The following is a 163,131-nucleotide window of genomic DNA, read 5'->3' as shown; positions in this document are numbered from 1 at the left end:
GTCACTCGCGCCCCGGGGGCCGCTTCTCGTCCTCCCGGGTGAAGACCTGGATCAGCCAGGACGAGAACGAACCCGTCACCGCCCCCAGCAGCGCCAGCCCGCACACCATCAGCAGCACGGCGACCGACCGACCGCCCGGCGTGATCGGCGTCGCGTCCCCGTAGCCGACCGTCGTCAGCGTCGCGCACGCCCACCAGACCGAGTCCCCGAAGGTGCGGATCGTGGCGCCGGGGGCCAGGTGCTCCAGGCGGTACACCGCGAGCGCCGCGGAGAAGCCGAGCAGCCCGGCGCTCAGGCCGGCGTAGACCATCACCCGCGCGTACAGGGTCAGGCGCGGCCGGTCGTGACGGCGCTGCACCGCGTTGTACACCTTCACCATCCGCAGCGGGCGCAGCAGCGGCAGCACCAGGACGACGGTGTCGAGCCAGTGGACGCGGACGAACCGCGCGCCCAGCCCGCTGAGCCGCAGCCGCACCGCGTAGTCGGCGATGAACAGCAGCCAGGTCGACCAGACCAGGAGCAGCGAGATGTCGTGCCAGGGCTGCGCGTGGCGCGGGGCCAGCACCCGGACCGCGTATCCGGTCAGGAAGAACAGCGAGGCGACGAAGAGCGGAACCTCCGTGCGCTGCTCCCAGCGGGTCAGCCGGGACGGAGCCTGGGGGGCGGGTCGGTCGCTCATCGCCTCAGCATCGCGGTGCCTGCCGTGCCGCGGCCCCGGCGACACGCTCGGCCGGGGTGACGCAATATGCTGATCGGCATGACGAGTGATCCGGAGCAGCAGATCGGCGTGGGAACGCCCGACGCTTTCCAGCGTCTGTGGACGCCCCATCGGATGGCGTACATCCAGGGTCAGGACAAGCCCAGCGGCCCCGGCGCCGAGGACGGCTGTCCCTTCTGCTCGATTCCGGCGAAATCGGATGAGGACGGGCTCGTCGTGGCACGCGGTGAGCACGTCTACGCGGTGCTGAACCTCTACCCGTACAACGGCGGGCACCTCATGGTCGTGCCCTACCGGCACGTCGCCGACTACACCGATCTGGACGGCCCGGAGACGGCGGAGCTGGCGGACTTCACCAAGCGGGCGATGGGCGCGCTGCGCGCCGCGTCCGGGGCGCACGGGTTCAACATCGGCATGAACCAGGGCTCGGTCGCCGGGGCGGGGATCGCCGCCCATCTGCATCAGCACCTGGTGCCGCGCTGGGGCGGCGACACCAACTTCATGCCCGTCATCGGGCACACCAAGGTGCTGCCGCAACTGCTCGGCGACACCCGGGCCATGCTGGCGGACGCCTGGCCGGCCGGCTGACCGGATCCCGCCCGCGCCACCGACGAGGGCCGGGCCCGCCGATCGTTCCGGCGGGCCCGGCCCTCGCGCGCCCGGGGGCGCCGCATGATCGACGAGAGGTCCCGGAGGGTTTCCGGCGCCCCCTGCGCGTCGGGGGCGTCCGAGACCCCTACGCGTCGTAGACGTCGGCCTTGCGCGGGGACGGGTCCTGGACCGCGCCGCTCAGCATGATGGACCGGCTGTCGAAGCGGTCGGTGTCCACGCCGTTCTCGGCGAGGACCCGCATCGCCGCGGAGTGGACCACCCGCAGCACCGGCGTCGCGGCGCGCATCGCGTCGTCCGCCATGAAGCGGTGGCCCCACGGCTTGGCCGCCCAGGCGTGCCGCAGTCCGAAGGGCTCCGGCAGCACCATCTTGCCGCCCAGGTAGTCCAGCAGCGGCGGATACCAGGTGAAGGGCGCCCGCAGCGCGAGCCGGACGACCTCCTTGGCGTCCACCAGCGGCAACTGGACGTCCCGCGTCTCCCAGAACCGGACGGTCTTGTTGACCGTCTTCGTCTTCGCGGCCGGCTTGGAGAGGAACAGGCCGTGCACCGGACCGAGCGCGTGGCCGGTGACCTCGATGCGCAGGGTCTCGTGCAGGACGGTGACCGTGACCATCATGGTGATCACGAGCTGGCCGTCCCACAGCGTGAACTGGACTCCCAGATAGTGCCGGTCGCCGCTGCCGAACTGCTGGTGGTTGCAGATCCGCTGTATCTCGTGCGGCTTGACCTGGAAGGTGGCGACGTCCTCGCCCGCGGGCCGCGAGACGGAGTCGGCGTTCTCGCCGATCGGCGACACCACCCAGTGCTTGACGGACGGCTTCGGGAAGCCGCCCGTGTTCAGCGGACCGCGCTCCAGCATCTTCAGCTGGTCGTGGATGACCCGGATCAGGTCCCAGCTGCGGAACTGGTGGATCTCCTTCGTCGGGTCCTTGGGGACCAGCTCCTCCGCCAACTGCCAGCTGCCCCATCGGGTGCCCATGCCGAGCACGCCCTTGGGCCCGGCGTAGAAGACGGAGTTGGACTGCTGCTCGGCCGAGAGCTTCTCCAGGCCCTGCCGCATCGCCTCGCGTGCGGTCTCGTTGGGGTTCTTCGGCACCGCCTCGGGGATCTTGGCGATCACGCCGGCCCCGGACAGCAGCCCCTGCCAGCGGCCCCGCAGGTCCTTGGCCGACGTCTCCGCGATCCGCTTGGCGATCAGCCAGCCGATCGGCGGGGCGATGATCGCCCCGCGTACGTACAGCGCCCAGAAGCCGTCCAGCGGGAGCTTCACCACCAGGATCGCCGCGCCGATACCGAAGACGACGAGCACCAGTGTGCCGACCGCCCGGAACGCCGTGTCCTTGGACTTGTTCAGCGCGTCCCGGACGCGGAAGGCGATCACCCAGGCCAGGAGGCCGGGCAGGAAGAGGAAGCCGAACAGCGCCGTCACCAGCGTCAGCCGGGTGTCGCGGGCCTTGCGCAGGTTGTTCGCGGACAGGCAGTGCTCCACGACCGACTGCGGGTCCATGCCGAAGGACTGGATCAGCGCCTTGCGGGAGCCGCCCAGCATGCGCTGCTGCACGGCCCGGGCGAACGCCTCGCCGAGGTTCGGCTTGAAGTAGTCGGACGAGAAGAGCTTGGAGGAGCCCGGCTTCACCGCGGATTCGTGCCACTCGCTGTTGGCGTCGAGGATCGTCTCCACCGGGCTGTCCCGATACGCCGCCGAGGCCAGGGCGTTGGTCGCCACGGTCTGGCTCCCGGAGCCCTGCACCGGGATCTGCGCCCCGGGTGAGAAGTCGAATCCGTCGCTGGCCACTGTCGCCCCCACTCGCCGCACCGTCTGCTCCTGCGGGTGTGCCCAACTACCGTACGCGGCATACCTCCTGAGCTGCGACCACAGCGTATCGTCCGGATCGCGGCACCGCCTGTCATCGTACGGACGCGGGCCGTGTTTGCGACACTCCGCTCGTCACCCCGCCGGTCACTCCGCTAGTCACCGCGCCGGACGCCTCGCTCGTCACTCCGCCGGTCGGCCACCGGTCGTGACCTCGCGGACCCGGTCCGCGAGGTGCCGCGGCATCGCCTCGTGCCGGGCGTAGGCGCGCTCGAAGCGGCCCGCGCCGTGCGCGAGGGAGCGCAGGTCGACCGCGTACCGGTCGATCTCCGCCTCCGGCGCCTCGGCCCGTACGAGGGTGCGTCCGTCCGGCCCCTGCTCGGTGCCCACGACCCGGCCCCGCCGCCCCGACAGGTCGCTCATCACCGGGCCCACGTCGTCGTCCGGCACCAGGACGGACACCGCGCAGACGGGTTCCAGCAGCCGGATCGCCGCCGTGCCCGCCGCGTCCCGCAGCGCGAGGGCTCCGGCGGCCTGGAAGGCGGCGTCGGAGGAGTCCACCGCGTGCGCCTTGCCGTCCAGCAGCGTGACGCGCACGTCGACCAGCGGATACCCGGCGGCTACGCCCCGCGCCGCCTGGGCCCGCACCCCCTTCTCCACGGAGGCCACGAAGGGGCGCGGCACCGATCCGCCGACCACGCGGTCGGCGAACTCGACGCCCGAGCCCGGCGGCAGCGGCTCCACCTCGATCTCGCAGATCGCGAACTGGCCGTGTCCGCCCGACTGCTTGACGTGCCGCCCGTGTCCGGTCGCCCGCTCGCCGAAGGTCTCGCGCAGCGCGAACCGGTGCGGCTCGGCGTCGATCCGGACCCCGTAACCCTCCCGCAGCCGTTCGCGCGCCACCTCCTGGTGCGCCTCGCCGAGGCACCACAGCACGACCTGGCCGGTGTCCGGATTCTGTTCCAGGCGCAGTGTCGGGTCCTCGGCGACCAGCCGTGCCAGGGCCTGCGAGAGCTTGTCCTCGTCCGCCGCGCCGTGCGCGCGCAGGGCCAGCGGGAACAGCGGCTCGGGGGCCCGCCAGGGCTCGATGAGGAGCGGATCGCCGCCGCACGAGAGGGTGTCGCCGGTCTCCGCCTCGCCCAGGCGCGCCACGGAGACGAGACCGCCCGCACCGCACCGCTCCACCGGGTGCTGCCGACGCCCGGACGGCGTCGAGAGCGCGCCGATCCGGACCCGCGCCTCGTGCGGCGGAACGGGCTCCCGGCCCGCTCCGTCGAGGCCGCGCCCGCACACGTGCACGGTGTCGTCGGGCCGCAGCGTGCCGGAGAAGACCCGAACCAGCGAGAGACGGCCCACGTACGGATCGGACGCCGTACGGACCACCTCGGCCAGCAGCGGCCCGCCCGGGTCGCACGCGGGCGCGGGCCGGGGCGCGCCGGACGCGGTGGTGACGCGGGGCGGGACGCGCTCCGAAGCGGCGGGGAAGCCGCGCGTGACCAGGTCCAGCAGCTCCGCCGTGCCGACGCCCGGCCGGTCCCCTCCCAGCGAGGGCGCGGCGGGGAGGACGGGATGGAAGGCGCCCCGGGCCACGGCCCGCTCCAGATCGCCGGTCAGCGTCCCGGCGTCGACGTCGCCGCCGCCGAGGTAGCGGTCCAGCAGCGACTCGTCCTCGCTCTCGGCGATGATCCCCTCGATCAGCCGGGCGCGCGGCTCGCGCAGCGCCTCCTCGCGGTCCGGCGCGCCGGACTCCTCGGCCCGCCCGCCCGGGGCGCGGTCCGAGTCCGGCCGGGAGAGCAGACCGGTCACACCGGTCAGCGGCGCGTGCCCGTCGGCGCCCCGGGGGCCGAGGACGGGCAGGTACAGCGGTAGGACGGCGTCGGGATCGTCACCGCCGAAGAGCTCGGCGCAGAGCCGCGTCATCTCCTCGAACGGGGTGCGGGCGGTGTCCAGATGGGTGACGACGATGGCGCGCGGCACACCGGCCCGGGCGCACTCCTCCCACACGTCCCGGGTGGCCCCGGCGACCGCTTCGGCCTCCTGGGCGGCGGAGACGACGAACAGCGCCGCGTCGGCGGCCCGCAGACCGGCCCGCAGCTCGCCGACGAAGTCCGCGTAGCCGGGGGTGTCCAGCAGGTTGACCCGGCAGCCGTTCCACTCGACCGGGACCAGCGAGAGCTGGACGGAGCGCCTACGGTGCCGCTCGCCCCCGTCCCGGTCGGAGGCGGTCGCGCCGCCCTCGGCCCGGCCGACCGCGCCCGCCGTCCGGGCCAGCGTCTCGACCAGGGCGGTCTTGCCCGACCCGCTGTGGCCGACCAGCACGACGTTGCGCACGGAGGACGGATCCGCCTCCCCGGCCCCTCGTCCGGCCGCCGCGGGATGTGCGTGTGCCGTGTCGCCCATGGTGTGCCTCCCGGTCGGTGACGCGGTGCGGGGGATGGCCGCCCGGCGCGGAGCGGCGCCGCAGGTCCGGGGAGCCGCCGCGGCTGCGGTGGCGCCCGCGTCACCGCGGCTCTCCGACGCCCGCGTCACCGCGGCTCCGGCGGCGCGCGGTCCTTCGAGCGTGGCATCACCGCCCGGCCGCGTCCACACGGCGGGGTACGGCGCGCGGGGCGTGCGACACCCGGCCGTGCGGGTGCCCGTCCGGTGGAGCGCACCCGTCGTGACTACGATGGGCCAGCCGGTGGCCGAAGGGGCCGCTCGGCCAACCGAACCCTCGGGAAGGCCATGCTGAACAAGTACGCGCGTGCATTTTTCACGCGTGTCCTCACACCGTTCGCCGCTCTGCTGCTCCGCCTCGGGGTCAGCCCCGACGCGGTCACCCTCGTCGGCACGGCCGGAGTGATGGCAGGTGCGCTGGTCTTTTTCCCCATGGGGGAGTTCTTCTGGGGCACGATCGTCATCACGGCGTTCGTCTTCTCCGACCTGGTCGACGGCAACATGGCGCGCCAGGCGGGCATCTCCAGCCGGTGGGGCGCGTTCCTCGACTCGACGCTGGACCGGGTCGCCGACGGGGCGATCTTCGCCGGATTCGCCCTCTGGTACGCGGGCCGCGGTGACGACAACGTGCTGTGCGCCGTGGCGATCTTCTGCCTGGCCAGCGGCCAGGTGGTCTCGTACACGAAGGCGCGTGGCGAGTCGATCGGCCTGCCCGTCGCCGTGAACGGGCTGGTGGAGCGCGCCGAGCGGCTGGTGATCTCGCTGGTCGCCGCCGGCCTCGCCGGACTGCACGGCTTCGGCGTCCCGGGCATCGACGTCCTGCTGCCGATCGCCCTGTGGATCGTGGCCGCGGGCAGCCTGGTGACCCTCGTCCAGCGGGTGGTCACCGTGCGCCGCGAGTCCGCCGAGGCGGACGCCGCCGCGGCGTCCGGTCCCGCCGGGCAGGGGAGCGGGGCGGACCGGTGAGCGGCACGGCCGCCGGTCTCAAGGACCGGCTGAGCGACGGGCTGTACGGGCTCGGCTGGGGTGCGGTGAAGCGGCTGCCCGAGCCCGCCGCGGCGGCCCTCTTCCGCACCCTCGCCGACCAGGTGTGGAAGCGCCGCGGCAAGAGCGTGCTGCGCCTGGAGTCCAACCTGGCGCGGGTGGTGCCGGACGCCGGCCCGGACCGGCTGGCCGAGCTCTCCCGCGCCGGGATGCGTTCGTACATGCGGTACTGGATGGAGTCCTTCCGGCTGCCGGCCTGGAGTCGGCAGCGGATCAAGGACAGCGTCCACGTCGCCGACGTCCACCTCCTGACGGAGGGCCTGGACGCCGGGAAGGGAGTGGTCCTGGCGCTGCCGCACCTGGCCAACTGGGACCTCGCCGGGGCCTGGGTCACCACCGAGCTGAAGGTCCCGTTCACCACGGTCGCCGAGCGGCTGAAGCCCGAGACGCTCTACGACCGGTTCGTCGCCTACCGCGAGGGCCTGGGCATGGAGGTCCTGCCGCACAGCGGCGGCGCGGCGTTCGGGACGCTGGCCCGGCGGCTGCGCGCGGGCGGCCTGGTCTGCCTGGTGGCGGACCGCGACCTGTCCGCGTCCGGGGTCGAGGTGTCCTTCTTCGGCTCCGCCGCCCGGATGCCGGCGGGACCGGCCCTGCTGGCCCAGCAGACCGGAGCCCTGCTGCTGCCCGCGACCCTGGCGTACGACGGCACCCCGGTCATGAAGGCCCGCGTCCACCCCGCGATCGACGTGCCGGCGACCGGCACCCGCGCCGAGCGGACCGCCGTCATGACCCAGGCGCTGGCCGACGCCTTCGCCGCCGGCATCGCCGAACACCCCGAGGACTGGCACATGCTGCAACGCCTCTGGCTGGACGATCTGGACCCCCGGGGAGAACCGTCGTGAAGATCGGCATCGTCTGCCCGTACTCCTGGGACGTCCCGGGCGGCGTGCAGTTCCACATCAGGGACCTGGCCGAGCACCTCATCCGGCTGGGCCACCAGGTCTCCGTGCTCGCCCCCGCCGACGAAGAGACACCGCTGCCGCCGTACGTCGTCTCGGCCGGCCGGGCCGTGCCCGTGCCGTACAACGGCTCGGTCGCCCGGCTCAACTTCGGCATCCTCTCGGCCGCCCGGGTGCGCCGCTGGCTGCACGACGGCACCTTCGACGTGATCCACATCCACGAGCCGACCTCCCCCTCACTGGGGCTGCTGGCCTGCTGGGCGGCGCAGGGGCCGATCGTGGCCACCTTCCACACCTCCAACCCGCGCTCCCGGGCGATGATCGCCGCGTACCCGATCCTCCAGCCCGCCCTGGAGAAGATCAGCGCCCGGATCGCGGTGAGCGAATACGCCCGGCGCACGCTGGTCGAACACCTCGGCGGCGACGCCGTCGTCATCCCGAACGGCGTCGACGTCGGCTTCTTCGCCCGCGCCGAGCCCAAGGCCGAGTGGCAGGGGCAGACGCTCGGCTTCATCGGCCGCATCGACGAACCCCGCAAGGGGCTCCCTGTCCTGATGAAGGCGCTGCCCGCCATCCTCGCCGCCCGCCCGGAGACCCGGCTGCTGGTCGCGGGGCGCGGCGACGAGGAGGAGGCGGTCGCCCCCCTGCCGAAGGAGCTGCGCGAGCGCGTCGAGTTCCTGGGCATGGTCAGCGACGAGGACAAGGCCCGGCTGCTGCGCAGCGTCGACGTGTACGTGGCCCCCAACACCGGCGGCGAGAGCTTCGGCATCATCCTGGTCGAGGCGCTGTCGGCCGGTGCGCCGGTGCTGGCGAGCGACCTGGACGCGTTCGCCCAGGTCCTGGACCAGGGCGCGGCGGGCGACCTGTTCGCCAACGAGGACGCCGACGCGCTGGCGGAGGCCGCCGTGCGGCTGCTGGGCGACCCGGAGCGGCGGGCCGGACTGCGCGAGCGCGGCGAGGCCCATGTGCGGCGCTTCGACTGGTCGACGGTGGGGGCGGACGTCCTCGCGGTCTACGAGACGGTGACGGACGGGGCCGCGTCGGTGGCGGCGGACGAGCGCTCGGGGCTGCGGGCCCGGTTCGGACTGGCGCGGGACTGAGCGGCCGGGGCGGCGGGCCCGCGGCCCCGGGGCGGTGAGGTCCGGGGCGGTGAGGTCCGTGCCCTGGCGCGGCCCGGACGACGGTAGCGTGTGCGCCCGTGATCGAAACCCTCATCTGGATCGCCGTCGCCCTCTTCGCGATCGGCCTGTACCTCAGCTGGACCGCCGGCCGGCTCGACCGCCTGCACTCCCGCATCGACGCCGCCCGGGCCGCGCTCGACGCCCAGCTGCTGCGCCGGGCCTCGGTCACCCAGGAACTCGCCACCTCCGGTGTCCTGGACCCGGCAGCCTCGATCGTCCTCTACGAGGCCGCGCACGCCGCCCGGCAGGCCGAGGAGGACCACCGCGAGGTCGCCGAGAGCGAGCTGAGCACCGCCCTGCGCGCCGTCTTCGGCGAGACCGCGCAGGTCGACGCGGTCAAGGAGATCCCCGGCGGGGTCGACGCCACCACCGAACTGGCCGCCGCCGTACGCCGCGTACCGATGGCCCGGCGGTTCCACAACGACGCCGTACGCGCCGCACGGGCCCTGCGCCGGCACCGTACCGTCCGGCTGTTCCGGCTGGCCGGGCACGCCCCGTTCCCGCTCGCCTTCGAGATGGACGACGCGCCGCCGGTCGCCCTGGCCGACCGCCCCGGCACCTGATCCGCCGACCGCCCCGGCACCTGATCCGCCGACCGTGCGGCACCTGATCCGGAGCGGACGACCGCCCGCGCCGCCGCAAAACGATCCACGGCCTGCCCATTGGCCCTTGCTGTGGACTGCTCCGGCGGCGTTTGCTCGGGGACGCAGAAGCCAGCGTCTTTCACCGAGTGAGGTCCCGTGTCCACGCTTCCCAGCACCCCGCAGTCCGCCGAGTCCCCCGCCACCGGCACCGCCCGCGTCAAGCGCGGCATGGCCGAGCAGCTCAAGGGCGGCGTGATCATGGACGTCGTCGACGCCGAGCAGGCGAAGATCGCCGAGGACGCGGGCGCGGTGGCCGTCATGGCCCTGGAGCGCGTCCCGGCCGACATCCGCAAGGACGGCGGCGTGGCCCGGATGTCGGACCCCGACATGATCGAGGAGATCATCGGGGCCGTCTCCATCCCCGTCATGGCCAAGTCCCGCATCGGCCACTTCGTCGAGGCCCAGGTCCTCCAGTCCCTCGGCGTCGACTACATCGACGAGTCCGAGGTCCTCACCCCGGCCGACGAGGTCAACCACAGCGACAAGTTCGCCTTCACCACCCCCTTCGTCTGCGGCGCCACCAACCTCGGCGAGGCCCTGCGCCGCATCGCCGAGGGCGCGGCCATGATCCGCTCCAAGGGCGAGGCCGGCACCGGCAACGTCGTCGAGGCCGTCCGCCACCTGCGCCAGATCAAGAACGAGATCGCCCGCCTGCGCGGCTTCGACAACAACGAGCTGTACGCCGCCGCCAAGGACCTCCGCGCCCCGTACGAGCTGGTCCGGGAGGTCGCCGAGCTGGGCAAGCTGCCCGTGGTGCTGTTCTCCGCCGGCGGCGTCGCCACCCCCGCCGACGCCGCGCTGATGCGCCAGCTCGGCGCGGAAGGCGTCTTCGTCGGCTCCGGCATCTTCAAGTCCGGCGACCCGGCCAGGCGCGCCGCCGCCATCGTGAAGGCCACCACCTTCTACGACGACCCGAAGGTCGTCGCGGACGCCTCCCGCAACCTGGGCGAGGCCATGGTCGGCATCAACTGCGACACGCTGCCCGAGACCGAGCGCTACGCCAACCGCGGCTGGTAGCCGGCGATGAGCGACACCCCCGTCATCGGCGTGCTGGCCCTCCAGGGCGACGTACGGGAGCACCTGATCGCCCTGGCCTCGGCGGACGCCCTGGCCAGGCCGGTCCGGCGTCCCGACGAGCTGGCCGGGGTGGACGGCCTGGTCATCCCCGGCGGCGAGTCCACCACCATGTCCAGGCTGGCCGTCCTCTTCGGCATGCTGGAGCCGCTGCGCGAGCGGGTGCGGGCCGGGATGCCCGTCTACGGCACCTGCGCCGGGATGATCCTGCTGGCCGAGAAGATCCTCGACCCGCGCGCCGGACAGGAGACCGTCGGCGGCATCGACATGATCGTGCGGCGCAACGCGTTCGGCCGCCAGAACGAGTCCTTCGAGGCCGCGGTCGAGGTCGACGGCGTCGGAGGCGGCCCGGTGGAGGGCGTGTTCATCCGGGCGCCCTGGGTCGAGTCGGTCGGCGCGCGCGCCGAGGTGATCGCCGAGCACGGCGGCCACATCGTGGCCGTGCGGCAGCGGAACGCCCTCGCCACCTCGTTCCACCCCGAACTGACCGGCGATCACCGCGTGCACGCCCTCTTCGTGGACATGGTGCGCGCGGTGAAGTGAGCGACCCCGGTAGGATCTCTCGGGTTCGACTCGATTTTGGTGACGCGAAGGAGAAGGCAGATGTCCGGCCACTCTAAATGGGCTACGACGAAGCACAAGAAGGCCGTGATTGACGCCAAGCGCGGCAAGCTCTTCGCGAAGCTGATCAAGAACATCGAGGTCGCGGCGCGCTCCGGCGGCGTGGACCTCGATGGCAACCCGACGCTCGTCGACGCCATCCAGAAGGCGAAGAAGAGCTCCGTCCCGAACAAGAACATCGACTCCGCCGTGAAGCGCGGCGGCGGTCTCGAAGCGGGCGGCGCCGACTACGAGACGATCATGTACGAGGGCTACGGCCCCAACGGCGTCGCGGTGCTCATCGAGTGCCTCACCGACAACCGCAACCGCGCCGCCTCCGATGTCCGGGTCGCGATGACGCGCAACGGCGGCTCCATGGCCGACCCGGGATCCGTCTCGTACCTGTTCAACCGCAAGGGCGTCGTGATCGTCCCCAGGGGCGAGCTGGGCGAGGACGACGTCCTCGGCGCGGTGCTCGACGCGGGCGCCGAGGAGGTCAACGACCTCGGCGAGACCTTCGAGGTGGTCAGCGAGGCCACCGACATGGTCGCGGTCCGCACGGCGCTCCAGGAGGCGGGCATCGACTACGACTCCGCCGAGGCGAACTTCCTGCCCACCATGCAGGTCGAGCTCGACGAGGAGGGCGCCCGCAAGATCTTCAAGCTCATCGACGCCCTGGAGGACAGCGACGACGTGCAGAACGTCTTCGCCAACTTCGACGTGTCCGACGAGGTCATGGAGAAGGTCGACGCCTGACGGCGCGGCCGGTGCGGCTCCCGCGACGGGCCGACGGGGACACACCCCGTCGGCCCGTCGTCCTGTCGGTGCGAGGCGATGTCGGTGCGAGCCGATAGCCTGCGGGAACAGATGAACGAACGGGCGCGTCGCGCGGTGAGGACAGGGGGGCTCCATGCGGGTTCTGGGCATCGACCCGGGGCTGACCCGGTGCGGCGTCGGCGTCGTCGAGGGAGTCGCCGGCCGGCCGCTCACCATGATCGGCGTCGGAGTCGTGCGCACGCCCTCCGACGCGGAGCTGGGCGACCGCCTGGTCGAGATCGAGCGGGGCGTCGAGCGCTGGCTCGACGAGCACTCCCCGGGGTACGTCGCGGTCGAGCGCGTCTTCGCCCAGCACAACGTCCGCACCGTGATGGGGACGGCCCAGGCCAGCGCCGTGGCCATGCTCTGTGCCGCCCGGCGCGGCATCCCGGTCGCCCTGCACACGCCCAGCGAGGTCAAGGCGGCCGTCACCGGATCCGGCCGCGCCGACAAGGCGCAGGTCGGCACGATGGTGACGCGGCTGCTCAGGCTGGACGCGCCGCCCAGGCCGGCGGACGCCGCCGACGCCCTGGCGCTCGCCATCTGCCACATCTGGCGCGCGCCCGCGCAGAACCGCCTCCAGCAGGCCGTCGCGGCCCACCGCGCGCCGGGCACGTCCCGTACGCCGGGCACGTCCCGTACACCCGGCACGTCCCGTACGCCCAGCCCGCCTCGTACGCCTCGCACGCTGAAAGGCCGCACCGCATGATCGCCTTCGTCTCCGGCCCGGTGGCCGCCCTCACCCCGACCACGGCCGTCATCGAGGTCGGCGGCGTCGGCATGGCCCTCCAGTGCACCCCGCACACCCTCGCCGGCCTGCGCGTCGGCCAGGAGGCCCGGCTCGCCGCCTCCCTCGTCGTCCGGGAGGACTCGCTCACCCTGTACGGCTTCGCCGACGACGACGAGCGCCAGGTCTTCGAACTGCTCCAGACCGCCAGCGGTGTCGGCCCCCGTCTCGCCCAGGCGATGCTCGCCACCCACAGCCCCGACGCGCTGCGCCTGGCCGTCTCCACCGGCGACGAGAAGGCCCTGACCGCCGTATCGGGCATCGGCAAGAAGGGCGCCCAGAAGCTGCTGCTGGAGCTCAAGGACCGCCTCGGCGAACCGGTCGGCGCCCACATCGGCCACCAGGGCGTCGGCACGCCCGTCACCCCGGGCTGGCGCGACCAGCTCCAGGCCGCGCTGATCGGCCTCGGTTACGCGAGCCGTGAGGCCGACGAGGCCGTCGGCGCCGTCGCCCCGCAGGCCGAGGCGGCGCTCGCCGAAGGCGCCACGCCTCCCGTGCCGCAGCTGCTGCGGGCCGCCCTGCAGACCCTCAACCGCGCACGCTGACCGGCGCCGAACCACCCCGAGAGGCCCCTCCATGAACTGGGACGAGACCGACGAGCCGACCGGGCCGGTCCTCGACGACCGGCTGGTCGACGCGGACGCGGACGGCGAGGACACCGCGGTCGAAGCGGCCCTGCGCCCCAAGGACCTGGAGGAGTTCGTCGGCCAGGAGAAGGTCCGCGAACAGCTCGACCTGGTCCTCAAGGCCGCCCGCGCCCGTGGCGCCACCGCCGACCACGTACTCCTCTCCGGCGCCCCCGGCCTGGGCAAGACCACCCTCTCGATGATCATCGCGGCCGAGATGAACGCGCCGATCAGGATCACCTCCGGCCCCGCCATCCAGCACGCCGGCGACCTCGCGGCGATCCTCTCCTCCCTCCAGGAGGGCGAGGTCCTCTTCCTCGACGAGATCCACCGGATGTCGCGGCCCGCCGAGGAGATGCTGTACATGGCGATGGAGGACTTCCGCGTCGACGTGATCGTCGGCAAGGGCCCCGGCGCCACCGCCATCCCGCTGGAACTCCCGCCCTTCACCCTGGTCGGCGCCACCACCCGGGCCGGACTGCTGCCGCCGCCGCTGCGCGACCGCTTCGGCTTCACCGGGCACATGGAGTTCTACGCCCCGGCCGAGCTGGAGCGCGTCGTCCACCGCTCCGCCCGCCTGCTGGACGTCGCCATCGACGTGCCGGGCGCCGCCGAGATCGCCGGACGCTCCCGCGGCACGCCGCGCATCGCCAACCGCCTGCTGCGCCGCGTCCGCGACTACGCCCAGGTCAAGGCCGACGGCTCGATCGACCGGGAGATCGCCGCCGCGGCGCTCAAGGTGTACGAGGTTGACGCCCGCGGACTCGATCGGCTGGACCGCGCGGTCCTCGGCGCCCTGCTGAAACTCTTCGGCGGCGGACCGGTCGGCCTGTCGACGCTCGCGGTCGCCGTGGGGGAGGAGCGGGAGACCGTGGAGGAGGTCGCCGAGCCCTTCCTCGTACGGGAAGGACTGCTGGCCAGGACGCCGCGCGGGCGGGTCGCCACCCCGGCGGCCTGGACGCATCTGGGACTGGTCCCGCCGCAGCTCGGCGCAAAGGGACAACAGGGTCTGTTCGGGGCGTGATACCTCACAGGTTGGCCCGCAGCGGAACCAGGGTGCGATGCTGGGCGTTGTTCCATTGATGCGGACTCGCTTAGACTCCGCCGATGCCGCCCTTACCGGTCGGTGTACCCACCCCCGTAAATTACAGGCCGCATTCCAGCGCGGTCGTGCGAAGGAATTCCCGTCCCGTGAATATCGTGACTCTCCTCCCCTTCATCGTGCTCATCGGGGCCATGTTCCTGATGACCCGCTCCGCCAAGAAGAAGCAGGCGGCAGCCGCGCAGATGCGCAACGAGATGCAGCCCGGCACCGGCGTGCGGACCATCGGCGGCATGTACGCCACCGTCAAGGAGGTCCACGACGACACGGTTCTCCTCGAGGTCGCTCCCGGCGTGCACGCCATCTACGCGAAGAACGCCATCGGCGCGGTCCTCGACGACGCCGAGTACAACCGCATCGTGCACGGCGACGACGAGGAGCTGGACGCGGACGGCACGGTCGTTCCCGACGACGCCTCCTCGCTGACCGGCGCGGACGACGCCGAGGTCGCCAAGATCGACCTGGCCAAGAGCGACGCGGCCGACGACGCCGAGCCCAAGAGCACCGCGGCCAAGGACGCCAAGGCCGACGGCGAGGGCGAGTCCAAGTAGTCCACGACCCCGAGGGGCGTCGCGAGCCGATCGGGCGCGGCGTCCCTGGGAGCGTGCGGTCTTCTGCGGGGGCAGGTCCCCACAACACTTCGTGGCCGCTCGGGCGCGTACCCGGCGCGGGGCGGTTGGACAGGGAGAAACGAGAAGGTGGCAGCACCCAAGAAGGGCCGAGGGCCGTCCGGCGGTCAGGGGAGGCCGGGGCGTTCCCTGGCCCTGATCCTCATCGCCATGGTCGCGCTCACCGGCGGGATGTTCCTGTCCGGGCACACCACGCCCAGGCTGGGCATCGACCTGGCCGGCGGTACGTCGATCACGCTGGAAGCACAGAACCAGCCCGGCAAGCCGAACGCGATCAACCCGACCAACATGAACACCGCGGTCGGGATCATCGAGCGCCGCGTCAACGGTCTGGGCGTCTCCGAGGCCGAGGTCCAGACCCAGGGCGAACGAAACATCATCGTCAACATCCCCAAGGGGACGAACTCCAAGCAGGCCCAGGAGCAGGTCGGCACCACCGCCCAGCTCTACTTCCGGCCCGTTCTGACGGTTCAGGCGAGCGGCCCCGCGCCCAAGCCCTCCGGCTCCACCAGCCCTTCGGCCAGCCCCACGCCGAGCGCCAAGGAGTCCGCCGGCGCCGGTGACAAGGCCGGCGAGGAGGCGACCGGATCGGACGTCACCCCGTCCCCGAGCGCCACCACCCAGGGCCGCGCGGTCACCGGGTCCCTGACGAAGGACGACCCCACCCCCGCCGCCTCGGAGTCCTCGGACCCGAAGGCGTCCGAGACCCCCGGCGCCTCGCCCTCCCCGGACCCGGCCACGGCCAAGCTCCAGGAGGAGTTCGCCAAGCTCGACTGCACCGACCCGAAGCAGCGCACGGAGGCCGGCCAGAACGCCAAGCCCACCGACTCCATCGTCGCGTGCGGCTCCAACGTTCCCGGCAGCTACGAGAAGTACATCCTCGGCCCCTCCGAGGTCTCCGGCAGCGACGTCGACGAGGCCAAGGCCGCCATCGACCCGCAGAGCGGCCAGTGGATCGTGTCGATGGAGTTCACCTCCGCCGGCGCCAAGAAGTTCCAGACGATCACCACCCGGCTCTCGCAGCAGCAGCCGCCGATGAACCAGTTCGGGATCGTCCTCGACGGCGAGGTCGTCTCGGCCCCCTCGGTCAACACGGTGCTCAGCAAGAACGCCCAGATCTCCGGCAGCTTCGACCAGCAGTCGGCCGAGGACCTCGGCAACATCCTGTCCTACGGCGCGCTCCCGCTGACCTTCAAGGAGGTCAGCGTCACCACGGTGACCGCCGCCCTCGGCAGCGAGCAGCTCCAGGCCGGTCTGATCGCCGGCGCCATCGGGCTGGCCCTCGTCGTGGTCTACCTGGTCGCCTACTACCGCGGGCTGGCGTTCATCGCCCTGCTCAGCCTCCTGGTGTCCGGCATCCTGACCTACACGATCATGGCCCTGCTGGGTCCCGCCATCGGCTTCGCGCTGAACCTCCCGGCGGTCTGCGGCGCGATCGTCGCCATCGGCATCACGGCGGACTCCTTCATCGTGTACTTCGAACGCGTGAGAGACGAGATCCGCGAGGGCCGCACGCTCCGCCCGGCCATCGAGCGCGCCTGGCCCCGCGCCCGCCGCACGATCCTGGTCTCCGACTTCGTGTCGTTCCTGTCCGCCGCGGTGCTCTTCCTCGTCACCGTCGGCAAGGTGCAGGGCTTCGCGTTCACGCTCGGCCTGACGACCCTGCTCGACGTCGTCGTGGTGTTCCTCTTCACCAAGCCCCTGATGACGCTGATGGGCCGCACCAAGTTCTTCTCCCAGGGCGGATCCTGGTCCGGGCTGGACCCGAAGCGCCTCGGCGCCAAACCCCCGCTGCGCCGCTCGCGCCGTGTCAACGCGTCCAACGACCCGAAGGAGGCGTGAGATGTCGCGACTCGGCAATCTCGGCGCCCGGCTCTACCGAGGCGAGGTCGGCTACGACTTCATCGGCAACCGCAGGATCTGGTACGGCGTCTCGATCCTGATCACCATCACGGCCATCATCGGCCTGGCGGTCGGCGGCCTGAACATGGGCATCGAGTTCAAGGGCGGCGCGGTCTTCACGACCAGCAGCAAGGCGGACATCTCCACCGCCCAGGCCACGGACGTGGCGACCGAGGCATCCGGTCACCTGGCCATCGTCCAGGAGCTCGGCAACGGCGGTCTGCGCATCCAGATCACCGAGGTCGACACGGCCAAGGCGAACGAGATCAAGGAGACGCTCTCCGACGAGCTCGGCATCCCCGCCGAGAAGATCAACGCCGACCTGGTCGGTCCGAGCTGGGGCGAGCAGATCGCCAACAAGGCGTGGACCGGTCTCGGGATCTTCATGATCCTGGTGGTGGTCTATCTGGCCATCGCCTTCGAGTGGCGGATGGCCGTCGCCGCCCTCGTCGCGCTGATCCACGACATCACCATCACGGTCGGCGTCTACGCCCTCGTCGGCCTGGAGGTCACGCCGGGCACGGTGATCGGTCTGCTGACCATCCTCGGTTACTCCCTGTACGACACGGTGGTCGTCTTCGACAGCCTCAAGGAGGGCCAGAAGGACATCACCAAGCAGACCCGCTACACCTACAGCGAGATCGCCAACCGGTCGATCAACAGCACGCTGGTCCGGTCCATCAACACCACCGTGGTGGCGCTGCTCCCGGTCGCCGGCCTGCTCTTCATCGGCGGCGGCGTCCTCGGCGCCGGCATGCTGAACGACATCTCGCTGTCGCTGTTCGTCGGTCTCGCCGCCGGCGCGTACTCCTCGATCTTCATCGCCACGCCGCTCGTCGCCGACCTGAAGGAACGCGACCCGCAGATGAAGGCCCTGAAGAAGCGGATCCTCGCCAAGCGGGCCGCCGCCGCGGCCAAGGGCGAGCCCGTCGAGGACGACGGTCCCGAGGACCGGCAGGACGGGGACTACGACGACGAGGACGATGCCGCCGGCGCGGTGGTGGGCCAGCGGCGCCCGCCGCGGGGCCACGGCCGTACCCCCGGGAAGCGCTGAGTGATGACCGGCACCACCGCATCCACCCAGCAGCTCCTGCTCAGCCGCATCCGCGACGTCGCGGACTATCCGAAGCCGGGCGTGGTGTTCAAGGACATCACCCCGCTGCTCGCGGACCCGGTGGCCTTCACGGCGCTCACCGACGCCCTCGCGGAGCTGTGCCTGCGGCACGGAGCCACGAAGGTCGTCGGCCTGGAGGCCCGCGGCTTCATCCTGGCCGCGCCGGTCGCGGTCCGGGCCGGGCTCGGCTTCGTACCGGTCCGCAAGGCCGGCAAGCTCCCCGGGGCCACGCTCAGCCAGTCCTACGAGCTGGAGTACGGCAGCGCGGAGATGGAGATCCACGCCGAGGACCTCGACGCCGAGGACCGGATCATGATCATCGACGACGTGCTCGCCACCGGCGGCACCGCCGAAGCCTCACTGGAGCTCATCCGCCGGGCCGGGGCCCAGGTCACAGGCGTCGCGGTGCTCATGGAGCTCGGTTTCCTCGCCGGCCGGGACCGGCTCGCGCCGGCCCTGTGCGGCGCCCCGCTGGAAGCGCTGATCACGATCTGATCCGCTGGGCGGCGTCCGGTGGCGGTCGCACACGACGAAGGAGGGGCACCCGGGAACATCCGGGTGCCCCTCCTCGTTGTGCAGGCTCCCACCGTCCCCGGGCGAGGTACCGCCGGGGGATCGATACCATGGGCTCTCCGGGTACCCCGGATCCGCACGAGGAGCGCTCTTGCCAGACGAGGCCCAGTCAGCCGCCGCCCCGCAGCCCGACAAGCCCGCGGCGGCCCCAGCCACGCCCCGGAACGCCGCGCCCTCGAACGCGCCGAAGCCCGCTCCGCCGGAGGCGGCGGGTTCCGGCCGGCCCCCCGCCGCCCCGCCCGCGAAGCCCGCGGCCCCCGAGACACCGGCGGCGCCCGCGAGTCCCGCGCCCCAGCCTTCCGCCAAGCCCGCCGCCACCGGGCCCAAGCCGCCCGCCCCCGTGCCACCGGCCCCGGCCAGGCCCGCCGCCACGGCCGGCTCCGCGTCCCGCTCCGGCGGCTCCTCCAACCGCGTACGGGCCCGCCTCGCCCGACTGGGCGTACAGCGCTCCAGCCCGTACAACCCGGTCCTCGAACCGCTGCTGCGCACCGTCCGGGGCAACGACCCCAAGATCGAGACGGCCACCCTCCGCCAGATCGAGCGCGCCTACCAGGTCGCCGAGCGCTGGCACCGGGGCCAGAAGCGCAAGAGCGGCGACCCGTACATCACGCACCCGCTGGCCGTCACCACGATCCTGGCCGAGCTGGGCATGGATCCGGCCACGCTGATGGCCGGGCTGCTGCACGACACCGTCGAGGACACCGAGTACGGCCTGGACACCCTGCGCCGCGACTTCGGCGACCAGGTCGCCCTGCTCGTCGACGGCGTCACCAAGCTGGACAAGGTCAAGTTCGGCGAGGCCGCGCAGGCCGAGACCGTCCGCAAGATGGTCGTCGCCATGGCCAAGGACCCCCGCGTCCTGGTCATCAAGCTCGCCGACCGCCTGCACAACATGCGCACCATGCGCTACCTCAAGCGGGAGAAGCAGGAGAAGAAGGCCCGCGAGACGCTGGAGATCTACGCCCCGCTGGCCCACCGGCTGGGCATGAACACCATCAAGTGGGAGCTGGAGGACCTCGCCTTCGCGATCCTCTACCCGAAGATGTACGACGAGATCGTCCGCCTCGTCGCCGAGCGCGCCCCCAAGCGCGACGAATACCTCGCCATAGTGACCGACGAGGTCCAGGCAGACCTGCGCGCCGCCCGCATCAAGGCCACCGTCACCGGCCGCCCCAAGCACTACTACAGCGTGTACCAGAAGATGATCGTGCGGGGCCGCGACTTCGCCGAGATCTACGACCTGGTGGGCATCCGCGTCCTCGTCGACACGGTCCGCGACTGCTACGCCGCGCTCGGCACCGTCCACGCCCGGTGGAACCCGGTGCCGGGGCGGTTCAAGGACTACATCGCGATGCCCAAGTTCAACATGTACCAGTCGCTGCACACCACGGTGATCGGTCCCAGCGGCAAGCCCGTCGAGCTCCAGATCCGGACCTTCGACATGCACCGCCGCGCCGAGTACGGCATCGCCGCCCACTGGAAGTACAAGCAGGAGGCCGTGGCGGGCGCCTCCAAGGTGCGCACCGACGTCCCCAAGCACACCGGACGCGGCCAGGACACCGTCAACGACATGGCGTGGCTGCGCCAGCTCCTGGACTGGCAGAAGGAGACCGAGGACCCCAGCGAGTTCCTGGAGTCCCTGCGCTTCGACCTCTCGCGCAACGAGGTCTTCGTCTTCACGCCGAAGGGCGACGTGATAGCGCTGCCCGCCGGGGCCACCCCGGTCGACTTCGCCTACGCCGTCCACACCGAGGTCGGCCACCGCACCATAGGGGCCCGGGTCAACGGGCGGCTCGTCCCGCTCGAATCCACCCTCGACAACGGCGACCTGGTGGAGGTCTTCACCTCCAAGGCGGCCGGCGCCGGACCCTCGCGGGACTGGCTCGGCTTCGTCAAGTCGCCGCGCGCCCGCAACAAGATCCGCGCCTGGTTCTCCAAGGAGCGCCGCGACGAGGCCATCGAGCAGGGCAAGGACGCCATCGCGCGCGCCATGCGCAAGCAGAACCTGCCCATCCAGCGCATCCTGACCGGCGACTCGCTGGTCACGCTCGCCCACGAGATGCGCTACCCCGACATCTCCTCGCTCTACGCGGCGATCGGCGAGGGCCATGTCGCCGCGGCGGGCGTCGTCCAGAAGCTGGTGCAGGCGCTCGGCGGCCACGACGAGGCCAACGAGGACCTGGCCGAGTCCACTCCGCCCTCCCACGGCCGCAACAAGCGCCGTGCCAACGCGGACCCCGGCGTCGTCGTCAAGGGCGTCGAGGACGTCTGGGTCAAGCTGGCCCGCTGCTGCACGCCCGTCCCCGGCGATCCGATCATCGGCTTCGTCACCCGGGGCAGCGGCGTCTCCGTCCACCGCGCCGACTGCGTCAACGTCGACTCGCTGTCCCAGCAGCCCGAGCGCATCCTCGAAGTCGAGTGGGCGCCCACGCAGTCCTCCGTCTTCCTGGTCGCGATCCAGGTCGAGGCGCTGGACCGCTCCCGGCTGCTGTCGGACGTCACCCGGGTGCTGTCGGACCAGCACGTCAACATCCTCTCGGCGGCCGTGCAGACCTCCCGCGACCGGGTGGCCACCTCGCGCTTCACCTTCGAGATGGGCGACCCCAAGCACCTGGGACACGTCCTGAAAGCCGTACGCGGCGTGGAGGGCGTCTACGACGTCTACCGCGTCACCTCGGCCCGCCGGCCCTAGAAGACTGATCCACCAAAACCGGAAGGAGGGCCCGGTACGCGATCGCGTACCGGGCCCTCCTCGACGTACCGGGCGAAGCCGTCAGCCGCCGAACTCCTCCAGGCCCTTGAGCGCCTGGTCCAGCAGCGCCTGGCGGCCCTCCAGCTCCTTGGACAGCTTGTCGGCGCGGGCGTTGTCGCCCCGGGCGCGGGCCGTGTCGACCTGCGTACGCAGCTTGTCCACGGCGGCCTGCAACTGACCGGTCAGACCCGCGGCGCGGGCCCGCGCCTCCGGGTTCGTCCGACGCCACTCGGACTCCTCGGCCTCCTGGAGCGTCCGCTCCACCGCCTGCATCCGGCCCTCGACCTTCGGGCGGGCGTCACGCGGCACGTGGCCGATGGCCTCCCAGCGCTCGTTGATCCCCCGGAACGCGGCACGGGCCGCCTTCAGGTCCTTCACCGGAACCAGCTTCTCCGCCTCGGCGGCGAGCTCCTCCTTGAGCTTGAGGTTCTCGCCCTGCTCGGCGTCGCGCTCCGCGAAGACCTCGCCGCGGGCGGCGAAGAAGACGTCCTGGGCGCCGCGGAAGCGGTTCCACAGATCGTCCTCGGCCTCGCGCTGGGCGCGGCCCGCCGCCTTCCACTCGGTCATCAGGTCCCGGTAGCGCGCGGCCGTGGTCACCCAGTCCGTGGAGCCGGACAGCGCCTCGGCCTCGGTGACCAGCTTCTCCTTCGCCTTGCGGGCGTCCTCGCGCTGGGCGTCCAGCGCGGCGAAGTGCGCCTTGCGCCGCTTGGAGAACGCCGAGCGGGCGTGCGAGAAGCGATGCCACAGCTCGTCGTCCGACTTGCGGTCCAGCCGGGGCAGGCCCTTCCAGGTGTCCACCAGCGCGCGCAGCCGCTCACCGGCCGAGCGCCACTGCTCGCTCTGCGCCAGCTCCTCGGCCTCGGCGACCAGGGCCTCCTTGGCCTGCTTGGCCTCGTCGGTCTGCTTGGCCTTGAGGACCTTGCGCTCCTCGCGCCGCGCCTCGACCGTCGCGACGAGCGCGTCCAGCCGCTCGCGCAGCGCGTCGAGGTCGCCCACCGCGTGGTGCTCGTCGACCTGCTGACGCAGGTGGTCGATCGCGGCCGTGGCGTCCTTGGCCGACAGGTCGGTGGTCTTCACCCGCCGTTCGAGGAGGCCGATCTCGACCACGATGCCGTCGTACTTGCGCTCGAAATAGGCCAGAGCCTCCTCGGGGGAACCGGCCTGCCACGATCCGACGACCTGCTCGCCGTCGGCTGTACGCACGTACACGGTGCCCGTCTCGTCGACACGGCCCCACGGGTCGCTGCTCACAGCGCCTCCTCCACCTGATGCCTGCGAGGGGGTTCGCCCCCGGGCATCGTCCACAGTTTCCTGGAGCGGGCCTCGCCCGCCCTCCACAACGCCAATCTAGGCGACCGGCCACCCGGCTGTCCGCACTCAGCGCGGCCGAAATTATTCGCCCGCGGCCGGGGCGGCCGGGCGGAGTCCGCTCCGGCCCGCGCCCGGCCGGTTCACTTCTCGGTCACGGTCGCCTTCTCGACCACCACGCTCTTCTTCGGGGCGCCGTCGCCCGCACCGCCCGCGACCCCGGCCTCGCCGACCTTCTGGACGGCCTTCAGCGAGGCGTCGTCCATCGTGCCGAAGGGGGTGTAGGTGGGCGGGAGCTTCGTGTCCTTGTAGACCAGGAAGAACTGGCTGCCGCCGGAGTTCGGCTGGCCGGTGTTGGCCATCGCCACCGTGCCCGCCGGGAAGGTCACCGTGCCGTCGCCGCCCGCCTTGCCGAGCGCGTCCAGGTTCTCGTCCGGGATGGTGTAGCCCGGGCCGCCGGTGCCGTCGCCCTTCGGGTCGCCGCACTGCAGGACGAAGATGCCCTGCGTGGTGAGCCGGTGGCACTTCGTGTCGTCGAAGTAGCCCTTGTCGGCCAGCGCCTTGAAGGAGTTCGCGGTGCGCGGGGTCTTCGCCGCGTCGATCGAGAACGCCATGTCGCCCTGGCTCGTGCTGAGCGACATCGTGTACGCGGCCTTCTTGTCGATCTTCATCGCCGGCTCGGGGGCCTTGCTCTCGCTCTTCGAGGGCTCCGGCGCGGGGCTCCGGCTCGCCGCCGCGTCGTCGCCCTTCTTCCCGTCGTCGCCGCCCGCCGCCATGTACGCGCTCACGCCCACCACCGCGGCCACGGCCACCGCCGAGGCGGCGATCACGGTGATGCGCCTGGTCCTGCGGCGGGTCTCCTCCCGGCGCTTCTGCTGCCGCTCGAACTTCTCCCGGGCGAGCTGCCGCCGCCGCTGTTCGCTGCTGGACACCGGTGGGTCTCCTTGTACGTCGTGATGATCCGGCCAGGGTTGCCCCGTACCGTATATGGGTTACCTGTGTCGTGAGGAGCGCCGGTAGGCTCTGAACTGCTGCATCCTTCGCTGCCGCCGCTCCCGCCGGACGAACATTAAGGACGATCGTGCTCATTGCCGGGTTCCCCGCCGGGGCCTGGGGGACCAACTGCTACCTGGTCGCCCCCGCCGCCGGTGAGGAGTGCGTGATCATCGACCCGGGCCACCAGGCCGCCCAGGGCGTCGAGGAAGCGCTCAAGAAGCATCGGCTCAAGCCCGTCGCCGTCGTCCTCACCCACGGCCACATCGACCACGTCGCCTCGGTCGTCCCGGTCTGCGGCGCCCACGACGTCCCCGCCTGGATCCACCCCGAGGACCGCTACATGATGAGCGACCCCGAGAAGGCGCTGGGCCGCTCCATCGGCATGCCGCTGATGGGGGAGCTGACCGTGGGGGAGCCGGACGACGTCAAGGAGCTGACCGACGGATCCCGCCTTGCGCTGGCCGGTCTGGAGTTCGGCGTCTCGCACGCGCCGGGCCATACCAAGGGGTCGGTGACGTTCGGGATGCCCGAGGCCGCGGACGTCCCGCCGGTCCTGTTCTCGGGCGACCTGCTCTTCGCCGGCTCCGTCGGACGCACCGACCTGCCCGGCGGCGACCACGCCGAGCTCATCGAGTCGCTGGCCCGCGTGTGCCTGCCCCTCGACGACTCGACCGTGGTGCTGTCCGGCCACGGCCCCCAGACGACCATCGGCCGCGAGCGCGCCTCCAACCCGTTCCTGAACGGTCTGGACGCGCCGCCGCGCCGAGGAATGTGACGAGAGACCTTTCTGTGAGCACCTTTCAGGCCCCCAAGGGCACGTACGACCTGATCCCGCCGGACTCCGCGAAGTTCCTCGCGGTGCGCGAGGCCATCTCCGCGCCGCTGCGCGACTCGGGCTACGGCTACATCGAGACGCCCGGCTTCGAGGACGTCGAGCTCTTCGCCCGCGGCGTCGGCGAGTCCACCGACATCGTCACCAAGGAGATGTACACCCTCACCACCAAGGGCGGAGCGGAGCTGGCCCTGCGCCCCGAGGGCACCGCGTCCGTGCTGCGCGCCGCGCTGGAGGCCAACCTCCACAAGGCCGGCAACCTCCCGGTCAAGCTCTGGTACTCCGGCTCGTACTACCGCTACGAGCGCCCGCAGAAGGGCCGCTACCGCCACTTCTCGCAGGTCGGCGCCGAGGCCATCGGCACCGAGGACCCGGTCCTGGACGCCGAGCTGATCATCCTGGCCGACCAGGCGTACCGCTCGCTGGGCCTGCGCCGGTTCCGGATCCTGCTCAACTCGCTCGGCGACAAGGAGTGCCGCCCGGTCTACCGCGAGGCGCTCCAGGGCTTCCTGCGCGACCTCGACCTCGACGAGGAGACCCGCCGCCGCATCGAGATCAACCCGCTGCGCGTCCTGGACGACAAGCGGCCCGAGGTGCGCAAGCAGCTCACCGACGCCCCGAAGCTCCGCGACCACCTGTGCGACGCCTGCAAGGCGTACCACGAGGAGGTCCGCGCGCTGCTGACGGCGGCCGGCGTCGCGTTCGAGGACGACGAGACGCTGGTGCGCGGACTCGACTACTACACGCGCACCACGTTCGAGTTCGTCCACGACGGCCTCGGCGCGCAGTCGGCGGTGGGCGGCGGCGGGCGCTACGACGGCCTCTCGGAGATGATCGGCGGCCCCGCGCTCCCGTCCGTCGGCTGGGCGCTCGGCGTCGACCGCACGGTACTGGCCCTGGAGGCGGAGGGCGTCGGGCTCGACATCCCCGCCACCACCAGCGTGTACGCGGTGCCGCTGGGCGAGGAGGCCCGCCGGGTGCTGTTCGGCGTCGTCACCGAGCTGCGCCGCGCGGGGGTGGCCGCCGACTTCGCGTTCGGCGGCCGGGGCCTGAAGGGCGCGATGAAGAGCGCCAACCGCTCCGGCGCCCGGTTCACGCTGGTGGCCGGCGAGCGGGACCTGACCGAGGGCGTCGTCCAGCTCAAGGACATGGAGTCCGGCGAGCAGGCGGCGGTGCCGCTGGCGGAGGTCGTGACGGAGCTGACCGGACGCCTCGGCTGAGCGACCGGAGGCCGGACACCGGAATCCGGACAGAGCCGCGGGCGGGAGGACCGGATCCTCCCGCCCGCGGCCGTTCCCGTCCGCCGTTCCCGCATTCGTGGGAGCAGCCGCCGGGTCGCCGTCGCCCTCGTCGTCGCCCGGTGGCCGTCGACCGGTCAACTTGCCGGGATCCGATTCATCCGGTCCGACGACGTCCACCCGGGAACTTCCGCGGCCCGTTCCCTCGCCGGGGCCGCCCGACTCCCGCTCGACCCCTTCTTTCCAGCCGTCCGCGCCTGCCGTGCACACGTCTTTACGCGCATCGAACGGATGGCCTCCACGGGGGTGCGGCACAATGACCTTGCCCGGCTGGCCACTCAGTGATGGAACGGCGATATGACGACTGCAGCGGTAGACCACCACACCCCGTCCGATCAGGACCGGGACGGCGGAAAGCGGACCATCGGGGCGGGCCGCGGTCTTGCTCTGCTTCTGATCATCACCGGAGCGGCCGGACTCCTGGCCGCCTGGGTCATCACGATCGACAAGTTCAAGCTGCTGGAGGACCCCTCCTTCACGCCCGGGTGCAGCCTCAACCCGGTCGTCGCGTGCGGCAACATCATGAAGAGCGAGCAGGCTTCGGCCTTCGGGTTCCCCAACCCGATGCTCGGACTGGTCACGTACGCGATGGTCATCGCCATCGGCGTGGGCCTGCTGGCCGGCGCCCGCTACCGCAGCTGGTTCTGGCTCGGCCTCAACGCCGGGACGCTGTTCGGCGTCGGCTTCTGCACCTGGCTCCAGTACCAGTCGCTGTACAACATCAACTCGCTCTGCCTGTGGTGCTGCCTGGCCTGGGTCGCCACCATCGTCATGTTCTGCTACGTGACCACGCACAACGTCAAGCACCGCGTCCTGCCCGCTCCGTCCTGGCTGCGCAACGGCCTGATGGAGTTCCCCTGGGTCCTGCCGGTCCTGTGGATCGGGATCATCGGCATGCTGATCCTGACCCGCTGGTGGGACTTCTGGACCAGCTGACGCCGACGCGACCGAGCACGACGCCGCCGGGCTGTTCACCTACGGAAATCCGTGGGTGAACAGCCCGGCGGCGTTGTCAGTGGGGTGGCATAGGCTTCTTGTCGTGGAGCCCGACCTCTTTACCGCAGCCGCCGAAGACCGCCAGGAGAAGGACCCGTCCAGCAGCCCCCTCGCTGTACGGATGCGTCCGCGCGTCCTCGACGAGGTCGTCGGCCAGCAGCATCTGCTGAAGCCGGGCTCGCCGCTGCGCCGGCTCGTCGGCGAAGGGGGCGGGGGGCCCGCCGGTCCGTCCTCGGTGATCCTGTGGGGCCCGCCCGGCACCGGCAAGACGACCCTGGCGTACGTGGTCAGCAAGGCCACCAACAAGCGCTTCGTCGAGCTGTCCGCGATCACCGCCGGCGTCAAGGAGGTGCGGGCCGTCATCGACGGGGCCCGGCGCGCGACCGGCGGCTTCGGCAAGGAGACCGTCCTCTTCCTGGACGAGATCCACCGCTTCTCCAAGGCCCAGCAGGACTCGCTGCTGCCCGCCGTGGAGAACCGCTGGGTGACCCTGATCGCCGCGACCACCGAGAACCCCTACTTCTCGATCATCTCTCCGCTGCTCTCGCGCTCGCTCCTGCTGACCCTGGAGCCGCTGACCGACGACGACCTGCGCTCCCTGCTGCGCCGGGCGCTCACCGACGAGCGGGGGCTCGGCGGTGCGGTGACCCTGCCGCAGGACGCGGAGGCGCATCTGCTGCGCATCGCGGGCGGCGACGCCCGGCGGGCGCTGACGGCTCTGGAGGCGGCGGCGGGCGCGGCGCTCGCCACGCACGCCGACGAGGTCACGCTGGAGACGGTCGAGGCGACCGTCGACCGCGCCGCCGTGAAGTACGACCGCGACGGCGACCAGCACTACGACGTGGCCAGCGCGCTCATCAAGTCCATCCGCGGCTCTGACGTGGACGCCGCGCTGCACTATCTGGCGCGGATGATCGAGGCGGGGGAGGACCCGCGGTTCATCGCCCGCCGGCTGATGATCTCGGCGAGCGAGGACATCGGCCTCGCCGACCCGACCGCGCTGCCCACGGCGGTGGCCGCCGCGCAGGCCGTCGCGATGATCGGCTTCCCGGAGGCGGCGCTGACCCTCAGCCACGCCACCATCGCCCTGGCCCTCGCGCCGAAGTCCAACGCGGCCACGCTGGCGATCTCCGCCGCGCAGGAGGACGTCCGCAAGGGGCTGGCCGGTCCGGTCCCGGCCCATCTGCGCGACGGCCACTACAAGGGCGCCGCCAAGCTGGGCCACGCCCAGGGCTACGTCTACCCGCACGACGTCCCGGGCGGTATCGCCGCCCAGCAGTACGCCCCGGACGCGGTCCGGGGCCGGAGGTACTACACGCCCACCCGCTACGGCGCCGAGGCGCGGTACGCGGACGTGGTCGAGCGGGTCCGCGAGCGCCTCGGGGGCGCCGGCGACGGGGCGGACGCGTCCTGAGCGGCCGGATCCGGCGTATCCGGCTCAGTGCGCGGCGGCCTCGAAGAGGGTGTGCATCGCCCGCCGCAGCTCGGTGACGTCGCGCACCGGCTCCGGGAACTCGAAGCGGGCGTCGAAGCACGAGTCGCGGTCCTCGACGAAGCGGACCCGCAGCCCGAAGCGGTCCAGGGCGACGGGCACGGCGGAGGGCCGGTGGGCCGGGCAGACGTCGGTGGCGCGGTCGCCGAGCAGGGTGCTGAGCGTGCCCACCTGCTCCGCGTGGGCGGCGTGCAGATGCTGGAGCAGCTCCGCCTCGTGGGTGACGAGCGGATCGGGCGCGGCGTCCCGGAAGTCGTCCGGTTCGACGTCCTGCTCGCCCCAGAGGTCGTCGACGTACGCCTCGCCGAACTCCAGGCGCAGCATCATGCGGCCGGGCTCGGCCAGTCCGGGGACGGCGGTCAGCCAGCCCGAGACCCGGGCGCGGGCCCGGATCCGGTGCGGTACGGAGACGGGAGCGACGTCCGTGATCTCCAGCACGGCGGTCAGCTCGTCGCCCTGGGCGTGGGTCGCGGCGCGCACGGCCGGGGAGTCCGCGGGGAACTCCAGGAAGACGTCGCCCTCCGGCCCCACGCTGCGGCTGTCCGGAATCAGGGGCTCGGCACGGGCCAGGTCCAGGCCCGGTACGACGAGCATCGCGGAGCAGGTACTCTGTACGAGAGTTCGTGTGCGCTCGGCTGCTGACGGCATCCGAGTGTTTTCAAGCCCGCTGGGACGCGGCTGACCACGATCAGATCGGCCTTCCGTCGTAGCAGCACCTTCTGGTGTGCTGCCGCTGTCTGTGCTGTCCGTGACGTGAGTGGTGTTCCCAGGGCGAGACATGCGATCTCCTTGAGTAAGGTAAGCCTAACCTAACCTACAACGGAGGTCTGGAGAACGTGCCTAACCAGTCGCGTCCCAAGGTCAAGAAGTCGCGTGCCCTCGGCATCGCCCTGACGCCCAAGGCTGTCAAGTACTTCGAAGCGCGTCCGTACCCGCCGGGCGAGCACGGCCGTGGCCGCAAGCAGAACTCGGACTACAAGGTCCGTCTGCTGGAGAAGCAGCGCCTGCGCGCGCAGTACGACATCAGCGAGCGCCAGATGGCGCGCGCCTACGACCGCGCCAAGAAGGCCGAAGGCAAGACGGGCGAGGCGCTGGTCGTCGAGCTCGAGCGCCGCCTCGACGCCCTGGTCCTGCGTTCGGGCATCGCCCGCACCATCTACCAGGCCCGTCAGATGGTCGTCCACGGCCACATCGAGGTCAACGGCGGCAAGGTCGACAAGCCGTCCTTCCGCGTGCGCCCCGACGACATCGTCCAGGTCCGCGAGCGCAGCCGCGCCAAGGTCCCCTTCCAGGTGGCCCGCGAGGGTGGTTACGACACCGACGGTGAGACCCCGCGCTACCTCCAGGTGAACCTGAAGGCCCTGGCCTTCCGCCTGGACCGGGACCCGAACCGCAAGGAGATCCCGGTGATCTGCGACGAGCAGCTCGTCGTCGAGTACTACGCCCGCTGATCCAGGCGCAGCCGCTCTCACCAGCGCTCCGGCCCGCCCCTCCCTGTCATCCGGGAGGCGGCGGGCCTTCGCGTGGCCCCGGGCGGCAGGACGGCCGGCTTCCCCGGCGGGTCCAGGCGTCGCCGCGCGCCGCCGCCGGCCAGCGCCCGGTCGACCGCGGTGTCCGGATCCAGCCGGTTGCCGGCCCGCAGCCCCGCCTCGTACGCCGTGTCGCCCAGTTCCGCGCGCAGCCGCCCCTCGCACTCCGCCCGCGGCCGTCCGAAGTACGCCGAGCCGAACAGCGGCAGCCCCACCGACGGCCAGACCCGCTCCGCCGCACCCTGGAGCACCGCGGCCTCCCGGGCGTCGCCCTCCACCGCCGTCACCAGCGCCAGCAGCTCCAGCGAGAGCACGGTGACGGTCAGGTCGTTGAAGGTCCGGCCGATGGTCAGGCACTCGCCGAGCATCGTGCGGGCCTCAGCGGGTCTCTCCCGCCGCAGCGCCGCGTAGGCCAGGACGTAGAGCGCGTACGCCAGCGTCCACCGCTCGCCGTGGTCCTCGCAGACCTCCCGGACCTCGCCGCAGACGGCCGCCGCCTCCTCCAGATCGCCGAGGAAGGCCACCGTCATGGCCAGCTCGACCCGCGCCATCAGCACGTTGCTGTTCAGCTCGCCGATCTCCCGGTAGCGGCCGAGCGCGTCGCTCAGCAACCCCTCGGCCCGCGGCAGGTCGTCCGTGACCATCGCCAGGCAGCCGGTGCGGTGCACCGCGTACGCCATCGCCGTCGCGTCCCCGCACCGCTCCGCCTCCTCGCGGCACTCCTGGAGCGCGCGGAGCGCGCCGACCGCGTCCCCCTGGAGCACGGCCACGTAACCCAGCACCCAGAGCACCTTGAGCCGCGCCGCGTCGGACGGAGCCGGTTCCTCCAGTACGTGGTCCAGCCAGTGGCGGCCCTCCGACAGCCGTCCGCAGCCGGCCCAGTAGAACCACAGCGTGCCCGCCAGGTACTGCGCGAGACGCACCTCGTCCGGGCTCTCCATCGAACACTCCATCGCCCGGCGGAGGTTCGGCAGCTCGCTGTCGACGCGCGCGGCCACCTCCGCCTGGCGCGGGCTGAACCAGTCCAGCTCGCACCAGGTCGCCAGGCCCAGGAACCAGTCCCGGTGACGCCGCCGCAGCCGCTGGGCGTCGCCGGTGGCCGCCAGCCACTCGGCCCCGTACTCGCGGACCGTGTCCAGCAGCCGGTAGCGCGTGCCCGCGGCCCCGTCCTCGCGCACCACCACCGACTGGGCGAGCAACTCCTCCAGCGCGTCCAGCACCGAGTCCGCCGGCAGGTCCGGCCCGCCGCAGACGTACTCGGCGGCCTCCAGGTCGAACTGCCCGGCGAACACGGAGAGGCGGGCCCACAGCAGCCGCTGCTCCGGCGTGCACAGCTCGTGGCTCCAGCCGATCGCGGTGCGCAGCGTCTGATGGCGGGGCGGCGCGCCGCGGCTGCCGCCGGTCAGCAGCCGGAAGCGGTCGTCCAGCCGCAGCAGCACCTGGTCCACGGAGAGGGCGCGCAGCCGCCCCGCGGCCAGTTCCAGGGCCAGCGGGATGCCGTCGAGGCGGCGGCACAGTTCCAGGGTGGCGGCGCCGTCGGCGGCCGTCGGCCGGCGGCGGGGGGCCAGGGCGCGGGCCCGCTCGGTGAACAGCTCCACCGCGTCCCCGTCGGACATCGGCGCGAGCGGGTACGTCAGTTCGCCGTCCACCTGGAGAGGGCGGCGGCCGGCGGCGAGCACCTGGAGCCCCGGGGCCCGGCGCAGCAGCTCCCGCACCAGCGTCGCGCAGGCGTCGACGAGGTGCTCGAAACCGTCGAGCACCAGCAGCGCGCTGCGCTCGGCGAAGTGGCCGGCCAGGACGGAGCGCGGCGGCCGGCCGGAGTGGTCGGTCAGTCCCAGGGCGTCGACCAGGGCGTGCTCCAGCAGGTCCGGGTCGCGGACGGCGGAGAGCTCGGCGAGCCAGACCCCGTGGCAGTACCGTTTCTCCAGGAGTCCGGCGAGCTGGGTGGCGCACCGGGTCTTTCCGACGCCCGCCACTCCGGCGACCGTGACGAGTCTGGACCGCTCCAGCAGCCGCGCCAGCTCGGCCAGTTCGTCCTCGCGCCCCACGAACCGGTTCAGCTCCGCGGGGAGGTTGCCGCGGGTCGCGGCCGGGCGGGGGTCGGGATCGCCGGGGTCGGGGCAGCGGTGCTGAAGGCGTCGCATGAAACACGCAGAGTACTGGCTTGGCAGCTCTCCGTACAATCTCCTCGGGCCAACTGCCCTCCGGACCCCGGTGAATGCGGTAGGGGAGGAGATGCCCGGCGCGATAGGCTCGGGGGACGACGACCGTACGCGCGCAGCGGCCGGCCGTGACCGAACGGAGACGAGCCCCGCAGGGGGCCGAGCGACGAGCAGAGAGCGGTGCACAGTGTCCGGTGGAGAGGTGGCCGGGATCCTGGTGGCCGTCTTCTGGGCGATCCTGGTCTCGTTCCTCGCCGTGGTGCTGGTGAGGCTGGCCCAGACGCTCAGGGCGACCACCAAGCTCGTGGCGGACGTGACCGAGCAGGCCGTCCCGCTGCTGGCCGACGCCTCGGCGACGGTGCGATCCGCGCAGACCCAGCTCGACAAGGTCGACGCCATCGCCACCGACGTGCAGGAGGTCACCTCCAACGCCTCCGCGCTCTCGACCACCGTCGCCTCCACCTTCGGCGGACCGCTCGTCAAGGTCGCCGCGTTCGGCTACGGCGTACGGCAGGCGCTCGGCCGCCGCACCGCGCCCGAGCCGGAGCCGGCCCGCGACCGTTCCGCCGACCGGCGTACGGTGATCGTCGGCCGGACCGTACCGTCCGCGCGCGGACGCAAGCGCGACCGCCGAAGCTCCCGCGGACAGAAGGACTGATCCAGCGATGTTCCGCCGCACCTTCTGGTTCACCGCCGGCGCAGCCGCCGGCGTCTGGGCCACCACCAAGGTCAACCGCAAGATCAAGCAGCTGACCCCCGAGAGCCTGGCGGCGCAGGCCGCCGACAAGGCGATCGAGACGGGGCACAAGCTCAAGGACTTCGCCCTGGACGTCCGCGAAGGCATGGTCCGTCGCGAAGCCGAACTGGGCGGAGCCCTGGGCCTCGACGCACCCGTCGACCCCGAACTCCCCGTACAGCGCCACTTCGCCGTCGAGGCGGCCCGGCCCGCACCGCACGCGAAGAGGGCAGGGTCCGCGAAGAACCGGCCCGCCCGCCGCACGCTCCCCTCCAACTCGAACAACCGGAATGAGGACCACTGATGGAGTCGGCTGAAATCCGCCGCCGCTGGCTGAGCTTCTTCGAGGAGCGCGGTCACACCGTCGTCCCTTCGGCGTCGCTCATCGCGGACGACCCGACTCTGCTGCTGGTCCCCGCCGGCATGGTCCCCTTCAAGCCGTACTTCCTCGGTGAGGTCAAGCCGCCCGCCCCGCGCGTCACCAGCGTGCAGAAGTGCGTGCGCACGCCGGACATCGAAGAGGTCGGCAAGACCACGCGGCACGGCACCTTCTTCCAGATGTGCGGCAACTTCTCCTTCGGGGACTACTTCAAGGAAGGGGCCATCCAGTACGCCTGGGAGGCCCTGACCAACTCCGTCGAGGACGGCGGCTTCGGGCTCGACCCCGAGCGCCTGTGGATCACGGTCTACCTGGACGACGACGAGGCCGAGCAGATCTGGCGCGACAAGATCGGCGTCCCCGCCGAGCGCATCCAGCGCCTGGGCAAGAAGGACAACTTCTGGTCCATGGGCGTACCCGGCCCCTGCGGCCCCTGTTCCGAGATCAACTACGACCGCGGCCCGGAGTTCGGCGTCGAGGGCGGCCCCGCCGTCAACGACGAGCGGTACGTGGAGATCTGGAACCTCGTCTTCATGCAGTACGAGCGGGGCGCCGGCGACGGCAAGGAGGACTTCCCGATCCTCGGCGACCTCCCGTCGCAGAACATCGACACGGGTCTCGGCCTCGAACGCCTCGCCATGATCCTGCAGGGCGTGCAGAACATGTACGAGACCGACACCCTGCGCGTGGTCATGGACCGGGCCACCGAGCTGACCGGCATCCGCTACGGCGCCGACCGGGGCACCGACGTCTCGCTCCGCGTCGTCGCCGACCACATCCGCACGTCGGTGATGCTCATCGGCGACGGCGTCACTCCGGGCAACGAGGGCCGCGGCTACGTGCTGCGCCGCATCATGCGCCGCGCCATCCGCAACATGCGGCTGATGGGAGCCACCGGGTCGGTCGTCCGGGACCTGGTCGACGTCGTGATCAACACGATGGGGCAGCAGTACCCCGAGCTGATCACCGACCGCAAGCGCATCGAGACGGTCGCGCTCGCCGAGGAGGCCGCCTTCCTCAAGGCCCTCAAGGGCGGCACCAACATCCTGGAGACCGCCGTCACCGAGACGAAGGCCGCCGGCGGCCACGTCCTCGCCGGCGACAAGGCGTTCCTGCTCCACGACACCTGGGGCTTCCCGATCGACCTGACCCTGGAGATGGCCGCCGAACAGGGCCTGTCCGTGGACGAGGACGGCTTCCGCCGCCTCATGCAGGAGCAGCGCGACAAGGCCAAGGCCGACGCCCGCGCCAAGAAGACCGGTCACGCCGACCTGTCCGCCTACCGCGAGGTCGCCGACACCGCCGGCGCCACCGAGTTCACCGGCTACACCAGCACCTCGGGCGAGTCCACCATCGTCGGCCTGCTGGTCGACGGCGTTCCCTCGCCCGCCGCCACCGAGGGCGACGAGGTCGAGGTCGTCCTGGACCGCACCCCCTTCTACGCCGAGGGCGGCGGCCAGCTCGCCGACACCGGCCGCATCCGCGTCGACACCGGCGCCGTCATCGAGGTCCGCGACGTCCAGAAGCCGGTCCCCGGCGTCCACGTCCACAAGGGCGTCGTCCAGGTCGGCGAGGTGACGGTCGGGTCCTCGGTCCTGGCCTCGATCGACGGCACCCGCCGGCGCGCCATCGCCCGCGCCCACAGCGCCACCCACCTCACCCACCAGGCGCTGCGCGACGCCCTGGGCCCGACCGCCGCCCAGGCCGGTTCGGAGAACTCCCCGGGCCGCTTCCGCTTCGACTTCGGTTCGCCGGCCGCCGTGCCCGGCACGGTCCTCACCGACGTCGAGCAGAAGATCAACGAGGTCCTGGCGCGCGAACTGGACGTCCAGGCCGAGGTCATGTCCATCGACGAGGCCAAGAAGCAGGGCGCCATCGCCGAGTTCGGCGAGAAGTACGGCGAGCGGGTCCGGGTCGTCACCATCGGCGACTTCTCCAAGGAGCTGTGCGGCGGCACGCACGTCCACAACACCGCCCAGCTGGGACTGGTGAAGTTGCTCGGCGAGTCCTCGATCGGCTCCGGAGTGCGCCGCATCGAGGCCCTGGTCGGCGTCGACGCGTACAACTTCCTGGCCAAGGAGCACACGGTCGTCGCCCAGCTCCAGGAGCTGGTCAAGGGCCGTCCCGAGGAGCTGCCCGAGAAGATCGCGGGCATGCTCGGCAAGCTCAAGGACGCCGAGAAGGAGATCGAGAAGTTCCGCGCGGAGAAGGTCCTGCAAGCCGCCGCCGGACTCGTCGAGTCCGCCAAGGACGTCCGGGGCGTCGCCCTGGTCACCGGCCAGGTCCCGGACGGCACCTCCGCCGACGACCTGCGCAAGCTGGTCCTGGACGTGCGCGGGCGGATCCAGGGCGGCCGGCCGGCCGTCGTGGCGCTGTTCACCACGGCAAACGGCCGCCCGCTGACGGTCATCGCCACCAACGAGGCCGCCCGTGAGCGCGGTCTCAAGGCCGGCGACCTGGTCCGCACGGCCGCCAAGACGCTCGGCGGCGGCGGCGGCGGCAAGCCCGACGTCGCCCAGGGCGGCGGCACCGACCCGGACGCCGTCGGCGCCGCCGTCGCCGCCGTCGAACGCCTCGTCACCGAGACGGCGTGACGGGCGGGATGACGCGCATGCGCCGCGGACGACGGATCGCCGTCGACGTCGGGGACGCCCGGATCGGGGTCGCCTCGTGCGACCCCGACGGGATCCTGGCCACGCCGGTGGAGACCGTGCCGGGACGTGACGTCCCGGCCGCCCACCGGCGGCTGGCGGGCATCGTCGAGGAGTACGAGCCGATCGAGGTCATCGTCGGCCTGCCGCGTTCGCTCGGCGGGGGCGAAGGGCCCGCTGCCGCCAAGGTCCGCGAGTTCGTCCAGGTCCTCGCCCGCTCGGTGGCGCCCGTTCCGGTGCGTCTGGTGGACGAGAGGATGACTACAGTGACGGCGAGCCAGGGGCTGCGGGCCTCGGGCGTGAAGTCGAGGAAGGGCCGTTCCGTCATCGACCAGGCCGCCGCCGTGGTGATCCTCCAGAACGCCCTGGAGTCCGAACGGGCGTCAGGCAATCCTCCCGGTGAGGGCGTCGAGGTGGTTGCCTGATCGCGATACGGTAACGTTCCGCGCGATGCGACGGTGTTCGAACAAGCACCGCACAGCAAAGAGGCGGAACGTCGTCTCGCGGCTCTAGGGGATCGATGACTGAGTACGGCCGGGGTCCCGGCTCTGAACCGTGGCATCCCGAGGACCCCCTGTACGGGGACCAGGGATGGGACGGCCGCCAGGCTGTCCACGGTCAAGGTCAGTACGGCGACCAGCAGCAGTCCTACCCGCAAGACGCGTACGGCCGGCAGAGCGTTCCCTCGTACGACCAGCAGAATCAGATCCCGTACGACCCGCAGGACCAGACCGGGTACGGCCGGCAGCCGCACGAGCCGCAGCACCCCGGTCAGCAGCCGTACGACCAGCAGCACCAGCAGCCGCACCACCCCGGTCAGCAGCACCAGCAGCAGTACGGCGGCGGCGCGCAGGATCCGTACGCCCAGCAGCCCGCCGCCCAGCCGCCGTACGACGGCGGCTGGGACACGGGTCAGCAGGCCGCCATGCCCTACGGCGCCCAGGCCCAGGAGCCGTACGCTCCCCAGCCCGCCGGATACGGCGAGTCCCACGACTACTACGGCACCCCCGACGCCTATCCGCCGCCGCAGCCGCCGGGCCGCCGCGAGAGCGCGGCGGAGCAGCAGGACCGGGCGGCGGACTGGGATCCGGAGGCCCCGCAGGAGGAGGCGCACCCCTTCTTCACGGGCGCGGACGAGCCGGCCGGCCGCGAGCCGGGCGAGGACGACGGCCTCGACGAGGACCCGCGCCCCGCGGGCCGGGGCGGCGGCGACCGTCGCGGCAAGAGCAAGAAGAAGGGCCGCAGCGGTTTCGCCTGCCTGGTGGTCTCCGTCGTGCTCGTCGGCGGGGTCGGAGGGGTGGCCTATGTGGGCTACACCTTCTGGGAGAACAAGTTCGGCGCTCCCGCCGACTACACGGGCATGGGCAGCGGCCGGCAGGTCGAGGTCGAGATCCCCGAAGGGGCGCTCGGCTACGACATCGCGAACACACTGCGGAAGAAGGGCGTCGTCAAGTCCGCCGGCGCCTTCGTCTCGGCGCAGAACGCGAATCCCAAGGGCAAGTTCATCCAGGCGGGCGTCTACCTCCTCAACAAGGAGATGTCGGCGGCCAACGCGGTCGAGCTGATGCTCGACCCGAAGAGCCAGAACCCCCTGTCGATCCCCGAGGGCACGCGCAACGTCACCGTCTACGCGAAGATCGACGAGCGGCTGGGCCTCAAGAAGGGCACCACCGCCGAGATCGCCAGGACCAAGGCGGAGTCCCTGGGACTGCCCGACTGGGCCGAGAACGACCCGGACATCAAGGACCCGCTGGAGGGCTTCCTCTACCCGGCGACCTACCCGGTGGCCAAGGGCTCCAAGCCGGAGGACGCGCTGAAGCGCATGGTCAAGCGCGCCAACCGGGAGTACGGCAGGCTCGACCTGGAGGCCAACGCGAGGAAGCTCGGCCTGGAGAACCCCTGGCAGCTCATCACCGTGGCGAGCCTCGTGCAGGTCGAGGGCAAGTACAAGCACGACTTCGACAAGGTCTCCAGAGTCGTCTACAACCGTCTCAGACCAGGCAATATGGAGACGGTCGGGCGGCTGGAATTCGACTCGACGGTCAACTACATCAAGGGCCAGAGCCGACTGGACATCGGAGCGGTCGACGAGCTGCGCAAGATCGACGATCCGTACAACACGTACAAGATCGCCGGTCTGCCCTCCGGTCCGATCAGCAACCCGGGTGCCGACGCCCTGCATTCGGCGATGAACCCGACGCCGGGCCCCTGGTACTACTTCGTCTCGATCAACGAGGACAAGACGGTGTTCTCGGTCACGAACGAGGAGCACGAGCGCAACCGGCGGCAGTACGAAGAGGAGAATTCCGGCCAGTGAGCACCTCCCGCCGGGCGGCCGTCCTCGGCTCGCCCATCGCCCACTCGCTCTCCCCGGCCCTGCACCGAGCGGCCTACGCGGAACTCGGCCTCGCCGACTGGTCCTACGACCGGTTCGAGGTCGACGAGGCCGCCCTGCCGGGGTTCGTCGAGGGGCTGGACGGCTCCTGGGCCGGGCTCTCGCTGACCATGCCGCTCAAGCGGGCGATCATTCCGCTGCTCGACGCCGTCAGCGCGACGGCCGCTTCCGTGGAGGCGGTCAACACGGTCGTCCTCACCGACGACGGACGGCGGATCGGTGACAACACGGACATCCCGGGCATGATCGCCGCCCTACGGGAACGCGGCGTGGAGAAGGTCGAGTCCGCCGCCGTCCTCGGCGCCGGGGCCACCGCCTCCTCCGCGCTCGCCGCCCTCGCGGTGATCTGCGCCGGACCCGTCACCGCGTACGTCCGCAGCCCGGAGCGCGCCGAGGAGATGCGCGGCTGGGGCGCGCGGCTCGGCGTCGACGTCCGGATCGCGGACTGGGCGGAGGGCGCGCGGGCGTTCGCCGCGCCGCTCGTCGTCGCCACCACGCCGGCGGGCACGACCGACGCGCTGGTCCCCGACGTGCCGCCGGCCCCCGGCATCCTCTTCGACGTGCTGTACGAGCCCTGGCCGACGGCCCTGGCCGCGGCGTGGTCCGCGCGCGGCGGAGCGGTGGTCGGAGGGCTCGACCTCCTCGTGCACCAGGCGTCGCTCCAGGTCGAGCGGATGACCGGGCTCCGTCCGGCCCCGCTCGCCGCCATGCGGAAGGCCGGCGAGGCGGCGCTCGCAGCGCGCTGAGCCTCGCGGAGAGCGCCCTCGCGCCCCGTGCGCCGTCCGTCTGACGGACCGGCGGCGGAAGCCCCCTCCCAGTCGTGGGAGGATCGGGGGCGGCGGGCCAGGGCCGCGCACCCGGTCGCGCCGTTGGATTTCAGGCGCGAGCATGAGGAGCACCGTTGAGCAGGTTGCGCTGGCTGACCGCGGGGGAGTCGCACGGCCCCGCACTGGTGGCGACGCTGGAGGGCCTTCCCGCCGGCGTGCCGATCACCACGGAGATGGTGGCGGACGCGCTCGCCCGGCGACGGCTCGGTTACGGCCGCGGCGCGCGGATGAAGTTCGAACAGGACGAGGTGACGTTCCTCGGCGGCGTCCGCCACGGACTCACCATGGGCTCCCCGGTCGCCGTCATGGTCGGCAACACCGAGTGGCCCAAGTGGGAGCAGGTCATGTCGGCCGACCCGGTCGACCCGGACGAGCTGGCCCGGCTGGCCCGCAACGCCCCGCTGACCCGCCCCCGCCCCGGCCACGCCGACCTCGCCGGGATGCAGAAGTACGGCTTCGACGAGGCCCGCCCGGTCCTGGAGCGCGCCAGCGCCCGGGAGACGGCCGCGCGCGTCGCCCTCGGCGCCGTCGCCCGCTCCTACCTCAAGGAGACCGCGGGCATCGAGATCGTCAGCCACGTCGTCGAGCTGGCCGCCGCCAAGGCCCCGTACGGCGTCTACCCGACCCCCGCCGACGTCGAGCGCCTGGACGCCGACCCGGTGCGCTGCCTGGACGCCGACGCGTCCGAGGCGATGGTCGCCGAGATCGACCAGGCCCACAAGGACGGCGACACCCTCGGCGGCGTCGTCGAGGTGCTGGCGTACGGCGTGCCGGTCGGCCTCGGCTCGCACGTGCACTGGGACCGCCGCCTGGACGCCCGGCTGGCCGCCGCGCTCATGGGCATCCAGGCGATCAAGGGCGTCGAGGTCGGCGACGGCTTCGAGCTGGCCCGGGTGCCCGGCTCCCGGGCGCACGACGAGATCGTCGCCACCGACGACGGCATCAAGCGCACCTCCGGCCGTTCCGGCGGCACCGAGGGCGGCCTCACCACCGGCGAGCTGCTGCGGGTCCGCGCCGCGATGAAGCCCATCGCGACCGTGCCGCGCGCCCTGGCCACGGTGGACGTGGTCACCGGCGAGGCGGCCAAGGCCCACCACCAGCGCTCCGACGTCTGCGCGGTCCCGGCGGCGGGCATCGTCGCCGAGGCGATGGTCGCCCTGGTCCTGGCCGACGCGGTCGCGGAGAAGTTCGGCGGCGACAGCGTCGCCGAGACCCACCGCAACGTGCGGTCCTACCTCGACCACCTGCGGATCCGATGAACGGCCCGCTGGTCGTCCTCGTCGGGCCGATGGGCGTCGGCAAGTCCACCGTCGGCGAACTCCTCGCCGAGCGCCTCGGCGCCACCTACCGCGACACCGACGCGGACGTGGTGGCCGAGGCGGGCAAGCCGATCGCGGACATCTTCTACGACGAGGGCGAGGAGCACTTCCGCGCGCTGGAGAAGGCCGCCGTGCGGGCGGCGCTCGACGGCCACCGCGGGGTGCTCTCGCTCGGCGGCGGCGCGGTCCTGGACGAGGACACCCGGCGGCTGCTGGCGGGCCGTCCGGTCGTCTACCTCTCCATGGACGTGGACGAGGCCGTCCGCCGCGTCGGGCTGAACACCGCCCGCCCGCTGCTCGCCGTGAACCCGCGCCGGCAGTGGCGCGAGCTGATGGAGGCCCGCCGCCACCTCTACGAAGAGGTCGCCCGGACCGTCGTCGCCACCGACGAGCGCATTCCCGAAGAGGTCGCCCAGGCGATCATCGACGCACTGCAACTGCCGGAGCGGGCGGCCGAGGCCGCCGCCGCACCCGGCGTGGAGAAGACAGGCATGACGCAGCAGGGCCCCGGCCCCACCCGTATCCAGGTCGCCGGCTCGGCGGGCTCCGACCCGTACGAGGTCCTGGTCGGCCACCAGCTCCTCGGCGAGCTGCCGCAGCTGATCGGGGACCGCGCCCGTCGGGTCGCCGTCCTGCACCCCGAGGCGCTGGCCGAGACCGGTGAGGCCGTCCGCCAGGACCTCGCCGACCAGGGGTACGAGGCCATCGCGATCCAGCTCCCGAACGCGGAGGAGGCCAAGACCGTCGAGGTCGCCGCCTACTGCTGGAAGGCGCTGGGCCAGACCGGCTTCACCCGCACCGACGTCATCGTCGGCGTCGGCGGCGGCGCCACCACGGACGTCGCCGGGTTCGTCGCGGCCAGCTGGCTGCGCGGGGTCCGCTGGATCGCCGTCCCGACGACCGTCCTCGGCATGGTCGACGCGGCCGTCGGCGGCAAGACCGGCATCAACACCGCCGAGGGCAAGAACCTCGTCGGCGCGTTCCACCCGCCCGCCGGAGTCCTCTGCGACCTCGCGGCCCTCCAGTCGCTGCCGGTCAACGACTACGTCTCCGGCATGGCCGAGGTCATCAAGGCCGGTTTCATCGCCGACCCGGTCATCCTCGACCTCGTCGAGGCCGACCCCGAAGGCGCCCGCTCGCCCGCCGGACCGCACACCGCCGAACTGATCGAGCGCTCCATCCGGGTCAAGGCCGAGGTCGTCTCCAGCGACCTCAAGGAGGCCGGACTGCGCGAGATCCTCAACTACGGCCACACCCTGGGCCACGCCATCGAGAAGAACGAGCGCTACAAGTGGCGCCACGGGGCCGCCGTCTCCATCGGCATGGTCTTCGCCGCCGAGCTGGGCCGCCTCGCCGGCCGCCTCGACGACGCCACCGCCGACCGGCACCGCTCCGTCCTGGCGTCCGTCGGCCTGCCGCTCGCCTACCGCGCCGACCAGTGGCCCAAGCTGCTGGAGAACATGAAGGTCGACAAGAAGTCGCGCGGCGACCTGCTGCGCTTCATCGTGCTGGACGGCATCGGCCGGCCGACCGTCCTGGAGGGCCCGGACCCCGCCGTCCTGCTCGCCGCCTACGGGGAGGTCTCCGCGTGACCCGCAGGGTCCTCGTCCTCAACGGCCCCAACCTCGGCCGGCTCGGCTCCCGCGAACCCGACGTCTACGGGGCCACGTCCTACGCCGGGCTCGTGGAGGCCTGCCGGACCCTCGGCAAGGAGCTCGGCTTCGACGTCGAGGTCCGGGAGACCAACGACGAGGGCGAGCTGATCCGCTGGCTCCACGAGGCGGCGGACGGCGCGGTCCCGGTCGTCCTCAACCCCGGCGCCTTCACGCACTACTCGTACGGCATGCGGGACGCCGCCGCCCAGCGCACCGCCCCGCTGATCGAGGTGCACATCTCGAACCCGTACGCGCGCGAGCGGTTCCGGCACACCTCCGTGGTCGCCGCGGTGGCCACCGGCACCGTCGCCGGATTCGGCATCGGTTCCTACCGGCTCGCCCTGCGCGCGCTGGCCGACGAACTGACGGACTGACACCCGCCGCCCGCCCCGCGGCGGGTGCGGCGCCGCCGCACCTCCCGGGCCGTTCACCCCGTGGCGGCCCGGGGCGGTACGGTGGCCGTCCCATCAGCGTCAGTACGAGACGGAGTGGCACCGGATGCAGCACGCAGCGGGGGCGCCGCTGCCGCCGCCCCACGGACCCGGCTTCGGGCCCGTCGGCCGGCCGCACCAGGCCCAGCACCCCGGCCACCCCGGGCCGCCGGGACCGCCCCCGATACCTCCGCCGCCCCCGGCCCCGCACCCCGGCCACGCCCCGCACCAGGGGTGGAGCGCCGCCGCACCGCAGCAGCCTCCGGCCCCAGCCGGCCGCGAGGGCACCGGGCACGTGCCCCTGCCGCCCGGCGGGCCCGTGCCGCTGCCCGCTCCGCCCGCCGAGGCCGGCACCGGCGGCGCGACGCTCGCCGTGCTGCTGATCGGCCCCGCCGGCGCGGGCAAGACCACCGTGGCCAAGCTGTGGGCGGCCCGCCGCCGGGTGCCCACCGCCCACGTCTCCCTCGACGACGTCCGCGAATGGGTCCGGGCCGGCTTCGCCGATCCGCAGGCCGGCTGGAACGACCACTCCGAGGCCCAGTACCGCCTGGCCCGCCGCACCTGCGGCTTCGCCGCCCGCAACTTCCTCGCCAACGGCATCTCCTGCATCCTCGACGACGCCGTCTTCCCCGACCGCCCGGTCGTCGGCCTCGGCGGCTGGAAGCGCCACGTCGGGCCGGGGCTGCTGCCCGTCGTCCTGCTGCCCGGCCTGGAGGTCGTCCTGGAGCGCAACGCCGCCCGCAGCGGCAACCGCAGGCTCTCCGACGAGGAGGTCGCCCGCATCCACGGCCGGATGGCCGGCTGGTACGGCTCGGGGCTGCCGATCATCGACAACTCCACCTACGACGTCGAGACCACGGCCCGCGTGCTGGACGACGTGCTCGCCCGCTCCATCGCCAGTCCGCCCGCCTGGTAGGGCCCTCACGCCCGCCCCCCGGTCGGCTGCGCAGGCCGGGCGGTCGGCGGCGGTCGATCGTACGCTCGAACCATGTCAGAGGTGTACGCCGTCCGACGCGGGTCGCTCCGCGACCGGTGCGCCGCCGCGGGGTCCGCGGCGGCCCTGGTCTCCCGCCCCGCCAACGTCCGCTATCTCGCGGGCGGGGCGCCTCCCGGCTCCGTGCTGCTGCTCGGCCCCGGCGAGGACGTCCTGCTCTGCCCCCGCGTCCCGACCGGCGAGGCCGCCCACGGACGGCCCGACGACGCGCTCCGGATCGTCCTGCTGCCCGCCGTCGACGGGGATCCGGTGGTGGCCGCCGCCGATCTGGCCCGCGCGGCGGGGGCCGACTCGCTCGCGGTGGAGGAGCACGACCTGACCGTGGCCCGGCACCGGGCCATGAGGCAGGCCGCTCCGGGGCTGCGGATGGGCGACATCGGCTTCACGGTGGAGCAGCAGCGGATCGTCAAGGACGAGGAGGAGATCGCCTGCCTGCGGATCGCCGCCGAGATCACCGACCAGGCGCTCGCCGAACTCCTCGAATCGATCCTGGTCGGCCGTACCGAGCGCCACCTGGCACTGGAACTGGAGCGCCGCCTGGTCGACCACGGAGCCGACGGCCCCGCCTTCGCCACCTCCGTCGCCACCGGCCCCAACTCCGGCCAGGGCGGCCACCTGCCCTCCGACCGCAGGGTGGAGGAGGGCGATTTCCTCTCCGTCCGCCTCGGTGCGAGCTACCACGGCTACCGCTGCGAGATCGGCCGGACCTTCGTCATCGGCACCGCTCCCGCCGACTGGCAGATCGAGCTCTACGACCTCGTTTTCGCCGCTCAGCGAGCCGGCCGGGAGGCGCTGGCACCGGGCGCCGCCTACCGGGAGGTGGACCGCGCGGCCCGGCATCCGCTGGAGTCCGCGGGGTACGGGGAAGGTCTCCCGTCGCGCACCGGGCACGGTGTGGGGCTGGAAATCGAGGAGGACCCGCAATTGGCGCCGACGGCCATGGGTAAACTGGACGCTTGTGTGCCGGTCACCGTCGAACCGGGGGTCCACCTCCCGGGCCGGGGCGGTGTCCGGATCGATGACACGCTCGTCGTGCGCCCCGAGGCGGACGGCGGACCCGAGCTACTCACCATGACGACCAAGGAGCTGCTCGCGCTCTAGCGCGCGTCCTCGGTCGTTCCACCAGCTTCAGTCCAGGAGATTCCGCAACCGTGGCTTCCACGAACGACCTCAAGAACGGCCTGGTGCTCAAGCTCGACGGAGGCCAGCTCTGGTCCGTCGTCGAGTTCCAGCACGTCAAGCCCGGCAAGGGCCCCGCCTTCGTGCGCACCAAGCTCAAGAACGTGCTCTCCGGCAAGGTCGTCGACAAGACGTTCAACGCCGGTGTGAAGGTCGATACGGCCACCATTGACCGCCGGGACATGCAGTTCTCGTACATGGACGGCGAGTACTTCGTCTTCATGGACATGGACACCTACGACCAGCTCATGGTCGACCGCAAGGCCGTCGGCGACGCCGCCAACTTCCTGATCGAGGGCTTCACCGCCTCCGTCGCCCAGCACGAGGGCGAGGTGCTCTACGTCGAGCTGCCCGCCGCCGTCGAGCTGACGATCCAGCACACCGACCCGGGCGTCCAGGGCGACCGCTCCACCGGCGGCACCAAGCCCGCCACCCTGGAGACCGGTTACGAGATCGGCGTGCCGCTCTTCATCAGCACGGGCGAGAAGATCAAGGTCGACACCCGCTCGGGCGACTACCTCGGCCGGGTGAACAGCTAACCGTGGCTGCCCGGAACAAGGCCCGCAAGCGCGCCTTCCAGATTCTCTTCGAGGCCGACCAGCGCGGTGAGTCCGTGCAGAGCGTCCTCGCGGACTGGGTTCGGCACTCGCGGACCGACGACCGTCAGCCGCCGGTCGGCGAATTCACGATGGAGCTCGTCGAGGGGTACGCGCGCTACGCGGACCGGATCGACGACCTCATCGTCACCTACGCCGTGGACTGGGAGATCGACCGCATGCCGGTCGTCGACCGGAGCATCATCCGGCTCGGCGCGTACGAGCTGATCTGGATGGACGAGACCCCGGACGCCGTGGTGATCGACGAGGCGGTCCAGCTGGCCAAGGAGTTCTCCACGGACGACTCCCCGTCCTTCGTGAACGGCATGCTGGCCCGGTTCAAGGACCTCAAGCCGAACCTCCGCCGGGAGCAGGAGCAGTAGACCCGCCGGTGTGGCCCGCGCACGCCACGAAGGGCCCACGGTCGCCGACCGTGGGCCCTTCGGCGTCATGCACCCATTCGGGTGACGCCGGGCGGCGGCGGCCGGCCGGCGAACGACGACGCCGGGCCGGCGGGACCCGATGGGATCCCGCCGGCCCGGCGGCACGTTTCTGCTCGCGGGGCGGAGCCCCGCCGGCTCGGCTCCCGCCTCGCTCGGCCCGACTCGCTCAGCTCTCGTCGTGCGCGACCGCGCGACGCGCGTCGGCGTCCAGCACGCCCCAGCTGATCAGCTGCTCCGTGAGCACGGACGGCGACTGGTCGTAGATCACGGCCAGGGTGCGCAGGTCGTCCTGGCGGATCGAGAGCACCTTGCCGTTGTAGTCACCGCGCTGGCTCTGGATCGTCGCCGCGTAGCGCTGGAGCGGACCGGCCTTCTCCGGCGGGACGTGGGCCAGGCGCTCCAGGTCCAGGACGAGCTTCGGCGGCGGCTCGGCGGCTCCGCCCGGCGTCGTGCCCGGCAGCAGCTCCTGCACCGGAACCCCGTAGAAATCCGCCAGCTCGGCCAGGCGCTGCACGGTCACGGCGCGGTCGCCGCGCTCGTACGAACCGACCACGACGGCCTTCCAGCGACCCTGCGACTTCTCCTCCACGCCGTGGAGGGAGAGGCCCTGCTGGGTGCGGATGGCACGGAGTTTGGCCCCGAGCTGTTTTGCGTATTCGCTGGACATAAGGCTCCCCGGACGCTGGAACAGTGTGCGGCTCCGCCGCGTGGCTGGTAACTCACTGTGAGGTTACGCAGCGTTACTTGGCTGCGTCAAGCCGAAGGGTCCGCACCGGCACCTCCCGGGGGTGGGGCCAGGGCCTCGCGCAAGCCCTGGTAACGTGGATGACGCAATTTCGACGTCCTTTAACGTCCGTCCAGTGAGGCGGAGAAGGAGGTCCGTTTCTTATGGACGCACAGCACGACCACACCGGCAACGCGGCGCGCCCCGTTCTCGAGGCCCCCGACATCGCCCGTGTGCTGACCCGTATCGCCCACGAGATCGTCGAACGCGCCAAGGGCGCCGACGACGTGGTGCTGCTCGGCATCCCGACGCGAGGCGTCTTCCTCGCCCGTCGGCTCGCCGGCAAACTCCAGGAGATCACCGGCCGGAAGACGCCGGTCGGATCGCTGGACATCACCATGTACCGCGACGACCTGCGGCTGCGCCCGGCGCGCACGCTGGCGCGCACCGACATCCCCGGCGAGGGGATCGAGGGCAGCCTGGTCGTCCTGGTCGACGACGTGCTCTTCTCCGGCCGCACGATCCGCGCCGCACTCGACGCCCTCGGCGACATCGGCCGCCCGCGCGCGGTGCAGCTCGCGGTCCTCGTCGACCGCGGCCACCGGGAGCTCCCGATCCGCGCCGACTACGTCGGCAAGAACCTCCCCACCTCGCTGCGGGAGACGGTCAAGGTCCAGCTCGCGGAGGAGGACGGCCGCGACGCCGTGCTGCTCGGCGTCCAGCAGGCCGCCCCGCCCGGCGCACGGTAGCCCGAGCCCTTCCGTACAACTCCCCGCGCACCGCGGGCGGTACGGCCGCTCCCGCGCGCCCGCATGCCGGAAACACCCTCCAGCCACCCGGAGAACCCCCAGATGAAGCGTCACCTCATCTCGGCCGCCGACCTCACCCGCGACGACGCCGTCCTGATCCTCGACACCGCCGAGGAGATGGCCCGGGTCGCGGACCGGCCGATCAAGAAGCTCCCGACCCTGCGCGGCCGGACCGTCGTCAACCTCTTCTTCGAGGACTCGACCCGGACCCGCATCTCCTTCGAGGCCGCCGCCAAGCGGCTCTCCGCCGACGTCATCAACTTCTCCGCCAAGGGCTCCTCCGTCTCCAAGGGCGAGTCCCTGAAGGACACCGCGCTGACGCTGGAGGCGATGGGCGCCGACGCCGTCGTCATCCGGCACGGCGCCTCCGGAGCGCCCTACCGCCTCGCCACCTCCGGCTGGATCGACGGGGCCGTGGTCAACGCCGGCGACGGCACCCACGAGCACCCCACACAGGCCCTCCTGGACGCTTTCACCATGCGGCGCCGGCTGGTCGGCGCGGAGGCCGGCCTCGGCCGGGACCTGGAAGGCCGCCGCATCACCATCGTCGGCGACATCCTGCACAGCCGGGTCGCCCGCTCCAACGTCCACCTGCTGACCACGCTGGGCGCGCACGTCACCCTGGTCGCGCCGCCGACCCTGGTGCCCGTGGGCGTCGAGCGGTGGCCCTGCGACGTCAGCTACCGCCTGGACGACGTCCTGGCCGCCTCCGACGCGGTCATGATGCTGCGGGTGCAGCGCGAGCGGATGAACGCCGCGTACTTCCCCACCGAGCGCGAGTACTCGCGCCGCTACGGCCTGAACGGCGAGCGGATGGCGAAGATGCCCGAGCACGCCGTCGTGATGCACCCCGGCCCGATGGTCCGCGGCATGGAGATCACCGCCGAGGTCGCCGACTCCGACCGCTGCACGGTCGTCGAGCAGGTCGCCAACGGCGTCTCCATCCGCATGGCCGTCCTCTACCTCCTGCTCGGCGGCTCCGACACCGCCCTGTCCGCCGCCCCCGCCCGTACCGAGGAGACCAAGTAACCATGAGCAAGATCCTGATCCACGGTGCGAGGATCCTCGGCGGCGAGCCGGGTGACGTACTGATCGACGGCGAGACCGTCGCCGAGGTCGCCGCCTCCCTCGACGCCCCGGACGCCACCGTGATCGAGGCGGCCGGCCAGGTGCTGCTGCCCGGCCTCGTCGACCTCCACACCCATCTGCGCGAGCCCGGCCGCGAGGACTCCGAGACCGTCCTCACCGGCACCCGCGCCGCCGCGGCGGGCGGCTTCACCGCCGTCCACGCCATGGCCAACACCTTCCCCGTCGCCGACACCGCCGGCGTCGTCGAGCAGGTCTGGCGGCTGGGCAGGGAGTCCGGCTACTGCGACGTGCAGCCCGTCGGCGCGGTCACCGTCGGCCTGGAGGGCCGCCAGCTCGCCGAACTCGGCGCGATGCACGACTCGGCCGCCGCAGTGAAGATCTTCTCCGACGACGGCAAGTGCGTGGACGACGCGGTGATCATGCGCCGCGCCCTGGAGTACGTGAAGGCGTTCGACGGCGTCGTCGCGCAGCACGCCCAGGAGCCCCGCCTCACCGAGGGCGCCCAGATGAACGAGGGCGTCGTCTCCGCCGAACTCGGACTCGGCGGCTGGCCCGCCGTCGCCGAGGAGTCGATCATCGCCCGCGACGTGCTGCTCGCCGCCCACGTCGGCTCCCGCCTCCACGTCTGCCACCTCTCCACCGCCGGATCCGTGGAGATCGTGCGCTGGGCCAAGTCCAAGGGGTGGAACGTCACCGCCGAGGTCACCCCGCACCACCTGCTCCTCACCGACGAACTGGTCCGCTCCTACAACCCGGTCTACAAGGTGAACCCGCCGCTGCGCACCGAGGCCGACGTCCTGGCGCTGCGCGAAGCGCTCGCCGACGGCACGATCGACTGCGTCGCCACCGACCACGCCCCGCACCCGCACGAGGACAAGGACTGCGAGTGGGCCGCCGCCGCCATGGGCATGGTGGGCCTGGAGACCGCCCTCTCGGTGGTCCAGCAGACGATGGTGGACACCGGTCTGATCGACTGGGCGGGCGTCGCCGACCGCATGTCCTTCCGCCCCGCGGCCATCGGCCGTCTCGAAGGACACGGCCGTCCCGTCTCGCCGGGTGAGCCCGCCAACCTCACTCTGGTCGATCCGGCATACCGTGGAGCCGTGGACCCCGCGGGCTTCGCGTCCCGCAGCCGCAACACCCCCTACGAGGGCCGTGAGCTGCCGGGCCGCGTCACCCATACCTTCCTGCGGGGCCGTGCCACGGTCGTCGACGGGAAGCTCGCGTGAGAACACTGACCCCCCTGCACCAACTGGCCGCCGAGCAGAAGTCGGCGGAAGTGACGGACTGGGCCGCCCGCATCAGCTGGGTGGTCGGGCTCCTGCTCTTCATCGCCCTCGTCTACTGGCTGATGCGCCAGGGCTGGAAATGGCGCGGCAGCCTCCAGTCCGACCTGCCGGAGCTCACCGCCGCCCCCGACGGCCTCGCCGGCGAGACGGCGCTGCTCACGCTGACCGGGCGCTACCACGCCTCGACCACCGCCGGGCAGTGGCTCGACCGGATCGTCGCGCACGGCCTCGGCGCCCGCAGCCGCGCCGAGCTGACGCTCACCGCCCGCGGCCTGGACGTCCGCCGCCCTGGCGCGACCGACTTCTTCATCCCCGCCGAGGACCTGCGCGAGGCGCGCCTCGACAAGGCGCTCGCGGGCAAGGTCCTCCCCGAGGGCGGCCTGCTGATCATCACGTGGGCGCACGGCGGCACGCTGATCGACTCCGGCTTCCGCTCGGACCGCGCGGCGGAGCACCCGGCCTGGGTCGAGGCCGTCGACCACCTCACCAGCACTACGGAAGGCACCGCACGATGACGATCTCCACCCGGGGGGCCCAGGCCCCCGCCGTACTCGTCCTGGAGGACGGCCGCGCCTTCCGCGGCCGGGCCTACGGGGCCGTGGGGGAGACCTTCGGCGAGGCGGTGTTCTCCACCGGCATGACCGGCTACCAGGAAACGCTCACCGACCCCTCGTACCACCGCCAGGTCGTCGTGATGACCGCCCCGCACGTCGGCAACACCGGCGTGAACGACGAGGACCCCGAGTCCAGCCGCATCTGGGTCTCCGGCTACGTCGTCCGCGACCCCGCCCGCAAGCCCTCCAACTGGCGCGCGCAGCGCTCGCTCGACGAGGAGCTGGAGCACCAGGGCGTCGTCGGCATCAGCGGCGTCGACACCCGCGCGCTCACCCGCCACCTGCGCGAGCGCGGCGCGATGCGCGTCGGGATCTTCTCCGGCGGCGCGATCGCCGACGAGGCCGCGCTGCTGGCCCGGGTGCGGGAGACGCCCCGGATGGCGGGCGCCGACCTCTCCGCCGAGGTGGCCACCGAGGAGGCGTACGTCGTCCCCGCGATCGGGACGAAGAAGTTCACCGTCGCCGCGATCGACCTCGGCATCAAGGGCATGACCCCGCACCGGATGGCCGAACGCGGCATCGAGGTCCACGTGCTGCCCGCCACCGCCACCCCGGAGGAGGTGTACGCCCTCGCCCCCGACGGCGTCTTCTTCTCCAACGGCCCCGGCGACCCGGCGACCGCCGAGCACGCCGTCGCCCTCATGCGGGGCGTCCTGGAGCGGTCCACACCGCTCTTCGGCATCTGCTTCGGCAACCAGATCCTCGGCCGGGCGCTCGGCTTCGGCACGTACAAGCTGAAGTACGGCCACCGCGGCATCAACCAGCCGGTGCAGGACCGCACCACCGGCAAGGTCGAGGTCACCGCGCACAACCACGGCTTCGCCGTCGACGCCCCGCTCGACCGGATCTCCGACACGCCCTTCGGGCGGGCCGAGGTCTCCCACGTCTGCCTGAACGACCAGGTCGTCGAGGGCCTGCGGCTGCTCGACCGGCCGGCCTTCAGCGTCCAGTACCACCCCGAGGCGGCAGCCGGCCCGCACGACGCCGCGTACCTCTTCGACCGCTTCACATCCCTGATGGAGGGCCAGCGTGCCTAAGCGCTCCGATATCCAGTCCGTCCTGGTCATCGGCTCCGGCCCGATCGTCATCGGCCAGGCAGCCGAGTTCGACTACTCCGGCACCCAGGCGTGCCGCGTCCTCAAGGCCGAGGGCCTGCGCGTCATCCTGGTGAACTCCAACCCGGCGACGATCATGACCGACCCGGAGATCGCCGACGCCACGTACGTCGAGCCGATCACGCCCGAGTTCGTCGAGAAGATCATCGCCAAGGAGCGCCCCGACGCGCTCCTGCCCACCCTCGGCGGCCAGACCGCGCTGAACACCGCGATCTCCATGCACGAGAACGGCGTCCTGGAGAAGTACGGCGTCGAGCTCATCGGCGCCAACGTCGAGGCGATCAACAAGGGCGAGGACCGCGACCTGTTCAAGGGCGTCGTGGAGGCCGTCAAGGCCAAGATCGGCTACGGCGAGTCCGCCCGCTCCGTCATCTGCCACTCCATGGACGACGTCCTCGCCGGCGTCGAGACCCTCGGCGGCTACCCCGTCGTCGTCCGGCCCTCCTTCACCATGGGCGGCGCGGGTTCCGGCTTCGCGCACGACGAGGAGGAGCTGCGCCGCATCGCCGGACAGGGCCTCACGCTCTCCCCGACCACCGAGGTGCTCCTGGAGGAGTCCATCCTCGGCTGGAAGGAGTACGAGCTGGAGCTGATGCGCGACCGGAACGACAACGTCGTGGTCGTCTGCTCCATCGAGAACTTCGACCCGATGGGCGTCCACACGGGCGACTCGATCACCGTCGCCCCCGCGATGACGCTCACCGACCGCGAGTACCAGCGGCTGCGCGACATCGGTATCGCGATCATCCGCGAGGTCGGCGTCGACACCGGCGGCTGCAACATCCAGTTCGCGATCGACCCGAGCGACGGCCGGGTCATCGTCATCGAGATGAACCCGCGCGTCTCCCGCTCCTCGGCGCTCGCCTCCAAGGCCACCGGCTTCCCGATCGCCAAGATCGCCGCCAAGCTGGCCGTGGGCTACACGCTGGACGAGATCCCCAACGACATCACCGAGAAGACCCCGGCCTCCTTCGAGCCGACCCTCGACTACGTCGTCGTCAAGGCCCCGCGCTTCGCCTTCGAGAAGTTCCCCTCCGCCGACTCCACCCTCACCACCACCATGAAGTCGGTGGGCGAGGCCATGGCGATCGGCCGGAACTTCACCGAGGCCCTCCAGAAGGCCCTGCGCTCCCTGGAGAAGAAGGGCTCGCAGTTCGCCTTCACCGGCGATCCGGGCGACAAGGCCCGGCTGCTGGCCGAGGCGGTCCGCCCCACCGACGGCCGGATCAACACCGTCATGCAGGCGATCCGGGCCGGAGCCACCCAGGAGGAGGTCTTCGACGCCACGAAGATCGACCCCTGGTTCGTCGACCAGCTCTTCCTGATCAAGGAGATCGCCGACGAGCTGGCCGCCGCCGAACGCCTGGACGCCGGCCTGATCGCCGAGGCCAAGCGGCACGGCTTCTCCGACGCCCAGATCGCCGACATCCGCGGCCTGCGCGAGGACGTCGTCCGCGAGGTGCGGCACGCGCTCGGCGTCCGCCCGGTCTACAAGACGGTGGACACCTGCGCCGCCGAGTTCGCCGCGAACACGCCGTACTTCTACTCCAGCTACGACGAGGAGAGCGAGGTCGCGCCCCGTACCAAGCCGGCCGTCATCATCCTCGGCTCCGGCCCCAACCGCATCGGCCAGGGCATCGAGTTCGACTACTCCTGCGTGCACGCCTCCTTCGCGCTGAGCGACGCCGGCTACGAGACCGTCATGGTCAACTGCAACCCGGAGACCGTCTCCACCGACTACGACACCTCCGACCGGCTCTACTTCGAGCCGCTCACCCTGGAGGACGTCCTGGAGATCGTGCACGCCGAATCGCTGGCGGGCCCGATCGCCGGCGTGATCGTGCAGCTCGGCGGCCAGACCCCGCTCGGCCTCTCCCAGGCGCTCAAGGACAACGGCGTGCCCGTCGTCGGCACCTCCCCGGAAGCGATCCACGCCGCCGAGGACCGGGGCGCGTTCGGCCGGGTGCTGGCCGAGGCCGGGCTGCCCGCGCCGAAGCACGGCACGGCCACCACGTTCGGCGAGGCCAAGGCCATCGCCGACGAGATCGGCTACCCGGTCCTGGTCCGCCCGAGCTACGTCCTCGGCGGACGCGGCATGGAGATCGTGTACGACGAGACGCGCCTGGCCTCGTACATCGCCGAGTCCACCGAGATCAGCCCCACCCGGCCGGTCCTGGTCGACCGCTTCCTCGACGACGCCATCGAGATCGACGTGGACGCCCTCTACGACGGGACCGAGCTGTACCTCGGCGGCGTCATGGAGCACATCGAGGAAGCCGGCATCCACTCCGGCGACTCGGCCTGCGCGCTGCCCCCGATCACCCTGGGCGGCTTCGACATCAAGCGGCTGCGCGTCTCCACCGAGGGCATCGCCAAGGGCGTCGGCGTCCGCGGACTGATCAACATCCAGTTCGCGCTCTCCGGCGACATCCTCTACGTCCTGGAGGCCAACCCGCGCGCCTCCCGCACGGTCCCCTTCACCTCGAAGGCGACCGCGGTGCCGCTCGCCAAGGCCGCCGCCCGCATCTCGCTGGGCGCGACCATCGCCGAGCTGCGCGAGGAGGGGCTGCTGCCGAGGACCGGCGACGGCGGCACGCTGCCGATGGACGCGCCGATCTCCGTCAAGGAGGCCGTCATGCCGTGGTCGCGCTTCCGCGACATCCACGGCCGCGGCGTCGACACGGTCCTCGGCCCGGAGATGCGCTCCACCGGCGAGGTCATGGGCATCGACTCCGTCTTCGGCACGGCGTACGCCAAGTCGCAGGCCGGGGCCTACGGACCGCTGCCCACCAAGGGCCGCGCCTTCATCTCCGTCGCCAACCGCGACAAGCGCTCGATGATCTTCCCGGCCCGCGAACTGGTCGCCCACGGCTTCGAGCTGATGGCCACCTCCGGCACCGCCGAGGTCCTCAAGCGCAACGGCATCAACGCCACCATCGTGCGCAAGCAGTCCGAGGGCGTCGGCCCGGACGGCGAGAGGACCATCGTCCAGCTCATCCACGACGGCGAGGTCGACCTCATCGTCAACACGCCGTACGGCACCGGCGGCCGGCTCGACGGCTACGAGATCCGCACCGCCGCGGTCGCCCGCTCGGTGCCCTGCCTGACCACCGTCCAGGCGCTCGCCGCGGCGGTGCAGGGCATCGACGCCCTCAACCACGGCGGCGTCGGCGTGCGCTCCCTCCAGGAACACGCCGAGCATCTGACAGCGGCCCGCGACTAGCAGCCCAGCAGGGGGACACCGGAAACGGTGTCCCCCTCTCCGTGAGGACACCATGTACAAGCTCTTCTTCCGGCTGGTCTTCCGGCGGATGGACCCCGAGCGGGCCCACCACGCCGCCTTCCGCTGGATCCGCCTCGCCGCCCGCGTCCCGGTGCTGCGCACCCTCGCCGCCGCCGCCCTGGCCCCCCGCCACAAGGAGCTGCGCACCGAGGCCCTCGGCCTGCGGATGCACGGCCCGTTCGGGCTGGCCGCGGGCTTCGACAAGAACGCCGTCGCCATCGACGGCATGGCGATGCTCGGCTTCGACCACGTCGAGATCGGCACCGTCACCGGCGAGCCCCAGCCCGGCAACCCGAAGCGACGCCTCTTCCGCCTGGTCGCGGACCGCGCGCTGATCAACCGCATGGGCTTCAACAACGAGGGCTCCGCCGCCGTCGCCGCCCGCCTGGCCGCCCGCAGGCCGGTCTTCCGCACCACCGTCGGCGTCAACATCGGCAAGACCAAGGCGGTGCCGGAGGCCGAGGCCGTCGCCGACTACGTGAAGTCCACCGAGCGGCTGGCCGCGCACGCCGACTACCTGGTCGTCAACGTCTCCTCGCCCAACACCCCCGGCCTGCGCGACCTCCAGGCCACCGAGTCGCTGCGCCCGCTGCTGACCGCCGTGCGCGAGGCGGCCGACCGCACGGTCACCGTCCGACGCGTGCCGCTGCTCGTCAAGATCGCCCCCGACCTCGCGGACGAGGACGTCGACGCCGTCGCCGACCTCGCTGTGGAGCTGGGTCTGGACGGCGTCATCGCCACCAACACCACCATCGCCCGCGAGGGGCTGGGCCTGAGGTCGGCTCCCGGCCTGGTCGCGGAGACCGGCGGACTCTCCGGCGCCCCGCTCAAGGAACGCTCCCTGGAGGTCCTGAGCCGCCTGTACGCCCGGGTGGGCGACAGGATCACCCTGGTGGGTGTCGGAGGCGTCGAGAACGCCGAGGACGCCTGGCAGCGCATCCTGGCCGGGGCCACCCTGGTCCAGGGCTACAGCGCCTTCGTCTACGAGGGGCCGTTCTACGCCCGCGCCGTCCACCGCGGCCTCGCCGCCCGGCTGGCCGCCTCCCCGTACGCCACCCTCGCCGAAGCCGTCGGCGCCGAGACCCGGAAGAAGGCCGACCGGTGACGCCCCAGCCCTTCGGCGCCCGCCTGCGCCACGCCATGGACACCCGCGGACCGCTCTGCGTCGGCATCGACCCGCACGCCTCGCTGCTCACCTCCTGGGGCCTGGCCGACGACGTCGCCGGTCTGGAGCGCTTCACCCGCACCGTCGTCGAGGCCCTCGCCGACCGGGTCGCCGTCCTCAAGCCGCAGTCCGCGTTCTTCGAGCGCTTCGGCTCACGCGGCACCGCGGTCCTGGAGAAGGCCGTCGAGGAGGCGCGGGCGGCCGGGGCCCTGGTCCTGATGGACGCCAAGCGCGGCGACATCGGCTCCACGATGGGCGCCTACGCCGCGACCTACCTCGACCCCGGCTCCCCGCTGTTCTCCGACGCGCTCACCGTCTCGCCGTACCTCGGCTTCGGTTCGCTGCGCCCGGCCCTGGACGCGGCGGCGGCCTCGGGGTCCGGCGTCTTCGTGCTGGCCCTCACCTCCAATCCGGAGGGCGCCGAGGTCCAGCGCGCCACGGCTGCCGGCGGCCGCTCGCTGGCGCAGCTGATGCTCGACCACATGGCCGCCGAGAACGCGGGCGCCGCGCCGCTCGGCTCGGTCGGCGCGGTGGTCGGCGCGACGCTCGGCGACGCGGGGGCGGACCTGGCGATCAACGGGCCGCTCCTCGCGCCCGGCATCGGGGCCCAGGGCGCGACCCCGGCGGATCTGCCGGCGGTCTTCGGCGGCCAGGTCGGCAACGTGGTGCCCAGCGTGAGCCGGGGCGTGCTGCGCCACGGCCCGGACGCGGCAGGGCTGCGCGAGGCCGCCGAACGGTTCGCGGACGAGATCCGCGAGGCCGTCTCCGGCAGTCGACCCTGACACGTTTACAGCGTGTTGACGAATTACTGACGCAAAACTCGGTTGTTATGTCAGAAATGTCCTGGTCGGCCAAGGCTGACCAGGACTTTTCGTCTGTTCTCGCTGACTACAGCGGCCTTGGCCGCTAGTCTCCGTCGAGAGCCAACGAGCACAGCGTGTTCGTTGCTCAGCAGGTGAGGGGCGTCCAGCTTCCCCACCGGTCCGTATCCGACAGATCGACATCCGAGGTGACGTAGGCGTGGCTCTTCCGCCCCTTACCCCTGAACAGCGCGCAGCCGCGCTCGAAAAGGCCGCCGCGGCTCGCCGGGAGCGGGCCGAGGTCAAGAATCGACTCAAGCACTCCGGCGCCTCCCTCCACGAGGTCATCAAGCAGGGCCAGGAGAACGACGTCATCGGGAAGATGAAGGTCTCCGCCCTCCTGGAGTCCCTGCCGGGAGTCGGCAAGGTCCGTGCCAAGCAGATCATGGAGCGTCTCGGCATCTCCGAGAGCCGCCGGGTCCGGGGGCTCGGCTCCAACCAGATCGCATCCCTGGAGCGCGAGTTCGGCGGCGGCGCCGCCTGACGTTCTCAGGCACCCCTGAGAACCTGGATAATCGCTCCATGGCTGCAACATCCCGGGGGACGTCCCCCGTACCCCCGGACGTACGTCCGCGGCTGACCGTGCTCTCCGGCCCTTCGGGCGTCGGCAAGAGCACGGTCGTCGCTCATATGCGCACCGTTCACCCCGAGGTCTGGCTCTCCGTGTCGGCGACGACCCGCAAGCCGCGCCCCGGGGAGCGCAACGGCGTCCACTACTTCTTCGTGGACGACGAGGAGTTCGACAAGCTCGTCGCCAACGGCGAACTGCTGGAGTGGGCCGAGTTCGCGGGCAACCGCTACGGCACGCCGCGCCGCGCCGTACTGGACCGGCTGGAGGCCGGGGAGCCGGTCCTCCTGGAGATCGACCTCCAGGGCGCCCGGCTGGTGCGCCAGTCGATGGCCGACGCGCGCCTGGTCTTCCTGGCCCCGCCGAGCTGGGACGAGCTGGTGCGCCGGCTCACCGGCCGGGGCACCGAGGCGCCCGAGGTCATCGAGCGCCGGCTGGCCGCCGCCCGGATCGAACTGGCCGCCGAGTCCGAGTTCGATACGACGCTCGTCAACACCTCCGTCGAGGATGTGGCGCGTGAGCTGCTAGCCTTGATGCTGCAGGCTTCCGACCTCCCTGACAGCAGCGGCTGAGACAACCGCCGACACGGGGCCCGGTTCACCGCCGGACGGCCGGAGCCCGCACTGTCAAAGATTTCTTTGACCTTTACCCCCTTCGGAAGGCAGAGAGTGTCCTCTTCCATCACCACGCCCGAGGGCATCATCAACCCGCCGATTGATGAGCTCCTCGAGGCCACCGACTCGAAGTACAGCCTGGTGATCTACGCGGCCAAGCGCGCCCGCCAGATCAACGCGTACTACTCGCAGCTCGGCGAAGGCCTCCTCGAGTACGTCGGTCCGCTCGTCGACACCCACGTCCACGAGAAGCCGCTCTCGATCGCGCTCCGCGAGATCAACGCGGGCCTGCTGACCTCCGAGGCCATCGAGGGCCCCGCGCAGTAGGCGGCAGCACCACCTTCACCTCAGGCCCGGCGGCCCGCCCGCCGGGCCTGAGGTGTGTCCGGGCCCGGGTGAACGGCGGCAGCGCGGTGAGGCAGCATGGGACGGACACGTTGCCGATACGTTGCCGAGTGCGGGGAGACGCAGTGCACAAGCCGAAGGTGGTCCTGGGGGTGAGCGGGGGCATCGCCGCCTACAAGGCGTGCGAGCTGCTGCGCCGGCTGACCGAGTCCGGGCACGACGTACGGGTCGTTCCGACCGCCTCCTCGCTGCACTTCGTGGGCGCGGCCACCTGGTCGGCGCTCTCCGGCCACCCGGTCTCCGCCGAGGTCTGGGACGACGTGCACGAGGTCCCGCACGTACGGATCGGGCAGGGCGCCGACCTCGTGGTGGTCGCCCCGGCCACCGCGGACATGCTGGCCAAGGCCGCCCACGGACTCGCCGACGACCTGCTCACCAACACGCTCCTGACCGCACGCTGCCCGGTGGTCTTCGCCCCGGCCATGCACACCGAGATGTGGGAGCACCCGGCCACCCGGGAGAACGTCGCCACGCTGCGCCGCCGGGGCGCCGTCGTCGTCGAGCCCGCCGTCGGCCGCCTCACCGGGGTGGACACGGGCAAGGGCCGGCTGCCCGACCCGGGCGAGATCTTCGAGGTCTGCCGCCGGGTGCTGGCGCGCGGGGTGCGGGCCCCTGATCTGGCCGGCCGCCATGTGGTGATCAGCGCGGGCGGCACCCGCGAACCGCTGGACCCGGTCCGCTACCTGGGCAACCGCTCCTCCGGCAAGCAGGGCTACGCGCTGGCGCGCACGGCGGTGGCCCGTGGCGCCCGGGTCACCCTGATCGAGGCCAACACGGGTCTTCCCGACCCCGCCGGGGCCGACGTCCTGCGCGTCGGCACGGCGGTGCAGCTGCGGGAGGCCGTGCTCAAGGCCGCGCCCGAGGCGGACATCGTGGTCATGGCCGCCGCGGTGGCCGATTTCCGGCCGGCCGAGTACGCCCCGGGCAAGATCAAGAAGAAGGACGGCCAGGAGGCCCCGACCGTGGCCCTGGTCCGCAACCCCGACATCCTCGCCGAGATCTCCGCGGAGCGGGCCCGGCCGGACCAGATCGTCGTGGGCTTCGCCGCCGAGACGGACGACGTGCTGGCCAACGGCCGCGACAAGCTCCGCCGCAAGGGCTGCGATCTGCTCGTGGTCAACGAGGTGGGGGAGAGCAGGACCTTCGGCTCCGAGGAGAACGAAGCGGTCGTCCTCGCCGCGGACGGGACGGAGACGGCGGTGCCCCACGGCCCCAAGGAAGCGCTTGCCGACACGGTCTGGGATGTGGTTTCCGGACGATTCAGTGAGATGTCACAATCCACCCCCCGGGCGAGCGAAACTGGCTCATAACGGGTAAATTAACCGCCTTTACGGGTGGATTGTCCTACTGGCATCCCGCGTGATCACGGACACCGAGCTCCCGAAGGGCGAGACGGATGGCCCGGTCACCGGATGCGACCGATAAACTGGCCGACGGTACGCGCCGGGCGCAGCTCCCGGCCGCACCACCCATGATCAGCCAGCAGCCGCTGCAACCCCAGGGAGCGATGTGTCCCGCCGTCTCTTCACCTCGGAATCTGTTACCGAGGGTCACCCCGACAAGATCGCTGACCAGATCAGCGACACGATTCTCGACGCCCTCCTGCGGGAGGACCCCGCCTCGCGCGTGGCCGTCGAGACCTTGATCACCACTGGTCTGGTGCATGTCGCGGGCGAGGTCACGACCAAGGCCTACGCCGACATCCCCAACCTCGTGCGCAACAAGGTGCTGGAGATCGGCTACGACTCCTCCAAGAAGGGCTTCGACGGCGCTTCCTGCGGCGTCTCGGTGTCCATCGGCGCACAGTCGCCGGACATCGCCCAGGGCGTCGACACCGCGTACGAGAAGCGGGTCGAAGGGGACGAGGACGAGCTCGACAAGCAGGGCGCGGGTGACCAGGGCCTGATGTTCGGCTACGCCTGCGACGAGACGCCGGAGCTGATGCCGCTCCCGATCCACCTCGCACACCGCCTCTCGCGGCGCCTGTCCGAGGTGCGCAAGAACGGGACCATCCCCTACCTGCGCCCCGACGGCAAGACCCAGGTCACCATCGAGTACGACGGCGACAAGGCGATCCGGCTGGACACGGTCGTCGTCTCCTCGCAGCACGCCAGCGACATCGACCTGGACTCGCTGCTCGCCCCGGACATCCGCGAGTTCGTCGTCGAGCACGTGCTCGCGCAGCTCGTCGAGGACGGCATCAAGCTGGACACCGAGGGCTACCGGCTCCTCGTCAACCCGACCGGCCGCTTCGAGATCGGCGGCCCGATGGGCGACGCCGGCCTGACCGGCCGCAAGATCATCATCGACACCTACGGCGGCATGGCCCGCCACGGCGGCGGCGCCTTCTCCGGCAAGGACCCGTCCAAGGTCGACCGCTCCGCCGCGTACGCGATGCGCTGGGTCGCCAAGAACGTGGTGGCCGCCGGCCTCGCCGCCCGCTGCGAGGTCCAGGTCGCGTACGCCATCGGCAAGGCCGAGCCGGTGGGCCTGTTCGTCGAGACCTTCGGCACCGCGGCGGTCGACACCGAGAAGATCGAGCACGCCATCGGCGAGGTCTTCGATCTCCGCCCGGCCGCGATCATCCGCGACCTCGACCTGCTCCGCCCGATCTACGCGCAGACCGCGGCCTACGGCCACTTCGGCCGCGAACTTCCCGACTTCACCTGGGAGCGCACCGACCGCGTGGACGCCCTGCGGACGGCCGCGGGCCTGTAGGACCGCCGCGGTCCTCGACGAGGACCGACGCCCGCCACGACTGCCGGGGCCCGGACACCGATCGCGGTGGCCGGGCCCCGGCGGCGTGGTCGCGGCCGTGGGGCCCGGGGCCGCTGTCGGTGGCTTCTGGTAGGAATTTGGCTGTGAGCAGCGAAGACGAGCAGGCCGACGAGCCCGGCGCCGACGAGCCCGGAGCCGGAGCGCCGGAGCAGCTCGCGCTGATCCGGGAGACGGTGCGCCGGGCCAAGGTGCCGCGCGCCAAGCCGCGGACCTGGCGCGGAGCGGCGCTGGCCAAGGAGCTGCCCGTCGCCCGCGTGCTGGTCAACAAGGGCGTCCTCCACCTCGACCAGTACTTCGACTACGCGGTCCCCGAGGAGCTGGACGCCGACGCGCGGCCCGGCGTGCGGGTGCGGGTGCGGTTCGGCGCCGGCGGGCGCAATGTGCAGGGCGGACGGCGCGAGGGCGGCGGCCTGATCGACGGCTTCCTCATCGAGCGCCGCGCCGAGTCCGACTACCAGGGCGCGCTCGCCGCCCTCGCCTACGTCGTCTCGCCCGAACCGGTCCTCGGACCGGAGCTGCTGGCCCTCTCCCGCGCCGTCGCCGACCGGTACGCCGGCAGCCTCGCCGACGTGCTCCAGCTCGCCGTCCCCCCGCGCAACGGACGGGCCGAGTCCAAGCCGTCCCCGGAGCCGCTGCCGCCGCCGCCCGCCCCGGACCCCGGCAGCTGGGAGCGGTACGCCCAGGGCCCCGCCTTCCTGCGGGCCCTGGCCGAGGGCGGCGCGCCGCGCGCGGTGTGGACCGCCCTGCCCGGACCGCACTGGCCCGGCGAGATCGCCCGCGCCGTCGCGGCGACGCTCTCCTCCGGTCGCGGCGCGCTCGTCGTCGTCCCGGACGGCCGGTCCGCCGCCCGCGTCGACACGGCCCTCACCGACGTGCTCGGGTCCGGCCGGCACGCCCTGCTCACCGCCGACTCCGGCCCGGAGAAGCGCTACCGCCAGTGGCTGGCGGTGCGCCGCGGCTCGGTCCGGGCCGTCGTCGGCACCCGCGCCGCCATGTTCGCCCCGGTCAGGGACCTGGGCCTGGTCGCCGTCTGGGACGACGGCGACTCCAGCCACAGCGACGACAACGCCCCCTTCCCGCACGTCCGCGAGGTGCTGGAGCTGCGTGCCGCCCAGGGCCGGTGCGCTTTCCTGCTCGGCTCCACGAGCTGCACCGTCGAGGCCGCCCAGCTCGTGGAGAGCGGCTGGGCGCTGCCGCTCGCCGCGGACCGGGAGCGGCTGCGCCGCGCGGCCCCGCTCGTCCGTACCGTCGGCGACGGCGAACTCGCCCGCGACGGGGCCGCCCGCTCGGCCCGGCTGCCCAGCCTCGCCTGGCAGACCGTGCGCGACGGCCTGCGCACCGGTCCGGTGCTCGTCCAGGTGCCCCGCCGGGGCTATGCCCCCCGGCTCGCCTGCGAGCTGTGCCGTACGCCCGCCCGCTGCCGCCACTGCGCCGGGCCGCTGGAGGCCCCCGACCAGCAGGACCTGAACTGCGCCTGGTGCGGCCGGGCCGAGCGCGCCTGGCACTGCGAGGCGTGCGGAGCCACCCGGCTGCGCGCCCGGATCGTCGGCGCGCGGCGCACCGCCGAGGAGCTGGGGCGGGCCTTCCCCGCCGTGCCCGTGCGCACGTCGGGCCGCGATCACGTCCTGGACGCCGTCCCCGACGCGCCCGCCCTGGTCGTCAGCACGCCCGGCGCGGAGCCCGTCGCCGAGGGCGGTTACGCCGCCGCGCTGCTGCTGGACGGCTGGGCCATGCTCAACAGGCCCGACCTGCGGGCGGGGGAGGAGGCGCTGCGCCGCTGGACGGCGGCCGGCGCCCTGGTGCGGGGCCAGGACGAGGGCGGCACGGTGGTGGTCGTGGCCGAGCCGACGCTGCGCCCGGTGCAGGCCCTGGTGCGCTGGGACCCGGCCGGATTCGCCCGGCGGGAGCTGGCGGAGCGGGCCGAGCTCGGCTTCCCGCCGGTCTCCCGGATGGCGTCGGTGAGCGGGCCCGCAGAGTCCCTGGCGTCCTTCCTGGCCACGGCCGGGCTGCCGCCGGAGGCCGAGATCCTGGGCCCGGTTCCGGTGCCCGCGGCGGAGCCGGGACGGCCGCGCCGGCCGTGGGACGCACCGCCGGGCGAGAGCTGGGAGCGGGCCCTGATCCGGGTGGTGCCGGGGCGGGGCGCCGCGCTCGCACGAGCGCTGAAGCAGGCTCGCGCGGCGCGGACGGCCAAGGGCGGCGGCGATCAGGTGCGGATCAGGATCGACCCGCCCGACATCGGCTGAGTCGGTCTGCGCCGTGCCGGAGACGGGGCGGCGCGGGAGACGGAACTGCCCCGCCGTGCGACCGGCACGGTGGGGCAGAGGGGGCGGCGTACGGGTCAGCCGTTGCGCGGGCCCGGGAACGCGCCGGGGCGCACGTCCTCGCGCAGCGGCGGCCGGCCCGTCGAGGACTGCGGCGGCATCGCGCGCGCCGCGGGCACCGCGGGGACGGCGGAATCGCCGGCCTGGGCGGCGGACCCGGGCAGTCCGCCGGGGACGGCGACCGGGCGGGGCGTCGCGGGCGTCTCGGCGCCCGCCTCGGCGGCGGGCTGGGGCGCGGCCCGGCGGGAGCCGTAACGGCGGTGCACCGCCTGCTTGGTGACGCCGAGGGCCGAGCCCACCGCGTCCCAGGAGAAGCCGAGCGAGCGGTCGAAGTCGACCGCCGCGGTGACCAGGGTCTCGACGCTGTCCCGCAGCTCCTGGGCGAGGCGGACGGTGGGGGCCGGGGCCCTGCCGTAGACGACGAAGCCCGCGGAGGGGCCGGAGCGGCGCGGACGGTAGACGTTGCCCAGCTGGGCGGTGAGTGTGCGCAGCGCGTCCACCTGCCGCCGGACCCGCTCGATGTCCCGCACCAGAAGATGCAGGCTGGCCCGCGCTTGGGCGTCGTGGGTTGCGTGGTCGGCCATGAAGAAGCCTCTCGAACCGGCGTTGAAAGGGATCGGGCCACGGTCGGGGCGGCCCGCTTCGGTCAATCTCCTTTGACCAACGCCCGAGCCCGGGAAGTGGTCACGCTGTCGGGGCGTATGTGCCTACGCACGGGGCGTGCGCGGCGCGCGTACGCCCCCCGGCCGCCGTCCGGATCGTGCCGCGCTCGTACGGGCAGGTGAGCCTCCCGTCCGGCCCGCCCGCGAACCGCCGAACCCCTTAGACTGGTGCGCTGCTCGTCACCGTCCGGCCCGAGAGGCAGTCAGCCACCCATGAAGCTCGTCTTCGCAGGCACCCCCGAGGTCGCCGTTCCCGCCCTGGACGCCCTGATCGACTCCGACCGCCATGAGGTGGCCGCGGTCGTGACCCGTCCCGACGCGCCCGCCGGGCGGGGCAGGCGGCTCGTCGCCAGCCCGGTGGCCGAGCGGGCGCGGGAGGCCGGCATCGAGGTGCTCAAGCCCGTGAAGCCGAAGGACGAGGAGTTCCTGGCCCGGCTGCGCGCGATCGCCCCGGACTGCTGCCCGGTCGTCGCCTACGGCGCGCTGCTGCCCAAGGCGGCGCTCGACGTGCCCGCCCGGGGCTGGGTCAACCTGCACTTCTCGCTGCTGCCGGCCTGGCGGGGCGCGGCCCCGGTCCAGCACGCGGTGATGGCGGGGGACGAGGTGACGGGCGCTTCGACCTTCCTGATCGAGGAGGGGCTGGACTCCGGCCCGGTCTACGGGGTCCTCACCGAGGAGGTGCGCCCCACCGACACCAGCGGCGATCTGCTCACCCGGCTGGCGTTCGCCGGGGCCGGGCTGCTGGCCGCGACCATGGACGGCATCGCGGACGGCACCCTGCACGCCGTGCCGCAGCCCCCCGAGGGCGTCACCCTGGCCCCGAAGATCACCGTGGAGGACGCCGAGGTCTCCTGGTCGGCGCCCGCCCTGCGGGTCGACCGCGTGGTGCGCGGCTGCACGCCCGCGCCCGGGGCCTGGACGCTGTTCCGGGGCGAGCGCCTGAAGCTGGTCCAGGTGGCCCCCGTCCTGGACCGCACCGACCTGGCCCCGGGCGAGCTGTCGGCCGCCAAGAACAACGTCTACGCGGGCACCGGCTCGCACGCCGTCGAGCTGCTCTGGGTCCAGCCGCAGGGCAAGAAGCCGATGCGGGCCGCCGACTGGGCGCGCGGGGTGCGGATCGTCCACGGCGAGCTGCTCGGGCAGTAGGCGTCCAGGGCCCGGCCGCCGTCCCGGCCCCGCCCCGGCCGCCGTCCCGGCGCCGCCGGGGGCGACGTAGGCTGGGCGGGTTCGCCCCCTCACCATCAGCGGAGCACCTTTCACGTGAACGACCAGCCGCGTCGCCGTCCCGCCAGGCCCCACCGCCGTCCGCAGAAGGACCCGGTCCGCTTCCTCGCCTTCGAGGCGCTGCGGGCGGTCGACGAACGCGACGCGTACGCCAACCTCGTTCTGCCGCCGCTGCTGAAGAAGGCGCGCGCCAAGGGCGACTTCGACACGCGGGACGCGGCGCTGGCCACCGAACTGGTCTACGGGACGCTGCGCCGCCAGGGCACGTACGACGCGATCGTCGCGGCCTGCGTGGACCGGCCGCTGCGCGAGGTCGACCCGCCGGTGCTCGACGTCCTGAACATGGGCGTCCACCAGCTGCTCGGCACCCGCATCCCCACCCACGCCGCCGTCTCCGCCAGCGTGGAGCTGGCCCGGGTGGTACTGGGGGAGGGGCGCGCGAAGTTCGTCAACGCGGTGCTGCGCAAGGTCACCGCCCACGACCTCGACGCCTGGGTGGAGAAGGTCGCGCCGCCCTACGACGAGGACGCCGAGGACCACCTGGCCGTCGTGCACTCCCACCCCCGCTGGATCGTCTCCGCGCTCTGGGACGCGCTGGGCGGCGGCCGGGCGGGCATCGAGGACCTGCTGGAGGCCGACAACGAGCGGCCCGAGGTGACCCTGGTGGCCCGGCCCGGCCGCTCCACCCCCGACGAACTGGCCAAGGCGCTGGGCGACGACAACTCCCTGCCCGGCCGCTGGTCGCCGTACGCCGTCCGGATGGCCGAGGGCGGCGAGCCCGGCGCGCTGGCGGCCGTCCAGGAAGGCCGGGCGGGCGTCCAGGACGAGGGCAGCCAGCTCGTGGCCGCCGCCCTGGCCGCCGCGCCCGTCGAGGGCGGCGACCGCCGCTGGCTGGACGGCTGCGCCGGTCCGGGCGGCAAGGCCGCGCTGCTGGCCGCGCTCGCCGCCGAGCGGGGCGCCACGCTGCTCGCCGCCGAGAAGCAGCCGCACCGCGCCCGGCTGGTGGAGCGGGCCCTCGCCGGCAACCCGGGCCCGTACCAGGTGGTCACCGCCGACGGAACCCGGCCGCCGTGGCTCCCGGGCGGCTTCGACCGCGTCCTGATGGACGTGCCGTGCTCCGGTCTGGGCGCGCTGCGGCGTCGCCCGGAGGCCCGGTGGCGGCGACGCGCCGAGGACCTGGAGGGCTTCGCGCCGCTCCAACGCGGGCTGCTGCGCGAGGCGTTGAAGGCCGTACGGGTCGGCGGCGTCGTCGGCTACGCGACCTGCTCGCCGCATCTGGCGGAGACCCGGGTGGTCGTGGAGGACGTGCTGAAGGGCCGGGGCGGGGAGCCGGTGGAGGCGGAGTGGATCGACGCCCGCCCGCTGATGCCGGGCGTGCCCGCGCTGGGCGAGGGACCCGACGTCCAGCTCTGGCCGCACCTCCACGGCACGGACGCGATGTATCTCGCCCTGCTCCGCCGGACCGGCTGATCGCCCTGCTCCGCCGGACCGGCTGGTTCTCGTCTCCCGGAACGGCAAAAGAAGCGTAAAGCTCAGGCAAAATGCCGGGAATGTGTGAACTGTGATGGCCGGGTGAGGCTTTGCCGACCGCGGAGGCGGGGAACCGGCCCGGAACGTGGCAGGCTTGGGTCATGGCCCAGATCAACCCCAGCATCCTGTCCGCCGATTTCGCGCGTCTCGCCGAGGAGGCGAAGGCCGTCGAGGGCGCCGACTGGCTCCACGTCGACGTGATGGACAACCACTTCGTGCCCAATCTGACCCTGGGCGTACCGATCGTGGAGGCGCTGAGCAAGGCGACCGGCACCCCGCTGGACTGCCACCTCATGATCGAGGACGCCGACCGCTGGGCCCCGCAGTACGTCGAGGCCGGAGCCGGTTCCGTCACCTTCCACGTGGAGGCGGCGGCGGCCCCGGTGCGCCTCGCGCGCGAGATCCGGGCCAAGGGCGCGCGGGCCTCGATGGCGCTCAAGCCGGCGACGCCGATCGAGCCGTACGAGGACCTGCTGCCCGAGCTGGACATGCTGCTGATCATGACCGTCGAGCCGGGCTTCGGCGGCCAGGCGTTCCTGGACATCATGCTGCCGAAGATCCGCCGCACCCGGGAGCTGATCGTCAAGCACGGGCTCGAACTGTGGCTCCAGGTCGACGGCGGCGTCTCGGCCTCGACGATCGAGCGGTGCGCGGAGGCCGGCGCCGACGTCTTCGTCGCCGGTTCGGCGGTGTACGGGGCGGCGGATCCGGCCGAGGCGGTGCGGAGCCTGCGGGCCCGTGCGGACGCGGCCACGGCCGCGGCGCCGTGGGCGTGCGGCCACTGAGCCCGAGGGCGGATGAACGCGGCCCGACGGGGCCGATCAAGGGTCGCCGGATCTGACAGGATGAACGGCGTATCGAGCGCGTGAACAGCAGTGAGGAGATCGCGGTGTCTGGCATCTCGGCGGGTCGGTCAGCCATGCGGATGGGCCCCGCGGAGCTGGTGCAGGCGGCGGCCATGGCCCGCCGGTTCTACCTGGAGGGCAAGTCCAAGATCCAGATCGCCGAGGAGTTCGGCGTCAGCCGCTTCAAGGTGGCCCGGGTCCTGGAGACCGCCCTCGAACGCGATCTCGTACGGATCGAGATCCGGGTCCCGGCCGAGCTGGACGCCGAGCGCTCCGACGCTCTGCGGGCCCGCTACGGGCTGCGCCACGCGGTCGTCGTCGAGTCCCCGGCCGAGGAGCAGGAGGACGCCCCCGACCCGGAGAACCTCGGCGAGGTCGCGGCCGACCTCCTCGGCGAACTGGTGGCCGAGGGCGATGTGCTCGGCCTGGCCTGGGGCCGCTCCACCATCCACATGGCGGCGGCCCTCGACCGGCTGCCGCCGTGCATCGTCGTCCAGCTGACCGGCGTGTACGACGCGGGCACCGCCGAGCGCGGCTCGGTCGAGGCGGTCCGCCGGGCCGCCCAGGTCTCCGGCGGCGAGGCGCACCCCATCTACGCCCCGATGCTGCTGCCGGACCCGGCGACGGCGGCGGCGCTGCGCCACCAGACCGGTATCGCCCGCGCCTTCGAGTACTTCGACAAGGTCACGGTCGCGGCGGTGTCGATCGGCTCCTGGGAGCCGGGCATCTCCACGGTCCACGACATGCTCTCCGACGCGGAGCGGGCCCACTACGCCTCGCTCGGCGTCGCCGCCGAGATGTCCGCGCACCTCTTCGACACCGACGGCCGCCGGGTCGGCCGCGACCTCGGCGAGCGCTGCATCACCGTCGAGGCGGACCGGCTGCGCCGGATCCCCGAGGTGGTCGCCATCGCGGGCGGCCAGCGCAAGGCCGCCGCGATCGGGGCCGTCCTGCGCTCCGGTCTGGTGACCAGCCTGGTGACGGACACCGCCGCGGCCGACTACCTGCTCACCGAGTCGCCGGCCGGAGTGCGGCCGGCGCTGGAGCGGGCCGACCCGGACGGCGAGTGACGCGGGCCCGGCGACGCCGGACGTGACGGAGGCCGGGCCGCCCGCGGGGCCGCCCGGCCTCCGTCCGTTCCGTCCGCGCTCAGCGGCAGTGGTGGGCCTGCGGCGGAGCCGGAGCCGGGACCGGCGGACGGGCCGGTTCCGACGGATCCGGGGCGATGCCCAGCACGGTCTCCTCCAGGTACTTTTTGGGCTCCTCGTACTGCGCGACGTCGGCCGGGTTGTAGCGCGGCGTCCGGCGCGACCAGTCCAGGTTGCCGCGCATCCAGCTGCGCATCCCGTCGAGATAGGGCACCAGCAGCCCGGCCAGCTGCGGATACATCTCCAGCAGCTCGTCCTCCGCGGTCAGGAACCGCTCGGTCTCGGCAGCCAGCCGCTCCGCCACGTGGTCCAGCGCCTGCTGTTCGCCGAGGCCGCGGTGGTGGCGCACCAGGTGGACGAGGTTGTGGATCTCGCCCAGCACCTGCTCCTTCTCGAAGGAGTAGACGTCGTTGGCCCAGCACACGACGTTGCAGGAGGCTTCCAGGGCGGTGATGAACCGCGGGTCGTTGTGCAGCGACTCCGGCGCCTCGATGCCGGCCACGATCTCTATCAGGTCCATGCAGACGTGGATGGCGCCGGTGTGCCGCCGCTTGGCGATGTACGTCTCCTCGGACGGCACCACGCCGTCCGCTCGGTTGCCCGCCTCCCACGTGGTGGCCGTGGTGAGGTAGGTGATCAGGTGCCAGGCGAACCGGGTCCGCCAGTGCGGGGCCGCGTTCGGCGTCGTGCGTTCCCACAGGTCGGCCAGGGCGATCACGGCCGCCGGAAGCCCCTCGCCCGGCAGCGGGGCCGGGGCGGAGCCGTCTATCACCGCGCGCATCCGGTCGACCACGTCCCGCACTCTTTCGGGGGAGCGGCCGAGGTGGCCGTCGTCGAGCTGGTCGTCGACGAGGAACAGCCAGACGAACCAGTCGGCCACCAGATCGAGGTGTTCACGGTCGGCCGTCGGGTAGACCATGCCGACGAACGCCCCGAAATCGGCTTGTTCGAAGCGGTTGCGCGCGGACTCGCGGTGCACCAGGCCGGTCTGTCTGGTCCAGGCGTCGATATGGGCCCGGGCGTGCCCGACGTGCGGATTCGTCCGCTGGGGGAACGGGCAGTAGATGTCCGGCAGTTCGCTGTCCACAGGCGGATCTGGATCCTCTCCGGTCAAACGGTGTGCCGAGGGCTCCCGGTGCGCCGGGGCGGCGCACCGGAGACCCCCGAGACCTGCGGGTTTGAAGCTACCTGACCCCTTGTCACGCGGTCCAGGGATGCCGATCGGGAATGCGGGAATCCCGTTCGGGTAGGGTCCGTGGGTAAGGCAGGTTCCACTTGCCCGGCACCCCCGGCAGCCTCCTCGGAGGAACACACGAACGCCGGGGTCTTTTGCTGTGTCTTCGGGGAAACGACCTGCACCGTTTCGTATGAAAAAATGAGTGTTATGCGTTTTCTTGAGCCGGGCACCGGCCGCTACACCGAGTCGCCCGCGGTCCCGTACGACCTCACCTACGACGACGTCTTCATGGTCCCGGGCCGCTCCGCGGTCGGCTCCCGGCAGGGCGTGGACCTCTCCGCGCCCGACGGGACCGGTACCACCATCCCGCTCGTGGTCGCCAACATGACCGCCATCGCGGGCCGCCGCATGGCCGAAACCGTCGCCCGCCGCGGCGGACTCGTCGTCATCCCGCAGGACATCCCGATCGAGGTCGTCACCGACGTCATCTCCTGGGTCAAGACGCGCCACCTCGTCCTCGACACCCCGATCGAGCTGGCCCCGGGCCAGACCGTCGCCGACGCCCTGTCGCTGCTGCCCAAGCGCGCGCACGGCGCGGGCGTGGTGGTGGACGCCGACCGCCGCCCCGTCGGCGTGGTCACCGAGCACGACCTGACCGGCGTCGACCGCTTCACCCAGCTCTCCGAGATCATGTCCAGGGACCTGGTGGTGCTCGACGCGGGCATCGACCCGCGCGACGCGTTCAACAAGCTCGACGGCGCCAACCGCAAGCTGGCCCCCGCGGTCGACGCGGACGGCCGACTCGTCGGCATCCTCACCCGCAAGGCCGCCCTGCGCGCCACCCTCTACACACCCGCCACCGACGCCGACGGCAGGCTGCGGATCGCGGCGGCGGTCGGCATCAACGGCGACGTGGCGGGCAAGGCCGCCCAGCTCCTGGCGGCGGGCGTCGACACGCTCGTCGTGGACACCGCCCACGGCCACCAGGAATCCATGATCAGCGCCGTCCGGGCCGTGCGGGCGCTCGACCCGCGGGTGCCCGTCGTCGCCGGAAACATCGTGGCGGCCGAGGGCGTGCGCGACCTGATCGAGGCCGGCGCGGACATCATCAAGGTCGGAGTCGGCCCCGGCGCCATGTGCACCACCCGGATGATGACCGGCGTGGGCCGCCCGCAGTTCTCCGCCGTCCTGGAGTGCGCCGCCGAGGCGAAGAAGCACGGCAAGCACGTCTGGGCCGACGGCGGGGTCCGCCACCCCCGCGACGTGGCCATGGCCCTGGCCGCCGGCGCGTCCAACGTCATGATCGGTTCCTGGTTCGCCGGTACGTACGAGTCGCCCGGCGACCTCCAGCAGTCCGCCGACGGCCGCTTCTACAAGGAGTCCTTCGGGATGGCCTCGGCGCGCGCCGTCAAGAACCGCACCTCGGAGGAGTCCGCGTACGACCGGGCCCGCAAGGCGCTCTTCGAGGAGGGCATCTCCACCTCCCGGATGTTCCTGGACCCGACCCGCCCCGGGGTCGAGGACCTGATCGACTCGATCATCGCGGGCGTCCGCTCGTCCTGCACCTACGCCGGCGCCGCCTCCCTGGAGGAGTTCGCCGAGAAGGCGGTCGTCGGCATCCAGAGCGCCGCGGGCTACGCCGAGGGCAAGCCGCTCCACGCCAGCTGGAGTTGATCCCGCACCTGCCCGACACGCCTGCCCCCGACGGTAGTTCGCACCGGCGGGGGCAGGCGCGTTCCCGGGCCTTCGAGGTGGCCGATGACGAGCTTCAACTCTTCTGAAGAGTAAGTAATATGAAGCCCAATCAGCTGCCTGCCCCTCTGCGGTAAGGGATCTCATGTCCTTCTTCACTGACCTGGCCCATCAGTACATCGACGGCGAGTGGCGACCGGGGAAGGGATCCTGGGACATCATCGACTTCAACCCGTTCGACGGGGAGAAGCTCGCCTCCATCCCCGTGGCCACCGCGGACGAGGTCGACCAGGCCTACCGCGCCGCCGAACGCGCCCAGCGGGCATGGGCCGGGACCAACCCGTACGCCCGGCGCGCCGTCCTGGAGCGGGCGCTGCACCTCGTCGAGGAGCGCGAGCCGGAGATCAGCGACGCGATCGTCGCGGAACTCGGCGGCACCCGGCTGAAGGCCGCCTTCGAACTCCACCTGGCCAAGGAGTTCCTCCGCGAGGCCATCCAGCTCGCCCTGCGCCCCGCCGGGCAGATCCTGCCCTCGCCGACCGAGGGCAAGGAGAACCGCGTCTACCGGCTGCCCGTCGGAGTCGTCGGCGTCATCAGCCCCTTCAACTTCCCCTTCCTGCTCTCGCTCAAGTCCGTCGCGCCCGCGCTCGCCCTCGGCAACGCCGTCGTCGTCAAACCGCACCAGAACGCGCCGATCTGCGGCGGCACCCTGCTGGCCAGGGTCTTCGAGGACGCGGGCCTGCCGCCCGGCCTGCTGAACGTGGTGATCACCGACATCGCCGAGATCGGCGACACGCTGCTGGAGCACCCGGTACCGCAGGTCATCTCCTTCACCGGCTCGGACAAGGTCGGCCGGCACGTGGCGACCGTCTGCGCGGCCAACCTCAAGCGCGCCGTCCTCGAACTCGGCGGCAACAGCGCGCTGATCGTCCTCGACGACGCCGACATCGACTACGCGGTCGACGCGGCCGTCTTCAGCCGGTACGTCCACCAGGGCCAGGTCTGCATGGCCGCCAACCGCATCCTCGTCGACCGTGCCGTCGAGTCGGAGTTCACGGAGAAGTTCGTCGCCAAGGTCGCCTCGCTCACCGTCGGCGACCCGGCCGACCCCGCCACGCAGATCGGCCCGCTGATCAACTCCTCGCAGGCCGAGGCGGTCTGCACCCTCGTCGAACAGACCGTCGAGGCCGGCGCCACCGCCCTGCTCCACGGCCGCGCCGACGGCAACCTGGTCAGCCCGTCCGTGCTCACCGGCCTCGCGCCCGACTCACCCGTCCTGCACCAGGAGATCTTCGGCCCCGTCGCCCTGCTCGTCCCCTTCGACGGCGAGGACGAGGCCGTCCGCATCGCCAACGACACCCCGTACGGGCTCAGCGGCGCGGTCCACACCGGGGACATCGAGCGCGGCGTGCGCGTCGGGAAGCGCATCCACACCGGCATGATCCACATCAACGACGGCACGATCCACGACGAGCCCATCGTCCCCTTCGGCGGCGAGAAGAGCTCGGGCCTCGGCCGGCTGAACGGCGAGTCGATGGTCGAGGCATTCACCACCCAGAAGTGGATCTCCGTCCAGCACGGCCGCTCGCAGTTCCCCTTCTGACCCGCCCGCCCCGCCGCCGACCGCCGCCCGAGCGGTCGGCTCGTGGTCTACTGCGTCTACGGGGGGCGGCGCCGTCCGCCCCCGGCAGCCGACCCGACGCAGAGAAGTGAACCGCCCGACGTGCGCCTGAACGACCTCGACGAACGCATCGTCCACGCCCTCGCCGAAGACGCCCGGCGCTCCTACGCCGACATCGGCGCCCTCATCGGACTCTCCGCCCCCGCCGTGAAGCGCCGGGTCGACCGGCTGCGCGCGGAGGGGGCGATCACGGGCTTCACCGTACGGGTCGACCCGGCGGCGCTCGGCTGGGAGACCGAGGGCTTCATCGAGATCTACTGCAGCCGCAACACCTCGCCGGACGCGATCAAGCAGGGCCTCGCCCGCTATCCGGAGATCGCCTCGGCCTCCACGGTGACGGGCGAGGCGGACGCCGTCGTGCAGGTCTTCGCCGCCGACATGCGCCACTTCGAGCAGGTCCTGGAACGCATCGCGGGCGAGCCGTACGTGGAGCGGACGAAGTCCGTGCTCGTCCTGTCCCCGCTGCTGCGCAGGTACGCGGCGGGCGCGCCCCGGGCCTGAGCCGCGCACCACCTGCCTGACCTGCGGCGATGGCCTGCGCAATGAATCGCCGCGCAGGCCGCCGGGCACGCAACGAATCGACGGTGGACGCGCAACGCTCGCGCCTTGTCCGGGCGGAACGCGGCCACGTACCGTCGATACGTCTCCCCCCGCCCGCACCGCCCCGAGGTCAGCCATGCCGCCGTTGCGCACCGCCCTGCTCCAGAGCTCCGGACGGCCCGGCGCCGTCGCCGAGAACCTGAAGGCGCTCGACGAGGCCGCCGCCCGCGCCGCCGCCGCGGGCGCCCGGTTGCTGGTCTCGCCCGAGCTGTTCCTGAGCGGGTACGCCATCGGCGACGCCGTCCCCGAACTGGCCGAGCCGGCCGACGGACCCGGTGCGCGGGCCGTCGCCGGGATCGCGGCGCACCACGGGCTCGCCGTCCTGTACGGCTACCCGGAGCGCGACGGCGAGCGGATCTTCAACGCCGCCCAGCTCATCGGCCCCGACGGCGCGCCGCTGGCCAACTACCGCAAGACACACCTCTTCGGCTGCTTCGAGCAGAAGTGGTTCACCCCGGGCTCCGAACCCGTCGTGCAGGCCCGGCTGGACGGGCTCACGCTCGGCCTCCTCATCTGCTACGACGTGGAGTTCCCGGAGAACGTCCGGGCGCACGCCCTGGCCGGCACCGACCTGCTGCTGGTGCCCACCGCGCAGATGCACCCCTTCCAGTTCGTCGCCGAATCCGTCGTGCCGGTACGGGCCTTCGAGAGCCAGATGTACGTGGCCTACGTCAACCGCACCGGCCAGGAAGGGGAGTTCGAGTTCGTCGGGCTGAGCTGCCTGGCCGGCCCGGACGGCGCCGTGCGCACCCGCGCCGGCCGCGGCGAGGAACTGCTCGTCGGGGACGTGGACCCCGCGCTCCTGGACGCCTCGCGCGCCGCCAACCCCTATCTGCGCGACCGCCGGCCGGGCCTCTACGGCTCCCCGGCCTGAGCCCGCCCCGCCGCCTCCACCCCGTACCGCCCGCAAGGAGTCCGCAGCCCATGACGTCCACGGTGCCCAACGCCGTCCAGCACACCGACGCGGCCCCGCCGATCACCATGTTCGGCCCGGACTTCCCGTACGCGTACGACGACTTCCTCGCCCACCCGGCCGGACTCGGCCAGATACCGGCCACCGAGCACGGCAGCGAGGTCGCGGTCATCGGCGGCGGGCTCTCCGGCCTCATCGCCGCGTACGAGCTGATGAAGATGGGACTCAAGCCCGTCGTCTACGAGGCCGACCGGATCGGCGGCCGGCTGCGCACGGTCGGTTTCGACGGCTGCGACCCCTCGCTGACCGCCGAGATGGGAGCGATGCGCTTCCCGCCGTCCTCCACGGCGCTCCAGCACTACATCGACCTCGTGGGCCTCGAAACCCGGCCCTTCCCCAACCCGCTCTCCCCGGCCACCCCCTCGACCGTCGTCGACCTGAAGGGCGAGTCGCACTACGCCCGGACCATCGACGACCTGCCGCAGGTCTACCGCGACGTGGCGGACGCCTGGGCCTCCTGCCTGGAGGAGGGCGCCGACTTCTCCGACATGAACCGGGCCCTGCGCGAGCGCGACGTACCGCGCATCCGGGAGATCTGGTCCTCCCTGGTCGAACGGCTCGACAACCAGACCTTCTACGGCTTCCTCTGCGCCTCCGACGCCTTCCGCTCCTTCCGGCACCGCGAGATCTTCGGCCAGGTCGGCTTCGGCACCGGCGGCTGGGACACCGACTTCCCCAACTCCATCCTGGAGATCCTGCGCGTCGTCTACACCGAGGCCGACGACCACCACCGGGGCATCGTCGGCGGCAGCCAGCAGCTCCCGCTGCGCCTGTGGGACCGCGAACCGCGCAAGATCGTCCACTGGCCGCTCGGCACCTCGCTGTCCTCCCTGCACGGCGGCGAGCCCCGCCCCGCCGTGACCCGGCTGACCCGTACCGCCGGCAACCGCATCACCGTCACCGACGCCACCGGCGACATCCGCACCTTCCGGGCCGCGGTCTTCACCGGCCAGTCCTGGCTGCTGCTCTCCAAGATCGACTGCGACGACGCGCTCTTCCCGATCGACCACTGGACGGCGATGGAGCGCACCCACTACATGGAGTCCTCCAAGCTCTTCGTCCCCGTCGACCGGCCCTTCTGGCTCGACAAGGACGCGGCCACCGGCCGCGACACCCTGTCGATGACGCTCACCGACCGGATGACCCGGGGGACGTACCTGCTGGACGACGGGCCGGACCGGCCCGCCGTCATCTGCCTCTCGTACACCTGGTGCGACGACAGCCTCAAGTGGCTGCCGCTCTCCCCGAAGGAGCGCATGGACGTCATGCTCAAGTCGCTGGGCGAGATCTATCCGAACGTCGACATCCGCAGCCACGTCATCGGCAACCCGGTGACGGTCTCCTGGGAGAACGAGCCCTGGTTCATGGGCGCGTTCAAGGCGAACCTGCCCGGCCACTACCGCTACCAGCGGCGGCTGTTCACCCACTTCATGCAGGACCGGCTGCCCGCCGACAAACGCGGTCTGTTCCTGGCGGGCGACGACATCTCCTGGACCGCCGGCTGGGCCGAGGGCGCCGTGCAGACGGCGCTCAACGCGGTCTGGGGCGTCATGCACCAGTTCGGCGGTGCCACCGACCCGACCAACCCCGGCCCCGGAGACGTCTTCGACGACATCGCGCCGGTCGAACTGCCCGAGGACTGACCCGAGGGCCGAACCGGGCCGCGGACTCCGCGAACCCGCGGCGAGCGGGACGCCGACGCGTACCTCAGGGCTTCTCCGGTGCGGAGCCCTCGTCGTACGCGGAGGTGCCCGAGTCCAACAGGGGCTCCTGGGTCTTGAGATGGGCCGGGGCGAACGCGCGCAGCACGTGGTAGCCCGTGATCACGACGATCGTGCCGAGCGCGATGCCGCTCAGCTCGAAGGTGTCGCTGAACTTCAGGCTGACGCCGCCGACGCCGATGATGATGCCCGCGGCGGCCGGGACGAGGTTCAGCGGATTGCGCAGGTCCACGCGGGCGTTCAGCCATATCTGCGCGCCCAGCAGACCGATCATCCCGTACAGGATCACGGTGATGCCGCCGAGCACGCCGCCCGGGATGGCCGCCACGACCGCGCCGAACTTCGGGCAGAGGCCGAACAGCAGGGCGAAGCAGGCCGCCGCCCAGTACGCGGCGGTCGAGTACACCCGGGTCGCGGCCATCACGCCGATGTTCTCGGAGTACGTCGTGTTGGGCGGGCCGCCCACCGCGGTGGAGAGCATCGACGCCGCGCCGTCCGCCGCGATGGCGGTGCCCAGCTTGTCGTCGAGGGAGTCGCCGGTCATCTCGCCGACCGCCTTCACATGCCCGGCGTTCTCCGCGACCAGCGCGATCACCACGGGCAGGGCGACCAGGATCGCCGACCACTCGAAGCTCGGCGCGTGGAACGAGGGCAGCCCGATCCAGTCGGCCGCGCCGACCCCCGACAGATCCAACCGCCAGTGGTCGACCGCCTCCGCGCCGCCGGCCGGGGAGTGGATCTTCCCGAACACCAGGTCCAGGACCCAGGACAGGGCGTAGCCGAAGACCAGGCCCAGGAAGATCGCGATCCGGGAGAAGAAGCCGCGCAGACAGACCACGGCCAGCCCGGTGAACAGCATCACGGCCAGTGCCGTCCACTGGTCCTGCGGCCAGTACGTCGACGCCGTCACCGGGGCCAGGTTGAAACCGATCAGCATGACCACCGCGCCGGTCACCACCGGCGGCATCGCCGCGTGGATGATCCGCGCGCCGAACCGCTGCACCGCGAGCCCGACCAGGAACAGCGCCACGCCGACCACCAGCACCGCGCCGGTGACGGTCGCGCTGGTGCCGCCGCCGCGCGGATGGTCGCCGCCACACCGACGAAGGAGAGCGAGCAGCCCAGATAGCTGGGCACCCGGCCCTTGGTCGCCAGCAGGAAGATGGCCGTCGCGACACCGGACATCATGATCGCGAGGTTCGGGTCGAGGCCCATCAGCACCGGGGCGACGAACGAGGCCCCGAACATCGCCACCACGTGCTGCGCGCCGAGGCCGAACGTCCGGGGCCAGGAGAGCCGCTCGTCCGGCCGCACCACCGCTCCCGGCGCCGGGGTCTTCCCGTCGCCGTGCAAGGTCCAGCGCACGCCGAGGCTCATGGTTGCTCCCTGAAGGTCCGAGCGGTGCGCCGGCCGGTCTGCGATCCGGTGTTCGGTGTTCACCTGCGGAAAAGATCAGCGCCATGGTAGTGCCGCCTCCCGCGGGGGCCGCGCGGAGGTCCCGCGCCACCGCCCGGCCGCCCGGATCAGCCCCGCGCGGGGCTCTTCGCCGCAGCGGCCCCGCCGGCCGACGCGGAGGCGGCCCGGCGATCGCCCGCCCGCAGCACACCCGCGCCCAGCACCAGGCCGAACGCCAGGACGGTCACCACGCCGAAGGAGACCACCAGCGAGGTCGCCTCCGCCAGTGAGCCGATCGCGGACGGGGCGATCAGGCCGGAGGTGTACGTGATGGTGGCGACGCCCGCGATGGCCTGGCTCGGGTTCGGCCCGCCGCGCCCGGCCGCGGCGAACGCCAGCGGGACCACGACCGCGACCCCGAGGCCCAGCAGCCCGAAGCCGCACATCGCGGCGGCCGGGGCCGGCGCGGTCACCACGAGCAGTCCGCCGGCGGTGGCCAGCACGCCGCCCGTCCGGACGGTGCGTACCGCGCCGAACCGGTCGACGATCCGGTCGCCGGCGATCCGGGCCACCGCCATCATGAGGGCGAAGGCCGTGGTGGACGCCGCCGCGAGTCCGTCGGAGCCGTCCAGGACGTCCCGCAGGTAGACCGCCGACCAGTCCAGGCTCGCCCCCTCGGCGAAGACCGCGCAGAATCCCACGGCCCCGATGACCAGGGCCGACCTCGGCGGCAGGGTGAAGCGCGGCGGCGGTTCCTCGTCCGGCCCGCGGCGCGGGTCGAGCACGTTCCGGCAGGCGGCCAGGCCCAGCACCGTGAGCATCAGCGCGGCCACGGAGTGGTGCAGCCGGGCGTCCGTGCCGAGGTGGGCGGCGACGGTGCCGGCCGCCGAACCGGTCAGAGCGCCCACGCTCCACATGCCGTGCAGACCCGACATGATCGACTTGTCGAGGCGGTTCTCCACCTCGACGCCGAGGGCGTTCATCGCCACGTCCGACATGCCGGCGGTCGCGCCGTAGACGAACAGCGCCGCGCACAGGGCCGGCAGGTTCGGCGCGAGCGCCGGCAGGACCAGGGCGAGCGTCCACAGCGCGAGCAGCCCGCGCAGGGCGGTCCGCGCCCCGAAGCGGTGGCTGATCCGGCCGGCCAGCGGCATCGCGACGGACGCCCCGATCGCCGGGAAGGCGAGCGCCAGGCCCAACTGGCCCGCGCTCACCCCGGCATGGTCCTGGATCCAGGGGACCCGGGTGGCGAAACTGCCCGTCACCGCCCCGTGCACCGTGAAGACCGAGGCGATGGCGAACCGGGCGCGCCTCACCTGTTCCGTACCGCCGACGGCGGCGTCCGCGTGCTGCGTCATGCGTCGTGCCCTCCCCTGGACCGTCCGGGCCGCCGGCACTCCCCGGACGGTCCGCTCCACGATGCGTCGCGTAAACTGTCAGGAACCCTGCCTGATAAATAGCTCGCAGGATCGGACCGGGCCGGAGGCGGGCGGACGATCTGGAAGGATCCCGCTATGCCCGCATCACCGAGCACGGCTCGGGCCATCAACGACCGGATCGCGCTGCGACTGCTCCTGCACGACGGCCCGTTGACCGCCACCCAGCTCAAGACCCGGACCGGACTGTCGCGTCCCACGATCGCCGACCTCGTCGAGCGGCTCCAGGGCGCCGGGCTGATCCGGGTCGTCGGGGAGTCCGGAGCCGCCCGCCGCGGCCCCAACGCCCGGCTGTACGGGATCGTCGCCGACCGCGCCCACCTCGCGGCGCTCGACGTGCGCACCGGAGGCGTCTCGGTGGTCGTCACCGACCTGCTGGGCGCCACGCTCGCCGAGGACACCCTGCCGATGGGCAGGGGCACCGGCACCGGGCCGGCCGTCGAACGCGCCGCCGCGCTCCTGGAGCGCACCGCGCGCACGGCGGGGCCCGTCCCGCTGCACAGCGTCGGCATCGGCGCGCCCGGCCTGATCGACCCGGTCACCGGCGAACTCCGCGACAGCTCGGCCCTGCCCGCCTGGCACCGGGGCCTGGTGCGGGTGCTCCAGCAGCGGCTGCCGGCGACCGTGCTGGTGGAGAACGAGACCAATCTGGCCGCCGTCGCCGAGCACCGGGCCGGGGCCGCCCGGGACCGCGAGACCTTCGTCCTGCTCTGGCTCGGCCACGGCATCGGCGCCGCCGTGATGCTGGACGGCAAGCTGCGCCGGGGAGCCTCCGGAGGCGCGGGGGAGATCGGCTTCCTGCCGGTGCCGGGCGTGCGCGGACTGCCCTCCGCCGTCAACTGCGAGGGCGGGTTCCAGTCGCTGGCCGGCTCCGCCGCCATCGGCGGCCTCGCCGTCCGCCACGGCCTCCCGCTGCCGCCGACGGGGGCCGAAGGCCGGGAGGAGGCGACCGCCGTCGCCGCCGTACGCGCCGCGCTGGCGGCGGGGGAGCGGGGCGAACCGTTCCTGGGCGAACTGGCCGACCGGCTCGCCGTCGGGGCCGCGGCCGTCGTCTCCGTCCTGGACCCCGGCTGCGTCCTGCTGGCCGGGGCCGTCGGCCACGCGGGCGGCGCGCCGCTGGCGGCCCGCGTCGAGGAGCGGCTGGCCGCGATGTCCCCGCTGCGCACCGAGGTGCGGGCCGGGGCGCTCGGCGACGGCGCGGTGCTGCGCGGGGCGCTGATCGCCGCCCGGGACGCCGCGCAGGAGGCGCTGTTCACCGCCGCCGGCTGAGCTCCGCCCGGCGGCCCGCGCGTGGTCCCTCGCTCAGACCGGACGCTGGAGGCGCCCGGCGAGGAACTGGTCGAACGTCGTGGTCCCCACCGCGTGTCGCGGGCTCAGCTGGCCGCCGCGCCGGAACCCGGCGTACGCCTGGCCCGCCAGCCGGACCGGCACGATCCGCCGCTTGCGCCCGGTGGCCCGCAGGTAGGCCCCGGCCAGCTCCGCCAGCTCCCGGACCTCGGGGCCGCCCATGTCCGGCACCCGGCCCGCCGGACCCTGGAGCGCCAGGTCCGCCAGCCGGTCCGCCACCTCGCCGCTGTCGACGGGCTGGAGCGACACTCCGGCGGGCACCGGCAGCACGGGCAGCTTCGCCGCGCCGGTGACCAGCCGCAGGACCAGGTCGTGGAACTGCGTGGTGCGCTGGATCGTCCAGCCCGTCCCGGAGTCCTCGACCATGCGCTCGACCCGGTGCTTGAGCTTGTAGTAGCCGAGCGGCACGCGGTCCACGCCCACGATCGAGATGTAGACCAGATGGGGGACGCCGGCCCGGCGGGCGGCCTCGATGAGGAACCCCGCCGCCCGGTCGTCCCCGCCCCGGACGGTGGACGCGCAGTGCACGATCACGTCCACGCCCTCGACCGCCGCGTCCAGCCCCTTGCCGTCCCGCAGATCGACGGCGTACGAAGGGGAGCGGCGGCTCAGCCCGCGGACGTCCGCTCCTCGGGAGCGCAGCCGGTCGGCGACCTGCGAGCCGAGTGTCCCGGTGGCGCCGGTGACCAGAATCGTCGTCATGGGCCCAGCCTGCCAGAGACGACGCGTGCGGCCGGGGAACACGGTCCGGCGCGCGGAAGCCCGGCGGTGGGCGGGGGCGATCCGCTCACCGCCGGGCGGTCGGGAGGAGGTCAGCAGGCGCCGAGGTCCTTCCAGGCGCTCCACTGCCCGGTCGATCCGGGGGTCTCGCCCTTCGTCCACCACTGGGCCTTCCACTGCCGGCCGCCGTGGCTGACGGTGGAGCCGCCGCCGTACTCGGTGGCGGCGTTCCAGGCGGCGGGGCAGGCGCCGCCCGGCCGCGTCGGCGTCGGGGTGGGCGTCGGCCCGGTCGGCGTCGGGGTGGGCGTCGGCGTCGGGCCCGTTCCGGTGCCGGGCTCGACGGTTTTCGTGCCGCGGGCCAGGTCGCCGGCGAGGGAGTAGGACCTGCCCCCGAAGGCCACGGTCCAGTTGGAGGGCGTGGAGGTGGGCAGGTAGTAGACGAAGTCCAGCTCCACCGAGGCGCCGGGGGCCAGGGTCTGCCAGGCCGGCAGCTTCAGCGAGACACGGTGGTAGTCGCCCCTCAGACCGCCGATGTTGCCGGCCGCCGTGTGGTCGCTGCGGATGACCGTCGTGCCGAAGCCGGACTGGTCCTTGGCGTTGGCCGGAGCGGAGGTGGCGTAGTCGAACTGGAACTCGGTGCCGCCGGGCAGGGTGGCCTGCGTCCGGTTGGTGATCCTCAGCTTGGGGCTGATCGGGTAGTTGGAGTCGCCGAGCGGGAACCGGTCGAAGGAGACGTCGATGTCCACCGCCTCGGTGGGCAGGGCGATCGTGGAGCGCTTCGCGCCGTACGGGGTCGACGCCTTGAAGACGTCGTACATCGCGGTGGTCAGCGTGGAGCCGGTCTCGTACTGGCCCTTCGCCGCGTTCCAGGCGTAGTCGCCCGCCAGCTCCCAGATCATCGTGCCGCCGATGCCCTTGTCCACGACGTAGGCGGCCTTGGCCTTCACCGACTGCTCGTCCTCGGTGGAGAGGAACACCTTCTTCTGCGCGTTCCACAGCCACGGGGCGACCAGCGTGGAGTCGTACCTGCGGACGTACGTACCGGTCAGCCGGGTGCTCGCGGGGAATCCGTAGTCGCTCACGTAGTCGCCGACGATGCCCTTCTCCAGGTTCTTCGCGTGCCACATCGGGTTGGAACCGGCGGGCGATTCCTTCCCGTCGGCGTCCTTGTCGTGCCAGAGGTTGTCGATCCCGACCGCGCCGTCGCCGCACGTGGTCAGACCCGCGCCGGCCGGGCAGTCGGTGGTGGCCGCCCTGCCCCACAGTCCGTCGGTTCCGCCCTGCACGTTCTTGAAGCCGCGGGTGTAGTACGGCAGGCCGATGTTGATCCGGCCCGCCGGCATCGAGCCGCGGAAGTAGTGGTAGGCCCAGTCGGTGTTGAGGTAGCCGGTGCCGCCGTACTGGGAGGTCGAGTAGACGCCCGCCTGAGCCAGTTCGGCGTCCTTGCCGTCGTCGAAGAGCGAGGCGTTGGGGCCGACGTACTCGTTCCAGGCGCCGTGCAGGTCGTAGGACATGATGTTGACGTAGTCCAGGTACTTCTGGACCTGGAAGGTCTCCATGCCGCGCAGCAGGTAGCCGGAGGAGGGGGCGGCCACGGTCAGCAGGTAGTGCCTGCCGTCGGCGGCGCCCGCGCGGTCCAGCTTCTCGCGGAGCGTCTTCATCAGGGCGGAGTAGCCCTTGACGAGGCCGGCGCGGCGGCCGTTGGAGAGCGTGTGGTCGAGCGGGTTGCCCGCGTCCTTCATCGTCGTCGGGTACTCGTAGTCGATGTCGACGCCGTTGAAGCCGTACTTCTTGACGAAGGCGACGGTGGAGTCGGCGAAGGTGTCGATGCCCGCCTGGTTGACCGAGCCGTCCGCGTTGGTGGCCATGGCGTAGAAGCCGCCGGAGTCGACCCGCTTGCCGTCCGGGCCGAAGTAGCCGCCGGTCTCGGCCCAGCCGCCCACCGAGACCAGGGTCTTCACGTTCGGGTGCTGCTTCTTGAACGTGCTGAGCAGGTTGAAGTGCCCCTTGTAGGGGAGCTGCGGGTCCATCTCGGCGCCCGCGACGCCCGGCCAGGTCATGCCGGTGGAGGCGTTGTCCGCGCCGTCGGGGCCGACGGAGATCCTGTTCGCGCCGTCGACGTGCGCGAAGGCGTAGTTCAGGTGCGTGACCTTGTCCCACGGGATGTCGGGGACCAGGTAGGCGTCCTTGCCGTCCTTGCCGGTACGCCAGTTCGTGAAGTACCCGATGACACGCCGCTGGTGGTCCGCGCCCATCTTCTCGCGCCCGTCGGTGTCGTAGACGGAGCAGTAGGGGACGTCGACGCCGGGCGTCCGGTAGAGCCCGTCGGGACGGCAGGACTCCTGGTCGGCGGCGGCCGACGGGGTGGCGGCGAGCGAGCTCATCAGCAGGCCGGCGACGGCGCCGACGGCGGCGAGCAGGGTGGCTCTCGCCCGAGTGGGGGACAGCATGGGGACGTTCCTCCTGGGGAGGTCGGCGGAACACAACGGCGAACGGAGGTGGGTCGCGTCGGGGTCCCGGTGTGCGCACACCGCCGGACCGGACCTCGGAGGTGACGCAGAGATTAAGAGGACTAGACCAGTGCGTCAATAGGTCTGGACCTTTAAGAGGCAACTTTCCCGCGCCGGGAACGGGCCGGGTATCGTGTGATCCAGCCCACAGCGGCTCACTCGCATGGCCGTCGAGCGGGCGTGGCAGACTTGTGGGGTACCAGTAGCAGCGCACTCCGGGGTCGGTGCAATTCCGAACCGGCGGTTATAGTCCGCGACCCGTCCGCAGCCAGCGGCCGGTTGACCAGGTGGGATTCCTGGACCGACGGTTAAAGTCCGGATGGGAGGCAGTGCGCGGCGGGTCGTCATCGGTACGCCGCCGTCGTTCTCGGCGGACGCAGGGCCGGAGCTCCGACGCTTCGGCGCGTCCGCGGTGATGCGTCCGACCGTCGGCGTTCGCGTGGGTGACCCGTTTCTTCTGTCGACATCGACAGGCCCCGGAGTCCGTGCCCGAAGAGGCAGGAGGACCCGGTGGCCACCGCAGCCGACATCACCGCCATGAGCCGAGCCGTCGCGCTCGCAGCCCGCGGTCTCGGCTCCACCAGCCCCAACCCGGTCGTCGGATGCGTCATCACCGACGCCGCCGGCGAACCGGTCGGCGAAGGCTTCCACCAGCGCGCCGGAGGACCGCACGCCGAGATCCACGCCCTGCGCGCGGCGGGCGGACGGGCCCGCGGCGGCACCGCCTACGTCACCCTCGAACCCTGCGCCCACACCGGCCGCACCGGCCCGTGCGCGCAGGCCCTCCTGGACGCGGGGATCAGCCGCGTCGTGTACGCGGTCGGCGACCCGGACCCCCGGGCCGCCGGCGGTGCGGACACGCTGCGCCGGGCCGGGGTCCAGGTCGAGCAGGGCCTCCTCGCCGAGGAGGCCGAGGCAGGCAACGCCGCCTGGCTGACCTCCGTGCGCCTGGGGCGTCCGTACGTCCTGTGGAAGTACGCCGCCACCCTCGACGGCCGGATCGCCGCCGCCGACGCCACCAGCCGCTGGATCACCTCGCCCGAGGCCCGCGCCGACGTCCACCGGCTGCGCGCCGAGGCCGACGCCGTCCTCGTCGGCTCCGGCACCGCCCGCGCCGACGACCCCCACCTGGGCGTACGCGGCATCGACGGCGCGACCCAGCCGCTGCGGGTCGTCCTCGACACGAACGCCGCGGCCGTCACCCCCGGCGCACGCGTCCTGGACGCCTCCGCGCCCACCCTGGTCGCGGTCGCCGAGGACGCCCCGGCCGGCCACCTCCCCGAGGCGGTCGTCCTGCGCCTGCCCCGCGCCGCCACCGGCCCCGGCCTGGACGTCGGAGCGCTCCTCGCCGCCCTGCACGCACGCGGCGTGCGCTCGGTGCTCCTGGAGGGCGGGCCCACCCTCGCCGGCGCGTTCGTCGCCGCCGGAGCGGTCGACAAGGTCGTCGGCTACCTCGCGCCCGTCCTGCTCGGCGCAGGCCCCGCGGCCCTCGCCGACGCCGGAATCCCCACCCTCTCCGAGGCGCTGCGCCTCGACCTGACCGAGGCCGTCCGCATCGGCCCCGACCTGCGCGTCACCGCCGTCCCCGCCCCTGCTCGGAAGGGAAACTGAGTGTTCACCGGAATCGTCGAAGAACTGGGTGAGGTCACCGCCGTCGAGCGCCTGGAGGACGCCTCCCGCTTCCGGCTGCGCGGCCCCGTCGTCACCGAGGGCGCCAAGCACGGCGACTCCATCGCGGTGAACGGCGTCTGCCTGACGGTCGTGGAGACCGGCGAGGGCCACTTCACCGCCGACGTCATGGCGGAGACCCTGAACCGCTCCAGCCTCGGCGCGCTGACCACCGGATCCCGCGTCAACCTGGAGCGCCCCATGGCGCTCGGCGGGCGGCTCGGCGGGCACATCGTCCAGGGCCACGTCGACGGCACCGGCACCATCGTCGAGCGGCGGCCCTCGGAGAACTGGGAGATCGTCAAGGTGTTCCTGCCGCTCGAGCTGACCCGGTACGTCGTCGAGAAGGGCTCCATCACCGTCGACGGCGTCAGCCTCACCGTCGTCGACGCCGGAACCGACCACTTCACCGTCAGCCTCATCCCCACCACCCTCGCCCTGACCACGCTCGGCCACAAGCGGCCCGGCGACCCGGTCAACCTGGAGGTGGACGTCATCGCCAAGTACGTCGAACGGCTGCTCGGCGACCGGACCGGACAGGACCCGCGATGAACGCCGCGCACTGGCTGAACTCCGAGGCGTTCACCGTCTTCGGCCAGCACATCAAATGGTCGGACATGATCGGCAACACCGTCGGCCTGATCGCCCTCGCCCTCGGCTGGCGGCGCTCGATCTGGACCTGGCCCGCCCAACTGCTGTCCGGCGTGATCCTCCTGGTCGCCTTCGCCTCCGCCCACCTCTCCGGCAGCGCGGGCAAACAGCTCGTCGTCATCGTCGTCGCCCTGTGGGGCTGGTGGTCCTGGAACCGGGGCAGGCGGCAGGCGCAGGACGGCTCCATCGCCGTCCGCTTCGCCACCTGGCGCGAGCGCGGCGTCCTGATCGGCGCCGCCGCGCTCGGCACCCTGGCCGTCGGCGGACTGTTCACCGCGTTCCCGTCGCTGTCCTGGGACCCGTGGCCGGACGCGTACATCTTCGTCGGCACCGTCGTCGCGATGTACGCCCAGGCCCGGGGCATGGTCGAGTTCTGGTTCGCCTGGCTCCTGGTCGACCTGGTCGGCGTCCCGCTGAACTTCGCCAACGGCTTCGCCTTCTCCGGCTTCGTCTACGTCATTTACGGCGCGCTCGTCCTGTGGGGCATGCGCGACTGGTGGCTGCGCACGCGGACACCCGCTCTGGAAGGAGCCACGGCATGAACGCACCGCCCACCTGGCCGCCCGCCGGCCACGACCCGCTCGAACCGGCCCTCGTCCTGGACCCCGTCGAACAGGCCGTGCGCGACATCGCCGCCGGCCGGCCCGTCGTCGTCGTGGACGACGAGGACCGCGAGAACGAGGGCGACCTCGTCATCGCCGCCGAGAAGGCGACCCCGGAGATCGTCGCGTTCATGATGAGCGAGTGCCGCGGCCTGATCTGCGCCCCGATGGAGAGCGACGAGCTCGACCGCCTCGAACTCCCGCAGATGGTCGAGCACAACACCGAGTCGATGAGGACCGCCTTCACCGTCTCCGTCGACGCCTCCGCCGCGCACGGCGTCACCACCGGCATCTCGGCCGCCGACCGCGCCACCACCCTGCGGATGCTCGCGGGCGGCACGGCCGGCCCCGCCGACTTCGTCCGCCCCGGCCACGTCTTCCCGCTGCGCGCCCGCGCCGGCGGGGTCCTGGTCCGCAACGGCCACACCGAGGCCGCCGTCGACCTCGCCCGGCTCGCCGGACTGCGCCCCGCCGGGGCCATCGTCGAGATCGCGGGCGAGGACGGCGTCATGCTCCGGCTGCCCGAGCTGGTCCCGTTCGCCCGCAAGCACGGCCTGACGATCATCTCCATCGAGGACCTGATCGCCTACCGCCGCGGCAGCGAGCCGACCGTCCGCCGCGAGGCCGCCACCCGGTTGCCCACCGCCTTCGGCGCCTTCACCGCGTACGGCTACCGCTCCACCGTCGACGGCGTCGAACACGTCGCCCTCGTCCACGGCGACCTCGGCGACGGCGAGGACGTCCTGGTCCGCATCCACTCCGAATGCCTGACCGGCGACGTCTTCCAGTCCCAGCGCTGCGACTGCGGCCCCCAACTGCACGCCTCCATGCGCCGCATCACCGAACAGGGCCGCGGCGTCGTCGTCTACCTCCGCGGCCACGAGGGGCGCGGCATCGGCCTGCTCTCCAAGCTCCGCGCCTACGAGCTCCAGGAACGCGGCGTGGACACCCTCGACGCCAACCTGGAACTCGGCCTGCCCGCCGACGCCCGTGACTACGCGGTCGGCGCGCGGATCCTGGACGACCTCGGCGTGCGCAGCCTGCGCCTGATGACCAACAACCCGGACAAGACCGCGGCCGTCCTGCGCCACGGCCTCGCCGTCACCGGCCGGGAGCCCATGCCCGTCCAGGCCGGCGAGCACAACCTGCGCTACCTGCGGACCAAGCGCGACCGGATGGGCCACGACCTGCCCTGGCTGGACGCCGCCCCGGCGTCGACCTGCGCCAACCAGTAACCCACCACCACCGGACCACGACCCCGGCGACGAGCAACAGGAGAGACATGAGCGGCAAGGGTGCACCCGAACTGTCCGTACGCAACTGCGGAGACCTGCGGGTCGCCGTGATCGCGGCCCAGTGGCACGAGAAGGTCATGGACGGACTCGTCGACGGAGCCCTGCGCGCCCTGCACGAGCTGGGCATCGACGAGCCGACCCTGCTGCGGGTCCCCGGCAGCTTCGAGCTGCCGGTCGTCGCCAAGGTGCTCGCCGGACGCGGCTACGACGCGATCGTGGCGCTCGGCGTGGTCATCCGGGGCGGCACGCCCCACTTCGAGTACGTGTCCCAGGGCGTCACCCTCGGCCTCACCCAGGTCACCGTCGACACCGGCGTCCCCGTCGGCTTCGGCGTACTGACCTGCGACACCGAGGAGCAGGCACTCGACCGGGCCGGCCTCGAAGGCTCCCACGAGGACAAGGGCCACGAAGCGGTCACCGCCGCGGTCGCCACCGCGGCCACGCTGCGCACCGTCAACGAACCCTGGCGCTGAGCGCGGGTCGGCGACCCCGTATTCTAGGGACCATCATGGCGAACAAAACCTTCGAAGAGCTCTTCGCCGAGCTCCAGCTCAAGGCCGCCGAAGGCGACCCCTCCACCTCGCGCACCGCCGAACTGGTCGACAAGGGCGTGCATGCCATCGGCAAGAAGGTCGTCGAGGAGGCCGCCGAGGTCTGGATGGCCGCCGAGTACGAGGGCAAGGAAGCCGCCGCCGAGGAGATCTCGCAGCTGCTGTACCACGTCCAGGTGATGATGGTCGCCCGCGGGATCTCGCTCGACGACGTGTACGCCCATCTCTGAGCCGGCCCCGCGCCCCGCCCGCACACCGGCTCCGCCCCCCACCCCCTCCGACATAAGGAAACCCGACCTCATGCTGCGCATCGCCGTCCCCAACAAGGGTTCACTCTCCGGGCCTGCGATGGCGATGCTCCATGAGGCCGGCTACCAGCAGCGCAAGGAGTCCAAGGAGCTGGTCCTGGTCGACCCGGAGAACGAGGTGGAGTTCTTCTACCTCCGCCCCCGGGACATCGCGATCTACGTCAGCTCCGGCCGGCTGGACATCGGCATCACCGGCCGCGACCTGCTGCTGGACTCCGGCGCGCAGGCGGAGGAGATCCTCCAGCTCGGCTTCGCCCGCTCCACCTTCCGCTACGCCACCAAGCCCGGCACGGCCCACGGCCCGCAGGACTTCGACGGCATGACGATCGCCACCTCCTACGAGGGCATCGTCGCCGCCCACCTCGCCGAGGCAGGGGTCGAGGCGTCGGTCGTCCACCTCGACGGCGCGGTCGAGACCGCCATCGAGCTCGGCGTCGCCCAGGTCATCGCCGACGTGGTCGAGACCGGCACCAGCCTGCGCAACGCCGGACTCGAAGTGATCGGCGAGCCGATCATGACGTCCGAGGCGGTCGTCATCCGGCGAAACGGCGCGCCCGCCGACGACCCCAAGGTGCGCCAGTTCCTCCGCCGCCTCCAGGGCGTCCTGGTCGCCCGCTCCTACGTGATGATGGACTACGACTGCCGCGTCGAGCACCTGGAGCGCGCCGTCGCCCTCACGCCGGGCCTGGAGTCGCCGACCATCTCCCCCCTGCACCACGAGGGCTGGGTCGCCGTCCGCTCCATGGTCGCCGCCAAGGAGGCCCAGCGGATCATGGACGACCTCTACGAGCTCGGGGCCCGCGCCATCCTCACCACGGCCATCCACGCCTGCCGCCTCTGACGGCCCACGGCTCCCGCACCCCGACGACGGAGAAGACCCCGATGTCCGCGCCCAGGACCGAACCGCCCGCCCTCCCGGTCACCTTCCGGCCCACCCTCACCCGGGTGGTCATGCTCAGCGTCGGCGTGGCCATGTTCGCCGTGATCACCGCCATCGCGCTGATACTGGAGCGGCTGAACACGGGGGAGCGGGTCAGCTTCATCTTCGTCGCCGCGCTCTTCCTCGGCGTCCTGGCCCTGCTGAGCAGGCCCCGGGTCACCGCCGACGACAGCGGGGTCACCGTCGTCAACCTCACGCGCACCCGCAGGCTGGCCTGGGAGGAGATCCTCCGCGTCAACCTGCGGGCCGGCGACCCGTGGGTCTTCCTCGACCTCAGCGACGGCACCAGCCTGCCCGCGCTCGGCATCCAGCCCGGAATGGCCAAGCAGCAGGCCATCCGCGACGCCCGCGCGCTCCGCTCCCTCGCCGACTCCCGGGGCTCCCGCGCCGACGACACCGGTGCGGCCGGCTGAGCCCCCGCACCGCCCGGGCCCTTACTCTGGTGGGCGGCGGCGCCCCGTGCGCCCCGCCCCGCACCGAGACGTACGGCCACCAGGCCCGCGGGGACTTCCTGCGACCCAAGGAGTGACTCCCTCCAGCAATGGACGGATCGTCCGGTAGTACCTGCGCCGCCCCTTCCCCGGAGGCGGCGGCATGACCACCCCCCTGCTGCTGCTCAGCGCGGCATTCCTCCTCATCCTCGCCAACGGGTTCTTCGTGGCGGCCGAGTTCGGGCTCGTCACCGTGGAACGGCCCGACGCCGAACGCGCCGCCGCCGAGGGCGACCGACGGGCCCGTACCGTCGTCGAAGCCCTGCGCGAACTCTCCTTCCAGCTCTCCGGCACCCAGCTCGGCATCACCATCACCTCGCTGGTCGTGGGCATGCTCGCCGAACCGGCGCTCGCCCGCCTGCTCGCCGGACCCCTCACCGCCACCGGCCTGCCCGCGGGAGCCGTGCCCGGCGTCGGCGTCGTCCTCGGGATGCTGCTCGCCTCTGGCGTGCAGATGGTCGTCGGCGAACTCGTCCCGAAGAACTGGGCGGTCTCCCGGCCGCTCCAGGTGGCCCGCTTCGTCGCCGGACCCCAGCACCGCTTCGCCACCCTCCTGCGGCCGGTGATCACCCTGCTGAACGCCCTGGCCAACCGTCTCGTACGGCTGCTGGGCGTCGAGCCCACCGACGAGCTCGCCTCCGCCCGCACCCCCGGCGAGCTGGTCTCGCTGGCCCGCCACTCCGCGCGGGCCGGAGCCCTGGAACAGGACACCGCCGACCTCTTCGTACGGACCCTGTCCCTGGCCGGGCTCACCGCCCAGCACGTCATGACCCCCCGGGTGAAGGTCAGCGCCCTCCAGTCGTCCGCGACCGCCGCGGACGTCCTCAACCTCACCCGCGCCACCGGCCTCTCGCGGTTCCCGGTCTACCGGGAGCGGATCGACGAGGTCGTCGGCATGGTCCACCTCAAGGACGCCCTCGCCGTCCCCGCCCGCGAGCGCCTGCGCACCCCGGCCGGACGGATCGCCGTCGCCCCGCTCCTGGTCCCCGAGACCCTGCCCGTCGAACAACTGCTGCGCCGGCTGCGGCACGAGCAGCCGATAGCCGTGGTCGTCGACGAGTACGGCGGCACGGCCGGGGTCGTCACGCTGGAGGACATCATCGAGGAACTGGTCGGGGAGGTCCGCGACGAACACGACGCCGAGGGCTCCGACCGCCCCGAACTGACCCCCGCCACCGGCGAGGACGGCCGCACGGCGTGGGAGGCGGAGGGCAGCTGCCGGATCCTGTCCCTGCGCCGGACCGGCGTGAACGTCCCCGACGGACCCTACGAGACCGTCGCGGGCCTGGTCGCCGATCTGCTCGGCCGCATCCCCGTCCCCGGCGACCACGCCGAACTGCCCGGCTGGCGCATCGCCGTCCGCCGCGTCGACCACTACCGCGCCGAACGCGTCCGCTTCACCCGGACGGCCGACCCGCGGCCGGACGCGCCCGCGCGGGGCCTGCTGGAGGCCGTGCGATGAGCCTGCTCCAACTGCTGTTCGCCGCCGTGCTCGTCCTGGCCAACGGGTTCTTCGTCGGAGCGGAGTTCGCGCTCGTCTCCGTCCGCCGCAGCCAGGTCGAACCGCTCGCCGCCCGCGGATCGGCCCGCGCCCGCACCGTCCTGTACGGGCTGGAGAACCTGCCGCGCATGATGGCCGCCGCGCAGTTCGGCATCACCGTCTGCTCGCTGACCCTCGGGGCCGTCGCCGAACCGACCGTCGCCCACCTCCTGGAGCCGGTCTTCCACGCGGCGCACATCCCCGAAGGACTCGTCCACCCGCTGGGCTTCGCCCTGGCGCTCGTGCTCGTCGTCGTCCTGCACCTGGTCATCGGCGAGATGGTTCCCAAGAACCTCGCCATGGCCGCGCCCGAGCGGACCGCGCTCCTGCTCAGCCCCGGTCTGGTCGCCTTCGCCCGGCTCTGCCGCCCCGTCACCACCGGCCTCGGCGCCTGCGCCCGGCTGGTGCTGCGGCTGTTCCGGGTCGAACCGAAGGACGAGGTGGAGGCCGTCTTCACCAGCGAACAGCTCAACCGCCTGGTGGAGGACTCCGGGCAGGCCGGGCTGCTCGAACCGGAGGCGCAGGAACGGCTGGAGGACGCCCTGGTCCTGGGCAGCAGGCCGGTCACCGACGTGCTGCTGGAACGGGCGGCCCTGGTGACGGTCGACCCCTCCGTCACCCCCGCCGCATCGAGGAGCTGACCGTGCGCACCGGCTTCTCGCGCTTCCCGGTCTGCGCCGAGGGCGGCGGCCCGTTCATGGGCTATCTGCACGTCAAGGACGTCCTGGAACTGGAGGAGCCCGACCGCGCCGTCCCGCAGCACATCTGGCGGCCGATGGCGACCGTGCGGGGCGAACTCCCGCTCGACGACGCGCTGACCGTGATGCGCCGCGCCGCGACGCACCTGGCCCAGGTGGCGGACGGCTCGGGCCGGGTCCTCGGGCTGGTGGCCATGGAGGATGTCCTGGAGACGCTGGTGGGCGAGGTCCGCGACCCGGCCCACCGGGTGTCGGCGCCCCGCCGCACGGTGGCCGCGCCCGCGCCGGAGCGCCCCGGCCGCCGGACCGCGGTGCTCGGCACGTAGGGCCCGTCCGCGCGCCGCGGGCCGGACCCGGGGACGGGGGACCGGCCCGCGGCGCGCGGACCTCCGTCGCCGCGGATCCGGCGGAGCCGGTGCGGCGGGCGGCCTCAGCCCCCGCCCGGCTCCTGCTGCCCGCGGCCGGCCGGGCCGCGACCGGACAGCACCTCGCCGTACGCCTGCATCAGGTCCGGCAGCCGCAGGGTCGCCAGGTCCTCGCGGGTGGGCGCGGCCGGATAGCCGGAGAGCCGCAGGTCGCGGTAGGCGCAGCTCTTCTCGTAGAGCGTGCGCAGGAAGCGCCCGTTGCCCAGCTCGTCGATCCAGCCCTGGTCCACCACGTGACCGCTGATGCTGCGCAGCTCGTCCAGCGACTCCTCGTCCCAGAGGTCGCCGTTCTCGGCGGCCAGCACCCCGCCGATCGCGGTGAGTTCCAGGGGCCGGTAGCTGGGGAAGTCGACCCGGCTGGTGAACCGTGAGGAGAGCCCCGGGTTGGTGGCCAGCAGCCGGTCCATCCCTTCGGGGTAACCCGCGAGGATGACGACGAGGTGGTCCCTGTTGTCCTCGGCCCGTTTGAGGAGGACCTGAAGGGCCTCGTCCCCGTACGCGTCGCCCTTGCTGTAACCGGAGTTGGCCAGGCTGTACGCCTCGTCGACGAAGAGCACCCCGCCGAGCGCCGAGTCGATCAGCTCGTTGGCCTTTACCGCCGTCTGCCCCAGGAACTCCCCGACCAGATCGGCCCGCTGGGCCTCCACGAGATGGTCGCCGCCCAGCAGACCGAGCGCGTAGAAGACCCGGCCGAGGATGCGGGCCACCGTGGTCTTGCCGGTGCCGGAGGGGCCGGAGAAGACGAAGTGCCGCTTCGGCGGCTGCACCGGAAGTCCCTGCTCGGCCCGCAGCCGTGCCATGTTCAACTGCGCCGAGAGCGCCTTGACCTGCCGCTTGACCGGCTCCAGGCCGACCATGCGCTCCAACTGGGCCAGGGCCTCGGCCAGCAGGGCGGGATCGCTGGGCCCGGCCGGGAAGACGGGCCGCGCCACCGAGCCGGCCGCCTTGCGGCGCGCGCCCTCGACCGGGGCGGGCGGAGCGGGCGCGGGATCCGGGCCGGGGTCCACTCCCGGCCACGGCTCGCGGCCGTCCACCAGGTCCGTTCCGACCAGGGCGTCGCCCTCGGGCTGCGGCTCCGCGCCCGCGCCCTCCGAGCCGAAACCGGCCAGCGTCACCGCGGCCAGGTCCGCCGACTCGTCGTACCCGTCGCCCTCGGAGATCGCGGCCAGTCGGGCGGAGGTGTCCATGAAGGCCGGGTCGACCCGGTGCACCGCGCGGTAGAGCGGCAGGGCGGCGGCGCTGCGCCCGGTGCCCTCGTGGGCGCGGGCCAGCCAGTAGCGCAGCTCCTTGCGCTGCGGCTGCTCGCTGCGGCAGCGCATCAGCGCGGCCGAGAGCAGCGGTTCGGCCTGGCCGAACATCTCCAGCCGCACCCGCGCCATCCCGCCGAACAGGCCCGCCTCGATGCCGAGCATCGGATCGTCCACCAACTGCTCGGTGCAGCGCACCAGCTGCTCCCAGTCCTTGACCAGGTAGGACCGGCAGGCGTGCAGGAAGCGCACCTGCGGGTCGGCGTCGACCGGCGGCAGACCGGCCAACGCCCGGTCCAGCTCCGGCACATGGCGGCCGTCCAGCCAGTGCGAGGCGTGCGCGAGCAGCAGGTCGCGCGGACTCTCCAGCACCGGCTGCACCCACCAGCCCAGCCAGTACCAGGAGTTGAGCGTACGGCGGTGGCGTGCCCGCTGCTCGCCGAAGCGTTCGCGGTGGCGGTACATGCGCAACAGGGCCGTGGTGGTGTCGACGCGCAGGGCGTGCAGGCCGAGCCAGCCGTCCGCCATGCCCGGATCGAACCGCACCGCGGCCCGGAACTCCTCCTCGGCCTGCGGGTAGGCGCCCATCGTGTAGGCGTCCATGCCGCGCAGCCAGGCGAGGTCGGCGGGGGCCTGTGCGCCCTGTGTGCCGATGTCCATCAGGTCCCCCACAAACCGTGCCCCCAGGATGTCCCGCCCGCACAGCATGCCCATCGGAGCGCGCTGAATCACTGCGCGGGGGAAGGGAATTGACCGCGCCGAGGTGCATCGTACCTGCGCAGGGGGCGCACACTCGCTCGGCGGCGGACCGCCCGATGGTGACCCAGGGTGAGCGAATCGCTCTGTGTGGTCGTCGCGGGGCGGGCGCGCGCGCAGAACGAAGCCCCCGATCACGGGGGAACAACCGGGGGCTTCGCGTCTGCGGGGGCTTCGAAAAGCCGCACAATGAGAACGTAAGACCAGTCCGGCCCCCCGGTCAAGCGGAGTTGAGGCACTTCTCCGGCGATTTCCGACCCCCGGCGGGCCGCGGGGCGACGCCTACGGTGGGTGACGAAACGGTTCACTCCCGCTGTCGCACGGGTCCCGCGGGCCACTCGTACCCGCGCTCGCCCTGCCGTACCAGCGCGTCCGCGTGCGGGCGTGACGGATCGTCCGCGAAGTGCCGCCGCTCCGCGACGCTCCAGCCGTCCCAGAACGCGGTCAGACCGGGACCGTCGCGCCGTCGGCCCCGCTCCCAGGAGGCTTCCCGGTCCAGCTCCATCCAGAGGAGGGCCGCCAGGAAGGGCCGCACCGCGCGGCGGCCGGAGCCCACGCCCTCGATGAGCACCACCGGCGCGGGCTCCAGACCCCGCACCGGTCCGAAGCGCCGCTCGGTCCAGTCGTACGCGGCGTAGCGCGCGCGCACGCCGCGCGAAAAGGGGAGCAGCACCTGTGTGCGCAGCCGGTCCGTCCAGCCGAACGGTTCCTCGTGGGTGGCGAGGTCGTCCAGGTGCAGCACCGGCGCGCCGCCGAGCGCCGCCGCGAGCCGGGCGGCGAAGGTGCTCTTCCCCGATCCCGCGTGCCCGTCGACCGCGACCAGCCGGACGGGTCCGCAGGACGGGGGGAGCGAGCGCAGGCCGTCGGCGTGGCGGGCCAGGTCGTTCATGGTTCCAGGGTAGAGGCCGGTGCGTGCCGCAGGACGGCCGGTACGGCCCGGTCCGCAGGCCACGCCGTGACGGCTGCGCCCCGGTCCGCAGGCCACGCCCGTGACGGGTGCGACCCGGCCGCAGGCCGCGCCAGTGGTCCAGACCGAAATTGGTGCGGCGACGCAGCGCGAATCACTGGCCCGACCGCGCCGCGACCGGGGATAGTTGGCGCACCGACCGACGCCCGCAGCCCCACTTCCACTCACCACCGGGGGTCCCCGCCATGACCAGTCCGACGTCCCGCAGAACCGTCCTTGCCGCCGCGCTCGCCGCCGCCGCGTCCGCCGGAACGGCGGCGACCGCCGCAGCCGCCTCCGCTCCCGGGCGCAGCCCCGCCCCCTCCTCACCGGACACCCACGTGGACAACCGCTTCTGGCACACGTACACGGACTGGCGCAGCGGCACCGGCGACGGCGCCCGCCCCCTCCCCGGCACCCGCCCCGGCCTGGTCATCGCCACGGCAGCCGGCCGCACCGACTACACCGACCCGCACACCGGCAGGACGGCCGCCTGGGAGTACGCCACCTGGACCTCGCCCCGGCACCGCTCCGCCGTCCCCGCGACCGAGGTGATCGCCTCCTGGAACGCCCGTACGCCCGCGGGCACCTGGATCCAGATCGAGCTGAGCGGCAGCTACGCGGACGGCACCGCGACCCCGTGGTTCGTGATGGGCCGCTGGGCGTCGGGCGACGGGGACATCCGGCGCACCTCCCTCGACGGCCAGGGCGACTCCCGCGGCTCGGTGTGGACCGACACCTTCTCCGTCGACGATCCGGCGAGCGGGGTCCGCCTGACCGCCTACCGGCTGCGGCTCACGCTCTACCGCACGCCCGGCAGCAGGCTCACCCCGACCGTGTGGCGGGTGGGCGCGATGGCCTCCGACGTGCCCGACCGGTTCACGGTGCCGGCCACCGAGCCGGGCCGCGCCCGCGAACTGCGGGTGCCGCGCTACTCGCAGAACGTCCACATCGGCCAGTACCCCGAGTACGACAACGGCGGCGAGGCGTGGTGCAGCCCCACCTCCTCGCAGATGATCATCGAGTACTGGGGCCGCAGGCCGACGGCGGCGGAGCTGGCCTGGGTCAAGCCCGGCCTGCCCGACCCCCAGGTATGCCACGCCGCCCGCCAGACGTACGACTACCAGTACGAGGGTTGCGGCAACTGGCCCTTCAACGCCGCCTACGCCGCCGCCTACCGGGACATGAACGCCGTCGTGACCCGCCTCGGCTCGCTCGCCGACGTGGAGCGCCTGATCGGGGCCGGCATCCCGGTCATCACCTCGCAGTCGTTCCTGGAGAAGGAACTGACCGGCGCCGGTTACGGGACGGCGGGCCACCTGATGACGGTGATCGGCTTCACCGACGACGGCGACGTGATCGCCAACGACCCGGCGTCCCCGGACAACCCGGCGGTGCGCCGCGTCTACCGGCGGCGCGAGTGGGAGAGCATCTGGCTGCGCACCAAGCGCTACGACGCGAACGGCAAGGTCAGAAGCGGCACGGGCGGCGTCTGCTACGTCTACTGGCCCACCCGCCCGACGCTCGGCCAGCACCGGGTGCTGCGCTCGCTCGGGCTGCTGTGAGCAGGTGCGGGCGCAGGCCCCGGGCCCCCGACCTCAGGTCCCGGTTCCCGCTTCCGCGCGGAGGTGCGTAGCGCCGCCCCCGGCCCGGTTCCGGCCCGGCGCCCGCAGGAGTGCCGGGCCGGAACCGGGCGCGCGCCGCGTCGGACCGGCTACCAGGCGACGGGCAGCCGGCTCAGGCCGTAGGTGCTGCCACCGGTCCGGAACTCCACCTCTTCCATGGGCACCGCCAGCCGCAGCCGCGGCAGCCTGCGGAGCAGAGCGGACAGCGCGATCTGCAGTTCGGCGCGCGCGAGCGCCTGTCCTATGCACTGGTGGACGCCGTAGCCGAAGGCCAGGTGCCCGCGGGTGTTGCGGTCGATGTCGAGGACGTCGGGCTGGTCGAAGAAGGTCCCGTCGCGGTTGCCGGCGGGGACGTTCATGAGCATGCCTTCACCGGCCCGGATGAGCTGCCCGCCGACGGTGACGTCCTCGGTCGCCACCCGCAGGACGAGGTCCTGGACGATCGTCAGGTAGCGCAGCAGCTCTTCGACGGCGTTCGCCGTCAGGGCCGGGTCGTCCGTGTCGCGGATCCGGGCGAGCTGGCCGGGGTTCTGGAGGAGAGCCAGGGTGCTCAGGCCGATCATGTTGGCCGTGGTCTCGTGTCCGGCGAACAGCAGGGTGAGTGCGGTCGTCGCCACTGTCTCCCGGCTGATCTCGTCGGTGGCGACGCGCTCACGGACCAACCGGCTGATGATGTCGTCCGTCGGTTCCCTGTCCTTGCTCGCCACGAGTTCGAGCAGGTAGTCGAAGAGCGCCCTGCTGGCCACCCCCTTCTCCTCGTCCGAGGGGCTGTGGGAGACGAGGGTGTTGCTGTGATGCTGGAAGAACGCGTGATCGGCGTAAGGGACGCCGAGCAGCATGGAGATCATCATGGAGGGCACGGGGTACGCGTAATCCTGGACGAGGTCCGCCGGCTGTCCACGGCTGATCATCTCGTCGAGGATGCCATCGACCATTTCCTCGATCCTGGGGCGCAGTTGATCCACCTTCCTGACGGTGAAGTCGCCGGTGAGCATGCGGCGCAGCCGGGCGTGCTCCGGGTCGTCCATCCGCGGGAAGGACTGCGGGGCTCCCTCGAAGCTCGACAGCGCCTGGGCCCGAGGGAAGCCGGGGCGCGTGCTGTCCGCGCTGATCCGGGGATCGTTGAGGGCCTTCCTGATGTCGGCGAACCTGCTCACCACCCATACCGGCTCACCGCGCAGCGTCGCTCGCCGCAGACCGGGGCTGTCGCGCCAGGCGGCTTGCTCCGCGGGCGGGTCGAAGGGGCAGCGCGCGGAGCGCGCACCGGGGAAGGCGGACAGGGCGTCGTCGGAGGTGTGGATGGTCGTGTCGGTCGAACTCATGGATCTCTCCGCTGCTGATGAGGGGCGAGGGGCGAGGGATGAGGGGGCGTCTGACGGTCCCTAGGCGGCGATCGCGCCGCTCACGGCTTGCGCCCAGGGACTGCCGGCCGCGATGAGCGCTCGCCAGGCGTGCAGGGTCTTCGGCGGCACACCGGCGGCCAGCACACCGACCAGCCGGTCCTCCCGGCGGTAGGCGATGAGGAAGCGCTTCCGCGACGCGTCCTGCTCCACGACGGCCGCTTCGTCGTGGCCGCGCAGGAATCCGTACGCCTGGGCTTTCATGTCGTACTGGTCGGACCAGAAGTACGGCACGGGTGCGTACGGTCGGCGCAGGGCCGGTTCCGGGGCGAGCAGGTTGCGGGCGACGGCGATGGCCTGCTCAGCGGCGTTGGTGCGGTGTTCGATGCGCATCGTCGTGCCGAACAGCGGGTTGTGCCAGCGTGCTGCGTCCCCGACCCCGTACACGCCGGGAGCGGCGGCGCTGAACTCGTCGCACACCAGCCCGTCGTCGAGGGTGAGCCCGCTGCCGTGGAGCCATTCGGTGTTGGGGAGCGAGCCGACGGCGACCAGCACGTCGTCGGCCGGGATCACGCTTCCGTCGGCGAGGGCGACCCCCGTGACATGGCCGTCGGTGCTCAGGATCTCGGCGACCGCGGCCCCGGTGCGCAGGCGGACGCCGTGGTCGAGGTGCGCCCGGGCCAGCAGTTGTCCGGCCTGACCGCCGATGGCCTGTGCCATCGGGACCGGGGCCGATTCCAGCACGGTCACCTCCACTCCGAGCCCCCGTGCCACCGCCGCCACCTCGGCGCCGACGAATCCGGCGCCGACGATCACCAGCCGCCGCCCCGGGAGGAGCCGCGCCTTGAGCCTCAGGGCGTCCTCGACGGTGCGCAGCGTGTGCGAACCGGTCATACGGCCGGACAGGTGGCCGGATCCCGGCAGTCGGCGGGCGCGCACGCCCGTCGCGACGACGAGTGCCTCGTACGGGACGACGGCTCCGTCGGCCAGTCGCACCGTCCGGGCGGCCATGTCCAGCCCGGTCGCCCTCGCCCCGAGGCGCAGGTCCAGCCCCAGGGCGCCGATGTGCTCCTTCCGGCGCAGGGCGAGCCCGCTCGGCCGCTCCGTGCCGGTCAGGATCCGCTTCGACAGCGGGGGCCGGTCGTACGGCAGATGCGGCTCGTCGCCGATGAGCGTGATCCCGCCCTCGTACCCCGACCCGCGCAGCGCCTCCGCGGTCGCCAGCCCGCCCGCGGAGGCCCCGACGATCACGATCCGGTTCACGACTCCGCCACGTGGATGGCCGCGGCCGGGCAGACCATCGCCGACTCGCGGACCATGTCGTGCACCCCCGGCGGGGGCGTCTCGTCCAGCAGCACGACCATGCCGTCCTCGTCGCGCTGATCGAAGACCTCAGGGGCGAGCAGCACGCACTGCCCGGAACCGACGCACTTCGGAGCGTCGACTTCCACCTTCATCGGGAACCTCCTCCATTCGGGCCGCGTTCCGCGCCGCCTCCGGAGCCGTATCCGGAGAGCGACGGACGGACGGGACCTGCCGACCAACCGGTCCGTCGGGAGCGAGCCCCACGCGACGGACGTTGAAGCGATAGCCAACTACCGCTTGGCCGCAGTCAACCTCACGTTGAATCGATAGTCAACTATCGGATATCGGCAGTGGGCGTAGATCCTCTCCGTGGGCAGGGGTCGTGCGGCGCGCCGTACCGGAGGCGCTTGCTCCCGGCGGGCGGTCAGTGATAGCCGGCTATCGGCTGCTACCCTTAGGGCCATGGCGACCGATGCCGGACGGCAGCTGCGCGCGGACGCCGCGCGCAATTCCGAGAGGATCCTGAAAGCCGCTCGGGAGGTGTACGCCGAGATCGGCCCCGACGCGATGCTCGAAGACATCGCCCATCGCGCCGGCGTGGGCATCGCCACGCTGTACCGCCGGTTCTCGAACAAGGAGACCCTGGTCAAGGCCGCGCTCAAGCAGAGCATGGCGGAGCAGCTCTCCCCGGCCATCGAGCGGGCGCTGGGCGACGAGGACCCCTGGCGCGGCCTGGTCACGCTGCTGGAGTCGACGCTGTCGCTGGTGGCCCGTGAGCGCGACATCGTGGCCGCGGCCAACGACGCCGGTGCCCTCACCGCGGAGGTCACCGCCCCGTACACCGACGCGCAGGTGCTGCTCGTCCGGCGCGGGCAGGCGGCCGGTGTCATCCGGGCCGATCTGGTCCCCGCCGACATGGAGAAGATCACGGGGATGCTCATCAGCGTCCTGTGGAACATGGCCCCCGAGACCGAGGGCTGGCGCCGCTACATCGTGCTCATCCTGGACTCCCTGCGCCCCGCCGGAGCCAGCCCCCTCCCTCCGCCCCCGGCCCCTCTGCCGCAGCGCGACGAGGGCACGTACGACCACCCGCCCGGCGGGCTCGTCACGAGAGAGGGCCGGGCCGCCGAAGCCGAAGCCGAGCCGAAGCCGCAGGCTGAGCACCGCGGCTGCTGACGTCGAAGGGCCTCCGGGCCTCCCGGGGAACTGAGTCCCGGGAGGCCCGGAGGCCCTGGTGTCGCGCGGGTCACCGGAGGGAAAGACCGTCCGGGGGGATCAACAGGCCCTAGATGCGGATCCGGCTGCCGGGCGCCCCCGTGCCCGTGGCGATGACGCCCTGGTCGGTCCACTTGACGGGGCCGGTGGGGGTGCCGGTGTTGGTGAAGGCGCGGATGGCGCCGTTGTCGTCGACGATCAGGTAGTCGGCCCGGCCGTCCCCGCCGACGTCGGCGAAGCGGACCTGGCTCCCGGTCCAGGCCGTGGAGCCCGAGGCGACGGTGCCGCGGTCGTCCCATCCGCCGCGACCGTCGCCGCCCTGGTTGACGAAGGCGCGGGTCGCGCCGTTGGGTTCCACGATCAGGTAGTCGGCACGGGCGTCGCCGCCGATGTCGGCGAAGCGGACCCGGTCGCCGGTCCAGGAGGCGGAGCCGGAGGCGATGACGCCCTGGTCGACCAGTTTGACGGAGCCGGTGGTGGCGTTGGTGGTGGTGAGGAAGGCACGGGTGGCCCCGTCGGGGCCGACGATCAGGTAGTCGGCGCGGGCGTCGCCGCCGACGTCGGCGAAGCGGACCTGGCCACCGGTCCAGGAGGCGGAGCCGGAGGCGACGTAGCCCTGGTACTCCCATCCGCCGCGACCGTCGCCGCCCTGGTTGACGAAGGCGCGGGTCGCGCCGTTGGGTTCCACGACGAGGTAGTCGGCGCGGGCGTCGCCGCCGACGTCGGCGAAGCGGACCTGGCCACCGGTCCAGGCGGTGGAGCCGGAGGCGATGTAGCCCTGGTCGGTCCACTTCACGGCGCCGTTGGCGCCGGCGGTGTTGGTGTAGGCGCGGACGGCGCCGTTGTCGTCGACGACGAGGTAGTCGGCCCGGCCGTCGCCGTTGATGTCGACGTCGTAGTCGCCGACGGTGGCGGGCTGCTGGGGCGGAAGGGGCTTGACCTCGATTTTTTCCTTGATCCAGCCGTTGCGGGAGAGGGTCGCGATCCCGCCGAGGAAGGATTCGGTCATCTTCTGGTAGCCCGCGTTGTTGGGGTGGAGACTGTCATTCAGGTCGGCGGTGGTGAGGCTGTCCATGCTGACCTGGGTGATCCGGTAGCCCCTGGCGGCCCGGTCGGCGATGATGCCGGGGATCGCCCGGTTGTAGGCGGTGACCCGGGACTGGACGGCGGGTTCGGCCGCGGGGACGAGGGAGGCGACGACGACCGCGGTGTCGGGCGAGGCCGCGTGGATCTGGTCGATGAGGGCGCCCAGGCGCTGGGGCGCGGTGCTGACCTGGTGGTCGCGGTCCATGTCGTTGGTGCCGATGTGCATCAGCACGACATTGGGCTTCGCCTCGGTCAGCCAGGGCCCGATGTTCGCCTGGAGCTGGTCGATGCGCCAGCCCGAGTGGCCCTCGTGACGAGTGCCGTCGGCGTCCCGCAGGGAGCCGACGAACCGCAGGGCGTCCGTGGTGTCGGCGAGACGGCGTGCCAGCAGGGGCCGGTAGCCGGTGCGCGTGGTGCTGCCCACGCCCAGGGTGATCGAGTCGCCCAGCGGCATCACGGCGAGCCCGGGGCCGGACGCGGGCTTCACGGCGGGGGTTCTCGTGGTGCGTTCGGCGGGAGGCACCGGATCCAGGGCCCCGAACGTGGCATCGCCCAGCGGCACCAGCCTGAACCGCTGGGAGCTCTTGCTGCTGTCACATCCCATCGACCAGATGTCTCCGATGTTGGCCATGCCCATCACCGACTCGGCCGCGACGCAGATGTCCCCGTGCCGTAGCTGGAAGAAGGAGCCCCCCGCGGGGACGAGCCGGTATCCCGAGTCGTCGCCAGGTGCGAGAAACAGGTTCGGGTGGGCGAGGTTCTGGAACTTCCAGCTGCCGTCGGGCGCCTGATGCAATTCCCACTTGGCGCGGTCGTAGCCCATGATGGAGCCGTCGTATTCGTCTTTCACCGCGTCGTAGGCGAGCGTGACACCGCTCTCGCTCACCAACTGGGCGTGAAGGGCCGGCTCGGGCGACATGGGTGAACCCTGATTCGACTCCTGCCCCCTGAAGTGCACCGCCTTCCTGACACCGGTGTTGTTGGCGTCGGTGGCCGTCAACGCGGTCGGTCGAGCTGTGTCGAGAGCGTTGAGAGCCACGTCGATCCCGACGAAGATGATCGTTTTGAAGCAGCTGGTGGTTCCGCCGTTGACGGTCTCACAGACGAAGGGCGTGCCCATGCCTGCCGAGACGATGCCTGTCGCTGTCACCGTCCGGCCGGTCCCGGCGTCCTTCCCCGCGGAGAGGTAGACGGGGCCGCCGCTGTCGCCGCGCCGCCCCGCGATGGTGCTGGGGTCGCTCGCGGTGGCCTGTTTCTTCGCCTGCCAGCCGTTCCCGTAGGGCGTTATCGTCGAGTTGCCCTGGCTGTCGGTGGCACTGGCCGTGTACATGTCGACGCGGGCCGTGATCCTGATATTGCACACCTCGCCCGAACGGGCGCCGGACTGACAGACGTAGTTCCCCTCCACCGGCTTCTGGGCGGCGGTGACATCTGCCTCTGTCTGCGTGGACGTCGGAGAGCCGGCCCTCCCGCCGGTCCAGATCCCGGGGTAGTACTCGGTCCCATTGCGCTGGTCCAGCACGGCGACATCGATGTACGCGTACGACTTCTCGTCCCAGTGCTTGGGCGAGACCCGGCTTCCGAAGGCCGGGCCGTTCGGCTGACCGCTGGGTCCGACGGAGTGCCTCTCGTCGCCGTAGCCGCGGGGGAAGCAGTGATCGGCGGTCAGCATCGCGTCAGCTCCCCCGTAGGTGACGGCGAACGCCGTGCTGCAGACCGGGGAGACCATCTGCGCGCCCCCGAGCCCCTGGTCGTCCGACCTGCTCAGGCTGGTGTGGACCTTTCCGCCCGCGGCGACGCTCACCGGCACTCCCAGGCCGGCCGCGGTCACGGCCTTCTTCAGCCGGGTCGCCTCGGCCTCGTCCCCCTCCACCGACGCCTTCAGTCCGCTCGCGTCCTGCGGCCTGATGATCTCGGTGAGCCGGACCCCGGCGGCACCGGCCAGCCGCGACACCCGGGCCGACGCCTGCGACAGTTCCTCGGCCGTGTACGGGGCCTGCTCGACCACCACCGGCGTGGCGCTGTCCGCGATGGCGGCCTTGGCGGCCGGCGTCAGCGCGCCCCGCCAGTACAGGGTGACCCGCTTCTTCTCCGGCGCGGCGATCACACCGGCGAACCCCTGCCCGCCGTTCTGCCCCGCCGATTCCTCCAGCGCATGGGCGGTCTCGTTCATCTCGTCCTGCACACGGAACAACTGCGCCCAGGAGGTGAAGTCGCCCGGGACGTCGGCGTCCTTCGCCTTCTGCGCCGGAGCAGCGGCCCGAGCGGGGACGACGGGCGTCGCCGCCGTCGCCCTCCTCTGATTCCTCTGCCCGAACTCCCGCGCGCCGGCGGTCGTCCGCTCCCCCGTCTGCACGGACCGCTGCCCCGCCGGGGCGGTCGACGGGGCCGGGGCGGAGGAGGTGCTCGCCCAGGACAGCGGGCCTGAGGTGGCCAGGACGGCCGTGACGGCCGTCGCGGCGGCGATTCCGCCGAGTATGCGCCGCCGCACAGCGCGGACGGGTCTGTATCTTGACATGGTTGACAACAGAGCTTTCTGACTGGGTGAGGGTTACGCGTGCGGTACCCAGGAGAGGGACGCCGCGGGGAGTGGAAGGACTGCGGTGACGCCGGCTTCGCGTCACGTCTGAGTCCGCACCGATGGTACGTGCGCCTTTCCCAGGTGCGGGCCGGCTCTGCCGGCAGCACAGTTGACAGCGCGTCAAGGGTGTGTGCGGCCCGGTGAGCCGGTGCCGGGTGTCGCGTACGTTCACCACGGCGGGCGAGGGCCGAGGGCGCCGCCAGTCAGGGCCTCTCCGCTTGCGGCTCCGTACGGCGGCGGTCCGTCGACGAGCGGGGTGATCGTGCGACGGCCAGCATGGTTACCTGAGCGTGCCGCGCCGCGGCGCGCTCCCCGAGCCCCGAGGAGCACCATGAGGTACCGCACGCTGGGCCGCACCGGGATCAAGGTCAGCCCCTACTGCCTGGGCGCGATGATGTTCGGAGCCCTGGGCAACCCCGACCACGACGACGCGGTCCGCATCATCCACAAGGCGCTGGACGCCGGGGTCAACTTCGTCGACACCGCCGACATGTACGGCCGGGGGGAGTCCGAGGAGATCGTCGGCAAGGCGCTCAGGGGCCGCCGCGACAACGTCGTGCTCGCCACCAAGGCGCGTCTGCCCATGGGCGACGACCCCAACCAGCAGGGCAGCTCGCGCCGCTGGCTGGTGCGCGCGCTCGACGACTCGCTGCGCCGGCTCGGCACCGACCACGTCGACCTCTACCAGATCCACCGCCCCGATCCGGAGACCGACGTCGAGGAGACCCTTTCGGCCCTCACCGACCTGGTGCGCGCGGGCAAGGTCCGGGCCATCGGCGCCTCCAGCGTTCCCGCGTCGGACATCGTCGAGGCCCAGTGGGCCGCCGAACGGCGCGGCCTGGAGCGCTTCCGCACCGAGCAGCCGCCGTACTCGATCCTCAACCGGGGCATCGAACGCGAGGTCCTGCCCGTGTGCGAGCGTTACGGGATGGGCGCCCTGGTCTGGAGCCCGCTCGCGGGCGGCCTGCTCACCGGGCGGTACCGCAAGGGCGGGCAGAACGACACCCACCGGGCCGGATTCGGCTTCCGGCACCTGAGCGACGAACACCGCCTCGACGCCGTCGAGCAGCTCATCCTGCTCGCCGCGGAGGCCGGGATGCCGCTGACACACCTGGCGACGGCCTTCGCGATCAGCCACCCCGGCGTCACCTCCGCCATCATCGGGCCCCGCACCATGGCCCATCTCGACGACCTCCTCGCCGGGAGCGGCACCGTCCTGAGCGACGAGATCCTCGACCGGATCGACGCCGTCGTGCCCCCCGGCACCGACGTCGGAGCCCTCGACATGGCGTACGACCCGCCGGCCGTCCAGCAGACCGCGCTGCGCCGCCGCCCGGCCGGTGAGCGGTCCGCGGTCTGACGGGTCCGCCGACCGGGTGAGTCGGGCGTTAGGTTGGCGACGTGACGACCACCGCATCCCAGGAAGAGTTCCTGCGCGCCTTCCACGCCGAGCACCCGGCGGTGACCGCCGAGGCGTTCGGCCGGGGGCGCGCCCCGGACGGCCGGTCCAGCTACGAGATCCTGAGCGATCGCGTGGCGGGGAGCACCCGCGTGCTGGACCTCGGCTGCGGAGACGGCCTGGTGCTGGAGCTCCTGGCCCGGGCGGGCGTACGGCGGCTCGCCGGCCTCGACCTCTCCGCGCGGTCCCTGGCCTGGGCACGGTGCCGGCCGGGTCTGGCCGGGGCGGCCCTGGTGGAGGGCCGGGCTCAGCAACTCCCCTTCGCCGACGGCAGTTTCGACGCCTGTGTCTCCCATATGGCGCTGATGGTGATGAGCGAGATCGACCACGTGGCGGCCGAGACGGCCCGGGTGCTGTCGCCCGGGGGCCTGCTGGCGTGCGTGCTGGGAGGCGGGGCCGTGGGCGAAGGGGCGTACGAACTCTTCGTCCGGCTGCTGCGGCGCACGATCGCGGAGGCGCCCGCCGCCCAGCGCATCCCGCCGCTGGGGGACCGGAGGACGCGGCATCGCGAAGGGCTCGACGAGATCCTCGGCCCGGCGGGATTCGCCCCGGTGGAGTGGGAGACCGTTCCGATCGATCTGAGCGGTCCGGTCGGGCAGGTGTGGGCCGCCCTGTCGGGCCTCTACGACCTCGGGCCGCTGGACGCGGAACGGGTCGACCGGCTGCGCGAGGCGTTCTCCACCGAGGTGCGCCACCTGACGGCGCCGGACGGGCGCGTGCCCTGCGCGTTCACCGTGCACGTCGCGACGGCCCGGCTGTGCGACGCCGGCGGGACTCGCCCGGGAGGCTGAATTCCCACCGGGGCGAGCCCCGGCCGCAGACGCACGCGCCGAGGGCCGGGGTTGCGGAGTCAGCCGCGGCGGCTGAAGCGGCTGAACCCCCTGAGCGCGTCCGTGTCGACGACGTGGCCGAGCAGGTGCAGCGGCGCGGCGCGGGTGCCGGTCGCCTCCGCAGCCGCCCAGTGGGCCAGCCCTGTCGGCCCGTCGACCGGGCCGCGTACCGCGGGCGCGCCCGCACCGGCCGCGTGCAGCAGGGATTCCAGCCGGCAGGATGCGATCGTGCCGGGAAGCCACGGCTGGGCGAGGTGTCCGGCCGCCGCGGCGGCGGGCAGGCCGTCGGCGGCCCGGCGTTCGCCCGCGCCGGCGTCGAGGAGTCCGCCGCCGACGACGAGCACGTCACGCTTCTCCCGCATCCGTTCGATCGCACGCCCCGTGTCGAAGCAGTGCGGGAAGGAGTCGTCGACCACGGTGGTCCCCGGCCGCAGGCGGTCGATGTCGAGCAGAGCGCCGCCGCCGCTGACCGCGGTGACGATCAGGTCCGCGCCGTACACCTCCGGCGGAAGACCGCCGGCGGACTCCACCGCCTCCACCGGGCCGACCGCCACACGTTCGCGCAGGCTCACCGTCAGCTCCTTCAGACGCGGGCCGCTGCCCGGGACGTCGCAGAGCAGCAGACGGGCCGGCGGGCGCGCGGCCCTGCTCAGCAGCAGTTCCAGCGACGAGGAGCCGATCGAGCCGAGCCCCACGAACGCGACCGTGAGGTCGCCCAGATCCTGACCGGCGGCGGCCAGCGCGGCGTGCACGGTCTTGACGACCGACACCACCGTCGTCCCGTGGCCGGTCGTGACGGTCACCGCCGGCGCTTCGCCGCCGAGGGCGCGGGCGACATCGAAGCCGTAGCCGGTCAGGGACGGGATCATGCCGGCGAGCGACACGGACCGCGCGCCGAGGGACGAAGCGAGTTCCACGCCCCGCACGGTGTGCCCGAGCAGGGACTCACCCGCCGCGAGCTCGTCCGCGAAGAGCGGGACTCCGACGAAACCGGAGCGGCCGAGCGGGGTGCTCAGCGTTTCGAGGAGCCTCGGCCGGCCGTCGGGGAAGAGGAGGCTCCGCAGCTCCTCGCGGGGCAGCGCCGTGGCGGGCACACCGGCCAGGCGGGCCAGGTGGGCCGGGGACGGCAGATATCCGACGAGCGCCGCGTCCACCTCTCCCGCCCGCCGTGCGGCGGACTCCTGCTCCAAGGCGCCCGGCGCCAGGGTGAGTCGGTCCTCCGCCGGGCGAGCGGTCGCCTCCGCCAGGCCGTCGCGCACCGCGTCCGCGAGGTCGGCCAGCTCCCGCGCCGAGAGCGCCCCGGCCGAGGCCCGCACGGTGACCCGCAGGCGGCCCGCGTCCAGGCGCGCGGCCAGGAACACGTCCGTACCGATCGCAGGCGGCGTGAACTCGCTGTCGGCGTCGTCGTCCCGCGTCACGGTCAGCGTCTGTCCGCTCTCCGGCCCCAGCGCGGAGAAGTCCAGGAACGTGAAGAAGAACTGCGAGGTCAGCGGCAGGCCGCTGGGAAGACTCGGCACCGCGCCGTCGTGCGTACGCGCCGCGACGGCCTCGGCGGCCATCCGCCGCAGGTCGTCACCGAAGTCCGCGCCGGCGGGGCGGCCGGAGCCCGGACCGGCCGGCCGTACGGGCACGGCCGTGGCGAACGGGCCGAAGACCCGGTTCACGTCCGGCAGCGGATGGTCCCGGCCGCTCACGGCGAGCCCCAGGACCAGATCCGCCCGACCCGTCCTCGCCGCCAGCGCCCGGTAGTAGGCGGTGAGCAGCGGCGCGTACAGCGTGGCCCCGGCATCGGACGCCAGCCGCCGCAGCGCGTCCACCTGTCCGGTCCCGACGTCGAACCCGCGGGAGTGGAAGGGCGCGTGGCGTACGCCGGTCCGCATCCGGTCGTCCGAGGAGACCGCGTCACCGGTCCGCGCCACGCCGTCCGTGCCCTCGGCCCGCAGTTCAGGGCGGTGGTAGGGGGCGCTGAGCCAAGCCCACCGGGCCGCCGCCTCCTGGCCCTCGGGGCCGTCCGTGCCCTCCGTGCCGTCCGTGCCCTCCGTACCGTCCGTGCCCTCCGTACCGTCCGTGCCCTCCGTGCCGATCGGACCCTCCGTGCCGTCCGCGTTCTCCGCGCGCCCCGCGAGATGTACGGCGTAGTCGCGGAACGTACTGCGCGGCACGGGAAGTTCGGCACGTTCGGAGCGGGTCGCCGCGTCGTACACGGCCATCAGCTCCCGCACCAGGAGGGCGGCGCTGTAGCCGTCGCCGATGATGTGGTGGGCGTGCACCACCAGGACGTGCTCGTCCGGCGCGATCGTCAGGAGGCGCAGCCGCAGCAGCGGCCAGGCCCAGAGTTCGAAGCGGCGCGCCCGCTCGGCGGTGATCCGCTCCTCCACCTGGTGCGGCCCGGCGAGCGTCTCGAAGTCGACCGGCAGGCGCAGCGAGGCCGGAAGCTCCTGCTGGACGGCCGGGCGGGCCCCGGCTGGAAAGACCGTACGCAGCATGGCGTGCCGGGCGACGAGCGTGTCGACCGCGGCCTGGAAGCGGCCGGGGTCCAGCGGTCCGCGCAGGCGCAGCCGTGTCAGCCAGGACGAACCCGCGCCCGGTGCGATCGCCTCGGCGAGGAGGAAGCCGCGCTGGCCGGGGGTGAGCGGGTAGGGCGTCGGGCCGGGGTGGTGCTCGCCGCCGCCCGTCGTCGGCGCGCCGCTCGTGGTCGCCGCTGCCCGCGCGGGCGTGTCCGCGTTCGCGACCTCGGTACGGGCCGCCGCGTCCACCTCGGCGGCGAGGGCCGCGAGCGTGCGGTGACGGTAGACGACGGTCGGCCGGGGCAGCGGGCCGCCCCGCTCAGCCAGCCGGGCGAACACCTCCAGCACGAGCAGCGAGTCGCCGCCCAGGGCGAAGAAGTCGTCCTCGCGGCAGACCTCGCCGACCTGGAGCAGCGCCGACCAGATACCGGCCAGCCGCACCTCGGTCGCGGTCCTCGGCGGCGTCCGGCGGGAGGTGCGGTCCGGGACGCCGTTTCCGTTCGCAGCGTCGGCCGAAGCGACAGCGGCGGCGGTAGCCGTACCCGTGTCCGTGTCCGTGTCCGTAGCCGTAGCCGTAGCCGTAGGCGTCGCCGTCGTCGCGAGCAGGCGTTGGCGGTCGACCTTGCCCGTCCCCGTGAGCGGCAGTTCGTCGACACGGGTGATGCGGGCCGGAAGCATGTACGGCGGCAGGGTCCGCGCCAGGTGCACCCGCAGCGCGACGGCGTCGGCCGCCTTCGTCCCCGGCCTGGCCGTGACGAACGCGACGAGTCGGCCGTCCCGTACCAGCACGACGGCCCGCGCGATGTCCGGATGCGTCTGGAGGACCGCCTCGACCTCGCCCGGCTCGACCCGGTGGCCGCGCACCTTCACCTGGTCGTCCAGCCGCCCGAGGAATTCCAGCGTGCCGTCCGCCGCCGACCGGACCAGGTCGCCGCTGCGGTACCAGCGCCGCCCTGCCTGCCGGGTGAACGCGGCTTCGGTGAGCGCCGGTTCGCCCAGATAACCGGCGGTCAGTCCCACTCCCGCGATGAGCAGTTCACCCGCCTCGCCCGGCTTCCGAGGTTCACCGTCCGGGCCGGCCACCCGCACCTCGGCGCCGGCGACCGGCCGGCCGATCGGCAGGCGGTGCACGTGGTCGCCGGGCCGGGCGTCGATGATGTGGCAGGTGGCGTTGATGGTCGACTCGGTCGGCCCGTACAGGTTCGCGACGCGCTGACCGCCGCCGAACAGGTCGTACCAGCGGCGGACATGCGTCGGCGGGAGGGCTTCGCCGCCGACGTGGATCCACCGCAGGGCCGAGAGGTCCGGTCGTGGAAGGCCGCGCCGTACCCGTTCCTCGGCCGCCGTCAGCAACTGCTCCCAGAGGGTGGGGACGGAGCTCCACACCGTGATCCGGGTGCGCTCCACGTGCGTCAGCAGCAGGTCGGGATCGCGGACCAGACCCCGGGGGACCGCCACCACCGTCGCCCCGACGAGCAGCGGGGCCAGCAGTTGCCGGACCGACGCGTCGAAGCAGATCGACGCCGTCTGTGCCAGGCGGTCGTCCCGGTCGTACCCGAAGGTGCGGACGGCCCAGTCGAGGTAGTTCTCCATCGACCGGTAGGTGATCGGCACGGCCTTGGGCCGGCCCGTGGAGCCGGAGGTGAAGATCACGTACGCCGTGGTGTCGGCGTCGACGCGCCCGTTCGGTGCGGCCGGGGCGGCGGGTGACGCCTCGTCGAGCGGTACCAGCACCACGCCGTCAAGAGCGTCGGCCGCCGCGCGGGTGGCCGCGTGGCAGACCACCGTACGGACGCCGGACCGTGCGATCTGGTCCGCCAGACGGGCCGTCGGGTGGTCGGCGTCCAGCGGGACCCAGCCGGCGCCCGCCCGCATCACGGCGACGACCGCTGTCACGGTGTCGGCGCCCGGCGCGGTGAGCAGCGCGACCAGGCTTCCGGGACGGACGCCGCGACCGACGAGCCGGTCGGCGAGCGCGCGTGAGGCCCGGTCGAGCTGCGCGTACGTCAACGTCGAGGCGCCGGTGTCGACGGCGACCGCGTCCGGGACCGTACGGAACCGGGCGAGGAGCCGGTCCACGATCGTGGCGGATCCGGTGTCCCGGCGAGACACCGGGACCGCCTCGGACCCCGGGGCCGGTGCGGTCCGCGCGATCCGTGCGGTCTGCACGGTCCGTGTGGCCTGCGTGGACTGCTGGGACTGCGTGGACTGCTGGGACTGCGCGGTCCGCCGCCCGGCGAGCGCGATCAGCTCGGCCTCGAAGTCGCGGGCCAGCCGCGCCACCGTGGCCGGGGCGAACAGCCGTACGGGGAAGTTCCAGGAGAAGCGCAGCGTCGTCCCGTCCTCCCAGCACAGCAGGCTCAGCCGGGTCGCCGCAGTGGCGGTTCCGGCCGCCGTGGCCCGTACGGTCACCGGGCACCGCGCGTCGCGGGCGGCCGGGAAGCGGGCGAAGCTGAAGCCCGCCGGGCTCACCGTGCGCGGCCCGTCGCCCCCGGGCAGGAGCCGTACCAGGTCGAGGCCGGCGGGTGTGGCGTGGCGCTCGGTCTCCAGCCAGATGTCCCGCAACCGCTCCGCCAGCGCCGGAGCCGGCTCGTCCGGATCGGCCGAGCACAGCAGGGGCAGCGTGTCCGCGAGCGGGCCGACGAGCCGGTCCAGGCCGGGCAGGCGGGTCTCGCGCCGGGCGCGGGCGATGTTCACCGCGATCTCGCGCTGCCCGCTCCACCGCGCCAGGCAGCGCACGTGGACGGCGAGCACGAGATGGAACAGGCTCACGCCGTGTGCGGCGGCCAGCTCGCGCAGCGCGGCGGCCGGCTCCGGTGCGAGCGCGCTCGGATGGGTGAGAAGCGGAGCTGACGGAGCGTCGGCCGGATCGCCGTCGTAGGGCAACCGCAGGACTTCGTGCCGGGAGGCCAGCCGCTCGGCCCAGTGGCGCTCGTCGGCGGCGAAGGCGGCGGACGAACGCTCCTCGGCGGCCACGGCCGTGTACCGCGCGAAGTCGGCGCCGGGCGCGGGCAGGGAGGGCTCGCGGTCCAGGGCGAGGTCGGTGTAGAGCGACCAGAGTTCCGAGCCCAGGACGTTGAGGCTGTATCCGTCACCGGCCGCGTGGTGCAGCACGAGCACCAGATGGGCCAGGTCGGGGTTCTCCCGCGCCAGTACCGCCCGCAGCGGCGGCTCGGCGGAGAGGTCGAAGGGCCGGTTGGCCAGCTCGGTTTCCAGCTTCTCGACGCCCTCCGGGCACGCGCGGACCTCGTACCAGTCGGACAGGGGCGCTGACGGAGCGACGTACTGGACCGGGACCGTCCTGCCGTCCTCGGCCGGAGCTGTGGTGATGCGGAGGCGCACCATGGGGTGCCGTTCCGCGAGCGCGGCGAGCGCCCGCGCCAGCAGACCTTCGTCCAACGGGCCGCTGACGCTCTGGCGTACGTAACCGCGCGCCGGTATGTCCGGGTGGAGGCGGCCCCCGGCGTGGAAGGCCAGTTGCAGCGGGGTGAGCGCGAACGGCGTGCCGTCCGCGACGACCGCGCCCGTGCCCGTGCCCGTGCCCGTGCTCGCGCCGGTGTTCGTGCCCGCGCCCGCGCCGGTGCTCGCCCCGGTGTTCGTGCCCGCGCCCGTGCTCGCCCCGGTGTTCCTGCCCGTACTGAGCGACGCGTCCAGGTGTGCCGCCAGTTCGCGTACGGTCCGGTACTCGAAGAAGAGGGTGGCGGGCAGCGAGGCGTCCAGCTCGTGTTCGAGCTGTTTGACGAGGTCGACGGCGGCGAGTGAGTCCAGCCCCAGGGACAGGAACGGCTCGTCCTCGCTGACGTCCGCGGCGGTCGGCAGGCGCAGCGCAGCGGCGATCAGACGCCGCAGCAGCGGGGCGTGGCCCGGTCCGGCCGAGGCCGGTCTCGTGGCCTCGATTCCGGAAGGCGTTCGGTCCGTTACGGGTACGGGGGCCTCGACGACCGCCGAGGTTCCGGCCGGATCGGGAACGGCCCCGACCGACGTCACCGGCGAGGGCGGCGGCGTCAGGTCGGCGATCATCAGGTGGGCCGCGTCGATTCCGGACGCCGTACGCAGCGCCGCCAGCGCGTCGGCGGTCGTCAGGGGCCGGCTCCCCGCACGCGACGCGGCGGAGGAGGCGGAGACGGAAACCGGTGCCGAATACGTCCGCGCACCGCTTCCCCTTCCCCTTCCCGTCCCCGTCCCCGGCCCCGAGTCCGTACGCAGTCCGGCCGCCAGCCCGGTTCCGGCGACCGCGGCGAGGTTCACGGACTGCCAGGGCCTGCCGGCCCGGCGCTCCGAGGCGGCGAAGGCGTCCAGGAAGGCGTTCGCCGCCGCGTAGTCGCCCAGCGCGCCCGCCAGGCCGGGCAGGACGGCGGAGACCGAGGAGAACGCCACGCACACGTCCGGGCTCAGCCCGTGTCGCCGCAGGGCCAGGGAGAGCAGCAGACTGCCGCGCGTCTTGGCGGCGAGGACCCGCGTCATCTCCTCGGCGGTCTTGTTCCGCAGGGTTCCCGGACGTACCACCCCGGCCGCGTGGAAGACCGCGTCCAGGCCGGGCAGTCCGGCGAGCAGAGCGTCGACGTCCTGTTCCACCGATACGTCGGCCGCGCGGTAGTCGACCGTGGCGCCGAGCGCGGTCAGCTCCTCGATCAGCCCGGCGGGCGGTCGGGGTGATCGCCCGGCGAGGACGAGCGTCGGGCGGCCGAGCGTGGCGAGTTCCCGGGCGAGCGCGGCCCCGATCCCGCCCCCGCCTCCGGTGATGAGGAAGCTGCCGTCCGGTGGCAGCGGGGACGGCGTCGTGCCGGTGAGCGGGGTGAGGGCATGCGGCGCACCGGCATGCGGTGTGCCCGTGAGCGGTGTGACGGCGAGTGGTGTGACGGCGAGGGGTGTGACGGTCCGCAGCAGGCGGCGTCCCGCCCGCCAGGCGACGGCGGTCACGGGCTCGGCGGTCCGGTCGACCCGCAGTCCTGCCGGCAGTTCCTCGCGCAGTTCGAAGAGCACGGCCGTCAGCCGGTCCGCCGCCGTGTCCGCCGAACAGAGGTCGAGTGAGGTCGCCGCCAGGCCCGGCGTCTCCTGCGACAGGGCCATGAGGAGTCCGTGCAGGACGGCGTGGACCGGGCGCGGCCGTTCCGTCGCCGCACCCGTGACGTGGACGTCCTCGGTCAGCACCAGCAGCCGGTGCGCGCCGCTGTCGTCGAGCAGCGCGAGCGCCGTCCGGAAGGCCGACAGCGCGGCGTCCTGCGCCCGGTCGAGGGCGTCCGCGTCCGTGAGGGCGGGAGCCGGCCCGGCCACCAGGACCACGGCGTCGGGCGGAGTGCCGTCCTTCGGTCGCAGGCGGACGCCCTCGGCCGTGAGTTGTTCGCCGAGCGAGTCGACGGCTGCGGCGTCGGGCCCTGTCAGGAGCACCGAGCCGACTCCGGCGCAAGTCGGGGGCGTGCCGGACTCCTGCCAGCCGACCCGGTGGAGCAGCGGGCGGGACGGCGGCAGCGGCCAGTACCGGCTGCGCTGGAAGGGGTAGGGCGGCAGCGGAACATGGCGGCGACCGGCATCGAGCACCGTACGGTCCAGCGGTGTCCCGAGAGTCCAGAGGCGGCCGAGGGTGGCCAGCAGCTCCCCGCGCCCCTCACCGCCCGGCCGCCGCGCTCCGCCGGCCGTGCCGTGGTCCGGCAGGGCGGGCACCACCGTCACGCGGGCGGCGGCCTCCTCGGCACCGCCCCGGCCGTCCGCCGCCCTGCCGTCCGCAGGTTCGAAGTGGTCCGTCGTGTCGTCCGACGGGCCGAAGCGGTCCGTCCTGTCGTCCGGGGGCCCCGAGCGGTCCGGCGCACCGCGCCGGGCCGCCGCGCGCACCGCCCCGGCCAGACTCGCGCCGCGCCCGACCTCGACGAACGTGTCGTACCCCTCCCGGATCAGCCGCTCCACCGCCGCGCCGAACAGCACCGGCCGCAGGGCGTGGTCCCGCAGGTACTCCGGGTCCAGCACCGGCTGCCACTCGGCGGTCACCGTGCTCAGCAGCGGAAGGACCCCGGCGCGCGGGGCGAGGCCACGGGCCGCGTCGGAGAGGGGATCGGCGATCGGCCCCATGAGCGGCGAGTGGAAGGCCCGGGAGACCCGCAGCCGGCGTACGGCGACGCCCCGCGCGTCCAAGGCACGGGCCGCCTCCTCGACGGCCGCCACCGCACCCGACAGGACGAGCAGGCCCGGACCGTTGTACGCGGCCACGGCCAGTGCGCCGCCCGCGGCGGCCACCAAGGCCGCCGCCTCTTCGTCGCCGCCGCGTACCGCGAGCATCGCGCCGGGCTCCGTGAACGCTCCCATGAGACGACCGCGTTCGGCTGCGAAGCGCATGGCCTCCGACAGGCTCAGCATCCCCGCCGCGCAAGCGGCGGCGATCTCGCCGACGCTGTGCCCGGCGACCGCGTCGGGCTCCACGCCCCAGCTCCGCATCTGACGGGCGAGGGCCACACCGGTCGCGACGAGCAGCGGCTGCGCCACCTCCGTCGTCAACGCCCGGCGCTCCGGTTCCGCGTCCGGTTCCGCGTCCGGTCCGGCTTCCGTTTCCGACTCCGAGGCCGGCTCCGGGGTTGGGTCCGGGTCCAGACACCAGTCCAGCAGGCTCCGGCCGTGCAGCGGGCCGACGAGCGCGGACGCCTCGTCCAGGGTTTCGCGGAACATCGGCGCCGTGCGGTACAGACCGCCTTCGCGGCCGAGGCGCGGGGTCCCCTGTCCCGGGAACAGCAGGACCACCCGCGGCCGGGAACGGACCTCGCCCGGCGTGAACGCACCGGACCGACCCGGTCCGCCGGACATTCCGTACGGCTGCGGCTGCGGCTGCGACGGCTGCGGCGCAGCGGCCGTGAGCGCCGCCAGCCGCTCCCGTAGATCGCCGTCGGCGACGACGGCCAGCCGGTACGGGCCGTCGTCCCGGGACGTGCTCGCGGTCCGGCAGACGTCGCCCTCGCTCAGTGGCGGACGACTCCGCAGGCGGTCCGCGAGGTTCGCGGCGGCCACCCGCAGCCCCGCCGCGCTGCGGGCCGACAGCGTCAGCAGGTGGGGGCCGGCGTCGTCGCGCGGGGCGGTGGATGACGGGGGCGGGGCCTGTTCGAGGATGGCATGGGCGTTGGTGCCGCCGAATCCGAAGGCGTTGATCCCGGCTACGAGAGGTCCGGACGACGTCCACTCGCGCGTCTCGGTCACCACGGAGAAGCCGACCGGGCCGAGGGCCGGGGAGGCCGGCAGATGGTGCAGCGAGGCGGGCAGCCTGCGGTGGCCCAGCGCCAGGACGACCTTGACCAGTGCAGGCAGGGCCGCCGCGTTCAGCAGGTGGCCGAAGTTGGTCTTCACCGAACCGAGCAGGCGCGGCTCTCCGCCCGACGGCACGGGGAACGCGTGGGCCAGGGACCGCAGTTCGATCGGGTCGCCGACGGGGGTGCCCGTCCCGTGCGCCTCCACATAGCTCACGGAGGCCGGGTCGACCCCGGACTCCTCGTACGCCCGGGTGATGACCTCGCGCTGGCGCAGCGGGTTGGGCGCCATGAGGCTGAGCGACCTGCCGTCGTTGTTGACGGCCGTTCCCCGGACCACCGCGAGTACGGGATCGTCGGCGAGCCGGGCCGCGTCGAGACGCGTCAGCACCAGGGCCGCACCGCCCTCGCCGGGGACGAAACCGTCGGCCGCGCCGCTGAAGGCGCGGCTGCGCCCGGTCGGGGACAGGGCCTGCGCCGCTTCCAGGAGGCGGTGGCCGGTGGAGGTGAGGTGGAGGTTGACTCCGCCCACCACGGCGAGGTCGCACTCTCCGTCCAGGAGACTGCGCCGGGCCAGATGCAGCGCCACGAGGCCCGAGGAGCAGGCGGTGTCGACCGCCAGCGCGGGGCCGTCGAGATCGAGGCACTGCGCTACGCGGGCGGCGACCAGGTTGGGCAGGTTTCCGGTGAGCGCGGCGGCGGAGAGCGGCGCACCGGCCTCCGCCGCCCGGTCCAGAACCTCCCGGTAGCCGCTCTCCCCGACGGCGGCGAAGACGCCGATCCGGCGGTCGCGTCGGCGCGGGCCCGCGTAGCCCGCGCGTTCCAGGGCCTCGTGGGCGAGTTCGAGGAAGAGCCGGGCCTGCGGGTCGAGTGCGCGGGCCTCGTCCCCGCCGATCCCGAAGTACGCGGCGTCGAAAGCGGCCGGATCGTCCAGGAACGCTCCCCAGCGTGCCGTCCCACGCCTGTCCTCCGCCGAGGCCGCAGTTCCCGATCCCGCCCCGGCCCCGGCCCCAGCCCCAGCATCGGCATCGCCCCTGGCATCGGCCGCCGCCCCGGTATCGGCTGCCCCCGACGTCGCCCCCGCCCCCGTCTCAGGTTCCCAGCGCCCGGGAGGCACGGGCGTGACGGCGTCGTGCCCGTCGACGAGCAGGTCCCAGAAGGCGTCGGGCGTCGCGGCGCCGGGAAAGCGACAGGCCATGCCGATGACGGCGGTCGGCGCCGCGCTCCTCCGGCCGCCCGCCGCCGCGTACGTCGGAGCATCAGGCTCGCCCTGAGCCCGAGACGGTGGCACCGCCTCCGCCTCCGCCTGCGGCAGCGCGGGCCCGGCGGCGCTGAGGAGGTGTTCCGCGAGCGCGGCGACCGTGTCGTGGTCGCGCATCACCGCCGGCGGAAGGGTGGTCGAGAAGACCTCCTCCAGCGCCGCGAGCACCTCCATCGCCTTCAGCGACGTCCCGCCCAGCCCGGCGAACCGGTCGTTCCGTCCGACGGCCTCGCCGGGCAGGTTCAGGACACGGCCCCACACCTCCCGTACGGCCCGTTCCGCGCCCTTGCGTGAACGGGGAGCCCGCGACCCACCTCCGGCCACCGCCGCAGCCGGGACGGCGGGCCCCGGACGAGCGCCGACGGGCCCCTGGGAGGAGAAGGCGGCGGCGGAGACGGCGTTGCCGCCGCCCGGGAGTTCATCCGCCTCGAAACGAGCCCGCAACAGCTGCCGTTGCAGCTTTCCGCTGGTCGTACGGGGGAACGCGCCCGGCGGCAGCGCCAGCACCCGCACGTCGTCGTGGGCCAGGGCCTCGCGGACCCGGACGGCGACCCGGTCCAGAACCTCGCCCGCGTCCTTCGGCGGCCGGGCCCACGGGATCAGGACCACCACGCGTTCCGAACCGGTGACCGGATCGGTGGACCCGAACACCGCCGGAGCGCCGGCGGGCAGCCCCGGCGTGGCCGCCGCCACCTCCTCCGTGTCCGGGGCGTGGAACGTGCGGCCGTTCAGGAACAGCACGTCCTTGTGGCGACCGGTCACGCACAGCCGCCCGTCCCGCAGGAAGCCGAGGTCCCCGGTGCGCAGCCAGCCGTCCGCGAAGGCGTCCGCGCTCGCGTCGGCGAGACCGTGGTAACCGCGGGCGAGCTGCGGACCGCGGACCGCGATGTGCCCGACCCGGCGGTCGCCGAGCGGGCGGCCCGCGTCGTCGACGATCCGCACGATGGTGTCCGCCACCGGGCGGCCGACGTCCATCAGCTCCACCGTGCCGTCGCCCGGCGCGCGGTCCACGGCCCGCCCCCGGCTCAGCGCGGCCCGGTCCAGGGCCAGCGGCTCGGCCACCTCGCCCAACGGCGGGAAGGTCACCGCCAGCGTCGCCTCGGCCAGCCCGTACACCGGCTGGAGGGCCGTCGGGGGCAGGCCCGCCGCCCGCGTCCGGCACGCGAACGCCCGCCACACGGCCGGCGCGATAGGCTCGGCCCCGACCAGCACCAGCCGGACGCTGGAGAGGTCCAGCCCCGCCATCGCCTCGCCGGGGACGCGCCGCACGGCCAGCGCCAGGGCGAAGTTGGCGGCGGAGAGCACGGTCGCCCGGTGCCGGTGCGCCACCTCGAACCACGCCCGGGGCCGCTTGGCGAACGACAGCGGCCCGATCTTCACCTGCTTGGCGCGGGCGGCCAGCGGCGCGAGATGCGTACCGATCAGCCCCATGTCGTGGAAGTACGGCATCCAGCTGACCAGTACGTCGTCCGCGCCCAGCGCCGACGCCGCCCGTATCTGCTCCAGATTGGCCAGCACGCCCGCGTGCGTCACCTCGACGCCCTTCGGCGCGCCCGTACTGCCCGAGGAGAACTGGAGGAAGGCGACCTCCTCGCCCCCCACGCCGACCGGTTCCCAAAGCGCCGGTCCCTCCCGCAGGACGTCCAGGCTCAGCGCCCGCACCTCGTCGGGGAGTTCGGCCAGCAGCGACGCGCAGGCCGCGTCCACCACCACGGGCGGCCGGTCCAGGTGCTCCCACACGGGCAGGAGCCGGCGGGCGTCCGGAGCCAGCGGTACGGGGACGAGCCCGGCCGCCAGCGCGCCCCAGAACATCGGCTGGAAGTCCTCGCTGCGGTCGGCGAGCAGCGGCACGCGGGTGCCCGGCGCGACGCCCGCAGCCCGGAATCCGCCGGCCACGCGCAGCGACGCGGCCAGCAACTCACGGAATGTGACGACCAGTTCTCCGCCGTCGCCGTCGCCGTCGCCGTCGCCGCGGACGTGGACGATGACCTGCTCGGGCGCCTCGGCAGCCGCGTCCAGCAGGAGGTGGGTCAGCGTCATGTCGTCCATCGGCCCGTTCTGCGCGAGTGTGGCGTGCGCACTGATCATTTCTGCCCCCCGTCGGCCGCGCGGCGCACGTCTCCACGCGCGCACCCGTTCTGTGACGACCTGTCAATCGCCGCCGTGCTCCTGCTCGTCGGCCTTCACGACGAGCACGGCCACGCCGGTGACGCGGGCGGCTCTCCGGAACGATCTTAGGAACACGCGGACCGCCGAGAATCCACCGGCGGGAGGAGACGCCCTGAGCCCTGAGTCTGACTCCGCCCGCGACGGCACCCGTGGTCCCGCCCGCGACGGCACCCGTGGTCCCGCCCGCGACGGCAGCTGTGGTCCCCGCCCGCGCGGGCGCCCGCGCTCCGGGCCGCGACGCGAAGGGGCGGAGCGCCCGCCGGCGCCCCGCCCCTGTTCCTTCCGCCGTGTACGGCTCCGCCCGTAGCCGGTCGCCGATCGCCGATGGCGTCTAGCTGATCGCCCTGATCAGCTCGCCGTCGGCGGTGTCGCCGCTCAGCTCCCAGAAGAACGTGCCTCCCAGGCCCTGCTGGTTCTTGTAGGCCATCTTCGTGGCGATGGTCTCCGGGGTGTCGTAGCTCCACCATTCGTCGCCGCAGTGCGCGTACGCCGTTCCGGCCACCTTGCCCGTGGCCGGGCAGCTGGACTTGAGGACCTTGTAGTCCTCCATGCCCGCCTCGTAGGTGCCCGCCGCCGCGCCGGTCGCCGCGCCGCCCGGTGCGGACTGGGTGACGCCGGTCCAGCCGCGGCCGTAGAAGCCGATGCCGAGCAGCAGCTTCTCGGGCGGGACGCCGAGCCCCTTGAGCTTGGAGATCGCCGCGTCGCTGTTGAAGCCCTCCGTCGGGATGCCCGGGTAGGAGGTCAGCGGCGAGTGCGGGGCCGTCGGGCCCGTCGCGGTGAACGCGCCGAAGAAGTCGTACGTCATCGGGTTGTACCAGTCGAGGTACTGGGCCGCTCCGGCGTAGTCCACCGCGTCGATCTTGCCGCCGGCGGAGGCGTCCGCGGTGATCGCCGACGTGATCAGGTTGCCGTTCCCGAACGTCTTGCGCAGCTCCGCCAGCAGTGTGCCGTAGGCGTTCCGACCGCTCGTGTCACAGGTCAGTCCGCAGGCGTTGGGGTACTCCCAGTCGATGTCGATGCCGTCGAAGACATCGGCCCAGCGCGGGTCCTCCACGAGGTCGTAGCAGGACTTCGCGAACGCGGCCGGGTTCCGCGCCGCCTCGCCGAAACCGCCGGACCAGGTCCAGCCGCCGAAGGACCACAGGACCTTGAGATCGGGGTGGAGCTTCTTGAGCTTGCGCAACTGGTTGAAGTTGCCCCGCAGTTCCTGGTCCCAGGTGTCGGCGACCCCGTCGACCGACTGGTCGGCGCTATAGGCCTTCTCGTAGTCGGCGTAGGCGTCGCCGATCGCGCACTTGCCGCCGGTGACGTTGCCGAAGGCGTAGTTGATGTGCGTGAGCCTGTCCGCGGATCCCGACGTCTCGATGTTCTTGACGTGGTAATCGCGGTCGTACGTGCCCCAGTTGGTGAAATATCCGATCACCTTGCCACCGGCCGCCTCGGGGGCCGCCGCGGGGGCGCCCTCGGCGGCCCAGGGAGCGGCGGGCCGCGCGGTGGGGGTCGCGCCGGCCGGTGACGTGCCGGTGACGCCGAGCAGGGCGGCGCCGAGAGCGGCCGTACAGGCGGCTGCGGCGAACGCCCTGAGGCGGGCGCGGGTGCGATGGAGTCCGAGCATGGTTGCTCCTCGTGGGGGAGGGCTGGTGCGTGGGGGATGCGCCGGGCCGGGGCCGGCCCCGGCTTGGCATGAACGCGGTGAGCGCTCGCTGGAACCGTAGGAGGACTAGACCAGTTGGTCAATGGTTGGAACCGGACCGCCGGCGGCCGAACCTCTTTCCCCAGGTCCCCGGCCGTCCGGGGACCTGGTGACGTAAGCCTTCCGATCGGGCATACTCGACCCGCCACAGCCGCTGCCCGACACCTCCCGCGACCCGGGAGGGCAGGATCGGCTGGGCAGTCTGCACATCCCGGGTCCGCGCCGGGAGACCGCTCGGCAGCGCCGCGCACACCCCGCGCGCGCCCGCCGCAACGCCCGACAGGGAGGAGAGCGCCGTCATGTCCGACCGTGCCCCGCAGCCGGTGGAACGCCGTTTGCCCACCGAGGAGTCCCGGCAGCTCGTCGCGCTCGTGCGCGACATCGCGTCCAAGGAGATCGCTCCCCGGGCGGCCGAGGAGGAGGACGCCGGACACTTCCCCCGCGAGGTCTTCACCCTCCTCTCCGAGTCCGGGCTCCTCGCACTGCCCTACGGCTCCGCCCACGGCGGCGGCGACCAGCCCTACGAGGTCTACCTCCAGGTCCTGGAGGAGCTGGCCGCGGCCCGCCTCACCGTCGGCCTCGGCGTCAGCGTCCACTCCCTGGCCTGCCACGCGCTCGCCGGATACGGCACCGAGGAGCAGAAGGCCGCGCACCTTCCGGCGATGCTGACCGGCGGCCTGCTGGGGGCCTACTGCCTCTCCGAGCCCGCCTCCGGCTCCGACGCCGCCTCCCTGCGGACCAAGGCCGTCCGGGACGGCGACGACTGGGTCCTCACCGGCACCAAGGCGTGGATCACGCACGGCGGGGTCGCCGACTTCTGCACCGTGCTGGCCCGTACCGGGGCCGAGGGCCCGCGCGGGATCACGGCCTTCCTGGTCCCCGGCGACGCCGAGGGGCTGAACGCCGCCGTCCCCGAGAAGAAGATGGGCATGAAGGGCTCGCCCACGGCCCAGCTCAACTTCGACGGCGTACGGGTCGGCGACGACCGCCGCATCGGGGACGAGGGCCAGGGCTTCGCGATCGCCCTGTCCGCGCTCGACTCCGGCCGCCTCGGCATCGCCGCCTGCGCCGTCGGCGTCGCCCAGGCCGCGCTGGACGAGGCCGTCGGATACGCCACCGGACGCCGCCAGTTCGGCCGTCCCATCGCGGACTTCCAGGGCCTGCGCTTCATGCTCGCCGACATGGCCACCCAGATCGAGGCCGGCCGCGCGCTCTACCTGGAGGCCGCACGGCTGCGGGACGCGGGCCGGCCCTTCTCACGCCAGGCGGCCATGGCGAAGCTCTTCTGCACGGACGCGGCGATGCGGGTGACGACCGACGCCGTCCAGGTGCTCGGCGGATACGGCTACACGCTCGACTTCCCGGTCGAGCGGCTGATGCGCGAGGCCAAGGTGCTCCAGATCGTCGAAGGCACCAACCAGATCCAGCGCATGGTCATCGCCCGCCACCTCGCGGGTCCCGAAACGCGCTGACCCGCGACGGCCGCGGCGTCCGAGGACACCGGTACGGGCGCGGCCCCGCCGGCGTCCCCGGACGCCGGCGCGGGGTGTGCTCGGCTCAGGCCGCCTCGCGCCGCATCTGCGGCACCCGCAGCGGCCGGGAGCCGGGTCCGCCCGCGTGGGAGAACGGCTGCATCCGCCAGTCGAGCGTCTGGGGCAGCGTCAGCAGCAGTCCGGTCTCCTGCTCCTGGAGCTCCGGCGACGCGTCGGCGGGCCGGGCGTCGGCGGCGTTGCGGCCGGTGCCGGCGCAGACGGTGAGGACGAACGGGTTCCACGGGGAGGGGCACCGGGCGTGCTCCGGAAGGACGTCCTCGTCGGCCGGCAGCGCGATCGGCCGGGCGCAGTCCGGGCAGATCACCCGGACCATTTCGAACATGTCGTAGACGTCGTCGCCGTCGTCGTCCGGATCGACGGGCTCCGGTTCGGTGCGTCCGGTGAGCTTCAGGCTCTGCATGGAAAATCCCCCCTCGGGTGGGCCGACAAGGCGTCTCGGCCTCGGCCACAGCAAGCACTTCCCGTCGCGCGTCGCCCGTAACCTCGGGACCCTCCACTACCCACCCCTCGCTCTGTGGCGTTCGTCACATGAAGCCCTCAGGCGGGGAACCCTGACCCGTTCGACTGTGCCGGGAGGGACCCGGGGCAATAGGTTGACCGCATGGAGGAGCTGGACCGTCAGATTGTTGAGTTGCTCGTCAAGGACGGGCGGATGAGCTACACCGACCTGGGCAAGGCCACGGGCCTGTCCACCTCGGCCGTTCATCAGCGCGTCCGCCGGCTGGAGCAGCGCGGGGTGATCCGCGGCTATGCCGCGGTGGTCGACCCCGAGGCCGTCGGGCTGCCCCTCACCGCGTTCATCTCGGTGAAACCGTTCGACCCCAGCGCGCCCGACGACATCGCGGAGCGGCTTGCCGGGGTGTCCGAGCTGGAGGCGTGCCACAGCGTCGCCGGCGACGAGAACTACATCCTCAAGGTGCGCGTGGCCAGCCCCCTGGAGCTGGAGCACCTGCTCACCCGGATCCGCTCGCTCGCCGGCGTGTCCACCCGGACCACCGTCGTCCTGTCCACCCCGTACGAGGCCCGGCCGCCGCACATCTGACCGGTTGCCGGACGGGCGCGCCGCCGGTCCGGAGGGCTGGGGCGGGGGTCGCGGTCCGGGCGGGCGCGGGCAGGCGCGAGACTGGTCCCATGAGCGAGAGCACCGCCCCCCAGAGCGCCCCCGAACACCGCACCGTGCTGCTGCGCGGAGGCGACGTCCACAGTCCGGCCGACCCGTTCGCCACCGCGATGGTCGTGGAGGCCGGGCGCGTCGCCTGGGTGGGATCGGAAGGGGCGGCCGACGCCTTCGCGGGCGGTGTCGACGAAGTGGTCGACCTCGACGGGGCCCTGGTCACGCCCGCCTTCACCGACGCCCATGTGCACACCACCGCGACCGGCCTGGCCCTGACCGGACTGGATCTCTCGGCGGCCCGTACGCTCCCCGAAGCCCTCGGCCTCGTCCGCGCGTTCGCGGACGGGCACGGCGCCGACGAGGTGCTGCTCGGCCACGGCTGGGACTCCGCCCGCTGGCCCGAGGGCCGCCACCCCTCGCGCGCCGAGCTGGACGTGGCGTCCGGCGGCCGGGCACTATACCTGCCCCGCGTCGACGTCCACTCCGCCGTCGTCACCACGGCCCTGCTGGACCGGGTCCCCGGCGTGACCGCGATGGCCGGATATCACCCTGACGCGCCGCTGACGGGCGCCGCCCACCACGCCGTACGGGCCGCCGCGCACCGCGCTCTGTCGCCACGCCTGCGGGAGGCGGCGCAGCGGGCCGCGCTCGACCACGCCGCCTCCCTCGGCATCGGCTCGGTCCACGAGTGCGGCGGCCCCGAGATCTCCGACGAGGAGGACTTCACCGGGCTCCTCGCACTCGCCGCCGAGCGGCCCGGCCCCCGCGTCCTGGGGCTCTGGGCCGAGGAGATCGGCGACGCGAAGGGAGCCCGGCGCATCCGGGAACTCGGCGCGATCGGGGCCGCCGGCGACCTGTTCGTCGACGGCTCGCTCGGCTCGCACACCGCCTGCCTGCACGCGCCCTACGCCGACGCCGGCCACACCGGGACCGCGCACGTGGACGCGGCCCGGATCGCCGCCCACGTCACCGCCTGCACCGAGGCCGGCCTCCAGGCGGGCTTCCACGCCATCGGCGACGCGGCCGTCACCTCGGTCGTGGAGGGCGTCAGGGCCGCCGCCGACACGCTCGGCCCGGCCAGGATCCGGGCCGCCCGCCACCGTGTGGAACACGCCGAGATGCTGACGCCCGAGACCGTCGCGGCCTTCGCCGAGCTGGGCCTGACCGCATCCGTCCAGCCCGCGTTCGACGCGGCCTGGGGCGGACCCGAGGGCATGTACGCCCAGCGTCTGGGCGCGGAGCGCGCCGCCACCCTGAACCCGTACGCGGCGCTGCTGCGCGCCGGCGTGCCGCTCGCCTTCGGCTCCGACAGCCCGGTCACCCCGCTCGACCCCTGGGGCGCCGTGCGGGCCGCCGCCCACCACCGCACTCCCGAGCACCGCATCTCGGTCCGGGCGGGGTTCACCGCCCACACCCGCGGCGGCTGGCGCGCCGCCGGCCGCGACGACGCCGGGACCCTGGTGCCCGGAGCGCCCGCCGACTACGCCGTCTGGCGGACCGCCGAACTGCTGGTCCAGGCCCCGGACGACCGGGTCGCCCGCTGGTCCACCGACCCGCGCTCCGGCACGCCCGGCCTGCCCGACCTCACGCCCGGGGCCGACCTTCCGGTCTGTCTGCGAACGGTGGTCTCCGGACAAACTGTCTACGTACGGCCGAACGGGTGAGGTCTCGCCGTTCCGTACCGCCGATCGATGGCCGCCACGCCCGTCCGCGACCTGCCCCGCTTCCGCACTGACCAGCGGTTTTGACGCAAAACCGCAGGTCGCGCGGGTGTTGACAGAAAGCGGCGGGAGGCCGGTAGGTTCGGCCGGGTCCACCACAGGACGTCCGACCGGTCGAACCTCCACGCAGTCGTCGAACGCCCGCTGAGTCAGGGGGTGGTGTGCCGCACCGGCTCACCACCGCTGACAGCCAGGTTCAGCGCCCGCGGCTCGGGGGCGAGGGAAGGTTTCAGCCGGACGGAGGGTGCGACCCGGGTGGGGCCCGGACGTTCAGTAGACAACGGCTCTCGGTCGACCCGCAGCCAGCGGGTCCCAGGTCGGCCCGAAGGGCGCCGGGCCCCGATCCGCAGTTCCGTCCGTCCATCTGTCCGCAGTTCCGTCGATCTGCCCGGACCGGCTCACCCGCACGTGTGACCGCGTCGGACGCCGGGGCCCGCGCGGTCGATATGGTGTCCCCCTGTGTACGGACTTTAAGGGGCAGCAGTGAACGACGGCGGTCAGAGGCGGTTCGGCCCGCTCGGCAAGGTCCTGGTGATCATTCCGACCTACAACGAGGTCGAGAACATCAGGCCGATCGTCGACCGGGTACGCACCGCGGTGCCGGACGCCGACATCCTGGTGGCCGACGACAACAGCCCCGACGGCACCGGCAAGGCGGCCGACGAGATCGCGGCGGCCGACGACCAGGTGCACGTCCTGCACCGCAAGGGCAAGGAAGGGCTCGGCGCCGCCTACCTCGCGGGCTTCGCCTGGGGCTCCGAGCACGGCTACGGCGTACTCGTCGAGATGGACGCCGACGGCTCCCACCAGCCCGAGGAACTGCCCCGCCTGCTCACCGCCCTCAAGGGCGCCGACCTGGTCCTGGGATCGCGCTGGGTGCCGGGCGGACGCGTCGTCAACTGGCCCAAGAGCCGCGAGGTGATCTCCCGCGGCGGCAGCCTCTACTCCCGCCTGGCGCTCGGCCTCTCGGTCCGCGACGTGACCGGCGGCTACCGGGCCTTCCGCACGGAGACGCTCAAGGGCCTCGGGCTCGACGAGGTCGCCTCGCAGGGGTACTGCTTCCAGGTCGACCTCGCCCGCCGTTCCGTCGAGTCGGGCTACCACGTCGTCGAGGTCCCCATCACCTTCGTGGACCGCGAGATCGGCGACTCGAAGATGAGCCGCGACATCCTCGTCGAGGCTCTGTGGCGGGTCACCGGCTGGGGCATCACCTCCCGCGCGAACAAGGTCCTCGGCCGCAGGAGCCCGTGACCCGGTCGCCCGGTGCTCCGGCGGAAGGCCCGCAGGCCACCGGAGCCGGTCCATGATCACCCCGTCACGCCGCTTCCGCCGCCGTACGGGCACACTGGGGGTATGACGACCGGCACCGAGCCCCCGAACCGCCCCCGGCGCTCCCGCGCCCGCAGATTCGTGCCCCTGGCCCTCGCGGCCTGGCTGGTGCTGGAGATCTGGCTCCTGATCATGGTCGCCTCGGCGGCGGGCGGCCTGACCGTCCTGCTGATCCTGGTGGCCGGAGCCGTCCTCGGCACCGCGGTCATCAAGCGGGCCGGGCGGCGCGCCTTCCGGAACCTGACCGAGACGCTCCAGCAGATGCCGGGGCAGCCCGGCGCGGCCGAGGCCCCGCCGACCGCCGCCCCCGCCGGCAGCAGGGGCAACGGGATGCTCATGCTGGGCGGACTGCTCCTCCTGATCCCCGGCCTGATCTCCGACGCGGCCGGCCTGCTCCTGCTGATCCCCCCGGTACGCACCATGATCAGCCGCGCCGCGGAGCGCTCGCTGGAGCGACGGATGCGTGCCGCGTCCGGGGCGGCGCCCGGCTCCCTCTCCGACGCCTTCCAGCAGGCCCGCATGCGCCGGCCGGACGGAAAGGTGGTCCAGGGCGAGGTCATCCGCCAGGACGGCGACCGGGCCGACGGCCGTTCCGAGGACGACCCTCCCGGCCCCCGCCCTCCGCTGACCCCCTGACACCCGGCCGGACGCACAGAGCCGCGGGTGTACGGCGATGTTCATGGCTCCGGAGCGCAGAACCGCCAGCCTCTCGGCCAGCACCTCCTCCAGCTCCTCGCGGGTGCGCCGCTCCATGAGCATGTCCCAGTGCGTGCGCGCCGGCTTGCCCTTCTTCTCCTCGGGGCCGTCCCCGTCCACCAGGAGTGCCTGGGCGCCGCACGCCTTGCACTCCCACTCCGGCGGAATTTCCGCCTCCACCGAGAACGGCATCTCGAATCGATGTCCGTTCTGGCATGCGTACTCCACCGCCTGGCGTGGGGCCAGATCGATGCCGCGGTCCGTCTCGTAGCTGGTAACCACAAGTCGCGTGCCGCGGAGAGCTCGCTCACTCATGAATCGTGCCTCCCGGGCTTGTCGCCCACAGGACAAAATGTCGCTGTCGTCGTCATCCGGTCAACGTCCGGTCGGCGGTAAAGATTCCCGTTGCCGGTCATGCGTCGCCCGTCGTGCCGCTGCTTTGTCTGGGTTGAATACCCACCGATGCCCGGTTTGTCACCTCTGGTGGACGTTCTCACCAACGGTTGAGCTGCTTCCACTCGCAGTAAGGAATCCTCCGGGCAGGCCAAAGACGTATACTACCGGCCTTTGACTTCAACGTCTAAATCCGCTGCGGCACGGGGTTGCCGGCGGCCTCCACCGCACGCCGGACCGGGACCCGTGCGAGCAGCACCGCGCCGAGCGCGAAGAACACGATCAGCGAGATGATCGCCTCCCGGTAGCTGCCCGTCAACTGGTACGCCAGACCGAACACCAGCGGCCCCAGCCAGCTCAGTCCGCGGTCGCTCATCTCGTACGCCGAGAAGTACTCCGCCTCCTTGCCCCGCGGCACCAGATGCGAGAACAGCGAGCGCGACAGCGCCTGGCTGCCGCCCAGCACCAGCCCGATGGCGGCGGCGAGCACGTAGAAGAAGACGGGCGCCCCGGCGGGCAGCAGGTAGGCCGCGATCAGGATCAGCGTCCAGACGACCAGCGAGGCCAGGATCGTGGGCTTCGCGCCGTACGTCCGGGCGAGCCGCCCCATGCCGAGCGCGCCGGCCACCGCCAGGATCTGCACCAGCAGCACCGCCGTGATCAGCGTCGTCTGGTCCAGCCCCAGCTCCTGCGAGCCGTACAGCGAGGCCTGCGAGATCACCGTCTGGACCCCGTCGTTGTAGACGAGGTAGGCGAGGAGGAAGGAGAGCGTCAGCGGATGGCGGCGCATGTCGCGCAGCGTCGCCAGCAACTGCTTCCAGCCCGATCCGACCGCGCCCCCGCCGCCCGGCTCCACCCGGCGGTCGCGCAGCCGCCGCAGTGGCACGAGCGTGAACGCGCCCCACCACACACCGGCCGAGGCCAGGCAGATCCGCACCGCGTCGGACTCCGCCAGCCCGAACGACTCGTGGCCCGTGTACAGGATGAGGTTGAGGACCAGCACCAGCGCGCCCGAGGTGTAGCCGAAGGCCCAGCCGCGCGAGGAGACCGCGTCCCGCTCCTCCGGGCCGGCGATCTGCGGCAGATAGGCGTTGTAGAGCACCATCGACACGGAGATCGACGCGTTCGCCACGATCAGCAGGAACGCGCCCAGCAGATAGCGGTGCCCGTCCAGGAAGAACATCCCCGCCGTCGCCGCCGCCCCCGTGTACGCGGCTGCCGCCAGCAGCGGCTTCTTGCGGCCCGTGCGGTCCGCCGCCGCCCCCACGACCGGCATCAGGATCACCGCCGCCACCACGGACGCCGATACGGAGTACGCGAACAGCGAGCCCGCGCGCACGGGTATGCCCAGCGGGTGCACGTAACCGTCCGGCCCGGCGGCGGCCTGGGCGATCGACGTCAGGTAGGGGCCGAGGAAGACCGTCAGCACGCTGGTGGAGTAGACGGAGCAGGCGAAGTCGTAGAAGTACCAGCCGCGCTGCTCCCGCTTGCGGGCCGCCGCCGACCGGTCGTCCTCCGGCCGGCCGGCCGGATCGGCCGTCCCTGTGGTCCCGGTGCTCAACCCGCGCCCCCTCGGTCGTCCCCTGCGGACGCGGACGGGCACGGCGTCAGGCCCATGCCCCCCGCTCGCTCAGCACCGTACGCAGCGTCTCGATGTGATCGGTCATGATGCCATCCACGCCGAGGTCCAGAAGTGCCGCCATCCGGTCCGGCTCGTTGACGGTCCAGACGTGCACCTGGAGTCCGAGGGCGTGAGCCGTGCGGACGAACCGCCCGTCGACCACCCGGATCCCGCTCTGCCTCTCCGGGACCTGCGCGCACACCGCCCCGGCCCGCAGCGGCGCCGGAATCCCGTACGAGCGGGCCCGCAGCGCCAGCACCCCGCGCACCCCGTACGAGGTGGCCAGGCGCGGCCCGGCCAGGCGGTGCGCGCGGGCGACCCGGGCCTCGGAGAAGGAGCCGACGCAGACCCGGTCCCAGGCGTCGGCACGGCGGATCAGCTCCAGCAGAGGGATCAGCGCCGACTCCGCCTTGAGGTCCACGTTCCAGCGGGCCGCCGGAAACTCCTCCAGCAACTCCTCGAACAGCGGAAGCGGTTCGCGGCCCGCCACCCGGGCCCGGCGCACCTCGCTCCACGGCAGGGCGTCGATCCTGCCCCGTGCGTCGGTGACCCGGTCCAGGGTCGCGTCGTGGAAGGCGACCAGCCGGCCGTCCGCCGTGGTGTGCACATCGGTCTCGAAGTAGCGGTAGCCCGCCGCGGCGGCCCGGCGGAAGGCCGACGCGGTGTTCTCCACGCCGTCCGCCGCCCCGCCGCGGTGGGCGAAGGCGATCGGCGCCGGATGGTCGAGATAGGGGTGACGGCTCGGGTTCACTGCGGCAGTATGGCCTGCCCGGACGCCGGGGCGGCAACGGGGCCGGAACCGGCGGACGGCGCTCCGCCCGCCACGGGGGCGGCGGCCCCGCCCCGCGCGGGGAGCGCGAACAGCCGCAGGGACAGCTGGGCCAGCGGGCCTATCGCCAAGGCGTACAGCACCGTGCCCACGCCCACGGAGCCGCCCAGCGCGAAACCGGTCGCCACCACGGCCACCTCCAGCGCGGTGCGCACCAGCCGCACCGACCGGCCGGTGACCCGGTGCAGCCCGGTCATCAGGCCGTCACGGGGGCCGGGGCCGAAGCGGGCCGTGATGTAGAGCCCGGTCGCCAGACCGTTCAGCACGACGCCCACGGCCATCGCGGGAATCCGCAGCCCGAGCCCGTCGAGGTCGCCGACGAGCGCGAGCGTCCCGTCCATCGCCAGGCCGACCACGAACACGTTCGACACGGTGCCCAGCCCGGGGCGCTGCCGCATCGGTATCCACAGCAGCAGCACGACCGCGCCGACGGCGATCGAGACGACCCCGATCGAGACGCCGGTCCGCTCCGCGAGGCCCTGGTGCAGCACGCCCCACGGCTCCAGACCCAGCTCCGCCCGCACCAGGAGCGCCGCGCTCGCCCCGTACAGCGTCAGGCCGGCGTACAGCTGGACCAGCCGTCGGGTGAGGTGGGTGGAGCCGTCGGCGGTGGTCCTGGACATGAGGTGCCCCCTGCTGTGGTGATAGTGGACTGCTGCGTGTCACCCTGTGGCAGGGGATCGGCCACCAACCATGGCCAATTCGAGGAAGGTGGACTGATTTCGATGGCTCAGTGGACTTCGACGGTAGGGGCGGCCCAGCTCGCCCGGCAACTCCGCGCCCAGCAGAGCCGCCCGACGGGCCCCGGCGGCCGGAAGCCGCCCGCCTACCGGGCCCTCGCCGACGGGGTACGCCTGCTCGTGCTGGAGGGCCGGGTCCCGGTCGCCGCCCGACTGCCCGCCGAACGCGAACTGGCCCTCGCGCTCTCCGTCAGCCGCACCACCGTCGCCGCCGCCTACGAGGCCCTGCGGGCCGAGGGCTTCCTGGAGTCGCGGCGCGGGGCGGGCAGCTGGACCGCCGTGCCGGCCGGCAACCCGCTGCCCGCGCGAGGCCTGGAACCGCTGCCGCCGGAATCGCTCGGCTCGATGATCGACCTGGGCTGCGCCTCGCTGCCCGCACCGGAACCCTGGCTCACCCGCGCCGTGCGGGGCGCGCTGGACGAACTGCCGCCGTACGCCCACACGCACGGCGACTACCCGGCCGGACTGCCCGCGCTGCGGCAGACGATCGCCGACCGCTACACCGCGCTCGGCGTCCCGACCATGCCGGAGCAGATCATGGTCACCACCGGGGCGATGGGCGCCATCGACGCGATCTGCCACCTCTTCGCGGGCCGCGGCGAGCGGATCGCCGTCGAGTCCCCCAGTTACGCCAACATCCTCCAGCTGATGCGCGAGACCGGGGCCCGCCTGGTCCCGGTCGCGATGGGTGAGGGCCTCCGGGGCTGGGACATGAACCGGTGGCGGCAGGTCCTGCGGGACGCCGCGCCCCGGCTCGCCTACGTGGTGGCCGACTTCCACAACCCGACCGGCGCGCTCGCCGACGAGCAGCAGCGCCGGGACCTGGTGGACGCGGCCCGGTCCGCCGGCACGGTGCTGGTCGTCGACGAGACGATGAACGAGCTGCGCCTGGACCCCGTCGCCATGCCGCGCCGGGTCTGCGCCTTCGACCCGGCCGGGAGCACGGTGCTGACCGTGGGTTCGGCCAGCAAGGCGTTCTGGGCCGGCATGCGGATCGGCTGGGTGCGGGCCGCGCCGGACGTGGTGCGCAGCCTGGTGGCGGCCCGCGCCTACGCGGACATGGGCACCCCGGTCCTGGAACAGCTCGCGATCAACTGGCTGATGGGCACGGGCGGCTGGGAGGAGGCGGTTCAGGTGCGGCGGGAGCAGGCGCGGGAGAACCGCGACGCCCTGGTCGCGGCGGTGCGCCGCGAGCTGCCGGACTGGGAGTTCGCGGTGCCGCGGGGCGGGCTGACGCTCTGGGTGCGCACCGGCGGACTCTCCGGCTCGCGGCTGGCCGTGGCGGGGGAGCGGGTCGGCGTCCGGGTGCCGTCGGGCCCCCGGTTCGGGGTGGACGGGGCCTTCGAGGGATACGTGCGGCTGCCGTTCACCGTCGGCGGGCCGGTGGCCGAGGAGGCGGCGGTGCGGCTGGCCGCGGCCGTCGACCTCGTGCGGTCGGGAGCGGGCGCCGGGGCCGACGCGCCCCGCAGTTTCGTGGCCTGAGCGCCGTACGGCGGCGGCCGGGCGCGCGGGGAGCCGCCCGCCCGGCGGGACGGTGGACCGGTCAGCCCTCGGCGGCGGCCGGCTGCGCGTGGGCCGGCGGCTCGGCCGGCCGGACGGGCGGCAGCGCCGCCACGGGGACCTGCTCCGTCGCGCCGTCGTCCGCCCGGTGGCCGGAGGCCCCCGCGGCGGTGCTGTCCCGCTCCGGCAGCAGGTCGAGCACCGCCTGCCGGTGCGCCTGGCTGGTGGCGTCGTCGTACGGGTCCGGGGTGGCCGGGACCTGGAGCCGCAGCACCGGGCCGGTGCCCAGGCGCGCGTAGCCCCGGCCCGCCGGCATCTCCGGCGGCGGCGTGGTGTGCGGTTCGGCGCCGAGGACGGCGGCGATCTGCTCGCGGGAGGCCGGGCCGAGGACCGCACGGGCGCGGGTGTGGGTCCGCACGGTCTCGGTCAGCGTCTCCAGGGCGTCGAACTGATCGGCCAGGACGACGGTGACGCCGGCCGCCCGGCCGTGCCGCAGCGGCACCTGGAGCAGGTCGCGCGGGTCGGGCCTGCCGTCGGCCGCGGCGAGGTGGCCGAGGGCCGCCGGGCGGTCCAGCAGGATCCAGAGCGGTCGTCCGATGTCGTCGGGGAGCGGATGGCCCGCCTGCCGGGCGCGGTTGGCGGCGATGAGCCGGCGCTCCGTCTCGTGCGCGGCCCACTCCAGGGTGGCCAGCGCGCCGGTCAGGCCGGACTCGACGGCGAGGACGCCCCGGCGTCCGGCCAGGGCCGCGTACTCGCCGGTGCCGCTGCCGTCGACGACCACGACGTCCCCGTGCTGGAGGGACTGCAGGGCGATGGAGCGGACCAGGGTGGTGAGTCCGGCGCCCGGATGCCCGACGGCCAGCAGGTGCGGCTCGGTGGAGCGGGCGCCGGTCCGCCAGACGACGGGGGAGGCGTCCGCGGTCGCGTCGCCGTCCACCACGGGCACCGTGCGCCGTACCGCGTCCGGATCGGTGAAGCCCAGGACCGTCTCGCCGGGGGCCGTGACGAAGCGCTGGGCGGCGATCGAGGCCGGCAGCGCCTCCAGCACCGTCATCACGAGCCGGTTGGCCTCCTCGTCCCAGTCGAAGCGGTACTCGCGTCCGCGCCCCGACTTGGCGTGCAGCACCTGCTCGACACGGGAGCGGGCGGCGGCCTCGCCGTCGGTGAAGTACGGCGGGTAGGAGATCCCCAGGCGGCTGATCCGCCCGTCGCCGTCGAACGCGTACGCGTCGAAGGGTTTGTCCCAGTCTCCGCCGTGGGAGAACAGCGGGCCGGGGTCGTCGGGCACCGAGAAGTACGGCACGAGCGCCTCGTACAGGGCGCGCAGCCGTGCGGACTCGGCCTCGTCGGGGCCGGTCTTCGCCGGGGTCCGCTCCCTCCCCCTCCATGCGGCGGCGCCCATCACCGTGACCAGGGCCAGGATGGTCCCGTAGGGGATGAGCGCCAGAACCAGCACGCAGGCGGCGGCGAGGAACAGCTTGGGACCGCGCCGTTCCCTGGGCGTCGCGGCCCACCTGCGCCGGCCGGACACGGCCAGCAGCCGCAGACCACGCACGATCGTGATCAGCGGATGGAGCACGTCGGTGGCGTTGTCGGCGGTCGTGCGCGCGATCTCTCTGCCGCGAGTGATCGAAACGCTGCCGCTGCTCAGAATGCGGGGGAGTGGTCGCCGGGCCACGTCTGTCTCCTGAAGGGGTGGAACCTGAAGGGGCGGAAGCGGGTCGTGAAGGGGCGGAAGCGGTCGTGGAGCGTCAGAACTTGATCCCGCCCAGCAGTCCGGCGAGGCTCGCCCCGCCGGCCGTGATGCTCGGCGCGATGGCGGTGCCGGCCAGGTAGAAGCCGAACAGGGCGCACACGATGGCGTGCGAGGCCTTGAGCCCGTCCTTCTTGAAGAACAGGAAGACGACGATGGCGAGCAGTACCACGCCCGAGATGGAAAGGATCATGAGCGGTTCTCCTGGTTGAGGGGGACGGTCACCATGAGTCCTTCCAGGATCACAGGAAGTATCTATACGATTAAAGGTGCGAAAGGGTGAAAGGATCATATTTTCACCTGACCGGCGGAGCGAATCGCGCCGCCGGGAGCGGTATCGCGCCGTCCCTGCGCGGCGGGACCGCCCGCGGTGATCCCTTGCCGCCCGCGGCCCGGCCCATGTCGGTCCCGGAGCAGTACCCTGTCGATTCACCCGTACGGCCCGAGCCGTACTCCGTGCCAGGTCAACAGCGGCGGCACCCGCCGCCGAAGCAGTCAAGGAAGGCGGTCCGTCCGATGAGCGAAACCCCCGATCCCGAGGTGGTCGAGCTGGCGACCAAGGTCTACGACCTGGCCCGCACCGGGGACACGGCGGCGCTCGCCGCCTACGTCGACGCGGGCGTCCCCGTGAACCTCACCAACGACCACGGCCACACCCTGCTGATGCTCGCCGCCTACCACGGGCACGCCGAGGCGGTCACCGCCCTCGTCGCCCGCGGCGCCGACCCCGACCGGGCCAACGACCGCGGCCAGACCCCGCTGGCCGGAGCCGTCTTCAAGGGCGAGGACGCCGTCATCGACGCCCTGCTGGCCGCGGGCGCCGACCCGGCCGCCGGAACGCCGTCCGCACGGGACACCGCCCGGATGTTCGGCAAGACCGCCCTGCTGGAACGCTTCGGTGCCCGCTGAGGCGGCGACGGGCGCGCTCGGGGGCGCGTCCGCGGTGCGGTCCGGTGACCGGTCCGTCGTAAATGTGGTCGCGGTGGCGAAATGGCTGGGTCATCATGACGTCGCGGGCCCGCCCAGGGCCACCGACGAGAGGCAGAGGAAGATGCGCTACACCAGGCGGAAGACGGCGGTCGGCCGATCATGTCACTGCGCGGCGTAGAGGTGTCCCCCGGACACCTCCCCGTGCCCTCGGGCGCGGGGCACTGCACAGTCCCGGTTGCGTCGACAGCTTGATGTGAGGCCTTCTTCCATGTTCGATCCGTTCATAGCGCCGAGCGGCACCCTGCTCGGCCTGCTGCAGAGGGGCCGCGGCGACGGCACGCTCCACGCGCTCGCCGCACCGCGCCCCGAGGCCCTGGCGGCCCTCAACCACTGCGTCGTGAGCGATCCCCGTCACGACTGGCAGGTGGAGAACCGCTCCCTCTACTACGCGCGCCTCTACCTCGACCTCGACGGCGGCGTCGAAGAGATCGAGCGGCACCTCTTCGACCCTGACGACCTGGTCGACACCGACGACACGCGCACCGGGCTGGCGCTCTCCGTCCTGGGCCACCTCGCCTCGTACGGGCGCGGCGACGCCCTGGCCCTGCTCCGCCGCTACGCGGCCGGCGGAGCCAACTGGGCGTGGGCGCTGGACGAGCTCGCCCTGCGCGACGACGACGCCGGTCTGCGCTCCCTCGCCCTGCCCGTCCTCGGCCGCTTCCCCTCCACCGCCGAGGGCGGCGCCGAACTCGCCGCCGCCGTCCGGGACTCCTTCGAACCCCGGCCCTGGCGGCTGTGGGCGGACGATCCGCGCGAGGCGGTCGGGGCCCGCGTGCGGGCGGCCACCGAGCAGGGTTCGTTCGACCGATGGCAGCGCCAGATGCGACCCGGAGGTCCCCGCCCCGGCTGGAGCGTCCAGGCCGTCTTCGACTGGGCCCAGCAGGCACTGGAACGCGGCAGCGAACTGCACGTGCCCGCCGCCCGCTGCCTCGCCGCCGTCGCCGGCCCCGACGACCGCCCCGCCATCCTCGAAGCAGCCCGCGGCGGACCGGAGGGCGCCCGCTGCGCCGCGCTGCACTACCTCGCCGAGGCGGCCGACCCAGCCGTCCTCGACCTCGTCGAAGCCGCGGCCCTCAGCCCCGTCCGCACCGTCGCCGACGCGGCCGTCGCCGCCTTCGAGCGGATGGCCGGCGGCGACGCCGTCGAGCGCGCCCGGCGCTGGGCCCGCCGCCCGGACGCCCTCGGCGCCTCCGCCGCCGGAATCCTCGCCCGTCGCGGGGCCGCCCAGGACGCTCCCCATGTCCTCGGCGCACTCCGCGAAGCCGTACGCGGCGAAGGCCCCGACACCCCGACGCTGTGGACGCTCGTCGACGGCGCCGGACGCCTCGGCATCGACTGCGCCGCACCCGTGCTGCGCCACGTCTACCGCGAGACGTCGTCCTCGCACCTGCGCGGCCGGGCCGCCCGCGCCCTGGCCGCCACCGATCCCTCCTTCCCGACCGGATTCGCGGTCGAATGCCTCTGGGACTGCGAGGAGACCACCCGCGAGGTGGCCGCCCTCCACGCGGAGACCGGCGACATCCGCGTGGCCGAACGGCTGCGCCGCCTCGCGGCCGACCCGGCCGAGGAGGCCGAGGTGCAGACCGCCGTACGCAGCCGGATCGGGCCGGACGCCCCCGCCGTCTGACGCCGGGGCGGCGGGAGGGCCGTCGGCGGACGCGTCCTGCGGGCCCGGCCCGCAGGACGCGCACTCACCGGATACCCGTCGCGCCCGGAGGCGCCCCCGCCGGGCACCCGGCCCGGCCGGACCCGACGGCCGCTCACCCCGTAGGCTTCCCCCCGGACTCCGCGCCCGCGCGGGGTGCGGGACGGCCCGGCACCGGTCGCATTAGCGCCGTTTCGACCGTTGTCGGTGCGAGGACCTAATCTGTCCCACGTGACTTCGCCTGCCTACACCGAAACCGCTGCGCCGCAGCTCAGCGGGGGCCCGCGGCCCGCCCCGGGCCCCGCCGCCGACGAGGGGCTCTCCCGCCGGCTGCGCGCGCTCGCGTGCACGGCGCCGCTGCACGACCTCGACGTGCGCAAGGCGAACCTGGCCGGCGAGTACACCGTCTACGCCATGGCCGAAGTCGCCCTCGCGGCCATCGACCACGTCACGCTCAACATGGACTTCGACACCGGCGCCGACCACGAGCAGATAGTGGCCAGACTGCTGCCCCGGGTCGGCGCCCAGGCCCCGGACCGCCCCGTCGCCGAACACGAACGCGTCGCCCGCTGGGTCCTGGAGAACCTGATCAACGTCGGCAGCGTCGACCGCGGCTTCCGGGCCGTCTACGGCACCTTCGGACCCGACGGCGTCTACGTACGCCGGGACTACGACTTCAAGCTGATCGAGGAGGTCCCGGGATACGGCGGCAGCGTCTACCTCCGCGCCACCGACGAAGCGGTCAACGTCCTGGTCGGCGCACTGGACACCGACGTCACCAGCGCCCAGATCGCCGCCGAGGTCAAGCTGGAGGTCCTGATCAGCCGCGGCCGGCTCGCCGACGCCCAACTCGCCGCCGAACAGGCCCGCTACCGCACCGTGCAGTACGCCGAGACGCTGCGCCGCACCCTGGAGGCCACCCGGCGCAACGTGCGCGCCGTCGACTGGCTCAACACCGTCCCCGACATGATCGCCGAAGCACTCGACCACGTAGCCGACCGCTACCGCCACGAGAACGCGATCCTCACCAACATCCGCAAGGCCCGCGACGAGGCCGAGGACCCCGAGCACAAGCGCCGCGCCGCCGAGCTCGTCGACATCGTCAAGGACTGCATCCGCCGCCACACCCAGCTCCAGTCCCGGCTGCTGGAGGCCGGGCCGCTCTTCCGCGCCGAACAGGACCGGCAGGCGTTCGCCGCCCCGGCCGCCCGCACCGGGCTCGACCTCTACGGCCAACTCCTCGCCCCGCTCCTGCCGCTGCCCGTCGAGCAGTCCCTGCGCGCCACCGACGCCTTCTTCGCCCGCGGCACCGGACTGCGCACACCCACCGCCGTCCGCGTCGCCGACCTGGTCGACCTGCTGCTCACCCCGCCCCTGGAGCGCGAGCACCTGGGCGCCGAGATGCCCGAGCCCGACCTCATCGCCACCCCGGACGACAGCCGGTTCAGCGAGGACCAACTGGCCCGTGCGACGGCCCTGCTCGACCTGGAGCACGACGCGCCCCGCCGGCTCTCCGGACTGCTCGCCGAGGCCCGCGGCACCGGCGACGCCGACCTCGCCTACCTCGTCGCGCTCCTCGCCGTCCACGCCGCCAGCCCGCCGGTCGGCACCGCCTACCGGCAGGGCGAACGCCGCCTGCTGTTCGCGGTCGACGACGGCACGGAGCTCACGGACCCGGAGTTCGGCGGCGCGGACCTGATCGTCGGCACCGCCCTCCTGGACGCCGCCGGGATGGCCGCCGACCGCAAGGACGCCTCGTGACCGGACCCGCCCGCCCGCAGCACCCGCACACCTTCCGCACCGAGGAGTCCCAGCCGTGAGCGACCACGACGCCGAGCACCACGACGCGTGGGCCGAACCCCCGACCGCGTACGCCGCGGACTCCGCCGAGCCGCCCGGCCCGTCGCCCGTCACCCCGGCCGACGCCGCCGACGCCGCCCGGCTGGTCTCCTTCGGGCTCCAGCCCAAGCTGGTGCCCGCCCGCGACGCCGAGTACGCCGAACTGCTCCGCCGCTACCGGGAGGAGAGCGCCTTCGCCCGCCTCGCCGACGCCGTCGCCACCGGGCTCGGCCTCATCGTCCTGGAGGTCTCGCCGCGCGCCGGGATGGCCGTCACCGCGGGCGAGGACTCCGTCTTCGCCGTCCGCATGGGCGACTACGCCCGCCGCGCCTCCTCCGACGCCGCCGACCGCTTCCTGCACGGCCTCGCCCACCTCGCCGTCGCCGCCCTGGCCTTCCCGCGCCCCGAGGACCTCGCCGACGACGCCTACATCGGCCGCATCACCGTCAACGGCGTCGACGCCTTCGTACGCCAGACCTGCCGCCGCCTCGAGGAGCGCGCCGACGAGCAGGGCGACAACTCCGACCCGGCCACCGACGCGCCCGGCCTCGAAGCGGGCTGGCGGATCTACGCCCGGCGCAGCTCCACCGGCGCCACCAAGGACGCCCGGCGGCTCGCCGGCTCCACCACCGGCATCATCGGCAAGGCCGTCGCCTTCCTCACCGACTCCGGCTTCCTCCAGCGCACCGGCGACGACGCGGGCGGCGCCTACCGCACCACCGCCCGCTACCAGCTCCAGGTCCGCGACATGGCGGGCGGCGCCGCCATGGCCGAACTGCTGGAGCTGGGCGTGGTCCCCGTCACCGACGGCTCCGCCACCCTGCTGCCGCCGCCCGACCCCGACGACCCGGAGCTGGCCACCGACGCCGGCCTGCCCTTCCACGCCTGAGTCCCGAGCCCCACGCCGCCGCCCGCTCACCGAACGACGAGAGTCCGCCGCCATGTACGAGTTGTCCCGGGTCCGCCTCTACTCCATCGGACCTGCCGGTGCGCGCTACGCCGACACCGTCCTCGACCTGCGCGGCGTCGGCGCACCCGTCCCCGACCCCGCGCCCGCCCAGGCGGAGTTCTTCGAGGACGAACCGGTCGGACCGCCGCGCCGCCCGGCCCCCGCCGGCGTCCTCTTCCTGGAGAACGGCGGCGGCAAGTCCGTCCTGCTCAAGCTGATCTTCTCGGTGATGCTCCCCGGTCACCGCAACACCCTGGGCGGCGCCAGCTCCGGCGTGCTGCGCAAGTTCCTCCTCGCGGACGACTGCGGCCACGTCGCCCTGGAGTGGCAGCACACCCGCACCGGGGAATGCGTCGTCGTCGGCAAGGTCAGCGAATGGCGGGGCCGCCAGGTCTCCAACGACCCCCGCAAGTTCGCCGAGGCCTGGTACTCCTTCCGCCCCGGCCCCGGACTCAGCCTGGACAACCTCCCCGTCGCCGAGGCGTCCGCCGTCGGACGCCCCGCCGAAGGCGTCTCCGCGGCCCGCGGCAGACGCCGCACCATGAAGGGCTTCCGCGACGCCCTGATGGACGCCGGCAAGTTCTACCAGCACCTCGACGTGCACTGGGAGGAGATCCACGACCGCTGGAACGAACACCTCGGCGACCTCGGACTCGACCCCGAACTCTTCCGCTACCAGCGCGAGATGAACGCCGACGAGGGCGAGGCGGCCGGCCTCTTCGCCGTCAAGAAGGACTCCGACTTCACCGACCTGCTGCTGCGCGCCGTCACCGACACCCGCGACACCGACGGCCTCGCCGACCTGGTCAGCGGCTTCGGCAACAAACTGGGCCGCCGCGCCGAACTGACCGCCGAACGCGACTTCACCGCCGGCTCGGTCGACCTGCTCGGCCGCATCGTCGACGCCACCGCCGCCCGCGCCCGCACCCGGGACGTCCACGCCGCCGCCGAACGCCGCACCCGCACCCTCGCCCGCCGCCTCACCGCGCGCGCCGCCGGAGAACGCGGCCGTACCGGCGAACTCGCCGAGCGGGTCACGGCCGCCGCCCACAGCGTCACCGAAGCCGAGGCCGCACGGGGCCGCCGCGACCGCATCGCCGCCGAACTCGCCTTCCGCCACGCCTCCCTGGCGCTGGCCGCCGCCGAGAAGAGCGCCGCCGCCGGACGCCGCGAACTGGTCGAGGCCCGCACCCTGCACGCGGCCTGGCAGGCCGCCGAGGCCGTCCTGCGCCACCGCGCCGCCGCCGACCGCTCCGCCAGGGTCGCCGTCGCCATCCGCGAGGCGGAGCGCGACGCCGCCCCGGCCCTCGCCGCCCGTGCCACCGCCGCCGCCGACCTCGTACGGGCCCTGCACACCGCCGCCGAGGAGGGCGAGCGCGTCGCCAACGAGGAGGAGGAGCGCTCCGACACCCTCCAGGCCGCCGGCGAACGCGCCCACCGCGACGCCACCGTCGCCGCGACCGAGGCCCAGCGCGCCCGCAGCGAGGCCGGACACCTGCGCCAGCGCCTCGCCGAGGTCGAGCAGGAGACCGCCGAAGCCGTCCGGGCCGGCTGGCTCGACGACACCGCGCCCGACGCCGACCCGGCCCGCGCCGCCCTCGCCGCCAGCGACGCCGAGCAGTCCGCCGTCGCCGCCTGGGACACCGCCCGCGAAGCCACCCGCGGGACCGCCGACCGCGCCCGCGAAGCCGCCGCCGCCGAGAGCCGCGCCGAACTGGCCGCCGCCCGCGCCGCCGACGCCGCCGCGTCCGCCGGGCAGTCCCACGAGGCCGAGCTGCGGGCCGCCGAATCCATCGCCGCCGACCTCCGCCTCGCCGACCTCCTCGGCCTGCCCTCCGCCACCGGCGTCCCGCACCCGCGCCGGGAAGCCGCCGACCGGACGGCCGGACCGGCCCGGACCGGAGCGGACCGCGCCCGCGGCGGCGACGGCACGGCCGCCGAGCCCGCCCAGGACCGCGCGCCTGCCCTCCCCGACCAGCGCTCCCCGGCCCACCGGCCGCTGAGCGCCGAGGAGTTCGACCGCTCCGCCGACGAACTGCGCGACCTCCTCGACCACGCCGTCACCGCCGCCGAACGCCGCCTCTTCGACCTGCGCACCGCCGCCGCCGACGACGCCCGCATCCTCGGCGCCCTCGGCGAGGGCGGCCTGCTGCCTCCCGGCCCCGACGTGCTGGCCACCGTCGAGTACCTGGGCGAGCACGGCATCCCCGCCCTGCCCGGCTGGCGCTACCTGGCCCAGGCCGTGGACCCGGCCGACCACGCCGCCGTCCTCGCCGCCCGCCCGGAGCTCGTCGACGGCGTGGTCATCACCGACCCCGACGCCCACACCCGCGCCCGCGACGTCCTCGGCAGCGCCGCCCTGCTGCCCCGCTCGGCCGTCGCCGTCGGCACGGCCGCCGCCCTGCTGGCCCCCGTCCCCGACGCCGGCTCCGGATCCGGCGCCCAGGCCGACGGCGTCTTCCTCGTGCCGCCGAACCCGGCCATGCACGACGAACACGCCGCCGACGAGGAGCGCCACGCCCTGCGCAGCCGGGCCGCCGCCCGCGACGAGGACATCAGGTCCCTCGCCGCCCGGCTCTCCGGCGACCGCGCCCTGGCCGCCCGGATCGGCTCCTGGCGCGCCGACTGCCCGCCCGGCATGCTCGCCGAACTGGCCACGGCCGCCGCCACCGCCCGAACGGCGGCCGAGCACGCCGACGCCGTGCTGGCCGAGGCCCGCACGGCCCGCGCCGAGGCCGACGAGAGCGCAGCCGAGACCGCCCGCGTCCGCGACGAACGCCAGGAGGCCGCGCAGCGCGCCCGCCGCGTCGCCGACGCCCTCGCCGGGCTCGCCCACCGCCTGCGCGAGCGGTCGGGCTGGCAGGCGCGGCTGCGTGAACTGGTCGACGAGGCCGCCGAGTCCGAGTCCCGCGCCGCCGTCTGCCTCGACCTCGCCCGCGCCGCCGACGAGGACCGCAGGGCCGCCCAGCGCGCCGGCGACGACGCCCGCCGAACCGCCCGCGCCCTGCGCGCCGAACGCGCCGAGATCGCCGGCGTCCCGGAAGTCCTCCCGGAGCCCGAGGGAGCACGGTCCCGCACCGCGCTGCCCACCCTGCGCGAGGCGTACCGCGCCGCCTCCCAGCTGTACGAGAAGGTCGGCGTCGGCGCGGACCTGCGCGCCGAGCAGGCCCGCGCCGAGAGCGACGAGAGCGCCGCCCTGGCCGAGCTCGACCGCCTCACCAACAAGGTCCGGGTCCGCGCCGCCCAGCTCCTGGAGGGCACCGACGGGGCCGACGGCCCCTCCCGCCAGGCCGCCGCCGCCCGCGCCGAATCCCTCGTCCAGCTCCTGGAGACCAGGGCCTCGGCCGCCAGCGAGCAGCTCGGCCGTCTGCGCGGCGAAGCCGAACGGCTCGCGCCCGACGACGAGCGGGCCCGGCACACCGAGCTGCCCGACGAGCTCGTCCCCGCCGACGCCGAACAGGCCCAGGCCCTTCTGCGCACCGCCACCGCCGAACTGGCCTCCGCCACCGCGGCCCTGGACACCGCCCGCGCCGCCCACAGCGAACTGCTGCACGCCCACCGCACCGCCGAGGACTCCGCCGGCGGCTTCGACGAGACGGCCGCGCTCCTGCGCGACCTCCTGCGCGACCACGGCCCGGAGGAGGGCAGCGAGGAGCCCGAGCCGTACCCCGGCACGCTGGAGGAGGCCCGCCGCTCCGCCGCCGAGGCCCGCCGCTCCCTGCGCGGCTGCGGCGCAGACCTCTCGGCGGCCGAGAGCGCCGTACGGGAGGCGAGCGACGTACTCGTACGCCACGCCAACTCCACCCGGTACGAGCAGGTGCGCACGCCCGCCCGCCAGCAGATCCGCGAACTGCCGGCCTCGGCGCTGCCCGAACACGCCCGGAAGTGGGCCGACGCCTTCGCCCCGCGCCTGCGCGTGCTCACCGACGAACTGGTCCAGCTGGAGCGCAACCGCGATTCCATCGTCGACCGGCTGCGCGGCCTGGTCGAATCGGCCCTCACCACGCTGCGCTCCGCCCAGCGCCTGTCCCAGCTGCCGGAGGGCCTGGGGGAGTGGTCGGGGCAGGAGTTCCTGCGGATCCGCTTCGAGGAGCCCGACCAGGCCACCCTCACCGAACGCCTCGGCGAGGTCGTCGACGAGGCGACCCACGCCGCCCTCAAGAAGAACTCCGACCTGCGCAGGGACGGCATGTCGCTGCTGCTGCGGGGCGTCGAGGCGGCTCTGCGGCCCAAGGGCATCGCGGTCGAGATCCTCAAACCGGACGCCGTGCTCCGCGCCGAGCGCGTCCCGGTCGGGCAGATGGGCGACGTCTTCTCCGGCGGTCAGCTGCTCACCGCCGCGATCGCCCTGTACTGCACCATGGCGGCGCTGCGCAGCAACGACCGGGGCCGCGACCGGCACCGGCACGCCGGGACGCTGTTCCTGGACAACCCGATCGGCCGGGCCAACGCGACCTACCTGCTGGAGCTCCAGCGCGCGGTGTCGGACGCGCTGGGCGTGCAGCTGCTCTACACCACGGGGCTGTTCGACACGACGGCTCTCGCCGAGTTCCCGCTGGTCATCCGGTTGCGCAACGACGCGGACCTGAGGGCGGGCCTGAAGTACATCAGCGTGGAGGAGCACCTGCGTCCGGGGCTGCCGCAGCAGGACCCGGACGGAGAGACCGTCCACGGCGAGATCACGGCGACCCGCATGTTCAAGCGGAGCGAAGCGACCACCGCCGAGGGGCCGGGAGTGCCGGCGCGGCGCGGAGCGTAGGGGTCCCGAAGCGGCGAGGAGCCCGCCCCCGCCCCGGCGCTCCTCACCCCGGCGCTTCACCCCGGGAAGGAGCCGAGGCGCTGGGACGGGGACGGCGCGCTCAGGCGCGCGAGAGGCCGTCGGCCTTCAGCCGGTCGCGTATGCCCCCGGCCGGGCCGTCCCGGTCGGCGGCGCGCGCCGCCTTCTGCGCCCTGCGCCGCTCGCGCCGCATCTGCCGCGCCGTGCTGCTCGGCACCGACACGACGCCGTTGCGCTGGTTCCACACCTGGCGGGTCACCCACACGTCCAGCACCGCCCAGGTGGCCACCACCGTGCTCGCCACACTGCTCAGCACCATCGGGAAGGCCAGCCAGGAGCCGGTCACCGTGCTCAGAAAGGCGATCATCGCCTGGATGATCGTCAGCGACGTGGCCAGGACGGCCCGCACCGCGGCCGTCCGCACCGCATCGGGCATGCGCCGCCTGGCCGCCGGCTCCTCCACCCACAACTGCCGCGGAATCCGCGCCCCGCCCGCGACGTCCGCCCCCGCGGCGCCGACCGGTGCTCCGGTGCTGCCGCGCTCCTGCGTGCTCAAGGACCTTCAACTCCCCACCACTGTCCGACTTCAGGGTGGCTGCCCGGCTTGCGCCGGTTCTACGCGGGCGGATGGAGTCCGCCGTACCGCGCACGCCCCCGCTCTGCGTCTACCCCGTACATATGGACGAACCACCGGCTCCGAAGATTCCCCGCGACCCTCCTCCAGGCCGCCGGCACGCCACCGAAGGAAGAATTCCGGCCAACTGGCGCGTGCCCGTATTCGGAGGTCCGGCGGAGATCCTCTGTCGCTTTCGCGAAATTGATCTCCGGCAATACCAGGACAACTCATGGTCAACAACGCTGCGCCGGGCCGAAAATCATCCGGACGCGTCGTCGAGTTGTCTCTGTGTCAGTAGTAGGCTCACGCCGTTTATTGACGCAGGACGGCCCCTCACCCGCCTTCGTCCGACACGCCAGGGTACGCACGGCGGGAATCGGGGCAGGGTCGAGGGACGACCGGGAGAAGTCCACCCCCGCGGTGCGGGGCCGATGTGGGGGAGGCCATGCGCTTTCGCGGGAGGTCCATCCGCAGGAAGATCGTGGCATTGCTGCTGGTGCCGCTCGTCTCGCTCACCGGTCTCTGGGTCCTGGCCACGTACGTCACCGGCCGCCAGGCCCACGACTTGATGAGCGTGGGCCCCGTCATGAGGAACATCGGCCATCCGCTGGAGGGCGCGGTCCAGGCGATCCAGGCGGAACGCCGCCAGACCCTGGTCTTCCTCGCCGATCCGCGGGCCTCCGACGCCCTGCCCCTTCTGCTCCGCCGGCGCGCCGCCACGGACCGGGTCGTCGCGGACGTCCGGGACAGCGCCCGCCGCCCGGACGTCCGCGAAGAGTTGGACGGAGCCGCTCGCACCCGCCTGGACGCCATCCTGAGCGCTGCCGACGGACTGGAGTCGCTGCGCGCCTCGGTCGAGAAGCGCACCATCAGCCGGGCCAAGGCCATGGACTTCTACAACGGCCTGATCGACCCCTCGCACCGCTTCCTCAACGGGCTCCGCACCACGGAGAACCTCACGGTGGACCAGCAGGTGCGGGCCCTGGTCGGCATCTCCCGGGCTCGCGAGATGCTCGCCCGCGAGGACGCGCTGGTCGCCTCGGGCCTCATCGCCGGGCGGTTCACCACCACCGAACTGCGCCGGATATCGGGCCTGGTGGCCCAGCGCGAGATGCTCTACGACCTGAGTCTCGAAAACCTCCCCGCCGGCGAACGCCGGCGCGTCGAACTCTTCTGGGACAGCCCGGCCGCCGAACCGCTGCGCACCGCCGAGAACGCCCTCATCGCCGCCGGCCCCGCGAACCGCCCCGGCCCCGTCGACGCGGAACGCTGGCAGGAGGCGGCCCCGCCCGTCCTGGACCGGCTGGCCGCCGACTACACCGAGATGGGCCACCGCTTCCACGACCGTGCCAAACCGGCCGGAATCCGGGTCCTGGTCCAGGCCGGGATCGCCGGAGTCCTCGGTTTCCTGGCCCTGATCGTCTCGATCTTCGTCTCCGTACGCATCGCCCGCCGGCTCGTACGCGACCTGTCCCGGCTCCGCAAGGACGCCCACGAGGTCTCCGGCGTCCGCCTCCCGAGCGTCATGCGCCGGCTGGCCGCGGGCGAGCAGATCGACGTCGAGACCGAGGCCCCGCACCTCAGCCACGGGCCCGACGAGATCGGGCAGGTCGGCCAGGCCCTCAACACCCTCCAGCGGGCCGCCGTCGAGGCCGCCGTCAAACAGGCCGACATGCGCCGCGGCGTCTCCGAGGTCTTCGTCAACCTCGCCCGCCGCAACCAGGTCCTGCTGCACCGCCAGCTCACCCTGCTGGACGCCATGGAGCGCCGCACCGAGAGCAGCGACGAGCTCGCCGACCTGTTCCGCCTGGACCACCTCACGACCCGCATGCGGCGGCACGCCGAAGGGCTCGTGATCCTCTCCGGAGCCGCCCCCTCCCGGCAGTGGCGCAAGCCGATCCAGCTGATGGACGTGGTCCGGGCCGCCGTCGCCGAGGTCGAGGACTACGAGCGCGTCGAGGTCCGCCGGCTGCCCCGCATCGGAGTGGGCGGCCCCGCCGTGGCCGACCTCACCCACCTGATCGCCGAACTCCTGGAGAACGCCACCGTCTTCTCGCCCCCGCACACCGCGGTCCAGGTGCACGGCGAACGCGTCTCCAACGGCTTCACCCTCGAAATCCACGACCGCGGCCTCGGCATGCCGGCGGACGTGCTGCTCGACGCCAACCTCCGGCTCTCCGAGACCCCCGACTTCGAACTCTCCGACACCGACCGGCTCGGCCTCTTCGTGGTCAGCCGCCTCGCCCAGCGGCAGAACGTCCGGGTCTCCCTCCAGAAATCGCCGTACGGAGGCACCACGGCCGTCGTGTTCATCCCCGCCGACCTGCTCACCGACGCCCCCGACACCCACGGCACCGGCTTCCGCCTCGACCGCCGCGCCGAGCGGGCGATCGGCTCCGGCCGCCGCGACGACGCCGACGGCTCCCGCCGCGACGGTCCGCGGGCGCCCGGAGACCGCCGGGCGGCCGGCCGGTCCGCCGTGCTCGCCCCGGTCCCCACCCAGCGCACGGGCTCGGGCGTCCTGGACGGCCCGGTCGAACTGGAGGCCCCCGTGGGAGGGCTGGACTTCCCCGGCGAACCGCTGGACCGCTCCCTGGACCCGGCCCTCGGCCCGGTGCTCGACGGCGTCCGCGACCTGGAGGACACCGAGAGCGGGCACGGCGGCATCTTCCGCGCCCGCGAACCGCGTCGCGCCGCCGACCGCGACCAGCACGCCCGCGACCACGGGGAGGGCCCCACCGCCGAGGTCCGTCCCATGCGCCCGGCCGGACCGGTGCCGCTGCCCCGCCGCAAGCCCCCGACACTCGTCACCGACGGGGGCCGCCGCGTCGGCCACCCGGACCGGGGCGGCGCGGCGGCCGAGCCGCGCGCCGCGACCGGACCGGTCGCCCACACCGGCGGCGACCGCACCGAGGGCACGGAGCGCGCCGAGGAGACCGCCGGCCCCGCCGCTGCCGGCGGCGCTTCCCACCCGCCGCCCACACCGCGCGAGCCCCGCCCCGCCGAGACGCCCCGCGAGGCCGCCTCCGCGCCGGACGGCCCGGCCGCGCCCGACACCGTGGGCGGCCTGCCCCGGCGGGTCCGGCAGGCCAGCCTCGCCCCCCAGCTCCGTGAGGACTCCGCAGACCGGACTCCGCACCGGGCGCCCGTGGACACGGCCGACGACTTCGACCGGGACGCGGACGACGTACGCAACCGCATGGCCTCACTCCAACGCGGCTGGCAGCGCGGTCGTCGGCAGAACGCCGAGGACGCGAACGGCCCCGGCGGAACAGCACCAGGAACCACTCCGGGAGGGGACGGTCGATGACCGCACCGAACGCCGCAGCACCCGACTCCGCACGCCAGGGCTCCGCACGCCACGGCTCGGGCGAACTGAACTGGCTGCTCGACGAACTCGTCCAGCGCGTCGCCAGCATCCGCAAGGCGCTGGTGCTCTCCAGCGACGGGCTCGCCACCGGCGCCTCGCAGGACCTGACCCGGGAGGACAGCGAGCATCTGGCCGCCGTCGCCTCCGGGTTCCACAGCCTCGCCAAGGGCGTGGGACGCCACTTCGACGCCGGCCGGGTCCGCCAGACCGTCGTCGAACTGGACGAGGCGTTCCTCTTCATCACCGCCGCCGGCGACGGCAGCTGCCTCGCCGTCCTGGCCGAATCCGACTCCGACGTGGGCCAGGTGGCGTACGAGATGACGTTGATGGTCAAGCGCGTGGGGGCCCACCTGGCCAACGCCCCGCGGACGACCGGTCTGCCCGCCGGGGGGTGAGGGTCCGGCATGAGCGCTGACTCCCCCCGGGGCGCGGACCCCGGATCCTCGCCCGGCCCCATCGATCCGCAGTCCTCGCGGTGGTACGACGCGGAGGCGGGGCCGGTGGTCCGCCCGTACGCCATGACCCGGGGGCGTACCAGCAGTGCCACCCGCCACCGGCTCGACCTGATCGCCCTTGTGGTGCCCGAACCGGCCGCGGACGATCCCGGCCGGGACCAGACGCTCGCGCCCGAACACGTCCGGATCGTAGAACTCTGCAGCGATACGCCCCAGTCCATCGCCGAGCTCGCCGCGGGCCTCGACCTCCCGGTCGGTGTGGTGCGGGTCCTGGTCGGCGACCTCGTCGAGGACGAACTGGTGCACGTGACCCGCCCCGTTCCGCCGGCCGAACTGCCGGACGTGAACATTCTTCGCGAGGTGATCAATGGCCTTCGGGCGCTCTAGCCGCACGAAGCGGCCCGTCGAGCCCGTTACGCTGAAAATCCTGGTGGCGGGCGGATTCGGCGTGGGCAAGACGACGATGGTCGCGGCGGTCAGCGAGATCCGGCCGCTGCGCACGGAGGAACGGCTGACCGAGGCGGGCCGCCCGGTGGACGACCTGGCCGGCGTCGAGGAGAAGACCACCACCACGGTGGCGATGGACTTCGGGCGGATCACGCTCCGCGAGGACCTGGTGCTCTACCTGTTCGGCACGCCGGGGCAGCACCGCTTCTGGTTCCTCTGGGACGAACTGGCCCAGGGCGCCCTGGGAGCCGTCGTCCTCGCCGACACCCGGCGGCTGGAGGACTGCTTCGCCGCGGTCGACTACTTCGAGCGCCGGTCGATCCCGTTCACGGTGGCCGTCAACTGCTTCGAAGGAGCCGACCGCTTCCCGTCCGAGACGGTGCGGGCCGCCCTCGACCTGGACCCCGAGGTGCCGGTGCTCCTGTGCGACGCGCGGGACTTCTCCTCCTCGCGCGACGTGCTGGTCGCGGTGGTCGAGCACGCCCTGGAGCGTGCGGCGCGCGCCCGCGCGCCCGTCGCCACCTGAGAGCCGACGCGTGCGGCCGGTACCCCCGCCGACACGGGTACCGGCCGCACGGTCCGGCGCTCAGCGCACCGCCACCACCGCCGAACCGTGCCCGAACAGCCCCTGGTTCGCGGCGATACCGACCCGCGCGCCCTCCACCTGCCGGTCCCCGGCCCGGGCGCGCAACTGCCACGTCAGCTCGCAGACCTGCGCGATGGCCTGCGCGGGCACGGCCTCCCCGAACGAGGCCAGTCCACCGCTCGCGTTGACGGGGACACGGCCGCCGAGCGTTGTCGCCCCCTCCCGCAGGAGCTTCGCGCCCTCACCCGGCCGACAGAGCCCGATGTCCTCGTACCACTCCAGCTCCAGGGCGGTGGACAGGTCGTACACCTCCGCCAGGGACAGGTCCTCCGGCCCCACGCCGGCCTCCTCGTAGGCGGCACGGGCGATGGAGGCGCGGAAGGACTCCGCCGGCGGGTCCACGGCGACCGCCGAGTCGGTGCCGATGTCCGGCAGGTCCAGCACCGTCCGGGGGAAGGTCGGCGTCACGGTGGAGACCGCCCTGATGCGGACCGGATCGGCCGCTCCGGACCGGCGGGCGAAGTCCATGCTGGACAGCACCAGCGCCGCCGCGCCGTCGGAGGTGGCGCAGATGTCCAGCAGCCGGAGGGGATCGGCGACCATCGCGGACGCCGCCACCTCGGCCGCCGTCACCGGCTTCCGGTAGCGGGCGTGGGCGTTGAGCGCGCCCATCGCCGCGTTCTTCACCTTGACGAGCGCGAAGTCCTCCGGACAGTCGCCGTACAGCGCCATACGGCGACGCGCGAACAGCCCGAAGTACGCCGGGTTCGTCGCCCCGAGCAGCCGGAAGCGCAGCCAGTCGGGGTCGTCCGGCCGCTCCCCGCCCGCCGGGGCGAAGAACCCCTTGGGCGCGGCGTCGGCCCCCACCACGAGGACCACGTCCGCCAGCCCCGCCAGGATCTGGGCCCGCGCCGCGCCGATCGCCTGCGCCCCCGAGGCGCACGCGGCGTACACGGACGTCACCGTGGCGCCCTGCCATCCCAGCGCCCGTGCGAACGTCGCCCCGGCCACGTACCCGGGATAGCCGCCGCGGACCGTCTGCGCCCCGACCACCGAGCGCACCCGGGGCCAGCCGACGCCCGCGTCCGCGAGAGCGGCCTCGGCCGCCGCCCGGCCGTACTCCACGAAGCTCCGGCCCCACTTGCCCCAGGGGTGCATGCCGGCCCCGAGCACCGCCACGTCGCCGTTCATGGCGCACCCGGCCCCTCGGCGCGCGCGACGGGCCGCCAGTGCCACGTCGCGCACCCGCCGTCCGCCGCCGCGCAGCCGGCCGGCTCGCCGGGCACGACCTCCACCGTCGAGCCCACGGGCACATCGGCCACGCCCACCCCGGGCGCGGCCTGCCCCAGCACCACCATCCGCTCGGCGGCCAGCTCGACGGCGACCAGGGTGAACGGCGTCCACGGGACGCCGGGGTCGGAGGCGTACGGGGGCGGGGGCCGGTAGCGGGAGTCGGTGCACGACCAGACCGTGCCGTGCTTCGACAGCGGCACCTCCTCCAGCTCACCACCCGGGCAGCCGGGGTTCCGGCAGCGGCCGTCCTCGCGGGGGAAGTGGACCGACCGGCAGGCCGAACAGCGGGTGCCCAGCAGCCGGAAGTCCTCCTCGGAGACGTCCTCGGTGAACCATCCGGCCACCACGGGTGTGCGTGTGCGCGACAAAGCCCCTCCCCGGCAACAGAGCTGACGGAACGTCAGAAGTGTGCCACGGGGAACCGCGCCCGGCGAGAGGCGCGGCTCGCCCACCCCGGCGCGAAAATCCTCCGCCGAACGCCTCGACGGGCCGGCTCAGCGGCGCTCGGCCAGCCACTTCGCAGCGGTCTCCGCCAGCTCCGCGTCGCGCCCGGCGAGCATCATCCCGATCATCTGCGCGTCGCCCCGCAGCGACCAAGCCGGATGCCCGAACGTGGCCGGGTTGTTCTTCTCGATCAGGAAGTGCGCGGGCCAGGCCGTCCCGTACCCGATCAGCGGCAGAGCGGCCAGATACCGCGCGCGCCCCCGCGCCAGCCCGTACGCGGCGATCGAGAGCCCGGTCAGCGTGCCCGTCAGATGGACCCAGCGGGTGGCGGCACGCGAGTGCATCGCCACGTAGTACGGCCAGAATTCCTCGTACGAATCGAACGTCTGCTGTGACATACGGGCACCGTAACCGCCCGAAGCGCAACCGGACACGCCTCTTTCGCGTCCGAGACGAAGAACGGGCTGCCGGAGCCCACGGGGGTGGTCCCGGTTGCCCGTTCGCCGAACGGCCCTCGTCCCTGCGGTCCTTTCCCGGCTACCGGGCGCCGCTCAGCGAGCGTTCGGAGACCGGGAAGTCGAAGTAGGTGTCCGGGAACGTCTCCGGTGTGAACGTGAAGTGCCACCATTCCTCGGGCAGGTTGACGAAACCGAGATCGCCCAGCGTCCGCTTCAGGAACTGCCGGTTGGCGCGCTGAACGCCCCCGATCCGCGGGTCGTCCGTATGGGACAGGGCGTCGAAGCAGTCGTAACCGGTCCCCATGTCCACCGAGTTGTCCGGGAACCGCTTGTCCTGCGGCGCGAAGCAGGGGACCAGCCGCTCGCCGGGCCGGTACGGCCGGGTCGGCGCGGCCGGGAGTCGCACCAGGGTGAGATCGACCGTGCTGCCGCGGCTGTGCCCGGACTTCTCCGCGATGTACCCGTCCGGGATCAGGCGGGACTTGTCGACCCGCGGATAGAACTCCGCCTTCATCGACTGGTCGTCCGGATCCCGCGCCCAGCGGACGAACTGGTCCACCGCCCGCTGCGGCCGGTAGCAGTCGTACACCTTCAGCGAGTACCCCCGGCGCAGCAGCCGCTCCTGCGCCCGGTGCAGCGCACGGGCCGCGGGCCGGGTCAGGACGCACAGGGGCTGCCGGTAGCCGTCCACCCGCTCACCGAGGAAGTTGTGCGCCGTGGCGTAGCGCATGTCCTGGAGGATCGTCGGATCCACCGAGCGCAGCGAGACGAACTCCTCGGGCGCCTTCGGCCCCTCCTGCGCCCCGGCCGCGGGCGGGACGGCGGTCACGGCGAACAGGGCGGCGGCAGCGGTGGCGAGGGCACGGGGAGCGGTACGCGTTCCTGTCATGCCGACATCGTCCACCACCTCGGCGGCGCGGGCGAGAGGACGGGGAGGACGGGGAGGACGGCGAAAGGACGGGTCGGATACAGTCCGCCCGTGTCCGAGACCAGCCGGAGCCCCGCCTCCGGCCCGCAGCCGCCCCGGTACGCCGGGGACAGCCACTGCGCCGCCTGCGGCGCCCCGTACACCGGCCTCCCGGCCGCCGACGCCTGGCCCCGCACCTGCGCACGCTGCGGAACCACCGCGTACCGCAACCCGCTCCCCGTGGCCGTCGCCCTGCTCCCCGTCACCGGAACGGACGGCACCGGAACGGACGGCACCGGCCTGGTCGCCATCACCCGCACCATCGAGCCGCGGAAGGGCGGCACCGCCCTGCCGGGCGGCTTCATCGACCACGCCGAGGACTGGCGCCGGGCCGTCGTACGGGAACTGCGCGAGGAGACCGGGATCGAGGCCGACGCCCAGGACGTGCGCCTGGCCGACGTCCTCAGCGCCCCCGACGGACACCTCCTGGTCTTCGGCCTGCTGCCGCCACGCCCGAGGTCGAGCCTCCCACCCCCGGCCCCCACCGACGAGACCTCCGGATACGAGATCCTGCCCGGCCCGCGCGAGCTCGCCTTTCCGCTGCACACCCGGGCCGTGGCCGCCTGGTTCGCCGGCCGCTACGACGACCGCTGACGCCACCGGGCCGCGCCGGTCGCGGGGGAGAGCCCGCCGACCCGGTCCCCGCCACCGCTCACCCCTCCGGCGCGGGCGGCGAAACGCCCTCCAGCCCCCGCACCCGTACCGGCAGGTCCACCTCCGCACCGCCCTCCCGCTCCACCACCACACGCGAGCCCTCCCGGCGCGAGGTGTACCGCTCCACCTCCGCCCGCTCCCATCCGTCGCCCGCGTCCCGCACCACCAGCCCGCCCCCGGCGCGCCCCGGCGCGGGCGCCCACACCTCCAGCCGGAGCCCGCCGTCCGCGCCGAGCACCGGGACCACCGCCCCGGCCCGCGCCAGCACCGGAATCCGCGACGGCGGCGCGTCGAGCACCACCTGCCCCGGCCCCTCGTACGCCCGCCCGGTCGCCGTGTCGTACCACCGCCCCCGGGGCAGCCGCACCGCCCGCCGCACCGCCCCGCGCTCCAGCACCGGAGCCACCAGCAGGGCGTCGCCCAGCAGGAAGGCGTCCTCGCAGTCCCGCAGCGCCCGGTCGCCCGGAGCCCCCCACCACAACGGCCGCGCGTACGGAGCCCCCGACAGCCGCGCCAGATGCGACAGCGTCACGAAGTACGGGCGCAGCCGCTCCCGCTCCACCAGCGCGGCCCGCGCGTGCTCCAGCACCTCGGCCCCGAACTCCCACGGCTCCCGCCGCCCCGCGCCGATCGCCGCATGCGTCCGGAATAACGGCAGATACGCACCCAGCTGGAACCACCGCAGATACAGCTCCGGCGACGGGAACCCGTCGAACCCGCCCACGTCCGGACCCGAGTACGGCACCCCGCACAGCCCCAGCCCCAGCACCAGCGACAACGAGGCCCGCAGCCCCGGCCACCCCGTCGACACATCACCGGACCAGGTGCCCCCGTACCGCTGCAGCCCCGCCCAGCCCGACCGCGAGAACAGGAACGGCCGCTCCCCGGGACGCAGCCGGAGCAGCCCCTCGTACCCGGCGCGCGCCATCGCGAGCCCGTAGACGTTGTGCGCCTCCCGGTGGTCCCCGCCCGCCCCCTCCAGGCGGTGCCGGGCCGAACGCGGCAGCGAGGGATCGCCGAAGGCGGCGAACGAGACGGGCTCGTTCATGTCGTGCCAGACACCCGAGAAGCCCTGCGCAAGCCGCTCCGCGTACAGAGATCCCCACCAATCCCGCACAAGCGGATCGGTGAAGTCCGGGTAGACGCAGGCCCCCGGCCACACCTCGCCCACCACCACCCGGCCCGTCGCGTCCCGCACGAACGCCCCGCGCTCCCCGACCGCCGCACCCCCGTCGAACACCGCGCCGCCCGGCCGGGCCTTCACCGCCGGGTCCACGATCGACACCAGCCGCACCCCCTCCCCGCGCAGCTCCTCCGCCAGCGCGGGCAGCGCCGGAAACCGCTCCCGGTCCACCGTGAACACCTGATGCGCGTCGTAGTGGTCGATGTCCAGATGCAGCACCGACAGCGCGAGCCCCCGCTCCCGGTACCCGGCCACCACCCGCCGCACCTCCCGCTCGCCGCCGAACCCCCACCGGGCGTGCTGCGGACCCAGCGCCCAGGACGGCGGCAGCGCCGGAGCGCCGGTCAGCGCCGTCCACCCCTGGAGCACCCGGGCAGGCGTCCCGGTCACCACCCAGCAGCGCAGCGGACCGCCCTCCATCCGCACCTCACTGGTCCCCGGCCGGTCGTGCCCCGACCCGGCGCCCTCCTCGCCCTCGTGCAGCACCACCCGGCCCGCCCAGGTGTTGTCGTGGAACGCCAGATGCGTCCCCGCGTCCGACACCACCACCTGCACCGGCATCGTCAGATACAGCGGATCGTCCTGCGGGCCGAAGCGCCCGCCCGGATCGGTGTTCCACAGCCCGTACACCCCGTCCCGCAACCGGGGCCCCGACGCCCGCCCGCCCAGCCCGAAGAACCGCGCGTCCGCCGGCACCTCCGAGCGCTGCACCCAGCGCACCGCGCCCCCGCCCACCGGCTCCCACCAGCGCGGCGGCAGCTCCCGCCTCAGCAGCACCCCGCCCGGCGTCCGCAGCTCCACCGCCCCCTCGCGCGACACCACCACCGTCAGCCGCTCCGACACGACCTGCCAGCCGCCGTCCTTGTCCGGCTCCAGCACCGCCCGCGGATCCGGCGCCGGAGCCTCGCCCGCCAGGGCGTACGACGGAAGGGGACCCGCCCCGTCCCACGCCCAGAACACCGCGCCGCCCACCGCCACCCGGATCCGCAGCTCCGAACGGGCGAACCGCACCACGCCCCCGCCCGGCCCCGGCTTCGCACCCGTCAGCGGACCCGGCGTCCGGGCCCGCTCCGCACCCCGCGGCGGCAGCGCCCGCGCGTCGGCGGACCGCCGCCGCCACGCCGAGCGCAGCGTGCGCAGCCCGCGCACCGAACCGACCAACCCCACCCGACGCACCAGGCCACGACCGTCCATGGCGCACACCCTGCCACCCGGCCGAGCCGCAGAACGCCCCGTTCAACTCCCGTTCACCCGGGCCGGCGCGGCCCACCGCCGCCCGTCCGCCCCGGGCCCACCCTGGTGCCGCGGACGATCACATGGCATCGTCCCTGTCAGCCGCTCACGCGCACACCCCAGCCCGTGCGCGCGACACGCCCACCCGCGTACCCGTACAGCCAGGGAGCAGCCCCATGACCTCACCCGTGCACGACGCCCCCCTCTGGCAGCCCGGCCCCGACCGCGTCGCGACCGCCGCCGTCACCCGCTTCCAGAGCTGGGCCGCGCAACGGTACGGAGCCCCTGCCGAGGGCGGCTACCCGGCACTGCACCGCTGGTCGGTCGACGAGCTGGACACCTTCTGGAGAGCCGTCGCCGACTGGTTCGACGTCCGCTTCTCCACCCCGTACGAGAGCGCCCTGGCCACCCGCGCGATGCCCGGCGCCACCTGGTTCCCCGGCGCCACGCTGAACTACGCAGAACACGCCCTGCGCACCGCCGAGGACCCCGCCCGCGCGGAGACGTCGGCCCTGCTCCACGTCGACGAGACCCACACCCAGGTCCCCGTCAGCTGGTCCGGGCTCCGCCGCCAGGTCGGCTCCCTGGCCGCCGAACTCCGCGCGCTGGGCGTCCGGCCCGGCGACCGGGTCAGCGGCTACCTCCCCAACGTCCCGCAGGCCGTCGTCGCCTTCCTCGCCACCGCCGCCGTCGGAGGCGTCTGGACCTCGTGCGCCCCCGACTTCGGCGCCCGCAGCGTCCTCGACCGCTTCCAGCAGATCGAACCCGTCGTGCTGTTCGCCGTCGACGGCTACCGCTACGGCGGCAAGGAACACGACCGCACCGCCACCGTCGCCGAACTCCGCGCCGAACTCCCCACCCTGCGGGCCGTCGTCCACATCCCGCTGCTCGGCACCGACGCACCCGAGGGCGCGCTCTCCTGGGCCGCCCTCACCTCCACCGACACCGAACCGGTCTTCGAACAGGTCCCCTTCGACCACCCGCTCTGGGTCCTCTACTCCTCCGGCACCACCGGCCTGCCCAAGGCCATCGTCCAGTCCCAGGGCGGCATCCTGCTGGAACACTTCAAGCAGATCGGCCTCCACTGCGACCTCGGACCCGAGGACCGCTTCTTCTGGTACACCTCCACCGGCTGGATGATGTGGAACTTCCTCGTCTCCGGCCTCCTCACCGGCACCACCGTCGTCCTGTACGACGGCAGCCCCGGCCACCCCGACGTCAGCGCCCAGTGGCGGGTCGCCGAACAGACCGGAGCCACCTTCTTCGGCACCTCCGCCGCGTACGTCATGGCCTGCCGCAAGGCGGACGTCCACCCCGGCCGCGACTTCGACCTCTCCCGCGTCCAGTGCGTCGCCACCACCGGCTCCCCGCTCCCGCCCGACGGCTTCCGCTGGCTCCACGACGAAGTCGCCGACGACCTCTGGATCGCCTCCGTCAGCGGCGGCACCGACGTCTGCAGCTGCTTCGCCGGAGCAGTCCCCACCCTGCCCGTCCACATCGGCGAGCTCCAGGCCGCCTGCCTGGGCACCGACCTCCAGTCCTGGGACCCGGCCGGCCGGCCGCTCATCGACGAGGTCGGCGAACTCGTCGTCACCGCGCCGATGCCCTCCATGCCGATCCGCTTCTGGAACGACCCCGACGGCCGCCGCTACCACGACAGCTACTTCGACACCTACCCGGGCGTCTGGCGCCACGGCGACTGGATCACCGTCACCGACCGCGGCTCCGTCGTCATCCACGGCCGCTCCGACTCCACCCTCAACCGGCAGGGCGTCCGGATGGGGTCGGCAGACATCTACGAAGCCGTCGAACGGCTCCCCGAGATCCGCGAATCGCTCGTCATCGGCATCGAGGAACCCGACGGCGGCTACTGGATGCCCCTCTTCGTGCACCTCGCCGACGGAGCCGCCCTCGACGACGGCCTCCGTTCGGCCATCAAACGCACCATCCGCGAGAACCTCTCCCCGCGCCATGTGCCGGACGAGGTCATCGAGGTGCCCGCCATCCCGCACACCCTCACCGGCAAACGCCTCGAAGTACCCGTCAAACGGCTCCTCCAGGGGACCGACCCGGCCAAGGCGGTCAACCCGGGCTCCGTCGACAACCTCGCCCTGCTCCCCTTCTACGTCGAACTGGCCCGCAGCCGCCGCGGCTGAGGTCCGCCCGACGCCGGGCACGGAGCCGTTGTCAGTCCCCCTGATTACTCTGAGTGAGCAAGAGTTCGACGCGCACAGGGGGACACATGGCGCACACCGGCCACACCAGGAACACCGTCAGCATGCGACGCGCCCTGCGCCGCGAAGCTCCCAGCACCATCGGCCTGCTGGCCGACGAGCAGGACTTCGCGGCCATGCGCCGCTACCGCACCTTCACCTTCGACGACCACGCCGTCTACCTCCAGCAGGTCGAGAGCCTGCTCAAGACCCTCGCCGCCCAGGGCATGCACACCACCCTCGCCCTCTTCGACCCCGACGACTACGCCGAGTTCTGCGCCGAGACCGGACTCGACGCCGACGCGGGAGCCAGCCGCAGCCGCTTCACCGCGGAGATCGCCGCCGCCGGGGCCACCGTCGCCTACACCGGACAGCCGCTGAGCGAGCTCATCCCGCTCCTGGTCTCCCGCGCGGTCCGCCAGGCCACCTGGGAGTACGCCACACTCCTCCTCGCCGACCTCGGCCCCTGCGCCGACTGCGGCCAGGACATCGGACGCGCTGCCTTCGACCGGGCATCCCACCTCCTCACCCGGCTGCTGGAGACGGCCGGGCCGGGCACCCACCACCTGGTCTGCAGCACCCCGACGGAGAAGGACCAGCTCCTGGCCGTCCTCCATACCCACCGCGACGGCAGCGGGCCGGCGCGACTGGACACCTCCGAAGGAGCGGAGTTCGCCACCGTGCTCGCGGTGGCCGTCGCCCTGGAATCACGCGGAGGCGTCGTCCTGCGCACCACCGCGCCCGACACCCCCGACCGCGTCCACGGCTGGCGCCTCGCCCACGGGGCCCTCTCCCCGCTCACCGCCGGCGAGGTCTTCAACGCCTACTGCACCGACGCCGAGACCGGAGAGCCCGTCTCCCCGGAATCCGGCGTCGAGTACTGCGCGGGATTCGACATCGGAGCCGACGAGGCACAGCGGCACCACTGACGGCCCCCGAACGACCGGGACCGCCCGCACACCGCGGGAGGGGCCTCCCGCCCCAGCGGAAAGCCCCTCCTGCTCCACTCCACACCGGACCTACTCGCCCGACAGCACCGCCTGGGCGGCTTTGCGCGCCTCCTCGGCGGAATCCGCCGAGCGGGCGGCGTTGGCCGCACGCTCGCACTGCGCCAGCGTGTACTTGGCCAGCGCCGCCCGCACATACGGAATGGACGCGGCGCCCATGGACAGGGAGGTGACACCCAGCCCGGTCAGCACACAGGCCAGCAGCGGATCCGAGGCCGCCTCGCCGCAGACGCCGCAGCTCTTGCCCTCGGCCCTGGCCCCCTCGGCGGACAGCGCCACCAGGTCCAGCAGCGCCGGCTGCCACGGGTCCTGGAGCCGCGACACCGCGCCCACCTGGCGGTCGGCGGCGAAGGTGTACTGCGCCAGGTCATTGGTGCCCAGCGACAGGAACTCCACCTCCTGCAGGATCGACCGGGCCCGCAGGGCGGCGGACGGAATCTCCACCATCGCGCCGAACTTCGCCCGCAGCCCGGCCTCCCGGCACGCGTCCGCGAACGCCCTGGCATCGGCGCGGTCGGCCACCATCGGGGCCATGACCTCCAGATACACCGGCAGCCCTTCGGCGGCCTTCGCCAGCGCGGTCAGCTGGGTCCGCAGCACCTCGGGGTGGTCGAGCAGACTCCGCAGCCCCCGCACGCCCAGCGCCGGGTTCGGCTCGTCCGCCGGGGTCAGGAAGTCCAGCGGCTTGTCCGCACCGGCGTCCAACACCCGCACGACCACCCGGCCCTCGGGAAACGCCTCCAGCACAGCACGGTAGGCGGTGACCTGCTTCTCCTCCGACGGAGCCTGCTCGCTGTCGTCGAGGAAGAGGAACTCCGTGCGGAACAGCCCGACGCCCTCGGCGCCCGCCTCGACGGCAGCGGGCACATCGCCCGGACCGCCGACGTTGGCGAGCAGCGGCACCTTGTGGCCGTCCGACGTCGCGCCCGGCCCGGTCGAGGCGGACAGCGCGGCCCTGCGAGCAGCCGCCGCACTCTCCAGCTCCGCACGCTTCTCGGCACTCGGGTCCACGAAGATCTCGCCCGTACTGCCGTCCACCGCGACGACCGTGCCCTCGGCCAGTTCACCCGCGCCGGGGAGCGCCACCACCGCCGGAACGCCGAGAGCCCGCGCCAGGATCGCGCTGTGGCTGGTCGGCCCGCCCTCCTCGGTGACGAAACCGAGCACCAACGTCGGGTCGAGCAGCGCCGTGTCGGCCGGCGCGAGATCCCGCGCGATCAGTACGTACGGCTCGTCGCTGTCCGGCACACCGGGCATCGGCACACCGAGCAGCCGCGCCACGATCCGGTTCCGTACGTCGTCGAGGTCGGCGACCCGCCCGGCCAGGTACTCGCCGGCGCCCGCCAGCAGCGCCCGGTACGCGGCGAACGCGTCGTACACGGCACGCTCGGCCGTGCTGCCCACAGCGATGCGCCGCTCCACGTCGGACATCAGCTCGGGATCCTGGGCCATCATGGCCTGCGCCTCCAGCACGTGCTGGGCCTCGCCGCCGGCCAGGTTCCCGCGTGCGACGAGATCGGCGGCGACCGCGTCCACGGCCTGCCGGGCGCGCCCCTGTTCGCGACCGGCCTCCTCGGCGGGAATCTGTTTGGCGGGCGGCTCCAGCACCGCCGTGCCCATGTGCCGAACCTCGCCGATGGCCACACCGTGGCTCACGCCGACGCCTCGCAGCGTTGTCTCCATTTCACCCGTCTCCGGTTGTGCGGTGAGCGTGCCACCGCGGTGGTCGTGCACCTTGCCGTTACCGCGCCCGCGGGGTCACTGCCAGTCGAAGAGCGTGTCGCCGGTCTTCACGTCGCCCGTCTCCATGACGTCGGAGAGCGAGTCCGGCGTGGCTTCCAGGGCCACGACGGGGCAGATCGGCGACTTGCCGGCGGCTTCGACGCCGGCCGGGTCCCAGCGCACGATGCTCTGGCCCCGGGTCACCGTGTCCCCCTTGTTGACGAGCAGCTCGAAGCCCTCGCCGTTGAGCTGGACGGTGTCGATGCCGAGGTGCGTCAGGACCCCGTGGCCCTGGTCGTCGACGACGACGAACGCGTGGGGGTGGAGGGAGACGACGATGCCGTCGATCGGGGAGACGGCCTCGGAGGACTCGCGCACGGGGTCGATGGCGGTGCCGGGACCGACCATGGCCCCGGAGAAGACCGGGTCGGGAACCGCGGTGAGTCCGATGGCACGTCCGGCAAGAGGGGACGTCACGTTGGTCATGGGGAGCCTCCCAGGGGGTGGAGATTCGGGTGTCGCCGTCACGGCTGATGGGGGGACGGCGTACTGCTCAGCAGCGTAAGTCATACGAAGTCCCGGTTCCGCCCGAGACCTACCGGTTGGCGGACCTAGAGGTGCACCGGAAACGATTTGCCTCTGAGCGTCGGCGGCCTGTACTGTCGTACTCCTGCCTGACCCCAACACGGCATTGAGTCGGGGGTCGGCGGCGACTTTCAAAACCTGATCCTAACCTCGACCCTCTTTCGGCATGCCCGCAGGACGTGGTCAGGGAAAGAGAATAAGG

123 protein-coding genes, 4 pseudogenes and 1 riboswitch are annotated in these 163,131 nt (G+C 73.1%); of the genes and pseudogenes, 90 read left to right on the top strand and 37 right to left on the bottom strand.

Translation table 11 applies throughout. The features are described 5' to 3' along the window. Position 1: 1 nt before the first annotated feature. Positions 2 to 679 (bottom strand): potassium channel family protein, encoded by a 678-nt coding sequence (locus EES43_RS03885; protein WP_124267373.1) that lies wholly within the window; start codon positions 677 to 679, stop codon positions 2 to 4. 66 nt (positions 680 to 745) lie between these two features. Here EES43_RS03885 and EES43_RS03880 point away from each other — a divergent pair, with 66 nt between their 5' ends. Next, positions 746 to 1,306 (top strand): HIT family protein, encoded by a 561-nt coding sequence (locus EES43_RS03880; protein ID WP_124267372.1) that lies wholly within the window; start codon positions 746 to 748, stop codon positions 1,304 to 1,306. A 148-nt stretch (positions 1,307 to 1,454) separates the two neighbouring features. Here the strand turns inward: EES43_RS03880 and EES43_RS03875 are convergent, their stop codons facing one another. Together EES43_RS03875 and EES43_RS03870 are read right to left on the bottom strand one after the other, a co-directional pair. Next, the gene (locus EES43_RS03875) at positions 1,455 to 3,125 is read right to left on the bottom strand and encodes a hypothetical protein (protein ID WP_124271775.1); all 1,671 of its coding nucleotides are present in this window, start codon (positions 3,123 to 3,125) and stop codon (positions 1,455 to 1,457) included. A gap of 201 nt (positions 3,126 to 3,326) precedes the next feature. Beyond that, positions 3,327 to 5,543 carry an elongation factor G-like protein EF-G2 gene (locus EES43_RS03870; RefSeq protein ID WP_124267371.1) on the bottom strand — a complete coding sequence of 739 codons (2,217 nt, stop codon included), beginning with the start codon at positions 5,541 to 5,543 and terminating at the stop codon, positions 3,327 to 3,329. 324 nt (positions 5,544 to 5,867) lie between these two features. On the opposite strand from EES43_RS03870, the gene pgsA reads away from it, so the two are divergent. The 15 genes from pgsA to EES43_RS03795 all read left to right on the top strand — a co-directional run bounded on the left by pgsA (position 5,868) and on the right by EES43_RS03795 (position 21,262). Continuing rightward, positions 5,868 to 6,545, top strand: a complete 678-nt coding sequence (gene pgsA / locus EES43_RS03865; RefSeq protein WP_124267370.1) for a phosphatidylinositol phosphate synthase — start codon at positions 5,868 to 5,870, stop codon at positions 6,543 to 6,545. After that, positions 6,542 to 7,465 carry a phosphatidylinositol mannoside acyltransferase gene (locus tag EES43_RS03860; protein ID WP_124267369.1) on the top strand — a complete coding sequence of 308 codons (924 nt, stop codon included), beginning with the start codon at positions 6,542 to 6,544 and terminating at the stop codon, positions 7,463 to 7,465. The genes pgsA and EES43_RS03860 overlap by 4 nt, the downstream gene beginning before the upstream one ends. After that, the gene (locus EES43_RS03855; protein WP_124267368.1) at positions 7,462 to 8,622 is read left to right on the top strand and encodes a glycosyltransferase family 4 protein; all 1,161 of its coding nucleotides are present in this window, start codon (positions 7,462 to 7,464) and stop codon (positions 8,620 to 8,622) included. The genes EES43_RS03860 and EES43_RS03855 overlap by 4 nt, the downstream gene beginning before the upstream one ends. A 98-nt stretch (positions 8,623 to 8,720) precedes the next feature. Further along, positions 8,721 to 9,266, top strand: a complete 546-nt coding sequence (locus tag EES43_RS03850; RefSeq protein WP_124267367.1) for a hypothetical protein — start codon at positions 8,721 to 8,723, stop codon at positions 9,264 to 9,266. 177 nt (positions 9,267 to 9,443) lie between these two features. Next, positions 9,444 to 10,364, top strand: a complete 921-nt coding sequence (pdxS, locus tag EES43_RS03845; protein WP_124267366.1) for a pyridoxal 5'-phosphate synthase lyase subunit PdxS — start codon at positions 9,444 to 9,446, stop codon at positions 10,362 to 10,364. 6 nt (positions 10,365 to 10,370) lie between these two features. Then, the gene (gene pdxT / locus EES43_RS03840) at positions 10,371 to 10,964 is read left to right on the top strand and encodes a pyridoxal 5'-phosphate synthase glutaminase subunit PdxT (protein WP_124267365.1); all 594 of its coding nucleotides are present in this window, start codon (positions 10,371 to 10,373) and stop codon (positions 10,962 to 10,964) included. Between the two features lie 60 nt (positions 10,965 to 11,024). Then, positions 11,025 to 11,777, top strand: coding sequence for a YebC/PmpR family DNA-binding transcriptional regulator (locus EES43_RS03835; protein WP_124267364.1), 753 nt, complete (start codon positions 11,025 to 11,027; stop codon positions 11,775 to 11,777). 154 nt (positions 11,778 to 11,931) lie between these two features. Then, positions 11,932 to 12,546 carry a crossover junction endodeoxyribonuclease RuvC gene (gene ruvC / locus EES43_RS03830; RefSeq protein WP_124267363.1) on the top strand — a complete coding sequence of 205 codons (615 nt, stop codon included), beginning with the start codon at positions 11,932 to 11,934 and terminating at the stop codon, positions 12,544 to 12,546. Further along, positions 12,543 to 13,169 carry a Holliday junction branch migration protein RuvA gene (gene ruvA / locus EES43_RS03825; RefSeq protein ID WP_124267362.1) on the top strand — a complete coding sequence of 209 codons (627 nt, stop codon included), beginning with the start codon at positions 12,543 to 12,545 and terminating at the stop codon, positions 13,167 to 13,169. Before ruvC ends, ruvA begins: the two co-directional genes overlap by 4 nt. Positions 13,170 to 13,200: 31 nt before the next feature. Further along, entirely contained in the window at positions 13,201 to 14,274 is a 1,074-nt protein-coding gene (gene ruvB, locus EES43_RS03820; protein ID WP_124267361.1) for a Holliday junction branch migration DNA helicase RuvB, read from the top strand. A gap of 167 nt (positions 14,275 to 14,441) precedes the next feature. Beyond that, complete coding sequence (gene yajC, locus EES43_RS03815) at positions 14,442 to 14,903, top strand: preprotein translocase subunit YajC (protein WP_124267360.1); 462 nt, start codon at positions 14,442 to 14,444, stop codon at positions 14,901 to 14,903. Between the two features lie 147 nt (positions 14,904 to 15,050). Next, positions 15,051 to 16,823: a protein translocase subunit SecD gene (secD, locus tag EES43_RS03810; RefSeq protein ID WP_124267359.1), complete on the top strand. Its 1,773-nt coding sequence runs from the start codon at positions 15,051 to 15,053 to the stop codon at positions 16,821 to 16,823. A 1-nt stretch (position 16,824) separates the two neighbouring features. Further along, entirely contained in the window at positions 16,825 to 17,937 is a 1,113-nt protein-coding gene (gene secF / locus EES43_RS03805) for a protein translocase subunit SecF (protein WP_124267358.1), read from the top strand. A 3-nt stretch (positions 17,938 to 17,940) separates the two neighbouring features. Beyond that, positions 17,941 to 18,492 (top strand): adenine phosphoribosyltransferase, encoded by a 552-nt coding sequence (locus tag EES43_RS03800; RefSeq protein WP_124267357.1) that lies wholly within the window; start codon positions 17,941 to 17,943, stop codon positions 18,490 to 18,492. 169 nt (positions 18,493 to 18,661) lie between these two features. Beyond that, positions 18,662 to 21,262 (top strand): RelA/SpoT family protein, encoded by a 2,601-nt coding sequence (locus tag EES43_RS03795; RefSeq protein ID WP_124267356.1) that lies wholly within the window; start codon positions 18,662 to 18,664, stop codon positions 21,260 to 21,262. An 81-nt stretch (positions 21,263 to 21,343) separates the two neighbouring features. Here EES43_RS03795 and EES43_RS03790 read toward each other — a convergent pair whose 3' ends face one another. Both EES43_RS03790 and EES43_RS03785 read right to left on the bottom strand, forming a co-directional pair. Beyond that, on the bottom strand, positions 21,344 to 22,573 hold the full coding sequence (locus EES43_RS03790; protein ID WP_124267355.1) for a DUF349 domain-containing protein: 1,230 nt from the start codon (positions 22,571 to 22,573) through the stop codon (positions 21,344 to 21,346). Between the two features lie 200 nt (positions 22,574 to 22,773). Then, the gene (locus EES43_RS03785; RefSeq protein WP_124267354.1) at positions 22,774 to 23,562 is read right to left on the bottom strand and encodes a peptidylprolyl isomerase; all 789 of its coding nucleotides are present in this window, start codon (positions 23,560 to 23,562) and stop codon (positions 22,774 to 22,776) included. A 149-nt stretch (positions 23,563 to 23,711) separates the two neighbouring features. Here EES43_RS03785 and EES43_RS03780 point away from each other — a divergent pair, with 149 nt between their 5' ends. From EES43_RS03780 to EES43_RS03765, 4 genes are all read left to right on the top strand, one after another. After that, positions 23,712 to 24,401 carry an MBL fold metallo-hydrolase gene (locus EES43_RS03780; RefSeq protein WP_124267353.1) on the top strand — a complete coding sequence of 230 codons (690 nt, stop codon included), beginning with the start codon at positions 23,712 to 23,714 and terminating at the stop codon, positions 24,399 to 24,401. Between the two features lie 14 nt (positions 24,402 to 24,415). Beyond that, the gene (gene hisS / locus EES43_RS03775) at positions 24,416 to 25,678 is read left to right on the top strand and encodes a histidine--tRNA ligase (RefSeq protein ID WP_124267352.1); all 1,263 of its coding nucleotides are present in this window, start codon (positions 24,416 to 24,418) and stop codon (positions 25,676 to 25,678) included. Positions 25,679 to 26,053: 375 nt separating this feature from the next. After that, positions 26,054 to 26,692: a vitamin K epoxide reductase family protein gene (locus EES43_RS03770; protein ID WP_124267351.1), complete on the top strand. Its 639-nt coding sequence runs from the start codon at positions 26,054 to 26,056 to the stop codon at positions 26,690 to 26,692. A 103-nt stretch (positions 26,693 to 26,795) separates the two neighbouring features. Then, positions 26,796 to 28,166, top strand: coding sequence for a replication-associated recombination protein A (locus tag EES43_RS03765; protein WP_124267350.1), 1,371 nt, complete (start codon positions 26,796 to 26,798; stop codon positions 28,164 to 28,166). 24 nt (positions 28,167 to 28,190) lie between these two features. Here the strand turns inward: EES43_RS03765 and EES43_RS03760 are convergent, their stop codons facing one another. Continuing rightward, positions 28,191 to 28,892 carry a DUF2470 domain-containing protein gene (locus EES43_RS03760; RefSeq protein WP_124267349.1) on the bottom strand — a complete coding sequence of 234 codons (702 nt, stop codon included), beginning with the start codon at positions 28,890 to 28,892 and terminating at the stop codon, positions 28,191 to 28,193. A 188-nt stretch (positions 28,893 to 29,080) separates the two neighbouring features. On the opposite strand from EES43_RS03760, the gene rpsD reads away from it, so the two are divergent. Further along, positions 29,081 to 29,695 (top strand): 30S ribosomal protein S4, encoded by a 615-nt coding sequence (rpsD, locus tag EES43_RS03755; protein WP_124267348.1) that lies wholly within the window; start codon positions 29,081 to 29,083, stop codon positions 29,693 to 29,695. 17 nt (positions 29,696 to 29,712) lie between these two features. Here the strand turns inward: rpsD and EES43_RS03750 are convergent, their stop codons facing one another. Continuing rightward, a complete protein-coding gene (locus EES43_RS03750; protein WP_124267347.1) occupies positions 29,713 to 31,917 on the bottom strand; it encodes an ATP-binding protein in 2,205 nt (734 codons plus the stop codon). A 220-nt stretch (positions 31,918 to 32,137) separates the two neighbouring features. On the opposite strand from EES43_RS03750, the gene EES43_RS03745 reads away from it, so the two are divergent. From EES43_RS03745 to nusB, 13 genes are all read left to right on the top strand, one after another. After that, complete coding sequence (locus EES43_RS03745) at positions 32,138 to 32,593, top strand: DUF948 domain-containing protein (protein WP_124267346.1); 456 nt, start codon at positions 32,138 to 32,140, stop codon at positions 32,591 to 32,593. 7 nt (positions 32,594 to 32,600) lie between these two features. After that, positions 32,601 to 32,975, top strand: a complete 375-nt coding sequence (locus tag EES43_RS03740) for a DUF6167 family protein (protein WP_124267345.1) — start codon at positions 32,601 to 32,603, stop codon at positions 32,973 to 32,975. Then, positions 32,975 to 35,644 carry an alanine--tRNA ligase gene (gene alaS, locus EES43_RS03735; RefSeq protein ID WP_124267344.1) on the top strand — a complete coding sequence of 890 codons (2,670 nt, stop codon included), beginning with the start codon at positions 32,975 to 32,977 and terminating at the stop codon, positions 35,642 to 35,644. The genes EES43_RS03740 and alaS overlap by 1 nt, the downstream gene beginning before the upstream one ends. An 8-nt stretch (positions 35,645 to 35,652) precedes the next feature. Next, positions 35,653 to 36,126, top strand: coding sequence for a Holliday junction resolvase RuvX (gene ruvX, locus EES43_RS03730; protein WP_206429988.1), 474 nt, complete (start codon positions 35,653 to 35,655; stop codon positions 36,124 to 36,126). 95 nt (positions 36,127 to 36,221) lie between these two features. Next, positions 36,222 to 38,018 carry an endolytic transglycosylase MltG gene (mltG, locus tag EES43_RS03725; protein WP_124267342.1) on the top strand — a complete coding sequence of 599 codons (1,797 nt, stop codon included), beginning with the start codon at positions 36,222 to 36,224 and terminating at the stop codon, positions 38,016 to 38,018. Next, entirely contained in the window at positions 38,015 to 38,842 is an 828-nt protein-coding gene (locus tag EES43_RS03720; RefSeq protein WP_124267341.1) for a shikimate dehydrogenase, read from the top strand. Before mltG ends, EES43_RS03720 begins: the two co-directional genes overlap by 4 nt. A gap of 155 nt (positions 38,843 to 38,997) precedes the next feature. Then, positions 38,998 to 40,182, top strand: a complete 1,185-nt coding sequence (gene aroC / locus EES43_RS03715; RefSeq protein WP_124267340.1) for a chorismate synthase — start codon at positions 38,998 to 39,000, stop codon at positions 40,180 to 40,182. Then, entirely contained in the window at positions 40,179 to 41,834 is a 1,656-nt protein-coding gene (gene aroB, locus EES43_RS03710; protein WP_124267339.1) for a 3-dehydroquinate synthase, read from the top strand. Before aroC ends, aroB begins: the two co-directional genes overlap by 4 nt. Next, positions 41,831 to 42,271: a type II 3-dehydroquinate dehydratase gene (gene aroQ / locus EES43_RS03705; protein ID WP_124267338.1), complete on the top strand. Its 441-nt coding sequence runs from the start codon at positions 41,831 to 41,833 to the stop codon at positions 42,269 to 42,271. Before aroB ends, aroQ begins: the two co-directional genes overlap by 4 nt. A gap of 124 nt (positions 42,272 to 42,395) precedes the next feature. Further along, positions 42,396 to 43,244, top strand: a complete 849-nt coding sequence (locus EES43_RS03700; RefSeq protein ID WP_124267337.1) for a Pro-rich N-terminal domain-containing protein — start codon at positions 42,396 to 42,398, stop codon at positions 43,242 to 43,244. Between the two features lie 72 nt (positions 43,245 to 43,316). Next, a complete protein-coding gene (locus EES43_RS03695; protein ID WP_124267336.1) occupies positions 43,317 to 44,423 on the top strand; it encodes an aminopeptidase P family protein in 1,107 nt (368 codons plus the stop codon). Between the two features lie 50 nt (positions 44,424 to 44,473). Beyond that, on the top strand, positions 44,474 to 45,040 hold the full coding sequence (efp, locus tag EES43_RS03690) for an elongation factor P (protein WP_018515205.1): 567 nt from the start codon (positions 44,474 to 44,476) through the stop codon (positions 45,038 to 45,040). Between the two features lie 2 nt (positions 45,041 to 45,042). Continuing rightward, entirely contained in the window at positions 45,043 to 45,480 is a 438-nt protein-coding gene (gene nusB, locus EES43_RS03685; RefSeq protein WP_124267335.1) for a transcription antitermination factor NusB, read from the top strand. Between the two features lie 226 nt (positions 45,481 to 45,706). On the opposite strand, the gene bldD is transcribed toward nusB, so the two are convergent. Beyond that, positions 45,707 to 46,207 carry a transcriptional regulator BldD gene (gene bldD / locus EES43_RS03680; protein ID WP_124267334.1) on the bottom strand — a complete coding sequence of 167 codons (501 nt, stop codon included), beginning with the start codon at positions 46,205 to 46,207 and terminating at the stop codon, positions 45,707 to 45,709. A 221-nt stretch (positions 46,208 to 46,428) separates the two neighbouring features. On the opposite strand from bldD, the gene pyrR reads away from it, so the two are divergent. The 14 genes from pyrR to EES43_RS03610 all read left to right on the top strand — a co-directional run bounded on the left by pyrR (position 46,429) and on the right by EES43_RS03610 (position 63,096). Further along, a complete protein-coding gene (pyrR, locus tag EES43_RS03675) occupies positions 46,429 to 47,013 on the top strand; it encodes a bifunctional pyr operon transcriptional regulator/uracil phosphoribosyltransferase PyrR (RefSeq protein WP_124267333.1) in 585 nt (194 codons plus the stop codon). A gap of 102 nt (positions 47,014 to 47,115) precedes the next feature. Then, complete coding sequence (locus EES43_RS03670; RefSeq protein ID WP_124267332.1) at positions 47,116 to 48,102, top strand: aspartate carbamoyltransferase catalytic subunit; 987 nt, start codon at positions 47,116 to 47,118, stop codon at positions 48,100 to 48,102. Positions 48,103 to 48,104: 2 nt separating this feature from the next. Next, positions 48,105 to 49,391: a dihydroorotase gene (locus EES43_RS03665; RefSeq protein ID WP_124267331.1), complete on the top strand. Its 1,287-nt coding sequence runs from the start codon at positions 48,105 to 48,107 to the stop codon at positions 49,389 to 49,391. Beyond that, positions 49,388 to 49,966 carry a PH-like domain-containing protein gene (locus tag EES43_RS03660; RefSeq protein ID WP_124267330.1) on the top strand — a complete coding sequence of 193 codons (579 nt, stop codon included), beginning with the start codon at positions 49,388 to 49,390 and terminating at the stop codon, positions 49,964 to 49,966. Before EES43_RS03665 ends, EES43_RS03660 begins: the two co-directional genes overlap by 4 nt. Next, positions 49,963 to 51,102 (top strand): glutamine-hydrolyzing carbamoyl-phosphate synthase small subunit, encoded by a 1,140-nt coding sequence (carA, locus tag EES43_RS03655; RefSeq protein WP_124267329.1) that lies wholly within the window; start codon positions 49,963 to 49,965, stop codon positions 51,100 to 51,102. Before EES43_RS03660 ends, carA begins: the two co-directional genes overlap by 4 nt. Further along, positions 51,095 to 54,403 (top strand): carbamoyl-phosphate synthase large subunit, encoded by a 3,309-nt coding sequence (carB, locus tag EES43_RS03650; protein ID WP_124267328.1) that lies wholly within the window; start codon positions 51,095 to 51,097, stop codon positions 54,401 to 54,403. Before carA ends, carB begins: the two co-directional genes overlap by 8 nt. 52 nt (positions 54,404 to 54,455) lie before the next feature. Then, positions 54,456 to 55,568 carry a quinone-dependent dihydroorotate dehydrogenase gene (locus EES43_RS03645; protein ID WP_124267327.1) on the top strand — a complete coding sequence of 371 codons (1,113 nt, stop codon included), beginning with the start codon at positions 54,456 to 54,458 and terminating at the stop codon, positions 55,566 to 55,568. After that, positions 55,565 to 56,410, top strand: a complete 846-nt coding sequence (gene pyrF / locus EES43_RS03640) for an orotidine-5'-phosphate decarboxylase (RefSeq protein WP_124267326.1) — start codon at positions 55,565 to 55,567, stop codon at positions 56,408 to 56,410. Before EES43_RS03645 ends, pyrF begins: the two co-directional genes overlap by 4 nt. Before the next feature lie 238 nt (positions 56,411 to 56,648). Next, the gene (locus tag EES43_RS03635) at positions 56,649 to 56,972 is read left to right on the top strand and encodes an integration host factor (protein WP_005319887.1); all 324 of its coding nucleotides are present in this window, start codon (positions 56,649 to 56,651) and stop codon (positions 56,970 to 56,972) included. A gap of 38 nt (positions 56,973 to 57,010) precedes the next feature. Continuing rightward, complete coding sequence (gene gmk, locus EES43_RS03630) at positions 57,011 to 57,628, top strand: guanylate kinase (protein WP_124267325.1); 618 nt, start codon at positions 57,011 to 57,013, stop codon at positions 57,626 to 57,628. A 96-nt stretch (positions 57,629 to 57,724) separates the two neighbouring features. Continuing rightward, complete coding sequence (gene rpoZ, locus EES43_RS03625) at positions 57,725 to 57,997, top strand: DNA-directed RNA polymerase subunit omega (RefSeq protein WP_003970369.1); 273 nt, start codon at positions 57,725 to 57,727, stop codon at positions 57,995 to 57,997. A gap of 143 nt (positions 57,998 to 58,140) precedes the next feature. Beyond that, positions 58,141 to 59,385, top strand: a complete 1,245-nt coding sequence (gene coaBC / locus EES43_RS03620) for a bifunctional phosphopantothenoylcysteine decarboxylase/phosphopantothenate--cysteine ligase CoaBC (protein ID WP_124267324.1) — start codon at positions 58,141 to 58,143, stop codon at positions 59,383 to 59,385. A 199-nt stretch (positions 59,386 to 59,584) separates the two neighbouring features. Beyond that, complete coding sequence (gene metK / locus EES43_RS03615; protein WP_124267323.1) at positions 59,585 to 60,793, top strand: methionine adenosyltransferase; 1,209 nt, start codon at positions 59,585 to 59,587, stop codon at positions 60,791 to 60,793. Positions 60,794 to 60,936: 143 nt separating this feature from the next. Beyond that, a complete protein-coding gene (locus EES43_RS03610; protein ID WP_124267322.1) occupies positions 60,937 to 63,096 on the top strand; it encodes a primosomal protein N' in 2,160 nt (719 codons plus the stop codon). A 95-nt stretch (positions 63,097 to 63,191) separates the two neighbouring features. Here the strand turns inward: EES43_RS03610 and EES43_RS03605 are convergent, their stop codons facing one another. Beyond that, the gene (locus tag EES43_RS03605; protein WP_124267321.1) at positions 63,192 to 63,758 is read right to left on the bottom strand and encodes a hypothetical protein; all 567 of its coding nucleotides are present in this window, start codon (positions 63,756 to 63,758) and stop codon (positions 63,192 to 63,194) included. 291 nt (positions 63,759 to 64,049) lie between these two features. Here EES43_RS03605 and fmt point away from each other — a divergent pair, with 291 nt between their 5' ends. The 4 genes from fmt to EES43_RS03585 all read left to right on the top strand — a co-directional run bounded on the left by fmt (position 64,050) and on the right by EES43_RS03585 (position 68,505). Continuing rightward, positions 64,050 to 64,982 carry a methionyl-tRNA formyltransferase gene (gene fmt, locus EES43_RS03600; protein ID WP_124267320.1) on the top strand — a complete coding sequence of 311 codons (933 nt, stop codon included), beginning with the start codon at positions 64,050 to 64,052 and terminating at the stop codon, positions 64,980 to 64,982. A 114-nt stretch (positions 64,983 to 65,096) separates the two neighbouring features. After that, positions 65,097 to 66,530, top strand: a complete 1,434-nt coding sequence (locus EES43_RS03595) for an RsmB/NOP family class I SAM-dependent RNA methyltransferase (RefSeq protein WP_124267319.1) — start codon at positions 65,097 to 65,099, stop codon at positions 66,528 to 66,530. Between the two features lie 161 nt (positions 66,531 to 66,691). Next, on the top strand, positions 66,692 to 67,375 hold the full coding sequence (gene rpe / locus EES43_RS03590) for a ribulose-phosphate 3-epimerase (protein ID WP_124267318.1): 684 nt from the start codon (positions 66,692 to 66,694) through the stop codon (positions 67,373 to 67,375). Positions 67,376 to 67,509: 134 nt separating this feature from the next. Continuing rightward, positions 67,510 to 68,505, top strand: coding sequence for a sugar-binding transcriptional regulator (locus EES43_RS03585; protein WP_124271774.1), 996 nt, complete (start codon positions 67,510 to 67,512; stop codon positions 68,503 to 68,505). Between the two features lie 79 nt (positions 68,506 to 68,584). Here EES43_RS03585 and EES43_RS03580 read toward each other — a convergent pair whose 3' ends face one another. After that, a complete protein-coding gene (locus tag EES43_RS03580; RefSeq protein ID WP_124267317.1) occupies positions 68,585 to 69,670 on the bottom strand; it encodes a terpene synthase family protein in 1,086 nt (361 codons plus the stop codon). Positions 69,671 to 69,967: 297 nt separating this feature from the next. On the opposite strand from EES43_RS03580, the gene EES43_RS03575 reads away from it, so the two are divergent. From EES43_RS03575 to EES43_RS03555, 5 genes are all read left to right on the top strand, one after another. Next, on the top strand, positions 69,968 to 71,434 hold the full coding sequence (locus EES43_RS03575) for a GuaB1 family IMP dehydrogenase-related protein (RefSeq protein ID WP_124267316.1): 1,467 nt from the start codon (positions 69,968 to 69,970) through the stop codon (positions 71,432 to 71,434). Between the two features lie 163 nt (positions 71,435 to 71,597). Beyond that, positions 71,598 to 73,055: an aldehyde dehydrogenase family protein gene (locus tag EES43_RS03570; RefSeq protein WP_124267315.1), complete on the top strand. Its 1,458-nt coding sequence runs from the start codon at positions 71,598 to 71,600 to the stop codon at positions 73,053 to 73,055. Between the two features lie 120 nt (positions 73,056 to 73,175). Next, positions 73,176 to 73,634: an Lrp/AsnC family transcriptional regulator gene (locus EES43_RS03565; RefSeq protein ID WP_124267314.1), complete on the top strand. Its 459-nt coding sequence runs from the start codon at positions 73,176 to 73,178 to the stop codon at positions 73,632 to 73,634. Positions 73,635 to 73,809: 175 nt separating this feature from the next. Further along, on the top strand, positions 73,810 to 74,607 hold the full coding sequence (locus EES43_RS03560) for a carbon-nitrogen hydrolase family protein (RefSeq protein WP_124267313.1): 798 nt from the start codon (positions 73,810 to 73,812) through the stop codon (positions 74,605 to 74,607). 50 nt (positions 74,608 to 74,657) lie between these two features. Further along, on the top strand, positions 74,658 to 76,349 hold the full coding sequence (locus EES43_RS03555) for a flavin monoamine oxidase family protein (protein WP_124267312.1): 1,692 nt from the start codon (positions 74,658 to 74,660) through the stop codon (positions 76,347 to 76,349). 64 nt (positions 76,350 to 76,413) lie between these two features. On the opposite strand, the pseudogene EES43_RS03550 reads toward EES43_RS03555, so the two are convergent. Both EES43_RS03550 and EES43_RS03545 read right to left on the bottom strand, forming a co-directional pair. Then, positions 76,414 to 77,675 (bottom strand): annotated as a pseudogene (locus tag EES43_RS03550) (solute carrier family 23 protein). A gap of 275 nt (positions 77,676 to 77,950) precedes the next feature. Further along, positions 77,951 to 79,180, bottom strand: coding sequence for an MFS transporter (locus tag EES43_RS03545; protein WP_124267311.1), 1,230 nt, complete (start codon positions 79,178 to 79,180; stop codon positions 77,951 to 77,953). A gap of 156 nt (positions 79,181 to 79,336) precedes the next feature. On the opposite strand from EES43_RS03545, the gene EES43_RS03540 reads away from it, so the two are divergent. Next, entirely contained in the window at positions 79,337 to 80,527 is a 1,191-nt protein-coding gene (locus EES43_RS03540) for an ROK family transcriptional regulator (RefSeq protein WP_124267310.1), read from the top strand. Between the two features lie 33 nt (positions 80,528 to 80,560). On the opposite strand, the gene EES43_RS03535 is transcribed toward EES43_RS03540, so the two are convergent. Continuing rightward, entirely contained in the window at positions 80,561 to 81,307 is a 747-nt protein-coding gene (locus EES43_RS03535) for an SDR family oxidoreductase (RefSeq protein WP_124267309.1), read from the bottom strand. 110 nt (positions 81,308 to 81,417) lie between these two features. After that, on the bottom strand, positions 81,418 to 83,775 hold the full coding sequence (locus tag EES43_RS03530; RefSeq protein ID WP_124267308.1) for a chitinase C-terminal domain-containing protein: 2,358 nt from the start codon (positions 83,773 to 83,775) through the stop codon (positions 81,418 to 81,420). Positions 83,776 to 84,041: 266 nt separating this feature from the next. Beyond that, positions 84,042 to 84,172: riboswitch (FMN riboswitch) on the top strand. Positions 84,173 to 84,345: 173 nt separating this feature from the next. Here EES43_RS03530 and ribD point away from each other — a divergent pair. The 10 genes and pseudogenes from ribD (at position 84,346) to EES43_RS03480 (ending at position 92,905) form a co-directional block, all read left to right on the top strand. Then, positions 84,346 to 85,446 carry a bifunctional diaminohydroxyphosphoribosylaminopyrimidine deaminase/5-amino-6-(5-phosphoribosylamino)uracil reductase RibD gene (gene ribD, locus EES43_RS03525; protein ID WP_124267307.1) on the top strand — a complete coding sequence of 367 codons (1,101 nt, stop codon included), beginning with the start codon at positions 84,346 to 84,348 and terminating at the stop codon, positions 85,444 to 85,446. Beyond that, the gene (locus tag EES43_RS03520) at positions 85,447 to 86,055 is read left to right on the top strand and encodes a riboflavin synthase (RefSeq protein WP_124267306.1); all 609 of its coding nucleotides are present in this window, start codon (positions 85,447 to 85,449) and stop codon (positions 86,053 to 86,055) included. Then, complete coding sequence (locus EES43_RS03515; RefSeq protein ID WP_124267305.1) at positions 86,052 to 86,696, top strand: nicotinamide mononucleotide transporter family protein; 645 nt, start codon at positions 86,052 to 86,054, stop codon at positions 86,694 to 86,696. The genes EES43_RS03520 and EES43_RS03515 overlap by 4 nt, the downstream gene beginning before the upstream one ends. Next, positions 86,693 to 87,991: a bifunctional 3,4-dihydroxy-2-butanone-4-phosphate synthase/GTP cyclohydrolase II gene (locus EES43_RS03510; RefSeq protein ID WP_124267304.1), complete on the top strand. Its 1,299-nt coding sequence runs from the start codon at positions 86,693 to 86,695 to the stop codon at positions 87,989 to 87,991. The genes EES43_RS03515 and EES43_RS03510 overlap by 4 nt, the downstream gene beginning before the upstream one ends. Positions 87,992 to 88,038: 47 nt before the next feature. Further along, entirely contained in the window at positions 88,039 to 88,524 is a 486-nt protein-coding gene (ribH, locus tag EES43_RS03505) for a 6,7-dimethyl-8-ribityllumazine synthase (protein WP_124267303.1), read from the top strand. A gap of 35 nt (positions 88,525 to 88,559) precedes the next feature. Then, complete coding sequence (locus EES43_RS03500) at positions 88,560 to 88,832, top strand: phosphoribosyl-ATP diphosphatase (protein ID WP_018490177.1); 273 nt, start codon at positions 88,560 to 88,562, stop codon at positions 88,830 to 88,832. A 70-nt stretch (positions 88,833 to 88,902) separates the two neighbouring features. Then, positions 88,903 to 89,751 carry an ATP phosphoribosyltransferase gene (gene hisG, locus EES43_RS03495; protein WP_124267302.1) on the top strand — a complete coding sequence of 283 codons (849 nt, stop codon included), beginning with the start codon at positions 88,903 to 88,905 and terminating at the stop codon, positions 89,749 to 89,751. 41 nt (positions 89,752 to 89,792) lie between these two features. Then, positions 89,793 to 90,263, top strand: coding sequence for a PH domain-containing protein (locus EES43_RS03490; RefSeq protein ID WP_124267301.1), 471 nt, complete (start codon positions 89,793 to 89,795; stop codon positions 90,261 to 90,263). A 181-nt stretch (positions 90,264 to 90,444) separates the two neighbouring features. Then, a complete protein-coding gene (locus EES43_RS03485; RefSeq protein ID WP_124267300.1) occupies positions 90,445 to 91,803 on the top strand; it encodes a hemolysin family protein in 1,359 nt (452 codons plus the stop codon). Further along, positions 91,800 to 92,905: pseudogene (locus tag EES43_RS03480) on the top strand (hemolysin family protein). The gene EES43_RS03485 and the pseudogene EES43_RS03480 overlap by 4 nt, the downstream one beginning before the upstream one ends. 104 nt (positions 92,906 to 93,009) lie before the next feature. Here EES43_RS03480 and EES43_RS03475 read toward each other — a convergent pair. Beyond that, positions 93,010 to 94,911, bottom strand: a complete 1,902-nt coding sequence (locus tag EES43_RS03475; RefSeq protein WP_124267299.1) for an AAA family ATPase — start codon at positions 94,909 to 94,911, stop codon at positions 93,010 to 93,012. A 374-nt stretch (positions 94,912 to 95,285) separates the two neighbouring features. Further along, positions 95,286 to 95,896 (bottom strand): annotated as a pseudogene (locus EES43_RS03470) (hypothetical protein); the annotation flags it as partial. Positions 95,897 to 96,159: 263 nt separating this feature from the next. Here EES43_RS03470 and EES43_RS03465 point away from each other — a divergent pair. Further along, positions 96,160 to 97,518 carry a peptidase C39 family protein gene (locus EES43_RS03465; RefSeq protein WP_124267297.1) on the top strand — a complete coding sequence of 453 codons (1,359 nt, stop codon included), beginning with the start codon at positions 96,160 to 96,162 and terminating at the stop codon, positions 97,516 to 97,518. A gap of 149 nt (positions 97,519 to 97,667) precedes the next feature. Here EES43_RS03465 and EES43_RS03460 read toward each other — a convergent pair whose 3' ends face one another. The 3 genes from EES43_RS03460 to EES43_RS03450 are packed head-to-tail and all read right to left on the bottom strand — an operon-like array spanning position 97,668 to position 100,375. Further along, complete coding sequence (locus tag EES43_RS03460) at positions 97,668 to 98,900, bottom strand: cytochrome P450 (protein WP_124267296.1); 1,233 nt, start codon at positions 98,898 to 98,900, stop codon at positions 97,668 to 97,670. A gap of 60 nt (positions 98,901 to 98,960) precedes the next feature. Further along, complete coding sequence (locus EES43_RS03455) at positions 98,961 to 100,181, bottom strand: NAD(P)/FAD-dependent oxidoreductase (protein WP_206429987.1); 1,221 nt, start codon at positions 100,179 to 100,181, stop codon at positions 98,961 to 98,963. Continuing rightward, a complete protein-coding gene (locus tag EES43_RS03450; protein WP_124267295.1) occupies positions 100,178 to 100,375 on the bottom strand; it encodes a ferredoxin in 198 nt (65 codons plus the stop codon). The genes EES43_RS03455 and EES43_RS03450 overlap by 4 nt, the downstream gene beginning before the upstream one ends. Before the next feature lie 310 nt (positions 100,376 to 100,685). Here EES43_RS03450 and EES43_RS03445 point away from each other — a divergent pair, with 310 nt between their 5' ends. Beyond that, complete coding sequence (locus EES43_RS03445; RefSeq protein ID WP_124267294.1) at positions 100,686 to 101,399, top strand: TetR/AcrR family transcriptional regulator; 714 nt, start codon at positions 100,686 to 100,688, stop codon at positions 101,397 to 101,399. Between the two features lie 109 nt (positions 101,400 to 101,508). On the opposite strand, the gene EES43_RS03440 is transcribed toward EES43_RS03445, so the two are convergent. Continuing rightward, complete coding sequence (locus tag EES43_RS03440; protein WP_164493114.1) at positions 101,509 to 105,015, bottom strand: GDSL-type esterase/lipase family protein; 3,507 nt, start codon at positions 105,013 to 105,015, stop codon at positions 101,509 to 101,511. Between the two features lie 421 nt (positions 105,016 to 105,436). On the opposite strand from EES43_RS03440, the gene EES43_RS03435 reads away from it, so the two are divergent. Both EES43_RS03435 and EES43_RS03430 read left to right on the top strand, forming a co-directional pair. Then, positions 105,437 to 106,465, top strand: coding sequence for an aldo/keto reductase (locus EES43_RS03435; protein ID WP_124267292.1), 1,029 nt, complete (start codon positions 105,437 to 105,439; stop codon positions 106,463 to 106,465). Between the two features lie 41 nt (positions 106,466 to 106,506). Next, entirely contained in the window at positions 106,507 to 107,355 is an 849-nt protein-coding gene (locus EES43_RS03430) for a class I SAM-dependent methyltransferase (RefSeq protein ID WP_124267291.1), read from the top strand. A 59-nt stretch (positions 107,356 to 107,414) separates the two neighbouring features. Here EES43_RS03430 and EES43_RS03425 read toward each other — a convergent pair whose 3' ends face one another. Both EES43_RS03425 and EES43_RS03420 read right to left on the bottom strand, forming a co-directional pair. Then, on the bottom strand, positions 107,415 to 120,434 hold the full coding sequence (locus EES43_RS03425) for a non-ribosomal peptide synthetase/type I polyketide synthase (RefSeq protein WP_124271772.1): 13,020 nt from the start codon (positions 120,432 to 120,434) through the stop codon (positions 107,415 to 107,417). A 451-nt stretch (positions 120,435 to 120,885) separates the two neighbouring features. Next, complete coding sequence (locus EES43_RS03420) at positions 120,886 to 122,169, bottom strand: glycoside hydrolase family 18 protein (RefSeq protein ID WP_124267290.1); 1,284 nt, start codon at positions 122,167 to 122,169, stop codon at positions 120,886 to 120,888. A 377-nt stretch (positions 122,170 to 122,546) separates the two neighbouring features. Here EES43_RS03420 and EES43_RS03415 point away from each other — a divergent pair, with 377 nt between their 5' ends. After that, the gene (locus EES43_RS03415) at positions 122,547 to 123,719 is read left to right on the top strand and encodes an acyl-CoA dehydrogenase family protein (RefSeq protein WP_124267289.1); all 1,173 of its coding nucleotides are present in this window, start codon (positions 122,547 to 122,549) and stop codon (positions 123,717 to 123,719) included. Between the two features lie 85 nt (positions 123,720 to 123,804). Here EES43_RS03415 and EES43_RS03410 read toward each other — a convergent pair whose 3' ends face one another. After that, positions 123,805 to 124,200: a hypothetical protein gene (locus tag EES43_RS03410; RefSeq protein WP_124267288.1), complete on the bottom strand. Its 396-nt coding sequence runs from the start codon at positions 124,198 to 124,200 to the stop codon at positions 123,805 to 123,807. A 201-nt stretch (positions 124,201 to 124,401) separates the two neighbouring features. On the opposite strand from EES43_RS03410, the gene EES43_RS03405 reads away from it, so the two are divergent. The 4 genes from EES43_RS03405 to fxsA all read left to right on the top strand — a co-directional run bounded on the left by EES43_RS03405 (position 124,402) and on the right by fxsA (position 128,600). Beyond that, positions 124,402 to 124,842, top strand: coding sequence for an Lrp/AsnC family transcriptional regulator (locus EES43_RS03405; protein ID WP_124267287.1), 441 nt, complete (start codon positions 124,402 to 124,404; stop codon positions 124,840 to 124,842). 89 nt (positions 124,843 to 124,931) lie between these two features. Beyond that, entirely contained in the window at positions 124,932 to 126,578 is a 1,647-nt protein-coding gene (locus EES43_RS03400) for an amidohydrolase (protein WP_124267286.1), read from the top strand. Positions 126,579 to 127,118: 540 nt separating this feature from the next. Then, the gene (locus tag EES43_RS03395) at positions 127,119 to 127,886 is read left to right on the top strand and encodes a polyprenol monophosphomannose synthase (protein WP_124267285.1); all 768 of its coding nucleotides are present in this window, start codon (positions 127,119 to 127,121) and stop codon (positions 127,884 to 127,886) included. A gap of 102 nt (positions 127,887 to 127,988) precedes the next feature. Next, positions 127,989 to 128,600, top strand: a complete 612-nt coding sequence (gene fxsA, locus EES43_RS03390) for an FxsA family membrane protein (RefSeq protein WP_124267284.1) — start codon at positions 127,989 to 127,991, stop codon at positions 128,598 to 128,600. Positions 128,601 to 128,621: 21 nt separating this feature from the next. On the opposite strand, the pseudogene EES43_RS03385 reads toward fxsA, so the two are convergent. From EES43_RS03385 to EES43_RS03370, 4 genes and pseudogenes are all read right to left on the bottom strand, one after another. Next, positions 128,622 to 128,975, bottom strand: a pseudogene (locus EES43_RS03385) (RNA polymerase-binding protein RbpA); the annotation flags it as partial. A 265-nt stretch (positions 128,976 to 129,240) separates the two neighbouring features. After that, complete coding sequence (locus tag EES43_RS03380; RefSeq protein ID WP_124267283.1) at positions 129,241 to 130,614, bottom strand: MFS transporter; 1,374 nt, start codon at positions 130,612 to 130,614, stop codon at positions 129,241 to 129,243. 46 nt (positions 130,615 to 130,660) lie between these two features. Beyond that, on the bottom strand, positions 130,661 to 131,425 hold the full coding sequence (locus EES43_RS03375; protein ID WP_124267282.1) for a glycerophosphodiester phosphodiesterase family protein: 765 nt from the start codon (positions 131,423 to 131,425) through the stop codon (positions 130,661 to 130,663). Beyond that, positions 131,422 to 132,126: a membrane protein YczE gene (locus tag EES43_RS03370; protein ID WP_124267281.1), complete on the bottom strand. Its 705-nt coding sequence runs from the start codon at positions 132,124 to 132,126 to the stop codon at positions 131,422 to 131,424. The genes EES43_RS03375 and EES43_RS03370 overlap by 4 nt, the downstream gene beginning before the upstream one ends. Before the next feature lie 102 nt (positions 132,127 to 132,228). On the opposite strand from EES43_RS03370, the gene EES43_RS03365 reads away from it, so the two are divergent. Further along, entirely contained in the window at positions 132,229 to 133,725 is a 1,497-nt protein-coding gene (locus tag EES43_RS03365) for an SCO1417 family PLP biosynthesis transcription factor (protein ID WP_124267280.1), read from the top strand. Positions 133,726 to 133,786: 61 nt separating this feature from the next. Here EES43_RS03365 and EES43_RS03360 read toward each other — a convergent pair whose 3' ends face one another. Together EES43_RS03360 and EES43_RS03355 are read right to left on the bottom strand one after the other, a co-directional pair. Further along, on the bottom strand, positions 133,787 to 135,421 hold the full coding sequence (locus EES43_RS03360; protein WP_124267279.1) for a hypothetical protein: 1,635 nt from the start codon (positions 135,419 to 135,421) through the stop codon (positions 133,787 to 133,789). A gap of 73 nt (positions 135,422 to 135,494) precedes the next feature. Beyond that, positions 135,495 to 135,689 carry a hypothetical protein gene (locus EES43_RS03355; RefSeq protein ID WP_003970432.1) on the bottom strand — a complete coding sequence of 65 codons (195 nt, stop codon included), beginning with the start codon at positions 135,687 to 135,689 and terminating at the stop codon, positions 135,495 to 135,497. A gap of 323 nt (positions 135,690 to 136,012) precedes the next feature. Here EES43_RS03355 and EES43_RS03350 point away from each other — a divergent pair, with 323 nt between their 5' ends. The 5 genes from EES43_RS03350 (at position 136,013) to EES43_RS03325 (ending at position 145,678) form a co-directional block, all read left to right on the top strand. Then, positions 136,013 to 136,405 (top strand): ankyrin repeat domain-containing protein, encoded by a 393-nt coding sequence (locus EES43_RS03350; protein WP_124267278.1) that lies wholly within the window; start codon positions 136,013 to 136,015, stop codon positions 136,403 to 136,405. 289 nt (positions 136,406 to 136,694) lie between these two features. Then, positions 136,695 to 138,113, top strand: coding sequence for a HEAT repeat domain-containing protein (locus tag EES43_RS03340; RefSeq protein WP_124267276.1), 1,419 nt, complete (start codon positions 136,695 to 136,697; stop codon positions 138,111 to 138,113). A 249-nt stretch (positions 138,114 to 138,362) separates the two neighbouring features. Then, complete coding sequence (locus tag EES43_RS03335) at positions 138,363 to 139,892, top strand: hypothetical protein (RefSeq protein ID WP_124267275.1); 1,530 nt, start codon at positions 138,363 to 138,365, stop codon at positions 139,890 to 139,892. 55 nt (positions 139,893 to 139,947) lie between these two features. Next, positions 139,948 to 140,859: a hypothetical protein gene (locus EES43_RS03330; RefSeq protein WP_124267274.1), complete on the top strand. Its 912-nt coding sequence runs from the start codon at positions 139,948 to 139,950 to the stop codon at positions 140,857 to 140,859. Between the two features lie 52 nt (positions 140,860 to 140,911). Next, a complete protein-coding gene (locus tag EES43_RS03325; protein WP_124267273.1) occupies positions 140,912 to 145,678 on the top strand; it encodes a hypothetical protein in 4,767 nt (1,588 codons plus the stop codon). Between the two features lie 100 nt (positions 145,679 to 145,778). On the opposite strand, the gene EES43_RS03320 is transcribed toward EES43_RS03325, so the two are convergent. Beyond that, positions 145,779 to 146,132: a hypothetical protein gene (locus EES43_RS03320; RefSeq protein WP_124271771.1), complete on the bottom strand. Its 354-nt coding sequence runs from the start codon at positions 146,130 to 146,132 to the stop codon at positions 145,779 to 145,781. Positions 146,133 to 146,757: 625 nt separating this feature from the next. Between EES43_RS03320 and EES43_RS03315 the strand changes: the two genes are divergently transcribed. From EES43_RS03315 to EES43_RS03300, 4 genes are read left to right on the top strand one after another with little or no spacing between them, the layout of a single operon-like run. Continuing rightward, positions 146,758 to 149,622: a sensor histidine kinase gene (locus EES43_RS03315; RefSeq protein WP_124267272.1), complete on the top strand. Its 2,865-nt coding sequence runs from the start codon at positions 146,758 to 146,760 to the stop codon at positions 149,620 to 149,622. After that, complete coding sequence (locus tag EES43_RS03310; protein WP_124267271.1) at positions 149,619 to 150,077, top strand: roadblock/LC7 domain-containing protein; 459 nt, start codon at positions 149,619 to 149,621, stop codon at positions 150,075 to 150,077. Before EES43_RS03315 ends, EES43_RS03310 begins: the two co-directional genes overlap by 4 nt. A gap of 9 nt (positions 150,078 to 150,086) precedes the next feature. Beyond that, on the top strand, positions 150,087 to 150,524 hold the full coding sequence (locus tag EES43_RS03305) for a DUF742 domain-containing protein (protein ID WP_124267270.1): 438 nt from the start codon (positions 150,087 to 150,089) through the stop codon (positions 150,522 to 150,524). Then, positions 150,505 to 151,110, top strand: coding sequence for a GTP-binding protein (locus tag EES43_RS03300; RefSeq protein WP_124267269.1), 606 nt, complete (start codon positions 150,505 to 150,507; stop codon positions 151,108 to 151,110). Before EES43_RS03305 ends, EES43_RS03300 begins: the two co-directional genes overlap by 20 nt. Positions 151,111 to 151,170: 60 nt before the next feature. Here EES43_RS03300 and EES43_RS03295 read toward each other — a convergent pair whose 3' ends face one another. The 4 genes from EES43_RS03295 to EES43_RS03280 form a co-directional block, all read right to left on the bottom strand. Further along, positions 151,171 to 152,361 carry a lipid-transfer protein gene (locus EES43_RS03295; RefSeq protein ID WP_124267268.1) on the bottom strand — a complete coding sequence of 397 codons (1,191 nt, stop codon included), beginning with the start codon at positions 152,359 to 152,361 and terminating at the stop codon, positions 151,171 to 151,173. Then, positions 152,358 to 152,831, bottom strand: coding sequence for a Zn-ribbon domain-containing OB-fold protein (locus EES43_RS03290; protein ID WP_124267267.1), 474 nt, complete (start codon positions 152,829 to 152,831; stop codon positions 152,358 to 152,360). The genes EES43_RS03295 and EES43_RS03290 overlap by 4 nt, the downstream gene beginning before the upstream one ends. Positions 152,832 to 152,957: 126 nt before the next feature. Then, positions 152,958 to 153,305 carry an Mpo1-like protein gene (locus tag EES43_RS03285; RefSeq protein WP_124271770.1) on the bottom strand — a complete coding sequence of 116 codons (348 nt, stop codon included), beginning with the start codon at positions 153,303 to 153,305 and terminating at the stop codon, positions 152,958 to 152,960. A gap of 139 nt (positions 153,306 to 153,444) precedes the next feature. Next, positions 153,445 to 154,254, bottom strand: coding sequence for a M15 family metallopeptidase (locus EES43_RS03280; protein WP_124267266.1), 810 nt, complete (start codon positions 154,252 to 154,254; stop codon positions 153,445 to 153,447). Between the two features lie 90 nt (positions 154,255 to 154,344). On the opposite strand from EES43_RS03280, the gene EES43_RS03275 reads away from it, so the two are divergent. Then, the gene (locus EES43_RS03275) at positions 154,345 to 154,926 is read left to right on the top strand and encodes an NUDIX domain-containing protein (protein ID WP_124267265.1); all 582 of its coding nucleotides are present in this window, start codon (positions 154,345 to 154,347) and stop codon (positions 154,924 to 154,926) included. Between the two features lie 58 nt (positions 154,927 to 154,984). Here the strand turns inward: EES43_RS03275 and EES43_RS03270 are convergent, their stop codons facing one another. Further along, on the bottom strand, positions 154,985 to 157,363 hold the full coding sequence (locus EES43_RS03270) for a glycoside hydrolase family 31 protein (protein ID WP_124267264.1): 2,379 nt from the start codon (positions 157,361 to 157,363) through the stop codon (positions 154,985 to 154,987). A gap of 215 nt (positions 157,364 to 157,578) precedes the next feature. Here EES43_RS03270 and EES43_RS03265 point away from each other — a divergent pair, with 215 nt between their 5' ends. Both EES43_RS03265 and EES43_RS03260 read left to right on the top strand, forming a co-directional pair. Continuing rightward, positions 157,579 to 159,558: an acetoacetate--CoA ligase gene (locus EES43_RS03265; protein ID WP_124267263.1), complete on the top strand. Its 1,980-nt coding sequence runs from the start codon at positions 157,579 to 157,581 to the stop codon at positions 159,556 to 159,558. 86 nt (positions 159,559 to 159,644) lie between these two features. After that, positions 159,645 to 160,544 carry a hypothetical protein gene (locus EES43_RS03260; RefSeq protein WP_124267262.1) on the top strand — a complete coding sequence of 300 codons (900 nt, stop codon included), beginning with the start codon at positions 159,645 to 159,647 and terminating at the stop codon, positions 160,542 to 160,544. Positions 160,545 to 160,634: 90 nt separating this feature from the next. On the opposite strand, the gene ptsP is transcribed toward EES43_RS03260, so the two are convergent. Both ptsP and EES43_RS03250 read right to left on the bottom strand, forming a co-directional pair. After that, positions 160,635 to 162,305: a phosphoenolpyruvate--protein phosphotransferase gene (ptsP, locus tag EES43_RS03255; protein ID WP_124267261.1), complete on the bottom strand. Its 1,671-nt coding sequence runs from the start codon at positions 162,303 to 162,305 to the stop codon at positions 160,635 to 160,637. Positions 162,306 to 162,380: 75 nt separating this feature from the next. After that, complete coding sequence (locus EES43_RS03250; protein ID WP_124267260.1) at positions 162,381 to 162,830, bottom strand: PTS sugar transporter subunit IIA; 450 nt, start codon at positions 162,828 to 162,830, stop codon at positions 162,381 to 162,383. Positions 162,831 to 163,131: the final 301 nt, after the last annotated feature.

This window comes from Streptomyces sp. ADI96-02, from assembly GCF_003846185.1.
GTDB lineage: Bacteria > Actinomycetota > Actinomycetes > Streptomycetales > Streptomycetaceae > Streptomyces.
The sequence above is the reverse complement of the archived record's forward strand: the minus strand, read 5'-3'. Positions and strand labels throughout refer to the sequence as shown.

What these genes read in the sequence shown, in the direction of transcription:
- EES43_RS03370 (WP_124267281.1), bottom strand. Translation starts at nt 132,126, where the DNA reads ATGTCCAGGACCACCGCCGACGGCTCCACCCACCTCACCCGACGGCTG.
- ruvA (WP_124267362.1), top strand. Translation starts at nt 12,543, where the DNA reads ATGATCGCCTTCGTCTCCGGCCCGGTGGCCGCCCTCACCCCGACCACG.
- aroB (WP_124267339.1), top strand. Translation starts at nt 40,179, where the DNA reads ATGAACGGCCCGCTGGTCGTCCTCGTCGGGCCGATGGGCGTCGGCAAG.
- EES43_RS03265 (WP_124267263.1), top strand. Translation starts at nt 157,579, where the DNA reads ATGACCTCACCCGTGCACGACGCCCCCCTCTGGCAGCCCGGCCCCGAC.
- EES43_RS03645 (WP_124267327.1), top strand. Translation starts at nt 54,456, where the DNA reads ATGTACAAGCTCTTCTTCCGGCTGGTCTTCCGGCGGATGGACCCCGAG.
- hisG (WP_124267302.1), top strand. Translation starts at nt 88,903, where the DNA reads ATGCTGCGCATCGCCGTCCCCAACAAGGGTTCACTCTCCGGGCCTGCG.
- pdxT (WP_124267365.1), top strand. Translation starts at nt 10,371, where the DNA reads ATGAGCGACACCCCCGTCATCGGCGTGCTGGCCCTCCAGGGCGACGTA.
- EES43_RS03760 (WP_124267349.1), bottom strand. Translation starts at nt 28,892, where the DNA reads ATGCCGTCAGCAGCCGAGCGCACACGAACTCTCGTACAGAGTACCTGC.
- EES43_RS03465 (WP_124267297.1), top strand. Translation starts at nt 96,160, where the DNA reads ATGACCAGTCCGACGTCCCGCAGAACCGTCCTTGCCGCCGCGCTCGCC.
- rpe (WP_124267318.1), top strand. Translation starts at nt 66,692, where the DNA reads ATGGCCCAGATCAACCCCAGCATCCTGTCCGCCGATTTCGCGCGTCTC.
- EES43_RS03750 (WP_124267347.1), bottom strand. Translation starts at nt 31,917, where the DNA reads ATGCGACGCCTTCAGCACCGCTGCCCCGACCCCGGCGATCCCGACCCC.
- ruvX (WP_206429988.1), top strand. Translation starts at nt 35,653, where the DNA reads ATGACGCGCATGCGCCGCGGACGACGGATCGCCGTCGACGTCGGGGAC.
- EES43_RS03340 (WP_124267276.1), top strand. Translation starts at nt 136,695, where the DNA reads ATGTTCGATCCGTTCATAGCGCCGAGCGGCACCCTGCTCGGCCTGCTG.
- EES43_RS03555 (WP_124267312.1), top strand. Translation starts at nt 74,658, where the DNA reads ATGACGTCCACGGTGCCCAACGCCGTCCAGCACACCGACGCGGCCCCG.
- EES43_RS03835 (WP_124267364.1), top strand. Translation starts at nt 11,025, where the DNA reads ATGTCCGGCCACTCTAAATGGGCTACGACGAAGCACAAGAAGGCCGTG.
- EES43_RS03665 (WP_124267331.1), top strand. Translation starts at nt 48,105, where the DNA reads ATGAGCAAGATCCTGATCCACGGTGCGAGGATCCTCGGCGGCGAGCCG.
- secF (WP_124267358.1), top strand. Translation starts at nt 16,825, where the DNA reads ATGTCGCGACTCGGCAATCTCGGCGCCCGGCTCTACCGAGGCGAGGTC.
- ruvC (WP_124267363.1), top strand. Translation starts at nt 11,932, where the DNA reads ATGCGGGTTCTGGGCATCGACCCGGGGCTGACCCGGTGCGGCGTCGGC.
- EES43_RS03300 (WP_124267269.1), top strand. Translation starts at nt 150,505, where the DNA reads ATGGCCTTCGGGCGCTCTAGCCGCACGAAGCGGCCCGTCGAGCCCGTT.
- EES43_RS03355 (WP_003970432.1), bottom strand. Translation starts at nt 135,689, where the DNA reads ATGATCCTTTCCATCTCGGGCGTGGTACTGCTCGCCATCGTCGTCTTC.
- fxsA (WP_124267284.1), top strand. Translation starts at nt 127,989, where the DNA reads ATGACGACCGGCACCGAGCCCCCGAACCGCCCCCGGCGCTCCCGCGCC.
- EES43_RS03450 (WP_124267295.1), bottom strand. Translation starts at nt 100,375, where the DNA reads ATGAAGGTGGAAGTCGACGCTCCGAAGTGCGTCGGTTCCGGGCAGTGC.
- EES43_RS03400 (WP_124267286.1), top strand. Translation starts at nt 124,932, where the DNA reads ATGAGCGAGAGCACCGCCCCCCAGAGCGCCCCCGAACACCGCACCGTG.
- EES43_RS03260 (WP_124267262.1), top strand. Translation starts at nt 159,645, where the DNA reads ATGGCGCACACCGGCCACACCAGGAACACCGTCAGCATGCGACGCGCC.
- EES43_RS03315 (WP_124267272.1), top strand. Translation starts at nt 146,758, where the DNA reads ATGCGCTTTCGCGGGAGGTCCATCCGCAGGAAGATCGTGGCATTGCTG.
- carA (WP_124267329.1), top strand. Translation starts at nt 49,963, where the DNA reads ATGACGATCTCCACCCGGGGGGCCCAGGCCCCCGCCGTACTCGTCCTG.
- EES43_RS03350 (WP_124267278.1), top strand. Translation starts at nt 136,013, where the DNA reads ATGAGCGAAACCCCCGATCCCGAGGTGGTCGAGCTGGCGACCAAGGTC.
- EES43_RS03415 (WP_124267289.1), top strand. Translation starts at nt 122,547, where the DNA reads ATGTCCGACCGTGCCCCGCAGCCGGTGGAACGCCGTTTGCCCACCGAG.
- EES43_RS03410 (WP_124267288.1), bottom strand. Translation starts at nt 124,200, where the DNA reads ATGCAGAGCCTGAAGCTCACCGGACGCACCGAACCGGAGCCCGTCGAT.
- EES43_RS03535 (WP_124267309.1), bottom strand. Translation starts at nt 81,307, where the DNA reads ATGACGACGATTCTGGTCACCGGCGCCACCGGGACACTCGGCTCGCAG.
- EES43_RS03695 (WP_124267336.1), top strand. Translation starts at nt 43,317, where the DNA reads ATGTCAGAGGTGTACGCCGTCCGACGCGGGTCGCTCCGCGACCGGTGC.
- ribH (WP_124267303.1), top strand. Translation starts at nt 88,039, where the DNA reads ATGAGCGGCAAGGGTGCACCCGAACTGTCCGTACGCAACTGCGGAGAC.
- EES43_RS03545 (WP_124267311.1), bottom strand. Translation starts at nt 79,180, where the DNA reads ATGACGCAGCACGCGGACGCCGCCGTCGGCGGTACGGAACAGGTGAGG.
- EES43_RS03540 (WP_124267310.1), top strand. Translation starts at nt 79,337, where the DNA reads ATGCCCGCATCACCGAGCACGGCTCGGGCCATCAACGACCGGATCGCG.
- EES43_RS03870 (WP_124267371.1), bottom strand. Translation starts at nt 5,543, where the DNA reads ATGGGCGACACGGCACACGCACATCCCGCGGCGGCCGGACGAGGGGCC.
- EES43_RS03605 (WP_124267321.1), bottom strand. Translation starts at nt 63,758, where the DNA reads ATGGCCGACCACGCAACCCACGACGCCCAAGCGCGGGCCAGCCTGCAT.
- ptsP (WP_124267261.1), bottom strand. Translation starts at nt 162,305, where the DNA reads ATGGAGACAACGCTGCGAGGCGTCGGCGTGAGCCACGGTGTGGCCATC.
- EES43_RS03405 (WP_124267287.1), top strand. Translation starts at nt 124,402, where the DNA reads ATGGAGGAGCTGGACCGTCAGATTGTTGAGTTGCTCGTCAAGGACGGG.
- EES43_RS03740 (WP_124267345.1), top strand. Translation starts at nt 32,601, where the DNA reads ATGTTCCGCCGCACCTTCTGGTTCACCGCCGGCGCAGCCGCCGGCGTC.
- EES43_RS03295 (WP_124267268.1), bottom strand. Translation starts at nt 152,361, where the DNA reads ATGAACGGCGACGTGGCGGTGCTCGGGGCCGGCATGCACCCCTGGGGC.
- gmk (WP_124267325.1), top strand. Translation starts at nt 57,011, where the DNA reads ATGGCTGCAACATCCCGGGGGACGTCCCCCGTACCCCCGGACGTACGT.
- EES43_RS03365 (WP_124267280.1), top strand. Translation starts at nt 132,229, where the DNA reads ATGGCTCAGTGGACTTCGACGGTAGGGGCGGCCCAGCTCGCCCGGCAA.
- EES43_RS03670 (WP_124267332.1), top strand. Translation starts at nt 47,116, where the DNA reads ATGAAGCGTCACCTCATCTCGGCCGCCGACCTCACCCGCGACGACGCC.
- EES43_RS03305 (WP_124267270.1), top strand. Translation starts at nt 150,087, where the DNA reads ATGAGCGCTGACTCCCCCCGGGGCGCGGACCCCGGATCCTCGCCCGGC.
- EES43_RS03800 (WP_124267357.1), top strand. Translation starts at nt 17,941, where the DNA reads ATGACCGGCACCACCGCATCCACCCAGCAGCTCCTGCTCAGCCGCATC.
- bldD (WP_124267334.1), bottom strand. Translation starts at nt 46,207, where the DNA reads ATGTCCAGCGAATACGCAAAACAGCTCGGGGCCAAACTCCGTGCCATC.
- EES43_RS03575 (WP_124267316.1), top strand. Translation starts at nt 69,968, where the DNA reads ATGCGTTTTCTTGAGCCGGGCACCGGCCGCTACACCGAGTCGCCCGCG.
- EES43_RS03250 (WP_124267260.1), bottom strand. Translation starts at nt 162,830, where the DNA reads ATGACCAACGTGACGTCCCCTCTTGCCGGACGTGCCATCGGACTCACC.
- EES43_RS03280 (WP_124267266.1), bottom strand. Translation starts at nt 154,254, where the DNA reads ATGACAGGAACGCGTACCGCTCCCCGTGCCCTCGCCACCGCTGCCGCC.
- EES43_RS03585 (WP_124271774.1), top strand. Translation starts at nt 67,510, where the DNA reads ATGCGGATGGGCCCCGCGGAGCTGGTGCAGGCGGCGGCCATGGCCCGC.
- EES43_RS03530 (WP_124267308.1), bottom strand. Translation starts at nt 83,775, where the DNA reads ATGCTGTCCCCCACTCGGGCGAGAGCCACCCTGCTCGCCGCCGTCGGC.
- EES43_RS03515 (WP_124267305.1), top strand. Translation starts at nt 86,052, where the DNA reads ATGAACGCCGCGCACTGGCTGAACTCCGAGGCGTTCACCGTCTTCGGC.
- EES43_RS03460 (WP_124267296.1), bottom strand. Translation starts at nt 98,900, where the DNA reads ATGAGTTCGACCGACACGACCATCCACACCTCCGACGACGCCCTGTCC.
- EES43_RS03325 (WP_124267273.1), top strand. Translation starts at nt 140,912, where the DNA reads ATGTACGAGTTGTCCCGGGTCCGCCTCTACTCCATCGGACCTGCCGGT.
- EES43_RS03270 (WP_124267264.1), bottom strand. Translation starts at nt 157,363, where the DNA reads ATGGACGGTCGTGGCCTGGTGCGTCGGGTGGGGTTGGTCGGTTCGGTG.
- fmt (WP_124267320.1), top strand. Translation starts at nt 64,050, where the DNA reads ATGAAGCTCGTCTTCGCAGGCACCCCCGAGGTCGCCGTTCCCGCCCTG.
- EES43_RS03420 (WP_124267290.1), bottom strand. Translation starts at nt 122,169, where the DNA reads ATGCTCGGACTCCATCGCACCCGCGCCCGCCTCAGGGCGTTCGCCGCA.
- ruvB (WP_124267361.1), top strand. Translation starts at nt 13,201, where the DNA reads ATGAACTGGGACGAGACCGACGAGCCGACCGGGCCGGTCCTCGACGAC.
- EES43_RS03510 (WP_124267304.1), top strand. Translation starts at nt 86,693, where the DNA reads ATGAACGCACCGCCCACCTGGCCGCCCGCCGGCCACGACCCGCTCGAA.
- EES43_RS03500 (WP_018490177.1), top strand. Translation starts at nt 88,560, where the DNA reads ATGGCGAACAAAACCTTCGAAGAGCTCTTCGCCGAGCTCCAGCTCAAG.
- EES43_RS03560 (WP_124267313.1), top strand. Translation starts at nt 73,810, where the DNA reads ATGCCGCCGTTGCGCACCGCCCTGCTCCAGAGCTCCGGACGGCCCGGC.
- EES43_RS03880 (WP_124267372.1), top strand. Translation starts at nt 746, where the DNA reads ATGCTGATCGGCATGACGAGTGATCCGGAGCAGCAGATCGGCGTGGGA.
- EES43_RS03700 (WP_124267337.1), top strand. Translation starts at nt 42,396, where the DNA reads ATGCAGCACGCAGCGGGGGCGCCGCTGCCGCCGCCCCACGGACCCGGC.
- EES43_RS03490 (WP_124267301.1), top strand. Translation starts at nt 89,793, where the DNA reads ATGTCCGCGCCCAGGACCGAACCGCCCGCCCTCCCGGTCACCTTCCGG.
- EES43_RS03435 (WP_124267292.1), top strand. Translation starts at nt 105,437, where the DNA reads ATGAGGTACCGCACGCTGGGCCGCACCGGGATCAAGGTCAGCCCCTAC.
- pgsA (WP_124267370.1), top strand. Translation starts at nt 5,868, where the DNA reads ATGCTGAACAAGTACGCGCGTGCATTTTTCACGCGTGTCCTCACACCG.
- EES43_RS03285 (WP_124271770.1), bottom strand. Translation starts at nt 153,305, where the DNA reads ATGTCACAGCAGACGTTCGATTCGTACGAGGAATTCTGGCCGTACTAC.
- EES43_RS03475 (WP_124267299.1), bottom strand. Translation starts at nt 94,911, where the DNA reads ATGGACATCGGCACACAGGGCGCACAGGCCCCCGCCGACCTCGCCTGG.
- EES43_RS03485 (WP_124267300.1), top strand. Translation starts at nt 90,445, where the DNA reads ATGACCACCCCCCTGCTGCTGCTCAGCGCGGCATTCCTCCTCATCCTC.
- mltG (WP_124267342.1), top strand. Translation starts at nt 36,222, where the DNA reads ATGACTGAGTACGGCCGGGGTCCCGGCTCTGAACCGTGGCATCCCGAG.
- pyrR (WP_124267333.1), top strand. Translation starts at nt 46,429, where the DNA reads ATGGACGCACAGCACGACCACACCGGCAACGCGGCGCGCCCCGTTCTC.
- EES43_RS03570 (WP_124267315.1), top strand. Translation starts at nt 71,598, where the DNA reads ATGTCCTTCTTCACTGACCTGGCCCATCAGTACATCGACGGCGAGTGG.
- EES43_RS03770 (WP_124267351.1), top strand. Translation starts at nt 26,054, where the DNA reads ATGACGACTGCAGCGGTAGACCACCACACCCCGTCCGATCAGGACCGG.
- EES43_RS03425 (WP_124271772.1), bottom strand. Translation starts at nt 120,434, where the DNA reads ATGGACGACATGACGCTGACCCACCTCCTGCTGGACGCGGCTGCCGAG.
- EES43_RS03885 (WP_124267373.1), bottom strand. Translation starts at nt 679, where the DNA reads ATGAGCGACCGACCCGCCCCCCAGGCTCCGTCCCGGCTGACCCGCTGG.
- EES43_RS03445 (WP_124267294.1), top strand. Translation starts at nt 100,686, where the DNA reads ATGGCGACCGATGCCGGACGGCAGCTGCGCGCGGACGCCGCGCGCAAT.
- EES43_RS03310 (WP_124267271.1), top strand. Translation starts at nt 149,619, where the DNA reads ATGACCGCACCGAACGCCGCAGCACCCGACTCCGCACGCCAGGGCTCC.
- alaS (WP_124267344.1), top strand. Translation starts at nt 32,975, where the DNA reads ATGGAGTCGGCTGAAATCCGCCGCCGCTGGCTGAGCTTCTTCGAGGAG.
- EES43_RS03320 (WP_124271771.1), bottom strand. Translation starts at nt 146,132, where the DNA reads ATGCCCGATGCGGTGCGGACGGCCGCGGTGCGGGCCGTCCTGGCCACG.